At 71.3% G+C, this 175,458-nt stretch carries 153 protein-coding genes, 4 tRNA genes, 1 pseudogene and 1 riboswitch; of the genes and pseudogenes, 52 read left to right on the top strand and 106 right to left on the bottom strand.

Going from position 1 to position 175,458, the window contains the following annotated elements:
- Positions 1-263 precede the first annotated feature (263 nt).
- The 3 genes from ACIGJO_RS29130 to thyX form a co-directional block, all read right to left on the bottom strand.
- Complete coding sequence (locus ACIGJO_RS29130; RefSeq protein WP_399963103.1) at positions 264-1,949, bottom strand: ribonuclease J; 1,686 nt, start codon at positions 1,947-1,949, stop codon at positions 264-266.
- Between the two features lie 128 nt (positions 1,950-2,077).
- Positions 2,078-2,977 (bottom strand): 4-hydroxy-tetrahydrodipicolinate synthase, encoded by a 900-nt coding sequence (gene dapA, locus ACIGJO_RS29125; RefSeq protein ID WP_399963101.1) that lies wholly within the window; start codon positions 2,975-2,977, stop codon positions 2,078-2,080.
- A 152-nt stretch (positions 2,978-3,129) separates the two neighbouring features.
- Positions 3,130-3,867: an FAD-dependent thymidylate synthase gene (thyX, locus tag ACIGJO_RS29120; RefSeq protein ID WP_399963099.1), complete on the bottom strand. Its 738-nt coding sequence runs from the start codon at positions 3,865-3,867 to the stop codon at positions 3,130-3,132.
- 187 nt (positions 3,868-4,054) lie between these two features.
- On the opposite strand from thyX, the gene ACIGJO_RS29115 reads away from it, so the two are divergent.
- Entirely contained in the window at positions 4,055-4,294 is a 240-nt protein-coding gene (locus tag ACIGJO_RS29115) for a hypothetical protein (RefSeq protein WP_399963097.1), read from the top strand.
- Positions 4,295-4,388: 94 nt separating this feature from the next.
- Positions 4,389-4,937 carry a hypothetical protein gene (locus ACIGJO_RS29110; RefSeq protein WP_399963095.1) on the top strand — a complete coding sequence of 183 codons (549 nt, stop codon included), beginning with the start codon at positions 4,389-4,391 and terminating at the stop codon, positions 4,935-4,937.
- Between the two features lie 128 nt (positions 4,938-5,065).
- On the opposite strand, the gene ACIGJO_RS29105 is transcribed toward ACIGJO_RS29110, so the two are convergent.
- The 6 genes from ACIGJO_RS29105 to eccD form a co-directional block, all read right to left on the bottom strand.
- A complete protein-coding gene (locus ACIGJO_RS29105; protein WP_399963093.1) occupies positions 5,066-5,518 on the bottom strand; it encodes a hypothetical protein in 453 nt (150 codons plus the stop codon).
- 13 nt (positions 5,519-5,531) lie between these two features.
- A complete protein-coding gene (gene dapB / locus ACIGJO_RS29100; protein ID WP_399963091.1) occupies positions 5,532-6,284 on the bottom strand; it encodes a 4-hydroxy-tetrahydrodipicolinate reductase in 753 nt (250 codons plus the stop codon).
- Positions 6,285-6,302: 18 nt separating this feature from the next.
- A complete protein-coding gene (locus tag ACIGJO_RS29095) occupies positions 6,303-7,682 on the bottom strand; it encodes a M16 family metallopeptidase (RefSeq protein ID WP_399963089.1) in 1,380 nt (459 codons plus the stop codon).
- Positions 7,679-9,892, bottom strand: coding sequence for a polyribonucleotide nucleotidyltransferase (locus tag ACIGJO_RS29090; RefSeq protein ID WP_399963126.1), 2,214 nt, complete (start codon positions 9,890-9,892; stop codon positions 7,679-7,681). Before ACIGJO_RS29090 ends, ACIGJO_RS29095 begins: the two co-directional genes overlap by 4 nt.
- A gap of 270 nt (positions 9,893-10,162) precedes the next feature.
- Complete coding sequence (gene rpsO / locus ACIGJO_RS29085) at positions 10,163-10,453, bottom strand: 30S ribosomal protein S15 (protein WP_014048684.1); 291 nt, start codon at positions 10,451-10,453, stop codon at positions 10,163-10,165.
- Between the two features lie 177 nt (positions 10,454-10,630).
- Positions 10,631-12,109, bottom strand: a complete 1,479-nt coding sequence (gene eccD, locus ACIGJO_RS29080; RefSeq protein WP_399963086.1) for a type VII secretion integral membrane protein EccD — start codon at positions 12,107-12,109, stop codon at positions 10,631-10,633.
- 184 nt (positions 12,110-12,293) lie between these two features.
- On the opposite strand from eccD, the gene eccCa reads away from it, so the two are divergent.
- The 7 genes from eccCa to ACIGJO_RS29045 all read left to right on the top strand — a co-directional run bounded on the left by eccCa (position 12,294) and on the right by ACIGJO_RS29045 (position 22,457).
- Positions 12,294-16,253, top strand: a complete 3,960-nt coding sequence (gene eccCa / locus ACIGJO_RS29075; RefSeq protein WP_399963084.1) for a type VII secretion protein EccCa — start codon at positions 12,294-12,296, stop codon at positions 16,251-16,253.
- A gap of 254 nt (positions 16,254-16,507) precedes the next feature.
- Complete coding sequence (locus ACIGJO_RS29070; protein ID WP_399963082.1) at positions 16,508-16,960, top strand: hypothetical protein; 453 nt, start codon at positions 16,508-16,510, stop codon at positions 16,958-16,960.
- Between the two features lie 74 nt (positions 16,961-17,034).
- Complete coding sequence (locus ACIGJO_RS29065) at positions 17,035-17,733, top strand: hypothetical protein (RefSeq protein ID WP_399963080.1); 699 nt, start codon at positions 17,035-17,037, stop codon at positions 17,731-17,733.
- A 77-nt stretch (positions 17,734-17,810) separates the two neighbouring features.
- Positions 17,811-20,102: a hypothetical protein gene (locus ACIGJO_RS29060; protein WP_399963078.1), complete on the top strand. Its 2,292-nt coding sequence runs from the start codon at positions 17,811-17,813 to the stop codon at positions 20,100-20,102.
- A 3-nt stretch (positions 20,103-20,105) separates the two neighbouring features.
- On the top strand, positions 20,106-21,122 hold the full coding sequence (locus tag ACIGJO_RS29055) for a hypothetical protein (RefSeq protein ID WP_399963076.1): 1,017 nt from the start codon (positions 20,106-20,108) through the stop codon (positions 21,120-21,122).
- Between the two features lie 14 nt (positions 21,123-21,136).
- Positions 21,137-22,129, top strand: a complete 993-nt coding sequence (locus ACIGJO_RS29050) for a hypothetical protein (protein ID WP_399963074.1) — start codon at positions 21,137-21,139, stop codon at positions 22,127-22,129.
- A 94-nt stretch (positions 22,130-22,223) separates the two neighbouring features.
- On the top strand, positions 22,224-22,457 hold the full coding sequence (locus tag ACIGJO_RS29045) for a DUF397 domain-containing protein (RefSeq protein ID WP_399963072.1): 234 nt from the start codon (positions 22,224-22,226) through the stop codon (positions 22,455-22,457).
- 118 nt (positions 22,458-22,575) lie between these two features.
- Here the strand turns inward: ACIGJO_RS29045 and ACIGJO_RS29040 are convergent, their stop codons facing one another.
- The 4 genes from ACIGJO_RS29040 to eccB form a co-directional block, all read right to left on the bottom strand.
- Positions 22,576-22,881 carry a WXG100 family type VII secretion target gene (locus tag ACIGJO_RS29040; RefSeq protein WP_073726640.1) on the bottom strand — a complete coding sequence of 102 codons (306 nt, stop codon included), beginning with the start codon at positions 22,879-22,881 and terminating at the stop codon, positions 22,576-22,578.
- 52 nt (positions 22,882-22,933) lie between these two features.
- Positions 22,934-23,284 (bottom strand): WXG100 family type VII secretion target, encoded by a 351-nt coding sequence (locus ACIGJO_RS29035; protein WP_399963069.1) that lies wholly within the window; start codon positions 23,282-23,284, stop codon positions 22,934-22,936.
- Positions 23,285-23,542: 258 nt separating this feature from the next.
- Complete coding sequence (gene mycP, locus ACIGJO_RS29030) at positions 23,543-24,772, bottom strand: type VII secretion-associated serine protease mycosin (protein ID WP_399963067.1); 1,230 nt, start codon at positions 24,770-24,772, stop codon at positions 23,543-23,545.
- Between the two features lie 68 nt (positions 24,773-24,840).
- Positions 24,841-26,388, bottom strand: coding sequence for a type VII secretion protein EccB (eccB, locus tag ACIGJO_RS29025; RefSeq protein WP_399963065.1), 1,548 nt, complete (start codon positions 26,386-26,388; stop codon positions 24,841-24,843).
- Between the two features lie 225 nt (positions 26,389-26,613).
- On the opposite strand from eccB, the gene eccE reads away from it, so the two are divergent.
- The 8 genes from eccE (at position 26,614) to ACIGJO_RS28985 (ending at position 38,462) form a co-directional block, all read left to right on the top strand.
- Entirely contained in the window at positions 26,614-27,978 is a 1,365-nt protein-coding gene (eccE, locus tag ACIGJO_RS29020) for a type VII secretion protein EccE (protein WP_399963063.1), read from the top strand.
- Positions 27,978-28,700, top strand: coding sequence for a hypothetical protein (locus tag ACIGJO_RS29015; RefSeq protein ID WP_399963061.1), 723 nt, complete (start codon positions 27,978-27,980; stop codon positions 28,698-28,700). The genes eccE and ACIGJO_RS29015 overlap by 1 nt, the downstream gene beginning before the upstream one ends.
- A gap of 428 nt (positions 28,701-29,128) precedes the next feature.
- Entirely contained in the window at positions 29,129-32,170 is a 3,042-nt protein-coding gene (locus ACIGJO_RS29010; protein WP_399963059.1) for an SCO5717 family growth-regulating ATPase, read from the top strand.
- A 199-nt stretch (positions 32,171-32,369) separates the two neighbouring features.
- Entirely contained in the window at positions 32,370-34,247 is a 1,878-nt protein-coding gene (locus tag ACIGJO_RS29005; RefSeq protein ID WP_399963057.1) for an ABC transporter substrate-binding protein, read from the top strand.
- A gap of 3 nt (positions 34,248-34,250) precedes the next feature.
- The gene (locus tag ACIGJO_RS29000; RefSeq protein WP_399963055.1) at positions 34,251-35,342 is read left to right on the top strand and encodes an ABC transporter permease; all 1,092 of its coding nucleotides are present in this window, start codon (positions 34,251-34,253) and stop codon (positions 35,340-35,342) included.
- Positions 35,339-36,259: an ABC transporter permease gene (locus tag ACIGJO_RS28995; RefSeq protein ID WP_399963053.1), complete on the top strand. Its 921-nt coding sequence runs from the start codon at positions 35,339-35,341 to the stop codon at positions 36,257-36,259. Before ACIGJO_RS29000 ends, ACIGJO_RS28995 begins: the two co-directional genes overlap by 4 nt.
- Entirely contained in the window at positions 36,256-37,464 is a 1,209-nt protein-coding gene (locus ACIGJO_RS28990) for an ABC transporter ATP-binding protein (RefSeq protein ID WP_399963051.1), read from the top strand. The genes ACIGJO_RS28995 and ACIGJO_RS28990 overlap by 4 nt, the downstream gene beginning before the upstream one ends.
- Positions 37,461-38,462, top strand: coding sequence for an oligopeptide/dipeptide ABC transporter ATP-binding protein (locus ACIGJO_RS28985; RefSeq protein WP_399963049.1), 1,002 nt, complete (start codon positions 37,461-37,463; stop codon positions 38,460-38,462). The genes ACIGJO_RS28990 and ACIGJO_RS28985 overlap by 4 nt, the downstream gene beginning before the upstream one ends.
- Positions 38,463-38,480: 18 nt before the next feature.
- On the opposite strand, the gene ACIGJO_RS28980 is transcribed toward ACIGJO_RS28985, so the two are convergent.
- From ACIGJO_RS28980 to rimP, 10 genes are all read right to left on the bottom strand, one after another.
- Complete coding sequence (locus ACIGJO_RS28980) at positions 38,481-39,656, bottom strand: XdhC family protein (protein WP_399963047.1); 1,176 nt, start codon at positions 39,654-39,656, stop codon at positions 38,481-38,483.
- A gap of 114 nt (positions 39,657-39,770) precedes the next feature.
- The gene (locus tag ACIGJO_RS28975; protein ID WP_399963045.1) at positions 39,771-40,727 is read right to left on the bottom strand and encodes a bifunctional riboflavin kinase/FAD synthetase; all 957 of its coding nucleotides are present in this window, start codon (positions 40,725-40,727) and stop codon (positions 39,771-39,773) included.
- Between the two features lie 43 nt (positions 40,728-40,770).
- Positions 40,771-44,571 carry a serine protease gene (locus ACIGJO_RS28970; protein WP_399963043.1) on the bottom strand — a complete coding sequence of 1,267 codons (3,801 nt, stop codon included), beginning with the start codon at positions 44,569-44,571 and terminating at the stop codon, positions 40,771-40,773.
- A gap of 233 nt (positions 44,572-44,804) precedes the next feature.
- Positions 44,805-45,707, bottom strand: a complete 903-nt coding sequence (gene truB / locus ACIGJO_RS28965; protein ID WP_399963041.1) for a tRNA pseudouridine(55) synthase TruB — start codon at positions 45,705-45,707, stop codon at positions 44,805-44,807.
- The gene (gene rbfA / locus ACIGJO_RS28960; protein WP_399963039.1) at positions 45,704-46,192 is read right to left on the bottom strand and encodes a 30S ribosome-binding factor RbfA; all 489 of its coding nucleotides are present in this window, start codon (positions 46,190-46,192) and stop codon (positions 45,704-45,706) included. Before rbfA ends, truB begins: the two co-directional genes overlap by 4 nt.
- A gap of 37 nt (positions 46,193-46,229) precedes the next feature.
- A complete protein-coding gene (locus ACIGJO_RS28955) occupies positions 46,230-46,523 on the bottom strand; it encodes a DUF503 domain-containing protein (RefSeq protein ID WP_266924426.1) in 294 nt (97 codons plus the stop codon).
- A 172-nt stretch (positions 46,524-46,695) separates the two neighbouring features.
- On the bottom strand, positions 46,696-49,830 hold the full coding sequence (gene infB / locus ACIGJO_RS28950) for a translation initiation factor IF-2 (protein WP_399963036.1): 3,135 nt from the start codon (positions 49,828-49,830) through the stop codon (positions 46,696-46,698).
- A gap of 140 nt (positions 49,831-49,970) precedes the next feature.
- Positions 49,971-50,258 carry a YlxR family protein gene (locus tag ACIGJO_RS28945; RefSeq protein WP_399963034.1) on the bottom strand — a complete coding sequence of 96 codons (288 nt, stop codon included), beginning with the start codon at positions 50,256-50,258 and terminating at the stop codon, positions 49,971-49,973.
- A 113-nt stretch (positions 50,259-50,371) separates the two neighbouring features.
- Positions 50,372-51,412 carry a transcription termination factor NusA gene (nusA, locus tag ACIGJO_RS28940; protein WP_266924422.1) on the bottom strand — a complete coding sequence of 347 codons (1,041 nt, stop codon included), beginning with the start codon at positions 51,410-51,412 and terminating at the stop codon, positions 50,372-50,374.
- A gap of 2 nt (positions 51,413-51,414) precedes the next feature.
- A complete protein-coding gene (rimP, locus tag ACIGJO_RS28935) occupies positions 51,415-51,921 on the bottom strand; it encodes a ribosome maturation factor RimP (RefSeq protein WP_399963031.1) in 507 nt (168 codons plus the stop codon).
- Between the two features lie 177 nt (positions 51,922-52,098).
- On the opposite strand from rimP, the gene ACIGJO_RS28930 reads away from it, so the two are divergent.
- From ACIGJO_RS28930 to ACIGJO_RS28920, 3 genes are read left to right on the top strand one after another with little or no spacing between them, the layout of a single operon-like run.
- Positions 52,099-52,623, top strand: coding sequence for a hypothetical protein (locus tag ACIGJO_RS28930; protein WP_399963029.1), 525 nt, complete (start codon positions 52,099-52,101; stop codon positions 52,621-52,623).
- Positions 52,620-53,129, top strand: a complete 510-nt coding sequence (locus ACIGJO_RS28925) for a DUF4439 domain-containing protein (protein WP_399963026.1) — start codon at positions 52,620-52,622, stop codon at positions 53,127-53,129. Before ACIGJO_RS28930 ends, ACIGJO_RS28925 begins: the two co-directional genes overlap by 4 nt.
- A gap of 30 nt (positions 53,130-53,159) precedes the next feature.
- Entirely contained in the window at positions 53,160-54,086 is a 927-nt protein-coding gene (locus ACIGJO_RS28920) for an aminoglycoside phosphotransferase family protein (RefSeq protein WP_399963024.1), read from the top strand.
- Between the two features lie 119 nt (positions 54,087-54,205).
- Here the strand turns inward: ACIGJO_RS28920 and ACIGJO_RS28915 are convergent, their stop codons facing one another.
- The 6 genes from ACIGJO_RS28915 to dxr form a co-directional block, all read right to left on the bottom strand.
- Positions 54,206-55,909, bottom strand: a complete 1,704-nt coding sequence (locus ACIGJO_RS28915) for a proline--tRNA ligase (protein WP_399963022.1) — start codon at positions 55,907-55,909, stop codon at positions 54,206-54,208.
- A 69-nt stretch (positions 55,910-55,978) separates the two neighbouring features.
- The gene (locus ACIGJO_RS28910; RefSeq protein WP_399963020.1) at positions 55,979-56,551 is read right to left on the bottom strand and encodes a GNAT family N-acetyltransferase; all 573 of its coding nucleotides are present in this window, start codon (positions 56,549-56,551) and stop codon (positions 55,979-55,981) included.
- Between the two features lie 101 nt (positions 56,552-56,652).
- Complete coding sequence (locus ACIGJO_RS28905) at positions 56,653-57,495, bottom strand: GNAT family N-acetyltransferase (protein WP_399963123.1); 843 nt, start codon at positions 57,493-57,495, stop codon at positions 56,653-56,655.
- Positions 57,496-57,676: 181 nt separating this feature from the next.
- Entirely contained in the window at positions 57,677-58,831 is a 1,155-nt protein-coding gene (gene ispG / locus ACIGJO_RS28900) for a flavodoxin-dependent (E)-4-hydroxy-3-methylbut-2-enyl-diphosphate synthase (protein WP_266924407.1), read from the bottom strand.
- A gap of 203 nt (positions 58,832-59,034) precedes the next feature.
- A complete protein-coding gene (locus tag ACIGJO_RS28895) occupies positions 59,035-60,345 on the bottom strand; it encodes a M50 family metallopeptidase (RefSeq protein ID WP_399963017.1) in 1,311 nt (436 codons plus the stop codon).
- Complete coding sequence (dxr, locus tag ACIGJO_RS28890; RefSeq protein ID WP_399963015.1) at positions 60,342-61,595, bottom strand: 1-deoxy-D-xylulose-5-phosphate reductoisomerase; 1,254 nt, start codon at positions 61,593-61,595, stop codon at positions 60,342-60,344. Before dxr ends, ACIGJO_RS28895 begins: the two co-directional genes overlap by 4 nt.
- A 254-nt stretch (positions 61,596-61,849) precedes the next feature.
- Here dxr and ACIGJO_RS28885 point away from each other — a divergent pair, with 254 nt between their 5' ends.
- Entirely contained in the window at positions 61,850-63,379 is a 1,530-nt protein-coding gene (locus ACIGJO_RS28885) for a sensor histidine kinase (protein WP_399963013.1), read from the top strand.
- On the opposite strand, the gene ACIGJO_RS28880 is transcribed toward ACIGJO_RS28885, so the two are convergent.
- The 6 genes from ACIGJO_RS28880 to ACIGJO_RS28855 form a co-directional block, all read right to left on the bottom strand.
- Positions 63,316-63,723: a nucleotidyltransferase domain-containing protein gene (locus ACIGJO_RS28880; protein ID WP_399963011.1), complete on the bottom strand. Its 408-nt coding sequence runs from the start codon at positions 63,721-63,723 to the stop codon at positions 63,316-63,318. The two genes, ACIGJO_RS28885 and ACIGJO_RS28880, sit on opposite strands and share 64 nt — an antisense overlap.
- On the bottom strand, positions 63,638-64,894 hold the full coding sequence (gene aroA / locus ACIGJO_RS28875) for a 3-phosphoshikimate 1-carboxyvinyltransferase (protein WP_399963009.1): 1,257 nt from the start codon (positions 64,892-64,894) through the stop codon (positions 63,638-63,640). Before aroA ends, ACIGJO_RS28880 begins: the two co-directional genes overlap by 86 nt.
- A gap of 93 nt (positions 64,895-64,987) precedes the next feature.
- Positions 64,988-66,934 carry an acyl-CoA dehydrogenase family protein gene (locus tag ACIGJO_RS28870; protein WP_399963007.1) on the bottom strand — a complete coding sequence of 649 codons (1,947 nt, stop codon included), beginning with the start codon at positions 66,932-66,934 and terminating at the stop codon, positions 64,988-64,990.
- A 280-nt stretch (positions 66,935-67,214) separates the two neighbouring features.
- The gene (locus ACIGJO_RS28865) at positions 67,215-68,660 is read right to left on the bottom strand and encodes an aldehyde dehydrogenase family protein (RefSeq protein WP_399963005.1); all 1,446 of its coding nucleotides are present in this window, start codon (positions 68,658-68,660) and stop codon (positions 67,215-67,217) included.
- Between the two features lie 181 nt (positions 68,661-68,841).
- The gene (locus ACIGJO_RS28860) at positions 68,842-70,416 is read right to left on the bottom strand and encodes a PucR family transcriptional regulator (protein ID WP_399963003.1); all 1,575 of its coding nucleotides are present in this window, start codon (positions 70,414-70,416) and stop codon (positions 68,842-68,844) included.
- Positions 70,417-70,515: 99 nt separating this feature from the next.
- On the bottom strand, positions 70,516-72,879 hold the full coding sequence (locus ACIGJO_RS28855; RefSeq protein ID WP_399963001.1) for an ATP/GTP-binding protein: 2,364 nt from the start codon (positions 72,877-72,879) through the stop codon (positions 70,516-70,518).
- Positions 72,880-73,121: 242 nt separating this feature from the next.
- On the opposite strand from ACIGJO_RS28855, the gene gabT reads away from it, so the two are divergent.
- Positions 73,122-74,462, top strand: coding sequence for a 4-aminobutyrate--2-oxoglutarate transaminase (gene gabT, locus ACIGJO_RS28850; RefSeq protein ID WP_399962999.1), 1,341 nt, complete (start codon positions 73,122-73,124; stop codon positions 74,460-74,462).
- 148 nt (positions 74,463-74,610) lie between these two features.
- Positions 74,611-75,441 (top strand): phosphatase PAP2 family protein, encoded by an 831-nt coding sequence (locus tag ACIGJO_RS28845; RefSeq protein WP_399962997.1) that lies wholly within the window; start codon positions 74,611-74,613, stop codon positions 75,439-75,441.
- Here ACIGJO_RS28845 and ACIGJO_RS28840 read toward each other — a convergent pair.
- From ACIGJO_RS28840 to ACIGJO_RS28805, 8 genes are all read right to left on the bottom strand, one after another.
- On the bottom strand, positions 75,392-77,215 hold the full coding sequence (locus ACIGJO_RS28840) for a chitinase (RefSeq protein ID WP_399962995.1): 1,824 nt from the start codon (positions 77,213-77,215) through the stop codon (positions 75,392-75,394). The genes ACIGJO_RS28845 and ACIGJO_RS28840 overlap by 50 nt on opposite strands.
- 109 nt (positions 77,216-77,324) lie before the next feature.
- Positions 77,325-77,807, bottom strand: a complete 483-nt coding sequence (locus ACIGJO_RS28835) for a hypothetical protein (RefSeq protein ID WP_399962993.1) — start codon at positions 77,805-77,807, stop codon at positions 77,325-77,327.
- Positions 77,808-77,945: 138 nt separating this feature from the next.
- Positions 77,946-79,361 carry an NAD(P)/FAD-dependent oxidoreductase gene (locus ACIGJO_RS28830; RefSeq protein ID WP_399962991.1) on the bottom strand — a complete coding sequence of 472 codons (1,416 nt, stop codon included), beginning with the start codon at positions 79,359-79,361 and terminating at the stop codon, positions 77,946-77,948.
- A 23-nt stretch (positions 79,362-79,384) separates the two neighbouring features.
- Positions 79,385-80,188 (bottom strand): ABC transporter permease, encoded by an 804-nt coding sequence (locus ACIGJO_RS28825; protein WP_399962989.1) that lies wholly within the window; start codon positions 80,186-80,188, stop codon positions 79,385-79,387.
- Positions 80,188-81,126: an ABC transporter permease gene (locus ACIGJO_RS28820; RefSeq protein WP_399962987.1), complete on the bottom strand. Its 939-nt coding sequence runs from the start codon at positions 81,124-81,126 to the stop codon at positions 80,188-80,190. The genes ACIGJO_RS28825 and ACIGJO_RS28820 overlap by 1 nt, the downstream gene beginning before the upstream one ends.
- The gene (locus ACIGJO_RS28815; protein WP_399962983.1) at positions 81,123-82,274 is read right to left on the bottom strand and encodes an ABC transporter ATP-binding protein; all 1,152 of its coding nucleotides are present in this window, start codon (positions 82,272-82,274) and stop codon (positions 81,123-81,125) included. Before ACIGJO_RS28815 ends, ACIGJO_RS28820 begins: the two co-directional genes overlap by 4 nt.
- 88 nt (positions 82,275-82,362) lie before the next feature.
- Positions 82,363-83,610, bottom strand: a complete 1,248-nt coding sequence (locus ACIGJO_RS28810) for a PotD/PotF family extracellular solute-binding protein (RefSeq protein WP_399962981.1) — start codon at positions 83,608-83,610, stop codon at positions 82,363-82,365.
- A 47-nt stretch (positions 83,611-83,657) separates the two neighbouring features.
- Positions 83,658-85,172, bottom strand: a complete 1,515-nt coding sequence (locus ACIGJO_RS28805) for a gamma-aminobutyraldehyde dehydrogenase (RefSeq protein ID WP_399962979.1) — start codon at positions 85,170-85,172, stop codon at positions 83,658-83,660.
- 206 nt (positions 85,173-85,378) lie between these two features.
- Here ACIGJO_RS28805 and ACIGJO_RS28800 point away from each other — a divergent pair, with 206 nt between their 5' ends.
- The gene (locus ACIGJO_RS28800) at positions 85,379-85,936 is read left to right on the top strand and encodes an NADAR family protein (protein ID WP_399962977.1); all 558 of its coding nucleotides are present in this window, start codon (positions 85,379-85,381) and stop codon (positions 85,934-85,936) included.
- Between the two features lie 108 nt (positions 85,937-86,044).
- On the opposite strand, the gene ACIGJO_RS28795 is transcribed toward ACIGJO_RS28800, so the two are convergent.
- Entirely contained in the window at positions 86,045-86,791 is a 747-nt protein-coding gene (locus ACIGJO_RS28795; RefSeq protein WP_399962975.1) for a DUF4190 domain-containing protein, read from the bottom strand.
- A gap of 121 nt (positions 86,792-86,912) precedes the next feature.
- Here ACIGJO_RS28795 and ACIGJO_RS28790 point away from each other — a divergent pair, with 121 nt between their 5' ends.
- Genes ACIGJO_RS28790 through ACIGJO_RS28780 form a run of 3 tightly spaced genes read left to right on the top strand, consistent with a single transcriptional unit; the run spans position 86,913 to position 89,567 of the window.
- Positions 86,913-87,947 carry an adenosine deaminase gene (locus ACIGJO_RS28790; protein ID WP_399962973.1) on the top strand — a complete coding sequence of 345 codons (1,035 nt, stop codon included), beginning with the start codon at positions 86,913-86,915 and terminating at the stop codon, positions 87,945-87,947.
- Between the two features lie 23 nt (positions 87,948-87,970).
- The gene (locus ACIGJO_RS28785; RefSeq protein WP_399962970.1) at positions 87,971-88,693 is read left to right on the top strand and encodes a glycerophosphodiester phosphodiesterase; all 723 of its coding nucleotides are present in this window, start codon (positions 87,971-87,973) and stop codon (positions 88,691-88,693) included.
- 13 nt (positions 88,694-88,706) lie between these two features.
- Positions 88,707-89,567, top strand: a complete 861-nt coding sequence (locus tag ACIGJO_RS28780) for an SAM-dependent methyltransferase (protein ID WP_399963121.1) — start codon at positions 88,707-88,709, stop codon at positions 89,565-89,567.
- Positions 89,568-89,634: 67 nt separating this feature from the next.
- Here ACIGJO_RS28780 and ACIGJO_RS28775 read toward each other — a convergent pair whose 3' ends face one another.
- Positions 89,635-90,798: a PotD/PotF family extracellular solute-binding protein gene (locus ACIGJO_RS28775; protein WP_399963119.1), complete on the bottom strand. Its 1,164-nt coding sequence runs from the start codon at positions 90,796-90,798 to the stop codon at positions 89,635-89,637.
- 317 nt (positions 90,799-91,115) lie between these two features.
- Entirely contained in the window at positions 91,116-92,552 is a 1,437-nt protein-coding gene (locus tag ACIGJO_RS28770) for a gamma-aminobutyraldehyde dehydrogenase (RefSeq protein ID WP_399962968.1), read from the bottom strand.
- 162 nt (positions 92,553-92,714) lie between these two features.
- Between ACIGJO_RS28770 and ACIGJO_RS28765 the strand changes: the two genes are divergently transcribed.
- From ACIGJO_RS28765 to ACIGJO_RS28750, 4 genes are all read left to right on the top strand, one after another.
- Positions 92,715-93,221 carry an Lrp/AsnC family transcriptional regulator gene (locus ACIGJO_RS28765; protein ID WP_399962966.1) on the top strand — a complete coding sequence of 169 codons (507 nt, stop codon included), beginning with the start codon at positions 92,715-92,717 and terminating at the stop codon, positions 93,219-93,221.
- Complete coding sequence (locus ACIGJO_RS28760; RefSeq protein WP_266924356.1) at positions 93,206-94,585, top strand: aspartate aminotransferase family protein; 1,380 nt, start codon at positions 93,206-93,208, stop codon at positions 94,583-94,585. The genes ACIGJO_RS28765 and ACIGJO_RS28760 overlap by 16 nt, the downstream gene beginning before the upstream one ends.
- A 218-nt stretch (positions 94,586-94,803) precedes the next feature.
- Complete coding sequence (locus ACIGJO_RS28755; protein WP_399962964.1) at positions 94,804-95,541, top strand: ABC transporter ATP-binding protein; 738 nt, start codon at positions 94,804-94,806, stop codon at positions 95,539-95,541.
- Entirely contained in the window at positions 95,523-96,689 is a 1,167-nt protein-coding gene (locus ACIGJO_RS28750; protein ID WP_399962962.1) for a hypothetical protein, read from the top strand. Before ACIGJO_RS28755 ends, ACIGJO_RS28750 begins: the two co-directional genes overlap by 19 nt.
- Positions 96,690-96,759: 70 nt before the next feature.
- On the opposite strand, the gene ACIGJO_RS28745 is transcribed toward ACIGJO_RS28750, so the two are convergent.
- Positions 96,760-97,908, bottom strand: a complete 1,149-nt coding sequence (locus ACIGJO_RS28745) for a glycosyltransferase family 4 protein (RefSeq protein ID WP_399962960.1) — start codon at positions 97,906-97,908, stop codon at positions 96,760-96,762.
- 297 nt (positions 97,909-98,205) lie between these two features.
- Between ACIGJO_RS28745 and ACIGJO_RS28740 the strand changes: the two genes are divergently transcribed.
- Both ACIGJO_RS28740 and ACIGJO_RS28735 read left to right on the top strand, forming a co-directional pair.
- Positions 98,206-99,576 carry a sensor histidine kinase gene (locus ACIGJO_RS28740; protein WP_399962958.1) on the top strand — a complete coding sequence of 457 codons (1,371 nt, stop codon included), beginning with the start codon at positions 98,206-98,208 and terminating at the stop codon, positions 99,574-99,576.
- Positions 99,570-100,238 (top strand): response regulator, encoded by a 669-nt coding sequence (locus ACIGJO_RS28735; protein WP_399962956.1) that lies wholly within the window; start codon positions 99,570-99,572, stop codon positions 100,236-100,238. The genes ACIGJO_RS28740 and ACIGJO_RS28735 overlap by 7 nt, the downstream gene beginning before the upstream one ends.
- A gap of 15 nt (positions 100,239-100,253) precedes the next feature.
- Here ACIGJO_RS28735 and ACIGJO_RS28730 read toward each other — a convergent pair whose 3' ends face one another.
- The 9 genes from ACIGJO_RS28730 to rpsB all read right to left on the bottom strand — a co-directional run bounded on the left by ACIGJO_RS28730 (position 100,254) and on the right by rpsB (position 110,133).
- On the bottom strand, positions 100,254-101,276 hold the full coding sequence (locus ACIGJO_RS28730; protein ID WP_399962954.1) for an ABC transporter ATP-binding protein: 1,023 nt from the start codon (positions 101,274-101,276) through the stop codon (positions 100,254-100,256).
- Between the two features lie 23 nt (positions 101,277-101,299).
- Positions 101,300-102,913 (bottom strand): ABC transporter permease, encoded by a 1,614-nt coding sequence (locus ACIGJO_RS28725; protein ID WP_399963117.1) that lies wholly within the window; start codon positions 102,911-102,913, stop codon positions 101,300-101,302.
- 92 nt (positions 102,914-103,005) lie between these two features.
- Entirely contained in the window at positions 103,006-104,106 is a 1,101-nt protein-coding gene (locus ACIGJO_RS28720) for a thiamine ABC transporter substrate binding subunit (protein ID WP_399962952.1), read from the bottom strand.
- A 79-nt stretch (positions 104,107-104,185) separates the two neighbouring features.
- Positions 104,186-104,301: riboswitch (TPP riboswitch) on the bottom strand.
- A 41-nt stretch (positions 104,302-104,342) separates the two neighbouring features.
- Positions 104,343-105,449 (bottom strand): 23S rRNA (adenine(2503)-C(2))-methyltransferase RlmN, encoded by a 1,107-nt coding sequence (rlmN, locus tag ACIGJO_RS28715; RefSeq protein ID WP_399962949.1) that lies wholly within the window; start codon positions 105,447-105,449, stop codon positions 104,343-104,345.
- Positions 105,450-105,555: 106 nt separating this feature from the next.
- The gene (locus ACIGJO_RS28710) at positions 105,556-106,641 is read right to left on the bottom strand and encodes a phosphatidate cytidylyltransferase (RefSeq protein WP_399962947.1); all 1,086 of its coding nucleotides are present in this window, start codon (positions 106,639-106,641) and stop codon (positions 105,556-105,558) included.
- The gene (gene frr / locus ACIGJO_RS28705; RefSeq protein WP_073726823.1) at positions 106,641-107,198 is read right to left on the bottom strand and encodes a ribosome recycling factor; all 558 of its coding nucleotides are present in this window, start codon (positions 107,196-107,198) and stop codon (positions 106,641-106,643) included. Before frr ends, ACIGJO_RS28710 begins: the two co-directional genes overlap by 1 nt.
- 121 nt (positions 107,199-107,319) lie before the next feature.
- Complete coding sequence (gene pyrH / locus ACIGJO_RS28700) at positions 107,320-108,096, bottom strand: UMP kinase (RefSeq protein ID WP_399962945.1); 777 nt, start codon at positions 108,094-108,096, stop codon at positions 107,320-107,322.
- A 159-nt stretch (positions 108,097-108,255) separates the two neighbouring features.
- A complete protein-coding gene (gene tsf, locus ACIGJO_RS28695; protein ID WP_266924332.1) occupies positions 108,256-109,092 on the bottom strand; it encodes a translation elongation factor Ts in 837 nt (278 codons plus the stop codon).
- Between the two features lie 99 nt (positions 109,093-109,191).
- Complete coding sequence (gene rpsB, locus ACIGJO_RS28690; protein WP_399962942.1) at positions 109,192-110,133, bottom strand: 30S ribosomal protein S2; 942 nt, start codon at positions 110,131-110,133, stop codon at positions 109,192-109,194.
- On the opposite strand from rpsB, the pseudogene ACIGJO_RS28685 reads away from it, so the two are divergent.
- A pseudogene (locus ACIGJO_RS28685) lies at positions 110,132-111,052 on the top strand (peptidoglycan DD-metalloendopeptidase family protein); the annotation flags it as partial. The gene rpsB and the pseudogene ACIGJO_RS28685 sit on opposite strands and share 2 nt — an antisense overlap.
- A 167-nt stretch (positions 111,053-111,219) precedes the next feature.
- Here ACIGJO_RS28685 and ACIGJO_RS28680 read toward each other — a convergent pair.
- The 18 genes from ACIGJO_RS28680 to ftsH all read right to left on the bottom strand — a co-directional run bounded on the left by ACIGJO_RS28680 (position 111,220) and on the right by ftsH (position 126,436).
- Entirely contained in the window at positions 111,220-111,777 is a 558-nt protein-coding gene (locus tag ACIGJO_RS28680; RefSeq protein ID WP_399963115.1) for a TetR/AcrR family transcriptional regulator, read from the bottom strand.
- 95 nt (positions 111,778-111,872) lie between these two features.
- A complete protein-coding gene (gene whiG, locus ACIGJO_RS28675) occupies positions 111,873-112,709 on the bottom strand; it encodes an RNA polymerase sigma factor WhiG (protein WP_266924326.1) in 837 nt (278 codons plus the stop codon).
- Positions 112,710-112,963: 254 nt separating this feature from the next.
- Complete coding sequence (gene dprA / locus ACIGJO_RS28670) at positions 112,964-114,076, bottom strand: DNA-processing protein DprA (RefSeq protein ID WP_399963113.1); 1,113 nt, start codon at positions 114,074-114,076, stop codon at positions 112,964-112,966.
- 137 nt (positions 114,077-114,213) lie between these two features.
- The gene (locus tag ACIGJO_RS28665; protein WP_399962940.1) at positions 114,214-115,836 is read right to left on the bottom strand and encodes a YifB family Mg chelatase-like AAA ATPase; all 1,623 of its coding nucleotides are present in this window, start codon (positions 115,834-115,836) and stop codon (positions 114,214-114,216) included.
- Entirely contained in the window at positions 115,836-116,195 is a 360-nt protein-coding gene (locus ACIGJO_RS28660; RefSeq protein WP_399962938.1) for a YraN family protein, read from the bottom strand. The genes ACIGJO_RS28665 and ACIGJO_RS28660 overlap by 1 nt, the downstream gene beginning before the upstream one ends.
- Before the next feature lie 124 nt (positions 116,196-116,319).
- Positions 116,320-116,628, bottom strand: a complete 309-nt coding sequence (locus tag ACIGJO_RS28655) for a DUF2469 domain-containing protein (protein ID WP_003965949.1) — start codon at positions 116,626-116,628, stop codon at positions 116,320-116,322.
- 63 nt (positions 116,629-116,691) lie between these two features.
- Entirely contained in the window at positions 116,692-117,177 is a 486-nt protein-coding gene (locus tag ACIGJO_RS28650; RefSeq protein WP_399962935.1) for an NUDIX hydrolase, read from the bottom strand.
- Positions 117,178-117,199: 22 nt separating this feature from the next.
- Positions 117,200-117,967, bottom strand: a complete 768-nt coding sequence (gene lepB, locus ACIGJO_RS28645) for a signal peptidase I (protein ID WP_399962933.1) — start codon at positions 117,965-117,967, stop codon at positions 117,200-117,202.
- Between the two features lie 50 nt (positions 117,968-118,017).
- Positions 118,018-118,911, bottom strand: coding sequence for a signal peptidase I (gene lepB / locus ACIGJO_RS28640; protein ID WP_399963111.1), 894 nt, complete (start codon positions 118,909-118,911; stop codon positions 118,018-118,020).
- Positions 118,814-119,902 carry a signal peptidase I gene (gene lepB / locus ACIGJO_RS28635; protein WP_399962931.1) on the bottom strand — a complete coding sequence of 363 codons (1,089 nt, stop codon included), beginning with the start codon at positions 119,900-119,902 and terminating at the stop codon, positions 118,814-118,816. Before lepB (ACIGJO_RS28635) ends, lepB (ACIGJO_RS28640) begins: the two co-directional genes overlap by 98 nt.
- A complete protein-coding gene (gene lepB, locus ACIGJO_RS28630; RefSeq protein WP_399962929.1) occupies positions 119,895-120,665 on the bottom strand; it encodes a signal peptidase I in 771 nt (256 codons plus the stop codon). The genes lepB (ACIGJO_RS28635) and lepB (ACIGJO_RS28630) overlap by 8 nt, the downstream gene beginning before the upstream one ends.
- A 45-nt stretch (positions 120,666-120,710) precedes the next feature.
- Positions 120,711-121,061: a 50S ribosomal protein L19 gene (gene rplS, locus ACIGJO_RS28625; protein WP_266924312.1), complete on the bottom strand. Its 351-nt coding sequence runs from the start codon at positions 121,059-121,061 to the stop codon at positions 120,711-120,713.
- Between the two features lie 129 nt (positions 121,062-121,190).
- Positions 121,191-122,012, bottom strand: a complete 822-nt coding sequence (gene trmD, locus ACIGJO_RS28620; protein ID WP_399962927.1) for a tRNA (guanosine(37)-N1)-methyltransferase TrmD — start codon at positions 122,010-122,012, stop codon at positions 121,191-121,193.
- Positions 122,012-122,629 (bottom strand): ribosome maturation factor RimM, encoded by a 618-nt coding sequence (gene rimM / locus ACIGJO_RS28615; RefSeq protein WP_399962925.1) that lies wholly within the window; start codon positions 122,627-122,629, stop codon positions 122,012-122,014. The genes trmD and rimM overlap by 1 nt, the downstream gene beginning before the upstream one ends.
- 109 nt (positions 122,630-122,738) lie before the next feature.
- Complete coding sequence (locus tag ACIGJO_RS28610) at positions 122,739-122,978, bottom strand: RNA-binding protein (RefSeq protein ID WP_004944869.1); 240 nt, start codon at positions 122,976-122,978, stop codon at positions 122,739-122,741.
- A 2-nt stretch (positions 122,979-122,980) separates the two neighbouring features.
- Complete coding sequence (gene rpsP, locus ACIGJO_RS28605; RefSeq protein WP_073726855.1) at positions 122,981-123,421, bottom strand: 30S ribosomal protein S16; 441 nt, start codon at positions 123,419-123,421, stop codon at positions 122,981-122,983.
- 156 nt (positions 123,422-123,577) lie between these two features.
- A complete protein-coding gene (locus ACIGJO_RS28600) occupies positions 123,578-124,171 on the bottom strand; it encodes a hypothetical protein (RefSeq protein WP_084749914.1) in 594 nt (197 codons plus the stop codon).
- Positions 124,172-124,504: 333 nt separating this feature from the next.
- Positions 124,505-126,436: an ATP-dependent zinc metalloprotease FtsH gene (ftsH, locus tag ACIGJO_RS28595; protein WP_399962922.1), complete on the bottom strand. Its 1,932-nt coding sequence runs from the start codon at positions 126,434-126,436 to the stop codon at positions 124,505-124,507.
- A gap of 198 nt (positions 126,437-126,634) precedes the next feature.
- Between ftsH and yhfZ the strand changes: the two genes are divergently transcribed.
- The 8 genes from yhfZ (at position 126,635) to ACIGJO_RS28555 (ending at position 134,429) form a co-directional block, all read left to right on the top strand.
- Positions 126,635-127,573, top strand: a complete 939-nt coding sequence (yhfZ, locus tag ACIGJO_RS28590) for a GntR family transcriptional regulator YhfZ (RefSeq protein WP_399962920.1) — start codon at positions 126,635-126,637, stop codon at positions 127,571-127,573.
- A 114-nt stretch (positions 127,574-127,687) separates the two neighbouring features.
- Entirely contained in the window at positions 127,688-128,074 is a 387-nt protein-coding gene (locus tag ACIGJO_RS28585) for a PRD domain-containing protein (protein ID WP_329945300.1), read from the top strand.
- A gap of 64 nt (positions 128,075-128,138) precedes the next feature.
- On the top strand, positions 128,139-128,495 hold the full coding sequence (locus ACIGJO_RS28580; RefSeq protein ID WP_266924298.1) for a DUF2620 domain-containing protein: 357 nt from the start codon (positions 128,139-128,141) through the stop codon (positions 128,493-128,495).
- A 46-nt stretch (positions 128,496-128,541) separates the two neighbouring features.
- The gene (locus ACIGJO_RS28575) at positions 128,542-129,876 is read left to right on the top strand and encodes a YhfT family protein (protein WP_399962917.1); all 1,335 of its coding nucleotides are present in this window, start codon (positions 128,542-128,544) and stop codon (positions 129,874-129,876) included.
- 47 nt (positions 129,877-129,923) lie between these two features.
- Positions 129,924-130,889 (top strand): phosphotriesterase, encoded by a 966-nt coding sequence (locus ACIGJO_RS28570; protein ID WP_399962915.1) that lies wholly within the window; start codon positions 129,924-129,926, stop codon positions 130,887-130,889.
- 2 nt (positions 130,890-130,891) lie between these two features.
- Complete coding sequence (locus tag ACIGJO_RS28565; protein ID WP_399962913.1) at positions 130,892-132,007, top strand: aminotransferase class V-fold PLP-dependent enzyme; 1,116 nt, start codon at positions 130,892-130,894, stop codon at positions 132,005-132,007.
- A 2-nt stretch (positions 132,008-132,009) separates the two neighbouring features.
- The gene (locus tag ACIGJO_RS28560; RefSeq protein WP_399962910.1) at positions 132,010-133,176 is read left to right on the top strand and encodes an alanine racemase; all 1,167 of its coding nucleotides are present in this window, start codon (positions 132,010-132,012) and stop codon (positions 133,174-133,176) included.
- 11 nt (positions 133,177-133,187) lie between these two features.
- Entirely contained in the window at positions 133,188-134,429 is a 1,242-nt protein-coding gene (locus ACIGJO_RS28555; protein WP_399962908.1) for a phosphopentomutase, read from the top strand.
- Positions 134,430-134,545: 116 nt separating this feature from the next.
- On the opposite strand, the gene ffh is transcribed toward ACIGJO_RS28555, so the two are convergent.
- The 5 genes from ffh to ACIGJO_RS28530 all read right to left on the bottom strand — a co-directional run bounded on the left by ffh (position 134,546) and on the right by ACIGJO_RS28530 (position 142,224).
- Entirely contained in the window at positions 134,546-136,105 is a 1,560-nt protein-coding gene (gene ffh, locus ACIGJO_RS28550) for a signal recognition particle protein (protein WP_399962906.1), read from the bottom strand.
- Positions 136,106-136,236: 131 nt separating this feature from the next.
- Positions 136,237-138,684: a [protein-PII] uridylyltransferase gene (locus ACIGJO_RS28545; protein WP_399962904.1), complete on the bottom strand. Its 2,448-nt coding sequence runs from the start codon at positions 138,682-138,684 to the stop codon at positions 136,237-136,239.
- A gap of 30 nt (positions 138,685-138,714) precedes the next feature.
- Complete coding sequence (locus tag ACIGJO_RS28540; RefSeq protein ID WP_399962902.1) at positions 138,715-139,053, bottom strand: P-II family nitrogen regulator; 339 nt, start codon at positions 139,051-139,053, stop codon at positions 138,715-138,717.
- A complete protein-coding gene (locus ACIGJO_RS28535) occupies positions 139,050-140,402 on the bottom strand; it encodes an ammonium transporter (RefSeq protein ID WP_399962900.1) in 1,353 nt (450 codons plus the stop codon). The genes ACIGJO_RS28540 and ACIGJO_RS28535 overlap by 4 nt, the downstream gene beginning before the upstream one ends.
- A 346-nt stretch (positions 140,403-140,748) precedes the next feature.
- The gene (locus tag ACIGJO_RS28530; protein WP_399962898.1) at positions 140,749-142,224 is read right to left on the bottom strand and encodes a hypothetical protein; all 1,476 of its coding nucleotides are present in this window, start codon (positions 142,222-142,224) and stop codon (positions 140,749-140,751) included.
- Between the two features lie 429 nt (positions 142,225-142,653).
- Here ACIGJO_RS28530 and ACIGJO_RS28525 point away from each other — a divergent pair, with 429 nt between their 5' ends.
- Positions 142,654-143,301: a bifunctional DNA primase/polymerase gene (locus ACIGJO_RS28525; protein ID WP_399962896.1), complete on the top strand. Its 648-nt coding sequence runs from the start codon at positions 142,654-142,656 to the stop codon at positions 143,299-143,301.
- A gap of 158 nt (positions 143,302-143,459) precedes the next feature.
- Here the strand turns inward: ACIGJO_RS28525 and ftsY are convergent, their stop codons facing one another.
- Positions 143,460-144,668 carry a signal recognition particle-docking protein FtsY gene (gene ftsY, locus ACIGJO_RS28520; protein ID WP_399962894.1) on the bottom strand — a complete coding sequence of 403 codons (1,209 nt, stop codon included), beginning with the start codon at positions 144,666-144,668 and terminating at the stop codon, positions 143,460-143,462.
- A 219-nt stretch (positions 144,669-144,887) separates the two neighbouring features.
- Between ftsY and ACIGJO_RS28515 the strand changes: the two genes are divergently transcribed.
- Positions 144,888-145,847: an LLM class flavin-dependent oxidoreductase gene (locus tag ACIGJO_RS28515; RefSeq protein WP_399962893.1), complete on the top strand. Its 960-nt coding sequence runs from the start codon at positions 144,888-144,890 to the stop codon at positions 145,845-145,847.
- Positions 145,848-145,880: 33 nt separating this feature from the next.
- Here the strand turns inward: ACIGJO_RS28515 and ACIGJO_RS28510 are convergent, their stop codons facing one another.
- From ACIGJO_RS28510 to ACIGJO_RS28495, 4 genes are all read right to left on the bottom strand, one after another.
- Positions 145,881-147,299: a sugar porter family MFS transporter gene (locus ACIGJO_RS28510; protein WP_399962891.1), complete on the bottom strand. Its 1,419-nt coding sequence runs from the start codon at positions 147,297-147,299 to the stop codon at positions 145,881-145,883.
- Between the two features lie 219 nt (positions 147,300-147,518).
- Positions 147,519-151,127 (bottom strand): chromosome segregation protein SMC, encoded by a 3,609-nt coding sequence (gene smc / locus ACIGJO_RS28505; RefSeq protein WP_399962888.1) that lies wholly within the window; start codon positions 151,125-151,127, stop codon positions 147,519-147,521.
- Between the two features lie 388 nt (positions 151,128-151,515).
- Positions 151,516-151,728, bottom strand: coding sequence for a hypothetical protein (locus ACIGJO_RS28500; RefSeq protein ID WP_018551753.1), 213 nt, complete (start codon positions 151,726-151,728; stop codon positions 151,516-151,518).
- Between the two features lie 439 nt (positions 151,729-152,167).
- Positions 152,168-152,449 (bottom strand): acylphosphatase, encoded by a 282-nt coding sequence (locus tag ACIGJO_RS28495; RefSeq protein ID WP_399962886.1) that lies wholly within the window; start codon positions 152,447-152,449, stop codon positions 152,168-152,170.
- A 153-nt stretch (positions 152,450-152,602) separates the two neighbouring features.
- Between ACIGJO_RS28495 and ACIGJO_RS28490 the strand changes: the two genes are divergently transcribed.
- Positions 152,603-153,541, top strand: coding sequence for a CAP domain-containing protein (locus ACIGJO_RS28490; RefSeq protein WP_399962884.1), 939 nt, complete (start codon positions 152,603-152,605; stop codon positions 153,539-153,541).
- Positions 153,542-153,685: 144 nt separating this feature from the next.
- Entirely contained in the window at positions 153,686-154,060 is a 375-nt protein-coding gene (locus ACIGJO_RS28485; RefSeq protein WP_399962882.1) for a winged helix-turn-helix transcriptional regulator, read from the top strand.
- On the opposite strand, the gene mutM is transcribed toward ACIGJO_RS28485, so the two are convergent.
- From mutM to ACIGJO_RS28440, 9 genes are all read right to left on the bottom strand, one after another.
- A complete protein-coding gene (gene mutM, locus ACIGJO_RS28480; protein ID WP_399962880.1) occupies positions 154,033-154,893 on the bottom strand; it encodes a bifunctional DNA-formamidopyrimidine glycosylase/DNA-(apurinic or apyrimidinic site) lyase in 861 nt (286 codons plus the stop codon). The two genes, ACIGJO_RS28485 and mutM, sit on opposite strands and share 28 nt — an antisense overlap.
- Positions 154,894-155,023: 130 nt before the next feature.
- Positions 155,024-155,848, bottom strand: coding sequence for a ribonuclease III (gene rnc / locus ACIGJO_RS28475; protein ID WP_329945280.1), 825 nt, complete (start codon positions 155,846-155,848; stop codon positions 155,024-155,026).
- A 19-nt stretch (positions 155,849-155,867) separates the two neighbouring features.
- A complete protein-coding gene (gene rpmF / locus ACIGJO_RS28470; protein WP_003965982.1) occupies positions 155,868-156,041 on the bottom strand; it encodes a 50S ribosomal protein L32 in 174 nt (57 codons plus the stop codon).
- 2 nt (positions 156,042-156,043) lie between these two features.
- Positions 156,044-156,709 carry a DUF177 domain-containing protein gene (locus ACIGJO_RS28465; protein ID WP_329945279.1) on the bottom strand — a complete coding sequence of 222 codons (666 nt, stop codon included), beginning with the start codon at positions 156,707-156,709 and terminating at the stop codon, positions 156,044-156,046.
- Between the two features lie 160 nt (positions 156,710-156,869).
- Positions 156,870-157,973, bottom strand: a complete 1,104-nt coding sequence (locus tag ACIGJO_RS28460) for a cell division initiation protein (protein ID WP_399962877.1) — start codon at positions 157,971-157,973, stop codon at positions 156,870-156,872.
- A 97-nt stretch (positions 157,974-158,070) separates the two neighbouring features.
- Positions 158,071-158,550 (bottom strand): pantetheine-phosphate adenylyltransferase, encoded by a 480-nt coding sequence (coaD, locus tag ACIGJO_RS28455; RefSeq protein ID WP_399963109.1) that lies wholly within the window; start codon positions 158,548-158,550, stop codon positions 158,071-158,073.
- A 26-nt stretch (positions 158,551-158,576) separates the two neighbouring features.
- Complete coding sequence (gene rsmD, locus ACIGJO_RS28450; RefSeq protein ID WP_399962875.1) at positions 158,577-159,161, bottom strand: 16S rRNA (guanine(966)-N(2))-methyltransferase RsmD; 585 nt, start codon at positions 159,159-159,161, stop codon at positions 158,577-158,579.
- 165 nt (positions 159,162-159,326) lie between these two features.
- Positions 159,327-161,555 carry an ATP-dependent DNA helicase RecG gene (recG, locus tag ACIGJO_RS28445; protein WP_399962873.1) on the bottom strand — a complete coding sequence of 743 codons (2,229 nt, stop codon included), beginning with the start codon at positions 161,553-161,555 and terminating at the stop codon, positions 159,327-159,329.
- 60 nt (positions 161,556-161,615) lie between these two features.
- Positions 161,616-163,283 carry a DAK2 domain-containing protein gene (locus ACIGJO_RS28440; protein WP_399962871.1) on the bottom strand — a complete coding sequence of 556 codons (1,668 nt, stop codon included), beginning with the start codon at positions 163,281-163,283 and terminating at the stop codon, positions 161,616-161,618.
- 256 nt (positions 163,284-163,539) lie between these two features.
- On the opposite strand from ACIGJO_RS28440, the gene rpmB reads away from it, so the two are divergent.
- On the top strand, positions 163,540-163,725 hold the full coding sequence (rpmB, locus tag ACIGJO_RS28435) for a 50S ribosomal protein L28 (protein ID WP_030928661.1): 186 nt from the start codon (positions 163,540-163,542) through the stop codon (positions 163,723-163,725).
- Positions 163,726-163,810: 85 nt separating this feature from the next.
- On the opposite strand, the gene thiD is transcribed toward rpmB, so the two are convergent.
- Together thiD and ACIGJO_RS28425 are read right to left on the bottom strand one after the other, a co-directional pair.
- Positions 163,811-164,617: a bifunctional hydroxymethylpyrimidine kinase/phosphomethylpyrimidine kinase gene (gene thiD / locus ACIGJO_RS28430; RefSeq protein ID WP_399962869.1), complete on the bottom strand. Its 807-nt coding sequence runs from the start codon at positions 164,615-164,617 to the stop codon at positions 163,811-163,813.
- Between the two features lie 10 nt (positions 164,618-164,627).
- Positions 164,628-165,599, bottom strand: a complete 972-nt coding sequence (locus tag ACIGJO_RS28425; RefSeq protein WP_266924244.1) for a thiamine-phosphate kinase — start codon at positions 165,597-165,599, stop codon at positions 164,628-164,630.
- 219 nt (positions 165,600-165,818) lie between these two features.
- On the opposite strand from ACIGJO_RS28425, the gene ACIGJO_RS28420 reads away from it, so the two are divergent.
- Both ACIGJO_RS28420 and ACIGJO_RS28415 read left to right on the top strand, forming a co-directional pair.
- Entirely contained in the window at positions 165,819-166,052 is a 234-nt protein-coding gene (locus tag ACIGJO_RS28420; protein WP_399962866.1) for an Lrp/AsnC family transcriptional regulator, read from the top strand.
- Positions 166,053-166,072: 20 nt separating this feature from the next.
- On the top strand, positions 166,073-166,561 hold the full coding sequence (locus ACIGJO_RS28415; protein WP_399962864.1) for a DUF3515 domain-containing protein: 489 nt from the start codon (positions 166,073-166,075) through the stop codon (positions 166,559-166,561).
- 43 nt (positions 166,562-166,604) lie between these two features.
- Here ACIGJO_RS28415 and ACIGJO_RS28410 read toward each other — a convergent pair whose 3' ends face one another.
- The 3 genes from ACIGJO_RS28410 to ACIGJO_RS28400 are packed head-to-tail and all read right to left on the bottom strand — an operon-like array spanning position 166,605 to position 169,573.
- Entirely contained in the window at positions 166,605-167,780 is a 1,176-nt protein-coding gene (locus ACIGJO_RS28410; RefSeq protein ID WP_399962862.1) for a D-alanine--D-alanine ligase family protein, read from the bottom strand.
- A 33-nt stretch (positions 167,781-167,813) separates the two neighbouring features.
- On the bottom strand, positions 167,814-168,824 hold the full coding sequence (locus ACIGJO_RS28405) for an NAD(P)H-dependent glycerol-3-phosphate dehydrogenase (RefSeq protein ID WP_399962860.1): 1,011 nt from the start codon (positions 168,822-168,824) through the stop codon (positions 167,814-167,816).
- A complete protein-coding gene (locus ACIGJO_RS28400) occupies positions 168,821-169,573 on the bottom strand; it encodes a lysophospholipid acyltransferase family protein (protein WP_399962858.1) in 753 nt (250 codons plus the stop codon). The genes ACIGJO_RS28405 and ACIGJO_RS28400 overlap by 4 nt, the downstream gene beginning before the upstream one ends.
- Positions 169,574-169,722: 149 nt before the next feature.
- Between ACIGJO_RS28400 and cofC the strand changes: the two genes are divergently transcribed.
- Entirely contained in the window at positions 169,723-170,409 is a 687-nt protein-coding gene (gene cofC / locus ACIGJO_RS28395; protein ID WP_399963107.1) for a 2-phospho-L-lactate guanylyltransferase, read from the top strand.
- A gap of 10 nt (positions 170,410-170,419) precedes the next feature.
- Complete coding sequence (locus tag ACIGJO_RS28390) at positions 170,420-170,623, top strand: hypothetical protein (RefSeq protein WP_266924232.1); 204 nt, start codon at positions 170,420-170,422, stop codon at positions 170,621-170,623.
- 180 nt (positions 170,624-170,803) lie between these two features.
- Here the strand turns inward: ACIGJO_RS28390 and ACIGJO_RS28385 are convergent, their stop codons facing one another.
- From ACIGJO_RS28385 to leuC, 4 genes are all read right to left on the bottom strand, one after another.
- Positions 170,804-171,478, bottom strand: coding sequence for an HU family DNA-binding protein (locus tag ACIGJO_RS28385; protein ID WP_399962855.1), 675 nt, complete (start codon positions 171,476-171,478; stop codon positions 170,804-170,806).
- Positions 171,479-171,621: 143 nt separating this feature from the next.
- A complete protein-coding gene (locus ACIGJO_RS28380) occupies positions 171,622-171,849 on the bottom strand; it encodes a hypothetical protein (RefSeq protein ID WP_266924228.1) in 228 nt (75 codons plus the stop codon).
- Positions 171,850-171,953: 104 nt separating this feature from the next.
- Positions 171,954-172,547, bottom strand: a complete 594-nt coding sequence (gene leuD, locus ACIGJO_RS28375; protein ID WP_399962853.1) for a 3-isopropylmalate dehydratase small subunit — start codon at positions 172,545-172,547, stop codon at positions 171,954-171,956.
- A 5-nt stretch (positions 172,548-172,552) separates the two neighbouring features.
- Positions 172,553-173,977: a 3-isopropylmalate dehydratase large subunit gene (leuC, locus tag ACIGJO_RS28370; protein ID WP_399962850.1), complete on the bottom strand. Its 1,425-nt coding sequence runs from the start codon at positions 173,975-173,977 to the stop codon at positions 172,553-172,555.
- Positions 173,978-174,151: 174 nt separating this feature from the next.
- On the opposite strand from leuC, the gene ndgR reads away from it, so the two are divergent.
- Positions 174,152-174,868 (top strand): IclR family transcriptional regulator NdgR, encoded by a 717-nt coding sequence (ndgR, locus tag ACIGJO_RS28365; RefSeq protein ID WP_003966003.1) that lies wholly within the window; start codon positions 174,152-174,154, stop codon positions 174,866-174,868.
- A gap of 185 nt (positions 174,869-175,053) precedes the next feature.
- Here the strand turns inward: ndgR and ACIGJO_RS28360 are convergent.
- The 4 genes from ACIGJO_RS28360 to ACIGJO_RS28345 all read right to left on the bottom strand — a co-directional run bounded on the left by ACIGJO_RS28360 (position 175,054) and on the right by ACIGJO_RS28345 (position 175,436).
- Positions 175,054-175,126: transfer RNA gene (locus tag ACIGJO_RS28360), tRNA-Glu, on the bottom strand.
- 20 nt (positions 175,127-175,146) lie between these two features.
- A tRNA-Gln gene (locus ACIGJO_RS28355) sits at positions 175,147-175,218 on the bottom strand.
- A 12-nt stretch (positions 175,219-175,230) separates the two neighbouring features.
- Positions 175,231-175,303: transfer RNA gene (locus ACIGJO_RS28350), tRNA-Glu, on the bottom strand.
- 60 nt (positions 175,304-175,363) lie between these two features.
- Positions 175,364-175,436: transfer RNA gene (locus tag ACIGJO_RS28345), tRNA-Glu, on the bottom strand.
- Positions 175,437-175,458: the final 22 nt, after the last annotated feature.

Here is a 175,458-nt window from a genome sequence, read left to right as displayed (position 1 = left end):
TTCCGGCGAGTCCGACTTTACCAGACTCTTTTCCGTTCCGTTTCCGGTCCGAATTCGATTCCAGCGGCCTGCGGAGTGGCCTTTGCCTTTCGGCGGGCCCGACTTTATCAGAGATTCTGAGTCGGAATTCCCGCCCCCTCCGGCTGGGCTCCCTGCGCATGACTGCGCGGGCGCTTCCCGGTTGGGCGGAGACGTAAACGTACTGGAGCGGGGCGCCCCGATGCAAATCGAGGCGCCCCGCTCCGGTAGGGCGGTCGTGAGGATCAGACCTCGACGACAACCGGAAGGATCATCGGGCGCCGGCGGTAGGTGTCGGAGACCCACTTGCCCACCGAGCGGCGGACGAGCTGCTGGAGCTGGTGGGGCTCCATCACTCCGTCCTGGGCCGACTTGTTGAGCGCTTCCTCGACCTTCGGGACGACGGCGCTGAAGGCCGCGTCGTCGATGCCGGAGCCCCGGGCCTGGATGTGGGGGCCGCCCACGATCTTGCCGGAGGAGCTGTCGACCACGATGAAGACCGAGATGATGCCCTCGTCACCGAGAATGCGGCGGTCCTTGAGGGAGGTCTCGGTGACATCGCCGACCGAGAGGCCGTCGACATAGACGTAACCGGCCTGGACCTTGCCGACGATCTTGGCCTTGCCGTCGACCAGGTCGACGACGACGCCGTCCTCGGCGATGACGATGTGGTCCTTGGGGACACCCGTGAGTGCGCCCAGTTCGGCGTTGGCGCGCAGGTGGCGCCATTCGCCGTGGACCGGCATCAGGTTCTTCGGCTTGCAGATGTTGTAGAAGTACAGCAGCTCACCGGCCGAGGCGTGGCCCGAGACATGGACCTTGGCGTTGCCCTTGTGGACGACATTGGCGCCCCAGCGGGTCAGGCCGTTGATCACGCGGTAGACCGCGTTCTCGTTGCCCGGGATCAGGGACGACGCGAGGATCACCGTGTCGCCCTGGACGATCCGAATCTGATGGTCGCGGTTGGCCATGCGGGACAGGGCGGCCATCGGCTCGCCCTGCGAGCCCGTACAGACGAGCACGACCTCGTCGTCCGGCAGGTCGTCGAGGGTCTTCACGTCGACGACCAGGCCCGCGGGGACCTTCAGATAGCCGAGGTCACGGGCGATGCCCATGTTGCGGACCATCGAACGGCCGACGAAGGCGACCCTGCGGCCGTACTCGTGGGCGGCATCCAGGATCTGCTGGATGCGGTGGACGTGGCTGGCGAAGCTGGCCACGATGATGCGCTTCTGGGCATTGGCGAAGACCGTGCGCAGGACGTTGGAGATGTCCCGCTCGGGCGGTACGAAGCCGGGGACCTCCGCGTTCGTCGAGTCGGAGAGCAGCAGGTCGATGCCCTCCTCGCTCAGCCGGGCGAAGGCGTGGAGGTCGGTGAGGCGCCCGTCCAGCGGGAGCTGGTCCATCTTGAAGTCACCGGTCGCGACGGCCATGCCCGCGGGGGTGCGGATGGCGACCGCCAGTGCGTCCGGGATCGAGTGGTTGACCGCGATGAACTCGCAGTCGAAGACGCCGATGCGCTCGCGCTGGCCCTCGGTGACTTCGAGGGTGTACGGGCGGATCCGGTGCTCCTGGAGCTTGGCCTCGATGAGCGCGAGGGTCAGCTTGGAGCCGATGAGCGGGATGTCCGGCTTCAGGCGCAGCAGGTACGGGACACCACCGATGTGGTCCTCGTGGCCGTGCGTGAGGACGATGCCCTCGACGTCGTCCAGACGGTCCCGGATGGTGGTGAAGTCCGGAAGGATCAGGTCGATCCCGGGCTGCTCCTCCTCGGGGAAGAGCACTCCGCAGTCGACGATGAGCAGGCGGCCGCCGTACTCGAAGACCGTCATGTTGCGGCCGATCTCGCCGAGGCCGCCGAGCGGGGTGACCCGCAGGCCGCCCTTCGGAAGCTTCGGCGGGGTACCGAGTTCAGGATGCGGATGACTCAAAAGACTCTCCTCACCACGCGCGCCACGTACCGCTGAGGCACGTGGCGCGCGTGTCATTCGTGCACTTGCTGTTGTCTGGGATGGTGCTCGGCGAGCATTCCTCGCCTATTCAGTTGTGAAGTCCGTGGTTACAGCTGTACCCCACCGGCGGCCAGATCGATCTTGAGCTGAGCCGTCTCCTGTGCGGTGAGTTCCACCAGGGGGAGGCGCAGCGGACCGGCCGGGAGGCCCTGGAGCGTCAGAGCGGCCTTCGTGGTGATCACGCCCTGGGTGCGGAACATTCCGGTGAAGACCGGAAGCAGCTTCTGGTGGATCTCCGTGGCCTTGTGGACGTCGCCGCCGAGGTGGGCCTCGATGAGTGCCCGCAGATCGGGGGTCACCACATGGCCGACGACGGAGACGAAGCCGACCGCGCCGACCGAGAGCAGCGGGAGGTTCAGCATGTCGTCGCCGGAGTACCAGGCGAGGCCGGACTGGGCGATGGCCCAGCTGGCGCGGCCCAGGTCGCCCTTGGCGTCCTTGTTGGCGACGATGCGCGGGTGCCCGGCCAGCCGGACGAGGGTCTCCGTGTCGATCGGGACACCGCTCCGCCCGGGGATGTCGTACAGCATCACGGGGAGGCCGGTGGAGTCCGCGATGGCGGTGAAGTGGCGCAGGAGGCCTTCCTGCGGGGGCTTGTTGTAGTACGGGGTGACGGCGAGGAGGCCGTGGGCACCGGCGCGCTCGGCGCTGCAAGCCAGCTCGACGCTGTGACGGGTGTCGTTGGTGCCGATGCCGGCCACGACGTGGGCCCGGTCTCCTACCGCTTCGAGCACCGCCCGTACGAGCTGGTCCTTCTCCGCGTCGCTGGTGGTCGGGGACTCGCCGGTGGTGCCATTGATGATCAGGCCGTCATTGCCTGCGTCCACCAGATGGGCGGCGAGCCGCTGGGCGCCGTCGAGGTCGAGTGCGCCGTCCGCCGTGAAGGGCGTGACCATAGCGGTGAGGACCCGCCCGAAGGGGGTCTGCGGAGTGGAGATCGGAGCCATGGGTAACACGCTACTCGTTGCTCAGCGCACGGTGTCCCCTCGGGGGGACGGGGAAGTGGAACCCGACACTGCCTGCTCGGGGGTTCAAGCAGTGCCGGGTCCGTTTGATCAGCCTAGATGAACTTCATGAAACGCCGCAATACGGACACCGCTTACGGGGCGACCCGTCCATTTTTGTTGAAGGCGGCATGAGTGAGCGGCATGAGCCGCGCCCAGTGGGCCTCCATCTGCTCGCCGACCATCTCGATCTCGCGCTGCGGGAAGGACGGGACCTTCGCCAGCTCGTGCTGCGTGCGCAGGCCGAGGAAGTGCATCAGGGAGCGGGCGTTGCACGTGGCGTACATCGTCGAGAAGAGACCGACGGGCAGGACCGCGCGGGCGACCTCGCGGGCCACTCCGGCGGCGAGCATCTCCTGGTACGCGTCGTACGCCTGGCGGTAGGAGTCCTCCATCACACGGCCGGTGAGCTCGTGCTGCTCCTCGGTTCCCTCGACGAACTCGTACTTGCCGGGGCGGCCCTGCTGGACGAGCTTGCGGGACTCCCCCGGGACGTAGAAGACCGGCTCCAGCTCCCTGTAGCGGCCCGATTCCTCGTTGTACGACCAGCCGACGCGGTGCCGCATGAACTCACGGAAGACGAAGATGGGGGCACTGATGAAGAAGGTCATCGAGTTGTGCTCGAACGGGCTTCCGTGCCGGTCGCGCATCAGGAAGTTGATCAGGCCCTTGGACCGCTCGGGGTCCTTGGTGACCTCTTCCAGCGACTGCTCGCCCGCCGTGGAGACACGGGCGGCGAACAGGACATCGGAGTCACCTGCGGCGTGTTTGACCAGGTCAACGGTGACATCGCTGCGGAAGCTGGGCTTTGCGGGTTCGGGGGTGTCGGTCACCGGCGGGGGTCCTTCCAATGGCGTCGCTCGGGCGGCGTCCACTCTACGGCCCGGCACCGACAACGCCGTCGGGACCGCCCGTACGGGGAAATCTCGCATTGATTCGGCGATTCGGGGCACCGATCGGGCGTTCTGTACGTCTGACTCATTAGCAGCACCCGCCACAGACTTCAAGGAGAGTTTCCTCATGTTCCGCCGGCGTGAATCCGTCCCGTTCTCGTTCGTCGCCGAGGCCGACCGGTTCCGCAGTAATGTCACTCCGCCGCCCCGGAGCCGTGTCAGCGTCTCCGAGCTGGCGGGCCGTTCCCTCGTGGGGCTGACCGTGGTCGCGGGCCTCGTCGGATCGCTGCTCTTCGGCCTTCCGGCTCTCGATCCCGACCAGGCCCCGGCCCAGGGCAAGCAGTCCGAGGCCTCCGAAGGCCGCTGACCCGTACGGACCCCCTGGGGTGGTCGGCCCGGTGCGGGTCTCGGTAGCCTCACCGGGCACAGCAATCGAGCGTGCTTGTGAGTGAGGATCAGTCGTGCCCCTGCCCTTTCTGACGGCCGACCGCGCATTCGACGCGAGCGCGGAGGACGTCGCGCTGCCGTTCGACGACCACGACAGCTGGCGGCGGCCCTACCGTCCCGGCCCGTGGCGGGTCGCGGCAGCGGCCACCCTGTTGTTGCTCGCCTCGTTCGTGCTCCTCGCGGCCGTGATCATCGGTGCGGCGGGCGGGCTGTCCGGAGGGCTCGCGTGCTTCGCGCTCGCCGCCGCGGTGATCATGTGCTCGCTCCGGCTGCTCCGGGTCGGTGCGTGGGTCAGCCGGCACGGCGTACGGCGGGTGGGTTTCTTCCGGACCACCACCGTGCCGTGGAACCGGGCGGCGGAGGTACGTACCGTCCAGCAGCCGGTGAAGTGGCTCGGTCTGCCCCGTACCGTGCAGGGTCAGGCCCTCGTCGTGGTCCGTCACGGCGGCGGCACCCTGCCGCCGCTGGTCACCGACCACAACGCGGACTTCCTGGGCCGGGACGAGGCCTTCGAGCGGGCGACGGACACCATCGAGGCCTGGGGCGACGAATACCGCCAGTAGTGGCCCCAGGCAGACCGCAGGCCCGGTACGGATACCCCGTACCGGGCCTGCGGTCTGTGAGGACGTCCCCGGTGGCCGGGGGCGTGGTCGCCGGTCGTGTCGGCCGATGCTCTGCCGATGCCCTGCCGTCAGGCCCGTGCCGGCTTGCTCCCGTGCAGCGCGATCGCGCGCTGCATCGCCTTGCGGGCGCGTGGGGTGTCCCGCGCGTCCTGGTAGGCGACCGCCAGGCGGAACCAGCACCGCCAGTCGTCCGGGGAGTCCTCGGTCTCCTCACGGCGGCGGGCGAACACCGCGTCGGCGGAGTCGCGGTCGATACGGCCGGCCGGGGTACGGGTCAGTTCGTCGACCGGGAGCCCGCCCTCCGCCTCCAGTGCGGCGGCCAGCGCGTTGGCCCTGCGGACGAACTGGGTGTTCTTCCAGAGGAACCAGACGCCGATCACCGGCAGTACCAGGACCGCCACGCCGAAGGTGACCGTCAGCAGGGTGCCGTGCCGTATGAGGAGCAGGCCCCGGCTGCCGACCAGGGCGAAATAGAAGACCAGGACGGCAGCGGTGACAAGGTAGGTGATCTTTGCGCGCATGGGTGTGGCCCAGTCAGTTCAGGTCGAGGAAGTGCTCCAGGCCGAACGTGAGGCCCGGAGTGGTCACCACACGGCGGGTGCCGAGCAGGATGCCCGGCATGAAGCTGCTGTGGTGCAGGGAGTCATGGCGGATGGTGAGGGTCTCGCCCTCGCCGCCGAGCAGCACTTCCTGGTGGGCGAGGAGGCCGCGGAGCCGGACCGCGTGGACCGGGACGCCGTCGACGTCCGCGCCGCGGGCACCGTCCAGAGCGGTGGTGGTGGCGTCCGGCTGCGCGGCGCGGCCGGCCTTCTCACGGGCCGCCGCGATCAGCTGGGCCGTTCGGGTGGCGGTGCCGGACGGCGCGTCCACCTTGTTGGGGTGGTGCAGCTCGATGACCTCGACCGACTCGAAGTACCGGGCGGCCCGCTCCGCGAACTTCATGGTCAGGACGGCGCCGATGGAGAAGTTCGGGGCGATGAGCACGCCGGTCTCCGGCGAGCCCTCCAGCCAGCTGTTCAGCTGCGCGAGCCGTTCGTCGGTCCAGCCCGTGGTGCCGACGACGGCGTGGATGCCGTGGCGGACGCAGAAGTCGAGGTTTCCCATCACCGAAGCGGGTGTGGTGAGCTCGACGACGGCCTGGGCACCGGTGTCGACCAGGGTCTCCAGCCGGTCGCCCCGGCCCAGGGCCGCCACCAGCTCCATGTCACCGGCGGCCTCGACGGCTCGTACCGCCTCGGCTCCGATACGGCCCTTGGCACCGAGAACGGCTACGCGCAGCTTGCTCATTGCTTGCTTCCTTCGGGGTTAGGAGACCGCTTGGTGGAGGCGGTCCGCCTGCTTGTCCTTGAGCGGCCCGATGACGGACAGCGAGGGCCGGTGTCCCAGGAGGTCGCCCGCCACCGCGCGGACGTCGTCGGGGGTGACCGCCGCGATGCTCGCGAGCATGTCGTCGACCGACATCTGCTCGCCCCAGCACAGCTCGCTCTTGCCGATCCGGTTCATCAGCGCGCCGGTGTCCTCCAGGCCCAGGACGGTGGAGCCGGAGAGCTGCCCGATGGCGCGCGCGATCTCCTCGTCGCCGAGGCCGTCCGCCGCGACGCGGTCGAGCTCGTCCCGGCAGATCTTCAGCACATCGTGCACCTGGCCGGGCCGGCAGCCCGCGTACACGCCGAAGAGCCCGCAGTCGGCGAAGCCCGAGGTGTACGAGTACACGCTGTAGGCGAGTCCGCGCTTCTCCCGTACCTCCTGGAAGAGGCGGGAGCTCATGCCGCCGCCGAGGGCGGTGTTGAGTACGCCGAGGGCCCAGCGGCGCTCGTCGGTGCGGGCGAGACCGGGCATGCCGAGGACCACGTGGGCCTGCTCGGTCTTGCGGTTCAGCACCTCCACGCGGCCGGCGGTGCGCAGTGTGCGGGAGCCCTCGCGCGGCGCCATCGGGACGGCGTCCGTTCGGGAGAGTGCGCCCGCGCGTTCGAAGGCCTTGCGTACCTGGCGTACGACCGTGGCGTGGTCGACGTTGCCGGCCGCGGCGACGACGAGGTGCGTGGGGTCGTAGTGCTTCTTGTAGAAGCGGTCGATCTGGCCGCGGTTGAGCGCGTTGATGGTGTCCACGGTGCCGAGGACCGGGCGGCCCAGAGGGGTGTCACCGAGCATGGTGTGCGCGAACAGGTCGTGCACGCAGTCGCCCGGGTCGTCCTCCGTCATCGCGATCTCCTCAAGGATGACTCCGCGCTCGGCGTCGACGTCCTCGGGGGCGATCAGGGAGCCGGTCAGCATGTCGCAGACGACATCGATGGCCAGCGGCAGGTCGGTGTCCAGGACCCGCGCGTAGTAGCAGGTGTACTCCTTCGCCGTGAAGGCGTTCATCTCGCCGCCGACCGCGTCGAGCGCGGCGGAGATGTCGAGGGCGCTGCGCTTGGCGGTGCCCTTGAAGAGGAGGTGTTCGAGGTAGTGGGTCGCGCCGTTCAGGGTGGGGGTCTCGTCGCGTGATCCGACGTTGGCCCAGATCCCGAAGGTGGCGGAGCGTACGGAGGGCAGGGTCTCGGTGACGATGCGCAGACCGCCGGGGAGGACGGTGCGGCGGACCGTGCCGATGCCGTTGGTGCCCTTGAGGAGCGTCTGGGTACGGGCGACGGCCCGCGCCTTGGGAGAGGTGCGGGCCGTCGTCACGGAACTACGGGACGTCACTTGGCGGCGTCGTCCTTCTCATCGGCCTCTTCGCCCTCGATCACGGGGATCAGGGAGAGCTTGCCGCGGGAGTCGATCTCGGCGATCTCGACCTGGACCTTGGCACCGACGGCGAGCACGTCCTCGACGTTCTCCACGCGCTTGCCACCGGCGAGCTTGCGGATCTGCGAGATGTGCAGCAGGCCGTCCTTGCCGGGCATCAGGGAGACGAACGCACCGAAGGTCGTGGTCTTGACGACCGTACCCAGGTAGCGCTCGCCGACCTCCGGCATGGTCGGGTTGGCGATCGCGTTGATCGTGGCGCGCGCGGCCTCGGCCTGCGAGCCCTGCTGGGCACCGATGTAGATGGTGCCGTCGTCCTCGATCGTGATGTCGGCGCCGGTGTCCTCCTGGATCTGGTTGATCATCTTGCCCTTGGGGCCGATGACCTCACCGATCTTGTCCACCGGGATCTTGACGGTGATGATCCGCGGGGCGTTCGGGGACATCTCGTCCGGGACGTCGATGGCCTCGTTCATGACGTCCAGGATGTGCAGACGCGCGTCACGGGCCTGCTTCAGCGCGGCGGCCAGGACCGAGGCGGGGATGCCGTCGAGCTTGGTGTCGAGCTGGAGCGCGGTCACGAACTGCTTCGTACCGGCGACCTTGAAGTCCATGTCGCCGAAGGCGTCCTCCGCACCGAGGATGTCGGTGAGGGCGACGTAGTGGGTCTTGCCGTCGATCTCCTGCGAGATCAGGCCCATGGCGATACCGGCGACGGCGGCCTTGAGCGGCACACCGGCGTTCAGCAGGGACATGGTGGAGGCGCAGACCGAGCCCATGGACGTCGAGCCGTTGGAGCCCAGCGCCTCGGAGACCTGGCGGATCGCGTAGGGGAACTCCTCGCGCGAGGGCAGGACCGGGACGATCGCGCGCTCGGCGAGGGCGCCGTGGCCGATCTCGCGGCGCTTGGGCGAGCCCACGCGGCCGGTCTCACCGACGGAGTACGGCGGGAAGTTGTAGTTGTGCATGTAGCGCTTGCGGGTCACCGGGGAAAGGGTGTCCAGCTGCTGCTCCATACGGAGCATGTTGAGGGTGGTGACGCCCAGGATCTGGGTCTCGCCACGCTCGAACAGCGCCGAGCCGTGCACGCGCGGGATGGCCTCGACCTCGGCGGCGAGCGTACGGATGTCCGTGACTCCGCGGCCGTCGATGCGGACCTTGTCCTTGATGACGCGCTCGCGGACCAGCTTCTTGGTCAGCGAGCGGTACGCGGCGGAGATCTCCTTCTCGCGGCCCTCGAAGGCCGGGAGCAGCTTCTCGGCGGCGATCTCCTTGACGCGGTCCAGCTCGGCCTCGCGGTCCTGCTTGCCGGCGATGGTGAGCGCCTGGGCGAGCTCGGAGGTGACCGCGGCGGAGAGGGCCTCGAAGACGTCGTCCTGGTAGTCCAGGAAGACCGGGAACTCGCCGACCGGCTTGGCGGCCTTGGCGGCCAGGTCGGACTGGGCCTTGCAGAGCGCCTTGATGAAGGGCTTCGCGGCTTCCAGACCGGCGGCGACGACCTCCTCGGTGGGGGCCTCGGCGCCGTCCTTGACGAGCTGGATGGTCTTCTCGGTGGCCTCGGCCTCGACCATCATGATCGCGACGTCGCCGTCCTCCAGGACGCGACCGGCGACGACCATGTCGAAGACGGCGTCCTCGAGCTCGGTGTGCGTCGGGAAGGCGACCCACTGGCCCTTGATCAGGGCGACACGGGTGCCGCCGACCGGGCCGGAGAAGGGCAGGCCGGCCAGCTGCGTGGAGCAGGAGGCGGCGTTGATCGCGACCACGTCGTACAGGTGGTCGGGGTTGAGCGCCATGATCGTCTCGACGATCTGGATCTCGTTGCGCAGGCCCTTCTTGAAGGAGGGGCGCAGCGGGCGGTCGATCAGGCGGCAGGTGAGGATCGCGTCCTCGGAGGGCCGGCCCTCACGGCGGAAGAAGGAGCCGGGGATCTTGCCGGCCGCGTACTGCCGCTCCTCGACGTCCACCGTGAGGGGGAAGAAGTCGAGCTGGTCCTTGGGCCGCTTGGAGGCGGTGGTGGCCGACAGCACCATGGTGTCGTCGTCCAGGTACGCGACGGCGGAGCCGGCGGCCTGCTTGGCCAGGCGGCCCGTCTCGAAGCGGATGGTGCGGGTGCCGAAGGTTCCGTTGTCGATAACGGCTTCGGCGTAGTGGGTCTCGTTCTCCACTAGTGATATCTCCATACTCGTCGTCTTCGTCCTCCTGCCCGTGTGGCGGAGGACGGTACGGAGAAGCGCACCGTGGGTGCGGGCCGGTCTTCGATCGAAGCTCCCGGGCGTTGTCCCGGGGGCCACTACCGAGGACCGGCGGCGGCGTCGATGCGCCTCTCCATCGTTCTGGTGTATTGCGCCCAGGTTACTGAGCTTGACACCGGTCCTGCACATACGGCAAAGGGAGCGGCCCCCTAGAACCGGGAACCGCTCCCTTCCACAGCGTCCTTACTTGGCGCCGCCGGCCGCACCGCGGCGGATGCCGAGGCGGTCGACGAGCGCACGGAAGCGCTGGATGTCCTTCTTGGCGAGGTACTGCAGGAGGCGGCGACGCTGGCCGACCAGGATCAGCAGACCACGACGGGAGTGGTGGTCGTGCTTGTGCGTCTTGAGGTGCTCCGTCAGGTCCGAGATCCGGCGGGAGAGCATGGCGACCTGAACCTCGGGGGAACCGGTGTCACCCTCCTTCTGGGCGAACTCGGCCATGATCTGCTTCTTCGTAGCGGCGTCGAGCGGCACGCGTACTCCTCTTGATGTTCGATGCGCCCACGAGTGCCCCTGGTCTTGATCGCAGGGGTGCTTCCGTGACTCGGAGGCGAAGGTCCGATGAGCGCAGTCCTCAGGCTGACCCGAGGGCGCGTACACAAACGGCCACCAGTCAGAGTACCAGCCCGTACGGAGCGCCCCGGCCGGGCCTCAGCTGGTGAGGGCCCTGGCCTTGGCGAAGACGTCGAGGACGGCCAGGCAGAGCGGGACCAGGGAGAGCAGCAGGGCGCTCTCCGCGAGGTCGAGGAGGCGCCCCCAGAAGGGCGAGAGCCCCTTGCGCGGGATGACCAGGCCGATCGCGGTGAACAGCGCGGCGCCCGCGGCGACGGCCGCGGAGAGCCAGATCGTACGGATGTCGAGGGAGCCGCGGTCGCCGTAGCGGACCAGGTCGTACAGCAGGTCGGTGGGCGGGTTCAGCGAGAGGCCGAGCACGAGCAGGGCGATGGCGCCGATGCCGGCCACCAGGACGCAGGCGACCTGGGAGGTGTAGCGGAAGAGGCGGGCGCGCAGCAGCATCGCGAGGCCGGCGGCGAGCGCGAGGACCTGTCCCCAGATGTTGTCGGAGAAGCCGAGGACGGCGGCGGACCCGACGGCCACGGCGGCGCAGCCGCCGACCAGGCCGAGGAGCATCTCGTGGCCGCGGCGGGCCTGGGCGGCGATGCGCTCGGCGTCGACGGGCTCCGGGTCGGCGCCGGGGCCGTTCGGGTCGGCGAAGTCGTCGTCGTAGCCGCCGGGGGCGGTGCGCGGTGAGGCGTAGCCGATGGGCAGCCGGGCGAAGCGTGCGGAGAGGCCGGGGAGGAACGCCACGAGGCCGAGGGCGACCGGGGCGCAGACGGCGGCGGTCTGGGTGGCCGACGCCTCGGTCAGTATCGCGACGAAGGTGGCGAGCGTGCCGACGGTGGCCAGGAAGGTGGCGGCGACGAACGGCGCGTCACCGCTGGGGGTCAGGGCGACCAGGGCGACGGAGGCGACCAGGACGGCGACGCAGCCGAGGAGGAACTGGAGGCGTCCCGGTCCCTGGCCGGCGTCCGGGCCGATGATGCCGGAGCCCGCGATGAGCGCGAGCGGGAGTGCGCCGAGGCCGAGGGCGACGGCCGTGGCACGGTCCGCGTACACCCGGGCGCGCACGCCGGCGAAGGCGGTCAGCAGCAGTCCGGCGGAGCCCGCGATGATGCCGGGCAGGCTGTGCATGTCGTGCCGGACCGGGTCGGCGAACCAGAGCACGAAGCCCATGAGGACGAGCAGGAGGACTCCGCCGACCAGCCCCGCGCCGCGCAGCAGTTCGTCGCTCCAGAGGTGGCGGTCGCGGGTGACGGCCGAGGCGACGGCGTCCGAGACGTCGTCGAACACGGCGGGCGGCAGCGACTGCGCGAACGGTCGCAGGCTGAGGAGTTCGCCGTCGAGCACCTGCTGGGCGGCGAGGGTGCGGGCGCCGTCCAGGACGGTTCCGTCGCGGCGTACGAGGTGATAGCCGGTGGGCGCTCCGGCCGCCTGGCTCTGGCCCGTGAGACGCAGGATCTCCGGGTAGACGTCGGCGACGGCGATGTCCTCCGGCAGGGCGACGTCGATCCGGCTGTCGGGCGCCACGACAGTGACGCGGCAGAAACCCGTCGCTGCGGTCGTACTCACGTGTCTGGTCCCCCTGATTCGCGGTTGCGCACAGTGCGCGCGCCACCCTACCGGGAGGTGGGCGGGTGATCTGCAAGTAGGATCGCCGTCGCGCGGAGGGAAGTCCGCGCACACGCAGCCACGGGGGCGTCGGTGCGGACCAGACCGGCCTTCCGCCCGTCCGTATTGAGGGATTGATGTTCCGGTGAGCCAGATCGTCGTGAAACGACCTCCGCGGTCTCTGCCGCCGGAAGTACCCGCGGAAGAATTGACGTTGGAGGCTCCTCCCGAACTGCCGCGCGGGCAGCAGGAGGGCATGCTGATGCAGATCCTGCCGGTGCTCGGCATGGGTTCGTCGGTGGTCTTCTTCTTCTCGCCCCAGGCCCCTCCGTTCATGCGGATCATGGGTGTCCTGATGCTGGTCTCGACCGTCGGAATGGTGGTCGCCCAGCTTGTCCGGCATCGCCGGGGTACGCAGGGGCAAATGGCAGATGTCCGGCGGGACTACCTCAAATACCTGGCACAGACGCGGCGGACGGTGCGCAGGACGGCGCGCTCCCAGCGCGATGTGCAGCTGTATCTGCACCCCGCGCCGGAGCAGTTGTGGTCGGTGGTCGCCGAGGGCAGCCGGGTCTGGGAACGGCGGGTCGGGGACAAGGACTTCGCGCAGATCAGGGTCGGGCTCGGGGCGCAGCAGCTGTCGACGCCGCTGATCGCTCCGGACACCGCGCCGGTGGATGAGCTGGAGCCGATGTGCGCCGGTGCGATGCAGCAGTTCCTGGCGGTGCACGGGTCGTTGGACGGGCTGCCGATGGCGGTCTCGATGCGGGCCTTCTACCATGTGACGGTCTCCGGGCAGCCGGAGGCGGCGCAGTCGACGGCGCGCTCGCTGGTGGCGCAGCTGGTGACGCTGCACTCCCCCGAGGACCTGATGGTCGCGGTGGTGGCGGCGCCGGGCGCGGTGCAGCGCTGGGACTGGACGAAGTGGCTGCCGCACACGCAGGTTCCCGGTCAGGTCGACGGGGCGGGTACGAAGCGGCTGTTCGGGGATGACCTGGGCGAGCTGGAGCAGTTGCTGGCGAGCCGTCTCGACGGGCGTCCGCGGTTCGGCCGGGAGAGCCAGCCGGTGCTGGACCAGCCGCATGTCGTGGTGGTCCTGGACGGCGGGATGGTGCCGCCCGACTCGCTGTTCGCCGCGGCCGAGGGGCTGCAGGGCGTGACGATCGTCGAGGTGATCTCCGGCGAGCTGGACGAGCAGCGCGGCGGCCTCTCGGTGGTGGTACGGCCGGGGCTGCTGCGGCTGGAGTCGGGGGCGGGGCTCGCGTACGAGGGCGCGCCGGACGGGATGTCGCTGCCGGCCGCCGAGGCGCTGGCCAGGCAGCTGGCCCCGCTCCGGATGGGCGGGGGCGACGACGACGAACCGCTGCTGGCCAACCTGGACTTCACGGATCTGCTGAATCTGGGGGACGCGGGCTCGGTCGACGTGGCGCGCACCTGGCGGCCGCGTTCGGTCTCGGAGCGGCTGCGGGTGCCGATCGGTATCGGCGAGGACGGCCAGCCGGTGATGCTGGACCTGAAGGAGGCCGCGCAGGAGGGCATGGGGCCGCACGGGCTGTGTGTCGGTGCGACGGGTTCCGGAAAGTCGGAGCTGCTGCGCACCCTGGTGCTCGGGCTCGCGGTCACGCACTCCTCGGAGACCCTGAACTTCGTCCTCGCGGACTTCAAGGGCGGTGCGACGTTCGCGGGGATGTCGCAGATGCCGCACGTGGCGGCGGTCATCACCAACCTGGCGGACGACCTGACGCTGGTGGACCGCATGGGGGATGCCATCCGCGGTGAGCTCCAGCGCCGTCAGGAGCTGCTGCGGTCGGCGGGCAACTACGCCAACATCCACGACTACGAGAAGGCGCGGGCCGCGGGTGCCGCGCTGGAGCCGCTGGCCTCGCTGGTCCTGGTGATCGACGAGTTCTCCGAACTCCTCACCGCCAAGCCGGACTTCATCGACATGTTCATCCAGATCGGCCGTATCGGCCGTTCGCTGGGTGTGCATCTGCTGCTGGCCTCGCAGCGCCTGGAGGAGGGCAAGCTGCGCGGTCTGGACACCTATCTCTCCTACCGCGTCGGTCTGCGGACCTTCTCGGCGGCGGAGTCGCGTACGGCGCTGGGCGTGCCGGACGCGTATCACCTGCCGTCGGTGCCCGGTTCCGGATATCTCAAGTTCGGTACGGACGAGATGACCCGGTTCAAGGCGGCGTACGTGTCGGGGACGTACCGTACGGGCGGCCCCGATCTGTCGGTGGGGCAGCTGCCGATCGACCGGCGGCCCGCGGTGTTCACCGCCGCTCCGGTGCCGGTGGTGTACGCGGCCCCGGATCCGGCGCAGTTGGCGGCGACGCGGTCGGCGGCGGACGACGACGCGCTGGCCGACACGGTGCTCGATGTGATCGTGCGGCGCCTGGAGGGTCAGGGGGTGCCGGCCCACCAGGTGTGGCTGCCGCCGCTGGACCGGGCGCCGACGCTGGACCAGTTGCTGCCGGGGCTGGCGCCGACGTCGGACCGCGGGTTCTCCTCGACCGAGTACACGCGTCCGGGCGGGCTGATCGTGCCGCTCGGGCTGATCGACAAGCCGTTCGAGCAGCGCCGTGAGGTGCTGTACCGGGACTTCTCCGGGGCGGCCGGTCACATGATGGTGATCGGCGGTCCGCAGTCCGGGAAGTCGACCATGATGCGGGCGCTGGTCTCGTCGTTCGCGCTCACCCACACCCCGCACGAGGTGCAGTTCTACGGTCTCGACTTCGGTGGTGGCGGGCTCGTCTCGCTGGCGGAGCTTCCGCATGTCGGCGGGATGGCCTCCCGGCTGGACCCGGAGCGGGTACGCCGTACGGTCGCCGAGGTGGCCGGGGTCCTCAACCGGCGCGAGGAGTTCTTCCGGGCCCACTCCATCGACTCGATCGCCACCTACCGGCGCAAGCGCGCCCGGGGCGAGCTGCCCGGCGAGCCCTGGGGCGATGTGTTCCTGGTGATCGACGGCTGGGGCGGTTTCCGGGCCGAGTACGAGCTGCTGGAGCAGACCGTCACCGACATCGCCTCGCGCGGTCTCGGGTACGGCATCCATGTCGTCATCACGGCGGCCCGCTACATGGAGGTGCGGGCGGCGCTGAAGGACCAGATCCTCGGCCGGCTCGAACTGCGTCTCGGTGACGTGATGGACTCCGAGTTCGACCGCAAGGTCGCCTCGAACGTGCCCGCGGGGGTGCCCGGCCGTGGTCAGGTCCCGGAGAAGCTGCACTTCATGGGTGCTCTGCCGCGTATCGACTCGGTCAGCAGCGCCGCGGATCTCTCGGACGGCACGGCCGCGTTCGTCAGCACGGTGAAGGCGAACTGGGCGGGGCCGGCGGCGCCCGCGGTGCGGCTGCTGCCGCGCAAGCTGCCCGCGGACCAGCTGCCCAAGGGGTTCGAGTTCCCGGAGCGGGGCATCGCGATCGGGATCGACGAGACGGCGCTGGAGCCGGTGTTCGTCAACTTCGAGACGGACCCGTTCTTCCTGATCTTCGGCGAGAGCGAGTCCGGCAAGACCAACCTGCTGCGGCTGATCGCCAAGCAGATCGCGGAGCGGTACTCCCCCGACGAGGCGAAGCTCGTCGTCGGCGACTACCGGCGGGCCCTGCTGGGCGCGCTGCCGGAGTCGCACCTGCTGGAGTACGCGCCGATGGCCAGCTCCATGCAGATGCACATGGAGGCCCTGTCCGGGGTGTTCGCGCGGCGCCAGCCGCCGACCGATGTCACCCCGCAGCAGCTGCGGGACCGCAGCTGGTGGAGCGGGCCGCAGATCTTCATCATCGTGGACGACTACGACCTGGTGGCGACGAACGCGGGCAACCCGCTGGCTCCGCTCGCGGAGTATCTGCCGTTCGCCCGGGACACCGGGGTGCGGTTCATCATCGCCCGCAACTCGGCCGGCGCGTCCAGGTCGATGTACGAGTCGTTCATGCAGCGGATCAAGGAGCTGGGCGCGCAGGGCGTGGTGCTGGCCGGTGATCCGGGCGAGGGCGAGCTGATCGGTTCGGTGCGCGGCCATGCGATGCCGCCGGGGCGCGGGTACTTCGCGTCGCGCAGGCGCGGTACGCCGCTGGTGCAGATCGGGCGGTTGCCGGAGCAGCACTGAGGCAGTCGCCGACGATACGACCGGGGCCCCCGCGCGGTGTGTGCGCGGGGGCCCCGGCGCGCGTCGGGGGGATACGGGGGTGTTCCGGGGCGCGATTCGCGAGCCGTCGCGGGGCCCGTCCGAAGGGGCCGGGGACGAGGGGCCGGGACCCGGACCGAAACCGGTAGCGACCATGTATTAGCGTCGAGTGGTGATCCATCGGTGCGCCCGGGTACGGCGGCACCGTCCACAGGCATGCGATACGGGGGAATCTCATGGGCTTCGACGACGAATGGGCCACGCTGCGCGCGGAGGCCACGCAACGGCAGAGCACGGACATGCGGCTCAACAGCACCGACGACGGCCCGCTGCCCGGCCTCGGCGGACAGGTCCTGGCCTCGACACCCGGGGAGAAGGCCGCCGCGGCGAACACCATTGAGAACGAGCTGGAGGACAGTACCAACAAGTCCGCCAACGTGGCGGACGAGGCCTCGTCCGCCGCGGCCAAGGAGTTCACCGACTGGGCCACCGGTCCGGCGATCACCAAGCTGGGCGAGACCTGGGACAAGCAGGTGAAGACCCTGATGGGCCGGCTGAGCTCGGAGAAGAACGGCCTGCGCGGGACCGCCAACGGCTTCGCCCGCAACGACCTGGACATCAACTCCCAGTTCTCGCCGCTGCTCAAGCCGCAGTACGGTCCGTGGGCGTCCGGCCTCGGCGGGGTGTAGGGCGGGACCAGATCATGATCCGGAACAACCCATTGCCCCTCCCCCGTACGCGCAGGACGAAAGGCCCCGGCCCCATGGAACGCACACGACTCCGGAGCGGCGGCGCCGTGGCCGTACTGCTCGCGACAGCGCTGCTGACCGGTTGCGGGCAGGACGGCGGCGACGGTGCCTCCGGCGCTTCCGACGCGGGGGCGGGGAAGGCGTCCGGTCCCGTGAGCGTCTCCGCGCTGCGGGCGGCCGCGGACAAGGTCGGGCCGGACGGAGCGGACGACTGCCCGCTCCCGTACGACATCGCCCGCGCGGCGAAGGCGGCGGGGCTGTCCGGGAAGACGGGTGCCGGGGCGGCTCCGGGCGGCGACGGGGACGAGCCCGCCGTCACCGCCGAGAACGGGCGCGACGCACAGGGGCCGGGCGGATTCGCGGCCAACCCCGGGGCCCTGGTCAGCTGTCTGTTCCACGTGGGCGCCCACACCGTGGAAGTGCACACGATCGCCACGGAATCCGCGTCGGCCGAGAACCTGCTGGCCCCGGTGATCATGCCCGCCGGCGGATTCTCGGTCGAGGAGCTGACCGCGTATCTGCGGCGGACGGCGGCGGGAGCGGCCGGTGAGGCGGTGGCCTCCGGGAACGGCGACTGCGTCACCGTGCGCGTGAAGCCCTCGGACGACGGCGACGCCTCGCTGGTGGTGACCGCGGGCGAGGACGAGAGCTCCGGGCCCGGCCGCGAGAAGCTCTCCGGCCTCGCGCTGGCGCTGCACGCGCAACTCGCCTGAGGTTTCCGGACGCCACGCGCGTGACCGGGCCGCGCCGCCCGGTCCGTTTCGACAGAACAAGCATCACGGGGAGAACCATGCTCACCTACAGCGAGGTCATGACGACCGACCTGGGCAAGCTGACCGCGGCCGCGGACAAGTGGGACGAGGCGGCCACGGAGATCAAGAAGGTCGAAAACCGCTACAAGGACAGTGTCCAGTGCATCACGCTCGGCCAGTCCTGGTCCGGGCTGAGCGCGAACACCGCCCAGATGAACTTCGCCGCCACCCGCTACGAGTACGCCGCCGCGCAGACCCAGGCCAAGGCCATGGCCTCGCTGCTGCGCGACGCGCACAACGACTTCGTACGCCTGAAGAAGAACCTGGAGAACCAGTGCGCCGCGGCGGTCGAGGCGGGCATGAAGATCTCCGAGGGCGGCGTGGTCACCTACGACTACGCGAAGCTCACGGAGGCCGAACGCTCGGCCACCCGGCACGACCCCGACTACGCGGAGAGCATCCGCAAGTCCGTGGCGTCCTGGTCGAAGGCGATAGACGACTGCGTCAAGGCGGTGGACGACGCGGACCAGGGCGTGAAGATCGCGCTGGAGGCCGTCACCAAGGACGGCTACGGGGACAAGAACGACAACACGCTGGGCACCGGCTTCAACGCGCACGCGCAGGGCGACGTGGAGAAGTACGAGGCGGAGAACACCAAGGACATCGCCACCCGCATCAACAACGGCGAGAAGGTCTCCGCGGCCGACATGGCGGAGTTCCAGCGCTCGGTGCGGGACAACTCGCACGACAAGGCCTTCTCCCAGACGCTCCTCAACGGGCTGGGCCCCGACGGGCTGATCAAGGTCAACAACAAGCTCAACGACCGCGCCTACGACTCGGACAAGAAGAACAAGGCCCAGTACCTGGAGATCCAGAAGGGTCTGGCCAACTCCGCCGCCACCGCCACCCAGGTGCCGGGCAGCGTCAAGGACGCGCCGCCCGGATCGGAAGCGTTCAAGAAGTGGAAGGCGTCCGACGAGGGCAGGTTCTACCGGGAGTGGACGGACAGACTCGACAGCTCCGGCACCAAGAACTTCGGCTCGAACACCCAGCCGCTGTACGGCTACCAGTCGTTCGTCAGCATGATGCAGCACGCGGACACGAAGTTCGACGATCAGTTCCTGTACGAGCTGGGCGATGACCTCATAGCCGCCGAGAAGAAGCAGGACGGCATCTTCACATTGTGGGGCGGCGGTCACAAGGGCATCGAGAGCGACCCGATCGACGGCCTTCTCGGTGTCATGAGCAAGAACCCGGACGCGGCCACCGCCTTCTTCGACTCCACGGGCAATGGCGCGGACGGCGACAAGGTACCCAACAACCACCTGAAGTACCTGCTCGGCGACGGAGACGACGCCCGCGACTGGCCGAAGAACACGATCACCGGCTACGGCGTCACGACCTTCGACGACCCGACCGCCAAGATCGGCCTCGGTCTCGCCCTGGAGGCGGCGACCACGGGCCGCGAACCCAACGCCGGGGGCGCCGCGTTCGGCCACCACTCGGAGGCCCAGGCCCGGGTCATGCAGGAGACCATCAGCGTCCTGGACCAGGATTCCAAGGGCGACACGATCCCGCAGAACCTGAAGGTGCCCCTCGGCCGTGCCCTGTCGGACTACACGGCCGACACCCATGCCATCCTCAGTGGTACCGCCCCGGGCAGCCCCGTGGGTCTCGACGAGATCAGCGGGCGCGGCGACGAGTCCGGGATCACCAACTCCAAGCACAGCCTTCTGCGTGTGATGCGCGGTGTCTCGGACGCGGCGTACGGGCAGACGGCCGATGGCGAGCCCGTACTCGTCTACGACCTGCTGTACGAGAACGAGAAGCGGTACGCGGCCGAGTACCTCCTCACCGCGAAGGACGCTCCGCCGGAGCAGGTGGGCAATGTCGTCGGCGACTGGGACAACAAGGCCCGCCATGTCGGCGAGGTGTACGGAGCGATGAACGCCATCGGCTCCGACATGACCCTGGACGACCGCGACACCAAGATCGGGAACCTCAACGACGAGATGCGGTACACGTACCACGGCGTCGGTGGCCTCTTCACACAGATCCCGGTCGTGGGCGACCCGATCCAGCGCATGGTCGACGCGGCCACCTACGAGTACTCGAAGGACGTCGCCGCCGAGGCGGAGGACGCGGCCCGCGCCAAGGAGAGCACCAACACCTCGGCGGGGATCGCGGGCACGAACAAGCTCCTCGACGCGTGGGGGAACGAGCGGGGTGTCGCCGGCTCGGAGGCGCACGACCACGCCAAGGGCGAAGCCAAACAGAGTTACATCACGGGGCGCGAGGACGCGTACTCGGCGCTGCGCACGAGGAAGTAGGACATGACGCAAGGCAAGGGCAACCGGGCACCCCGGTGGAAGTGGATCGCTCCGGTACTGGCGCTCGGTGTCGTACTCGCGGGCGTCCATGTGTGGCGGAACACCGATCTCTTCGCCGGGGACGAGGTGTGCGGGGGCCTCGTGTCCACCGCGCGGGCCGGCTCCGTCCTGTCCGGAGGCGGCCGTATCTCCGACGGGGACGGCCTGGATGCCCGGGCGGGCGACGACCTGGAGTTCTCCTGCACCGTCGAGGCCTCGTCGTTCCTGCCCGGTGCCGGTGAGGGGCACCTGAGGATCTCGGGAACCCAAGAGCGGGGTGACTTCGCGTTCACCGACGGCCGCTGGCCCAGTCCCGCCACGGTGTCCTTCTTCTCCGGACCGGCGACCGGCGGTGTGGGCAGGGACCATGGCTGGGTGCTCCTGCCGGAGGGCTGCGCGAAGACGGCCCCGGCCATCATCGAGGGTTACGCCCCCGAGGGCTCCGACCCCACGGCACTGGCCGCGCTCCTGACCGACGTGGCGAACAGGGCGGCGGAACGCGCGGGGTGCGCGCCGGACCGTCCGCTCACCCTGTCCGGCGGTCTCCCGGCCGTACCGGCCGGCCAGAAGGTCCCGGACGACGCGGTGTGCGGCATCAAGGGCCTGACCTTCCCCGGCCCGGCCGCGGGAAGGTCAGCGGCACGCCAGACGGTCCAGGGGCGGACCGGTCCCACCTGGGCCTGCGAGGTGAGCGGACACGCCACCTTCTCCGTGACACAGGAGCCGCGCGTCCTGGAAGCGATCGCCTCCTCCCCCGGCTTCGGGGAACAGCCGCCGCTCGCGGGCCTGCGTGTCTCGGGCTTCGACCAACGGCACGTGGTGGCCGACTGCTCGGGCACACCGACGTACTTCTCGATGGAACTCGGCGCCACCTATCAGTCCGCCCTCGAATCCCCCGGCACCCCCTCGGCCAAGGCCGTCTTCGCCGACTTCGTCACCGCCGCCGGCAAGAACTACGGCTGCTCCACCACGGCCTCGTGAACCGGAGGCGATCCTTGACGCCCGCGCCGCTCCGCACCCGGCGGACGGCCCAGTTCGTCGTCTGTGCCGTGGCCGGGGCGATGGCGGCAGGGGTGTGGCTGATCGTCCCGCGCTCCGCAGAGGGGGCGCCGGACTGTGCGGAACTGCTGGCGCAGCAACGGATGCGGACAGCGCTCGGCACCTCGGCGCCGGAGGGGGACGGCTGCGCGGCGCTGGGGGCGGCGATCGTCCGGGTCGCCGGGGCCGGCGAGGACGGACGGCACGCGCCGGAGCGGGCTCGGGCGATGAAGAACGTGCTGCTCGCTGTCGATTCCGGAACACGGCGGGGCGGCGGCACCGTACCGGAGGAGCTGCGCCGGCCCCTCGGAGAGGCGATGGAGGGGTATGCCCATGACCTCTACGAGATTCTCCACGGCCTGAACCCCGCCTATGTCAACGCGGCGGCCCCGTCCAAGGACCCGTGGCAGGACGCCTCGGGCGCACACTTCTCGGTGCCGTCCTCGACGGCGCTCAGGGCGATGAGCGCCGTGTCGGGTGATCCGGCCGCCCACGCCGCGCTGCGCACCGCGCTCGACGACGAGGGCGCGCGGCGGTTCGCTGCCCTGCCCGACGGTGCGACGGGCGAGGCACCGTCCGCCGTCGCGGCGAGCGATGCGCGGGTGACGGGCGCGCTGGCGGGCGTCGCCGCGCACGTGGGCGGGAGCCGGGGTGAGGATTCCGGCGCCTGGTACGGCGATGTCTTCGCGGCGTTGCTGAAGCGGAACGGGCCTGCTCCGCCGGCGGATACGGATCTGGCCGGCCATCTCACCGGTAGCTGGACCGCACGGCTGCGGGCCGCCGCCCCGGCGGACCGGCCGGAGCTGCTGCGTCAGCGGAGCGCGATGCTGTTCGGCCGGTGGGCCGATGTCCGCGGGCTGCCTCCGGCGGAACGCGACGCGACGCTCCTCAACTGCCGTAACAACGCCCGTGGCGCGTACGAGGACTCCGTCGAGGAGTTGGGCGGCTGAGACCCGGCCGAAGTCCGCACCCGCGGGCCCGTGTGCGGGGATAATCGTGGACGGGCGAGGAACACGTTCCGCCGCACGAGAGGAAAGGCAACTGATGGGCACGCAAGCGGAGAAGGACGAGCTGTACGCACTCGACATCTCGGGGGTGGAGTGGCTCAGTGCCCCCGGTACGGAGGAGGCGGAGGAGCGCGTCGAGATCGCGCATCTGCCGGGCGGGGCCGTGGCGATGCGGTCCTCGGTGGATCCGGAGACCGTGCTGCGGTACACGGAGGCCGAGTGGACCGCGTTCGTGCTGGGCGCCCGTGACGGCGAGTTCGACCTGAAGTAGACGTGGCGCAACGCGAGAGGGGCACGCTCCGGTGGGAGCGTGCCCCTCTTGCCTGTGCGTGGGTGCCCCTGTGCCGCAGTGGCCGTGCCGCGGCGGCGCACGGGCCGGAACGCGTGGGTCAGAACGCCTCGGTGAAGTAGCGCGAGGCCTTCACGTCGGTGGAGCGGTAGCTGTCCTTGCCGGACTCGATGATCTTGGCTACCTGGTCCAGCCGCTTCTGCATGTGGTCGGCACGGCCCTTGTACTTGCTCTGGAGGTTGACGTACTCGCCGTGAGCGTCACCGTCCCAGGTGTCGGTGACGACCTTGAGCGCGGCGTCCATCTCTTCGAGGTCCTTGATGATGTTGCGCGACACCACACGGATGCGGTTCGCCATCTCCTGGACGCTCTCGTACCTGACCTTGGTGTTCGGGTCCCCAGCCATCAGTCTTCTCCTCTGTGCTCAGCGTGTGCGGTAAAGGGGTGCGGCGGGTGGCTCAGACGCCGTTCAGGCCGGACGTGTTGGAGGACGACGCCGACTCCTTCACCGCGTTGAAGGCCGCGCGGACCTCGTCGTCGTTGGCGTTGCTGAGGTTCTTCGTCTGGCCCACGGCGTTGAGCAGCACCTGGAGCAGGCGCCGGATCTCGTCGTGGTCCTCGTTGATCGTGACCTGCGCAGTCGTGAATCCCGAGGCACCGACACCCGTCCAGCCCGCGCTGACCGTCGCGAGGATGTCGGCGAGCTCACGGGCCTGCTTGGACACCGCTTCGGCCGTGTCGACGATCTTGTTCTTCGCCTGGATGATCGGATCGTCGGCGAGTCCGAAACCAGCGGCGGGGTTGGTCATCCGGAGGTCCTATCTCTCAGTTCCCGAGCCTGCCCGCGGGCTGCGGCCAGGCTTCCTCTTGCCCCCGTGTGCTCCGGATAAGGAGTGGGGTACATGCAAGGCCCAAGAAGTGCGTGGCGGTGTTCCCACGCCCTGGAATCGGACTCGACCACTTCTCGTTCCCCCGTCACACACGTGAAGTCTGCTACCACCCTAGTCACTTCGTCATCTCTCCCCAACTGCGGTTTATAGGAGAGATGCACGTCACCGGCGGCGCCCTCAGCGCAAACCGCGTCGTCGCCGGACATCACGGACGACCGTCGCCGTACCGGCCACGACGGAGACGAGCACCGCGGCCAGGGCCAGCGCGTAGGTGGCGTATCGCTCGCTGCGCTCCTGCGAGGTCTCCGACATGGCCAGGAGCGCCGGCTCCGGGGCGGGCGCCCTGGGCGGTGCCGGGTCCGGACGGGCCGCGTCCAGCGGGATGTCGTCCCTGTCCCCGGCCAGGGCCCTCACCGGGTCGACGACGCCCCAGCCGACGTACGCGTCGTGGCCGGTGACCGAGCGCTCGGCGGTCTGCTCGATCCGGGCGGCGATCTGGGCCGGTGTCCACTTGGGGTACTTGGCGACGAGGAGGGTGGCGACTCCCGCCACGTACGGCGCGGAGAAGCTGGTGCCGTTGTCGGTGCACTGGCCGAACCCCGGCACGGTGGAGACGATGTCGACGCCCGGCGCGGCGACGCCGACGAACTCACCGGCCTGCGAGAAGGCGGCGCGTTCGTTGTTGCGGTCGGAGGAGGCGACGGCGAGCACCCCGGGAAAGGCTGCCGGGTAGGTGTTCTTCAGCTTGCCGTCCATGCCGTCGTTGCCCGCCGAGGCGACGACGACGACACCCTGGCCGATCGCCTTGGCCACGGCCCGGCCGAGCGCCGAGTCGGGCGTCAGCGGCTTGGTGGTGTCCTGGGAGATGTTGATGACATCGGCCTTCTTGACGAGCGCGTGCTCGATCGCGGTGGCCATCGTGGTGTCCTTGCCGCTGTTCTTCTCGTCGTTCTGGCGGATCGGGATGATGGTGGCCTCGGGTGCCAGGCCGACGAACCCGGTGCCCTTCGCGGGTCGCGCGGCGATGATGCCGGCGACCTTGGTGCCGTGGCCTACCTCGTCGGTGGTGCCGTCCGCCTTGCCGCCCTTGAGCAGATTGCGCCCGGCGGCGGTGTCCACGGCGGGCTTGAGCTGCGGGTTGGCGTTGTCCACGCCGGTGTCGATGACCGCGACGCGGACCCCCTTGCCCCTGGTGTCCTGCCACAGTTCGTCGAGCATGACCCGCTGGAGCGGCCACGGCCTGCCCTCGAACTGCTTCTTCATCGGGAAGGAGCATTCACCACTGCCGTCTATCCCGAGGCCGCCCGGACCTGCGGAGTCCTGGGCGGCGTACGCGGCCTGGGGCGCCGCCAGTACGGCCAGCGCGGCGGCGGCCGCCGTGAGCAGCACGGTCTTCCGGTACAACATCTGTTCCTCTCCCCCGAGTCCCGCGGTCCACCGTCCCGCGGCGGCCGCGGGGCTGTCGTACGGGTGGCTCACGAGCCCTGGGGCTGCCGGGCGCTGTTGGTGTCGAGCCGGGGGCCCTTGGACAGGAAGTCCGACCACTCGATCGGTACGAGCGAGGGCGTGACCTTCTCGTAGCCGAGCCGGATCTGGGCCTGGCTGGCCTCGGGACGGCCGTCCTGGGTCTGCTGGCCGCCGGTGCCGATGTCGGAGCGCTGCGCGTCGCTGTCGCCGTTGGCCTGGACCGCGTAGCGCAGTCCGGTGTCGGTGACCAGGAAGAGCGAGCCGTCGGGGCGGGTCTGCTTGCCCTGGATCTGGGTGTAGAGGAGGCCGCTGCCGGGGGTGACGTAGGTGCTGGTGCCACCGGCGTTGATCGCGGCCGGGTATTCGGTGCCCGCCCAGGTGCTCAGCGTCGTACGGCCCCGGTCGTCGACCTTGCGCAGCACGCTGCAGACCGTGTCCCGACTGCCGTCGCCACCGGCCGAGTTGACCTGCTGGGCCTTGTGGGCCGGCCAGCGCGGCGCCTGGCCCGCGAAGGGCCGGGGGTCCGGCACGAAGTCCTGGAGGTCCGCGGCGCGGGCCTCGCTGGCCAGGTTCAGGGGCGCGGTCTGCGGGGAGTTGATCAGCAGCCAGGCGGTGAACTCGGAGATGGGCTGGACCTTGCCCTCAAGGACCACGTAGTGCGCGGTGCCTTCGCCCGTACGGGTCTTGAGGACCATGCCCACCTTGTTCTCCTCGGCGGAGAGCTGGCCCTCGATGTGTGCGGGGGCGCCGATGGTGCCGGGGATCTGCGGGAAGACGATGGGGCTGCCCTCGTGCAGGGTGGCCAGCCAGTCGTCGGTGACGGACTGCGGCTGCCTGCTGCCGACGAGGGCGTTGGTCAGGTGTCCGTTGTCCGTGGCCACCTCGTTGACGCGGTACTTCGTGCCGCCCGCGTCGACGAGATAGCGCGTCCCGTCCTGGCCCTGGACGTACAGCACCTGTCCGCCGCCGAGCTTCTCCTTCTTGCCCTCGGTGAGCTTGTTGTCGCGCTCGGCGAAGACGAAGGCCGCCTTCTGCACGGTGTTGCCCTTGCCGCCGGGCTGTTCGCAGACCGCCCACCGCTTGGCGGTGCCCGCGTCGGTCGCCTCGGGCAGCCGGTCGGGGGCGTACGGGATGCCGAGTATCGGCCCGCGCGGGGGCTTGCCCGCGTCCAGGACGTTGTCGGCGACCTGGATGACGGCGAACTGCTGGGGTGTCAGCAGCAGTCGGGCCGAGGCGAGGTTCAGTACGGGGTGGAGCAGGTTCTTCCTGTCCTTGCCCTTGCCCGTGGAGAGCACCACGTAGCGGGTGGTGGACTTCTTGCCGACGATCACCTTGGTGCCGGGCTTGTCCCAGTCCTTGGGGGCGGTGGGCTTGAACATGCCCCAGGCCCCGAACCCGGCCAGGATCAGCGCGCCGACGATCAGGCTCGGCACGACCGCCCGCAACGGGCGCGGCGCGCCCTCCTCGGTACCTGTGGGCGAGGGTTGGAGGAATGCCGCGACCGTGCGCTTCTTCGCAAAGGTGTACGCGTTGAGCTCATCCCGCCGTGATGCCATGAGTCTGTCTGTCTCCCGTGTCTCCCCGCGCGGCTCCAGGGGCGGACACACCCCTGCCCCCGTGCCGGACCCCCGATGCCGGACCCTGGTGCCGGACCGGCCCCCTACTATGCCTGCTGAAGGCGAGTGCCCGTGGGGCGGGTAGGGTGATCCAGCCTCCAATGCCCCCGGCGGGGCAGGGGCGATCGGGTTGAGTCGGGGCCTTATGAACGGGGGAATGCCGGAATGATGGCTTCCGCGACGCGGACACGTCCGGCCGGGAACAGGGGGCCCTCCGGGGCTCCCGGGGCAGGGGAACCACCCGCCTCTCGCAGGGGTTCACGCTCCTCGTCCCGAAGGCCCTCCGGTGGCCCCGAGGGGACCGGCGGACCGGCCGCACCACGGCTGAACGGACGTGCCGGACACTTCGGTTCGTTCCGATTGCAACAGTTCGTACTGTTCGAAATCGCCGCCGCGCTGCTGCTCGCCGCCTGGGTGACGGAGCCGCTGCTGCTCGCTCCGGCCGGGGTGTTCGCCGCGCTGCTGGTGGTGCTCGCCGTGGTCCGCAGGCACCGCCGCTCGCTGCCCGAGTGGCTGGGTACGGTCTTCGCGCTGCGGGCCCGCACCCGCCGGGCCGCCGCGCTGGTGCTGCCCCCGGACACCGAGCCGGGTCTCGCGCCCGCCGTCGAGTGCGACCCGGCGCTGCGCACGTACTCCTTCAGCGACCGCGACCGGCGGCCGGTGGGCATGATCGGTGACGGTACGTTCGTCACGGCGCTGGTCCAGGTCGAGTCGGACGCCACGGCGCTGCGGCCCGACCGTTCGGCACGGCCGCTGCCCCTGACACTCGTACGGGACGTGCTGGAGGTCGACGGCATCCGGCTGGAGTCCGCGCAGATCGTCCAGCACACCCAGCCCGCGCCCGCGCCGCATCTGCCGCAGCAGTCGGTCGCCGCGCGCAACTACGCGCCCCTGCAGGCCCAGACGGGTTCGCCGGCGCTCCGGATCACCTGGATCGCGCTCAAGCTGGACCCGGAGCTCTGCCCGGAAGCGGTGCAGGCGCGCGGCGGCGGGATCACCGGCGCGCAGAAGTGCGTGGTGCGGGCCGCCGACCAGCTGGCCAGCCGGCTGACCGGGGCGGGGTTCCGCGCGACGGTGCTCACCGAGCAGGAACTGACCTCCGCCATCGCGACCTCGGCGTGCGTCAGTCCGCTGGCGATGACCCAGGCCAGCCGGGCGGATACCCCCGGCAGGCGCACCGAGGAGACCTCGCGCACCTGGCGCTGCGACGACCGGCGCCACACCACGTACTGGGTGGGCCGCTGGCCCCAGCTCGGCGGCGGCGGCGCCTCGATGCCGCAGCTGGTGGCGCTGCTCACCTCGATCCCGGCGCTGGCCACCACCTTCAGCCTGACGCTGGGACACGGGGACCGCTCGGGGGTGTCGGTCACCGGACATGTCCGGATCACCGGCCGCAGCGATGACGAACTCCTCGCCGCCCGCCATGAGTTGGAGCGCACCGCACGCGGTGTGAAGACGGCGCTGGTACGACTGGACCGCGAACAGCTGCCCGGCGTGCTGGCCACCCTGCCGCTCGGAGGTACCCGCTGATGTCCACCGCTACCGGCAACCGGACCCGGCTGGGTTTCGGGCTCATCGGTCCGCGCCGCGGCCGACACGCCGTCTCCTTCGACGAACTGGCCGCGCTCGGCCTGCCGGTCGGTGACGACGGCACGGTGATAGGGGTCGACGCCGAGGGGCGCCCGGCGGTCCTGGGCATCAACCGGCCCACCCCGTACGAGGTCACGCTGATAGGCGGCCTGTGGACGGCGCAGGTGCTGGCGCTGCGCGCCGCCGCGACGGGCGCCCGGATCGCGGTGGAGACCGGACGGGCCCATGCCTGGACCGGGCTCGCCCAGGCGGCGGGCGGGGGGCAGCCCTGCGTCTCGCTGCACGATGTGGGCCGGGTGCCGCCGCAGGGCGCGTCGGCCGGATCGCCGGTCGTCGTGGTGCGCGACTGCGGGATGCGGCCTCCTCGCGGCCGGGTGGTGTCGGGGCCCTGGCAGTCCGTCGTGACGCTGCTGCCCTATCTCAGCCCGGTGGCACCGCGGTTGATGGAGAAGTCCGCGCTCGTCGGAGTCCAGCGGGTCTCCCCGGACGAGGCGGCGCAGATCGGCCGGATCATGAATCTGCCGGCCGCCGAGGCACAGGCGCTGTCCACGCTGGCCGACGGTGTGACGCTGTGGTGCACGGACCGGGACCGGCAGTTCGTGATGACCCAGGCGACCGACGCCGAGACCGGACTGCTGGGCAGCGCCCGCAGGATGGACTGACCCGCGCGTCCGTACAGCGGCCCTCGCGGGAATCCGGGTTCCGGCCGCGCGGCATTTGTACGTCGGCCCGCGCGGGATCCGTATACCGGCCCGCGCGGGTGTCCGTGCGTCGGCCCGCGCGGGTGTCCGTGCGTCGGCCCGTGCGATCGACTTGCACGCAACGTTCCGTATTCGTACCGCTTTCGGTTCGCTCCCTGTATCGCTTCCCGTTCACCTGGGGGCAGTGCGTGACGTACGGGACAGACCTCGCCTTGCCGTACGGCCTGCCGTAGAGCGCCCGATGGCGATTAGGGTGGGTGCGGGCGCGGCAGCAGAACCTGCGGACAGGCATGGCGCGTCCCAGGGGGAGAGCCGGGCGGATCGGACGCCGGGAACCGGCACCCCCACCCCCCACGGCACAAGGGTGCTCGACCACACCAGGAGGCAAAGTGAACGGCGATCGGGACGAGATCCGCGGGGGATGGAACACGCCCGTCGACGAGTCGTCCGACGCGGATCCCGCCGAGATGACGGGTGAGTTCACCATCGACTACACCCCGCCCGCCTGGTACACGCAGAACGCCGCGGGGGATTCGTCGGGCGGGTCGGGGTCCCATCTGGCACCGCCTCCGCCGCCCAACGGGGCGCCGGTCCCCGTGCCGGGACCGCCCGCCGCGGGCGGCTTCGACCCCAACTGGGCACCCGCGCCGCCCGCTCCGGCGGAGCCCTCGCCGCCGGGCGTGCCCGCCTCGGCGCCACCGGCCTCGCTGCCGCCCGCCTCCCTGCCGTCGCCCGAGACCGGATCCCCGTCGGCGCCCGCACCCGCGTCCCCGCCCGCGCAGGCTCCTTCGGAGGGGCCCGGGACCGAGGACGGCGCAGCCGATCCGTTCGGCGGCGGTGACCTGGAGAGCGGCGCGACGATGCGTTTCTCCCCGGCCGCGCTGAAGCGGGAGATCGCGGAGCGCGAGGCGGCGGCCACCGCGGCGCCGGACGGCGCCACGCCTTCGGATGTCTCCGGTGCGCGGCCGGACGCCGACGCTCCGGAGAACGCGGCGCCGGGGACGACGGACACCGCCGGAGCCGGTGCGGCGAGCACCGCCGGACGTGACGGCGACGCCCCGGAGTCCGGCACGGATGCCGCCACGGCTCCGGAACCCGACTCCGCCCCCGCCGACGCCGTGCCCGCGGATCCCCGGAGCGCCGGGGCCACGGACGAGCCGGCGAACGCCGGGAGGGCGGCGGGCGACGACTCCGCCGCGACGGACCCGACGGCGCACGCCGACGAGCCCCCGCACGCCGTCACGGACGCGGTACCCCAGGACGCGCCGCAGGCGGCCGTCGCTCCGGCGCCGTGGGCGCCCGCGCCGCCCGCCCAGTCGGCCGCCCTGCCCCCGCTGCCGCCGGCCTTCCAGCCCGCCGCACCGCAGCCCACCGCGCCGCAGTCCGCGTCGCACTGGCCCGCCCCGACGCCCGCGAACGAGGCGCCCGGCGGATACGGATTCCCGCAGGCGGCCCAGGCACCGCAGCCTCCCCGGGCGCCGCAGCCGTACCCGGCACCGCAGTCACACCACGCACCGCAGGCACAGCCTCAGCCGTACCAGGCGCCGCAAGCGCCTCTGCCGTACCAGGCGTCCCAGGGGCAGCAGCCCCCGCAGCAGCAGTTCCCGGGGCAGAGCGCACCGCTGCCGCCGCAGGCCCCGCAGGCCGCCGGCGGGTACGGATTCCCGCAGCAGCAGGGGGGCTACGGGTTCCCCCAGGCGGCCCAGGCACCGCAGCCGCCCCAGGCAGCCCAGCCGCCCCAGCCCGGCTTCCCCGTGCAAGCGGCACCGCTCCCCGCGCAGCAGCCGGCCCAGGGCACGCCCCACCTGCCCGCGCCCATCGCCCCGGCCGCTCCGCAGCCGCCGGAGCCGTATCAGCCCCAGCCGCACCTCCCGGCCCAGCAGCAGGCGCCTCAGCAGCCCCAGCACCCGGACCCGCAGGGTCCGCCCGTCGACCCGCGTACCGGCACCGCCTGGCCCACGCCGGTCACCCATGACCAGCGCGAGCGCTCCGTGCCGGGCGCGCCGCTCGGCTACACGGCCGCCGTCGAGCTCTCCTCCGACCGGCTGGTCCGGGGCAAGCAGAAGGCCAAGAGCAGCCGCACCCCCTCGGGGGTGTCCCGCTTCAAGCTCGGCGGCAAGAAGGAGGAGATCGAGCGTCAGCGCAAGCTGGAGCTGATCCGCACTCCGGTGCTGTCCTGCTACCGGATCGCCGTCATCAGCCTCAAGGGCGGTGTCGGCAAGACCACCACGACGACCGCGCTGGGCTCGACGCTGGCGACGGAGCGCCAGGACAAGATCCTCGCCATCGACGCCAACCCGGACGCCGGTACGCTCGGCCGCCGGGTGCGCCGCGAGACCGGGGCGACCATCCGCGACCTGGTCCAGGCGATCCCGTACCTCAACTCGTACATGGACATCCGCCGGTTCACCTCGCAGGCGCCCTCCGGCCTGGAGATCATCGCCAACGATGTGGACCCGGCGGTCTCCACGACGTTCAACGACGAGGACTACCGGCGTGCGATCGAGGTGCTCGGCAAGCAGTACCCGATCATCCTCACCGACTCGGGCACGGGTCTGCTCTATTCCGCGATGCGGGGCGTGCTCGACCTCGCCGACCAGCTGATCATCATCTCGACGCCCTCCGTCGACGGTGCGTCCAGCGCGTCGACCACGCTGGACTGGCTGTCCGCGCACGGGTACGCGGATCTGGTGCAGCGTTCCATCACGGTCATCTCCGGGGTCCGCGAGACCGGCAAGATGATCAAGGTGGACGACATCGTGCAGCACTTCGAGACGCGCTGCCGGGGCGTCGTCGTCGTACCGTTCGACGAGCATCTGTCCGCGGGCGCCGAGGTCGACCTGGACATGATGAGGCCGAAGACCCGCGAGGCGTACTTCCATCTCTCCGCGATGGTCGCCGAGGACTTCGCGCGTGCCCAGCAGCAGCAGGGGCTGTGGACGTCGGACGGCTCCATGCCGCCGCAGTTCGCCCCGCCGATGCCCGGACATCAGCAGCCCGGTCAGCCGATGCCCGGTCAGCCCATGCCGGGTCAGCCCATGCCGGGTCAGCCGATGCCCGGACAGCCCATGCCCGGACAGCCCATGCCCGGACAGCCCATGCCCGGACAGCAGCAGCCGTACCCGCCCCAGCCGTACCCCCAACAGCCCTATGGCGGCCAGCCGCCGTACGGGGGAGCTCAGCCGGCCCAGCAGCAGCCCCCGCAGCAGCCGTATCCCGGTCAGCCGGCCCCCGGCGCCCAGCAGGGCGGCTGGCAGCAGAACGGCTGGCAGCAGCAGTCGCCGCCCCCGCAGGCCCCGTCGGCCGCGGGCCCGGCGCTCCCGCTCCCGGAGGCGGGAGCCCCGGGCGGACAGGGCGAACTGGAAGGTCCCGTACCGCCCTCGGGCTGGCAGCAGACCCCTCCGCAGCCACCGCCCGCGCCTCAGCAGTAAGGCAGTAGAGGTCTAAACCAATGAGGGCCCGCACCGTTTCCACGGTGCGGGCCCTTCGCGTATTCCCGCAGCCCACACGCGGTTTGACGGACCGTTGACGCGGCTCGGCCACCGCTGATAAACCTTCGCTTCACCAGTTGACGAACCAGAGATCTGCCCGCCCTTCTCCATGCGAGTCATGACGCGAGGTCCACGTCCCATGGTCACAAGAGTTCCACCGCACTCCTTCCGGCCACGTCGCCGTATGCGCCTCCTCCTGGCCTCCGGCGCCGCCGCGCTGGCGCTGGCCGCCGGATCGGTCGTCCCCGGGAATCCCCTCACGCCCGCGCCCTCGCAGGCGCGGGCCGCCGACAGCGGCGGGACCACCCTCACGGTCGCCGTCGCACAGAGTGTCGACTCCCTGAGCCCGTTCCTCGCGCAGCGCCTGGTCAGCACGAGCGTCTCCCGGCTCATGTACGACTACCTGACGAACTATGACCCCAAGGACAACCGCGCGATCCCGGCGCTCGCCACCAAGTGGGAGCCCTCCGCCGACAAGCTGACCTGGACCTACACGATCCGGTCGGACGCGAAGTGGTCGGACGGGCGGCAGACCACCGCCGAGGACGCGGCGTGGACCTTCAACAAGATCATGACCGACGAGGGCGCGGCCACCTCCAACGGCAACTTCGTCACCAACTTCAAGAAGGTGACCGCGCCCAGTGCGGACAAGCTGGTCATCGAACTGAAGCAGCCGCAGGCCACGATGGCCGCGCTCGATGTGCCGATCGTCCCGAAGCACATCTGGGAGAAGGTGTCCGACTTCTCGAAGTTCAACAACGACACCACTTTCCCGATCGTCGGGAACGGTCCGTTCATCCTCTCGGACTACAAGGTCGACAGCTATGTGAAGCTGAAGGCCAACAAGGACTTCTGGCGGGGTGCGCCGAAGTTCGACGAGATCGTCTTCCGCTACTACAAGGACCAGGACGCGGCCGTCGCCGCCCTGCGCAAGGGGGAGGTCGGCTTCGTCGCGGGCAGCCCCAGCCTGACCCCCGCCCAGTCGGCCTCCCTCAAGAACGCCGAGAACATCAAGGTGAACGACGCGCCGGGCAGACGGTTCTACGCCCTCGCCGTCAACCCGGGCGCCCGCACGAAGGACGGCAAGAAGTTCGGTGACGGCCACCCGGCGCTGCTCGACCAGAAGGTGCGCCAGGCGCTCTTCATGGCCGTCGACCGCAGGACCATCATCGACAAGGTCTTCCAGGGCCACGCCGTGGAGGGCGAGGGATACATCCCGCCGCGCTTCTCCGACTACTTCTGGAAGCCCGCCGACGGCCAGAAGCTGGCGTACGACCCGGCGAACGCGGCGGCCCTGCTCGACGAGGCCGGGTACAAGAAGAACAGCGGCGGCAAGCGCGTCGGCAAGGACGGCAAGCCGCTCGACTTCCGGATCCTGTGCCACGCCACCGACCCGAACGACAAGGCGGTCGGCAAGTACCTCCAGGAGTGGTGGGGCGGCCTGGGCATCGGCCTGAAGGTCGACTGCATCGACAACGTCTCCGACCCCTGGTACGCCGGTGAGTACGACCTCGCCTTCGACGGCTGGTCCGTCAATCCGGACCCCGACTTCGTGATGTCGATCCACACCTGCGCCGCGCTGCCGTCCCGGCCGAAGGAGTCGGCCACCACCGACAACTTCATCTGCGACAAGCAGTACGACGGGCTCTACGACCAGCAACTGGCCGAGTACGACCCCGCCAAACGGGCTGATCTGGTCAAGCGGATGGAGTCACGGCTGTACGACACCGGGTACATGAACGTCATGGCGTACCCGAATGCCGTCGAGGCCTACCGCACCGACCAGATCGAGTCGATCACGACCATGCCCGCGGACGCGGGCAACATCTACGGCCAGGACGGTTACTGGAGCTGGTGGTCAGCGGTCCCGGCCGCTTCCCCCGGCTCCGGCTCCGACGACTCCGGTGGCAGCTCCACCGGGGTGCTCATCGGTATCGGTGTCGCCGTCGTCGTCCTCGCCGGTGGCGGACTGCTGTTCGCCATGCGTCGTCGTTCCACCGCGGAAGACCGTGAATAGTCCATGAGCACAGAAAGCACTCCCGCGCTCCTGAAAGGCGCGGCGGGCGTGGACAGTGCGGAATCCGACGGCCCGGCTCCGGCCGGGCCGTCGGCCCGCGGTCCGCGCTCCCGCAGCACGCGCGCCTATATCCGCTATGTGGCGGGCAAGCTGGCCGGTGCGGCCGTCTCGCTGTTCGCCGTGCTCGTCACCAGCTTCTTCCTGTTCCGGCTGATTCCCGGCGACCCGGTCAAGCAGATGACCGGCGGCCGGCAGGTGTCCACGGAGCAGATCAGGGCGATGCGCCGCGAGTTCGGCCTCGACCTGCCGCTCTGGCAGCAGTTCACCGACTACTGCGGCAAGGCGCTGACCGGGGACTTCGGTACGTCGTACCAGTTCCGCGCCCCCGTGATCGACAAGATCACCGAGGCGCTGCCCGCCACCCTGCTGCTCACCGGTACCGCCTTCGTGATCTACACGGTCATCGGCATCTGGCTGGGTGCCCGGTCCGCGTGGCGAAACGGTTCTCTCGGGGACCGCTCCCATACCGGGATCGCCCTGACGCTCTACTCCGTGCCCTCGTTCTGGCTCGGTCTGCTCCTGATCATCACGCTGTCGGTGGGCATCGGCCCGATTCCCGGGCTCTTCCCGACCGGAGGCATGGAGTCCGGCAACACGATCGGCTTCGACCGCGTCCTCGACGTCGCCCACCACATGGTGCTGCCGGTCATCACCCTCGTCGCCGTCGAGTACGCGCGCACCCTGCTGGTGATGCGTTCCTCGCTGCTCGACGAGATGGGCAGCGACTATCTGACGACGGCCCGCGCGAAGGGGCTGCGCGACGATCTCGTACGCCGCCGCCATGCCGTGCCGAACGCGATGCTGCCGACGGTGACCCTGCTCTTCGTGAACCTGGGCACCACCGTGGCGGGCGCCATCCTGGTGGAGACCGTGTTCTCCTGGCCGGGGCTCGGCGGGCTCTTCTACCAGGCCCTGAGCGTGCCCGACCTGCCGCTGGTGCAGGCGCTGTTCTTCGTCTTCGCCTCCGCGGTGATCCTGATGAACACACTCGCCGATGTGATCTATCCGCTGCTCGATCCCCGGGTGGGCCGATGACGACCTCGACCGATGCCGTGAGCACCAGCGGCCCGCGTGCGCTCACCTGGGCCCGCAGACGCCGTTCGGCGGCCGCCTTCTGGCGGCAGTACCGCAGCCACCGGGCGGGCCTCGTCGGACTCGCCGTGCTGGCCCTGATCGCCCTGATCGCGCTGGCCGCCCCGCTGCTCGTGGGGGCCGGATCACAGAGCGTCACCCAGGCGCCGGGCGGTCCCATGGAGTCGCCGAGCGCCGAATTCCCGCTGGGGACCGACCAGTTCGGGCGCAGTCTGCTGGCCCTGCTGGTGTGGGGCACCAGGGTCTCGCTGACCGTCGGCCTGCTCGCGGCGTTCCTCTCGGTCGCGATCGGCACCCTGGTCGGAATCACCGCGGGACACTTCAAGGGCTGGTACGGGACCGTCGTCATGCGGATCACCGACTGGTTCCTGGTGATGCCGACCCTCGTGCTCGCCATCGCGCTGGCCACGGTCCTGTCGCGGTCCGTCTGGACGACGGTCCTGGCGATCGGCGTGACGACCTGGCCGACGACCGCCCGGCTGGTCCGCGCGCAGACACTGTCCGTCGAGTCCCGGCCGTACATCGAGCGCTCCACGGCGCTCGGTGGCGGCCACCGGCACATCATGTCCCGCCATGTGCTGCCCAACGTCATGCCTCTGGTGCTCGCCCAGACCACCCTGGTGATCTCCACCGCCATCCTCACCGAGGCGACCCTCGCCTTTCTCGGGCTCAGCGATCCCACGATCGTCTCCTGGGGCGGGCTGCTCCAGGACGCCCGTGAGGCCGGCGCGGTCAGCTCCGGCAACTGGTGGTACCTCGCTCCGCCCGGACTCGCCATCGCGGTCGTCGCCCTCGCGTTCACGCTGTGCGGCCGCACCATCGAGACCGTGCTCAACCCCAAGCTGGGGGTGACCCGTTGACCACCACGACGACCACCGCGAAGGAGCCCGGGACCGGGCAGCCACTGCTCGAAGTCCGGGACCTGAGGGTCACCTACGGCTCCGGAGCCCTCGCCGTGCCCGCCGTGCGCGGCATCGATCTGCGTGTCGAGGCCGGCCGGAAGCTCGGCATCGCCGGGGAGTCCGGGTGCGGGAAGTCGACGCTGGCGCTCGCCCTGCTGCGGCTGCTGCCCCCGTCGGCCACCCTGTCGGGCGAGATCCTGCTGGACGGCGAGGACGTCCTCTCCATGAAGTGGGGCCGGCTGCGGGCGGTGCGCTGGGCCGGGGCGTCGATCGTCTTCCAGGGCGCGATGCACTCGCTCAATGCCGTGCACCGCGTCGGGGACCAGATCGCTGAACCGATCCTGCTGCACCGGAAGGCCACCCCCGCCGCGGCCCGGAAGCGGGCCGGTGAACTGCTGGAACAGGTCGGGCTGCCCGCCGCCCGCGCGCAGGCCTATCCGCACGAGCTGTCCGGCGGCCAGCGCCAGCGCGTGATGATCGCGATGGCCCTGGCCTGCGACCCGCGTCTGATCGTCGCGGACGAGCCGACCACGGCGCTCGATGTGATGATCCAGGCGCAGATCCTGCGGCTGATCGAGCAGCTCGTCGCCGACCAGGACGTCGGGCTGATCATGATCAGCCACGACCTGGCGGTGCTCTCCGACACCTGCGACCGGCTGTCGGTGATGTACGCGGGCCGGATCGTCGAGGAGGGCCCGGCCAAGCAGGTGTACGAGAACGCCCGCCACCCGTACGGCAGGGCGCTGTCGGCCGCCTTCCCCAGGATCGGCGACCTCTCCTCGCGCCACGCCCCGCGCGGGCTGCCGGGCGACCCGCCGGACCCGGCGGCGCTGCCCTCCGGCTGTACGTTCCATCCGCGCTGCCCGCAGGCGCTGGACTCCTGCGCCTCCGCGGACCAGGAACTGCGGGCCGTCGGGGCCGGGCACCGGGCGGCCTGTGTGCTGGTGGAACCGGAGGCCGTCGCGGCCGCGCTCGTGGGCGCCGGTGCCGGACCGCCGGACGCCGGTATGACGGACGTCGGCCCACCGGACGCCGGTATGACGGACGTCGGCCCACCGGACGCCGGTCTGACGGATACCGGGGCCGCCGCCGGGGCCGCCGCCGGCCCTCCGGGGGCACAGCCCGGTCTTCCCGGGGCCGAGGAAGCGAGGAGCACCTCATGACCACCACCACTCCCCTGCTCAGCGCCGAGGCGCTGCAGGTGACCTTCCCCGGCCGGCGCGGTGCCGCCGCGGCACGCGCCGTGGACGGCGTCGACCTCGACATCCGGCCGGGCGAGATCGTGGCCCTGGTCGGCGAGTCGGGCTGCGGCAAGACGACCCTGGCCCGCTCCCTGCTGGGCCTGGTGGCGCCCAGCTCCGGCCGGGTCACCTTCGACGGCACCCCGCTGGACTACTCCGGCCGCGCCCTCAAGGCGTACCGCAAGCGCGTGCAGCTGGTCCTCCAGGACCCCAGCGGCTCGCTCAACCCCCGGCACACGGTGTACGACGCGGTCGCGGAGGGGCTGCGCATCCACGGGTACGCGGGCGACGAACGGGCCGCGGTGGCCGAGGCGCTGTCCCGGGCGGGGCTGCGGCCGCCCGAGCGCTTCTTCCTGCGCTACCCGCACGAGCTGTCCGGCGGCCAGCGCCAGCGCGTCGTCATCGCGGGCGCCCTCGTCCTGGAACCCGAACTGATCGTCGCCGACGAGCCGGTGGCCTCGCTGGACGCGTCGGTGCGCGGCGAGATCCTGGCCCTGCTGCTGCGGCTGCGCGACGAACTGGGGCTCTCCGCGCTGGTCGTCACGCACGATCTGGGTCTGGCGTGGAACATCGCGGACCGGGTGGCCGTGATGTATCTGGGCCGGATCGTCGAGACGGGTCCGGTGGAGCAGATCCTGACGGCACCTCAGCATCCGTACACCAAGGCCCTGCTGTCCGTACTGCCGGACGCGGAGGGCGAACCGGTGATTCTGACCGGGGAGCCGCCGGACCCGTCGAAGGTGCCGTCGGGCTGCCGTTTCCATGCCCGCTGTCAGGTCCTGGCCTCGGGCGAGGCCGAACGGGCGGGGGTGGCGGACGCCTGCCGTACGAAGGATCTGCCGGTGCTGGACGGGGGCGACGCCACCCAGGTGGCGTGCCACTGGGCCGCGGCGCTCCCGGAGGCACCGGTCCCGGCCTGACCGGCGCTCCGGCTCCCCTCAGCCCCCGGACGGGCCGGGCGGACCGTGGTGGATGGAGCCCGCCAGTTCGCCCAGCGGGCGGCCCGTGCCGCCCCAGCGGTGCTGGATGATCTCGGCCGCGATGGAGACGGCCGTCTCCTGCGGGGTACGGGCCCCGAGGTCGAGGCCGACGGGAGAGGCGAGGCGGGCCAGTTCCGCCTCGCCCACCCCGGCCTCGCGCAACCGGGCGGTCCGCTCGCGATGGGTGCGGCGGCTGCCCATGACCCCGATGTAGGCGGCGGGCGTCCGCAGCGCGGCGACGAGCAGCGGCACATCGAACTTCGGGTCGTGCGTCAGCACACAGATGACCGTGCGGGCGTCGACCGGGGTCGATTCGAGGTACGTGTGCGGCCAGGCGCGGACGACCTCGTGGGCGGACGGGAAGCGTTCCCGGGTGGCGAAGGCCGGGCGGGCGTCGCAGACCGTGACCCGGTAGCCGAGGAACGAACCGATCCGCGCGGTGGCCGCGGCATGGTCGATGGCGCCGAAGACGAGCATGCGGGGCGGTGGGGCGTACGTCTGGACGAAGACGGACACCTCCTGCATCCGGCGCTGGCCCCGCGCCCCGTACCGCTGCACCCCGGTGGCCCCCTGGGCCAGCAGCCCGCGGGCGTCGTCGGTGACCGCCGCGTCGAGCCCCTCGGCGCCGAGCGAGCCGGCCGTACGGTCCGCCAGGACCACCAGGAAGTCCCCGGCCCCCACGCCTCCCGGATCCGGATCCGTGTCCGGGTCCGTGTCCAGGTCCGTGTCCGGGTCCGCTCGCGGCAGGACCGTCGCCACCGCCACCGGCTCATCGGCGGCGACGAGATCCATCACCGTACGCAGCCGGTCGCGGTCCGCGGCCGAGGTGTAGGAGCGCACCAGGACCTCGATCGTGCCGCCGCAGGTCAGGCCGACCCCGAGGGCCTCGTCGTCGCTGATCCCGTAGGACCGCAGCCGCGGCCGGCCGGAGGCGAGCACCTCGTCGGCCACCTCGTACACATCGCTCTCGACGCAGCCCCCCGAGACACTGCCCGCCACCGCCCCCTCGGAGCTGACCGCCATCGCGGCACCGGGCTCCCGGGGCGCGCTGCCGTGGACGGCGACGACGGTCGCCAGGGCGAAGGACGTACCGGCCGTGTGCCAGTCGCGGAGTTCGGGCAGGATTTCGCGCACCCTGCAAGCATCCGCCGTCCGCCGGAGGACCGCGCGACGACGGGGCGGACCCCGGGCACGGAGGCCCGCGTCGGGCCGGTGCCAGGCGTCAGCTCAGGTGGCAGGCGTCGAGCGTCAGGCGTTGCGCTCGTACGTCTCGATCAGCTCGCTGCACCGCTTCACATCGGCGGCCATGGCCACCAGGAGTTCGTCGACCGAGTCGAACTTCAGCATCCCGCGTACATACGCGAGGAAGTCCACGGCGACATGCAGCCCGTACAGCTCCAGGCCCACACGGTCGATCGCGTACGCCTCGACGGTCCGCTCGGTGGCATCGAACTGCAGGTTCGTCCCCACGGAGATCGCGGCGGGCATCGCCTCACCCTCCACCTGGAGCCAGCCCGCGTAGACACCGTCGGCGGGGATCGCGGTGTGCGGCAGGGTCTCCACGTTCGCCGTCGGGAAGCCCAGCTCACGGCCGCGCTGCGCACCGCGCACCACGATGCCCTCGACGCGGTGCGGCCGGCCGAGGATCTCGGCGGCGCCCGCCACATCGCCCTCGGCGACGAGCCGGCGGGTGAGGGTGGAGGAGAACGGCTGACCGCCCCCGGCCGCACCGCTCACATAGAGGTCGATGACCTCGACGGTGTAGTCGTAGGTGGCACCCATCTCGGTGAGCAGCGCCACGTTCCCCGCCGCCTTGTGGCCGAAACGGAAGTTCGGCCCCTCGATGACGGCCTGTGCGTGCAGCTTGTCGACCAGCACCTTCACGATGAAGTCGGTGGGCGACAGCTTCGAGAACTCGGCCGTGAACGGCAGGATCAGCACCGCGTCCACACCCAGCTCCGCCATCAGCTCGGCGCGGCGGTGGTGCGGGGCGAGCAGCGGCGGATGGCTGCCGGGGCGGACGACCTCGCTGGGGTGCGGGTCGAAGGTCACGACGACGGACGGAACGCCCAGCTCGCGCGCCCGTTCCACGGCACGGCCGATGATCAGCTGGTGCCCGCGGTGCACTCCGTCGTAGGAGCCGATGGTGACGACGCTGCGTCCCCAGTCCTGGGGGATGTCCTCCAAGCCACGCCAGCGCTGCACTGTGACCGCTCCTCGCCCGAACCTGTGTACGTGTGTATGTCGATTACGCAGGTCTAAGACTGCCATGCTCACGTCCCGCGACCCGCATCGGCATCGGCATCGCGGGCCGCGATGCCTCCAGCGCCTCCACGGTCCGCCGGGTGCTCGGGCCCACCACGGCCGCCCATTCCTGCGGGGCGTCGGTCAGCCATCCGATGACCAGGGCGGCGAACCCGGGCACGTCCCGGGCGAGTTCGACGAGCCGCCGGTCGAAACGGGCGGCGCCCTCCGGTGTGCGCACCAGCAGTATGCCGGTGCGGTGGACCAGCGCGCGCGTGCGTACCTCGGGCCGGCTCCCGCACCCGGCCGCGGCGGCCCGCAGCAGCGCGTCCAGTACCTCCGGGTCCCGCCCCCTGTCCTGCTCGAACTCCAGCAGGACCTCCAGCAGCTCGGCCCGCAGCGGCCGGGAGTCGGCGCTCCCCGGACCCGCGAGCACGCCGGCGAGCGCCCCGCGCACGACGGGCGGCGCGGGCCGGTCGCGGAGCAGCCCGGTCACCAGGGGCAGCAGCAGGGCACGGGCGGCGGCACCGTGCTCCAGCCGCAGGTCCACATACTCGGCGGCACGCGCGCCGTCCTCCGGATGGCTGTCGATGTACTCCCGTACGAGCCCCGCGGCGTGCAGCGCCAGGGCGGGCGTGTCCAGCGCGGCCAGCTCCCGCAGCACCTCGCCCGCGCCGTCCCCGGGCCGGGCCAGCCGGGCGCGCAGGGCGGCGAGCACCGGCTGCGGGCGGGCCGGGAAGACCTCCGCCAGCAGTGCCACCGGCAGCCGGGGATCACCTGCGGCGAAGATCCGCAGGGCCTCGGCGAGGTAGTCGTCCCTGGTCTGCGGATCGCGGACGAGGAGGGTGAGCGCCGCCGCGTGCAGCGCGCCGGCGGAGCGGCGGCCCAGCAGGGCGAGGGCGGCGGTGCGCAGCAGGGCCCGGTCGGTGCCGGTGAGCGTGGCCCCGGCGAGCAGCGTGGCGTGGTGGGCGGCGGCCGGGTGCCGCGCGGGCCGGTCCTCGTCGCGCGCCCAGCGGGCCACGGCCCGGCAGAGCGCGGCGGGCTCGTCCTCGGCGAGGGCGGCGAGGAGTTCTGCGGCCCGGGGGTGGGGCGTCACCACGAGGGCGTCGGTCAGCTCGTCGACGGCCAGCTCCCGGCGGGCGTACAGGAGGGCCTGCGCGGCGGCGGCCACGGTGGGCCGCAGGGGCTCGTCCCGGTCGTGGAGCAGCGGGCGCTCGTCGGTGAACCACCGGCACAGCAGCGCCTGCACCATGGGCGGGTCGAGGGCGAGCCGCCGGGCCACGGCGTCCAGGTACCGTTCGTCCCCGTCCGCGCGCGGGACCCCGTCGGCGGGCACGAGCCGCCGCAGCAGGTCGATCCGGTCCTCCTCGGGCAGCCGCAGCCGCAGCCAGAACCGGGGGCCGAACTCCGCGTAGGCACCCGGCCCGGACGGTGACGTGCCGCCCCCGTCGGCGGACCGCCGGGTGATCCGTCCGGCGAGCACCCGCAGGACACCGAGATACGGGCGTGCGTCGGGCACGGTGAGCAGCGACCGGCCCAGGAGATGGGCGGCCCACCACGCGGCGTCCTCGTCCTGCCGTGCCTGCCCCTCCTCGGGGGAGAGCCGGTCCAGTGCCTCGATCAGATCGGCCATCCGGTGCGCCAGGGCGGAGGCACCCTGGCGGCGCCCCAGCAGGAGCATCGCCTGGATCACCGGTCCGATGCGGTGCCTCGGTACGGGCAGGCTGCGGGGCTCCGGTGTCCCGGGAAGCCCGTGGGCCGGCCGGGGCCGGCGGGGCACCTGGAGCGGTGCGGGCTGCCACCGCCGGTCGCGCCGGGGCTCGCCCGGTCCGAAGGACCGCCGGGGCTCGCCCGGCTCCGGGTACCGCCGTGGCTCCCTGGGCTGCTGGACCCGCTGGGGCTGGCGTGAGCGACGGGGCCGCGGCAGGGGCGCCCCGGGGACCGCCGGGGCCTCCGGGGCGGTCCGCGGTGCGTGCGCGCCGTGGGGCGCCCCGGCGGACGGGGCGACGGGCTCCTCCGCCGTGTGCCAGCGGTGCACCAGTGACCGCAGTGCCGCGTCGAGGTCCAGATGCGCGCCCTGCACCCAGTCCCCCAGCTCCTCATGGGCGAATCGGTAGCCCGCGCCCGCCGGGACCAGGAGGCCCTCTGTGAGGACCGCCGAGGCCCAGCCGGTACGCCAGGGGAAGATCTCCTCGAACGCCGCCCGGTCCAGCTCGCCCTGGCCCGGCCCCAGACAGCGCCGGGCCGCCTCGTGGACCTGCCCGGCCACCCGGGCGGCCAGCCGGCGCACTGCGGTGCCCCGGGGCCGCGGGTCGGCCGCCGCCGCGATCCGGACCGCGACGCGGACGCACATGAGGTCGAGGTGGGCGCCGAAGACGTCCTCGGTGCCGGGCCGGCCGGGCACGTCGGGGGGCAGCGCCCCGCGTACCTCGGCGAGCAGCCGCAGGGTGAGCGGGTGCCGTTCGTGGCCCGGGACGAGGGCGCCGGGCGGGATGCCGTACCGCTCGCGGGCGCGTTCGGCCTGGACCGCGGTCAGGTCGCCCAGCCGCAGCGCGGGCGGCAGTGCCCGGGCGGACCGCGCCGGGCGGTGCAGGGTGTCCGGCGGGTAGAGCGACCCGGCCCGCTCCCAGTGCTCGGGCCGGCAGGCGACGACGAGCCGTACTCCGTGCTGCCGCAGCCAGCCGGCCGTGCCCGCCGTCCACTCGGCGAGCCGGTGGGCCAGCAGCGGGGGCATCTCCTCGGGACCGTCGAGCACGACGAGCAGCGGGCGCCCGGCCGCGGCGGCCAGCCCGGCCACCCGCTCGGGGGTGGCCGTCGCCATGTCGCCCCGGGCCCCGGCCGCGGAGACGATCCGTGCGCAGCCGGCGAGGGTACGGGCGAGCGCCCCGGCGATGGAGGCGTCGTCCGCCAGCAGGTCGGCACCGCGCAGCCACAGCGTGAGCGCGGGGTCCTCGCCGCCGGCCCGGCGGGCGGCGAGGGCGGCGAGTTCCGTGGTGCGGCCGGTGCCGGGCGCCCCGACGAGTCCGAGGACCGTGCCCGTACCGTCCTCGAAGGCGGTGAACTCCGCGTGCACGTCCTCCCGCTCCACCGGTTCGGTACGCGAGTGGGGGCCGCCTGCGGAGCCGACCGAGGTCGCGGTGAGCTGGAGGGCACCGGCGAGGTTGAGGTCGCGCCCGTAGCCCGGGACGCCCGACGCGTTGCGCCGCAGCAGAGCGCCGAGCGGGCCCTCCGCGTCCTCGGGGCCGGCCGCGAGCGGCAGGGCGAGCCCGGCGGCCTCATGGGCGGCGCGCAGGGCGGTGCAGAGCACGCCGAGGACCGCACCGGTCACCGGGTCCGTCACCGGGCCTCCCACGGCCGCCCCGCCCGAGCGCAGCGCGTCGCGCCCGTCCGTGCCGAGGGCCAGTTCCAGCGCGGCGCCGACCGGATGGCCCAGGCCGCGCTCGGTGTACGTCGCCGGGGACGTACCGAGCACGCGGGCCTCGCGCCAGCCGTGCGCGGCGATCCGTACGTACGTCCCGGCCTCGATCCGGTCCCGTGCGGCGATCGGCAGCGGCTCGGTGCCGAGCGCGTCGGGGCCGCCGGTGCGCAGCAGTGCCAGGCCGAGCGCGGGCAGGGCGGTGATGTCGTCGGGGCCGAGCGGGACACTGCGGCCGTCGCTCCCGTGCAGCACCAGGGGGACGCCGGAGACGACGGCCTGGTGGCCGGTGACGACCGTCCCGCGGTCGTCCGCGACAAATCCGGTCCCTCGCGGCCGGCCGGCCTGATCGCAGATTCTTACCAGCTTCGACCGGTCCCCGCTGCCCATGCTGCAAACGGTAGGTCGGGAGTGATCGGCGCGAGAAGCGAGAGGTACGAACACGCCCCCTCGCGCACCCCTCATTCACTCCGAGCGCCCGTCCATTGGGGTGAATTCGCCGGGCAGGATGGACAGGGCTCATCCCGGGAGGGGGGTCGTGGAGCGGGCACCGGGGGCTGTGCCCGCTCCACGGCGGGAACCGGTGGTGGAGCGGGCAGGACCCGGAAGGGGAGGAACGTCCGTCAGGCGAAGACGGCGAGGCTCTTGGCCTTGCCCTTCTGCTCCTCGACGAGCACCAGGAACGTCCCGTCGGGCCCGAAGACCCCGACCGGTCCCGGCGGGTACGCGGGCATGTCCAGCCGGACCCCGTTGAGCAGCAGCCTGGCCCGCTTCTCGTCCACGTCCCAGCGGGGGAACGCGGAGGCGGCGGCCTCGGCGACCGGCATCACGGTCAGCTCCTCCTGGTGCGCCTCCAGCGTCCTCGCCGCGTCCAGCCCGTACGGGCCGACCCGGGTGCGCCGCAGCGCCGTGAGGTGCCCGCCCACGCCGAGCCCGGCACCGAGGTCCCGGGCGAGGGCGCGGATGTACGTACCGGAGGAGCAGACGACGGAGACGACGAGGTCGACGACCGGGGTCCCGTCCTCGGCGACCGCCTCGCGGACGTCGTAGACGTTGAAGGACGAGACGGTCACCGGGCGGGCCGGGATCTCGAACTCCTCGCCGCCGCGCACCCGCGCGTAGGAGCGCTTGCCGTCGATCTTGATGGCACTGACCTTGGACGGCACCTGCATGATCGCGCCGGTCAGCGCGGCCACCCCGGCGTCGATGCCCTCCCGGGTCACGCCCGAGGCATCGGTGGACGAGGTGATCTCGCCCTCCGCGTCATCGGTGACGGTGTCCTGCCCGAGCCGGATCGTGCCGAGGTACTCCTTCTCGGTCAGCGCGAGGTGGCCCAGGAGCTTGGTGGCCTTCTCGACGCCGAGCACGAGCACTCCGGTCGCCATCGGGTCGAGCGTGCCGGCGTGTCCGACCCGGCGGGTGCGGGCGATGCCGCGCATCTTGGCGACGACGTCGTGCGAAGTGAAGCCGGACGGCTTGTCGACGATGACAAGGCCGTCCGGCGTCCTGTTGTTCTGCTGTGTCATGCGGAGGCCGAGCCCTCGTTCCCGCCGGGGCGCTCGGGCCCGTCCGACCCCTCGGTCCCGTCCTCGTCCTCCGGCTTGCGGTACGGGTCGGCGTCGCCCGCGTACTTCGCGCCGGTCGACACCTCGCGTACCGCGGCGTCCTTGGCCCGCGCCTTGTCGAGGAGGTCCTCGATGGTGCGGGCGTTGTCCGGCAGGGCGTCCGGGACGAAGGCCAGGGTCGGTGTGAACCGGACCCCGGTCTGCCGGCCGACCTCGGAGCGCAGGACGCCCTTGGCGCTCTCCAGCGCCGCGGCGGAGGCCGCGCGCTCCTCGTCGTCGCCGTAGACCGTGTAGAAGACCGTGGCCTCCCGCAGGTCGCCGGTGACACGGGCGTCCGTGATCGTCACGAATCCGAGCCGCGGATCCTTGATACGCCGGTCCAGGGTCTCCGCGACCACGACCTGGATGCGATCGGCCAGCTTGCGGGCCCGCGCGTTGTCGGTCACCGGTCCGTCACTCTTCCTTCTGGTTTTTGCTTACGGGTCAGTCTTCGTCACTGTGCAGCCGCCGTCGAACCGACAGCAGCTCCACCTCGGGACGCGCGGCGATCAGCCGCTCGCACCGGTCCAGTACGTCTGTGAGGTGTCCGGTGTCCCCGGAGACCACGGCAAGGCCGATCTCGGCCCTGCGATGGAGATCCTGCCCGCCGGTCTCCGCCACACTCACCGCGTACTTGCGGTGCAGTTCGGCGACGATCGGACGGACGATGGAGCGTTTCTCCTTCAACGACCGTACGTCGCCGAGGAGCAGATCGAAGGACAGTGTCCCCACATACATGGATGTCCGGATGTCCCGCCGGTTCGGGTTCGGGTGCCCGGGGGCATCCCCCGGGCCGGCACAGCCGCGCCCCGCCCGCACTCGGCAGGGACATCCAGAACCGTACCGGAACGGCCGGGGCCGATCGACGGAAATATGACCCGTCGACCGGCCCCGACCGTTGAGGTACGGATCAGCCGCGCGGCTTCTCGCGCATCTCGTACGTCGCGATGACGTCGTCGATCTTGATGTCGTTGAAGTTTCCGAGGTTGATACCGCCCTCGAAGCCTTCGCGGATCTCGGTGACGTCGTCCTTGAAGCGGCGCAGACCTGAGATGTTGAGGTTCTCCGCGATGACCTTGCCATCGCGCAGCAGGCGCGCCTTGGTGTTGCGCTTGACCTCGCCGGACCGGACCAGCACACCGGCGATGTTGCCCAGCTTGGACGAGCGGAAGATCTCGCGGATCTCCGCCGTACCGAGCTCGACCTCTTCGTACTCCGGCTTGAGCATGCCCTTGAGGGCCGCTTCGATCTCTTCGATCGCCTGGTAGATGACCGAGTAGTACCGGACGTCCACGCCTTCGCGCTCGGCCATCTGCGCGGCACGCCCTGCGGCGCGCACGTTGAAGCCGATCACGATGGCGTCGGAGCCGGTCGCCAGGTCGATGTCCGACTCGGTGACCGCACCCACACCGCGGTGCAGGACCCGGATGTCGACCTCTTCACCGACGTCGAGCTGGAGCAGCGAGGACTCGAGAGCCTCCACCGAACCGGACGCGTCGCCCTTGATGATGAGGTTGAGTTCCTGGACCAGACCGGCCTTGAGCGCCTCGTCCAGGTTCTCCAGGGAGAACCGGACACCCTTGCGGGCGAAGTTGGCGTTGCGCTCACGGGCGGCACGCTTCTCGGCGATCTGACGGGCCGTACGGTCCTCGTCGACGACCAGGAAGTTGTCGCCGGCGCCCGGGACGTTGGTGAGACCCAGCACGAGGACGGGGGTCGAGGGACCCGCCTCCTCGACGTTCTCGCCCTTGTCGTCGAGCATCGCGCGGACACGGCCGTACGCGTCGCCGACCACCATCGTGTCGCCGACCCGCAGCGTGCCTCGCTGGACCAGGACGGTCGCGACGGCACCGCGGCCGCGGTCGAGGTGGGACTCGATCGCAATACCCTGCGCGTCCTGCTCCGGGTTGGCCCGCAGGTCGAGCGAGGCGTCGGCGGTGAGGACGACGGCCTCCAGCAGTGCCTCGATGTTGAGGCCCTGCTTCGCGGAGATGTCGACGAACATCGTGTCGCCGCCGTACTCCTCGGCCACCAGACCGAACTCGGTGAGCTGACCGCGCACCTTGGTCGGGTCGGCACCCTCGACGTCGATCTTGTTGACCGCGACCACGATCGGCACCTCGGCCGCCTTGGCGTGGTTCAGCGCCTCGATCGTCTGGGGCATCACACCGTCGTTGGCCGCCACCACGAGGATCGCGATGTCGGTCGACTTCGCACCACGTGCACGCATGGCGGTGAACGCCTCGTGACCCGGGGTGTCGATGAAGGTGATCCGGCGGTCCTCGCCGTTGACCTCGGAGGAGACCTGGTACGCACCGATGTGCTGCGTGATGCCGCCGGCCTCGCCCGCGACGACATTCGTCTTGCGGATCGCGTCCAGCAGTCGGGTCTTACCGTGGTCGACGTGACCCATGACGGTCACGACCGGCGGACGGGAGACCAGAGCCTCTTCGCCGCCCTCGTCCTCGCCGAACTCGATGTCGAAGGACTCGAGCAGCTCGCGGTCCTCCTCCTCGGGGCTGACGATCTCCAGGACGTAGTTCATCTCGTCCGCGAGGAGCCGCAGCGTCTCGTCGGAGACGGACTGCGTGGCCGTGACCATCTCGCCGAGGTTCATCATCACGGCGACGAGCGACGCCGGGTTGGCGTTGATCTTCTCCGCGAAGTCGGTGAGGGAGGCACCGCGCGACAGCCGGACAGCCTGTCCGTTGCCGCGGGGCAGCATGACGCCGCCGACCGACGGGGCCTGCATGGCCTCGTACTCCTGGCGCCTCTGCCGCTTCGACTTACGGCCACGACGCGCCGGACCGCCGGGACGGCCGAACGCACCCTGTGTGCCACCACGGCCACCGGGACCGCCGGGACGGCCACCGAAGCCGGGACGACCGCCGAAGCCGCCGCCACCACCGGGACGACCGGCACCGCCGCCGCCACCCGGACCACCGGGACGGCCGGCGAACCCGCCGCCACCGCCACCAGGACCGGCCGGACGGCCCGCGAAGCCGCCGCCACCGGGACGACCGCCGCCGCCACCGCCACCGCCGGGACGACCGCCGCCGCCACCGGGACCACGGCCACCGCCGGGGCCACCGCCGGGACGCGGACCCGCAGCGGGACGCTGCGGCATCATGCCGGGGTTGGGACGGTTACCCGCGGGGCCACCGCCGGGGCGGGGAGCCTGCGGACGGGGCATGCCGCCCGGAGAGGGACGTGCGCCACCCTGACCCTGGGGGCGCGGGGCGCCGCCGGGGCCACTGCCCTGCGGGCGCGGGGCGCCGGGGCGCTCCTGACCGCCACCGGGGCGCGGGGCACCGCCGGGACGGGGCGCCTGGGGGCGCGCCATGCCGGTGGAACCGCCGGAGGTGAAGGGGTTGTTGCCCGGACGGGGACCGGCCGGACGGGCGCCGCCGGGGCGCGGGGCACCCTGGCCCGCGGGACGTGCGGGGCGGTCGCCGCCACGCTCGCCACCACGGCCGCCATCACGCTGACCACCGTCGCGGCCGCCGTCACGCTGACCGCCGGCCGGAGCCGGGCGGGAGGCGGGACGCGGGCCGGGGGTGGCGCCTGCGGGACGGGGGGACTGCTGCTGCGCGGGCGCGGCCGGCTGGGCCGGAGCCGGTGCCGAGAACTCGGCAGCGGGGACCGGGGTCACCGGGGCGGGCTTGGGCGCGGGCTTCGGGCCCGGACGCGGGCCCGCCGACGGCGCGGAGGGCGCTGCCGGGGCGCTGCTCGCCGGGGCCTCGGCGGCGGCCGGCTTGGGGGCCGGGGCGCCGGGCTTCGGGGCAGCAGGACGTGCCGCGGCGGCCGGGGAGGGCGCTGCGGGCTTTGCGGGCGCGGCCTTGCGGGGCGCGCCGGGCTTGGCAGCGGACTTGCCGGCGTTGCCGCCGGGCCCCTGCAGTGCGTCAGTCAATTTGCGTACAACCGGCGCCTCGATCGTCGAGGACGCCGAACGGACGAATTCACCGAGTTCTTGGAGCTTGGCCATGACGACCTTGCTCTCGACGCCGAACTCCTTGGCGAGTTCGTATACCCGGACCTTAGCCACTTCGCTCCTTTTAGGTCCGGGTTACCGCCGGACCGTCGCTACTTCATGGGCGTACTCATCGCGTACTCATCGAGTGCTCATCGCAATCTCGACCTACTTCCAACTCGCGAGGTACCTGACCGCACGGGGACCCGTGCCGTTCACTTTTCTTGCGGTGTCACCCGCTCGACGAACCGCCGCAGTGCGGTGGAGTCGAACGGCCCCTCGGCCTTGAAGGCCCGGGGGAATGCCCGGCGGCGAACCGCCAGGTCGAGACAGACAGAGGCGGGGTGCAGATAAGCACCCCGGCCGGGCAGCGTACCGCGTGGATCAGGGGCGCAGGCGCCCTCGTCCACCACGATGCGCAGCAGCTCGCTCTTGGCCGCTCGCTCCCGGCATCCCACACAGGTTCGCTCGGGGCAAGCGCGGGCTTGCGTCCGGCCAGACACGGTTAAGTCTACCTCCCCGTACCGACCTCACCCCTTTGGGGCAAAAATCGAACGGATGTTGTCGTGATCTCGGTGGCTTGCCACCCAGATCTATTCCTTGGAGCGGCTCCGGGTCAACGCCTTTCCGAGCGCTCCCGGGCCCGCTCGGCCCGCTCGCGGTCCGCGATGTCGCGCTCGGCGTCGGTCTCGGTGTCCGGCCGGATGTCGATGCGCCAGCCGGTGAGACGGGCGGCGAGGCGGGCGTTCTGCCCCTCCTTGCCGATCGCCAGCGACAGCTGGTAGTCCGGGACGGTGACCCGTGCGGACCGGGCACCGAGGTCCACGACCTCGACCTCGCTCACCCGGGCGGGCGACAGAGCGTTGGCGACCATCTCGGCCGGGTCGTCCGACCAGTCCACGATGTCGATCTTCTCGCCGTGCAGCTCGGCCATGACATTGCGCACACGGCCGCCCATCGGGCCGATGCAGGCACCCTTGGGGTTGAGGCCGGAACGGGTCGAACGGACCGCGATCTTGGTGCGGTGACCGGCCTCGCGGGCGATCGCGCAGATCTCGACGGAGCCGTCGGCGATCTCCGGGACCTCCAGCGCGAAGAGCTTCTTCACGAGGTTGGGGTGGGTGCGCGAAAGCGTCACGGACGGACCGCGCACGCCCTTGGCGACGCGCACGACATAGGTGCGCAGACGCAGGCCGTGGGTGTACTCCTCGCCGGGCACCTGCTCCTGGACCGGCAGGATCGCCTCCAGCTTGCCGATGTCGACCAGGACGTTCTTCGGGTCCTTGCCCTGCTGGACGACGCCGGTGACGACATCGCCCTCGTGGCCCGCGTACTCGCCGAAGGTCTTGTCGTCCTCCGCGTCACGCAGCCGCTGCATGATGACCTGCTTGGCGGTGGACGCGGCGATACGGCCGAAGTCGGACGGGGTGTCGTCGAACTCCTTGGGCTCCTGGCCCTCTTCGAGATCGGCCGGGTCCTCCTTCGCCCACACCGTGACATGGCCGGACTCGTCCAGCTTCACCCGTGCCCGGCGGTGGCTGTGCGGGGTGTGGTGGTACGCGATGAGGAGGGCCGATTCGATCGCTCCGACGAGCACCTCGAAAGGGATCTCCTTGCTCTGCGCCAAGCCCTTCAGAAGCTTCACATCGATGTCCACGGCTACGCCTCCTCTTCCTTCTTGTCCTTGCGGTTGAATTCGATCTCCACGCGCGCCCTGGCGATGTCGGCGAAGGCGACCCGGCGGGACGTGGGCTTCCGGCCCTTGACGCCCGGCACTTCGAGGTCCAGCCCCTCCTCGTCGACGGCCAGGATGCGCGCGACCAGCTCGTCCTGGTCCGGGCCGGCGGTCAGCCTGAACCTGGCGAGCCTGCCGGTGGCGCGTACGTAGTGGCGGTGCTCGGTCAGCGGGCGGTCGGCGCCCGGCGAGCTCACTTCCAGGACGTACTCGTCCTCGCCCATCACGTCGGTCTCATCGAGCTTCTCGGAGATCTCGCGGCTCAGCTCGGCACAGGTGTCGAGCTCCACGCCCTCCTCGGAATCCACGATGATCCGCAGCACACGGCGCCGGCCTGCCCGGGAAAGCTCGATCTCCTCGAGATCCAGCTGCTTCGCGGCGGCGAGCGGTTCCAGCAGTCCGCGCAGCCTCTCGCTCTGGGTGGTGCTCATCCGGGTGACTCCTCGGCCGCGTGTGCTGTTGTGGGGATCGTCGTGCGTCAGGACAAAGGGTATCCGGTCCCGAGGGGTGTTGCCGTCCGCCTGCCCCCGCTCCCGCGGGTACGCTCGCCTGCGGTGATCACTTCAGGACAGATCCGGTCAGGATCGGTCCAGACTCGAAGGAGAAAAGTGCGGCGCACGGGGACGACGCGCAGGGGGGCGCTCACGGCGACGGGTGCTCTGGCAATGGGCGCCGTGCTGGCCGGCTGCGGTGGCGACGGCGGGACCGAGGGCCGCGGGGGCGCCGCGCGCACCGGCGTACAGGCGGCCGCCGTCCGGGCCGACCGGGCACTGCGGGCCTCGGCCGTCCGGACCGGCGCCGGGCTGCTCGCCCGGTACGAGGCGGTCGGCACGGCCCATCCGGCGACCGCGGCGGGGCTCGCTCCCCTGCGGGCGGCGACGGAGGAACATCTCAAGGCCCTCTCGGCGGGCGCCGGGAAGAAGCAGTCGCTCCCTTTGGTCAGGACGCCCCCGGTGGCCGACGCGAGGACCGCGGTGAAGGAGCTGGCCGCGGCGGAACGGCGGGCCGCCGACGCCCACGCCAAGGCCCTGCTGACGGCGGGACCGGAGCTGGCCCGGCTGCTGGCATCCATCGCGGCGGCGTCCGCGGCGCACGCGTACCTGCTGACCGAACTGGCCAAGGAGACCTCATGAGCACGCAGGCCGGGAAGCCGGACGAACCCGCACCCGCCCTGGCCGCCGCGCTGGCGGCGCTGGCCGCCGAGCACGCCGCGGTCTACGGCTACGGGGTGGTGGGCGGCCGGGTCGCCCGCGAGCGCCGCGACGAGGCCACCGCGGCGTACGACGGTCACCGGGCCCGCCGGGACGCGCTGGTGCGCACCGTGCGTGACCTGGGCGGTGCGCCGGCCGCGGCGGCCGCCGCGTACGCTCTGCCGTTCGCGGTGACCGGCCCGGCGGCCGCGGTGCGGCTCGCCGCGGTGCTGGAGGACCGGGTCGCCGGCGTCTACTCCGATCTCGTGCGCGCCGCCGAGGGGCCGCTGCGCGGGGAGGCGGCGGGAGCCCTGCGCGAGGCCGCCGTGCGCGCGGTGCGCTGGCGGGGCAGCGGCGTAGCCTTTCCTGGGCTTGCCGAGCGGGCCGCCGGCCGCGAACCCGCGGCGACGGCACCCGTGGAGGCCGCCGGGGCGGACGGGACGCACTGACAGAAAGATCTGAAAGGGAACAAAAGACGTATGGGTTTCGAACCGCCGCAGCGTCTGGTGCGAGCGCTCTGCGAGACGTACGGGGAAGCCGCCGCCGCCGACTGGCTCGGTCAGCGGCTCCCCGCACTCACCGCGGAGGCGCTGACCGGCAAGGGACAGGATCTGTCCGTCGAACGGGTGGTCGCCCCCGGCGGCCGCAGCAGTCTGGTCCTGCTGGTGCGGCGGCCCGACGGAACCCCGGCCGCGCTGAAGATCGCCCCGCCCTGCGCCGGACCCGAACAGGAGCGGGCGGCGCTGGCGCACTGGGACGGCTGGGGCGCGGTACGGCTCCTGGACCTTCCGGGCGCCGGGGCGGACCCGGCCGGCGGGCTGCTGCTGGAGCGGCTGCACCACGAGGTGTCGCTGCGTTCTCTGCCGGAGGCGAAAGCCCTGCTGGAGGCGGCGGGCACGGTGCGGCGGCTGTGGGTCGAACCGCCGGCCGGGCATCCCTTCGAGACGGTCACCGAACGGACCGCACGTCAGGCCGGGCCGATGCGCGACGCCGCCGAGGCGGACCCGGTGCTGGCCCCGCTCGTCTCCGCGGCTCTGGCCGCCCGCGCGGAGCTGGTCGCCCACTCCCCCGAACTCCTGCTGCTGCACGGCAACTTCCGCCAGAGCAAGGTGCTCTCCGGCGAGCGGGCGCCCTGGCTGACGGTGGGTCCCGAACCGCTCGTGGGTGAGCGCGCCTACGATCTGGCGCGGCTGGTCCGTGACCGGGTGGAGGACCTGATCGCCTCGCCCGGCGGCCCCGTGACGGCACGCCGGAGGGTCAAGAAGCTCGCGGAGTCGCTGGATGTGCAGCAGGAACGGCTGCACGGCTGGACGCTGTTCCGGGCGGTGGAGTCGGGGACCCGGGCACTGACCGAGGGGCGGCGGCAGACGGGCGAGCTGACGCTGGAGTTCGCGGGCTGGCTCTGAGGACCCTCCCGTAAGCCCCGGCGGGCGCCCCACGAGGACACCCCCGCACACCTGCCGGCACGAGACGGCCCCCGCAGCACCTGCCGGTGCGCGGGGGCCTCGTCGTGGGCGCGGGCGGATCAGCCCAGGTCGGCGGTGATACGCGCGATGGCCTCGTCGACGGTGAGCTCCTCGCGCTCGCCGGTACGCCGGTCCTTCAGCTCGACGACACCCTCGGCGGAGCGGCGGCCCGCGACCAGGATCGTCGGTACGCCGATGAGCTCGGAGTCGGTGAACTTCACGCCGGGCGAGATGCCCGCGCGGTCGTCGACCAGGACCCGGACGCCGGCGGCGCCGAGCTTCTCGGAGACCTCCAGGGCCAGCTCGGTCTGGAGCGCCTTGCCCGCCGCGACGACATGGACATCGGCCGGGGCGATCTCGCGGGGCCAGCACAGGCCCTTGTCGTCGGCGGTCTGCTCGGCGAGTGCGGCCACGGCGCGGGAGACGCCGATGCCGTACGAGCCCATCGTGACCCGGACGGGCTTGCCCTGCTGGCCGAGGACGTCGAGGGAGAAGATGTCGGCGTACTTGCGGCCGAGCTGGAAGATGTGGCCGATCTCGATGGCACGGTCCACCTGGAGGCCTGCGCCGCACTCGGGGCAGGGGTCGCCCGCCTCGACGACGACGACGTCGAGGTACTGGTCGACCTCGAAGTCGCGGCCCGCGACGACGTTCTTCGCGTGCTTGCCCTCCTTGTTGGCACCCGTGATCCAGGCGGTGCCGGCGGCGACGCGGGGGTCGGCGATGTAGCGGACCTTCTCCAGGCCCTGCGGGCCGACGTAGCCGCGGACCAGCTCGGGGCGGCCCACGAAGTCCTCGGCAGTGACCAGTTCGACGACGGCGGGGGCCAAGTGCTCGCCGAGCTTGCCGAGGTCGACCTCACGGTCGCCGGGCACACCCACGGCCACGATCTCGCCGTCGACCTTGACCAGGAGGTTCTTCAGGGTGGCGGACGCCGGGACGCCGAGGTGGGCGGCGAGGGTCTCGATGGTCGGGGTGTCGGGGGTGTCCAGCTCCTCGACGGGGCCGGCCGCGGAGCCGTCCACCGGGGTGGCCCGGAAGGTCACGGCCTCGGTGTTGGCGGCGTAGTCGCAGTTCGGACAGTCGACGAAGGTGTCCTCGCCGGCGGGCGCGGGAGCCAGGAACTCCTCGGAGGCGGAGCCGCCCATGGCCCCGGAGACGGCGGAGACGATCCGGTGGTCGAGGCCGAGGCGCTCGAAGATCCGGATGTAGGCGCCGCGGTGCAGCCGGTACGCCTCGGACAGGCCCTCGTCGCTGGTGTCGAAGGAGTACGAGTCCTTCATCTGGAACTCGCGGCCGCGCAGCACACCGGCGCGGGGGCGGGCCTCGTCGCGGTACTTGGTCTGGATCTGGTACAGGATCACGGGCAGGTCCTTGTAGGACGAGCACATGTCCTTGACGACCTGGGTGAAGATCTCCTCGTGCGTGGGGCCGAGGAGGTAGTCGGCGCCCTTGCGGTCCTTGAGCCGGAAGAGCAGGTCGCCGTACTCGTCGTACCGGCCGCTCGCCTCGTACGCCTCCTTGGGCAGCAGCGCGGGAAGCAGGACCTCCTGGCCACCGATGGCGTCCATCTCCTCGCGGACGACGCGGGTGATGTTGTCCAGGACCTTCTTGCCGAGCGGCAGCCAGGACCAGATGCCGGCGGCCGTGCGGCGTACGTATCCGGCCCGGACGAGCAGCTTGTGGTTGAGCGTCTCGGCGTCCGCCGGGTCGTCGCGCAGTGTCTTGATCATCAATCGGGACATGCGCTGGACCTGGGCCATGGTGAACTCCTGCTCGGAAGGGTGGTGTGGCCGAGGTTAACCGGGCGGCCCGTGCGGGCGGAAATCGATTCAGCCGGAACGGCGCAGCGGCAGCGGTGCGCCCATGACCGCGTACGGCAGCGGGGCGCTCGGGAAGACCACCTGCCGGGCCAGGTCCCGGTAGCCCAGGGAGCGGTACAGACCGCGGGCCGGGCTCTCCCTGTCGATGGCGGAGAGGATCGAGCGGGGATGGTCCACGGCGTCGGTGACGGTGGTGATCAGGGCGCGTCCGATGCCGCGCTGCTGGTGGTCCGGGTGGACATGGAGCTCGGTGATGACGAAGGAGTCGTCCAGCCAGCCGTCGGAGCCGGTCGCCCGCAGATAGGGCTCGACGACGGTGGACCACCAGTGGGCGCGGTCGTTCGGCAGGCCGTAGACGAACCCGACGAGCCGCCCGGTGGGGGTGGTGGCGCCGAGGGCCCGTGCGCGGGGATGTTCGAGGTGTCTGAGGACGATGTGGCGGCGCACATCGATCTCGTCCTGGCTGAGTCCGAAGGCGACGGCCTGGACGAGAAGGGCTTCGTCGACCCGTGCGGCCAGGTCGATCGGGCCGATCACGATGCCGGGGGTCCGGGGGCCGTTCCCGGGAACTGCTGCTGCCATGCGCGAACCCTACTGTCCGTACCGCACGGCGGGCACAGCCCGCCGCGGGCCGCTCACGGCGGCGCGCATGCCTCCGGCCCGGCCACCACGCTCCGCCGCGGTCAGAACAGCACGCTCATGAAGGCGCCGACCTCACGGAAGCCGACGCGGGCGTACGCCTTGCGCGCGGGGGTGTTGTAGTCGTTCACGTACAGGCTGACGACGGGTGCCACATCGTCCAGCGCCTGGGCCAGGACGGCCGCCATGCCCGTCTCGGAGAGACCGCGGCCGCGGAATTCGGGGGCGACCCAGACGCCCTGGATCTGGCAGGCCAGGGAGGTGGCGGCACCGATCTCCGCCTTGAAGAGGACCTTGCCGTCCTCGATGCGGGCGAAGGAGCGGCCGGTGCTGACGAGTTCGGCGACGCGGGCCTGGTAGAGGAGTCCCCCGTCGCCCGCCAGCGGGGAGATGCCGACCTCCTCGGTGAACATCGCCACGCAGGCCGGCATCAGGATGTCCATCTCGTCCTTGCGGACGCGGCGTACGAGCGGGTCGGCCGGCACATCGGCGGACAGGCTGTCGGTGACCATGAGCGGCTGGTTGGCCCGGACCTCGCGGGCGGGGCCCCAGCTCGGTTCCAGCAGGCGCCACAGCTGGGCGGTGGGTTCGGCGGGGCCGACGATCGAGGAGCAGCGGCGGCCGGCCCTGCGGGCCCGGTCGGCGAAGGCCCGGACCGCTTCGGGCCCGGCGCAGATGGGGACGAGATTGGCACCGGAGTAGCACAGCGAGCGCAGCCTGCCGTCGGCGTACCAGCCCCACATCTCCCCGCCGAGCCGCCATGGGTCGAGCCCCGCGACCTGCACGCGGGACGTCACAAAGGCGTTGGCCACGGGCTCGCTCTCCAGGATGGCGAGCGCTGCGCCGAGGTCGCTGGGTTCGAGGACCCGGGTGGTGGTCTGCGTCAACACGAGGGGGCCTCACCATACGGTCTGCTGATTTCCGCACTGTACCGAACAAGCCTGTCGGGCGCCGCTCACGGACCGGTCCGCTTCCGGGCGGGAGCACCCCGGCGGGTCCGGCACGGTACGGCCGCGCCCCGCCGGACACGGGGTCCGGCGGGGCGCGGTCGGGAAGTGCGGGGACGGGTCAGCTGATGGAGACCTCGGGTTCGCCGGACGGGATGCCGTCCTTCTCCATCTGCTCAGCGATCTTCATCGCCTCTTCGATGAGGGTCTCGACGATCTTCGATTCCGGCACGGTCTTGATGACCTCGCCCTTCACGAAGATCTGGCCCTTGCCGTTGCCGGAGGCGACACCGAGGTCCGCCTCACGGGCCTCGCCGGGACCGTTGACGACGCAGCCCATCACGGCGACCCGCAGCGGGACCTCCATGCCTTCGAGGCCCGCGCTGACCTGGTCCGCCAGCTTGTAGACGTCCACCTGCGCCCGGCCGCACGACGGGCACGAGACGATCTCCAGCCGCCGCTGCTTGAGGTTCAGCGCTTCGAGGATCTGCAGGCCGACCTTGACCTCCTCGACGGGCGGGGCCGACAGGGACACCCGGATCGTGTCGCCGATGCCCTCGGAGAGCAGCGCGCCGAAGGCGACGGCCGACTTGATCGTGCCCTGGAAGGCGGGACCCGCCTCCGTCACTCCCAGGTGCAGCGGGTAGTCGCTCCGCGCGGCCAGCTGACGGTAGGCGTTCACCATCACGACCGGGTCGTTGTGCTTCACCGAGATCTTGATGTCGCCGAAGCCGTGCTCCTCGAAGAGGGACGCCTCCCACAGCGCCGACTCGACCAGGGCCTCCGGGGTGGCCTTGCCGTACTTCTTCAGCAGCCGCGCGTCCAGCGAGCCCGCGTTCACGCCGATCCGGATCGGCGTACCGGCGTCACCGGCCGCCTTCGCGATCTCCTTGACCTTGTCGTCGAACTGCTTGATGTTGCCCGGGTTCACCCGGACCGCCGCGCAGCCCGCGTCGATCGCCGCGAAGACGTACTTGGGCTGGAAGTGGATGTCCGCGATCACCGGGATCTGCGACTTGGCGGCGATGGTCGCCAGCGCGTCGGCGTCGTCCTGGGTCGGGCACGCCACCCGTACGATCTGGCAGCCCGACGCCGTCAGCTCGGCGATCTGCTGCAGCGTGGCCCCGATGTCCGACGTACGTGTCGTCGTCATCGACTGCACGGAGACGGGAGCGTCCCCGCCGACCGCGACCGAGCCGACCTGGATCTTCCGGCTGGCCCTCCGGTCGGCGAGCTTGGTCGGAACGGCCGGCATTCCGAGAGAAATCGCAGTCATGCGCTGAGCATCCCCAAGGTGTGGATCAAGGTGCGGATCAAGGTGGTTCACGGTGCCGGGATCGACGGGCTCCGGCTTTCGAGGTTACGGCACGGAAGCGGTGACGGACGCATCACACCGCCCGGGCGAACCGGTGGTGGGCCGCCGGACACCACGTGTGTGTCCGGCGTCCACCTGTGGGGCCGCCGGGGCGGATGCGGCGGTCAGGAGATCTTGACCGGGTTCACGATGTCGGCGACCAGGACGAGCAGGGTGAAGCAGATGAAGACCCCGGCGACGACATAGGCGACCGGCATCAGCTTCGCCACGTCGAACGGGCCCGGGTCGGGACGCCTGAAGACCTTGGCCAGATTGCGGCGCACGGCCTCCCAGAGCGCGCCCGCGATGTGCCCGCCGTCGAGCGGGAGCAGCGGGAGCATGTTGAACAGGAACAGGGAGAGGTTGAAGCCGGCCAGCAGGAACAGCATCATCGCCATCTGGTTCTGCGCCGGGACATCCAGCGTCATCACCTCGCCGCCGATCCTGGCGGCACCGACCACCCCGACCGGGGAGTCGTCGGCGCGCTGGCCGTCGCCGAAGGCCGCGTCCCACAGGTCCGGGATCTTGGAGGGCAGGGCGATGATCGAGTCGACGCCGTTCTCCAGCATGTCGCCCATGCGCACCACGGACTCGCCGAAGGTGAGCGGCACGATCTCGGTCTGCGCGGCGAAGCCGAGGTAGCCCGCCTTGATGTACTGGTCGGGCACGACCTCGCCGTTGGAGTCCTTCTTCGTGACGGCGTTCTCGCGCAGCACGGCGTGCAGCGTCACTTCCTGGCCGTCGCGCTGCACGGTGAGGGTGGCGGGACCGATGGTCCCGCGGATGCGGTCGGAGAGCGTCGCCCAGTCGTCGATCGGCTGCCCGTCGAAGGCGACGATCCGGTCGCCCTTCTGGAGTCCGGCGGCCTGGGCCGGTGAGACGGGGTCGGACTTCTTGCAGGTGTCGCGGTCCTCGCTCTGCGAGATCACGCACTTCTGGACGCCGGCGACCTCGGTGGTCTGGGTCTGGAATCCGAAGCTCATCGCCACGCCGATGAAGATCACGACGGCCAGGACCAGGTTCATGAACGGTCCGGCGAACATCACGATGACGCGCTTCCAGGGCTTGCGCGTGTAGAAGAGCCGCGTCTCGTCGCCCGGTTCCAGCTCCTCGTAGGCGGCGGATCTGGCGTCCTCGATCATGCCGCGCCAGGGCGAGGTGGAGCGCGCCTCGATCCGGCCGTCCGCCCCGGGCGGGAACATGCCGATCATGCGGATGTAGCCGCCCGCCGGGATGGCCTTGATGCCGTACTCGGTGTCGCCCTTCTTGCGCGACCAGAGGGTCGGGCCGAAGCCGACCATGTACTGCGGCACCCGGATGCCGAAGAGTTTGGCGGTCGAGAGGTGGCCCAGTTCGTGCCAGGCGATCGAGAACAACAACCCCACGGCGAAGATGACGATCCCCAGGATCGTCAGCAGGATCGTGGTCAGACTCATGCGCGCGCCTCCGCTGTCGCTTTCGCCGAGAGTTCCCGGGCCCGGGCACGGGCCCAGGTCTCCGCATCGAGGACGTCCGCGACCGTCAGCGAAGTTCCCGGGGCGGGGGTGCCGTGTTCGGTCACCACCTCGGTGACCGTATCCATGATTCCGTTGAACGGCAGCCGTCCCGCGAGGAATGCGTCCACGCACTCCTCGTTCGCGGCGTTGAACACCGCGGGCGCGGTGCCGCCGAGCGTACCGACGTGCCTGGCGAGCCCGACGGACGGGAACGCCTCGTTGTCCAGCGGGTAGAACTCCCAGCTGGAGGCCTTCGTCCAGTCGAAGGCGGGTGCGGCGTCCGGGACGCGCAGGGGCCAGCCGAGGCCGATGGCGATCGGACCGCGCATGTCCGGCGGGGTGGCCTGGGCGAGCGTGGAGCCGTCGGTGAACTCCACCATGGAATGCACGTACGACTGGGGATGGACCACGACCTCGATCCGGTCGAACGGAATGTCGTAGAGGAGATGCGCCTCGATGACTTCCAGTCCCTTGTTGACGAGCGTCGCGGAATTGATCGTGATGACCGGGCCCATGGCCCAGGTCGGGTGGGCGAGGGCCTGCTCCCGGGTGACGTCGGCCAGGTCGCTTCTCGTCCGGCCGCGGAAGGGACCGCCGGAGGCCGTGACGACGAGCTTGCGGACATCGGCGCGGGTCCCGGCGGCGAGTGCCTGGAAGAGCGCGGCGTGCTCGGAGTCGACCGGGATGATCTGCCCCGGGGCGGCGAGCGCCTTCACCAGCGGGCCGCCGACGATCAGCGACTCCTTGTTGGCGAGGGCGAGCGTGCGGCCCGCCTCCAGTGCGGCGAGGGTCGGGGCGAGCCCGATGGAGCCGGTGATCCCGTTCAGCACGGTGTGGCAGTCGCTCGCGGCGAGGTGGGTGGCCGCGTCGGGTCCGGCCAGGATCTCGGGGAGGGGCTCCCCGGCCCCGTACTGCTCCCGCAGCGCCTCGCGCAGAGCGGGCACCGCGTCCTCGGCGGCGACCGCCACCGTGGCCACCCGCAGAGTGCGTGCCTGCTCGGCGAGGAGGGCGGTCCGGCCGCCCGCGGCCGAGAGCGCGGTGACCCGGAAGCGGTCGGGGTTGCGCAGCACCAGGTCGATGGCCTGGGTGCCGATGGACCCGGTGGAGCCGAGGATCACGAGATCCCGGCGTCCTTCTGCGGCGTCGAAGACGAGATGCGGGTCGGCGAGGGGGGCAGGGCTGTCGCTCATGCCCCCCATTGTTGCCGCATCGCCTGTGCGCGTGGACAGGGCGTCCCCGCCGGCCCGCGTCCGGCGCGGGATTTCCCCGTCCGGGTCGTTCTCAGGTCTGACGCGGTCTCCTGCTTCCGTCCGACCCCGGGCGCCCGCGGAACACCCATCCTGAAGTGATGCGCCGTCCGCTCCGCCGATGCCCCCTCCGCCGGTCCGCCCGCCCGTCCCTTCTCCCCGGCACCGGGCTGTGGCTCGTGCTCTGCGCTCCCGTGGTGACGTCCGCCATCTTTCTGGGGAGCGGACACCGGGCCGAGGCGGTGGTCGCGGTGCCCCTGCTGGGAGCCGCCGTGGGGGTCTCGCGGCGGTGGCCGCTCGCCGCGTTGAGTGTGCCGGTGCTGCTGGGCCTGTGGTGGGGTGCGGGGTCGCTCGCGCCCGTGTACTGGGCGGCGCTGGCGGTCTTCGCCTTCCTCGCGGGGTCCCGGCCGTCCGCCACGCGCCCCGGGCCGGTGTCCCTCGCCGGTGCGGCGCTGACGGTGGCAGCCGTGCCGGCGTGCGGTTACCTCACGCGGGAGCCGTGGGACCGGCCCGTGACGGTGCTGGGCCGGGTGTCCCTGGAGCTGCTTCTGCTGTTGCTGCCCTGGCTGCTCGGCCGCCACCGCAGGCGGTACGCCGAGCTGCTGTCCACCGGGCGGCGGGTCGCCGGTCTGGTGGCGAGCGAGCGGCGGGCGGTCGCCGACCGGGCCCGGATCGCGGAACGGGCCCGGATCGCGGGCGACATGCACGACTCGCTCGGCCATGAGCTGACCCTGCTCGCGGTCCGGGCCGCGGCGCTGGAGCTGAACCCCGCGCTGGGTCCCGGAGGCCGGGCTGCCGCCGGTGAGCTGAGGGAGGCCGCGGCGGCGGCGACCGGAAAGCTGCGCGAGATCGTCGGCGTACTGGGCACGGAGGACCGCTCCCCGGCCGGGGAGTCCGTCGGCGCTCTGGTGGAGCGTGCGCGCTCCTGCGGGGTCGCGGTCTCGTACGCCCCCTCGGGCGGGGAGGGCACGGACCGGATCGCGGAGGGGCTGCCGAGGATGACCGCCCTCGCGGTGCACCGGGTCGTCCAGGAGGGCCTGACCAACGCGGTCAAGCACGCCCCGGGCGCCGCGGTCCGTGTCGAGCTGGCGCGGGGCGGAGGGAGGGTCCGCGTCGGTGTGGTGAACGGGGCACCGAGGTCCGCCGGCCCGCCCGGGGTCGCCTCCGGCGCGACGGGGCTCGCCGGGCTCGGCGAACGCGTACGGCTGGCGGGCGGCACGCTGGTCTCCGGGCCCACGCCCCGGGGCGGCTTCCGGGTCGTCGCCGAGCTGCCCGCCCAGGCACCCGGGCGACCGGCCGCCGATGCGGGCGGCGGGACCGGATCCGGTTCCTGGAGCGGCACCGTGCCGGAGCCCGTTCCGTCCGCCGTCGAACTGGAACGGGCCGGACGCCAGGTGCGCCGGCTGCTGGCACAGACCGTGCGGGCACCGCTGGCGGTCGTCGCCGGAGCACTCGTCCTGGTGGTCCCGGCCAGCGTGGCCGGCTCGTCGTTCGCGGTCCTGGACGGTGAGCGGTACGCGCGGCTGACCGTGGGCGGGCCGCGCGCCGAGATGTCGGAGCGGCTGCCCGCGCTGCCCCGGGGCGAGCCGCCGTCCGGGGCGGGCGGGGCGCCCGCCGGGGCGGACTGCGTGTACTACAGCACGGCGCTGATGTCCTCGGACGCCTACCGGCTGTGCTTCACCGGCGGACGGCTCTCGTCCAAGGCCGTGGTGGGGCCGTCGTCCTGATCCGGCCCGCCCCCACCGCACTGACGCACGGTTCGGATGTGTGCCTCGACACCGAACCTCAGGCGCAGCCGCTCCATGTCCCGGCGGTCCCGGTCGGCCGGTTCGCGGCCCTGGTGGAACAGCACCTGCCGCTCGGCCGGGACGCGGCGCACCTCGGCGCCTCCCGAACGGGCGAAAGCGGCGCGGGGACACGGGAAGGGGCCCCGGCTCCGGACGCCGGCCCCGGACGCCGGGCTCCGGACGCCGGCCCCGGAAGTCTCAGCCGACGCTGTCCGCCTGTTCCCCGGCCGGTCCCGCGAACCCGGCGAAGACCTCGTGGAACTGCGGGAACGTCTTGCGGACACAGCCGGGGTCGTCGTACGTCAGCCCCCGGGTACGCAGTCCGGCGACCGCGAACGACATGACGATGCGGTGATCGCCGTGCGTGGCGATCTCCGTGGGACGCGGGACGCCGGGGTGGATCTCGATCCAGTCGTGGCCGGTGTGAACGGTGATGCCCATGCGGCGCAGGTTCCCGGCGCACGCCTCCAGCCGGTCGCACTCCTTGACCCGGGTGTTGGCGACGTCCTCGATCCGTACCGGTGCGTCCGCGTAGGGCGCGATGGCGGCCAGCGTCGGCATGGTGTCGGAGATGTCACGCATGTTGACGGTGAGTCCGCGCAGGGTTCCGTCGGACCGGACGGTGGTGCCGTCGGCCGTCGTGCGGACCTCGGCGCCCATCCGCCGCAGGACGTCGGTGAAGCGCAGGTCGCCCTGGAGCGCGCCGGTGCCGAGCCCGGGGACGGTGACCTCCCGGCCGGCGAGGGCCGCCGCGGCGAAGAAGTAGCTCGCGGTGGACGCGTCGGGCTCCACGGCGTAGGTGGTGGCCCGGTAGCCGCCGGGCGGGACGGTGAAGGTGTTCCCCTCCCGGGCGACCTCGACGCCGAAGCTCCGCATCATCGCGAGGGTGATCTCGATGTACGGCGCCGAGACCAGCTCGGTGACCTCGATCCGCAGGCCCTCGGCGGTGAGCGGGCCGAGCATCAGCAGGGCCGTGAGGTACTGCGACGACTCCCCCGCGTCCAGGGTCAGTTCGCCGCCCCTGATGCCGGCGGAGCGGACGGTCAGCGGGTGGTGGCCCTCGGCCCCGTCGTGGCGCAGGTCCACACCGAGGGTGCGCAGCGCCTCGGTGAGCGGGGCGAGCGGGCGGCGGCGCATCTGGGCGGAGGCGTCGAAGCGGTACGTCCCGGAGGCGGCGGCCGCCGCGAGGGTCGGCAGGAAGCGGGCGGTGGTGGCGCCGTCCCGGCAGTAGATGTCGGCGTCGGGGACGGCGGGTCCGGCCGGGCGGCCCTCGATGTGCCAGCGGTCCGCCTCGCGGGTGACCGCGTACCCGAGGCGGTCCAGCCCTTCGGTGAAGCCCTCGGTGTCGTCCGAGCGCAGGGGGCGCAGGAGGGTGGTGGTGCCCTTCGCCGCGGCGGCCAGGAAGAGGGCGCGCGCGGTGACGGACTTGGAGCCGGGAATGTCGATGACGGTCACGGTCCGTCATTGTGCCGTGTGCCGGGCGGCCGGGCGGGACGCGTCCGGCGGGTGGACGCGTCCCTTCCGGGCTGTCCCGCGGGGGACCGCCGCTCAGCGGATCGGCCGGTGGAGGTTCTCCTTGGTCGACGCTCCCGGGGTGGCGTCGGCGATCCAGGGGCCGTCGCCGCTCGGGTCGACGACGCCCTCCTCCAGCCAGGTGTACCTGCCGGCCAGCACGCCCTCGACCACCCGGCTGTCGAGGTCGTCGGTGTTGGACCAGAGGCGGGTGAAGAGCTCCTCGGCCCGGATCCGGGCCTGGTGGCAGAAGGCGTCGGCGAGCTGGTACGCCTCCCGGCCGTGGTCGCCGCTCGTGCGCAGGAGTTCGGCGCGCACGCAGGCGGCGCTCATCGCGAAGAGCTCGGCGCCGATGTCGACGATCCGGCCGAGGAAGCCCTGTTTGGTCTCCATGCGGCCCTGCCAGCGGGACATCGCGTAGAAGGTGGACCGGGCCAGTTTGCGGGCGGAGCGCTCGACGTAGCGCAGGTGGGTGGAGAGGTCGGGGTGGCCCGCGGGGTGGAACTCGCCGTAGGTCCGCGGGAGCTGGCCCGGTCCGGCGACCAGTCCGGGGAGCCAGCGGGCGTAGAACCCGGCGGCGTTGGCGCCCGCCCTGGCCTTGGCCGACAGCGGTTTGTCCGGGTCGATGAGGTCTCCCGCGACCTTCAGATGGGCGTCGACGGCCTCCCGGGCGATCAGCAGGTGCATGATCTCGGTGGAGCCCTCGAAGATCCGGTTGATCCGCAGGTCGCGCAGGAGCTGCTCGGCGGGGACGGCCCGTTCGCCCCGGGCGGCCAGGGAGTCGGCGGTCTCGAAACCGCGGCCGCCGCGGATCTGGACCAGTTCGTCGGCGATCAGGCAGCCCATCTCGGAGCCGTACAGCTTGGCGAGGGCGGCCTCGATCCGGATGTCGTTGCGGTTCTCGTCGGCCATCTGGGAGGAGAGGTCGACCACGGCCTCCAGCGCGAAGGTGGTGGCGGCGATGAAGGAGATCTTCGCGCCGACCGCTTCGTGCCGGGCGACCGGCCTGCCCCACTGTTCGCGTACGGCCGACCATTCCCGGGCGATCTTCAGGGACCACTTCCCGGCGCCGACGCACATGGCGGGCAGCGAGAGGCGCCCGGTGTTGAGCGTGGTGAGAGCGATCTTGAGACCGGCGCCCTCGGGGCCGATCCGGTTGGCGGCGGGGACACGGACGCGGTGGAAGCGGGTCACGCCGTTCTCGATGCCGCGCAGTCCCATGAAGGCGTTGCGGTTCTCCACGGTGATACCCGGGGAGTCCGCCTCGACGACGAACGCGGTGATGCCTCCCTGGTGCCCCTCGGACTCGGGCACCCTGGCCATGACGACCAGCAGATCGGCCACGACCCCGTTGGTGGTCCAGAGCTTCACCCCGTCCAGGACGTAGTCGTCGCCGTCGGGGACGGCGGAGGTGGCGAGCCTGGCCGGGTCGGATCCGACGTCGGGTTCGGTGAGGAGGAAGGCCGAGATGTCGGTGCGGGCCAGCCGGGGCAGGAAGGTGTCCTTCTGCTCCTGGGTGCCGAAGATCTTCAGTGGCTGCGGTACGCCGATCGACTGATGGGCCGAGAGCAGCGCGCCGACCGAGGGGCTGGCCGATCCGACGAGGGCGAGCGCCTTGTTGTAGTACACCTGGGTGAGGCCCAGACCGCCGTACTTCGTGTCGATCTTCATGCCGAGCGCGCCGAGTTCCTTGAGCCCCTTGATCACCTCGTCGGGGATCCTCGCCTCGCGCTCGATCAGGGCTCCGTCGATCCCCGTCCCGCAGAATGCGCGCAGCCGGGACAGGAACTCCTCGCCCCGCCGGACGTCGTCCGGGGACGGCAGGGGGTGCGGGTGGATCAGGTCGAGCCGGAAGCGGCCCAGGAAGAGCTCCTTGGCGAAGCTCGGCCTGCGCCAGTCCTGCTCGCGGGCGGCCTCGGCCACACGGCGCGCTTCGCGCTCGGTGACACGGGGGATCTCGGGCGTTTGGGGTGGGGCGGACATGAGGAGCTCACCTCGCCGCTTGGGGGGCCGATGGAACGGAACATACGGGTTTCGATGGGTACCGAATAATTCGGTATCACTTGTCCGTATCTACCCGATCCCAGCCGTGTCCACCACCCGTGCGCCGGGGCACGCGGACGGCCCGAGCCCCCGCACAGTGGGCTCGGGCCGTTCGCGTTCCCCCGCCCGCCGTCGTGCTGTCCAGGCGGAATGCGGGCGGGTGGCTCCTGAGGGCCTGGAGCCTCTCCGGAGGGCCCGGGGCCCTTCCGGAGGGTCCGTCCTAGAGGGCCAGGCCGGTGAGGACCAGGACGCGCTCGTAGGTGTAGTCGTCCATCGCGTAGCGCACGCCCTCGCGGCCGACGCCGGACTGCTTGGCTCCGCCGTAGGGCATCTGGTCCGCGCGGTACGAGGGGACGTCGCCGATGATCACGCCGCCCACCTCCAGGGCGCGGTGGGCGCGGAAGGCGGTCTGCAGGTCGTGGGTGAACACGCCCGCCTGAAGGCCGTACTTGGAGGAGTTGACGGCGGCGAACGCCTCGGCCTCGCCGTCCACCTTCTGGATGGACATGACCGGGCCGAAGACCTCTTCGCAGGAGAGCTTCACATCGGCGGGGAGGCCGGTGAGCACGGTGGGGGCGTAGGTGGCCCCGTCGCGCTTGCCGCCCGTCAGCAGCTCGGCCCCGGCGGCGACGGCCTCGTCGACCCAGGACTCGACGCGCTTGGCCGCGTCCTCGCTGACCAGCGGGCCGACGTCGGTGGCGGCGTCGGCGGGGTCGCCGGTGACCAGCGCCTCGACGGCGGAGACGATCTTCGGGAGGAGCCGGTCGTGGACCGAGGCGTCGGCGATGACGCGCTGCACCGAGATGCAGGACTGGCCGCCCTGGTAGTTGGAGAAGGTCGCGATGCGGGCCGCGGCCCAGTCCAGGTCGGCTTCGGAGGCGTAGTCGCCGAGGACGACCGCCGCGCCGTTGCCGCCCAGCTCCAGGGTGCAGTGCTTGCGGGGCACCGACTCCATGATCGAGTAGCCGACCGGGCCCGAGCCGGTGAACGAGATCACGGGCAGCCGCTCGTCCTGGACCAGGGCGGGCATCTTCTCGTTGGGCACCGTCAGTACGGACCAGGAACCGGCCGGGAGGTCGGTCTCGGCCAGCAGTTCACCGAGGATCAGCGAGGAGATCGGGGTGGCCGGGGCGGGCTTCAGGATGATCGGGGCGCCGACGGCGATGGCCGGGGCGACCTTGTGGGCGCTCAGGTTGAGCGGGAAGTTGAACGGCGCGATACCGAGGACGGCGCCGCGCGGGAAACGCCGGGTGAGCCCCAGGCGGCCGGTGCCGCCGGCGTCGGTGTCCAGCCGCTGGGCGTCGCCCCCGTTGAAGCGGCGGGCCTCCTCGGCGGCGAAGCGGAACACGGAGACGGCGCGGCCGACCTCGCCGCGGGCCCACTTGATCGGCTTGCCGTTCTCGGCCGAGATCAGCTGGGCGATCTCCTCGGTGCGCTCCCCGAGGCGCCGTACGACGTGGTCGAGCGCGGCGGCCCGGACGTGCGCCGGGGTTGCGGCGAACTCCTCGCGCACGGCGTGCGCGGCGGCGACGGCCTCCTCGACCTGAGCGTCGGTCGGCACGCCGACCGTGCCGACGAGACGGCCGTCGTAGGGGTTGGTGACGTCGAAGCTGTCCTCGCCGGTGGCCCGGCGGCCGGCCAGCCAGAAGGCGTGGGTGGAAGTCATGGCGGTTCCGGCCCTTCGGGGGTCGTGACGGAGTTCGCGGGCGCCCGGAGGGCTTCCCACTGGTGTCCCACGTTAGGGCGGCGGAGCGCTCGGGACGTTTGTCCGACATGGAGCACGCGGCAGTGGCCGTGCTACGAATTGTCGGAGGCGGCCGCCGGGCAGGGCGCGGACGGCCTGCCGGTCACTCCGGTGCGGACCCCGCCGCCGTCGTCGCCTTCAGCGCCAGCCAGAGCTCCATCCTGACGTCCGGGTCGTCGAGCGAGCGGCCCAGGATCTCCTCCACCCGGCGCATCCGGTAGCGCAGCGTGTGCCGGTGCACCCCCAGGTCGGCGGCGGCCGCGTCCCACTGGCCGTGCCGGGAGAGCCAGGCGCGCAGGGAGGCGACGAGGTCGCCGCGGCCCTTCGCGTCGTGCTCGTACAGCGCGCGGAGCATCCCGTCGGCGAACGCCCGTACCGCGTCGTCGGCGAGCAGCGGAAGCACCGAGCCGGTCGCCAGCTCCTCGTGCTCGACCAGCGCCCGGCCCCTGCGGCGGGCGACCGAGAGGGACTGTTCGGCCTGCTTGTACGCGGCGGACACGGCGATCGGTCCGGCCGGGGCGGAGAGGCCCACGACCACCTCGCCCTCCTCCGCGCCCGGCTCGCGCGCCGGGCGCGCGTCCTGTGCCTCGGCGTACGCGGTGCAGGCGGCGACGGCCGCGCCGCCGTCCGCCGCCAGGACCACCAGGCGGTCGCCCTCGGGCACCATGAGCAGCGACTCGCCGGACCGGGAGGCCGCGGACTCCATGGCCTCCGCGAGCGGTTCGGAGCCGGCCGGTTCGGCGGTCTCCGCGATCAGCAGCCGGAAGGGCGCGTCCAGCAGCCCGCCGTACAGGTCCCCCGCGACGGCCCGCGCGTGGTCGGGCTGCCCGGCCAGCAGCATCCGCAGGACCGCGGCGCCCAGGCGCTGTTCGGCGCCCTGGAGCGAGCGGGAGCGGGCGGTGGTGAGGGTGAGCAGGGCGACGGCCGAGTGCACGGCGTAGCGTTCGGCGGTCCCGAGCGCCGCGCCCGTGCCGACGGCGAGGGCGCCGCGGGCGCGCCGCCCGGTGCCCAGCGACTGGAGCTCGACCCGGTCGTCGCTGTCGCCGACGACCACGCTGGCCGGGGCGGGCCGCTCGCGCAGGCGCTCCACGTCCGCGGTGAGGCGGGCGGCCCTGCGGGCGGCCCAGTCGGGCGCGGCGGCGACGACCGCGCCGGAGGTGTCGTACAGGGCGGCCCAGCCGTCGATGTGCGCGGCGAGCCGGGTGAGCAGCCCGGCGGGACCGTCCCCGGCGACGGCGGCCCGGGTCAGTTCCCGCTGGGCCTCGAAGCCCGCGGTGACGGCGCGGTACTGGTCGGCGGCGATGGCGGCGGAGACGGCCTTGCTGATGGCGATGAACGGGGTGCGGCGCGGGACTTCGAGCAGCGGCATCCCGGCCTCCTCGGCGGCGTCGACGAGCGCCTGGGGGATGTCCTCGTAGGTGACGCCGACCGCGAAGCCGACACCGGCGACCCCGGCGCCCGCCAGCCGCCGCACGTACCGGCGCATCGCCCCGGCGTCCTCGGCGTCGAGATTGGTGGCGGTGACGAGCAGGAGCTCGCCGCCGTCCATGTAGGGCACGGGGTCGGCGAGTTCGCTGGCGTGCGCCCAGCGCACGGGGGTACCGAGCCGGTCCGCCCCCGCGCGCACCGTGAGCCTGAGCGCCGGATGCTTGATGAGCGAGGCGAGAGTAGGGGGCATGGGACCGGAACCCTCAGAGGTCGATGGTGTCGATTTCGCCGTCCCGTATGAACGGCTGCCTTCGATTCTGCCAGGGCGGCAGGGTCCCTGGAACCGCTCTCAGCCACCGAGCTCCACCAGGAGCGGGGGTGCGTGCTCCCCCGCCACCGTCGTCAGCGAGAGCACCGCGTGCCCCGCCGGAACGGAGTAGGCCAGTTCCGAGGCCGACCAGCGCTCCCGCTCGACCTGCCGTACGGTCACGGCGTCCCTGGTCACGGCCTTGCCGGTGACGAGCTTGCGCAGCGCGTGCAGTGCCCGGGTGAACGGCTGGTCGGCGAAGACGGTGTGCTGGGCGACCTCGCGGGTCTCCACCCACTCCTTGCCCCAGGCCTCCGTGAACCGTTTGCCGTCCCAGGTGGTGATGCCGGCGAAGGCCATGCTGCAGCCGACCGCGCCGAGCAGCGGGGTATGCAGCGTCTCCGGGACGTCATCGATGGTCCGCAGGGCCAGGACCACACCCGCGTTCACCGACCGCAGGCGCCGGATGCCCCGGACGGTCTCGGCGGTGACGGCGTGGGTGGCGTCGTCCAGGACGAGTCCGGCGAACAGCGAGCGGTCGGTACGGGCCGCGGCGACGGCGTTGAACTGGGCGAGCAGCAGCCGGGTGAGCAGCCGGCAGGCCTCCGCGTGGCCGCGCTCGGGAAGGTCGACGCGGACCCGCAGCGGATACTGCTCCAGGGAGCGCAGGGAGAAGACGCGGGCCTCGCCGCCGGTGGTGAAGAACCCTGCGAACGCGGGCCGGTCGAGCAGCGCGATCCGGTCGGCGAGTGCCGGCGCGGGATCTCCCGCGCCGCCCGCCTGCCGGGCGCGGGCATCCAGCTCGCGCAGCATCGCCGCGTGTCCGCCGGCTTCGAGTGCCGCCCGCAGCGCGGCGAGCGCGGCCGGGCCGCCGTCGAGGAGTTCGCGCAGTTCGGGGACGCCGGGGAAGTGGCCGTGCGCGGTGCGGTAGGGGCCGAGCAGCTGGGCCAGGACGGTCGCGGCGCGCCGGCTGTCGAGGCTGCCGACGTCACCGGCCAGCCCCTCCGCAAGCACGGCCGCGGCCTCGTCGGGGTCGGTCGTACCGCCGTAGAGGTCGAAGTCGTGGCCGGACGCCGGGTCACCGATCTTGACGACGACGTCGTAGGCGTCGTCGGGGCCGAGCGGTGCGCCCTTGGCGCCGACGGCGAGCAGCGCCGCCTTCCCGGCCAGGGCCTGGAGGGCGAGGGACTCGACGACCGGGCGCACCAGCCGGTCGGACTTGCCGGCCCCGGGCGGTCCGACCACGAGCAGCGAGGTGCCCAGCAGCGCGGGTTCCAGCGCCAGGCCCGAGCCCCGGCGGGCGTACGGGTTGTGCGCGTCGTCCGCGCAGCGGCCGATCCGGACCTGACCGGTGAGCAGATCGTGCTGTGCGGTGCGCCGGGGCAGGTCGCGGCTGCCCGAGGGGTGCAGCGCGGCGGCGCCCCCGTTGCGCAGTACGGCCTCGCCGAGCGCGGCGAGCCGGTCGGGGTGGTCCCGGCCGACGGCCCAGGCGTGGCGCAGCCGGGCGCAGTCGACGTCGTTCATCCGGCCGGCGCGCACCTCGGCGGTGAGGGTGTCGGCGGCGTCGGTCCATCCGGCGTCCCGCAGCTCGGGCCAGCGGTCGGGGGAGGGTGCGGCGAGCTGTGCCGGTACGGAGTGTTCCGCGTCCCCGCCCCGCGCGGCGGAGCCGCGGCCGAGGCGGGCGGCGGCCAGTTCGCGCCAGCGGCCCAGCCGGGCGAACGGCCAGAGCACCGCGGCGGCGATCAGCGTGTAGACCAGGTTCACGACCGTCTGGCTCTGGAAGTTCTCGCCGCCCACGACGGCGGCGACCAGGATCAGCGCGGGCCGCAGGACCGGCACGGCGTCCTTCCAGACGAGGAGCTGGGCCAGTCCGGCCGCGAGCGCCGCCGCCACCGCGAGCAGGGGCTGCCCCCGGCTCGCCACATGGCGCCGGAAGAGCTCGGACCAGTTGCCCAGGCGCCCGCAGCCGTAGACGAGGAGGCCGAAGAGGATGGCCTCGTACACCGTGAGGGCACGGGCCCCCTCGACCGTCGCGGGACCGCCGAAGCTCCCCGCGTACCACCAGTCGCCCGGCGTGAAGAGTTTGACCGGGATCAGCCGGTAGGGGATGTAGCCGTTGCGCCAGAGCGACCACAGGAGCAGGCCGGAGAGCAGCGAGATCACCACGCCGACCACCAGTGAGCGGTCGGAGACGCCCTCGGGCTTCTCGGGCGGGCGCGGGGTGTGGCCGTACCGCCAGACGCCCGGGGCCTGGGGCCGGCGCGGGGTGCGCAGCCACTCCCCCAGCGGGGTGCCCCCGTCCCCGGGCCCCACCCGGGGCGGCAGGGACGGCAGTGGTGGCGGGGTGGGTCCTGGCACACGTTTCGCACTCGTGCCCCGTGCGTGGTGCGTGCCTTCGTCGTTCATGAACCGTTGCCCCCTGACCAGCCAGGTCCGTCCACTGCCCCGGTCAATCTAGTGCGCGCGCACGGGTAGTTCAGCCAGGCGGCCGGATCCGTACGACGGGCACTCCCCGGCGCCCGCGTACCGGCATCTGTCCGCGACGGACAAGGACACGCGCCCACCACTCCCGATCGGAGCATGCCCGTGCCGTCGCGGCACCCCTAGCCTGCACGAAGAAGCGTCCGAAACACCCCCAGGAGCCCCTCATGACCGCAATTCCGCAGGAGCGCCGCGTCGTCACCGCCATCCCCGGCCCGAAGTCGGCCGAGCTGCAGGCTCGCCGTGTCGCGGCGGTCGCCGCAGGTGTGGGCTCCACCCTGCCGGTGTTCACCGCCCGTGCCGGCGGCGGGATCATCGAGGACGTGGACGGCAACCGGCTGATCGACTTCGGTTCCGGTATCGCCGTGACGTCGGTGGGCGCCTCCGCCGAGGCCGTCGTACGCCGCGCGTCCGCGCAGCTCGCCGACTTCACCCACACCTGTTTCATGGTCACGCCGTACGAGGGGTACGTCGAGGTCTGCGAGCAGCTCGCCGAGCTGACGCCGGGCGACCACGCGAAGAAGTCCGCGCTGTTCAACTCGGGTGCCGAGGCCGTCGAGAACGCGGTGAAGATCGCCCGCGCCTACACCAAGCGCACCGCGGTCGTCGTCTTCGACCACGGCTACCACGGCCGGACGAACCTCACGATGGCGCTGACGGCGAAGAACATGCCGTACAAGCAGGGCTTCGGTCCGTTCGCGCCCGAGGTCTACCGGGTCCCGGTCGCCTACGGCTACCGCTGGCCGACCGGTGCCGAGAACGCCGGCGCCGAGGCCTCCGCCCAGGCGATCGACGAGATCACCAAGCAGATCGGCGCGGACAACGTCGCCGCGATCATCATCGAGCCGGTCCTCGGCGAGGGCGGCTTCATCGAGCCCGCCAAGGGCTTCCTCCCGGCGATCGCCCGGTTCGCCGAGGACAACGGCATCGTGTTCGTCGCGGACGAGATCCAGTCCGGCTTCTGCCGTACCGGCCAGTGGTTCGCCTGCGAGGACGAGGGCATCGTCCCGGACCTGATCACCACCGCCAAGGGCATCGCGGGCGGCCTGCCGCTGTCCGCCGTCACCGGCCGCGCCGAGATCATGGACGCCGCGCACGCCGGCGGCCTGGGCGGCACGTACGGCGGCAACCCGGTCGCCTGCGCGGGCGCGCTCGGCGCGATCGAGACCATGCGCGAGCTGGACCTGAACGGGAAGGCCCGGCGCATCGAGGAGGTCATGAAGGGGCGCCTCGCCGAGATGCGGGCGAAGCTGCCGAACGGCGACATCATCGGTGACATCCGCGGCCGCGGCGCCATGATCGCGATCGAGCTGGTGAAGTCCGGTACGAAGGACCCGAACCCGGAGGCCGCCGGCGCGCTCGCCAAGGCCTGCCACGCCGAGGGTCTGCTGGTCCTCACCTGTGGCACGTACGGCAATGTGCTGCGCTTCCTGCCGCCGCTCGTCATCGGCGAGGACCTGCTGAACGAGGGGCTCGACATCATCGAGCAGGCGTTCGCCAAGGCCTGATCAAATCGAACTTCAGGCCGAGGGTGCGGGACTTTTCCCGGGGCTGGACGCGGCGCGCGTGTGGGCCTGTGAAGAAGGTGTGCGGGGCCGATGGCGGGACCGGGTTCCGACTGTCGGTCGCCCTCCGGCTGCCGTACGGTTTCTGCAGATGAGAGAAACACCTCGCCCGCAGGGGACTGCGGGCGATGCCGGGCCGGGGCTTCCCCAGCACGGACCCGGTCGTGCCTTCGCGCACACCACCGGAGCCTCTGGCTCCGGGACTTCTCACCGATCGGACGGCCGCTCGCCCCACACCCCCCGGGGCGCGCGGCGAACCGATCCGGCCGGCCATCCCGGAACAACCCCCCCTGTTCCCGGGTGGCCGGCTTCTCTCGTCGTCCGGCTGTCGGTGCTGCTGAGCGTCTTCGCGCTCATCACCTGGCAGGTCGTGGCCGACGGCCCCCTGCTCGGACCGGACGAGCGGATCGGCCGGGCCCTGGCGGGGCGGGGCTCCGCCGGGTTCACCGACGCCCTCTCCGACCTCGGCAATACGCAGGTCGCGCTGCCGGTCCTGGCCTGCGCGATCGTCTTCGCCCTGGTCCGCGGCGCCCGGCGCGAACCGTTGTACGCGGCACTCACCATGGCGGCCGTACCGGCGCTGGTCGTCCCGCTGAAGATCTGGACCGACCGCCAGGGCCCCCTGACCGACGCGACCGGCTACTACCCCTCCGGCCATACGGCGACCGCCGCGGTGGCGTACGGCGCGGCGGCCCTGCTGCTGGCCCCGTATGCGAAGCGCTCATGGCCGGTGCCCGCCGTCGCCGTCGTGCTGACGGCGGCGACGAGCACCGGCCTGGTGCTGCGCGGCTACCACTGGCCACTGGACGTGGCCGGCAGCTGGTGCCTGAGCGGGGTGCTGCTGCTGGCGCTCCGGGCGGGACTGGAGCGGGTCAGCCGCCGAAGTACGCGTCGAAGTTCTTCGAGAACTCCCAGTTGTTGAAGCGGTCCCAGTTGATCGACCAGGTCATCAGTCCGCGCAGCCCCGGCCAGGTGCCGTGGGTCTGGTACGAACCGCAGTCGGTCTTCTTCGTCAGGCAGTTCAGCGCCTTGGTGACCTCGGCGGGCGAGGTGTGCCCGTTGCCCGCCTGGGTCGAGGCCGGCAGACCGAAGGCGACCTGCTCGGGACGGAGCGCCGGGAAGACCTTCGTCCGGTCGCCCACCACCGGGAAGCCGGTGAGCAGCATGTCCGTCATGGCGACGTGGAAGTCGGCGCCGCCCATCGAGTGGTACTGGTTGTCCAGGCCCATGATGGAGCCCGAGTTGTAGTCCTGGACGTGCAGCAGGGTCAGATCGTCCCGCAGCGCGTGGATGACCGGGAGGTAGGCACCGGCGCGCGGGTCCTGGCCGCCCCAGGGGCCGGAGCCGTAGTACTGGTAGCCGAGCTGCACGAAGAAGGTCTCGGGCGCCATGGTGAGGACGAAGTCGGAGCCGTACTTGGCCTTGAGGGACTTCACCGCGGAGATCAGGTTGACGATGACCGGGGAGGTGGGGCTGCGGAAGTCGGTGTCACCGGTGTTCAGCGAGAGGGAGTGCCCCTCGAAGTCGATGTCCAGGCCGTCCAGACCGTAGGTATCGATGATCTTGGAGACGGACGAGACGAAGGCGTCACGGGCGGCGGTGGTGGAGAGCTGCACCTGGCCGTTCTGGCCGCCGATGGAGATCAGCACCTTCTTGCCCGCGGCCTGCTTGGCCTTGATGGCGGCCTTGAACTCCGCCTCGGACTCGACGTTCGGGCATTCGGCCACGGGGCACAGCGAGAAGCGGATGTCGCCCGAGGTGACGGAGGTCGGCTCGCCGAAGGCGAGGTTGATGACGTCCCAGGAGGCGGGCACGTCCGCCATCCGCGTGTAGCCCGAGCCGTTGGCGAAGCTGGAGTGGAGGTAGCCGACGAGCGCGTGGGCCGGGAGCCCGGCGTCACCGCCGCCCCCGCCCGCGGTGGTGGTCGCGGTGACGGCGGCCGACTTCGCGGACTCCCCGGCGGCGCTGGTCGCGGCGACCTGGAAGCTGTACGCGGTCGAGGCGGTCAGGCCCGTCACCGTGGTGGAGGTGCCGGTGACCGAGTCCACCTTCGTACCGCCCCGGTACACGTGGTAACCGGTGGCGCCGGTGGCGGCCGTCCAGGACAGGGGCACGGAGGAGGAGGTGGGCTCCCCGGCCCTCAGCCCGGCGGGCACCGACGGGAGCGTGACGGGGTCGCCGCCCGGACCGATCAGGGTGAGGTCGTCGGCGTAGTAGGCGGGAGTGCCGAACCAGCCGTGGGTGTAGACGCTCACCGAGGTCGTGGCGGGCCCGGTCCGGAAGGTGGTGGTGAGCTGCTTCCACACTCCGGCTGACTGGGTCCAGGTGGACACATCGGTGGTGCCGGTGCCGGCCGCGCCGAGGTAGACGTAGGAACCCTGCACCCAGGCGCTGAGCGTGTACGTGGAGTCGGGCCTGACCGTCACGGTCTGGGAGCACTTGGCGTTGTCGCTGCCGGCCGGGGTGGCCCGCAGCGCGGAAGTGCCGCTGCGCGCGGGCGTACTGACCGCGGCTCCGCTGCCGCCGGTACAGCTCCAGCCGTCCAGGCCCGCCTCGAAACCGCCGTTTCGCGCCAGGTCGGCATCGGCCGCCCCGGCCGCGGGCGCCGAGGCGACCAGCGTGCCGGCGGCGAGCAGGGCGGCCGAGAATGCGGCCAGAAGTCCGGAATATCGGGCAGGGGGTCCCGTGCGTTCCACAACAGCCTCCGTGCAGGGGGGAATTGGGCGTGGCGTGCGCACAACATGGTCCAGACCAATCAGGTTGTCAAGACCTCTGGCGCCACTCGGATGCCACGCCCCTCCCCTCTCAGCTGCTCCGTCCCCCCTCGGTCCCGCCCCCGTCGCCGAGCGCCGCCGCCCCCGCGGCCTCGTGCATCGCGAGTTCCAACAGGGTCGCGTCGACGAGCGTCCCCGAGCCGTCGGGCGGGATCACCCAGCGCACTCCCCCGGCCGCCCGCCCCGGGTACGGGACGACGATCCAGGTCCCCCGGCCCGCCCCCCGTACGCCGGTTCCGAGCCACCGAGACACGGTGCCGGGCGGCACGAAGAAGCCCAGCCGGGCCTCACCGAAGTCGGCGAGGACCGGGCCGGGCCGGTCGACGAGGCGGGTGAGCACACCGAGCGTCGGACGCCCCAGGCCACCCGGCAGAATCAGTACGTCCCAGCGCTTTCCGGCGGGAAGGAGCGCGATCCCATGAGGATTGCGCTCCCATTCCCACCGGCACGCGGCCGGGTCCGGTGCCGCGGACACGAGCCACTGCACCGCCGCCTTTACCCCCGAGTCAGTCATGACCTGCCTTCCCGTTCCCTGGGCACCGGCAGGGTCCCGCCGGTGCGTACACGAGCGAGAGAGGGCCGGGCCCCGATCATGACGCGGGTTTTCACTACTCGTCGGTAGTGAAGTGGGTCACAGCGACATCGGCGCAGCTCAGCTGTCGAATCCGAGCCCCAGCCGGTCCATGGTCCGCAGCCACAGATTGCGGCGTCCGCCATGGCTGTCGGCATGGGCCAGGGACCGCTTGGTGAGCTCGATACCGGCCCAGGCGAAGGGTTCCGGCGGGAACGGCATCGGCTTGGAGCGGACCATCTCCAGCCCGGTCCGTTCGGTGCGCTCGCCGGACAGCAGATCGAGCATCACATCCGCCCCGAAACGGGTCGCCCCGACACCCAGCCCGGTATATCCGGCGGCATACGCGACGCGCCCCTGATGGGCCGTTCCGAAAAAGGCGGAGAAGCGGGAACAGGTGTCGATGGCACCTCCCCAGGCGTGCGAGAAATTCAGCCCGGAAAGCTGCGGAAAACAGGTGAAGAACTGGTCCGCGAGCTTCAGGAAGGTCTCCGGGCGCTGGTCCAGGTCGGCGCTGAGCCGGCCTCCGTAGGGATAGATCGCGTCATAGCCGCCCCACAGAATCCGATGGTCCGCGGAGAGCCGGAAATAGTGGAACTGATTGGCGCTGTCGCCCAGCCCCTGACGGTTCCTCCAGCCGATGGAGGCGAGCTGTCCGGGGGTGAGCGGTTCGGTCATCAGCGCGTAGTCGTAGACCGGCACGGTGTACGGGCGGACCCGCTTGACGAGCGAGGGGAAGATGTTCGTGCCGAGCGCGACCCGGCGGGCGAAGACCCGCCCGTAGGGGGTGCGGACCGCCATTCCGGAGCCCGTACGGGCGAGTTCGAGGGCACGGGTGTGCTCGTGGATACGTACGCCGAGGCCGAGGCAGGCCTGCTTCAGTCCCCAGGCCAGCTTGGCGGGGTGCAGCATCGCGACCCCGCGCCGGTCCCAGAGCCCGCCCAGGAAGGTGGGTGAGTCGACCTCGGCGCGCAGTGCGTCGCGGTCGAGGAATTCCAGCCCGTTGAAGCCCCGCTCCGTGGCCTCCCGGTGCCATTCCCGCAGCTCTTCGAGCTGGTGCGGTTCGGTGGCGACATCGATCTCGCCGGTCCGCTCGAACTCGCAGTCGATGCCGTAGCGGGCGACGGCCGCCTCGATGGCGTCGAGGTTCTGTGCGCCCAGCTCCTCCAGCTTCCCGATCTCCTCCGGCCAGCGCTCCAGTCCGTTGGGCAGGCCGTGGGTGAGCGAGGCGGCGCAGAATCCGCCGTTGCGCCCGGAGGCGGCCCAGCCCACCTCGTGCCCCTCGATCAGGACGACATCGCGCTGCGGGTCGCGCTCCTTGGCCAGGAGCGCGGTCCACAGCCCGCTGTAGCCACCGCCGATGACGAGCAGGTCGGTCCGCTCGTCGCCGGTGAGGGCGGGGAGCGCCTCGGGCCTGGCGGGGTCGTCGAGCCAGTAGGAGACCGGCTTCGCGCCGGAAAGGGATTGTGCGGCACTACGCATGGCAGCTGGGGCCATGGTTTCCAACTCCTTCAGGACTTTCAGTTCTTCGCGCTGTTCTTCCGCCGGTTCGCGACGAGCTGGCCGGCGAGTACCACCAGTACCGCAATGATGAACATCGCGGTGCCGATGACGTTGATCTGCACGGGCGTGCCGCGCTGTGCCGATCCCCAGACGAACATGGGGAAGGTCACGGTCGAGCCCGCGTTGAAATTGGTGATGATGAAATCGTCGAAGGAGAGCGCGAAGGCGAGCAGCGCGCCTGCGGCGATTCCGGGGGCGGCGATCGGCAGGGTCACCCGGACGAAGGTCTGGACGGGCCCCGCGTAGAGGTCACGGGCGGCCTCCTCCAGCCGGGGGTCCATCGACATCACCCGTGCCTTGACCGCCGTCACCACGAAGCTGAGGCAGAACATGATGTGGGCGATCAGCACGGTCCAGAAGCCCAGCTCGGCACCCATGTTGAGGAAGAGCGTGAGCAGCGACGCGGCCATGACGACCTCGGGCATCGCCATCGGCAGGAAGATCAGCGAGCTGATCGCGCCGCGCGCCCGGAAGCGGTAGCGGACCAGCGCGAAGGCGATCATCGTGCCGAGCACCGTCGCGCCGACGGTGGCCCACGCGGCGATCTGGAGGGAGAGCGAGAGCGAGCCGCACATGTCGGCGACCCCGCAGGGGTCCTTCCAGGCGTCCAGCGAGAACCGCTGCCAGGCGTAGTTGAAGCGCCCGTTCGGCTTGTTGAACGAGAACACCATCACGACGATGTTCGGCAGGATCATGTACGCGAGGGTCAGCAGACCCGCGATGACGATCAGATGGCGGCGAAGCCAGCGCAGTACGGGCATCAGACCAGGTCCTCCGTCCCGGAGCGGCGGATGTAGACGGTGACCATCAGCAGGACGATCGCCATGAGGATGAACGAGAGCGCGGCGGCCGTCGGATAGTCCAGGACCCTCAGGAACTGGGTCTGGATCACGCTGCCGACCATCTTGGTGTCGGTGGAGCCGAGCAGTTCCGCGTTGACGTAGTCGCCGCTGGCCGGGATGAAGGTCAGCAGGGTCCCGGAGACGACCCCCGGCATGGACAGCGGGAACGTCACCTTGCGGAAGGTGGTGGCGGGGGTGGCGTACAGATCGCCCGCCGCCTCGTGGAGCCGGCCGTCGATCCGCTCCAGCGAGGTGTAGAGCGGCAGGATCATGAACGGCAGGAAGTTGTACGTCAGGCCGCAGACGACGGCCATCGGGGTGGCCAGCACACGGTTGGACTCGGTCCAGCCGAGCCAGCTGGTGACGTCCAGGACGTGCAGGGTGTTCAGGACGTCGACGACCGCGCCGCCGTCCGCGAGGATCGTCTTCCAGGCCAGCGTACGGATGAGGAAGCTGGTGAAGAACGGGGCGATGACCAGCACCAGTACCAAGTTGCGCCAGCGGCCCGCCTTGAACGCGATCAGATACGCGAGCGGATAGCCCAGCAGCAGGCACAGGATCGTGGCGGTGCCCGCGTAGAGCAGGGAGCGGATGAACTGCGGGTAGTAGTCCCGCAGCGCGTCCCAGTAGGTCGCGAAGTGCCAGGTGACCTCGAAGCCCTTCTCCAGGGACCCGGTCTGCACGGAGGTCGACGCCTGGTAGACGAGAGGCAGGGCGAAGAAGACGACGAGCCACAGGATGCCGGGGAGCAGCAGCCAGTACGGGACGAGCCGCTTACGGGTGGAGGGCTTGCGGACGGCGGGCTCGCGCGGCTGCGGCTCGGCGGTCTTCGCGGGAGGCGCGTCGGTGACACTCACGCCGCGTCCTCCACGCTCTCCACACCGGCGTCGATGTCCTGGTCGGCCCCGAGGCCGAAGGTGTGGGAGGGGTTCCAGTGCAGGACGACCTCGGCTCCGGGGGCGAGCCCCGCGCGCCGCTCGACGTTCTGCTCGTAGACCTGGAGCGCCTGGCCCGTGGCGCTGCGCACCACGTACTGGGTGGAGACCCCGATGAAGCTGGAGTCGACGATCCGGCCGGAGACGCGGTTGCGGCCGTCGGCTATGGAGCCGGCGTCGTCGGCGTGCGTGAGGGAGATCTTCTCGGGGCGGACGCCCAGGAGGATCCTGCCGCCGTTCTCCGCCGGGGCCGAACACCGGCCGCCGGGCAGCCTGAGCTTCCCGCCGCCCGCGGAGACGACGAGATCCCCGCCGGTGGAGAGGATCTCGCCCTTGATGAGGTTCGAGGTACCGAGGAAGTTCGCGACAAAGGTCGTCCGCGGGTTCTCGTACAGATCGGCGGGGGCACCGAGCTGCTCGACCCGGCCGCCGTTCATCACCGCGACGGTGTCGGCCATGGTCATGGCCTCTTCCTGGTCGTGGGTGACATGGACGAACGTGATGCCGACCTCGGTCTGGATCCGCTTGAGCTCCAGCTGCATCTGGCGGCGCAGCTTGAGGTCGAGGGCGCCGAGCGGCTCATCGAGCAGGAGCACCTGCGGGTGGTTGATGAGCGCGCGGGCCACGGCGACGCGCTGCTGCTGGCCACCGGAGAGCTGGTGCGGCTTGCGGCGGGCGAAGTCGCCGAGCTGGACGAGTTCCAGCATGTCGTCGACCTGTTTCCGCACGGACTTGATGCGGCGCCTGCGCAGTCCGAAGGCGATGTTCTCGGTGATGTCCAGGTGCGGGAAGAGCGCGTAGCTCTGGAAGACGGTGTTGACGGGCCGCTTGTACGGGGGCAGGCCCGTGATGTCGACGCCGCCGAGCGAGACGGTGCCGGTGGTCGCCTCCTCAAGGCCCGCGATCATCCGCAGGGTGGTGGTCTTGCCGCAGCCGGACGCGCCGAGCAGCGCGAAGAAGGAGCCCTGCGGCACGGTCAGATCGAGCGGCTGTACGGCGGTGAAGGAGCCGTAGGTCTTGCTGATCCCGGAGAGGCGGACGTCGCCGCCCGCTGTCTGCTGCTGTGTCATGGGTCGCGGTCCCAGTGTGTTCGGGGGGAGAGATCGGGGAAGGGGGCGCACGAGGGGCCCGCCGGCACGGGAGGCGCCGGCGGCCGGCTCAGGCTCCGATGAGCTTGGCGAACTTCTCTTCGTACGCCGTCTCTTCCTCCGTGCTCAGCGAGCGGAAGGAGCGGGACTTCGCCGCCATCTCCTTGTCGGGGAGGATCAGGGCGTTGGAGGCCATCGCCTCGTCGATCCGGGCGAGTTCGTCGCGTACGCCGTCGACGGGGCACACGTAGTTGATGTACGCGGCGAGCTGGGCGGCGACCTTCGGCTCGTAGTAGTGGTCGATGAGCTTCTCGGCGTTGGTCCGGTGCCGGGCCTGCGCGGGGACGAGCAGGTTGTCGGTGGAGGTGATGTAACCGGCGGCCGGGATGGCGTACTCGATGTCCGGGTTGTCGGCCTGGAGCTGGATGATGTCACCGGCCCAGGCGACACAGGCGGCGATGTCGCCCTTGCTCAGATCCGCGGTGTAGTCGTTCCCGGTGAAGCGGCGGATCTGCTTCTTGTCGACGCCTTTCTGTATGCGCCCGATCGCGGCGTCGTAGTCGGCGTCGGTGAAGTTCCCGGGGTCCTTGCCCATGTCGAGCAGCGTCAGCCCGACCGAGTCGCGCATCTCGGAGAGGAAGGAGACCTTGCCCTTGAGCTTGGGGTCGTCCAGCAGCTGGGTGATGGAGTCGACCTTGCGGCCGCCGGTCGCCTTCACGTTGTAGGCGATGACGGCGGGGATGCCGGTCCAGGGGTAGGAGTAGGCACGGCCCGGGTCCCAGTCGGGGGTGCGGAACTGGGAGGAGAGGTTGGCGAACGCGTGCGGCAGGTTCGCCGGGTCGAGCTTCTGCACCCAGCCGAGCCGGATCATGCGGGCGGCGAGCCAGTCGGTGACGCAGATGAGGTCGCGCCCGGTGTCCTGGCCGGCCGCCAGCTGCGGCTTGATCTTCCCGAAGAACTCGACGTTGTCGTTGATGTCCTCGGTGTACTTGACCCTGATCCCGGTGCGCTCGGTGAACGCCTCCAGGGTGGGGCGGCCCTTGTCGTCCTCGCCGACGTCCATGTACTCGGTCCAGTTGGAGAAGGTGACCTGCTTCTCCTCGGCCGAGTGGTCGTCTGAGGCCGCCCCGCCGTCCGCCCGTTTGGCGGGCGGGATACCGCACGCGCCGAGCGTGCCGAGCCCTCCGAGCGCGAGCGCCCCCATGCCGGAGGCACGCAGCAGTGAACGGCGGGTGAGGGCGCCCCGGCCGGTGGTCAGGCTCCGCCTCATGGCCGCCAGCTGGGGCGGTGAGAGGCGGTCGGGCTCGTAACTCTCCATACGCGTTGCCCTTTCGGGTGGGTGTGGCCGCCGGTCGGCGGCGACTGCTATCGGTCCCCGAAGATCGTGCGGTGCCAGTCCTTCCGGGCCACCGCGGTGTTGTCGTACATGACGTGCTTGACCTGCGTGTACTCCTCGAAGGAGTACGAGGACATGTCCTTGCCGAAGCCACTGGCCTTGTAGCCGCCGTGCGGCATCTCGCTGATGATCGGGATGTGGTCGTTGATCCACACACAGCCCGCCTTGATCTCGCGGGTGGCGCGGCCCGCGCGGTACAGATCGCGGGTCCAGGCGGATGCGGCGAGCCCGTACGGGGTGTCGTTGGCCAGGGCGATGCCCTCGTCGTCGGTGTCGAAGGGCAGCACGACCAGGACCGGGCCGAAGATCTCCGACTGGACGATCTCGCTGTCCTGGGCGGCGTCCGTGATCAGGGTCGGCCGGTAGTAGGCGCCCGCGGCGAGGTCGCCGCCGGGTGCCTCGCCGCCGGTGACGACGGTGGCGTACGCGCGGGCCCGCTCGACGAATCCGGCGACCCGGTCGCGCTGGGCGTGGCTGATCAGCGGGCCGAGGTCGGTCGACGGGTCGAAGGGGTCGCCGAGCCGCACGGTCTCCATCAGCGCGGCGACCTCCCGCACGAAGGTGTCGTACAGCGGGCGCTGGACGTAGGCGCGGGTGGCGGCGGTGCAGTCCTGGCCGGTGTTGATGAGCGCGCCGGCGACCGCGCCGTTGACCGCTGCTTCGAGGTCGGCGTCGTCGAAGACCAGGAAGGGGGCCTTGCCGCCGAGTTCGAGGTGGAGGCGCTTGACGGTGGAGGTGGCGATCTCCGCGACCCGCCTGCCGACGGCGGTGGAACCGGTGAAGGAGGTCATCACGACGTCCGGGTGGCCCACGAGGTGCTCGCCCGCGTCCTTGCCCGCGCCCGTGACGACGTTGATCACCCCGTCGGGAATGCCCGCCTCGGTGGCCGCCTGCGCGAACATCAGCGAGGTCAGCGGGGTGATCTCGGCGGGCTTCAGCACGATGGTGTTGCCCGCCGCGACGGCCGGGAGGATCTTCCAGGCGGCCATCTGGAGCGGGTAGTTCCAGGGGGCGATGGAGCCGATGACCCCGATCGCCTCACGGCGTACGTAGGAGGTGTGGTCGCCGTCGTACTCGGCCGCGGACCTGCCCTCCAGGTGCCGGGCGGCGCCCGCGAAGAACGAGGTGTTGTCGATCGTGCCGGGCACGTCGAACTCGGTGGAGAGCTTGATCGGCTTGCCGCACTGGAGCGACTCGGCGTACGCGAAGTCCTCCGCCTGCCCGGCGAGGACGGCCGCGAACCGGTGCATCGCCTCGGAGCGCTCGGCCGGGGTGGCGGCGGACCAGCCGGGGAAGGCCGCGCGGGCGGCGGCGACGGCGGCGTCCACGTCATCGGGGCCCGCGAGTTCGTAGCGGTGGACGGTCTCGCCCGTCGCCGGATTCACCACTTCGTGGTGGCGTCCCGATGTACCGGGAAGCAGTTCGCCGCCGATGAACTGCGCACCCTTCGCGAAGCGGTCCTGCACCTGGATGCCGTTGCCCATGACGTTCTCCTCCGCCGCGTGCCCGCTGGGCGGGACCGGCGTAGATTCTTCGTGAATTGAGTGCCGATCCTGACAGAGGGACCTGAGCCCAACAAGTGATTCCGTTGTTTCCTTTTGGTTACGCGACGGAATCTGTCGACCATGTGTCGTGTCGGTGCGGAAATCCCCGTACGGAGTGTCAGTGGCGGATGCCAGACTCACCTGTCATGGAACGGATCGATGACCTTCTGGCCGGTGTGGCGCACGGCAGGCGGGTGAAGTACCTGCCGTTCTGGGGTCACCGCCCCCGTCCCGACGGCGCCCTCGGACCGAGCTGTCTCAGTCAGTGGTGGCCCTCGCCGTTCACGGTGGACTCGGTGACCTACCCGACCGCCGAGCACTGGATGATGGCCGGCAAGGCGCGGCTCTTCGGCGACGCGGCGGCGGAGCGTGAGGCCCTGGAGGCGAGCAGCCCGGCGGCGGCGAAGAAGGCCGGCCGGCTGGTGCGCGGCTTCGACGAGGACACCTGGGTGCGGGAGCGCTTCGCGCTGGTGGTCGAGGGCAGCGTCCACAAGTTCGGCCAGGACCCCGGCCTGCGCGCGTTCCTGCTGAACACCGGGGAGCGGGTGCTGGTCGAGGCGAGCCCCATGGACCGGATCTGGGGCATCGGGCTCGCCGCGGACGACGAGCGGGTGGAGCGTCCGCAGCAGTGGCGCGGGCTGAATCTGCTGGGTTTCGCGCTGATGGAGGCGCGGACACGGCTGCGCGACCGGGACGCGGCGTGACACCGCCGCCCGTCCGGGTCCGGGAGTGATTCCCGGACCCGCACGGGCGGCGACGGCCGGTACGGGGCGGCCGGCCGGTGAAGCGGCCGGCCGCGCGGTGGCTCCCGCCTACCGGGTGACGTCGACGACCAGGGACGTGGCGAAGGGGTCGTCCTCGTAGATGTCCTCGCCGCTGCTGGACTCGCCGCTGGCCACGGCCCAGATGAGGAAGCCGAGGAACGCGGCGCCGATCAGGGTGCCGATCGATCCCAGGATGATGCCCGCGAGGGCCATTCCTCCGTTGTTCGCCTCACCCCGCTGCGCGCGGCCCCGGCCGATGATGCCGAAGGTCAGCGCGAGGATGCCGAGCAGGGCGCCGATGCCCCACATGCAGAAGGCGACCACCGAGATGATGCCGAGCACCAGGGCGGCGGTGCCCAGACCGTTCGACGGCGCGGGGCCCCAGGCGGGCTGGCCGCCGAAGGTGTTGTACCCCGGGTAGCCGCCGTACGGCTGCGCGGGCGGTGCCGGGTAGCCGTAGTGACCGGCGGGCGGACCGGGCGGACCCGGCACCGGTCCGGGGCCGTTCGGGGCGATCGGCGGCGGCGGTACGTCGGCGGGCGACGGGCCGAAGCCACCGGCGCCCGGGACCGGCCCGGACCCCGGGACCGGCCCGGTCCCCGCCACCGGTATCGGACCGGTCCCGGCCCCGGGGGCCGTACCGGCGCCCGGCATCGACGTCACCGTCTGCTGGTCGTGCACCGCGGGCGGACGGGCGTCGGCGGGCTGCTTGCCCAGATCCACCCTGCTGTCCGGCGGCGCCCACGGATCGCGCGGCGCGGGTCCGCCGCCGGGCTGCTCTCTGTTGTCTGACATGGGCCTCCCCCATCATGGTCCCGTCATGCTACGGCCCGGCACCGGGCCGCCGGGCCCCGCCTACGATGACCGGTGCAGCCGGTGAGCCCGGCCGAAATCCTTCAGACCCGGGAGATGTCCCATGACCGATCCGCACCCGTTCATCGCGGGGCTGCCCAAGGCCGAACTCCATGTCCATCACGTCGGATCCGCTTCGCCCCGCATCGTCGCCGAGCTCGCCGCGCACCACCCGGACTCCAAGGTCCCCACGGACCCGGAGGCGTTGGCCGACTACTTCACGTTCACCGACTTCGCGCACTTCATCCAGGTCTATCTCTCCGTGGTGGACCTGATCCGCACCCCCGAGGACGTCCGGCTGCTGACCTTCGAGGTCGCCCGGGACATGGCCCGGCAGAACATCCGGTACGCGGAGCTGACCATCACGCCGTTCAGCTCGGTCCGGCGGGGCATCCCCGAGCAGGGCTTCATGGAGGCCATCGAGGACGCCCGCAAGGCCGCGGAGGCCGAGTTCGGTGTCGTCCTGCGCTGGTGCTTCGACATCCCCGGCGAGGCCGGGCTCGTCTCGGCCGAGGAGACCGCGCGGCTGGCGGTGGACCTGCGGCCCGAGGGGCTGGTCTCCTTCGGTCTGGGCGGACCGGAGATCGGGGTGGACCGCCCGCAGTTCAAGCCCTACTTCGACCGGGCCATCGCCGAGGGCCTGCACTCCGTGCCGCACGCCGGGGAGACCACCGGACCGCGGACGATCTGGGACGCGCTCACCTCACTGCGCGCCGAGCGCATCGGCCACGGCACCAGCGCCACCCAGGACCCCGAGCTGCTGGCGCACCTGGCCGAGCACCGGATCGCGCTGGAGGTCTGCCCGACCTCGAACATCGCCACCCGCGCCGTCGCCGACATCGAGCAGCACCCGGTCAGGGAGATGGTGCGGGCCGGGGTCCTCGTCACCATCAACAGTGACGACCCGCCCATGTTCGGCACCGACCTCAACAACGAGTACGCGGTGGCGGCCCGCCTCCTGGACCTCGACGAGCGGGGTATCGCCGGCCTCGCGAAGAACGCGGTGGAGGCATCGTTCCTCGACCCGGCCGGCAAGCGGAAGCTCGCCGCCGAGATCGACACGTACACGGCGAACTGGCTGGAGACTCCCGGCCGCTGACCCTCATTGGTCACAATGGCCCCATGGCCAAACCTTTCTCCAGCACCGGCGCCGTCACCGCCGTGGGGCATCGCGGCGATCCGTACCGGCTCCGCGAGAACACCCTGCCCTCGATCCGCTCCGCCCTCGAACGGGGGGCGGACGCGGTCGAGATCGATGTCAGGGTGACCCGCGACGGGGTGCCCGTCCTGCTCCACGACGCCACCCTGGAACGGCTGTGGGGCCACGACCGCCGGCTGGAGCGTCTCGATCACCGGGAGCTGCTGGAGCTGACCCGCGGCCAGGTGCCCACCCTGCGCGAGGCGCTGCTCGCGGCGGGGGCGCACCGGGTGATGGTCGACCTGCCCGGCGCCACGGAGTCGTCGGTCCGGAGAATCGTCGGGGTGGTCCGCGAGTGCGGGGCCGGCGAGCGCGCCTACTACTGCGCGGGCGCCGGGACGATGCTCCAGGTGCGGGCGGCGGACCCGTCCGCCGAGATCGCGCTGACCTGGACGACACTCGCCCCGCCGCGCGCCACGCTGCTGGACGCGGTGAAGCCGCGCTGGCTGAACTACCGGTTCGGACTGGTCAGCCGGGAACTGACGGACCGCGCGCACCGCGACGGCCTGCTGGTCTCCGTCTGGACACCCGACACCAAGCGCTCGATGCGCCGGCTGATCGGGCGGGGCGTCGACTCCATCACCACCAACCGGATCGATGCCCTGCACAGCCTGCTGGCCAACTCCCCCACCAGCGACGTTTCTTGATCCGTCCGGCATGATGGGCAGTGCCCGCATCGCCCGTGATGCCCGGCCCGGCACCAGAGGAGCAGACGTGACCGATCCCCGCAAGCCCTCCGATCCCGCCCGCATCCGTTCCGACATCGCCCACAACGCCCGGGTGTGGAACTACTGGCTGGGCGGCAAGGACAACTATCCGGTGGACCGGGCGGTCGGCGAGCAGGTCACCGGCATGTATCCGAGCATCGGCGAAGTGGCCCGCGCGGACCGGGCGTTCCTCGGCCGCGCCGTGCGGCATCTGGCCGGCGACGCGGGCATCAGCCAGTTCCTGGACATCGGCACCGGTCTGCCGACGTACCACAACACCCATGAGATCGCCCAGCACACCGCGCCGCACTCGCACATCGTCTACGTCGACAACGACCCGATCGTGCTGGCCCACGCGCGGGCCCTGCTGACCAGCTCGCCCGAGGGGGCCACCGAGTACATCGACGCGGACGCCCACCACCCCGAGCAGATCCTGAAGGCCGTCGAGCCGACGCTGGACCTCAAGAAGCCGGTCGCGGTGATGATGCTCGGCATCCTGAACTTCGTGCTGGACACCGGCGAGGCCCTCTCCATCGTGCGCAAGCTGATGGACGCGATGCCCTCGGGCAGCTATCTGGTGCTCACCCACCCCACTCTGGAACTGGGCGGCGAGGGCAACGAGGCGGCGATGCGCTTCTGGAACGAGAACGCCACCCCGCCGATCACCGCGCGCAGCCGCGCCGAGTTCGCGGAGTTCCTGGCCGGTCTGGAGCTGCTGGAGCCGGGCATCGTGTCCTGCTCCCGCTGGCGTCCCGAGGAGGGTGCCGAGTCGCCCGAGGTGGCCCAGTTCGGCGCGGTGGCCCGCAAGCCCTGATGCCGGTACGGGGGCCCGGGGGCGGCCACGGGGACTCCGTTCCGTGGGCCGCGGCCGCCGACCGGGTTCAGAGTCCGACGATGGAGTTCCACTTCTTCGCGAAGCCGGTGCGCTCCTCCGACGTGATGTCCCGGGCGATCGCGAGCCGTTCACGCATCGCGTCGTCGGGGAAGATCAGCGGGTCCTCGGCGAGCGCGGCGGTCTCCTCGTCCTTGGCGGAGGCCAGGATCTCGCGGGCGGCCGGGACCGGGCAGACGTAGTTGACCCAGGTGGCCAGTTCGGCCGCGACCTCGGGCTCGTAGTAGAAGTCGACCAGCTTCTCCGCGTTGCGTTTGTGGTGCGCGAGGTTGGGGATCATGAGCGACTCCGCCCAGAGCTCGCCCCCCTCCTCGGGCACCACGAACTCGATCTCCGGGTTGTCGGCCTGGAGCTGGATGACATCGCCGGAGTAGGCCTGGCAGGCGAGCACATCGCCGGTGGCCAGGTCCTTGATGTAGTCGTTGCCGGTGAAACGGCGGATGTGCCGGGACCTCACCCGCTTCTCCACCTGTTCGCACATGGTGTGGAAGTCGTCGGCCGTCCAGCGGGTGATGTCGACCCCGTTGCCCTGCATCAGCAGCGCGAACGACTCGTCCAGCCCGGACAGCAGTGTCACCCTGCCGCGCAGGTCGTCGGCCCACAGCTCGCTCGTGTGCCGGATCTCGCGGCCCAGCCGCTTGCGGTTGTAGGCGATGCCGGTGATCCCGGACTGCCAGGGAACGCTGTACCGCCGCCCCTCGTCGAACGCGGGCGTGCGCAGCTGCGGGTCCAGGTACTCGGCGACATTGGGCTGCTTCGCCCGGTCCATCTCCTGCACCCAGCCCAGGCGTACGAAGCGTGCGGCCATCCAGTCGCTGATGACGATCAGGTCGCGGCCGGTCTGCTGGTGGTTCATCAGCGCCGGGCTGATCTTCCCGAAGAACTCGTCGTTGTCGTTGATCTCCTCGGTGTACGTGACGGAGATCCCGGTCCGCCGCGTGAACGCGTCCAGGGTGGGCCGCTTCGACTCGTTCTCGTCGTCGGTGTCGATGTAGAGCGGCCAGTTGGCGAAGTGCAGGGAGCGGTCGCGCTCCGAGCTGTCACGGCCGGCCCGGTCCCCGGGCCGCACGTACGCGGCGGGGACTCCGCAGCCGGCCAGCGTGGCACCGACCGCTCCCGCCCCGAGGGCGCGCAGCAGGGAACGGCGGGACATGGGGTGGTTCGGGATCGCTCGCACGTCCGCAGGATGCCGCTCGGCGGGGCGGCGGACAATGGACCAACCGTCCAGCGGCACCCGCCCGGTCCGCACACCCTGTCGATGGCGCGGACGTCGACAGGGGTGCGGACGCCCGGCAGGCCGGGCCACCGGACGCCCGACGGGGGTGCGGACGCCCGGCACACCGGCCACCGGACGCCCGCCCGTTCCGGCAGGCGCGCGGCACGAAACGGCCCCGGGCCGGAGCCCGGGGCCGTCACCCACGCCGACGACGTCACGGACGCCGTACGCCGGCGGTGTCCGCCGGTGTGACGTCAGTCGAGCGACGTCATGACGTGCTTGATCCGGGTGTAGTCCTCGAAGCCGTACGCGGAGAGGTCCTTGCCGTAGCCGGACTTCTTGAACCCGCCGTGCGGCATCTCGGCGACGAGCGGGATGTGGGTGTTGATCCACACACAGCCGAAGTCGAGGCTCTTGGACATCCGCATCGCGCGGGAGTGGTCCTTGGTCCACACCGAGGAGGCCAGCGCGTACTCGACGCCGTTCGCGTACTCCACGGCCTGGGCCTCGTCGGTGAACGACTGGACCGTGATGACCGGGCCGAAGACCTCGTTCTGGATGATCTCGTCGTCCTGCTTGAGGCCGGAGACGACGGTCGGGGCGTAGAAGTAGCCCTTCTCGCCGACCCGGTGGCCGCCCGCCTCGACCTTGGCGTGGGCGGGGAGCCGCTCGATGAAGCCGCTGACCTGCTTGAGCTGGTTGGCGTTGTTCAGCGGGCCGTACAGCACGTCCTCGTCGTCCGGCTGCCCGGTCTTCGTGTCGGCGGCGGCCTTGGCGAGCGCGGTCACGAAGTCGTCGTGGATCGACTCGTGGACCAGGACGCGGGTCGCGGCCGTGCAGTCCTGTCCGGCGTTGAAGTAGCCGGCGGCGGAGATGCCCTCGACGGCCTTGGCGATGTCGCTGTCCTCGAAGACGACGGCGGGCGCCTTGCCGCCGAGCTCCAGGTGGACGCGCTTGACGTCCTTGGACGCCGACTCGGCGACCTGCATCCCGGCCCGTACCGAACCGGTGATGGAGGCCATCGCCGGGGTCGGGTGCTCGACCATCGCGCGGCCGGTGTCCCGGTCGCCGCAGATGACGTTGAAGACACCCTTGGGGAGGATCTGGCCGATGATCTCGGCGATCAGCACGGTCGACGCCGGGGTGGTGTCGGAGGGCTTGATCACGACGGTGTTGCCCGCGGCGAGCGCCGGGGCGAACTTCCACACGGCCATCATCATCGGGTAGTTCCACGGCGCGACCTGCGCGCAGACCCCGACCGGCTCGCGGCGGACGATGGAGGTGAGGCCCTCCATGTACTCGCCGGCCGAGCGGCCTTCGAGCAGCCGGGCGGCACCCGCGAAGAAGCGGATCTGGTCCACCATCGGCGGAACCTCTTCGCTGCGGGTGAGCTCCAGCGGCTTGCCCGTGTTCTCCGACTCGGCCGCGATCAGGTCCTCGGCCCGCTCCTCGAAGGCGTCCGCGATCTTGAGCAGGGCCCGCTGGCGCTCGGCGGGCGTGACATCACGCCAGGCGGGGAACGCCGCCGCTGCGGCGTCCATGGCGGCATCGACATCGGCCGGGCCGGAGAGCGGCGAGGTCGCGTAGACCTCTTCCGTCACCGGGTTGACCACATCGATGGTCCGCCCGTCCGCGGCGTCCCGGAACTCTCCGTTGATGTAGTTGCGCAGACGGCGCACCTCGGTGGTCACAACCACCCCTCCTGTCGGCTGTCCGATGGGTGAGATGTCCACCCTAATCGTTCCCGTGACGCTTTCGACATACCCAACCACCGGCAACTTCGGATTCAGTGAGATCTGGACCCTCAAACAACGAATTTCATCGATCTGGGGTTGCGAGACAGACGAGTCCCGGTGCATGGTGAGTCCGTGGCCAGTCGCAGCGCAGACTCCAGGACAGGGACCGGATCGCCCCCGGCGGTCGATGCCGTCTCCCTCGCGATCATCGAGCAGCTCCAGGAGGACGGACGTCGTCCGTACGCCGCGATCGGCAAGGCGGTCGGCCTCTCCGAAGCGGCTGTGCGCCAGCGTGTCCAGAAGCTGCTCGATCAGGGCGTGATGCAGATCGTCGCCGTCACGGACCCGCTCACCGTGGGCCTCCGGCGCCAGGCGATGGTGGGCATCAATGTCGAGGGTGACCTCGACCCCGTGGCCGAGGCCCTGTCGGCCATGGCCGAGTGCGAGTACGTGGTGATGACCGCGGGCTCGTTCGACCTCATGGTGGAGATCGTCTGCGAGGACGACGACCACCTGCTGGAGACGATCAACAAACGCATCCGGGCCATACCCGGCGTGCGCTCCACCGAGAGCTTCGTCTACCTCAAGCTCAAGAAGCAGACCTATATGTGGGGAACCCGATAGCCGTGAGCAAGGACCTCAGCCGAACCGCGTACGACCACCTGTGGATGCACTTCACCCGCATGTCGGACTACGAGAACGCCCCCGTTCCCACCATCGTGCGGGGTGAGGGCACCTACATCTACGACGACCAGGGCAAGCGGTACCTCGACGGCCTCTCCGGCCTGTTCGTCGTCAACGCCGGCCACGGCCGCCGCGAGCTCGCCGAGACGGCGTACAAGCAGGCGCAGGAGCTGGCCTTCTTCCCGGTGTGGTCCTACGCCCATCCGAAGGCCGTCGAACTGGCCGAGCGACTGGCCGACTACGCGCCCGGCGATCTCAACAAGGTCTTCTTCACCACCGGTGGCGGCGAGGCCGTCGAGACCGCCTGGAAGCTGGCCAAGCAGTACTTCAAGCTCCAGGGCAAGCCGACCAAGTACAAGGTCATCTCCCGCGCGGTCGCCTACCACGGCACCCCGCAGGGTGCCCTGTCGATCACCGGGCTGCCGGCCCTCAAGGCCCCCTTCGAGCCGCTGGTCCCCGGCGCGCACAAGGTGCCCAACACCAACATCTACCGCGCCCCGCTCTTCGGCGACGACCCGGAGGCCTTCGGCCGCTGGGCCGCCGACCAGATCGAGCAGGAGATCCTCTTCGAGGGCCCGGAGACCGTCGCCGCGGTCTTCCTGGAGCCGGTGCAGAACGCCGGCGGCTGCTTCCCGCCGCCGCCCGGGTACTTCCAGCGGGTCCGCGAGATCTGCGACCAGTACGACGTGCTGCTCGTCTCCGACGAGGTCATCTGCGCCTTCGGCCGTCTGGGCACGATGTTCGCCTGCGACAAGTTCGGCTATGTGCCGGACATGATCACCTGCGCCAAGGGCATGACCTCCGGGTACTCCCCGATAGGAGCATGCATCGTCTCGGACCGGATCGCGGAGCCGTTCTACCGGGGCGGCAACACCTTCCTGCACGGCTACACCTTCGGCGGCCACCCGGTCTCCGCCGCGGTCGGCCTCGCCAACCTCGACATCTTCGAGCGCGAGGGCCTCAACAAGCACGTCCTCGACAACGAGAACGCGTTCCTCACGACGCTGCAGAAGCTGCACGACCTGCCGATCGTCGGCGACGTCCGCGGCAACGGCTTCTTCTACGGCATCGAGCTGGTGAAGGACAAGGTCACCAAGGAGACCTTCACCGACGAGGAGACCGAGCGCGTCCTGTACGGCTTCCTCTCCAAGGCGCTGTACGAGAACGGCCTGTACTGCCGGGCGGACGACCGCGGCGACCCGGTCGTGCAGCTCGCGCCGCCGCTGATCTCCGACCAGTCGACGTTCGACGAGATCGAGGGCATTCTGCGGGGCGTCCTGACGGAGGCCTGGACGAAGCTCTGACCTGCCTCACACCCTCTGGATGATCAGTGTCCAGCGGTCATTTCATACGGTCCACATGGCCCGGACGCGCCCGTTCGAGTGAGAAGGGGCGCATCCGGGCCACGTGCTGTACGCACACCCCGGTCCGACTCCCTACGGTGCCGAGTGACCGATCGGCCGCGTCTTCGTTCCCCCGTACGGGGGAACGGGAAAACTGATCTGAACCGAGGTGTTACGCCATGGTGGCCCCGCCGGACAACGACGTGATCTGGGCGCGTTCCCTGCACCACTCCCACAACGGCTCGCCCGGCCTCGACGGTGTCTCACTCGGCATCCGCGACGGCGAGATCCTCGCCGTGACCGGCGCGCGCGGCAGCGGGAAGACGACCCTGCTGCACTGTCTCTCCGGCCGGCTGGTGCCCCAGCAGGGCGAAGTCTGGTTCAACAGCGTCCCCGTGCACACGATGGGACCCCGGCTGCGCGAGCGGCTGCGGCGCGACCGCTTCGGCTGGATCGCCTCCGACCCCCAGCTCGTCCCGGAACTGACCACCTGGGAGAACGCGGCCCTCCCGCTGCTGCTGCGCGGCGTACCGCACCGGGCCGCCAAGAAGGCCGCGCTGGAGTGGCTGGACCGCCTCGACATCGGCACGTTCGCCGGAAAGCGGCCGCACGCGCTGCTCCAGGCCCAGCGCCAGCGGATCTCCGTGGCACGGGCGCTGGCCGCGTCCCCGTCCGTGATCTTCGCCGACGAGCCGACCGCCACCCTGCACCGCGCCGACCGCACCCAGCTCCTGCGCACCCTGACCACCGCGGCCCGCTCGCACGGCATCACCGTCGTACTGGCCACCCACGACGCGGAGATCGCCGCCCTGGCCGACCGCACCGTCGCCCTGCTGGACGGCCGCCGGGTCGCCACCGTCGCTCTGCCCGCCGTATCGGATACGGAAGGCCGCTCGGCGTGCTCGCTCTCCGTCTAGCCCGCGGCAGTCACCCACTGGTCCTGATGCGACGGCTGCTCGTGGCCGCCGCATCGGCCGGGGTCGGCTTTCTGCTGCTCTGCACCCTGGGGTACGCCTCCGGGCACCCGGCGCAGGCCACCGGCTCCGTGCTCCGGCTGCTCTGGTGCTTCGTACCGCTGGCGGCCACCGTGCAGTTCGCGGTCGCGGTGGCCCGTACGGACCCGAGCACCCGCCCGCGCGCCGGACTCTCGGCCGTCGGTCTCGGCCCGGTCCGGCTCTCGGTGCTCGCCGCGGTCTCCACCGCCGTCTCCACCACCCTCGGTTCGGTGGTGGCCCTGCTCCTGTTCCTCCATCTGCGCGGCGACCTGACCGGGCTGCCGTTCGACGGCGACGCGGCAGAACTCCTCGGCGCGAACACCCCGTTGCCGCTCGCCGCCGCGCTCACCCTGCTGGTCCTCGTACCGCTGGCCTCGTCGGCCGCGAGCGCGCTGGCGCTGCGGAACCGGCCCCCGGCCACGGCCGAGGAGACCTTCGAGGCACCGGAGCCGTCCGCCCCGGCACCCGCACCGGCCGGGCTGCCCTGGGGCGTGGCCCTGACGGCCGCCGGACTCGCGGTGGAGGCGTACGCGAGCCGCGGCTCGGCCGGCCACGCGTTCCCGCTGCCGGGCAGGCTGGACTCCACCCCGGCGGCGGTGCTGGCGGGCTGGATCCTCACCGCGGTCGGCCTGGCCATGGCGGGCCCCGGAGTCACCCACCTCTGCGGGCGGCTGCTCCAGGCGGTGCGCCCCGGCGCCGTGCGGCTGCTGGCGGGCCGGGTCCTGATGGACGAGGCGCGCCGGATCGGCCGCCCGCTCGGTGTGGTCTGCGCCGTGCTCTCCGCGGGGATCGCGGCCGCGACGCTGTACGGGACGGGCCCGCGGCCCTTCGGCCCGCTCACCGCGCTGGGGGCCGTCCTCGTTCTGGGCTGTACGACGGCGACGCTGCTGACCTCGGCGGTGGAGGCCAGGAACGCCCGCGCCCACACCGCCGAAGCGCTGCTCAGGATGGGCGCCCCGGCCTCGGCGCTGCGGTCCGCGACCGCCCTGCGCGCGGGTGTGCTGCTGGTCGTGTTCGCCCCGTTGACCTGGGTGATCGCGGAGCTTGCGGCACTGCCGCTGACCGCCTGACCGGCTGCCCCCGACGGAGGCGGGGCGGTTCGGCGCACCGGGCGGGGACGGAGCCCCGTGCCATGGGCGGTCACGGGCGAAGGAGCGCCGCCAGCGTGTCGTACGCCTGGTCCCATCCCCAGTCCTCGCGCACCCAGGCCCGGCCCTTCTCCCCCATCGCGGCGGCGGCCTCGCGGTCCCGCAGCAGGCCGACGAGCCGGGCGGCGATGGCCGCGACATCCCGCCCGTCGACAAGATGCCCCGTCTCCCCCTCGCGCACGGTGTCCGGCGCGCCGCCCGAATCCCCGACGAGGACGGGCAGCCCCGCCGCCGCGGCCTCCAGGAAGACGATGCCGAGGCCTTCGACCTCCAGGCCTCGGCGGCGTGTGCGGCAGGGCATCGCGAAGACATCGGCGGCCGCGTAGTGGTCCGGCATCGCCGTATGGGGCTGCCCGCCCGCCAGGATCACGGCGTCCCCGACCCCGGCGGACCTGGCCAGGCGGTGCAGGGTGCGCGCGTACGGTCCGTCCCCTGTCAGCAGGAGTACGGTGCCGGGAACCGCCCGCCGCACGGCCGGCAGCGCGCGGATCAGCATGTCCTGGCCCTTGCGCGGGACGAGCCTGGCGGCGCACAGGATCACCGGCCTCTCGCCCAGCCCGTACCGCTCCCGGACACTGCCGGGGCCGCCCCGCGCCCCGGACCGTACCCGGAACGCCTCCGTGTCGACGCCCGGGGCCAGGCGCACCATCCGGCGGGCGGCGGCGGGCCCGAGCGCGGCGGCGATCGGTGCCCGGGTGGCCGCGCCGAGGTAGGTCACGGCATCGGTGCGCTCGCCGATCAGGCGCAGCAGGGTCCGGGAGCCGGGGGTGCGGGCCCACCAGACCTCGTGGCCGTGGGTGGTGGCGACGGCCCGCCGCACCCCGGACTCACGGCGCAGCCGGTCCGCCATCAGGCCGAGCGGCGCGGCGGCCCCGAACCACACGCTGTCGCAGCCGTGGCGGCGGGCGAGTTCCGCGGACCGGGCGGCGACGCGGGCGGTGGGCAGCAGCATCCGGGCCGGATCACGGATCACGGGGTACGCGAGAGCCGCGTCATGCGCGGCGGAGCCCGGTTCGGCCGAGGTGTGGACGACGACGGAGCCGGCGGGGAACCGGCTGGTCATGGCGTGCACGAAGGTCTCTATGCCGCCTTGGCGCGGTGGGAAGTCATTGGTGACGACGAGGGTGCGGTGGCGGGACAAGGGAGTGCCTTTTCTCGTACGGATGGTGGGGGCCACGGCGGCGACCACGGCAGCGGCAACGGGGACAAGGGCGGTCGGGGGCGAGGCGGTCGGGGCGGGCGCGGCGATGGGCTGGGATGGGCGCCGCACACGGTGAGAGGTGCCGCTGTGCCCATGGGTCCGAGGCTAGGAGCGGCGGGCTCACGGGGCGTCACACCACCGTCCGGTCCGGGGACTCAACCCGTGGCATGAGACGGGACGGGGAATTCCACCCCTGCTCCGATGCGTCTCCACCCGGCGGTGACGAAGAATCACGGTATGAGCAGCACGCCCCGGGCCGTCCCGGCCACTCCGCCGGGACCGGCCCATCCGGCAGACCCGGCCACTCCGGCAGACCCGGGAGGCCCCGCCGACGCGCACCCGCCGACGGCCCCCCGCGCTTCCCCGCGGCCGCGGCGGCGGGCGCCCGAGCGACTGCGGCACCGGCTGCGGCAGCGGGTGCGCCGCTGGTCGGCGGCGCCCGCGTACTCCTGGCTGACGGGTGCCGCGCTGACCCTCTTCGCGCTCGTGGAGCTGGTCGTCGTGCCGGGTTCGGCCATCACGTGCTTCGGGGTGCTGGTCTGCACGGCGTCGCTGATGTGGCGCGGTTCCCGGCCCGCCGTCGGCTTCCTGACCGTCGGCGCGGCACTGCTCAGCTTCGCGACCGACGGCAATCTGTCGTACGCGACGACGGCCGGTGCCGTCATCGGCTGCTACACCCTGGGTCGCCACCGTGTGCAGCATCCGGCGCTGCTCGTGCTCGGCGGCGCCCTGGCCTCGCTCACGGTCAATCTCGTCCACATCGACCGGTGGGCACGCGCCGGTTCCCCCGGGCTGCCCGCGCTCCAGGGCAGTGACCGCTTCAGCCTCGGCCTGTACGCCGAGACGCTGGCTCTGACGGTCACGATCCTGGGGGCGGTGAGCATGGGCGACGCGGTGCGGTCCCGCGAGGAGACCCGGAACGAGCGGGCCGCCGCCCAGTCCCGGCTGCTGGCGATGGAGCGCCGCCAGGCGGCCGAGGCCGAACGGGCAGCCATAGCGAGGGAGTTGCACGACATGATCGCCCACTCGGTCTCGATGATCGCGGTGCAGGCCGAGAGCGCGACGTACACGGCTCCCGGGCTCTCGGCGCCGGCCCGTGACGCGTTCCAGCAGATCGCCGGGACCGCCCGGTCCTCGATGACGGAGCTGCGACGGCTCCTGGGGGTGCTGCGCACGGACAGCGGAACGGCCCCGGCCGCGCTGACCGCTCCACAGCCGTCCCTGGCCGGTGTCGGCGAGCTCCTGGAGCAGCACCGGGCGGTGGGCGGCACCGCCGAACTGCGGGTCATCGGTGCGGAGATACCCCTGCCCGCCTCCTGGGAGCTGTCCGCGTACCGGATCGTCCAGGAGGCCCTGACGAACACCCGCCGCCATGCGCCGGGCGCCCACGCGGTCGTGGAGATCGGCTACCGTCCGGGCCTGCTGACGGTGCGGATCGGTGACGACGGTCCGGGCCCCGCCCCCGCCGGTGACGGTGCCGGAACGGATGACGGCATCGGCCACGGCCTGGTGGGCATGAGGGAACGGGCCGCCCTGCTCGGCGGCAGACTCACGACCGGCCGGAGTCCGGCCGGCGGCTTTCTCGTGGAGGCGGAACTGCCGTGGTGATCCGGGTTCTGGTGGCCGACGACCAGGCGGTCGTCCGGACCGCGTTCTCCAGCCTGCTCAACACCCAGGAGGACATCGAGGTGGTCGGCGAGGCCGAGGACGGGGAGCAGGCGGTCCGGGGCGCCGCCGAGCACCGGCCCGATCTGGTGCTGCTCGACATCCGGATGCCCCGGATGAACGGCATCGAGGCGGCGCGGGAGATCGTCGCCGCGTCGGAGGGCGCCACCAGAGCGCTGATGCTGACGACGTTCGGCCTGGACGAGTACGTGTACGAGGCGCTGGCCGCGGGGGCGAGCGGCTTCCTGCTCAAGGACGCGACCTTCCCCGAACTGCTGCACGCGGTACGGGTGGTGGCCGACGGACAGGCACTGCTCTCCCCCGAGGTCACCGGACGGCTGATCGCGGAGTTCGCCCGGCAGCGGGTCAGCGCTCCCCCGGTCCGCGACATCGAGGGACTCACCGCCCGCGAGTGCGAGGTACTCGTGCTGATCGCGCGGGGCCTGTCGAACGGGGACATCGCCGGCCGGCTCACCATCACGGACCACACGGTCAAGACCCACATCAACCGGTTGTTCGCCAAAATGGGGCTGCGGGACCGGGCACAGGCGGTCATCCTGGCGTACGAACTGGGCCTGGTCGTCGCGGGGACGAGGGGGACGTGATGCCACCCGCGCGCATCACTCCCGGGCCAGGACGACCGTCTCCGCCGCGTCGAAGCGGACTCCCACCGCCGCGCCCTCCTGCGGGGTGTCCCGCAGCGCGCACTCCGCCTCCAGCACCGGGCCGTTGTCGGGCCTCAGCCGCACGGCGACATGGTTCCCCCGGAAGGTCCGTACGCCGACCGTGCAGCGCAGCCCGCTCTCCGGGGCGCCGATCCGCACCCCGGCAGGCCGGACCAGCACATCGCAGCGGCCCTGCGGCGACCCGCCGGGCACCGGTACCTTGCCCCACGCCGTGTCGGCGGTCGTGCCGGTCACCGTCGCGTCGACCACGTTGTCGAAGCCCAGGAAGCGGGCGACGAACGCCGAGGCGGGCCGCTGCCAGACCTCCAGCGGCGTACCGGCCTGGGCGATCCGCCCGTCCCGCATGACCACGACCCGGTCGGCGAGTGCGAAGGCTTCGCCCTGGTCATGGGTGACGGCCAGCACCGTCGTGCCCAAGCGGCCGAACAGGGTGCGCAGTTCGACGACGAGACGTTCGCGAAGGCTGCGGTCCAGCTGGCCCAGCGGCTCGTCCAGCATCAGGAGTTTCGGGCGCGGGGCGAGCGCACGGGCAAGGGCCACGCGCTGCTGCTCACCACCGGACAGCGCGGCCACCGCGCGGCGTGCCGCGCCGGGCAGGCCCACCAGATCGAGGAGTTCGCCCACCTCCCGGTCCGCTCCGGCGCGGCCGGCCCCGTGCATCCGCAGCCCGAAGGCCACATTGGCGCCGACGTCCCGGTGCGGGAACAGCTGGTGATCCTGGAACATCAGCCCCAGCCCGCGCTTGTGCACGGGCACCCCCGACTGGTCGGCCCCGTCCAGCAGCACCCTGCCGCCGTCCATCGCCTGCAACCCGGCGACGGCCCTCAGCAGGGTGGACTTCCCGCTGCCGCTCGGCCCGAGCACACACACGATCTCGTGGTCGGCGACCTCCAGGTCCACGGTGTCCAGGGCCGCCCTCTTCCCGAACCGGACCGTGGCCTCTTCCAGCCTCAGCATGCGCAGAACTCCCCGTCCATCACTCAGAACTCCCCGGATCGATCGGTGCGGATGCGTTCGAGGAGCAGCAGCGACACCGCGCACACCAGCATCAGAATGGTGCTGAGGGCCATCGCCTGCCCGTAGTTGAGCTCCCCGGACCGCCCCAGGAGCCGTGCCACGGCGACCGGAAGCGTCGGATTGTCGGGCCGCGCGATGAACACGGTCGCCCCGAACTCACCCAGCGACACGGCGAACGCGAAACCCGCGGCGACCAGCACCGCCCTGCGCACCAGCGGCAGATCGACCTCCCGCCAGGCCCGCAGCGGCGAGGCACCGAGCACCGCCGCCGCCTCGCGCAGCCGCCCGTCCACCGCGCGCAGGACGGGCAGCATGGTCCGTACGACGAAGGGGACGCCCACCAGTGCCTGGGCCAGCGGCACCAGGATCCAGGACGTCCGCAGGTCGAGCGGCGGCTTGTCCAGGGTGATGAGGAATCCGAAGCCGACGGTGACCGCGGACACCCCGAGCGGCAGCATCAGCAGGGCGTCGAAGCCGCGCACCAGCCGCCCCGCCCGCCGGGTCAGCGCCGCCGCGGCGAGCCCGCCGACGACGAGGGCGATGACGGTCGCGACCAGCGCGTACTGGAGGGAGTTCCAGATCGCTTCGAGGGGGGCGACCAGGAAGGTGGATCCGCTCGCCCCGGCGGACTGGAGCGCCCGGTAGTAGCCGACGCCATAGCCGCCGGGCCCGTCGAACGAGCGCTCCACCAGCACGCCGAGCGGCAGCAGGATCAGCAGCAGGATGGTCAGCAGCACCCCGCCGAGCAGCGTCCACTGTCCGGCGCCGCGCGGGCGGCGGGACGTCTGCGCGGGATCGACCAGCTTCAGCGCGGTCTCCCGGCGCCGCACCGTCCAGGCGTGCACGGCGAGGATCCCGCCGACCGCCGCGAACTGCACGAGGGTCAGTACGGCCGCCGTCGGCAGGTCGAGCAGTTGCGCGGTCTGCCGGTAGATCTCCACCTCCAGGGTGGAGTAGGCCGGACCGCCGAGGATCTGCACGACACCGAAGGAGGTGAACGTGAACAGGAAGACCATCAGTGCCGCGGCCGCCACGGCGGGCGCCAGCGCGGGCAGCGTCACCCGTCGCCAGGCGGCGAACCGTCCGGCGCCGAGCACCCGCGCGGCCTCCTCCTGCCGGGGATCGAGCTGCGACCAGAGCCCGCCGACGGTCCGTACGACCACCGCGTAGTTGAAGAAGACATGGGCCAGCAGGATCGCCCACACGGTGGTGTCGAGCCGTACGCCCCACAGGTCGTCGAGGAACCCGCCACGCCCCAGCAGCGCCAGGAACGCGGTGCCGACGACCACCGTCGGCAGCACGAACGGCACGGTGACGACCGCCCGCAGCAGCTGCTTTCCGGGGAATTCCAGGCGGGCGAAGACATAGGCGCCGGGCAGCGCGATCAACAGGGTGAGCCCGGTCGAGGCGAACGCCTGCCAGGTGGTGAACCAGAGGACGTCCAGGATGTCCGGCCGGGCCAGTACCTCACCGATCCGGCCGAACTGCCAGCTGCCCCCGGACTTCAGGCCGCGGCCGACGATCGCGGCGACGGGGTAGGCGAAGAACAACGCGAAGAACGCGAGCGGCACGGCCATCAGGCCCAGCCGCACCGCGTTCCCGCGCCGGGCGCCGCCGGACCGTCCGCCGCCGCGCCGGACGGCGGAGGATCCGGACCCTGGCGCCTCGCCTACTTCACGACGAGCGAGTGCCATGACTGGACCCACTGCTCACGGTTCTTGGCGATCTTCTCCGGAGCCACGGTGACGGGCTTGTCGATGGTCGCGCCGAACTTCGTGAAGAGCTCCGGCAGCTTCGCGTCCTCGGCGACCGGGTTCACGAACATGTTCAGGGGCATGTCCTCCTGGAACTTCTTGCTGATCAGGAAGTCCAGCAGTGCCTTGCCGCCCGCCTCGTTCTTCGCGCCGGTCAGCAGCCCGGCGAACTCGATCTGCCGGAAGCACGTACCGGTGGCGACCCCGGTCGGGGCCTCGGCCGGCTGCGGCTTCGCGTACAGCACCTCGACCGGCGGGCTGGAGGCGTAGGAGACGACGAGCGGCCGCTCCGCCTTGGCCTTCTTCCCGCCCGCGGAGCCGGAGAACTCCTCGTTGTACGCCTGCTCCCAGCCGTCGACGACCTTCACGCCGTTGCTCTTCAGCTGCTTCCAGTAGTCCTGGTAGCCGTCCTCACCCCGGTCGGCGATGGTGCCGAGGAGGAAGCCCAGACCGGGAGAGGAGGTCGCGGCGTTCTCGGTGACGAGCATGTTCTTGTACGCGGGCTTCAGCAGGTCGTCGAAGGACTGCGGGGGCGCGAGCTTCTTGTCGGCGAAGTACTTCTTGTCGTAGTTGACGCAGACGTCACCGGTGTCGACCGGAGTGACCCGGTGCTTGTCGTCCAGCTGTGCGGCGGCCGCGACCCGGTCCAGGCCCTTCGCCTCGTACGCCGTGAACAGGCCGTTGTCGAGGGCGCGGGAGAGCAGTGTGTTGTCGACGCCGAAGAAGACATCGCCACGCGGAGAGCCCTTGGTCAGGATCTCCTGGTTGAGGGCGGCACCCGCGTCACCGCTCTTGAGCACCTCGACCGTGTAGCCGGTCTCCTCGGTGAACTCCTTCAGTACGGATTCCGAGGCGTTGAAGGAGTCGTGGCTGACCAGGGTCACGGTCTTGGAGCCGGAGCCCTTGGTGCCCCCGGCTCCCTCCGGACTGTCGTCGGAACTGCCGCAGCCGGCCAGCACCGTGACGCCGAGCGCGGCGGCGAGGGCCGTCGCCGCGTACTTCTTGGTGGTGTTCATGTGATTCCTCCTGGAGTGACCAGGAAGAGACGCGGCCCTGCCCGCTCACGGCGAACCGCAAGCGGGCAGGGCGCAACAGCTTGAGTAATGACCGAACTTCCTACCCGGAATGACCCGGGCGAGGTTCAGAGGGTCTGCGGCCAACCTGTTCCGGTGCCGCACTCTCAGCGCTGTGGCGCTCCCCTGTCGGAATATGAAGTTGATTTCGCACCCAGGCTACACGGGCGATTTCCGGCCTAACGCTCGGACGCCGCCAGCTGACCGCAGGCCCCGTCGATCTCCTGACCCCGGGTGTCACGGACGGTGACGGGAACGCCGTGGGCCGCGATGGCCTCGACGAACGCCTTCTCGTCCTCGGGCCGCGAGGCGGTCCACTTCGAACCGGGCGTCGGGTTCAGCGGGATCAGGTTGACGTGCACCCGCTTGCCCTTGAGGAGCCGTCCGAGCAGGTCACCCCGCCAGGCCTGGTCGTTGATGTCGCGGATCAGCGCGTACTCGATGGAGATGCGGCGGCCGGACTTCTCCGCGTACTCCCACGCCGCGTCCAGTACCTCGCGGACCTTCCAGCGGGTGTTCACCGGGACGAGGGTGTCACGCAGCTCGTCGTCCGGGGCGTGCAGCGAAACGGCCAGCCGGCACTTGAAGCCCTCGTCGGCGAAGCGCAGCATGGCCGGGACCAGTCCCACGGTGGAGACGGTGATCCCGCGCTGCGAGAGCCCCAGGCCGTCCGGCTCGGGGTCGGTCAGGCGCCGGATCGCGCCGACGACGCGCTTGTAGTTGGCCAGCGGCTCGCCCATGCCCATGAAGACGATGTTGGAGAGCCGCGCGGGGCCGCCCGGGACATCGCCGTCGCGCAGTGCCCGCATGCCGTCCACGATCTGGTGCACGATCTCGGCGGTCGACAGATTGCGGTCGAGCCCGGCCTGCCCGGTGGCACAGAACGGGCAGTTCATCCCGCAGCCGGCCTGCGAGGAGATGCACATCGTCACGCGCTCGGGATAGCGCATCAGGACGGACTCGACGAGCGTCCCGTCGTGCAGCTTCCAGAGGGTCTTGCGGGTGGTGTCGTCATCGCAGCTGATGTGACGGACCACGGACATCAGGTCGGGGAACATCGCCTCGGCGAGCTTGTCCCGCGACGCGGCCGGGATGTTGGTCCACTCCGCCGGGTCGTGCGCGTACCGCGCGAAGTAGTGCTGCGAGAGCTGCTGGGCGCGGAACGGCTTCTCGCCGATCGCGGCGACCGCTTCCTTGCGCTCTGCGGGCGTGAGGTCGGCGAGGTGCCGCGGGGGCTTCTTGGCTCCGCGGGGCGCGACGAAAGTGAGTTCTCCGGGCTTAGGCATGGTTCATCCAGTGTCGCAGAAAGACGAGTGAGGGCCCGCCGCCCTGTGGACAACGGACCCTCACCCATAAGAATTGCAGGTCAGACGGTATGCGCGCGGGTTCGGCTCAGCCGGATCCGACGAACAGCACCAGCAGCAGCCACACCACCGGGGCGGTCGGCAGCAGCGAGTCCAGCCGGTCCATGATGCCGCCGTGGCCGGGCAGCAGGGTGCCCATGTCCTTGATCCCGAGATCCCGCTTGATCATGGACTCGCCCAGGTCACCGAGGGTGGCGCTGACGGCGACCGCGAGGCCCAGCAGCAGTCCCTGCCACCAGGAGCCGCCGTCGATCAGGAATTGCATGCACAGCGCGCCGCCGGCCATCGCGAAGGCGACCGCTCCGAGCAGGCCCTCGCGGGTCTTCCCGGGGCTGATGCGCGGTGCGAGCTTGTTCTTGCCGAAGCGCCAGCCCACCGCGTAGGCGCCGGTGTCGCTGATCACCGTGAGCAGCAGGAAGGTGAGCACCCGCTGCGGCCCGTCGTCCGCCGTCAGGAGCATCGCGACGAACGTGGCCAGGAACGGTACGTAGAACGCGGCGAAGACCCCGGCCGTGACGTCCTTGAGATACCCCTCCGGCGGCTGGGTCATCCGCCAGACCAGCACCGCGAGCGCGGTCAGCGCCATGGCGACCCAGGCACCCTCCGCGCCCCGCGCGTAGCCGGCGACGACCATGGCGGCCCCGCCGACGGCGAGCGGCACGAGAGGGGCCTTGATGCCCTTGCGCTCCTCCAGCCGGGAGGTGAGCTCCCAGAGGCCGACGACCACGGCGACCACTATCACGCCGACGAAGACGGCCTGCACGATGAAGAGCGAGGCGACGATGACCGCGCCGAGCCCCACGCCGACCCCTATGGCGGCGCGCAGATCGCGCCCCGCACGCTTCTTCTGCGGCGGGGACGGCATCGGGGTGGACATGGGCTCCTGCGGCTTCTCGTCACGGAACAGGGGGCCGCCGACGTGAGCGGCATCCCCGTCCCGGTCGTCGCGGTCGTCTGCGTCTCTACCTGCGTCGGGAACGTCCGGCACGTTGGGCATGGGCCGAGTCTGCTGGGCGTCATGCACATCGTAGGCAGGACCCGCCGGAGCAGCTCCCATCTCGGGAGTGCCCCAGTAACCGGCTCCCTGCGGCGCGCCCCAGGAAGAGTCGTTCATCAGACCTCGAGCAGCTCGGCTTCCTTGTGCTTGAGCAGCTCGTCCACCTGCGCGACGTACTTCGCGGTGGTGTCGTCGAGCTCCTTCTCCGCGCGGCGCACCTCGTCCTCGCCGGACTCCTTGTCCTTGACGAGCTTGTCGAGGGTCTCCTTGGCCTTGCGGCGGATGGAGCGGATCGAGATCTTGGAGTCCTCGGCCTTGGTCTTGGCGACCTTGATGTACTCCTTGCGGCGGTCCTGGGTGAGCTCGGGGAAGGTCACCCGGATGATGTTGCCGTCGTTGCTCGGGTTGACGCCGAGGTCGGAGTCGCGGATCGCCTGCTCGATGTTGCGCAGAGCGGTCTTGTCGAACGGCGTCACGACGGCCATCCGCGGCTCGGGAACCGAGAACGAGGCCAGCTGGTTGATCGGGGTCAGCGCGCCGTAGTAGTCGGCGACGATCTTGTTGAACATCGCCGGGTGCGCACGGCCGGTTCGGATCGCGGCGAAGTCCTCTTTCGCGACGACAACGGCCTTCTCCATCTTCTCCTCGGCCTCGAGGAGGATTTCTTCGATCACCACGTGCTCCTGCGTGTCTTGAGTGGGCCCGGCATCGTCATCGCCGGGCCCGGCGGGTCCTGCGTCGCGTCCTCACCTGCACGGTGTCCGACCGGCAGGCCGTTGTCCATCCTTGGGGCCGTCAGGCCCGGGTGCTCTCGTCGCTCACGAGCGTGCCGATCTTCTCACCCTTGACGGCACGGGCGATATTGCCGGTGGCGGTCAGCTCGAAGACGAGGATCGGGAGCTGGTTGTCACGGCACAGGGTGATGGCGGTGGCGTCGGCGATCTTCAGATCGCGGGCGAGCACCTCGCTGTACTCCAGCGCGTCGAACTTCACCGCGGCGGGGTTGGTCTTGGGGTCGGAGTCGTAGACCCCGTCCACCCCGTTCTTGCCCATCAGCAGCGCCTCGGCGTCGATCTCCAGGGCGCGCTGGGCGGCTGTGGTGTCGGTGGAGAAGTACGGCATCCCCATGCCGGCGCCGAAGATGACGACGCGTCCCTTCTCCAGGTGCCGGACGGCACGGAGCGGGATGTACGGCTCGGCGACCTGGCCCATGGTGATGGCGGTCTGGACGCGCGAGTCGATGCCTTCCTTCTCCAGGAAGTCCTGGAGTGCCAGGCAGTTCATGACCGTGCCGAGCATGCCCATGTAGTCGGACCGGGCCCGGTCCATGCCGCGCTGCTGGAGCTCGGCACCACGGAAGAAGTTGCCGCCGCCGATGACGATCGCGATCTCCGCGCCGTCGCGCACGACGGCGGCGATCTCGCGGGCGATGGCGTGCACGACATCGGGGTCGACACCGAGGCCTCCGCCACCGGCGAATGCCTCGCCGGACAGCTTCAGCATGAAGCGTCCGGAAACCTTGCCGTCGTCGCGCTTGTGGTCACCCTGAGTGGCGTCCGCGCCCTTGTCCATGGAAATTCTCCTCGTGCACATACGAAGAAGGCCATTGCCGGTGGGTCTGGTGTCCCTCAGCGGCAATGGCCTCCTCGTCAGATCTGCGGTCGTCCGGCATGAGTGCGGCCGTCGACTGCACTAGACCCTATCGGGGTCCACCGTTGTTCGCGGACGGACTCAGATGCCGACCTTGATGCGCGAGAAGCGCTTCAGGGTGACACCGGCCTCGTCCAGGACCTTCTGAACAGACTTCTTGGCGTCCAGCGCGTACGGCTGACCGAGGAGGGTGGCCTCCTTGAAGAAGCCGTTGACGCGACCCTCGACGATCTTCGGGAGCGCGGCCTCGGGCTTGCCCTCGGCGCGCGTGGTCTCCTCGGCGACGCGGCGCTCGGCCTCGACGATCTCGGCGGGGACGTCCTCGCGGGACAGGTACTTCGGGGCGAACGCGGCGATGTGCTGCGCGATGCCCTTGGCCAGCTCGGCGTCGGCCTTGTCCAGCTCGACCAGGACACCGATCTGCGGCGGCAGGTCGGGCATGGTGCGGTGCATGTACACGGAGACGAAGTCACCGGTGAACTGCGCGAAGCGGTCCAGGACGATCTTCTCGCCGAGGTTGGCGTTGGCCTCGTCCACGTACGCCTGGACGGTCTTGCCGGGCTCGATCTCGGACGCCAGCAGCGCCGCGATGTCGGCCGGAGAGGTCGCGGCCACGTGGGCGGCGAGCGTGTTGGCGACGGCCTGGAACTTGTCGCCCTTGGCGACGAAGTCCGTCTCGCACTTCAGCTCGAGCAGGACGCCGGACGTCTTGTCCTCGGAGATGAGGGAGACGACGGCACCGTTCTCGGCAGAGCGGCCCTCGCGCTTGGCGACGCCCTTCTGACCCTTGATACGGAGCGCCTCGACGGCCTTGTCGACGTTGCCATCGGCCTCGTCGAGCGCCTTCTTGCAGTCCATCATGCCGGCGCCGGTGAGCTCACGGAGCTTCTTGACGTCAGCGGCGGTGTAGTTCGCCATGAGTCTGTATTTCTCTCTCGAAGTCTGAAAGATCTACGGGTGAACGGCGGGGACGGTGCCCTGTGGCACCGGCCCCGCCGTCTTCAGCCGTGACGGGTGTCAGGCCTGCTCGGCGTCCGCGGCCGGAGCCTCGGCAGCGGGTGCCTCGGCGGCGGGTGCCTCGGCGGCGGGTGCCTCGGCAGCGTCGGCCTGCTCGGCGTCCGCGACCTTCTCGGTCTCGGCGGAGGCCTGGACCTCGGCGGCGGCCGCGGTCTCGTCCTTCTTGTCGCCCTCGAGCAGGTCGCGCTCCCACTCGGCGAGCGGCTCGCCGGCGGCCTTCTCGCCCGGCTTCGAGTCACCGGTGGCGGCACCGGAACGGGCGATGAGGCCCTCGGCGACGGCGTCGGCGATCACACGGGTGAGCAGGGTGACGGAGCGGATCGCGTCGTCGTTGCCCGGAATCTTGTAGTCGACCTCGTCGGGGTCGCAGTTGGTGTCGAGGATCGCGACGACCGGGATGTGGAGCTTGCGCGCCTCACCGACGGCGATGTGCTCCTTCTTGGTGTCGACGATCCAGACGGCGCTCGGCACCTTCTGCATCTCGCGGATACCACCGAGGGTCTTCTCCAGCTTGGCCTTCTCGCGCGAGAGGACCAGGAGCTCCTTCTTGGTGAGGCCGGAGGCGGCCACGTCCTCGAAGTCGATGAGCTCAAGCTCCTTCAGACGCTGAAGGCGCTTGTAAACGGTGGAGAAGTTGGTGAGCATGCCACCGAGCCAACGCTGGTTGACGTACGGCATGCCGACGCGCGTCGCCTGCTCGGCGATGGCTTCCTGCGCCTGCTTCTTGGTACCCACGAACATGATGGAGCCGCCGTGGGCGACGGTCTCCTTGACGAACTCGTAGGCGCGGTCGATGTACGACAGCGACTGGAGCAGGTCGATGATGTAGATGCCGTTGCGCTCGGTGAAGATGAAGCGCTTCATCTTCGGGTTCCAGCGACGGGTCTGGTGACCGAAGTGGACGCCGCTTTCCAGCAGCTCCCGCATCGTGACGACGGCCATGGCCGTACTCCTTGAGGTGCTCGGTTGTCGCGACCGCAGGATTGCGATCGCGCCTGACGCCCCTACGCGCCGTGCCACAAGGGACCGAGGAGCGCGGCCACCCCCGAAGAGAGGGAGGTGGCGGGGCGTGCGAAGTCGACCCGGTGACCCGGATCGCCACAAGAAGTGTACGGGACCCGCCGGGTGCCGGGTGACGGCGATGTCCACAACCGGCGGGCTGTCCACAGGAACGGTTCATGATCCCCCGGATCGGGCGGGCCGGAGGATCGTTCCGTGCATGCGCACCACACCCGGATCCCCTCGCTCCAGCTCACCCGCGTCCAGGCCGCCGCCCGCCCCGCGGGCCCGGCGGACAGCCGCACGGGCCGCGCCGCCGGCCGCGCTGCTGCTGGCGGCCCTGGCGGCCGTCGTGTCGGCAGTGCTGCTCGGACCGGCCTCGGTCAGAGCCTCGGCGGGGCCGGGTCCGGGCGGGTCACCGGCTCCCGCCCCCACCCGGGGTCCCGTCCCGGATTCCGCCCCCGCTCCGGATTCCGTCCCGGATCCCCCTCCCGTCCCGGATTCCGTCCCGGATCCCCCTCCCGCCCCGGATTCCGCCCCCGTTCCGGGAGACGAGCGGGTCTGGCCCCTGCCCGGCCGGCCCACGGTCGTACGCGGGTGGGAGCCGCCCGCCGGCCCGTACGGGCCGGGCCATCGCGGCGTCGATCTCGCGGCGCGGCCCGGTGCCGAGGTCCGGGCCGCGGCCACCGGCCGGGTGTCGTTCGCGGGGCGGGTGGCCGGACGTGGGGTGCTCACGATCGAAGTGGCGGGAAGTGGGGAGCCGCCGCTGCGCACCACGTACGAGCCGGTGCGGGCGCTGGTGGCCCGGGGTGAGGAGGTGACCGCGGGCCGGGCGGTCGCCGTGCTGGAGCAGGGGCCGTTCCACTGCCGTACGGACTGTCTGCACTGGGGGCTGCGGCGCGGGGACGTCTATCTGGATCCGCTGTCCCTGCTGCCGCCCTCGTCGCTGCGGCGGGGCCCTTCCCGGCTGCTGCCGGTCTTCGGTGTACCGCACCCGGACGAGCCCCAGGGCTCGGCGTACAGGCGGGGTCAGCCCCGTACGCCGCGCAGGATCATGGCGACGGCGGTGTCGGCGATGACTCCCGGCTCCTCCGCCACACCCAGTTCGATACGGCGCACCGCAGCGTCCACCGAACCCTGCAGCAGCATCGCGGCGAGTCGCGGCTGGGTATGACCGAGATCGCCCAGCGCCTCGACGATCATGGCGATCAGACCGCCGTGCGCGGCCCGGATCTTCTCGCGGGCCCCCGCGTCCAGCTCGCTCGCGGAGATCGCGACGACCGCGCGGTGACGCCGGTCCCCGACGAGATCGAGCTGCCGGCGCACATACGCCTCGATCTTCGCCTCGGGGGTCTCGGCGCGCTCCATGGCGTTCTCGACCTCGGCCGCCCAGACGGGGAAGTCGACGGCACACAACTCCTCGACCACGGCGGCGCGGGAGCGGAAGTACTCGTACACGGAGGACCGGGCGAGGCCCGTGCGTTCGGCGAGCGCGGGGAAGGTCAACGCCTCCGTACCGCCCTCGGACAGCAGCGAGCGCGCGGCGTCCAGGAGGGCGCCGCGCTGCATGGTCCGGTGCTCGGCCACGGAGGCCGCTCGAATCCTGGGCACGCTTCCACTCTACGGCGGCACATGTCCGGGGGAAGGGCGCGACCTCCATCGGGATGGCCGACGGCGCACGCTCAGCGCCCGGCGTCGGCCAGTTTCGCCCGGAGCTGCAGCACCGACTTGGTGTGGATCTGGCTGACCCGGCTCTCGGTGACCCCGAGGACATTGCCGATCTCGGCGAGGGTGAGGCCCTCGTAGTAGTAGAGGGTGACGACGGTCTTCTCCCGGTCGGGGAGCGTGTTGATGGCACGTGCGAGCAGCCGTCTGAGCTCACGGTCCTCGGCGACCTCCACCGGGTTGTCGGCGGCGGTGTCCTCCAGCGTGTCCATCAGGCTCAGGCGGTCGCCGCCCTCGCCGCCGACATGCAGCAGCTCCTCCAGGGCCACCACGTTCGCCAGGGACAACTGGCTGAAAACAGCGTGGAGTTCCTCCAGCGCGATGCCCATCTCCGAGGCGACTTCCGCCTCCGACGGGGTGCGGCGCAGCCGTGCCTCCAGGGTGGCGTAGGCGCGTTCCACGTTCCGCGCCTTCTGCCGTACGGAGCGCGGGATCCAGTCCAGCGCCCGGAGTTCGTCGATCATCGCGCCGCGGATCCTGGTGATCGCGTACGTCTCGAACTTGATGGCCCGTTCGATGTCGAACTTCTCGATGGCGTCGATCAGTCCGAAGACTCCGGAGGAGACGAAGTCGGCCTGTTCGACGTTGGACGGCAGCCCCACGCTGACCCTGCCCGCGACGTATTTGACGAGTGGCGAGTAGTGAAGGATCAACTGCTCCCGCAGGCGCTCGTCGCCCGTGGTCTTGTACGAACGCCACAACTCGTCGAGGGAGGAGGGAGCGGAAGGGCGCACAGTGCCACGCGCAGCGGGTGGTACTGCCGCACGGTCAGACCCGGAGGTGTGCTGGGGCATGTGGTGCCTTGAGCCGTTCTGCTGTGAAGTGCTGGGGGACGTTTGTCTGGGGCGGAATCCTTGTGAGCGTAGCGTGACTGAAGCGTCGCAGTGCGCGCAGGATACGGGTTCGACACTGTGCGATTCCGCACCGGCGATTCCGCCGCCGGACGCGACAGGCGACCGGGACCGTCGCCGCGCGCACCGGCCCCGGAGGCACCGCTGAATTAACTGCCGAGGTCATCGGCATTACCTTTTCACCCGAATGCTCCAGGTCAAGTACCGCCTCGCCGCGCGTCGCCGTTGCATGCCGGCGCCTTGGTCAACTTCCATCCGTCGCCCTCGCGTTCGACGAACCCCAGTGAGTGCAGTTCGTACAGTCGCCCGAGTGCTTCGTCGGCGGACGCTCCCGCGGCGCGGGCGACGTCACGCACGTCGACGGTTCCGTGGTACGGGAGGGCGTCCAGCACTCTCGCGGTGACCGCGTCCAGCAGGTCCCGGGGCAGGACCGGGCCGCGTCCGACCGGTGCGAGGTCACCGATGTCCCCCACCAGCTCGGCGACCTCCGACGCGTCGGTGACGAGGACTCCCTCGCCGCGCAGCAGCTCGTGGACACCGGCGGACAGACCGCTGGTCGCCGGGCCGGGCACCCCCATCGTGTGGCGGCCGAGGCGCTGGGCGCTGCGGGCGGTGACGAGCGAACCGCTGCGGTATTCGGCCTCCACCACGACCGTTCCCCTGGTGAGTGCGGCGATCACCCTGTTCCGGAGGATGAACCGGCTGCGGGTGGGATGCCCGGAGGGCGGCAACTCCCCCATGACCAGCCCCTGTTCCACCATGCGCGCGATCAGCCCGGCATGACCGCGGGGATAGGCCACGTCGACCCCGCACGCCAGCACCGCCATGGTCGCCCCGCCCGCGGCCAGGGCTCCGCGGTGGGCCGCCCCGTCCACCCCGAACGCGGCACCCGACACCACCACCCAGCCGCGCTCCGCCAGCCCCGCGCCGAGGCTCGCCGCCATATGGGCCCCGTACGGGGTGCAGGCCCTGGCACCGACCACCGCGACCGAACGCAGGGCCCACAGCCGCAGGTCGGGACGCCCGCGCACCCAGAGCCCGACCGGCCGGGCGTCACCCAGGTCGTCGAGCTGGCTGGGCCACTCCCGGTCACCCGGGCAGATGAATCGGCCGCCCAGCGCGGCCACCGCCGCGAGGTCCCGCTCGGGCTCGGCCGCAGCGGCACGCAGCCGGTAGCCGCCCAGGCGCGCGGCGGTCATACCCGGCAGCTCCCCGGCCGAGCCGTCCCGGGCGGTGAGCCGCCGTACCAGCTCGACCGGCCCCGACTCGCGCAGCCACCGTCCGGCACGCTCGTCGCCCGGCTCCAGAATCCGTGTCAACGCGGCCCTCGCCAGCCGCACCCCCTCCGCGCACCCGCCGCCCCCATCACGTCCCGGCCCGCCACTCCCGTCACGTCCCGGCCCGCCGCTTCCCGGCCCCGCACATCCCGCTGTCTCCGGCAGCCCCGTCACGATGGCGCGACCTCCATCGGCACCCCGCGCTGGATGCCCGTGCGCAGTTCCAGTGCCACCGCGATGTCGGAGGCGTCCGGGCGGTCGGCGCCGCGCAGGTCCGCCACGGTCCACGCCACCCTCAGCACCCGGTCCAGGCCCCGGGCCGTGAGTGTGCCGCGCTCCATGTCCCGCTCAGCCGCCATCAGCGCCCCGGGGGCCGTCAGCAGCCGGGTCCGCAGCTCATGGCCCGGTACCTCGCTGTTGGTGGTCCAGGGCGTGCCCGCGAGCCGCTCGGCGGCCCGCGCCCTGGCTTCCCGTACCCGCGCGGCGACCTCGGCCGTCGACTCGCCCCGGCCCCCTCGCCCCATCAGGTCGGCACGGCTGACGGGCTCCACCTCGACCCGCAGGTCCACCCGGTCCAGCAGCGGCCCGGACAGTCTCGCCTGATAGCGCCGCACCACGGAGGGCGGGCATTCGCAGCCCGCGCCGCTGAGCGTGTGCCGGCCGCAGGGACAGGGGTTCGCGGCGAGCAGCATCAGGAATCTGGCGGGCAGCCGCACCACCCCGGCCGCCCGCGCGACCACCACATGGCCGGACTCCAGCGGCTGGCGCAGCGCGTCGAGCACCTTGCCGGAATACTCCGGCGCCTCGTCCAGGAAGAGCACCCCCCGGTGAGCCAGGGAAACCGCTCCGGGCCTGGGCAGTCCGTTGCCGCCGCCGACCAGTGACTGCATCGTCGCCGAGTGGTGCGGCGCGCAGTACGGCGCCCTGGTGACCAGAGGTTCACCCGGTGGGAGGATTCCCGCCACCGAATGGATCGCCGTCACTTCGAGGGATTCCTGCCGGGTCAGCGGAGGCAGGATCGCCGGGAGCCGCTCGGCCAGCATCGTCTTCCCGGCCCCCGGGGGTCCGGAGAGCAGCAGATGGTGTCCACCCGCCGCGGCCACCTCAAGGGCCTTGCGGGGACGCGCCTGCCCCGCGACGTCCGCCAGGTCGGGCCGGTGTCCCTCGCTCCGCGCACAGTGCGGGGCAAGGCCCGTGCCCACCCCCGCGCCCGGCATCATCAGTCCCGCCAGCATCGCGTCGGGACGGCCCTGGCCGTCGGCCGGCTCATCGGGCACGGGCTCATCGGCCAGTACCGCGATCAGCTGGCGCAGGCTCCGTACGCCGAGGACCGAGACCCCCGGCACCAGGGCCGCCTCACCGGCGGTCTGCTCGGGGACGACGACGTGGTGATACCCCGCCTCGGCCGCGGCGAGCACGGCGGGCAGCACCCCGCGCACCGGGCGCACCCGGCCGTCCAGCCCCAGCTCCCCGATCATCACCACGTCGGCGATGGCGGCCGGATCGATCCGCTCGGCCGCGCCGAGCACCGCGCAGGCCACCGCGAGATCGAACCCCGAACCTCCTTTGGGCACGGACGCCGGGGAGAGCCCCACCGTGAGCTTCTTCTGCGGCCACTCGGCCCCGGAGTTGACCACGGCGGCCCTGACCCGGTCGCGGCTCTCCACCAGGCTCTTGTCCGGCAGTCCCACCAGGGCGAACGTCGCCACACCCGGTTCCAGGTCCGCCTGGACCTCCACCACCACGCCTTCGACGCCCACCAGCGCCACCGAACACGCGCGCGCGAATCCCATCAGGACACCCCGCGCACATGCTCGGTGACCGGCGCTCCGCGCCTGGGCACGACCACTCCGACCAGGTCGATCCGGACCCCGCCGTCCGGCGGCCCGCCGTGGCCGTCCAGCCAGATCTCGGCGAGTCGTCGCAGCCGGTCCGTCTTGGCCGGTGTGACGGCCGCCATGGGGTGTTCGAAAACCCCGGACCTGCGGGTCTTCACCTCACAGATGACCAGTGCGTCACCGTCCCTGGCGACGATGTCGATCTCTCCGGCGCGACAGCGCCAGTTGCGCTCCAGGACCGCCATTCCGGCTTCGGTCAGCAGCCGCGCCGCCAGATCCTCGCCGTACCGCCCGAGTGCCCCCCGTGCGTTCATTCGGCACCACCTCCGGCACCGACTCTGACGGTTCCGGCCCAGACGTGTGGATCTTGGTGATTTCCGGTGGACAACTCCGTGAATGTGGATATCCCGGTCACCCGTACGGGTGACCGTCCGTGGATCAGCCGCCCGGAAGTTCGAGATCGCTCTTGTTGAGCTCCTCGATGTTGACGTCCTTGAAGGTCAGCACGCGGACCTGCTTGACGAACCTCGCGGGCCGGTACATGTCCCACACCCAGGCATCCGCCATGGATACTTCGAAGAAGACCTCACCCTGGACCGAGTGCACCTGCATCTCGTAGTCGTTGGTGAGGTAGAAGCGCCGTTCGGTCTCGATCACATATTTGAACAGACCGACGACATCGCGGTACTCCCGGTAGAGCTTCAGCTCCATCTCGGTCTCGTACTTCTCGAGGTCCTCGGCGCTCATGGCATGTTCCCCTTCAGCCGTGCGTCCCCCTATTGTGCGTCAGCCCCCGGCACCCCTGGACGATTAGACGATTTCGGGGGCCAGAACGAGCGGAGCACGTGGGGGACCCTCGTCGAGGAGCGTGCGCAGCAGCTCGGCGAGTCTGGTCGGGTACACCGTCTCACGCGCCGCGAGCAGTTCGGCGGAAGTCCACCACCTCAGACCGGCGACGCTGCGCCGCTCCAGGTCGGTGAGGCCCTGCGGGTCGGTGGCGGTCTGCGCCGTGCGGGCCAGGAAGTACCACTCGTCCTGGTTCCAGCGCCGCCCGTCGAACGGGAAGGAACAGGTCCGCTGCCAGAGCACCGGGCCCAGCTCGATGTCCGTGATCCCGGTCTCCTCGGCCAGCTCGCGCCGCGCCGCCTGCTCCCTGGTCTCGTCGCCCTCCAGACCGCCGCCGGGCGTGAACCACCAGGTGTCCGCGGGATCGTCCGGCTCGTAGCCGTGCATCAGCAGGATGCGGTCCTCGGGGTCCAGCAGCACCACCCGTGCGACCCTGCGGGTCTCTCCCATGATCGCGGTCCCCTCGCCCCCCTCAGACACCGGCGGCCGCCGGTGAGTGCTGCTTCCGGCGTGCGGAGCGGGCCGCGACCGGCCCGTACGCGCTGCCGCCCAGGATGAGCACGAGGCCCGCCAGCACCACCCCGAGCTGGAGCTTCAGCGGCCCGTCGGCGGACACCCCGCCCGGCAGGTCCGCGAACGACCGCGGCCGTCCGATCATGCCGTCCATCGGCCAGGCGACCGCGTCCACCCGGGCCTCGACGGCGCCGAGCGGGACGGAGCCCTGTCCGGGGTCGTCGAGGTGGACCCGGGAGTCCAGCGAGCCGGCCCGTTCGTCCCCGAGAAGAAAGATCTGGCCCCGGGGTACCTCGGCGGTGAAGCCCCGCGGCGAGGCCGGAGTGCCCGCTGCCGAGCCCGCCGTACCGTCGTACGCCCGCAGATACGGTTCCTCAACGGGGATGCCGTTGACCGTCAGCCGCCCGCCCTTGTCGCAGCAGGCCACCTTGTCGCCTCCGATGCCGACGACCCGCTTCACCATCGGGACGGCGCCCCAGGACGGATCGGTGAACACCACCACGTCCCCCCGCCGCACATCGGCGCCGTCCACGCGCTCCGCGAGCACCCGGTCCCCGGCGTTCACCGTGGGGGACATCGAGTCCGTCGGCACCGTGTACGGCTTGTACACCACCGCTCCCCAGGCGAATCCGCCGAGGAAGAGCACACAGCCGACGGCCACGGCCAGGCCCGACAGCACACTGCCGAGCCGGCCGCGGCCGTCGTCCGTACGTCCCATTCCGCTCATCCCAGCGCTCCCCCATCAGAGATCGACAATCGCTGATCCGAGTCGGCACCCTACCCGGCGGTACGCCCGCTGGTCAGCCTCTTGCGGCGCCACAGCACGAGGGGCAGCGCTCCGGCCACACCCAGTGCTCCGGGAGCCATGGCGACCGCCGCGTTCAGACCGGGCTGGTCGAACGTCTTGGGAACCGGCAGCGTTGACCAGCGGTTGATGGGCCAGGCCACGACGACGGCGCGGCCGACGACCTCGTCCGTGGAGACCGTGCCCTGACCGGGAAGCTCCTGGTGGTACCGGGAGTCCAGCGAATTCTGGCGGTGGTCGCCCATCACCCAGATCCGGCCCTCGGGCACATGGATCGGCCCGAACGGCTCGTCGTTGCACGGAGTGTTCCCCGGGAAAATGAACGACTTCTCGTCCAGTGCCTTCCCGTTGACCGTCACCGGTCCGTTCTTCTTGCACTCCACCGTGTCACCGCCGACCGCGATGACCCGCTTGATCAGGTCCTTCTCCTCGGCCGACGGCATCAGGCCGATGAAGCTGAGGAACTTCTGCACCGCGTTGGGCTCCGGTGTCACGGTGTCCTCCAGCCAGCCGCCCGGGTCGTGGAACACCACGACCTCGCCGCGCTCCGGCTCCGAGCCGAACCACGGGGTCAGCTTGTCGACCAGCACCCGGTCACCCCGCTGCAGTGTGTCCTGCATGGAGTCCGAGGGGATCGAGAACGCCTGCACCAGGAAGGTCTTGATCAGCAGGGCCAGGACGAGCGCGATACCGATGAGAAGCGGCAGTTCCTTCCAGAAGGAACGCGGCTTCTTCGGAGCCCTGCCACCGCTGCCCGCGGAGCCGGCGTCACCCTCCGCCCGGCCCGCCGAAGCCCCCTCGGAAGACTCGGCGTGCTCCGGCCGGTCCTCGGGTTCGTCGTGTCCGGATCGTGCGCCGACCGCCAAATCCCCCACATCCACTCCTCAATCCGTGCCACTGCCCGCGCCCGGTTCGGTGCAGGCCCACCACTCCCATAACGAGCGGGAGTTCCGCAGGGGTCGGGAGCCGGACCATCGCATATCGATCCTGGGGGGACACACTATTCGACATGCGGGGCAACACGGCCGCCCCGGCACGCGCATCCGGGACCGGGGCGAAGGTCTCGCGTTCCTCCAGCGTGCGCCAGTGCCCGAACGGCCAGGCGATCACGACAGCCCTTCCCACGACCTCGTCCTCGGACACCGTGCCCCTGCCCGCGTCGTCGAGGTGGAAGCGCGAATCCGCGGAATTGGACCGGTGGTCCCCCATCACGAAGATCCGGCCGGCCGGAACCTTTACCTCGAATTGGACCGTCGATGGCTCATTGCCGGGATACAGATAGGGCTCGTCCAGCGGGACGCCGTTGACACTGACCCTGCCGTCCGCGCCGCAGCACTTCACCGTGTCTCCGCCGACCGCGATGACCCGCTTGATCAGGTCCTGCTCGTCGTCGGACGGCAGCAGTCCGATGAAGGTCAGCAGCTCCATGACCTGTTTGACGCCGACGGGGGCGTCCTTGCCGTCCGTGTCCGTCCGCTCCGCGTTCAGCCAGCCGCCGGGGTCCTTGAACACCACGACGTCGCCGCGCTGCGGCTTCGATCCGAACCAGGGGGTCAGCTTGTCCACGAGCACGCGGTCGCCGATCCGGATGGTCTGTTCCATCGATCCCGAAGGGATCACGAAGGCCTGCACCAGGAAGGTCTTGAGCACCAGCGCGATCAGCAGGGCCACCACGATGAGCACAGGGACCTCCCGCACCGTCGACCCGCGCCGCCGCCGTCGGACCTTGCGGGCGAGCCTCCGGCGCTCGGCGCGGGTCCGCGGCGGGCGCGGAGCGGCCGACCCGGTCGCGGCGCTCCTGCCCGGCGGCGCGCTTTCCCCGTCCGGTGCGCCACGTCCGCGTCCCCGGTTACCCATGGGCTCCGGCGGGCTCCGGCACCCCGGCGAAGGCATCGGTGCCCGGCAGCGACCCCAGCCGCCCCAGCGGCCAGCCCAGCCAGTCCACCCGCCCGATCACCATGTCGACGGGGACCATGCCGCCGCCGGGCTGCCCCAGGTGGTCCCGGGAGTCGCGCGAACTGCCGCGGTGGTCGCCCATCATCCACAGGGTGCCCATGGGCACGACGATGTCGAAGGGCACCTGGGAGGGCGCGTCCCCGGGGTGCACGTACCGCTCGTCCAGCGGCCGGCCGTTCACCTCGATCCTGCCCTGCTTGTCGCAGCAGACCACACGGTCGCCCCCCACGCCCACCACACGCTTCACGAAGTCGGTCGCGGCGGGTTCGGTCAGCCCGAGGGACGCGGCCGCGCCGCGCAGCAGCCCGGTGACGGCGTTCTCCTCGGCGTTCTCCTGGACGAAGGAGCCGGTCCCGTCGAACACCACCACGTCGCCGCGTTCCGGCACGGAGCCGAACCGGTACGCCAGTTTGTTGACGAGCACCCGGTCCCCGACCCGCAGGGTGGGCTCCATCGAGCCGCTGGGGATCAGGAAGGGCTGAATCACATACGCGCTGAACAGCAGCAGGACGACCGTGCAGAGGGCTCCCAGGGCAGCCGCCCGGCGCCAGGACATCGGAGGGGCGGAACGGTCCTGGATACGCGAGAAGCGCGACCCCTCCTCCGGCCCGTTCCCGGGTCCGGAGGAGAGATCGCGCTCCGTGTGCTGTGCTTCCGTGTCCATCGCGGCCGAAGCCTATCCGGCCGCGGTGTGGACGCGTGCGTCAGCTCAGTTGTCGCGCTTCTCCTTGATCTTCGCGGCCTTGCCGCGCAGCTCACGGAGGAAGTACAGCTTGGCGCGACGGACGTCACCGCGGGTGACGAGCTCGATCTTCTCGAAGATCGGGCTGTGCACCGGGAAGGTGCGCTCGACGCCGACGCTGAAGGAGACCTTGCGGACCGTGAAGGTCTCGCTGACGCCCGAGCCCTGGCGGCGGATGACAACACCCTTGAACTGCTGGATACGGGAGCGGTTGCCCTCGATCACGCGCACGTGGACGTTGACGGTGTCACCGGGGCGGAAGGACGGAACGTCCGTACGCAGGGACGCGGCGTTGACGCCATCGAGCAGGGAAGCCATTTTGTCTGCTTTCTTCGCCGATGCCACAGGTCATCGACGGGAGATCGTAAGGAGTTCGGATTGCTGATCGCGTCGGGCGGGCGTCATTCCCCCTGTGGCAGGGGCGCGCGCCGGACGTACAGCAGCGGCCTATTCTTCCACGGTCGGGGGCCTGCGCCAAAATCGGCCGCCCGGCTCCGGTGACCAGCCGAGGATCGAGAGGATCTCGCGGTCCTTCTTGTCGAAGCCGCTCGCCTCGCAGCGCTCGATGAGGTCGGGCCGGTGCAGGGCGGTACGGGCGAAGGCCTCGTCCCGCCGCCAGCGCGCGATCCTGCCGTGATGGCCGCTGAGCAGGACGTCCGGGATGCCCCGGCCTCGCCACTCGGGCGGCTTGGTGTAGACCGGCCCCTCCAGCAGATTGGCCATGGCGCCGGGGGCGAACGAGTCGTCGCGGTGCGACTCCGCGTTCCCGAGCACCCCGGGCAGCAGCCGGGCCACGGCCTCCGTGATGACCAGGACGGCCGCTTCCCCGCCGGCCAGGACGTAATCACCGATCGACACCTCGATGACCGGTATCCGGGTGGCGTATTCGTCCATCACCCGGCGGTCGATGCCCTCGTAGCGGGCCGGGGTGAAGATCAGCCAGGGCCGCTCGGAGAGCTCGACGGCCAGTTCCTGGGTGAACGGCCGGCCGCTGGGGGTCGGGACGACGAGCACGGGGGAACCCGCCCCCGCCTCGTACCCGTCCGCCAGTGTCCCGTCCAGCGCCTCGCCCCACGGCTCGGTCTTCATGACCATGCCGGGTCCGCCGCCGTACGGGGTGTCGTCCACCGTGTTGTGCCGGTCGTAAGTCCAGCCACGCAGGTCATGCACGTGTACGTCGAGCCGGCCGCGGGCGCGGGCCTTGCCGACGAGCGACACGTTCAGCGGTTCCAGGTACTCGGGAAAGATCGTGACGACGTCGAGCCGCATTACGCGTCACCCTTCGGCGCCTCGCCCGCGCTGTCCGCCGCACCGGCGCCGTCCGCCGTACGGGTGCCGTCCGCCTCGTCGTCGCGGGCGGAGGCCACCACGGCCTGGCTCTCGTCGATGAGGCCGGGCGGCGGGGAGATGACCGCGCGCTGCTCGTCGAGATCGATCTCGGTGACGATCTCCTCCACGAACGGGATCATCACCTCGCTGCCGTCCGGGCGCTCGACGATGAACAGGTCCTGCGAGGGCAGGTGGCTGATCTCCGTGATCCGCCCGATCTCGGTGCCGTCCGCGAGGACGACATCGAGGTCCATCAGCTGGTGGTCGTAGAACTCCTCGGGGTCCTCCGGGAGTTCCGCCGGGTCCACTTCGGCGATCAGGAGAGTGTTGCGCAGGGCCTCGGCTCCCGTACGGTCACGCACGCCCTCGAAGCGCAGCAGCAGCCTGCCGCTGTGCACCCGGCCGGTCTCGATCGTCAGCGGCCCCGTCGCGGCCGGGTCGGTGGCCAGGACGGCCCCGGGCCCGAGCCGCAGCTCCGGCTCGTCCGTACGTACCTCGACGGTGACCTCGCCCTTGATGCCGTGGGCGCGGCCGATCCGCGCAACTACCAACTGCACGCTGCTTCTCCGATTGATGGTGTACGGACGTAGAAGTAGATGGTGACGGACGACAAAGGCCGGGGACGGCTCGAAAGCCCTCCCCGGCCCTGGCCGGTGTTCAACTCTTTCAGCGAACCTGGTCCACATCGACGAGGTCGACACGGATACCACGGCCACCGATGGCGCCCACGACGGTACGCAGAGCGCGAGCGGTGCGGCCGTTGCGGCCGATCACCTTGCCGAGGTCATCGGGGTGGACCCGAACCTCCAGCACGCGCCCACGGCGCAGGGTGCGCGAGGCCACCTGCACTTCGTCGGGGTTGTCGACGATGCCCTTCACGAGGTGCTCGAGAGCCTCCTCGAGCATGCTCAGGCCTCGGTCGACTCGGTGGACGCGGCAGCGTCAGCCGCCTCGTCCGCCTTCTTGTCGGACTTCTTGGCCTTCTGCGTGATGGCCTCACCCTTGGCCTCGTCGCCGTCCGAGGACAGCGCCTCGAACAGAGCGCGCTTGTCAGCCTTGGGCTCGGGCTGCAGCAGCGGCGCCGGGGCCGGAAGGCCCTTGTGGGCCTGCCAGTCACCGGTGAGCTTCAGGATCGCGAGAACCGGCTCGGTCGGCTGGGCGCCGACGGACAGCCAGTACTGCGCACGCTCCGAGTTGACCTCGATGCGCGACGGGTTCTGCACCGGGTGGTACAGGCCGATCTCCTCGATGGCCCGGCCGTCACGGCGGGTACGGGAGTCGGCGACGACGATGCGGTAGTGAGGCGAACGGATCTTGCCCAGACGCTTCAGCTTGATCTTGACTGCCACGGAAGTGGTGTCTCCTGGTCTTGACGTGGTTGGGCACAACGAAGATGCCACGTGGGGTTGCGGTACTCGGGTGCCCGACGGACGCGTCAGCCGGAGGAGAGAGGGGTCCTATGCGGCTGTCGAGTACAGCTAGCCATTGTGCCACACCACATCGCCTCACCTCACCGCGACCGCCGCTTCCGGGATCTGGAAGGGCTTGCCGCAGCCGCCGCAGACGATCGGCGCCTGGGCGAGGACCGAGGGAACGACGCGGACGTTGCGTCCGCAGTCGCAGACGGCCTTGACCCGGACGCCGCCCCCGGAGGAGCCGTGCCGGGCGGCGGGACCGCGGAAGGAGCGCTTGGTGTCGGCGGCGGTGGCCACGGTGTGCGCCTTGAGGGCGCGCTGCAGCCGTTCGGTCGTCGGGCGGTACCGGCGCTTGGCCTCCGGATTCAGCGTGACGAGCGAGAATCCGCTGCTGGGGTGGGGCTCCTCGGCATGATCGAGGCCCAGCTCCTCGGCGATCGCGAGGAAACGTCGGTTGTGGTACCGGCCGGCACGGGAGGTGTCTCGGACACCTCTCGCGGCGGCGATGCCGTGGACTGCCTCATGGAGCAGTCGTTCGAAGGAGAGCTCGGCGCCACAGGCGGACGACGACTCTCCGATCAGGGACTCGGGCGCGGCAAGATCGGGCAGCTCGGGGTGGTACCGCTGAATGTCGGCCCACGCCTGTGCCAGCTCTGCGGCAAGTACAGGTGGTGTCGTGCTCACGTCGTGACAACGAGCCTGAGTGCCCCGGTGTTCCTATTCCGGGGCATCCCAAATAATTTGCACGTACCAGTCAGTTGCCCTTGATGCGTCCGGACGAGGGCGGGTGCGCAGATCTGCGGAGAAGGCGCACAGCTCACATCAAGGTGGTACGTAGCACCTGGTGCGCCCCGGCGTACCGACAGGCGCGGAACACTGCCGCCGTGTGCGACATTACCCGGCGTATCACCACCCGTGGCACCGGGCCGCCCGGCGGTGCGCGCGGCGGACCGCCCACCGGTGCTTCACGGCCGGCGGCGCCCGCACGGGATTCCGGGTCACCCGACCGGCACACCGTCAGGAGCTGCCGCCGCCCGGCTTGTCCAGGCGGGTGATGCCGGCCGCCCGGTAGGCCGCCGCCTCGTCCAGGGTCTCGTTCGCCATCAGCGCGTCGGCCAGTGAGTCGAGCTTGCCGCGGTTCTCGCGCAGGAGACGGCAGGCGTCCTCGTAGCACTCGTCGACGATGCGGCGCATCTCGGCGTCGACGGCGTCGAGGGTGGCGGGCGCCGCGGAGAGTCCGTAGGCCTGCTGGGCGTCGGCGGGGATGGCGGTGAGACGGCCGATCCGGTCGCTCATGCCCCAGCGGCCGACCATGCCGCGGGCCAGGGAGGTGACCTGTTCCAGGTCGCTCTCCGCGCCGGTGGTGATCACGTCGTACACCACGTGTTCGGCCGCCATCCCGCCGAGGGCGCCGATGATCCGGCCGCGCAGGTACTCCTCGGTGTACGCGTACTTGTCGGCGTCCGGGGTCGAGAGGGTGACGCCGAGGGCGCGCCCGCGCGGCACGATGGTGATCTTGCGGACCGGGTCGGCGCCGGGCTGGAGCATGCCGAGGAGGGCGTGGCCGCTCTCGTGATAGGCGGTCCTGCGGCGCTCCTCGGCGGGCATGACGAGCGGGCGCTCGGCGCCGAGCTGGACCTTTTCCAGGGCGTCGGACAGGTCGGACTGGCTGACCTCGGCCTGCTTGCGCCGGACGGCGAGCAGGGCGGCCTCGTTGGCCAGGTTGGCGAGGTCGGCGCCCGTCATTCCGGGGGTGATCCGGGCGACCTGGGCCAGGTCGACATCCCCGGCGAGCGGGATCTGCCGGGTGTGGATCCTGAGAATCGCTTCCCGGCCCCCCTTGTCCGGCGGGCTGACCTGCACGACCCGGTCGAAGCGGCCGGGCCGGGTGAGGGCGGGGTCCAGGACGTCGGCGCGGTTGGTGGCGGCGAGCACGACGACGCCCTCGGAGCCGGAGAAGCCGTCCATCTCGGTGAGGATCTGGTTGAGCGTCTGTTCGCGCTCGTCGTGGCCGCCCATGCCGGAGCCACCTCCGCGGGCCCGGCCGATGGTGTCGATCTCGTCGATGAAGATGATGGCGGGGGCGACCTTGCGGGCCTCGGCGAAGAGTTCGCGCACCCGGCCGGCCCCGACGCCCACGATCATCTCGATGAACTCGGAGGCGGACGCGGAGAAGAACGGCACCCCGGCCTCGCCCGCCACGGCTCGGGCCAGGAGCGTCTTGCCGGTTCCGGGCTGACCCGCCAGGAGCACGCCGCCGGGCATCCGGGCGCCCATCTTCGCGTACTCCTCGGGGTTCTTGAGGAAGTCGACGACATCGTCGAGCTCGCCCTCGACCTCGTCGATCCCGGCCACGTCCTCGAAGGTGGTGCGCTTGCGCCCTTCGAGCTCGACCGGCTTGGGCGGGGGCTTGCGTCCGAGGCCGCCCATGCCGCCGCCGAGCCCGCCGCGCATCCGCCGGGCGATGACGACCCAGAGCAGGACGAGCAGCAGCATCGGGGCGAGCGAGATCAGCAGGTTCGCCAGGAAGCTGCGCTGCTGGACGACCGGTTCGGCGGTGACGGTGACATCGTCCTTGGTCAGCTCGGCCCAGAGGTTGTCGTCGGCGAAGGCGGGCCGCTGGGTGGTGAACTTGGTGTATTTGTCGTCCTTGCCGGGGACCTTGGCCTCCTTCTTGAGCTGCCCCTGGATCGCGTCGCCCTTGGAGTAGATCTTGGAGACGTTCCCCGCGGTGACCTGCTTGCTGAATTCGGTGTACGCGATGGTCGGCTCGTCATCACCGTTGAAGAAGGACAGCACCAGGTTGGCGATCAGATAGACGGCCAGAGCGGTCAGGAGCAGCCGGCCCCAGCCGCCGGGCATCTTCCGGCCGGACGGCTGGGGCGGGGGCGCGCCCTCGGAGCGCCATGGCTGGTCCGTCCGATCGCGCGGAGGTACGGGGTTGGTCACTCGTGCTCCTCTGCCGACGGCCACTGATGGCGACATTAGGGGAGAAACCACACCAAAGCCTCTGGAGAGGGGTCCCAGTGGCCCCATGGAGGGACACGGCGGGGCAGGGCGGGGCGGCGGACGCCATTTCCCGTGCCCCGCCACGCTCCCCGGGTGAGCTCCTTGCCAATATCCAGAATCCTGTTTACTGTTCGTTTCGTGAACGCCTTCGATGACCGATTCCTCACGCGAAACGGCCTCGCTGCCCGGCAGCTCGCGGTCCTGCTGCTCAACCACGAGCCGGACACCCGGCTGCCCCGCGTTCGCGACTACGCCCAGGAGCTGGGCTGCGGCAACGGCACGGTCCAGGCCGCGCTGCAGCTCCTGGAGGAATCGGGCGCCATCGAGACGACCGCCCGGGGCCACCTCGGCACCTTCCTCGTCCGCTCGGACCGCTCGATACTGTGGCGCCTCTCCGGCCTCGGGACACTGCTCGCCGCGATGCCCCTGCCGTACTCCCGGCGCTACGAAGGCCTGGCGACCGGGCTGCGCAGCGCCTTCGAGGAGGCCGGCGCCCCCTTCGCGATCACGTTCATGCGAGGCGCCGGAGCCCGTACCGCCGCGCTGCTCGAAGGAAAGGTCGACCTCGTCGTCCTGTCCCGCTTCGCGGCCGACCAGCTGATCTCCGAGCACCCGGTGGAGCTCGTCGCCGATCTGGGCCCGGCCACCTATGTCGGCGCGCACGGCATGCTCGTACGCCATGGCGTCGACCTGGACGCCCCCGGCCTGCGGGTCGCGGTCGACCACGCGTCGGAGGACCTGCGGATGCTCGTCGAGCGGGTCTTCGCCGGACGCGAGGACGTCCGGTGGCGCGAGGCCTCGTACATGCAGCTGCGCGATCTCTTCGCCCGCGACGAGGTCGACGCCACCGTGTGGAACCTCGACGAGGCGCAGGACCGGATCGGGCTCGGCGTCGATGTGCTCCCGCTCGGCGACGAGGTCACCCGTGAACTGGCCCTGCGCAACTCCAGCGCGGCCATCATCGGCCGGACCGACGGGGCGAAGGCCCTGGCCGCCGTCCGGGACTCGCTCGACCTCTCCCTGATCACCTCGCTCCAGAACGAAGTACTCAGGGGCGAGCGCGTGCCCTCGTACTGACGGACCGTCCTGCCGCACTCCGGCGGGACGGGGGCCGAAGGTCCTGAAACCGGGGGACCTTCGCCACCTTCAAAATACAAAATCCTGGTTATTGTTGATTTTAGGAGGATCACCATGGACGACCAGCTCGCTCTGCGGATCCAGCTCTTCCGTGAAGGCGGACAGGTCAGGCCCGAGGTGGCCGACTTCGTCGCCGCCGAGCTGGCCGCCCTCGAAGCGGACGGCCGCACCGTCACCGAAGCGACCGCGGGCATGCTCACCAGCCATCTGATGATGGCGCTCACCAGGCTGCTGAACGGCGAGCCCATCGAGCAGTTCCTCACCGACGACCAGGTCGCCGCGGAACTGGCCGGGCATCCCGACGCCGTGGCCCGCGCCCGCGCCGTCTCCGCGCGCGCCGAGCGCGACCTCGGCTCCGCGCTGCCGGAGTCCGAGGTCAATTTCCTCGGCATGCACCTCGCGGTCCTGGCCCAGCAGTCCCCCGCCACCCCCGCCCCCTGACCCACTCCGCTCCCCCGGCCGGGACCGTCCCCCGGCCGCACCACCCCACGGAAGAAGGACAGCCATGACGAAGATCCTCACCGGCGGCGTCGGCAAGATCGAGGTCACCGACACCATCAAGAAGCTGGGCATCGACGGCATCGACGTCGTCGCCTCCAGCGACATGGACGCCGCGATGAAGCTCCGTGTGGGACAGGCCGACTACTACCTGGGCACCTGCCACACCGGGGCCGGTGCCTCGCTCGGCGTGCTCGTGGGTCTCATGGGCAACGCCGCCTGCCACACCTTCGGCCGCAGCGTCCCCACCGAGGAGCAGATCACCGCCCTGCTCGCCGAGGGCAAGAAGGTCTTCGGCTTCTCGATGGACCAGATCGACACCATCGCTCCCCTCATGGCGCGCGCCATCGCCGCCCGCGGCTGACCCCAGCCACTTTTCTTGATCATCCCGGGCACGAAGGAGTGACCCCGTGAGTACCACACTCGCAGCCGGCGCCGGCCTCGATTTCTCGCTGGCGCAGCAGCTGACCGTGATAGCCCTCTGTGCGCTGACCGCGTACATCTCGCACATGGCGCTCGCCGTCTTCAACGACGGCGTACGACCGTTCCTCCTGGACTTCATCCAGGGGCGCACCACCCGCAGCGCCACGACGGCGGTCTCTTTCGGTCTCTCGGCCGGGTTCATCTTCGGACTCGGCGCGCCGATGGCGCTCTCCACCGGTGTGCTGAACCCGTGGCTCCTCTTCCTGCCGACGGACATCCTCGGCATGCTGTCGCCGAAGAAGTGGCTCGCGCCGATCCTCGGCGGTGCCTGGGGCGCGGTCGTCGTCTTCGGGCTGAACGGCGCCAACAACGTGGCGCACGACCTGCCGGTCGACTTCATCACCGCGATGCAGCAGATGTCGACGCCGATCCTCTTCCTCTTCACGCTCTTCCCGGTGCTGGCCATCACCAAGCAGTTCGGCCGCAAGTGGGGCGGCATCGCCGGTGTCCTGGAATTCGCCCTGGTCGTCATGACCATGAAGCTCTGGCCGAACATGTTCGCCGGGGCGCTGGCGATGGCCGTCGGCGTGCTGATGCTCATCGGTCTCGCCGTCGCCAAGGATCTGGGGCAGCGCAAGGCAGACAAGGCGGCGGGCGTCACCGAGGTCGTCCTCGACGACGATCCGATGGCCTCGCTCTTCAGCACCAGCGCGGCACGGCTGCGCAAGTACCTCCCCCTGTTCATGGTGCTGGGGGCCGGGGTCTGTGTGCTCGCCCAGATGCACATATTCGGCGGCGGCGAGGCGACCAGCTTCCTGATCGCCAAGGGGCAGTACGCCGAAGCCGCCCAGGTCGACTTCTACCGGGTCTTCGGGTTCATCCCGCTGATCGCGACGACCGCGCTCGCCTCCGGCGCGTACGGCATCGCCGGCTTCACCCTCGTGTACCCCATCGGCTACCTGCTGCCGAACCCGTTCGTCGCCGCGATCGTCGGCGCCCTCGTCTTCGCCATCGAGGTGCTGGCCCTCTCCTACATCGGCAAGCTCCTCGGCAAGCTGCCCAGCGTCCGCGACTCCTCGGAGCACCTGCGCAGCGCGATCAGCGACACCCTCCAGCTGGCGATCCTCTTCGGTTCGCTGATGGCCGCCAACGCGATGGGCGGCGGGCTCGGCATCCTCGTGGTCGGCGGGCTCTACCTGCTGAACGAGGCGATGGGCCGGCCGATCGTCCGGATGGCCGCGGCACCGGCGGCCGTGATCGTCGGCGGCATCCTCCTCAACCTCCTGTACTGGCTCGATCTGTTCACCCCGGTCAAGGGCTGACGCCCGGTCCGGGCCAGGTACGCCACCGCCAGGAAGGACCCCCCACGATGAACAGCGCCACCCCCCACCCCGCCCCCGTTCTCCGTACCGTGCTCGGAGACCTCGCCCCCGATTCCGTACGCGGCCCCGCCCTCGCCCACGAACACCTGGTCCTGGACCTGGACCACCGGGGCGACGGCGCGGCCGTCCTCACCCCCGAGCGGCACGCCGCCGCCGTCACCGCGGAGCTGGCCGGACTCCGCGAGGAGTTCGGGCTGTCCCTGGTCGTCGAGCTGACCTGCCGCGGCATGGGCCGCGATGTGCGCACCCTGGCCCGGATCGCCCGGGACTCCCAGGTCGCCGTCGTCGCCGCGACCGGCTGGTACTACGAGCCGTTCCACACCCCCGAGATCGACGACAGCAGCGTCGAACAGCTGACCGGCACTCTCGTCCGCGAGATCAACGGCGGCATCGGGGCCACCGGGATCCGGCCCGGCGTCCTGGGCGAGATCGGCAGCCACGGCGACATCCCGACGGCGCCCGAGGCCAAGGTGCTGCGCGCCAGTGCGCGGGCCGCCGTCACCACCGGGCTCTCCGTCGCCACCCACGCGCAGCTCGGCCGCGGCGGCCTCGCCCAGCTGGACCTGCTCACCGCCGAGGGCCTGGAGCCGCACCGGATCAGCATCGGCCACCAGGACCTGCTCGACGACCCGGCGGTGCACAAGGAGCTGGCGGCGAGCGGCGCGTACGTCGCCTTCGACACGGTCGGCAAGGACAGCTACCAGAGCGACGACACCCGGCTCCGGCTGCTGCTCGCCCTCCTTGAGGCCGGACACGCCGACCGGGCGTTGCTCAGCTGCGACATCTCCCGCCACGGCTATCTGACCACCGAGGGCGGTCAGGGCTACGGGCACCTCTTCCGCGGCTTCCTGCCCAAGGCCCGCGCGGCCGGTGTGGACGAGGACCTGATCGACCTGATGACCCGCCGCAACCCGCTGCGCTTCCTCACCGGCGCGAGCGTGGAGGAGATCTGACCATGAGTCCCGCACTCCCCGAGACGTTCCCGCTGCCGACGGTGGAGCTGTCCGACGCCGTCGCCCGGCAGTTCCGGCTGATCGAGGCCACCGCCCGGCACTTCGAGGGCCCGCAGCTCTTCGCCTCCGACGCCGGGGTCGTCCCCGGTCTCGGCCGCCCCCGCACCACCGCCCGTGTCGAAGCCGTCCTCGCCGACTTCTTCGGCGCCGAGGACGCCGCCTTCGTGCAGGGCGCCGGCACGGGGGCGATCCGGGCCGCCCTGAACGCCGCCGTCCGGTCGGGCGACCCGCTGCTGATCCACCGCGCGCCCGTCTACCGCACCACCGAGGTCACCCTGCGCGGCATCGGCGTACAGACCGTCGAGGCCGACTTCAACGACCCCGACGAGCTGCGCGCGGCGCTGGAGTCGGGCCGGTTCCGCTGGGCCTACGTCCAGCACACCCGCCAGCGGCTCGCCGACTCCTACGACCCCGGCGCGGTCCTGGCGGCCTGCCGGGCGGCCGGTGTCCGCACGATCGTCGACGACAACTACGCCGTCATGCGCACCCCCGCCGCCGGGGTGGAGCTGGGCGCCGACGCCTCGTGCTTCTCGCTGTTCAAGCTGCACGGCCCGGAGGGTGTCGGGATCGTCGTCGGCGCCCGCGGCCTGGTCGAGCACATCCGCCGCGACAACTACTCCGGCGGCGGCCAGGTCCAGGGCCACCAGGCGCTCGACGCGCTGCGCGCGCTCACCCACGTACCGGTGATGTGGTCCGTGCAGTCGCGGGTCGGCACCGAGGTCGCGGACCGGCTGGCGGCGGGCGAGGTGGCCGGGGTCGCCGAGGTGCGGCTCGCCAACGCCCAGGACCGCTGCCTGCTGGTCCGCCTCGACCGGCCGGTGGCGAAGGAGCTGCCCGCCGTCGCCGCCCGGTTCGGCGCGGCCCCGTACCCCGTCGGCTCCAACTCGCGCTACGAGATCGCCCCGCTCTTCTACCGGATGTCCAGCTCCGCGCTGGAGGACTCCCCCGAGCTGGCCGACTGGACCGTGCGCATCAACCCGATGCGGGCGGGCGCGGACCTCGTGATCGAGATCCTGCGCCGTTCGCTGGACGCTCTGAACGACCCGAAGGACGACTGACCGTGTTCCTCGACACCCTTCTCACCCGCAACCCCGGGCTCGTCGAGACCGCGGCGGCGCTCCACCGCGACGGCGCGATCCCGCCCGACACCTATGTGATGGACCTCGACGCGGTCGAGGCCAACGCCGCGCTCCTGGCCGCCGAGGCCGAACGGCTCGGCCTCTCGCTCTGGTTCGTCGTCAAGCAGCTCGGCCGCAACCCGGAGCTGATCGCCGCCGTCGCCCGGCACATCCCCGAGTACGCCGCGATCGACGCGCCCGAGGCCCGCACCCTGCACGCCGCGGGCGCCCGCGCGGGCAACCTCGGCCACCTCGTCCAGATCCCCCGCCGCGCGCTGCCCGGGATGCTGGCCTGGCGGCCCGAGACCGTCACCGTCTACGACCTGGACAACGCCCGCGCGGTCTCCGAAGCGGCCGCGGGGCTCGGCTTCGTCCAGGACGTCCTCGTCCGCCTCGAAGGCGCCGAGGGCACCGTCTACCCCGGCCAGGAGGGCGGTGTCCCGCTGTCCCGCCTGGACACGTTCGCGGAGGCCGCCGAGCGGCTGCCCGGCATCCGGATCGCGGGCGTCACCGCCTTCCCGTGCGTCCTGTGCGATCCGGTGACCGGGGTCCCGTACGCCACGCCCAACTTCACGCTCGCGCTCAAGGCCCGCGAGCTCCTCGCCGCCCGCGGCCACGGGGACCTCAAGCTGAGCGCCCCGAGCGCCACCTCGATGGCCTCCCTCCCGCTGCTCGCCGGACTCGGCGCCACCCACGGCGAACCGGGCCACGCCCTGACCGGCACCACCCCGCTGCACGCGCTCGACCCGGCGCAGCCGGAGACGCCGGCCTATGTGTACGTCAGCGAGGTCGCCCACACGCTGGACGACGGCCGTCCCGCGCTCTTCGGCGGCGGGTTCTACGCCCGCTCCCACATCAAGAGCGCACTGCTGCCACGCACCGGCGCACGCCTGGGCGTACAGGACGCGCCCGCCGAGAACATCGATTACTACCGGCTGCTCGACGCGCCCGCCGCCGGGCAGGAGGTCCGGCTCGGCGACACCGCGCTGCTCGCCTTCCGTACCCAGATCTTCGTCACCCGCTCGACCGTCGCCGTCGTCTCCGGACTCTCCTCCGGGGGGCCCCGCCGGATCGGTCTGTACGACGCCCAGGGCCGGGCCCTGAGCTGAGGAGGCATCCCATGGCCAAGACCGTCATCGTCGTCATCGACGGATTCGGCGTCGGCGCCATGCCCGACGCGGGCACGCTGCGCCCCGGCGATCTCACCGCCGACACCTGCGGACATGTCCTGGACCACTGCCGCGAGGCCTTCGGCCGCCCGCTGCGGCTGCCGGTCCTGGGCGCGCTCGGCCTCGGCCTCGTCCACCCGCACCCGGACCTCGCCCGCCGGACACATCTGCCCGTCGCCGCGGGCCGGGCCGCCCTCGGCTATCCGGGCGCCGACACCTTCGCCGGCCATCAGACGATGATGGGAGCCGACTTCAGCCGCGTCACCGTGGCCCGGCTCGCGGACCACATCGGGGAGGTGACCGCCGTCCTCGAAGCGGCCGGACACCGCGTCGAACCGCTGGAGGGCAAGCCGCTCCTGGTCGTCGACGGGGCGGTTCTGGTCCACGACAACCTGGAGGCCGATCCGGGGATCAACTGGAACGCCTCCGGCCGGCTGGAGGACCTGCCGTTCGACGGCCCGGACGGCATCCTCGCCGTCGCCCGTGCGGTGCGCACCGTCGCCCCGGTGGCCCGGGTCATCGCGGTCGGCGGCCACGCGGACGGCCCGCTGCCGCGCTTCGTTCGCGCCGGGGAGGCGGGCACGGTCGGCATCGACACCCCCGCCACCGGCTTCTACCGCAACGGCGGCCTCGAAGTGCAGCACCTGGGTGCCCGGCTCGACCACACCCGCCAGCTGCCCGATCTGGCCGCCCGCGCGGGCATCCCCGTCACCCTGGTGGGGAAGGCCGCCGACATCCTGGCCTGCGACGCGGCGGTACGGCACCCCGCGGTGGGGACCGCGGACGTGTTCGCGTACACCCTCGAAGCGGTACGCGCCGCGGGCGACGGCCTGGTGGTCGCCAACGTCCAGGAGACGGACCTGGCCGGGCACCAGCAGGACACCGAGCGGTACGGGCGCCTCCTGGAACAGGTCGACGCGGGCCTGGCCGCGCTCGTGGCCCTGCTCGACAGCCCCGGCGACCGCCTCATCGTGACCGGTGACCACGGCAACGACCCGACGGCCGGGCACGCCTTCCACACCCGTGAGTACGTCCCCGTCCTCATCCACCGGCCCGGCGCGGGCGCGGTGGAGCTGCTGCCGGACGCGGACAGCCTGGCGGACGTGGGCGCGACCGCCGCCGTGTCGCTGTCGCTGGACCCGGCGGGGCTGGCCAACGGCCGGGCGCTGCGCCCGGGGCGGCACGCCGCGTAGACCGCCGGGCCCGGGGCGAACGTCGGCCGTCGGGTCACCCGGCCGCGGGGCACGCGTGAACGCCGTAAGGGGCGCCCACCATTGGTGGGCGCCCCTTACGCGTGGTCCGTGGGCCGTCAGCCCATGAACTTCTTGAACTCGTCCGGGAGGGCGAAGTCCTCGGCGGGCTTGCCGCCCTGACCGGCCGGCAGTCCGAACGCGCCGCCCTGCGCCGCCTGCTCGCGCCGGGCCGCCTCGGCCTGCTCCTCGGCCTTGCGCTTCATGGGGTTGCCGCTCTTGCGCTTGCCCTTGGCCTGCTTGACCTGCTTCTTCTGACGGCCGGGGCCGCCGCCCATGCCCGGCATCCCCGGCATCCCGGGCATGCCGCCGCCCTGGGCCATCTTCGACATCATCTTGCGGGCCTCGAAGAAGCGCTCCACCAGACTCTTCACGGCGGAGACCTCGACGCCCGAGCCCTTGGCGATGCGGGCCCGGCGCGAGCCGTTGATGATCGTGGGCTCGGCGCGTTCCTTCGGGGTCATCGACTTGATGATCGCCGCGGTACGGTCCACGTCGCGCTCGTCGATGTTGTTGATCTGGTCCTTGATCTGCCCCATGCCGGGCAGCATCCCGAGCAGCTTGGAGATGGAGCCCATCTTCCGGACCTGCTCCATCTGGGCCAGGAAGTCGTCGAGCGTGAAGTCCTTGCCCTTGCTCGACGCCAGCTTGGAGGCCATTTTGGCGGCCTCTTCCTGACTGAACGTCTTCTCCGCCTGCTCGATCAGGGTGAGCAGGTCACCCATGTCGAGGATGCGGGAGGCCATGCGGTCCGGGTGGAAGGCGTCGAAGTCCTCGAGCTTCTCGCCGTTCGACGCGAACATGATCTGCTTGCCCGTGACATGGGCGATCGACAGGGCCGCGCCACCGCGGGCGTCACCGTCGAGCTTGGAGAGCACCACACCGTCGAAGCCGACGCCGTCGCGGAAGGCCTCGGCGGTGTTCACCGCGTCCTGGCCGATCATCGCGTCGACGACGAAGAGGATCTCGTCCGGGCTGACGGCGTCGCGGATGTCCGCGGCCTGCTGCATCAGCTCCTGGTCGATACCGAGACGGCCCGCGGTGTCGACGACGACGACGTCGTACTGCTTGGAGCGGGCGAACTCGACCGAGTCCTTGGCGACCTGGACCGGGTCGCCGACGCCGTTGCCCGGCTCCGGGGCGTACACCGCGACACCGGCACGGTCGGCGACGACACTGAGCTGGTTGACGGCGTTGGGGCGCTGGAGGTCGCAGGCGACCAGCAGCGGGGAGTGGCCCTGGCCCTTGAGCCAGAGGCCGAGCTTTCCGGCGAGGGTGGTCTTACCGGCACCCTGGAGGCCCGCGAGCATGATCACGGTCGGCGCGGTCTTGGCGAACCGCATGCGCCGGGTCTCGCCGCCGAGGATGCCGACGAGCTCCTCGTTGACGATCTTGATCATCTGCTGGGCGGGGTTCAGCGACTGGGAGACCTCGACGCCGCGCGCCCGCTCCTTGACGTTGGCGATGAACGCGCGCACGACCGGCAGGGCCACATCGGCTTCGAGGAGCGCGATACGGATCTCGCGGGCCGTGGCGTCGATGTCCGCCTCGGACAAGCGGCCCTTGCCCCTGAGGTTCTTGAAAGTCGCGCTAAGGCGGTCGGAGAGAGTATCGAACACGGCGCTCGTCGGTCCTCAGGGTCGGGGGCGGGGCAGGTCAGTCGCACTCCAGGGTATCCGGCCCCCGCGGAACGCGAAGCCCTCGCCCGGTTCTCGTACCGGACGAGGGCTTTTCCGTGCGTTCGGGCGGGTCAGCCGAGGGCCTTCTCGACCTCCCCGGCGACCTCGGCGGCCCGCGCACCGGACAGCGGTCCGCCGTCCGCCCCGGTGACGTAGAAGGCGTCCACCGCGTTGGCTCCCAGCGTGGAGACATGGGCGCTGCGCACCCGTACCGCGCTCTGCTCCAGGGCCCGGCCGATCCGGTGCAGCAGCCCCGGGGCGTCCTGGGCCCGGACCTCGATCACCGTCGCGAGCCGGGAGCCCGCCGCCGCGACCGTCACCCGGGGCGGCGGAGCCTTCACCCCGCGGCGGCGCGGGTAGGCGGCCTCCCGCTCGGCGAGGCGGGCCCGGATGTCCAGGGAGCCGTCCAGGGCGCGTACGAGGTCGGCGCGGAGCCGGGCCGCCTGCGGGAGGGACCCGTACTCGGCCGCCACCCGCCAGCTGAGCAGCAGCAGGTCCGCGGTTTCGCCCACTTCGGTGGGCAGTTCCACGGCGCGCAGTTCGGCGGCGCGGACGGTGAGGCGGTGCAGGGCGAGGACTCCGGCGGCCGCGGGCAGCACGCCCGGACGGTCGGGCAGGGCGATGAGGAGCTCCACCCCGACGGGTTCCGGTCCGCCGTCGGCGGCGGGCCGCGCGGGCTGGGTGTGCAGGGCCAGGACGGGTTCGCCGGTGCGCAGGGCCTCGATGGCGAGGCGTTCCTGCTCGGCGCCGGGCGCGGTGGGTTCCGGTTCCCGGGGGACCTCGCCCGCCAGGACGGCGCGGACGCGTCCGACGAGGTCGGCGACGAGCGAGGCGCGCCAGGAGCTCCAGGCGGCGGGGCCGGTGGCGAGCGCGTCGGCCTCGGTGAGGGCGTGCAGCAGCTCCAGCGTGGAGGTGGTGCCGACGACGGTGGCGACGGAGCGGACGGTGGCGGGGTCGTCGAGGTCACGGCGGGTGGCGGTCTCGACGAGCAGCAGATGGTGGCGTACGAGGGTGGCGATGACCCCCACGTCGTGCCCCTCGAAGCCGATGCGGGCGGCCATGTCCCGGGCGATGACCTCGCCCGCCACGGAGTGGTCGCCGGGCCGGCCCTTGCCGATGTCGTGGAGCAGGGCGGCGACCAGGAGAAGGTCGGGGCGGTGGACGCGTCGGGTGAGGGCGGCGGCCCGGACGGCGGTCTCCACGAGGTGGCGGTCGACGGTCCAGGTGTGGACGGGGTTGCGCTGGGGGCGGCAGTGGACCCGCTCCCAGTCCGGCAGCAGCCGCGTGATGATCCCCTCGGACTCCAGCGCCTCCCAGACGCCGACGGTCGGCTCACCGGCCCCGAGGAGGGTGACGAGCTCCTCGCGGGCCTCGGCGGGCCAGGGCACGGGCAGCGGGCGGGCCGCGGCGGCGAGGTGGCGGACGAGGTGGCGGGAGAGCGGCAGTCCGGACTCGGCGGCCGCGGCGGCCGCCCGCAGGGTCAGGACGGGGTCCTGCTCGGGCCGGGCGGCGCGGGCGAGGACGACCTCGCCGTCCGCTTCCACCACCCCGTCGGCGAGCGGGGTGCGCTCGGGGGCTCCCCTCCCGCCGAGCAGGGCGCGGAGCCGGGGGCGTACGGAGCGGGCGCGCAGGACACGGCCGACCTCGCGCCAGGTGACGTCGGCGGCGTACGAGACGGTGCGCGCGGCCTCGTACACCTGGCGCAGCAGTGCGTCGGCGTCGAGCAGGCCGAGGGACCGGGCGACCTGGTCCTGTTCCTGGAGGGCGAGGCGGTCGGTGGCGCGGCCGGTGGTGAGGTGGAGCGCGTCGCGGACGTCGAGGAGGGTGCGGCGGGCCTCGGCGAGCCCCTCGCGGGGAGCGTCGGCGACCCAGGAGGCGGCGACGGCGCGCAGCGCGGTGGCGTCGCGGAGGCCGCCGCGGGCCTCCTTGAGGTCCGGTTCGAGGAGGAACCGGAGCTCGCCCGTGCGCTCGGCCCGCTCCCGGCAGAGTTCGTCGAGGGCGGGGAGACGTCCGGCCGCCTGGTTGCGCCAGTCGGCGAGGACCGCGGTGCGCAGGGCGGCGACGAGGCCGAGGTCCCCGGCGACGGGGCGGGCGTCCAGCAGGCCGAGCTGGACCTTGAGGTCCTCGCCGGCGGTCCTGCGGGCCTCGCCCGGGGTGCGTACGGAGTGGTCGAGGGCCAGGCCGAGGTCCCAGACGGGGTACCAGAGGCGGTCGGCGAGGGCGGCCAGTGCCCCGGCGTCGGCGCTGCCGTCGTGCAGGAGCAGCAGATCGAGGTCGCTGCGCGGGGAGAGTTCGCCGCGGCCGTAGCCGCCGACTGCGACGAGGGCGGTGCCGCGGACCCCGGTATGTTCGGCGGCCGCGGTGAACAGACCGGTCAGCCAGTCGTCGGTGAGGCGGGCGAGGGCCGCGCGGCGCGGCGGCCCGGACCGCGTCTCCTCCTGGAGGAGACGCAGCCGGGCCGCCGCGTAGCCGCTGGGTCCCGGCGCTTCGGATCCGGTGGTCGTCCCGGTGCTCGTCACCCAGCTGCCTTTCCGTTGGCGGGCCGTCGGTCAGAGGGCGTCGGGACCGCGTTCGCCGGTCCGGACCCGGACGGCGGTCTCGACCGGGACGCTCCAGACCTTGCCGTCCCCGATCTTGCCGGTCCGGGCCGCGTTCACGACCACGTCGATGAGCTGTTCGGAGTCCTCGTCCTCGACCAGGACCTCGATACGGATCTTCGGGACGAGGTCGACGGTGTACTCGGCACCCCGGTAGACCTCGGTGTGCCCGCGCTGACGCCCGTAGCCGCTGGCTTCCGTGACGGTGAGGCCCTGGACGCCGAAGGCCTGGAGGGCCTCCTTGATCTCGTCCAGCCGGTGCGGCTTCACGACTGCGGTGATGAGCTTCATGCGTCCACCTTCTCTGCCTTCGATGCTGACGTCGTGCCCGGTGCCGGGGCGGCGGTGCGCGGGGCGGAGCCGCCGCCGGCGCCGCTGAAGTCGTATGCCGTCTCGGCGTGCTCGACCTGGTCGATGCCGGAGATCTCGTCGTCCTCGGGGACCCGCATGCCGATGGTCCGGTCGAGCAGGAGGGCGAGGACCGCGGAGACGGCCAGGGAGTACGCGAGGACGGCGAGGACGCCGACGGCCTGCTTGCCGAGCTGGCCGAGGCCGCCGCCGTAGAAGAGACCGGCCGCGTCGGACTGGACACCGCCGGTGGCGAAGAGGCCCACGAGCAGGGAGCCGGCGATACCGCCGACCAGGTGGACGCCGACGACATCGAGGGAATCGTCGTAGCCGAACCGGTACTTCAGGCCGACGGCCATGGCGCAGAGCACACCGGCGACGGCACCGACGGCGATGGCGCCGAGCGGGCTGACCGAGCCGCCCGCCGGGGTGATGGCGACGAGTCCGGCGACGGCCCCGGAGGCGGCGCCGAGCGTGGTGAAGGAGCCGTGGCGCAGCTTCTCGTACCCGAGCCAGGCGAGCATCGCGGCCGCGGTGGCCACCTGCGTGTTGACGAACATGACGGCGCCGACGCCGTCGTCGTTGCCGAGCCAGGAGCCCGCGTTGAAGCCGAACCAGCCGAACCACAGGAGACCGGCGCCGAGCATGACGAGCGGCAGGCTGTGCGGCCGCATCGGGTCCTTCCGGAAGCCGACGCGCCTGCCGATCACGAGGATCACGCCGAGGGCGGCGGCACCCGCGTTGATGTGGACGGCCGTACCGCCGGCGAAGTCGATGACCCCCATCTCGAAGAGCCAGCCGCCCGCGCCCCAGACCCAGTGGGCGACCGGGAAGTAGACGATGGTGACCCAGAGGGTGATGAAGACCGCCCAGGCGGTGAACCTGACGCGGTCGGCGAGGGCGCCGCTGATCAGGGCCGGGGTGAGGACGGCGAACATCAGCTGGAAGACGGCGAAGACATAGACCGGGATGGTGTAGCCGTCCCAGAGTTCGGTGACGCCGATCCCGCTGAGGCCGACGTAGTCCGCGCTCCAGCCGATGAGCGAGCCGGTGTCGGTGCCGAAGGCGAGGCTGAATCCGTAGAGCACCCACAGGATGGTGACGATCCCGAGGCTGATGAAGCTCATCATCAGCATGTTGAGGGTGCTCTTGACGCGGACCATGCCTCCGTAGAAGAAGGCCAGGGCCGGGGTCATGAGCATCACCAGGGCCGAGCAGATGAGCATGAACCCGGTGTTGGCGGCAGACAGCTCCGGGGCGTCTGCGGCAAGCGTCGTGATGCCTGGGGGCATCGGCGTCTCCTCGTCGTCGGTGCGGCCGCGTGCGGGAAGAGCCGCGGGACCACTGGGGAAAAGGTGCGGGCCGGTTATGGGCCATGAGACTGGCCGAGCGCCGTTTCCACGGATGCCGCACGGTGTTTCGCACCAGTGACGAAGAAGGAGCGCGTGTTACGGCGGAATGAACCGCCGGTGCTGTGTCCGGTGCCCCGGGCCGCCGTGCGGCCCGCGCCGCATACGGCGCGGTTGAGGTGCCGGGACACAGGAACCGGCCACGGCGGCCCTCCGTGTGACCGGCGATGGGGGAGCCGGGTCGGGGTGTACGGGGAGGGGCGCCGCGGCCGGTGGCGGGCGGGCCGGGTCAGACCGCTTCGGCGGTCTCCGGCAGCTGTTCGGTGAGCCGGTCGGTGAGCCGGGCGACATCGTCGACATCGCCGAAGTCCCTGGCGGCGGTGTCGACGGTCTTGCGCAGCCGGGTGTTCACCCGCTCGGAACGCACCTTCCTGGCGATCTTCAGTGCCTCGGCGGCCAGCACCGTGGACTGCTCCGGCTCGCGCTTGAGCAGATGGACGGTGGCCATCCCGATCAGATTGAGCGCGTACGAGCGCTGGTGCTCGTCGTCCTCGCCGAAGAGGTCGACGGCCCTCGCCATGACGGGCTCGGCGAGCGAGGCGTACGTGGGGCTGCGGCCCGCGACATAGGCGAGGTCGCGGTAGGAGTGGGCGTTCTCGCCGTTGAGCTCGGCCTCGGAGAAGAAGCGGATCCAGTCCGGTTCGGGCTCGCCGTCGATTCCGGCGTCGGTGAAGGTGTCCTCGGCCATGCGGACGGCCCGCTTGCACTTGCTGGGCTGGCCCATGTTGGCGTAGGCGCGGGCCTCCATCGCGTACAGCATGGCCTGGGTACGGGGGGTGGCGCAGTCCCGGCTGCCGTACTGGGCGAGATGGATGAGCTCCAGGGCGTCGTCCGGGCGGCCGAGGTGGATCATCTGCCGGCTCATGCTGGACAGCACATAGCTGCCGAGCGGTTTGTCACCGGCTTCCTTGGCTGCGTGCAGGGCCAGGACGAAGTACTTCTGCGCGGTGGGCTGGAGGCCGACGTCGTAACTCATCCAGCCCGCCAGTTCGGCGAGTTCGGCCGCGCACCGGAAGAGCCGCTTGGACGTGGCCGCGGGGTGCGGCTCCTGCAACAGGTCGGTGACCTCGTGGAGCTGGCCGACGACGGCTTTGCGGCGCAGTCCGCCGCCGCACTGCGCGTCCCACTGGCGGAACATCGCGGTGGTGGACTCCAGCAGATCCAGCTCCGGCCGGGAGAGCCGGGAGGGGCGGCGGGCGGCCGACGGCGGCTCCTGGTCCGTGGTGTCCGTGCCGGCCACGGGCACCAGCCAGCGCTGCATCGGTTCGATGAGCGCGGGTCCCGCGGCGAGGGCGAGCGAGGTGCCGAGGAATCCGCGCCGGGCGAGCATCAGGTCGCTGCGGGAGAACTCGCTGAGCAGGGCGACGGTCTGCGGGCCCGCCCACGGCAGGTCGACACCGGCCACCGAGGGGGACTGGTGCGCGGTGCGCAGCCCGAGGTCCTCGACGGCGACGACGCTGCCGAACCGTTCCGAGAAGAGCTCGGAGAGGATGCGCGGGATCGGCTCGCGGGGCTGCTCACCGTCCAGCCAGCGCCGCACCCGCGAGGTGTCGGTGCTGATGTGCAGGGCGCCCATCTGCCGCGCCCGCCGGTTCACCTGCCGGGCCAGCTCGCCCTTGGACCAGCCGCTGCGCACGAACCACGATCCCAGTTGCCCGTTGGGGCGCTTCCCGGTATTCGTCCCGCCTGCGCCGCTGCCACTCACTGGAACGCCCCCATCCCCGCCGAAAACCTCATCGCGCGAACCACTATCAGAATGCCGTGCATCGGTGCGGCCCGTAGGGAGATCGCACACCGTCGAACAGGAAATCGGTTTGCCTCCGGCATACCCGTGGGTGCACATACTTCCAGGGTTCGTGTACCGACGGTAATCCTACGATCACCCCTCCCGCGAGGGCCCTTACGGAAACGCCACCATTCGCCACCCCTTCGAATGAACCCGACTGCCCACTGGCGCGCTTGACTTGACAGACGACGATCAGCGACCGGCGGATTGGGGCACTTTGGGGGCGCGTAATCCGCGCCATTCACCCTCTGTGCACACCCGCGCGCCGCCCGATCGAGAGCGACAGCGGAGGGTTGAGCGAAGGCTCCGGGTCGTAACCACCGATGACTCGGACCCGTTGGAGGGGGTATGGGCTTCACGATCGGCGGCATCCGTGAGATGCGATCCGGCTCACGGCGCCGCGGCCGCACGGCCGAGGGCACCGCGGTGGCCGAGTACACAGGACTGTGGGGCTGGGCGGTGGTGCCCGGCGCGCGGACCGTGGCGGGCGTCTGCTCGTGCGGCGACCCGGTGTGCCCGGCGCCCGGCAACCATCCGCTGGCCTTCGCCCGCGAGGTCCCGGCCGGTGCCACGCTCGACGTCGCCGCGCACGCCTGGGCCGAGGTGCCCGGCGCCTCGATGCTGCTGCCCGTGGGCCGCGCCTTCGACGTCCTGGACGTCGCCGAGGGAGCCGGGCGCCGCGCGCTGGGCCGGCTGGAGCGGATGGGCCTGCCGCTGGGACCGGTGGCCGTGACCCCGGCGGGCCGGGCCCAGTTCCTCGTCGCCCCGGGAGCCGCCGCCGAGCTGCCCCGGCTGCTCTACCGGATGGGCTGGGACGACGCCGGTCTGGACCTGCGGGGGCTGGGTCCCGGATCGCACATCACCGCCCCGCCGTCCGACCTCGGCGGCCTCGGGCCGGTCCGCTGGCTGCGCCCCCCGGCCCTGGACACCACGGCCGCTCCCCCGCAGGCGCGGTTGCTGCTGGGCACGCTGGCGTACATCTGCCACCGCTCCTAAGGGCTGTCCCACCGCGCACCGGCGCACGATCCCCTTCGCCCCGCGCGCACGGCCTGCCCCGTCGCCATGGAGGCGTGAGCACCGGCGCGGGTGCGGGCGCATACGAACGGGCGGCGGCCCCGCGAGGAGGTCCGCCGCCCGGTGTCCGTACAGAGGGGTCAGTCGCCGATCAGCGCGTCGACGAAGGCGCCCGGCTCGAACGGTGCCAGGTCGTCCGGGCCCTCACCGAGACCGATCAGCTTCACCGGTACGCCGAGCTCACGCTGGACGGCGATGACGATGCCGCCCTTGGCGGTGCCGTCCAGCTTGGTGAGGACGATGCCGGTGATGTCGACCACCTCGGCGAACACCCGGGCCTGGACGAGTCCGTTCTGCCCGGTGGTGGCGTCCAGGACGAGCAGCACCTCGTCCAGCGGGCCGTGCTTCTCCACGACCCGCTTGACCTTGCCGAGCTCGTCCATCAGACCGGTCTTGGTGTGCAGACGGCCCGCGGTGTCGATGAGGACGACATCCGCGCCCTCGGCGATGCCTTCCTTCACCGCGTCGAACGCGATCGACGCCGGATCGCCGCCCTCCGGCCCGCGGACCGTGCGGGCGCCGACGCGCTCGCCCCAGGTCTGGAGCTGGTCGGCGGCGGCGGCCCGGAAGGTGTCGGCGGCGCCGAGCACGACGCTGCGGCCGTCGGCGACGAGCACCCGCGCCAGCTTGCCGGTGGTGGTGGTCTTGCCGGTGCCGTTGACGCCGACGACCATGACGACGCCGGGGGTCTCGGCGCCGCCCTCCGTCTTGACCTCGCGGTCGAAGTCGGGGGCGAGCAGGGTGATCAGCTCCTCGCGGAGCAGGGCGCGCAGATCCTCGGGGGTGCGGGTGCCGAGCACCCGGACGCGCTCGCGCAGCCGCTCCACCAGTTCCTGGGTGGGGACGACGCCGACGTCGGCGGTGAGGAGGGTCTCCTCGATCTCCTCCCAGGTGTCCTCGTCGAGGTTGTCCCGCGACAGGAGCGTGAGCAGCCCCTTGCCGAGGGAGTTCTGCGAGCGGGCGAGCCGGGCGCGGAGCCGGACGAGCCGTCCGGCGGTGGGCTCGGGGACCTCCAGCGCGGGGGCGGCCTCCGGTTCGGCGACGGCCGGGGCCTCCCCGGCGGGAGCCTCGGTGTCCGGGAGACCGACCTCCTCGACGGTGCGCCGCGCTTCGTCGCGCGGCGCCTCGGCTTCCTCGCCGACATGGGGCTCGGCGGGAGGAGTGATGGTCGGCGTGCTCGACGGTGCCGAGGGCGGCAGCTGCTTCTTCTTGCGGCTGCTGACCACGAGCCCGCTGATCAGGCCGACCGCGACCAGGGCGATGACTACAGCAAGGATGACGATTTCCATAACCCGTCCAGTATCGGCCACAGCCGCACCTGGGGACGGCCGTGGCGGATCCCGCACGAATCCCCCGCACACTTATGCCCCCATTCGGGGTAAAAAGCGCACCTTGACCGCCCCGCCACCCCGCAGGGGCGCCCGGCGAGCGGAGCCCTACCTTTCTGACACTCCGTCAGTTATGGTGCCCGCCTCCACCAAGCCCGCCCGGCGAAGGGGACACCCGTCATGGCCTTCACAGTGGTCCGGTTCAATCTCGTCGATCCCGACGCCGCCCCCGGGACGCTCTCGGCCCGCTACCGCGCGGCGCTGGAGATGGCCGCGTACGCGGACGGGCACGGCATCGACACGGTGCAGACCGAGGAGCACCACGGCGCCGACAACTCCTGGCTGCCCTCCCCCCTCGTCTTCGCCGGTTCGGTCTTCGGCGCGACCCGGCGGATCGCGGTGACCGTGTCGGCGATCATCGGCCCGCTGCACGACCCGCTGCGGCTGGCCGAGGACATCGCGGTGCTCGACCTGCTGAGCGCGGGCCGGCTGGTCACCGTCGCGGGCATCGGCTACCGGCCCGCCGAGTACGAGCGCGCCGGGGTGGAGTGGGGCAGGCGCGGCAGGCTCCAGGACGAGCTGCTGGAGACGCTGCTGCTGGCGTGGACCGGGGAGCCGTTCCCGTACCGGGGCCGTACGGTCACGGTCACCCCGCGCCCGTACACCCGGCCGCACCCCCTGCTGCTGGTGGGCGGCAGCTCGCGGGCGGCGGCGCGGCGGGCGGCCCGGCTGGGGCTGCCGCTCTTCCCGAGCGCGCATCTGCCGGAGCTGGAGGCCTACTACCACGAGCAGCGCGCGGAGCACGGGACGGAGGGCTTCTGCATGATGCCCGCCGCCACGACGCCGCTGCTGCATGTCTCCGAGGACCCTGAGCGGGCGTGGGCGCTGTACGGCCGGCACTTCCTGCACGAGGCCCGCACCTACTCCTCCTGGCAGTCGAAGGACATCCGCTCGGCGGTGCGCTCGACGGCGACGACGGTGGCGGAACTGCGCGAGGAGGGCGTGTACCGGATCCTCACCCCCGGGCAGTGCGCGGAGCTGGACGCGGACAGCCTGGTGCTGCACCCGCTGTGCGGCGGGATGCCGGTGGAGGAGGGCTGGCGCAGTCTGCGGCTGTTCTGCGGGGCGGTCGGGGGCTGAGCGGCCCGGCCGGCACGGCTCGCCGGGGCGTCCTCAGCCCATCTCCTCCAGTGTCTTGCCCTTGGTCTCCTTCACGAACCTGAGTACGAAGGGGATCGAGAGCGTGGCGAAACAGGCGTAGATGATGTACGTGCCCGACAGGTTCCAGTCGGACAGGCTCGGGAAGCTCGCGGTGATCGCCCAGTTGGCGATCCACTGCGCGGACGCGGCGACGCCGAGCGCGGCGGCGCGGATCCGGTTGGGGAACATCTCGCCGAGGAAGACCCAGACCACCACACCCCACGACAGGGCGAAGAAGAGCACGAACACATGGGCCGCGACGAGGGCGACGACGCCCTGGGTGCTGGGCAGCTTGCCGTCGACGAGGTCGGCGGAGAACGCCCAGGCCTCGAAGGCCAGCGCGACCGCCATCCCGGTCGAGCCGACCAGCGCGAGCGGCCTGCGGCCCACCCGGTCCACCAGCACCATCGCGATCACCGTGCCGATGATGTTGATGATCGAGGTGGTGAACGAGTAGAAGAACGAGTCGGTCGGGTCGATGCCGACGGACTGCCACAGCGTCGCCGAGTAGTAGAACGCCACGTTGATGCCGACGAGCTGCTGGAAGACGGACAGTCCGATACCGACCCAGACGATGGGCAGGAAGCCGAAACGGCTGCCGAGCAGGTCCTTGAAGGTGGACTTGTGCTCCCGGCGCATGGCGGTCTCGATCTCCGCCACCCGGCGGTCGAGGTCGATGTGCTCGCCCTCGACCTCGGCGAGGATCTCCCGGGCCCGCTGCTTCTTGCCGACCGAGATCAGGAAGCGCGGCGACTCGGGGATCGCGAACGACAGCAGCCCGTACAGGATCGCGGGGAGGACCATCACGCCGAGCATCCACTGCCAGGCCTCCAGGCCGCCGATCTTGCCGCGCTGGTCTCCGTCGGCGATCTGGAGGATGCCGTAGTTGACCAGCTGGGAGATGGCGATACCGATGACGATGGCGGCCTGCTGGAAGGAGCCGAGCCGGCCGCGGTAGGCGGGCGGCGAGACCTCGGCGATGTACGCCGGGCCGATCACGGAGGCCATGCCGATGGCGAAGCCGCCGATGATGCGCCACATCGCAAGGTCCCACAGCGCGAACGGCAGCGCCGAGCCGACGGCGCTCACGGTGAAGAGCACGGAGGAGATCTGCATGCAGCGGATACGGCCGATACGGTCGGCGATACGTCCCGCGGTGGCGGCGCCGATCGCGCAGCCGATCAGGGCGATGGCGATGACCTGGGCGAGCGTGCCGGAGCCGATGTCGTACCGGTCGCGGATGGCTTCGACGGCACCGTTGATGACGGAGCTGTCGTAGCCGAAGAGGAAGCCGCCCATCGCCGCGGCGGCGGTGATGAAGATGACGTGGCCGAGGTGGTCCGGATGGGCCTCTCGGGCTCCGGACGCCGGCCCCTGCGATGCGCTGCTCACATGAACTCCTGGTGCCTGGCCGCGTCGTCAGGCGTGGGGGGTAAACGCTTTAAGTGGCGCATAGGATCGGGCCCGCCACCACTCGGAGATGAATTCGCCTTCCCGCGAATCGGTGATTCATCCGCCGAAGCCGGACCTTCACCGATCTCCGCCGATGGGCCGACGTCTACCCGGGACCGCGGAAATACCGCGTCGAAACTCTGAAGCCTGGGTGAAGGTTCAGCGCAGCCGCTGGCTGATGACCTTCGACACTCCGTCACCCTGCATGGAGACCCCGTACAGCGCGTCGGCCACCTCCATCGTCCGCTTCTGGTGCGTGATCACGATCAGCTGGGAACTCTCCTGGAGCTCCTCCATGATCCGGATCAGCCGCTGGAGATTGGTGTCGTCCAGCGCCGCCTCGACCTCGTCCATCACATAGAACGGACTGGGCCTGGCCTTGAAGATCGAGACCAGCAGCGCCACGGCCGTCAGGGACCGCTCGCCGCCCGACAGCAGCGAGAGCCGCTTCACCTTCTTGCCGGGCGGGCGGGCCTCGACGTCCAGGCCGGTGGTGAGCATATTGCCGGGATCGGTCAGGATCAGCCGGCCCTCACCGCCCGGGAACAGCCGGGAGAAGACACCCTCGAACTCGCGTGCGGTGTCGTGGTACGCCTCGGTGAACACCTGCTCGACCCGCTCGTCGACCTCCCTGATCACCTGGAGCAGATCGGCCCGGGTCTTCTTCAGGTCTTCAAGCTGCTCGGACAGGAACTTGTGCCGCTCCTCCAGCGCCGAGAACTCCTCAAGGGCGAGCGGATTCACCTTCCCGAGTTGCTGGTACGCCCGTTCGGCCGCCTTCAGCCGCTTCTCCTGCTCGGCCCTGACGAACGGCCTCGGCAGGTTGCGCGGATGCTCCGGATCCTCCGGCAGCTCCTCGCCCTGGGCCGCCGGGGACGGGGGTACGAGCCGGTCGGGGCCGTACTCGGCGGCCAGCCCGGCGGGCTCCACCCCGAGCTCCTCCAGCGCCTTCGTCTCCAACTGCTCCACCCGCAGCCGCTTCTCGGCGCCCAGCACCTCGCCGCGGTGGACCGAGTCGGTCAGCCGGTCCAGCTCGCCCTTCAGCTCCCGGCCCCGGTCGCGCTCGGCCGCCAGTTCCCGCTCCCGCCCGGCCTTCGCCGCCTCGGCCGCGGTCCGCTCGTCCTGCGCCCGTACGACGGACACCTCCACATGCGCGAGCAGCTGGCGGGCCCCCGAGGCGACGGCGGAGGCCACCGCGGCCTCGTGCCGCAGCCTGGCCCGGTGCCGCTCGGCGCGGGCGCGGGCCTCCCGCTCGGCGCGGGCCGCACGGTCCAGGGAGTCGGCGCGCCCGGCGAGGGACTTCACCCGCTCCTCGTGGGTACGGGCCTGGAGGCGGGCCTCCATCTCGGTCTGGCGGGCGTTGGCACCGTCGGCGGCGAGCCGGTCGCGTACGGAGGTGTCGGGCTCCTCCTCCACGGGCGTCTCCTCGGCCACGAGCAGCCGCTCGGCCAGCTCCCGCGCCTCCTCCGTCGCCCGCTCCAGGGCCTCCTGGGCACGGGCGGCGGAGGCGGCCATCCGCTCCGCCTCGCCCGCCGCGCCCCGGGCCTGTCCGGCGAGCCGCCCCAACTGCTGGGCCACCCCCGACTTCTCCCGCTCGGCGGCACGCCGCCGCTCCCCCAGCTCCTCCACCAGCAGGGCACCGGCCCGGCGCCGCTCCCCCGCGAGCTGCTGCGCCCCGGCCAGCTCCTCGCACCGTACGGCCAGCTCCGCCAGGGAGGCGGCCGCCTCGTCGACGGACGCCTGCACCTCCAGGAGGCTCGGCGCCCCGGCGGAACCGCCGTGCGCGAAGTGGGCCGCCAGCACATCGCCCTCGGCGGTGACCGCGGTCAGCTCCGGGTGCGCGGCGACAAGATCCTCGGCGTCCTCCAGGGTGCTGACGACGACCATGTCCCGCACCAGCCGGTGTACGGCGCCCATCAGTTCGACGGGCCCCCGCACCAGCCCGGCGACGGCAGGGGCCCCTCCGGTCCCCGGGGCGCCGGCCGGCGGTTCGTCCCCCGCCCCGGAGTCCTCCGCCCCCGCGTCCGCCGCGGCGCCCGGCCGCGGGCCGCCGCCGCCCAGCAGCAGCGCCGCGCGCCCCGCGTCCTGCTTGCGCAGCAGCCGGATCGCGTCCGCCGCGGTGGCCGGGTCCGTCACCGCCACCGCGTCCGCCGCCGCGCCCAGGGCAGCGGCCACCGCGACCTCGTACCCCGGTACCACCGTGAGCAGTTCCGCGGCCGGGCCGAGCAGGCCGTGCAGCCGGTCGCGGGCGCCGAGCAGCGCGCCGGTGCCGTCCTTGCGGCGCAGGCCCAGGGCCAGCGCCTCGTGCCGGGCCGCGACCGCGGCGCGTCTGCGCTCGGCGGCCGTCGCGGCCTCCCGGGCCGCGCCATGGGCCGACTCCGCCCCGGCGAGCGCGCGTTTGGCGTCCTCGTGCCGCCCGGCCAGCTCCGCGTCGTCCGCGTCCAGGCCGTCGACCTCGGCCCTGAGCTGCTCGTACTCCTCCTGGGCCGCGACCGCGCGCTCCTGTGCCTCGTCCCGGGAGGCGGCCAGCCGGTCGATCTCCGCCTGGGCCGAACCCGCCCGGCCGCGAGCCGCGTTGACCTGGCCGTTCAGCCGGGCGAGCCCCTCGCGCCGGTCCGCGATGGCCCGTGCCGCGTCCTTGAGTCTGCGTTCCTCGTCCGCCAACTCCCGTTCCAGATCGGACCGGTGGGCGACGGTGTCCTCCAGGGCGTGCTCCGCGGCCTCCAGCGCGGCCGTCAGCTCCGCCTCCTGCTCGCGGATCCGGGCGGCCTCGCGCTCCATGTCCTCCGGGTCCCGGCCGCGCCGCTCCTCGGCGGGCGCCGCGGTGGCGCTCTTCACCCGGGCGTCGGCCAGCGAGATCGTGCCCCGTACCCGCTCGGCGAGCTGCGACAGTTCGTACCAGGTCTGCTGGGCCCGCTGGAGCCGGGGCGCGAGACGGCGGACCTCGCCCTCCAGCTCCGCCTCCCGGGCGAGCGACGCCTTGAGTTCGGCCTCCGCGGCGTCCTTGCGCTTCTTCAGTTCGGCCTCGTCGGCGATCTCGTCGCGCAGCGCGCCGCGCAGGGTGACGAGGTCGTCCGCGAGCAGCCGCAGCCGGGCATCGCGCAGATCGGCCTGGATGACCGCGGCCCGGCGGGCCACCGCCGCCTGTCTGCCGAGCGGCTTCAGCTGGCGGCGCAGTTCGTCGGTGAGGTCCTGGACGCGGGCCAGATTGGCGCCCATCGCGTCCAGCTTCCGCAGCGCCTTTTCTTTTCGCTTGCGGTGTTTGAGCACGCCCGCCGCTTCCTCGATGAAGGCGCGGCGGCCCATCGGGTCCGCGTGCAGCACGGAGTCCAGCTGCCCCTGCCCGACGATGACATGCATCTCGCGGCCGATACCGGAGTCCGAGAGGAGTTCCTGGATGTCGAGCAGCCGGCAGGTGTCGCCGTTGATCTGGTATTCGCTGCCGCCATTGCGGAACATGATCCGGGTGATCGTGACCTCGGCGTACTCGATGGGAAGCGCGCCGTCGGAATTGTCGATGGTCAGCGACACTTCGGCCCGGCCGAGTGGCGGCCGCCCGGTCGTACCGGCGAAGATCACGTCTTCCATCTTGCCGCCGCGCAGGGATTTGGCTCCCTGTTCACCCATGACCCAGGAGAGCGCGTCCACCACATTGGATTTCCCGGATCCATTGGGGCCCACGACACAGGTGATCCCCGGTTCGAACCGCAGGGTCGTGGCGGAGGCGAACGATTTGAATCCACGCAGGGTCAGGGCCTTGAGGTGCACGCCGCCGGACTCTACCTTTCACTCTCGGTTTCGCTGATGAAGGTGCAGGGCACATCAGACGGTAAGGGAAGGGCTCTACGTCCGGGCGGGCCCGGGGGGCGAGTCCGGGGGGAAGTACGGGGCGGGAAAAGCGGACCGGGGGGTCGGGAACGAAATAAGGGACGCCGAGGCGTCCCTGTAAATCTTGCGCAGTCCTGCGTGACGGATCGCTGATGCACCGGACGACGAGGAGATCCTCGGTCTTCCGGGCATGGCCGGAGCCGGGGACGATCCCGTATTCCGGGAGGTCCTCGGTGTTCCGGGACGGCGATCCGTGACGAAGACAATCCAGAGTGGTTCTCAGGCGACTGAGCGTGCCTGTGCCCGACCGGCCCGACAGGGCCACCGGTCAGGTCAGCGCAGGCTCCGCCTGGGGTACGTCGATGTCGATGCTGTCGAGCAGCGACTCTTGGTGCTGGGCGGCGGCGTTCAACGCGTCGTTCTCGTCCTGGATCCGTACGAGCTCGGATTCCAGGTCCTGGACGCGCTGCTGGAGCCGTCGCATCTCGGCGAGGAGTCGCGGGTCGGAACCGCCGACGTAACCGAGAAGCGCCTTTGCCATGATGGATGGTCCTCCACACTGAGTGACCGACCGAGAGCGGTGTGGGTCGTGAGGGAATCGCACCCGCGGTGCTCGGCAGTGCCCTGTCAACACTGCGGTTCTGCTGCCAAACAGCTCTGCCAAACAGCTAAGGTGCGCGGGGTTTTCAGCGTCTCACCAAAAAGTTTGACGGTCAACACGATCACACCCCGTTGAGGCGGGTGTCCCGGGGGCGCGCGGCCGGACGATCATGCGGCGCGACTCTCCTGCGGGGCCCCGGGGGGCGTGGAGATCTTCGTTAATGCCGCAGCCTGGCACGACATTCCCCTCTTGGCAACCACAGGCCGCCGCCGGGTCCCTTCGCAGGTCATTTCGGGTGCGGCCCGATTTCCGACTCATCGGTAACCGCTCGGCGCACTCCGGACACGCAGCGAATCCACAACCCCCGGCAGCGCCATGATCAACGGATCGCGAATCCCTCGTAACCTCCGCGCGGGGTGTCCCAGATCTCAGTGACTCCGTCCACGCGCCCGGGTGTGTCGTCGGAGCCCAGCCAGTCCAGCAGACGGTGGCAATTCTCACGCGGACCCTCGGCCACGACCTGTACCCGGCCGTCGTCGAGATTGAGGGCAAAGCCGGTCAGTCCACCGATCTCCAAAGCATTTGCCCTGGTGAACCAGCGGAAGCCTACTTGCTGTACTCGGCCGCGTACCCAGACGACGAGTCGTGCATCTTCGCTCATGCGTGAACGCTAACCGGCCCACCGTTCCCGGAGCACTTCGCCCCTGTGACCCATGGCGTACAGTCCGGTCGCAAAAGCTTCACTCGATCGGGTGAGCACGGCTGAGAAATGTGACGTCTCAGGGGCGTCCGGAGCATCAGGAAGGCACAGCGCATGGGACGCCACCGACGATCAGCCGCAGGCTCCGCCGCTGAAGAATCCGCGACCGGGGACGGATTCGGGCACCGGGGCACGCGACGGAAGAAGCGGGCCTTCCTGCCCGTGCGGACCGGTCTGCTCGGCATATCCGCGGCCGTGGCCCTGGGAGCGGTCGCCGTCGCCTCGGGTCTGCTGCCCGGCGGCGACACCCACACCGTGGGCGGCACGTCCACCGCGGACGAGGTGCGTTCCGGTGGCGCCCCGGACCTGCTGACACAGGGCAGCCGCTCGGCCGACCCGACCGACCGTGCCTCCGCTTCGGCCTCCGCACCCGCCAGCCGGGGCAGCACACGGCCGGTGGCTCCCTCGAAGTCGGCTTCCGCTTCTGCCTCCGCCTCCGCTTCCGCCACCCCGGACAAGAAGCCCTCGGCCACCGGCTCGAAGCGGCCTTCGGAGTCGAAGGCCCCCACGGCTGCCCCGAAGAAGAAGTCCGCGAGCCCGTCGGCGAAGGCTCCGGCCGCCCCGAAGACCTCGTCCGCCGCCCCCTCGCGCAAGGCACCGGCTCCCGCCCCCGCCGGCACCTCCGCCCAGGCCGCCGTCCTCGCCCTGGTGAACCAGGAGCGGGCGACGGCCGGCTGCTCCCCGGTCACCATCAGCGCGCCGCTGACCGCACTCGCCCAGAACTTCAGCGAGGACATGGCGGCCCGCGGCTTCTTCGACCACACCGACCCCGACGGCGCGACCCCCTGGGACCGCGCGGCCAAGGCCGGTGTGCAGAACCTCGGCGGCGAGAACATCGCCCGCGGGCAGGCCGATGCCGAGGCCGTGATGGAGTCCTGGATGAACAGCGACGGACATCGCGCAAACATTCTCAACTGCGACTACAAGACCCTGGGAGTCGGCGTGCACACCGGCTCCGGCGGCCCCTGGTGGACACAGGACTTCGGTTTCTGACCCCTGAGGCACCACCGGTCCCGCGCGCCTGCGGGCCCTCACGCCCACCGGCCGTCACACCGACCGGTCATCACGCCCGCAGCCTGCTTACGCCCGCACAGCGCACCCTCCTGGTAAGCGCTGTGCAGGCGTAAGCTGTTGCGCATGGACAGCCTCCCCTTCGATGTCTTCTCCAGGCAGTGCCCCTCGCGCGGCACGCTGGAGCATGTCACCGGGCGCTGGGGCAGCCTGACGCTGGGCGCGCTGCACGAGGGCGGTCTCCGGTTCAACGAGCTGCGGCGCCGGGTCGACGGAGTGAGCGAGAAGATGCTCTCCCAGACCCTTCACGCGCTGGAGCGCGACGGGCTCGTCCACCGCGAGGCGCAGCCCACCAATCCGCCCCGGGTGGACTACGAGCTCACCCCGCTCGGCCGTGAGGTGGCCGGCCGGGTGCTCGGACTGATCGGGCTCGTGGAGGGCCGGATGGCCGAGGTGCTGGCGGCCCGTACGCGTTACGACGAGGCGCGCGGCGGCCGCTGACAGCGCGGGCAGTAGTAGCTGGAGCGGTTCATCCAGGGGCGGCGGCGCATCGGCGTACCGCAGCGGTGGCACGGCTCGCCCTCCCGCCCGTACGCGTCGAGCGACCGGTCGAAGTAGCCGGACTCACCGTTCACGTTCACATAGAGGCTGTCGAAGCTGGTGCCGCCCTGGTCGAGGGCCGCGTTCATCACCTCGCGGGCATGGCCCAGCAGTTCGGCCGACTTGGACCGGGTCAGCGTCGCGGTCGGCCGGTCGTAGTGCAGCCTGGCCCGCCAGAGTGCCTCGTCGGCGTAGATGTTGCCGACGCCGCTGATCAGCGACTGGTCGAGCAGCGCGCGCTTGACCGTCGTACGGCGAAGGCGCAGAGCCGTGTGGAACGCGGCGTCGTCGAACTCCGGGTCGAGCGGGTCGCGGGCGATGTGCGCGATGGTGTCGGGCAGCCCTTCCGGAGTGTTGTCGTGGAGCGAGAGCCCGCCGAAGGTGCGCTGGTCGACGAAGCGCAGCTCGGTGCCGAGCCCGTCGTCGAACCGGATCCTGACCCGCAGGTGCTTCTCGTCCGCGGCGTCCTCGGGCTGCACGAGCAGCTGCCCGCTCATGCCGAGATGGCCGAGCAGCGAGGAGGACGCGTCGTCCAGCGGCACCCAGAGGTACTTGCCCCGGCGCATCGCCGTACCGAACCGGGCCCCGTGCAGCCGCGCCGCGAAATCCACGCCGCCCGCGAGGTGCCTGCGGACCGCACGCGGGTGGAGGACCTCGACATCGGTGACGGTGCGGCCGGTGACCCAGCGCTCCAGACCCCGCCGGACGACTTCTACCTCGGGCAGCTCGGGCACGATGGCGCTCCTGGAACGACGTGGTGGTACGGGACGGTGGGGACGGCGAAGGACGCGCCGCCCGGGAAATGTGCCACGCGGACAGCGAAAACCCCCCGGTGCACGAGGCACCGAGGGGTTCCCGGTCGGTTCAGGCCGGAGCGGCGTCCGTGTTCGGCGACGGGTCGGCAGGGGTGTCGGCGACCCCTCCGTCGGCTGCGGCCTTCGCCGCGGCCTCCCGCGCTTCCGCGGCGGCGCTGATCTCACGCCAGGCGGATTCCGCCGCCTGCTGCTCCGCTTCCTTCTTGCTACGGCCGGTGCCGGTGCCGTACGAGACACCACCGACGCGAGCAGCAGCAGTGAAGGTCTTCTCGTGGTCCGGGCCGGTCTCCGTGACGAGGTACTCGGGGACACCGAGGCTCTCGCTCGCGGTGAGCTCCTGGAGACTGGTCTTCCAGTCCAGGCCGGCACCGAGGTTCGAGGACCTGTCGATCAGCGGGTCGAAGAGCCGGTGAACCAGCTCCGAGGCCGCACTGAGGCCCTGGTCGAGATAGACCGCGCCGATCACCGCTTCAAGGGTGTCGGCGAGGATGGAAGCCTTGTCCCGGCCCCCCGTGCCCTCTTCACCGCGGCCGAGCCGGATGAAGGAGCCGAGTTCGAGGCCGCGGCCCACTTCCGCAAGCGCACGCGAGTTGACCACCGCGGCCCGCAACTTGGCCAGCTGGCCTTCGGGCAGGTCGGGGTGGGTGCGGTACAGCGTGTCCGTGACCACCAGGCCGAGCACCGAATCCCCGAGGAATTCGAGCCGCTCGTTGGTGGGCAGGCCGCCGTTCTCGTACGCGTACGAACGGTGGGTCAGCGCACGCACCAGAAGGGCGGACTCGAGGTGATACCCGAGCCGCCCTTCCAGAAGCGTGTGGGACGAGGCTGTGTTGACGTTGTCTGCCTGCTTCTTGGCACTGGACAACTCAGACATCGGGCCTCTCACCAGCCGCTCAGACCTCGAGGACCTGGCGCTTGTTGTAGGTGCCGCAGCTCGGGCACGCAATGTGCTGGAGCTTCGGCTCCTGGCAACGCTCGCACGAAACCAGGGTGGGGACCGCAGCCTTCCACTGCGACCGGCGGTGGCGCGTGTTGCTGCGCGACATCTTCCGCTTCGGAACAGCCACGGCTACTTCTCCTGCTTCTCGTCGACGCCAGGTTCGGCGCCGCCCATGTTGTCCTTCTCGCCGTCCTGAACGGTCTCGGCGAGTCCTTGCAGTGCCGCCCAACGGATGTCGACGGCATCGTGGTGGTGTCCGGGATTCTCGTCCAGCCTGATTCCGCATTCGGAACACAGACCGAGACAGGTCTCCTTGCACACCGGCTGCATGGGCAGTGCGAGCACTACCGCGTCACGCAGCACTGACTCGAGGTCGAACAAGCCGTCCTCGAGGAAGAACACGTCCTCGTCGTCCTCGGCGTCGTCGGCCGGGTCCGCCGCTTTGCCGCGGCCCCGGTCATCGGCGTCAGGGTACGAGAACATCTCCTGGAAGTCCGCTTCGACCTTGACGGTCAGCGGCTCCAGACACCTTACGCACTCCCCCTCGGCCGACGCACGGGCGGTGCCTGTGACAAGCACCCCTTCCATGACCGATTCGAGGCGGATGTCCAGCACCACGGGCGCGCCTTCCGGCACACCGATGACGCCGTCGATACCCAGATCCCTGGGTGCCTCCACCGAGCGGGTCAGCCGCTTGAGGGCACCGGGACGCCGGCCCAGCTCGTGCGTATCGAACACGAGAGGGTTTCGGTGGTCGAGGTGGCCGTTCAGGGCTTTTCCTGCTTTCGCGATCATGTGCGTCGAGCTGCATCGGGGGGAGGGCCGGCCCGGAGTCGAAACGGGCAGCCGGGATCGCGGACTACGCGCGACCGAAGAGCCAGGATACTTGACGTACCGCTCAGCACCCAATCCGGGCCGTGCCGCCCCCGGGCCCACCGGCCCGGGGGCGGCACGGTCAGCGGCCCTGTTCGTACCGGCGCAGCTGCTCCAGATCGATCATGCTGGTGTCGAAGAGGCTGGTCTCGTCCAGTGCGCTCTCGCCCTGCGGGGCCGGAGCGGGCGGCTGGGCGGGCTGCTGCGGCCAGCCGTAGTCCTGCTGGGCCTGCTGGGCCTGCTGGGCCTGCAGCTGGCCGGGGTCGTAGCCCTGCTGCTGGTAGGCGGCGTACGGGTCGGGCTGCTGCTGGTAGCCGTAGACGTCCTGCTGGAGCGGCTGCTCCTGGTAGGGGTACGTCTGCGCGTACTGCGGCTCGGGCTGCGCCTGGGCCGGGAAGTGCGGCTGCGGGGGCTGCTGCGGCTGCGGGGACAGCTGCTGCGGTTCCGGGGTGGCGAGCTCGGCCAGACCGGCGAGATAGTCGGCGTCGCTGGTGTGCCCCTGGCTGCCCGCGGCGTCCTGGGCGGCCATGTGCGCACCGAGGTCGTCGCCGGCCACCCGGCCGTGCAGCTTCTGCCGGCCCCGGCCGACCGCTTCCAGGGTCTTGGCGAGCACCGCCTCGAAGGCGCCGAGCTTGGTGTCGACGTACTCGTCGGCACGGCGCTGGAGCGTGGCCGGGTCGGCGCTGCGCTCGGGCGCCTCGGCGAAGTCCGGGTCCTGGTATCCCTGCTCGTCCAGGCCCTGCCCCCGGCCCAGCAGCTTCTCGCGACCGCGGTCCACGGAGCCGATGGTCTTGGTGAGGACGACCTCGAAGTTGGCGAGCTTGCTGTCGACGTACTCGTCGGCGTCGGCCCGGACCTCGTCGGCCTCCCGGCGGGCCTCGGAGAGGATCCGGTCGGCCTCGCTCCGGGACTGCCGGGCGACCTCGGTGTCGGAGACGAGTGTGCCGCGCTGGGCATGGGCGGACTCGATGATCCGCCCGGCCTCCTGGCGGGCCTGCTCGACCAGCTGCTCATGGCCGCCGATCAGCTCCGCGGCCTGGGCCAGCGAGCCGGGCAGGGCCTGCCGCACCTCTTCGAGCATCGCGAGCAGTTCGGCGCGGTTGACCACGCACGACGCCGACATGGGCATGGAGCGGGCGCTCCCGACCGCTTCGACGATCTCGTCGAGCTTCTTCTGCACGTCCACCGTGTGCTCGCCACTCTCTGCTGCTGTTGGAGCCGGACGGGACGACTGTAAGGCCAGTCGGCTCCCGCCCGACACCTGGTGACGGTCAGTCAGTGACTCACCGCTCGGCCAGGCGCTCCATGAGGGCTTCGTGGACAGCCGGCGGCAGCAGGTGGGAGACATCGCCGCCCCAGGTCGCGACCTCCTTGACCAAGGACGACGACAGGAAGCTGTAGGTGGGATTGGTCGGCACGAAGAGCGTCTCGACGCCGGAGAGGCCGTTGTTCATCTGGGCCATCTGGAGTTCGTAGTCGAAGTCGCTGACGGCCCGCAGGCCCTTCACGATCGCCGGGATCTCGCGCTGCTTGCAGAAGTCGACCAGCAGGCCGTGGAAGGACTCGACCTCGACGTTGCCGAAGTCGGAGGTGACCTGGCGGATCAGATCTATCCGCTCCTCCACCTCGAAGAGTCCTTTCTTGGACTGGTTGATCATCACCGCGACGTGTACGACGTCGTACAGCTTCGAGGCTCGGCCAATGATGTCGAGATGTCCGTTGGTGATGGGGTCGAACGACCCCGGACAGACGGCGCGGCGCAACGTGATTCCCTCGCTCTCCGGTCCGGTCATCGTGCGTCTTCGCACGTAGAGGCGGCGCGACCGTACCAAAACGTTCCCTCGCCGTAGCGACGGGCCCGCAGTGGCTCGAATCCTTGCGGCCAGGCGAACTCTCCGCTTTTGGTGCTGCGCTCCACGGTGACGAGTGCATCGCCGGTGAGCCAGCCCTGAGCACGGAGTGTGAGCAGGATCTCGGCAAGATCGCCATCGGTGACGGCGTACGGCGGGTCCAGGAAGACCACGTCGTACGGCTCCGCGGGCGCCGGTCCTGTCACGATCTGTTCCGCTTTGCCGGTACGGACCTCGGCGCCGGGCAGGCCGAGCGTGCGGACGTTGTCCCGGACGGTGCGGGCGGCCTTCGCGTCGGCCTCGACGAGGAGCGCGTGGGCGGCGCCCCGGGAGAGCGCTTCGAGGCCGACGGCGCCGGAACCGGCGTACAGATCGGCGACGCGGATGCCTCCGAGGGTGCCGAGGAGCGCTTCCCACGTGGAGAACAGGCCCTCACGCGCGCGGTCGGAGGTGGGGCGGGTGCCGGTGCCGGGCGGGACGGCCAGGCGGCGTCCGCCGGCCGAGCCGGCGATCACGCGGGTCATGGGTGTCTGGTCCTCGGGTCGTGGGGCGGCACACAGGGCGACGGTGTGCCGTACACCCACGATATGGCGTCGGGCCCGCCCCGGCCTTCGCGCCTCTCCCGCCCCGGGCCCGGCGGGGGCGCCTGCCGCCCGCCGGCCCCCGCGCCCCGCTGCTCGTCCTCTCCCTCAGCCCTTGTCGAGATACTCCTCACGGTCCTTGTCCAGCAGGGCGTCCAGCGCGGTCCGCAGCTCCGGCAGGTGCTCCAGCTCCGGGTCCGCGGCGACGATCGCGACGGCCTCCTCACGGGCGGCGGCGATGACCTCCTCGTCGTCGATGACGGTGAGCATCCGCAGGGAGGAGCGGACGCCGGACTGGGCCTGGCCGAGGACATCGCCCTCACGGCGCTGCTCCAGGTCGATCCGGGAGAGCTCGAAGCCGTCGAGCGTGGCGGCGACGGCGCCGAGCCTGGCCCGCGCGGGACTGGCCTCGTGCGCCTCGCTGACCAGCAGACACAGCCCGGGGGCCGAGCCGCGGCCGACCCGGCCGCGCAACTGGTGCAGCTGCGAGACGCCGAACCGGTCGGCGTCCATGATCACCATGGCGGTGGCGTTGGGGACGTTGACCCCGACCTCGATGACGGTCGTGGCGACCAGCACATCGACCTGCCCCGCGGCGAAGCGGCGCATCACGTCGTCCTTGTCGTCCGGGTGCATCCTGCCGTGCAGCACCTCGGTCCGGAGTCCGGCCAGCGCACCCCTGCGCAGCTCCTCGGTGATCTCCAGCACGGCGATCGGCGGCCGCTTCTCGCCGTCGTCCTCGGGCGCCCCGGCCTTCTTCCCCTTCTTCTCCCCGGCCGCCTCGTCGGCGTCGTCACCGATGCGGGGACACACGACATACGCCTGATGGCCGTTCTCGACCTCCTCGCGGACCCGCTCCCAGGCGCGGGCCAGGAAGTGCGGCTTGTCCTTGGCGGGGACGACATGGCTGGCGATGGGCGAGCGTCCGGCCGGGAGCTGGTCCAGTACGGAGGTCTCCAGATCGCCGAACACCGTCATCGCGACCGTACGGGGGATGGGGGTGGCGGTCATGACCAGCAGGTGGGGCGACCGCCGTTCCCCCTGGGAGTGCGCCTTGGAGCGCAGGGCGTCGCGCTGCTCCACGCCGAAGCGGTGCTGCTCGTCGACGACGACCAGGCCCAGGTCGTGGAACCGCACCTTGTCCTCGATCAGCGCGTGGGTGCCGATCACGATCCCCGCTTCTCCGGTGACCAGGTCGAGCAGTGCCTGCCGCCGGGCGGGGACGCCCATGGAGCCGGTGAGCAGGACGACCTTGGTGCCCCGGTCGGAGCCGCCGAGCATGCCCCCCTCGGCCAGCTCGCCCATCATCTCGGTGATGGACCGGTGGTGCTGCTGGGCGAGCACCTCGGTGGGCGCGAGCATGGCCGCCTGCCCGCCCGCGTCCACGACCGTGAGCATGGCGCGCAGGGCGACCATGGTCTTGCCGCTGCCGACCTCGCCCTGGAGGAGGCGGTGCATCGGGTGCTCGGTGGCCAGGTCGTCGAAGATCTCGCCGGTGACCTTCCGCTGCCCTTCGGTCAGGGTGAACGGCAGCTTGGCGTCGAAGGCGTCCAGCAGCCCGTCGGGCACCGGTCTGCGCGCCACGGCCGGGAGCTGGGTGTCGGCGTACCGTCTGCGGGCGAGCGCGACCTGGAGGACGAACGCCTCGTCCCACTTCAGCCGCTCCCTGGCGTCGGCGATGTCCGCCTTGGTCTGCGGCCGGTGCACCTTGAGCAGCGCCTCCGGCAGCGGGGTGAAGCCGCGGCCCTCGCGCAGCGACCGGGGCAGCGGGTCCACGGCGTCCTTCGCGCTGGGCAGCACGGCGTCCACGGCCTTGGCGATCCGCCAGGAGTCGAGCTGCTTGCAGGCGGGATAGATGGGCAGCAGCCGCCCGGCGAAGGCGTCCACCGCCTCCGTCGCCTCGTCCGCGTCCGCGGCGTCCAGCAGCTGGTACGTGGGGTGGGCGAGCTGCATCCTGCGGTTGAAGACGGAGACCTTGCCCGCGAACATCGCCCGGCGGCCCGGCAGCAGCTCCTTGTGGGGCTTGTGGACGCCGTGACCGAAGAAGACCAGCTGGAGCTGGCCGCTGCCGTCGGTGAGGGTCACTTCCAGGCGCTTGCCGCGGCCGTTGTTGAACACCGCGATACGGGCGTCGGCGACCTGCGCGACGACCGTCACATGCTCGTCGAGCGGGAGGTCGGCCAGCGCCGTGAGCTGACCGCGCTCCTCGTACCGCCGCGGGTAGTGGTGCAGCAGATCACCGACCGTGTGCAGGTCGAGGTGTTCGGCCATCACCTTCGCGGTGGCTCCGCCGAGCAGCTTCTTGAGGGGTTCATCGAACGCAGACACGCGGTCCATTGCACACCACGGCACTGACACCTGTCCCCCGCGCGGCCCGGCGCGCCCCTCGCGGCGGGGTCACTCGACGCCGATCAGCAGCGGTGCGCTCTGGTGGCCGCCCCGGTAGACCACGGTGTCCACGGCCAGATAGCCCTCGCGCACATGCTCGGTGAGAGCGTCGGCCAGGGCGTCGGGCACGTTCTCGCCGAGGACGAGGGTGACCAGCTCGCCGCCCGAGGCCAGCATCCGGTCCAGGACCGTGCGGGCCGTCGCGGGCACGTCGGCGCCGATGACGGCGACGTCCCCGTCGATCAGGCCGAGGATGTCGCCCGCCTGGCAGATGCCGGCCATCGTCCACGACTGCCGTTCGGCGACGGCCAGTTCGGCGTACCGGGTGGCGCCCGCGGCCGCGGTCATCGCGACCACGTCCTCGTCGAAGCTGCGGTCCGCCTCGTGGACGGCGAGCGCGGCGATGCCCTGGACGGCCGCGCGGGTGGGGATCAGGGCGACCCGGACGCCCTCGGTCCTGGCCTGCTCGGCGGCGGCCCCCGCGGTGTGCCGCAGCGCCGCGTCGTTGGGCAGGAGGACCACCTCGCGGGCGTGGGCCCGGCGGATCGCGTCGACCAGTTCGCCGCTGGCCGGCGGCTCGCCGGGGCGCGCGATCACGGTGGTCGCGCCGGCCTCCGTGCACAGCCCGGCCAGCCCGTCGCCGGGGACCACGACGACGACGGCGCGCCGGGCGGGTTCCGTGTGGGGGCGGGTGTCGAGCAGGCCGTCGGCGCCGAAGTGGGTGATCCGGATCCGGTACGGCCGTCCGGCCTCGACCCCGGCCTCAACGGCCGCTCCGGCGTCGTCGACATGGACGTGTACGTTCCACAGTCCGTCGCCGCCCACCACGACCAGGGAGTCCCCGAGCGCGTCCAGCCGGGTCCGCAGCCGGTCCACGGCCTCGTCGCGGGCCTCCAGCAGGTAGATCACCTCGAAGGCGGGACCGCTCCCGCCGTCCGGGCAGTCGTCCGTGCCCCCGTCCGCGCGCTCGCCGGCCGTGGAGCCCCCGCCGTCGCGCGTCCCCGGGAGCACCGCGGGGACCGCCCAGGAACGGCGTGCCGGCGCCTGCCCCGAAACCGTCTCCAGCAGCGCGCCGAGCACCGCGAGCAGTCCCCGTCCGCCCGCGTCCACGACGCCCGCGCGGCCGAGGACGGCGAGCTGGCCCGGGGTCGCCTCCAGCGCGGTGCGCGCGCCGTCGTACGCCGCCCGCACCACAGCGGCGAGGCCGGGTCCCGCGTCCCGCGCGGCTGCGGCTGCCTCGGTCGCGACGGTGAGCACCGTGCCCTCGACGGGGTGGGCCACCGCCTGCCGGGCGGCCGACGCGGCGCGGGCGAAGGCCTCGCGCAGCCGGCCCTCGTCACCGCCGTCGGCCAGCACCCCCGCCATCCCGCGCAGCAGCTGGGCCAGGATGGTGCCGGAGTTCCCCCGGGCGCCGATCAGCGCTCCGTGCGCCATGGCGCGTACGGCGTCGGCGGTGGCGGGCACGGTGGAGCCGGTCTCATGGGCGGCGAACACCGCCTCGACGGCCGCCGTCGCGGACTCCACGGTCAGATAGAGATTGGTGCCGGTGTCACCGTCGGCGACGGGATAGACATTGATCGCGTCGATCTCCGCGCGCTCCCGGCCCAGGGCCTCCAGGGCCAGTGAGCACCAGGTGCGCACCGCGACGGCGTCCAGATCGTCGGGGAGCTGCGGCACCGATGGTCCTCCTTGAAGCGGCCGTGGCAGCGGGCTGCACCGCAGGGTAGCCCGCCCGCGGTGGGTACGGCCGGGACAGGGGGCGGGCGGACGGTGGGCCCGGCCGTGGTAGTTTCGTATCTCCGGAGCAGCCGTTGTATGCTGCTTCGGTTGCCCGATGAAAGTCGGGCCATACCTCCGGTACCGCCACTTCAGTCAAATGATTCCGGCGCGCCGGAATTCACTGTAAGTGCACCTGAAGTCTTTGGAGTGACCCGTGGCTGCCAACTGCGACGTCTGCGGCAAGGGGCCGGGCTTCGGCAACAACATTTCGCACTCGCACCGCCGTACGTCCCGTCGCTGGAATCCCAACATCCAGCGCGTGCGTGCCGTGGTCGGTCGGACGCCGAAGCGGCTCAACGTCTGCACCTCGTGCATCAAGGCCGGCAAGGTCGCGCGCTGACGTTCCCGTCGTAGCGCAGCCTTCCGGTTGCCCAAAAAGCCGGTCCACCTCGGTGGACCGGCTTTTTGCTGTACCCGGTGGCCGTTCAGCGCTGCCGGGTGCGCCAGCCGTGGTCGACGGGCCCGATGCCGCCGCCGAGCGGGAATCCGGCCGCGATCGCTCCGGTGACGTACTCCTTCGCGCTCCGGACGGCCGTGGGGACGTCCTGGCCGAGGGCGAGCGAGGCGGCGATGGCGGAGGCGAGGGTGCAGCCGGTGCCATGGGTGTGCCGGTTCTCGTGCCGGGGTGCGCGCAGCCAGTGCTCCTGGCTGCCGTCGGTCAGCAGGTCCACGGCCTCGCCCGGCAGATGGCCGCCCTTGATGACCACCCAGCGGGGCCCGTACGCCAGGATTCCGTCCGCCGCGCGGCGCATGTCGCTCTCACCGCTGATCGCGGTGCCGGTGAGCTGTGCCGCTTCGTCGAGGTTCGGGGTGGCGACCGTCGCGACGGGCAGCAGCTTCGTCCGTACGGAATCGAGCGCCTCGGCGGCCAGCAGCGTGTCCCCGTGCTTGGAGATGCCCACCGGGTCGACGACGACCGGCGCCGCGGTGCCGGCGAGCAGCTCGGCTACGGTCCCGACGAGGGCGGCCGAGGCGAGCATGCCGGTCTTCACCGCCTGGACGCCGATGTCGTCGACGACACTGCGGTACTGGGCGGTGACGGCTTCCGCCGGCAGCTCCCAGACTCCCTGGACGCCCCGGGAGTTCTGGGCGGTGACGGCGGTCAGCACGCTCATGCCGTGCACGCCGAGTGCCAGCATGGTCTTCAGGTCGGCCTGGATGCCCGCGCCGCCGCCGGAATCGGATCCGGCGACGGTCAGGACACGGGGTGGTGCGGCGGTGCGTATGGGCATGCGCCGCAATCTACTGGGCGTCCTCGATGTTCCCGAAGTGGTCCCAGCCGCCCTTGCTGGTCCAGGGCGCTCCGTCGACCGTGACCTGGGGCAGGGCGGAGGGGTTCAGGACCTCGCCGATCACCTTCCAGCGGGCCGGGAGCTTCACGTCCTGGGGGAAGGTCGCGACGATCGCGTGGTCCTCGCCCCCGGTGAGCACCCACTGGAGGGGGTCGACGCCGACGGCCTGGCCGATGTCGGACATCTGCGAGGGAATGTCGATGAGCCCGGACCGCAGGTCGATGCGGACCTTGCTGGCCTCGGCGATGTGCCCGAGGTCGGCGACCAGTCCGTCGCTGACGTCCGTCATCGCGGTGGCGCCGAGTCCGGCCGCCGCGGGGCCCGCGTGGTACGGCGGTTCGGGGCGGCGGTGGGCCTCGACGAAGGCGCGGGGCGAGCGGAAGCCCCGGGAGAGGACGGCGTACCCGGCGGCGGACCAGCCGAGCCAGCCGGTGACGGCGACGACATCACCGGGCCGGGCGCCGGACCGGGTGACCGGTTCATGGTTGCGCAGGTCGCCGAGGGCCGTGATCGAGACAGTGATGGTGTCGCCGCCGACCACGTCTCCCCCGACCACGGCCGCGCCCGCGACCTGGCACTCGTCACGCAGGCCGTCCATGAGTTCGGCGGCCCAGGTGACCGGGAGGTCGGCGGGGACGACGAGGCCGAGGAGCAGCGCGGTGGGCACGGCGCCCATGGCCGCGATGTCGGCGAGGTTCTGGGCGGCGGCCTTGCGCCCGACGTCGTACGCCGTCGACCAGTCGCGGCGGAAGTGCCGCCCTTCCAGCAGGATGTCCGTACTGACCACGACCCTGCGGTCGGGAGCGGCCACGACCGCGGCGTCGTCGCCGGGCCCCAGCCGTACCGCCGGAGTGGTGGTGAGCCGGGAAGTCAGCTCCCTGATGAGCCCGAACTCCCCCAACTCGCCCACGGTTCCCTTCACCGAGTCTCACCTCTCATTTATCGCCCCGGACACCCGTCCGGGCCCCCGGTCGCGAGCCGTCACTGCTGTCGGTACCGTCAAGAGATACGTCAACTTCTGTTGTCCGTACGCCACGCTGTGGACGTCATCCGGCCCATAGGTCTCCCCGCGGCCCGCGGCAACGCGATACCGTGGCGTCCCTTTCCCCCACATGATCCTCGTGGCCGCCCTGGAGGTTCCGTGGTACAGGCGTACATCCTTATTCAGACCGAGGTGGGCAAGGCGTCGATCGTCGCCGAGACCATCGCCAAGATTCCGGGAGTCATCCAGGCAGAGGACGTCACCGGTCCCTACGACGTGATCGTGCGGGCCCAGGCCGACACGGTCGATGAGCTCGGCCGCATGGTGGTCGCCAAGGTGCAGCAGGTGGACGGCATCACGCGGACACTGACCTGCCCGATCGTCCACCTCTGACCCCCGTCTAGGCTGGGCCGGTGACGTCCTTCCGCCGCCGGTCCTCCCGCTCACTGTTCCTCGGTCCGTCCGCTGCCCTGCTCGTCCTGGCCGCGGCGGGCTGTTCCTCCAGCCACGCCCAGCCCCCTGTCGCGGTTCCCACCCCGTCGTCCGAGGCCGCCCCGTACTGCGAAGCGCTGGACAAGGCGCTGCCGCAGAGCGTCGTCGATCTCGAACGGAGTGATCCCGGACCGGATTCGGAGCTGACCGCCGGCTGGGGGGACGGGGCGATCGTACTGCGCTGCGGTGTGCCGCGGCCCGCGAAGATGGACGACGCCCAGTCCAAGGCGATCGAAGCGGACGGCGTCAACTGGATGCTGGAACAGCGCCAGGACGCCGGTCCGCGTTTCACCACCACGTACCGCAAGGCGTATGTCGAGGTCACCCTCTCCGAGGAGTACGCCCACGACGCCAGCCCGCTGGCCGCGTTCGCCGGACCGGTCAGGAAGACGGTCCCGGACAGTCTCTGAGCGGGCCGGGACGTGGCGGTCCGTGCCGGTCCGCCGCAACGGGTCAGCGCAGTCCGGTGGAACGGGTCAGCGCGGCCTGGATCAGCCGGTCCACCAGCTCCGGGTAGTCCACGCCGCTCTCCTGCCACATCCGCGGGTACATCGAGATCGGGGTGAACCCCGGCAGGGTGTTGATCTCATTGATGACGAAGCCGCCGTCCTCGGTGAGGAAGAAATCGGCGCGCATCAGCCCTTCGCAGGAGACGGCCTCGAAGGCGGCGACGGCGAGGCGCTGGACCTCGGCGGTCTGCTCCGCGGTGAGCGGGGCGGGCACCAGACCGGCGGCCGAGTCGATGTACTTGGCCTCGAAGTCGTAGAAGTCGTGTGCGGTCACCGGCGGGATCTCGGCGGGCACACTGGCCCGCGGCCCGTCCTCGAACTCCAGCACCCCGCACTCGATCTCGCGGCCGCGCAGCAGCGACTCGACGAGGAACTTGGGGTCGTGGCGGCGGGCCTCCTCGATCGCCTCGTCCAGACCGGCGAGGTCGTCGACCTTGCTGATGCCCATCGAGGAGCCGCCGCGGGCGGGCTTGATGAAGAGCGGCCAGCCGTGCTCGCCGGCGAAGTCGACGATGCGCTTGCGGGCGGCCGCGCGGTCGCCGTCCCACTCCCGGGGGCGTACGACCTCGTACGGTCCGACGGGCAGCCCGAAGGAGAGGAAGACCCGCTTCATGTACTCCTTGTCCTGGCCCACCGCCGAGGCGAGGACACCGGCTCCGACGTAGGGCACACCGGCGAGATCGAGGAGCCCCTGGAGCGTGCCGTCCTCCCCGTACGGGCCGTGCAGCACGGGGAAGACGACGTCGACCTCGCCGAGCGCCTTGGGCACCGAGCCCGGTTCGCTGTAGACGACTTCACGGCTGCCGGGATCGACGGAGAGCACCACGGTGCCCTCGGCGGTCTCGGCCAGCTGCGCCACATTGGGCACCTGCCGGTCGCTGATGGCCATGCGTCCGGGCTCGTCGGCGGTGAGCGCCCAGCGCCCGTCCGTCGTGATGCCGATCGGCATCACGTCGTACTTGGTCCGGTCGATGGCGTTCAGCACGGCGCCGGCCGTGACGACCGAGATGCCGTGTTCGGAGCTGCGGCCGCCGAACACGACAGCCACGCGCGGCTTACGGCGCTGCGGCTCAGGGCTCTCGGGGCGCTCAGGGCTCTGGGGGAGGTTCTCGCTGCTCATATCACGATGAGCGTACCTGCTGGAAGGGAGACGTCAGCGCCGCTCGGCCTTGGCGCTGCGCGACATCAGCTCCTTGAGCGCGACGACCGGCGGCTTGCCCTCGTGGACGATGCCGACGACCGTTTCGGTGATGGGCATGTCGACGCCGTGCCGGCGGGCCAGGTCGAGCACCGATTCGCAGGACTTGACGCCCTCGGCGGTCTGCTTGGTGACGGCGATCGTCTCCTGGAGCGTCATGCCGCGCCCGAGGTTGGTGCCGAAGGTGTGGTTGCGCGAGAGCGGCGAGGAGCAGGTCGCCACCAGGTCGCCGAGGCCCGCCATTCCGGAGAAGGTCAGCGGATCGGCGCCCATGGCCACGCCCAGGCGGGTGGTCTCGGCGAGGCCGCGGGTGATGAGCGAGCCCTTGGCGTTGTCGCCGAGGCCCATGCCGTCGGCGATGCCGACGGCGAGACCGATGACGTTCTTCACGGCGCCGCCGAGCTCGCAGCCGACCACGTCGGTGTTGGTGTACGGGCGGAAGTACGGGGTGTGGCAGGCGGCCTGGAGGCGCTGGGCCACGGACTCGTCCTGGCAGGCGACGACGGCCGCGGCGGGGCGGCGTTCGGCGATCTCCTTGGCGAGGTTGGGCCCGGAGATGACGGCGATACGGTCCGCGGTGACCTTGGCGACGTCCGCGATGACCTCGCTCATCAGCTTGGCGGTGCCGAGTTCGACGCCCTTCATCAGGGAGACGAGGACGGTGCGGTCCTCCAGGTGCGGGGCCCAGTCGGCGAGGTTGGCGCGCAGCGTCTGCGAGGGCACGACGAGGAAGGCGAACTCGGCGCCGCGCAGCGCCTCGGCGGCGTCGGTGGTGGCCCGGACCGAAGCCGGAAGCTCGATACCCGGCAGATAGTCGGGGTTGGTACGGGTCGTGTTGATGGTCTCGGCGACTTCGGCGCGGCGTCCCCAGAGGGTGACCTCGCAGCCTGCGTCGGCGAGGATCACGCCGAAAGCCGTACCCCATGAGCCGGTTCCGAAGACGGCTGCTTTTACGGGGTGCGTCACGTGGGTCCCTTTCCCTGGGCCTTGCGCCGTAGTTCAGCACGGGCTTTGCGGTGATCGTAGAGCTCTGCGGGGGCCTTCTCGCCACGCACGATCTCCAGCTGGGCGGTGACCGCGGCCATGATGACCTCGGTCGCCTGCCGCAGCACCTCGGGCGTCGGCTCCAGTCCGTGGAAACGGCTGAGGTCGACGGGCGGTCCCGCCTGCACCTGGAGGGTCTTGCGGGGGAACAGCCTGAGCTTGTTCTCCTTGGCGTACGGCGGCATCGCGAGGTTGGCGCCCCACTGGGCGACGGGGATGACCGGTGCCCTGGTCATCAGCGCGACGCGGGCGGCGCCGGTCTTGCCGGCCATCGGCCACATGTCGGGGTCGCGGGTGAGGGTGCCCTCGGGGTAGAAGGCGACGCACTCGCCCCGTTCGATGGCGTCCACGGCGGCACGGAACGCGTCCAGCGCGTTGGTCGTCTCACGGTAGACGGGGATCTGGCCGGTGCCCCGCAGCATCATTCCGACGAAGGGGGTGCGGAAGAGGCCCGCCTTCGCGAGGAGCCGCGGCACCCGGCCGGTGTTGTACTGGAAGTGTCCGTACGAGAGCGGGTCGAGATACGAGTTGTGGTTGACCGCCGTGATGAATCCGCCGTCGGCCGGAATGTGTTCCATTCCCCGCCAGTCGCGCTTGAACAGAACCACCAATGGCGGTTTGGCGATGACCGCCGCCAGGCGGTACCAAAAGCCGATTCTGCGGCGGGACACTCGGACACCTTCCTCTAATACGTGACCTGCTTCTGCCTGGCCACCGACGGTCAAGTCTCGCCCCAGGCCCCTGCTCTGTCGAGAACACCGTACGCCCCGCCTTCGGGACCGACCCTCCGGGCTGTCGTACCGGCACGCGAGAATATGTCCTGACGCGTACGGAGGGGGAGATCGCCACGAACACCGACCTGACCGGGGCCTGGTCCCTGGTCGTTCCGCTGAAGCCGCTCGCACGGGCCAAAAGCCGGTTGGGGCGGGCGACGGGAGAGCTGCTGCGGCCCCGGCTGGCCCTGGCGTTCGCCCAGGACACCGTGGCCGCGGCACTGTCCTGCCCCGGAGTGCGGGATGTGGTGGTCGTCACGGACGACGCGGTGGCCGGGGCCGCCCTTTCCGCGCTCGGGGCCCGCATTCTGCCCGACGCGCCGGCCGCCGGGCTCAACGCGGCTCTGGCGCACGGTGCGCGCCGTGCACGGGAGCTGCGTCCCCGGAGCGCGGTGGCGGCACTGAACGCGGATCTTCCCGCGCTGCGTCCCGCGGAACTGTCGCGGGTGCTCGACTTTTCCTCCGCTTTTCCCCGTGCATTTGTCACCGATGCGGCGGGAATCGGCACGACATTCCTGTCCGCCGCTCCGGGAGTGGAATTGCGCCCGGCTTTCGGCGGTCCTTCGCGGGCCGGACACCTGGCTTCCGGGGCGACGGAAATCCCCCTGCCCGGCCTCGACTCGGTCCGCCGGGACGTGGACACCGGCGAGGATCTGCGGGTGGCGCTGGCGCTCGGTGTGGGCCCGCACACGGCGGGTCTGAGCGGCGCGGTCTCCCCCGCCCCGGACCGATAGGCTGCCGCCCATGCAGGCGACCTCGTACACGTACGACTCCGAGACCCGTACCGGCAGCGTGCTGCTGGACGACGGCACGCCGGTGGAGTTCGACGCCCCGGCCTTCGACGCGGGCGGCCTGCGGCTGCTGCGTCCGGGGCAGCGGGTCCGGATCGAGGGCGAGGGCGAGGGTGCCGCCCTGCGGATCACCCTGGTGACGCTGCAGACGTTCTGAGGCGGCGCGGGAGGACGACGGTTCCGGGGCGGTCCGAAACGCCGCGGAGGGACGTTCCGGGGCGGCCCGGGGGCCGCCGGACGCCGTCGGAGCGCCGTTTGCACCCCGGACAGCCCGCGGGCCGGGCTCCCCGAGGGGAGCCCGGCCCGGCGCGTGTGAGGAGCGAGCGCGTGCCCGGTCTCACTTCTTGCGTGCAGTGGCCTTCTTGGCGGTGGTCTTGCGCGCCGTGGTCTTCTTCGCGGGCGCCTTCTTCGCCGTGGCCTTCTTGGCGGGCGCGGTCTTGCCGGCGACGGCCTTCTTGGCCGTCGTCGCGGCCTTCTTCGCCGGGGTGGCCGCCTTCTTCGCGGTCGCGGTGGCCTTCTTCGCCGTGGCGGTCGCCTTCTTCGCCGTGGTCTTCTTCGCCGTGGCGGTCGCCTTCTTCGCCGTCGCCACGGTCTTCTTGGCGGTGGCCTTCTTCGCCACGGCCTTCTTCGCGGTGGCCTTCTTGGCCGCGGCCTTCGCCGTCGTACGGGTGGAAGATCCGCCCGAGAGGCTGCCCTTGGGGGCCTTCTTCACGGCCACATCGTTCTTGGGGAGCTTCTTGGAGCCGCTCACCAGGTCCTTGAAGCCCTGTCCCGCACGGAAGCGGGGCACCGAGGTCTTCTTGACCCGGACGCGCTCACCCGTCTGCGGGTTGCGGGCGTACCGGGCGGGGCGGTCGACCTTCTCGAACGAGCCGAAGCCGGTGACCGAGACACGGTCCCCGGCGACAACGGCACGCACGATCGCGTCGAGTACCGCGTCGACAGCGTCTGCGGCCTGCTGACGGCCGCCGACCTTGTCGGCAATCGCTTCTACGAGCTGCGCCTTGTTCACGTCTTCCCCTTCGGAGACATTGCCAGAACGAAAGTGTTCAAGCTTTTTCGCACGTTAGGCAGATATATACCGCAAATCAAACACGAAACGGGCTAATCACCCTAGTGCCGCAACGAAGTCGACCGCTGCGCAGTTCCGCAGAGTCAGTCACCTTCGGGGAATCGGCCCTCATCGAGGTCCTTCATCAACCGGTCCAGACGCCTTGCCGCGTCCGGGAGATCGTGCTTCGCCGCGGCCGTGACGACCAGCAGCTTCCGGGACAGCGCCATCCTTACGCCCTCCGGGACTTGCAGTGCACGCACCCTTGCGTGCGCTTCCTTCAATCGGTCGGCGACTTGGCCATAGAGCTTGAGTTGGCTGTCGCGTTCCATGCACCGATTGTGCCATCTGGGGCGAGTTGTCGCCCGAGGGGGGCTCAACAAGCGACTGCGCCCCCTGCCCGAAGGCAGGGGGCGCAGTCTTGGAAAAGCGCTGCTCAGGCCTCAATTGTACGCGGCTTGAAGGTCGGCCTTGCCGCCTCATAAGTCGCAATGTCCGCTTCGTTCTGAAGGGTGAGGCTGATGTCGTCGAGCCCGTTGAGCAGCCGCCAGCGGGCGTTCTCGTCGAGCTCGAAGTCGGCCGTGATGCCCTCGGCACGGACCTGCCGCGCCTCCAGGTCAACAGTGATTTCGGCCGTTGGGTCGGCCTCCGTCAGCTCCCAGAGCGCGTCCACGGTCGGCTGGTCCAGGACGACGGTCAGCAGGCCGTTCTTCAGCGAGTTGCCGCGGAAGATGTCGGCGAAGCGGGACGAGATGACGGCCCGGAAACCGTAGTTCTGCAGGGCCCAGACGGCGTGCTCTCGGGAGGAGCCGGTACCGAAATCGGGACCGGCCACCAGGACCGAGGCGCCGCTGCGCTCGGGGTGGTTGAGGATGAAGGACCCGTCCTTGCGCCAGGCCTCGAAGAGCCCGTCCTCGAAGCCGTCGCGGGTGACCTTCTTCAGCCAGTGGGCGGGGATGATCTGGTCGGTGTCGACATTGCTGCGGCGCAGCGGGACGGCCCGGCCGGTGTGTGCGGTGAAAGCTTCCATGGTTCTCAGACTCCGGCGGGCGTGCGGGCTTCGGACAGGTCGGCGGGCGAGGCCAGATGGCCCAGCACCGCGGTGGCGGCGGCGACCTGCGGGGAGACCAGGTGCGTGCGGCCGCCCTTGCCCTGCCGGCCCTCGAAGTTGCGGTTCGAGGTGGAGGCGGAGCGCTCGCCGGGGGCCAGCTGGTCGGGGTTCATGCCGAGACACATCGAGCAGCCCGCGTGCCGCCATTCGGCTCCGGCGGCGGTGAAGACCTTGTCCAGGCCCTCCGACACGGCCTGGAGCGCGACCCGGACGGAACCGGGAACGACCAGCATCCGCACCCCGTCGGCGACTTTGCGGCCCTCCAGGACCGAGGCCGCGTTACGCAGGTCCTCGATCCGGCCGTTGGTGCAGGAACCTACGAAGACGGTGTCGACGTTGATGTCGCGCAGCGGCTGTCCGGCGGTCAACCCCATGTATTCCAGGGCCTTTTCGGCGGCGTTGCGCTCCGAGGCGTCCTCGTACGAAGCCGGGTCGGGGACGCTCGCCGAGAGGGGCGCGCCCTGGCCGGGGTTGGTGCCCCAGGTGACGAACGGGGCCAGTTCGGTGGCGTCGATGACGACCTCGGCGTCGAAGACGGCGTCGTCGTCGGTGCGCAGCGTACGCCAGTACGCGACGGCCGCATCCCAGTCCTCGCCCGTCGGGGCGTGGTCGCGGCCCCGCAGGTACTCGAAGGTGGTCGCGTCCGGAGCGATCATGCCCGCGCGGGCACCGGCCTCGATCGACATGTTGCAGATGGTCATCCGGGCTTCCATCGAGAGCTTCTCGATGGCGGATCCGCGGTATTCGAGGATGTAGCCCTGGCCGCCGCCGGTACCGATCCTGGCGATGATCGCCAGGATCAGGTCCTTCGCGGTGACACTGTCGGGCAGTTCGCCCTCGACGGTGATGGCCATGGTCCTGGGACGGGCGAGCGGCAGCGTCTGGGTGGCCAGGACGTGCTCGACCTGGCTGGTGCCGATGCCGAACGCCAGCGCGCCGAAGGCGCCGTGCGTGGAGGTGTGGGAGTCGCCGCAGACCACGGTCGTACCGGGCTGGGTCAGCCCCAGCTGCGGGCCGACCACATGCACGACGCCCTGCTCGACGTCGCCCAGCGGGTGCAGCCGGACGCCGAAGTCCGCGCAGTTCTTGCGCAGGGTCTCCAACTGGGCGCGCGAGACCGGGTCGGCGATCGGCTTGTCGATGTCGAGCGTCGGGGTGTTGTGGTCCTCGGTGGCGATGGTGAGGTCGAGGCGCCGCACCGGGCGTCCGGCCTGGCGCAGACCGTCGAAGGCCTGCGGGCTGGTCACCTCGTGCAGCAGGTGAAGATCGATGAAGAGAAGGTCGGGCTCGCCCTCCGCGCGCCGGACGACATGGTCGTCCCAGACCTTCTCCGCGAGTGTCCTACCCATCGCTTTCCCTCCGGCCGGCGTCTTCGCCGGCCCAACTAGAGATTCGGTGCGCCGCCGTCCGGACCCCCGAGCGGGGCGGTGGCTGCGGGCCGTTGTGCGGCCGCCCGTACAGGTTCGCAACTTCCGCCGGAAATTGAACTTGCGTTTCACAGAGTGAGACGCGAGTATCGTCGTATGGACAACTCTAGCGGCGTCGGCGTTCTCGACAAGGCGGCTCTGGTATTGAGCGCTCTGGAGTCCGGTCCGGCCACCCTCGCCGGGCTGGTCGCGGCGACCGGGCTCGCACGGCCCACGGCACACCGGCTGGCCGTGGCACTGGAACACCACCGGATGGTGGCGAGGGACATGCAGGGCCGTTTCATTCTCGGCCCCCGGCTCTCGGAGCTCGCGGCGGCGGCCGGCGAGGACCGGCTGCTGGCCACGGCGGGACCGGTACTCACCCACCTTCGCGACATCACCGGCGAGAGCGCTCAGCTCTATCGCCGGCAGGGCGACATGCGGATCTGTGTCGCCGCGGCGGAACGGCTGTCCGGACTCCGGGACACGGTACCGGTCGGCTCCACGCTCACCATGAAGGCGGGATCGTCCGCCCAGATCCTGATGGCCTGGGAGGAACCGGAGCGCCTGCACCGAGGCCTCCAGGGCGCCAGGTTCACGGCGACCGCCCTCTCCGGCGTACGGCGCAGGGGCTGGGCGCAGTCGATCGGCGAGCGGGAGCCGGGCGTCGCCTCGGTCTCGGCACCGGTGCGCGGCCCCTCGAACCGGGTGGTGGCGGCGGTCTCGGTCTCCGGCCCGATCGAGCGGCTGACCCGCCACCCGGGCCGGATGCACGCCCAGGCGGTCATCGACTCGGCGGCACGGCTCAGTGAGGCCCTGCGCCGCACGGGCTGAGCCGCACCGGCCACGGGCAGCTCCACCTCTTCCCCCAACTCCCCGAAGGCCGCCCCAGCGCCGTGGCGGCCCCTTTCACTTCCCCCGCCTCACGCCCCGCGAGCCACAACCCGGACCGGGAACGCAGCCGGGAAAGCGGAAGGCCCCTCACCGAAGTGAAGGGCCTTGCCGCTACTGCTCTGTTGTACCCCCGACCGGATTCGAACCGGCGCTACTGCCGTGAGAGGGCAGCGTGCTAGGCCGCTACACAACGGGGGCGTGTTTACTGCTGACTTGCGCTGGGCTACCAGGACTCGAACCTAGAATGACGGTACCAGAAACCGTAGTGTTGCCAATTACACCATAGCCCATGGTGTGACAAGTACCCCCGACCGGATTCGAACCGGCGCTACTGCCGTGAGAGGGCAGCGTGCTAGGCCGCTACACAACGGGGGCCCTAGCGATCCTGCATCAAGAACGTGGGTGCGACCCAGATGTTCTCGCGGGAAGGATCTGTACCCCCGACCGGATTCGAACCGGCGCTACTGCCGTGAGAGGGCAGCGTGCTAGGCCGCTACACAACGGGGGCGTGTTTACTGCTGACTTGCGCT

This window comes from Streptomyces sp. NPDC079020, from assembly GCF_044542225.1.
GTDB lineage: Bacteria > Actinomycetota > Actinomycetes > Streptomycetales > Streptomycetaceae > Streptomyces.
Note: the sequence above shows the minus strand (reverse complement) of the source record. Positions and strands in the feature narration are given on the sequence as shown.

Bases quoted from the DNA above. Each gene is read 5' to 3' on its own strand.
- ACIGJO_RS28805 (WP_399962979.1), bottom strand. From the start codon at position 85,172: ATGGGCAACGGCATCCAGGTGCAGGACCGCTTCGCGAAGGGTGCGCAG.
- ACIGJO_RS28830 (WP_399962991.1), bottom strand. From the start codon at position 79,361: ATGGCCCCAGCTGCCATGCGTAGTGCCGCACAATCCCTTTCCGGCGCG.
- tsf (WP_266924332.1), bottom strand. From the start codon at position 109,092: ATGGCGAACTACACCGCCGCTGACGTCAAGAAGCTCCGTGAGCTCACC.
- ACIGJO_RS29070 (WP_399963082.1), top strand. From the start codon at position 16,508: ATGGGCTTCGACGACGAATGGGCCACGCTGCGCGCGGAGGCCACGCAA.
- ACIGJO_RS28665 (WP_399962940.1), bottom strand. From the start codon at position 115,836: ATGGGATTCGCGCGCGCGTGTTCGGTGGCGCTGGTGGGCGTCGAAGGC.
- ACIGJO_RS28495 (WP_399962886.1), bottom strand. From the start codon at position 152,449: ATGAGCGAAGATGCACGACTCGTCGTCTGGGTACGCGGCCGAGTACAG.
- ndgR (WP_003966003.1), top strand. From the start codon at position 174,152: ATGGACAACTCTAGCGGCGTCGGCGTTCTCGACAAGGCGGCTCTGGTA.
- ACIGJO_RS28795 (WP_399962975.1), bottom strand. From the start codon at position 86,791: ATGTCAGACAACAGAGAGCAGCCCGGCGGCGGACCCGCGCCGCGCGAT.
- ACIGJO_RS28925 (WP_399963026.1), top strand. From the start codon at position 52,620: ATGAGCACGCAGGCCGGGAAGCCGGACGAACCCGCACCCGCCCTGGCC.
- ACIGJO_RS28855 (WP_399963001.1), bottom strand. From the start codon at position 72,879: ATGAACGACGAAGGCACGCACCACGCACGGGGCACGAGTGCGAAACGT.
- dapA (WP_399963101.1), bottom strand. From the start codon at position 2,977: ATGGCTCCGATCTCCACTCCGCAGACCCCCTTCGGGCGGGTCCTCACC.
- ACIGJO_RS28910 (WP_399963020.1), bottom strand. From the start codon at position 56,551: ATGGCAGCAGCAGTTCCCGGGAACGGCCCCCGGACCCCCGGCATCGTG.
- ACIGJO_RS29000 (WP_399963055.1), top strand. From the start codon at position 34,251: ATGAGCACAGAAAGCACTCCCGCGCTCCTGAAAGGCGCGGCGGGCGTG.
- ACIGJO_RS28780 (WP_399963121.1), top strand. From the start codon at position 88,707: ATGGGCAGTGCCCGCATCGCCCGTGATGCCCGGCCCGGCACCAGAGGA.
- truB (WP_399963041.1), bottom strand. From the start codon at position 45,707: ATGACACAGCAGAACAACAGGACGCCGGACGGCCTTGTCATCGTCGAC.
- ACIGJO_RS29015 (WP_399963061.1), top strand. From the start codon at position 27,978: ATGTCCACCGCTACCGGCAACCGGACCCGGCTGGGTTTCGGGCTCATC.
- ACIGJO_RS29005 (WP_399963057.1), top strand. From the start codon at position 32,370: ATGGTCACAAGAGTTCCACCGCACTCCTTCCGGCCACGTCGCCGTATG.
- ACIGJO_RS28895 (WP_399963017.1), bottom strand. From the start codon at position 60,345: ATGAGTCTGACCACGATCCTGCTGACGATCCTGGGGATCGTCATCTTC.
- eccB (WP_399963065.1), bottom strand. From the start codon at position 26,388: ATGGCATCACGGCGGGATGAGCTCAACGCGTACACCTTTGCGAAGAAG.
- ACIGJO_RS28380 (WP_266924228.1), bottom strand. From the start codon at position 171,849: ATGGAACGCGACAGCCAACTCAAGCTCTATGGCCAAGTCGCCGACCGA.
- rnc (WP_329945280.1), bottom strand. From the start codon at position 155,848: ATGTCTGAGTTGTCCAGTGCCAAGAAGCAGGCAGACAACGTCAACACA.
- trmD (WP_399962927.1), bottom strand. From the start codon at position 122,012: ATGCGGCTCGACGTCGTCACGATCTTTCCCGAGTACCTGGAACCGCTG.
- ACIGJO_RS28710 (WP_399962947.1), bottom strand. From the start codon at position 106,641: ATGAACGACTCTTCCTGGGGCGCGCCGCAGGGAGCCGGTTACTGGGGC.
- lepB (WP_399962933.1), bottom strand. From the start codon at position 117,967: ATGAGCGGAATGGGACGTACGGACGACGGCCGCGGCCGGCTCGGCAGT.
- ACIGJO_RS29045 (WP_399963072.1), top strand. From the start codon at position 22,224: ATGGGCACGCAAGCGGAGAAGGACGAGCTGTACGCACTCGACATCTCG.
- mycP (WP_399963067.1), bottom strand. From the start codon at position 24,772: ATGTTGTACCGGAAGACCGTGCTGCTCACGGCGGCCGCCGCCGCGCTG.
- ACIGJO_RS28540 (WP_399962902.1), bottom strand. From the start codon at position 139,053: ATGAAGCTCATCACCGCAGTCGTGAAGCCGCACCGGCTGGACGAGATC.
- ACIGJO_RS29055 (WP_399963076.1), top strand. From the start codon at position 20,106: ATGACGCAAGGCAAGGGCAACCGGGCACCCCGGTGGAAGTGGATCGCT.
- ACIGJO_RS28995 (WP_399963053.1), top strand. From the start codon at position 35,339: ATGACGACCTCGACCGATGCCGTGAGCACCAGCGGCCCGCGTGCGCTC.
- ACIGJO_RS28860 (WP_399963003.1), bottom strand. From the start codon at position 70,416: ATGCCCCCTACTCTCGCCTCGCTCATCAAGCATCCGGCGCTCAGGCTC.
- ACIGJO_RS28535 (WP_399962900.1), bottom strand. From the start codon at position 140,402: ATGCCCCCAGGCATCACGACGCTTGCCGCAGACGCCCCGGAGCTGTCT.
- dxr (WP_399963015.1), bottom strand. From the start codon at position 61,595: ATGAGCGACAGCCCTGCCCCCCTCGCCGACCCGCATCTCGTCTTCGAC.
- ACIGJO_RS28755 (WP_399962964.1), top strand. From the start codon at position 94,804: ATGGTGGCCCCGCCGGACAACGACGTGATCTGGGCGCGTTCCCTGCAC.
- recG (WP_399962873.1), bottom strand. From the start codon at position 161,555: ATGGACCGCGTGTCTGCGTTCGATGAACCCCTCAAGAAGCTGCTCGGC.
- ACIGJO_RS28565 (WP_399962913.1), top strand. From the start codon at position 130,892: ATGAGTCCCGCACTCCCCGAGACGTTCCCGCTGCCGACGGTGGAGCTG.
- ACIGJO_RS29060 (WP_399963078.1), top strand. From the start codon at position 17,811: ATGCTCACCTACAGCGAGGTCATGACGACCGACCTGGGCAAGCTGACC.
- eccE (WP_399963063.1), top strand. From the start codon at position 26,614: ATGATGGCTTCCGCGACGCGGACACGTCCGGCCGGGAACAGGGGGCCC.
- ACIGJO_RS29105 (WP_399963093.1), bottom strand. From the start codon at position 5,518: ATGCGCGCAAAGATCACCTACCTTGTCACCGCTGCCGTCCTGGTCTTC.
- ACIGJO_RS28785 (WP_399962970.1), top strand. From the start codon at position 87,971: ATGGCCAAACCTTTCTCCAGCACCGGCGCCGTCACCGCCGTGGGGCAT.
- gabT (WP_399962999.1), top strand. From the start codon at position 73,122: ATGACCGCAATTCCGCAGGAGCGCCGCGTCGTCACCGCCATCCCCGGC.
- ACIGJO_RS28790 (WP_399962973.1), top strand. From the start codon at position 86,913: ATGACCGATCCGCACCCGTTCATCGCGGGGCTGCCCAAGGCCGAACTC.
- rimP (WP_399963031.1), bottom strand. From the start codon at position 51,921: ATGAGCACCACCCAGAGCGAGAGGCTGCGCGGACTGCTGGAACCGCTC.
- ACIGJO_RS29035 (WP_399963069.1), bottom strand. From the start codon at position 23,284: ATGACCAACCCCGCCGCTGGTTTCGGACTCGCCGACGATCCGATCATC.
- ACIGJO_RS28815 (WP_399962983.1), bottom strand. From the start codon at position 82,274: ATGACACAGCAGCAGACAGCGGGCGGCGACGTCCGCCTCTCCGGGATC.
- ispG (WP_266924407.1), bottom strand. From the start codon at position 58,831: ATGACTGCGATTTCTCTCGGAATGCCGGCCGTTCCGACCAAGCTCGCC.
- lepB (WP_399962929.1), bottom strand. From the start codon at position 120,665: ATGGACACGGAAGCACAGCACACGGAGCGCGATCTCTCCTCCGGACCC.
- ACIGJO_RS29040 (WP_073726640.1), bottom strand. From the start codon at position 22,881: ATGGCTGGGGACCCGAACACCAAGGTCAGGTACGAGAGCGTCCAGGAG.
- lepB (WP_399962931.1), bottom strand. From the start codon at position 119,902: ATGGGTAACCGGGGACGCGGACGTGGCGCACCGGACGGGGAAAGCGCG.
- ACIGJO_RS28555 (WP_399962908.1), top strand. From the start codon at position 133,188: ATGGCCAAGACCGTCATCGTCGTCATCGACGGATTCGGCGTCGGCGCC.
- ACIGJO_RS28490 (WP_399962884.1), top strand. From the start codon at position 152,603: ATGGGACGCCACCGACGATCAGCCGCAGGCTCCGCCGCTGAAGAATCC.
- ACIGJO_RS28580 (WP_266924298.1), top strand. From the start codon at position 128,139: ATGACGAAGATCCTCACCGGCGGCGTCGGCAAGATCGAGGTCACCGAC.
- ACIGJO_RS28485 (WP_399962882.1), top strand. From the start codon at position 153,686: ATGGACAGCCTCCCCTTCGATGTCTTCTCCAGGCAGTGCCCCTCGCGC.
- ACIGJO_RS28720 (WP_399962952.1), bottom strand. From the start codon at position 104,106: ATGAACACCACCAAGAAGTACGCGGCGACGGCCCTCGCCGCCGCGCTC.
- ACIGJO_RS29065 (WP_399963080.1), top strand. From the start codon at position 17,035: ATGGAACGCACACGACTCCGGAGCGGCGGCGCCGTGGCCGTACTGCTC.
- ACIGJO_RS28390 (WP_266924232.1), top strand. From the start codon at position 170,420: ATGCAGGCGACCTCGTACACGTACGACTCCGAGACCCGTACCGGCAGC.
- rplS (WP_266924312.1), bottom strand. From the start codon at position 121,061: ATGGCTTCCCTGCTCGATGGCGTCAACGCCGCGTCCCTGCGTACGGAC.
- thiD (WP_399962869.1), bottom strand. From the start codon at position 164,617: ATGCCCATACGCACCGCCGCACCACCCCGTGTCCTGACCGTCGCCGGA.
- ACIGJO_RS28650 (WP_399962935.1), bottom strand. From the start codon at position 117,177: ATGGGAGAGACCCGCAGGGTCGCACGGGTGGTGCTGCTGGACCCCGAG.
- ACIGJO_RS28915 (WP_399963022.1), bottom strand. From the start codon at position 55,909: ATGGCCCAGGTCCAGCGCATGTCCCGATTGATGATCAAGACACTGCGC.
- ACIGJO_RS28515 (WP_399962893.1), top strand. From the start codon at position 144,888: ATGGCCTTCACAGTGGTCCGGTTCAATCTCGTCGATCCCGACGCCGCC.
- pyrH (WP_399962945.1), bottom strand. From the start codon at position 108,096: ATGGACAAGGGCGCGGACGCCACTCAGGGTGACCACAAGCGCGACGAC.
- rlmN (WP_399962949.1), bottom strand. From the start codon at position 105,449: ATGCCTAAGCCCGGAGAACTCACTTTCGTCGCGCCCCGCGGAGCCAAG.
- ACIGJO_RS28730 (WP_399962954.1), bottom strand. From the start codon at position 101,276: ATGCTGAGGCTGGAAGAGGCCACGGTCCGGTTCGGGAAGAGGGCGGCC.
- ACIGJO_RS28570 (WP_399962915.1), top strand. From the start codon at position 129,924: ATGAACAGCGCCACCCCCCACCCCGCCCCCGTTCTCCGTACCGTGCTC.
- ACIGJO_RS28500 (WP_018551753.1), bottom strand. From the start codon at position 151,728: ATGGCAAAGGCGCTTCTCGGTTACGTCGGCGGTTCCGACCCGCGACTC.
- ACIGJO_RS28775 (WP_399963119.1), bottom strand. From the start codon at position 90,798: ATGTCCCGCCGTTCCCTGCTGCGCGCCCTCGGGGCGGGAGCGGTCGGT.
- ACIGJO_RS28810 (WP_399962981.1), bottom strand. From the start codon at position 83,610: ATGGAGAGTTACGAGCCCGACCGCCTCTCACCGCCCCAGCTGGCGGCC.
- ACIGJO_RS28525 (WP_399962896.1), top strand. From the start codon at position 142,654: ATGGGCTTCACGATCGGCGGCATCCGTGAGATGCGATCCGGCTCACGG.
- ACIGJO_RS28585 (WP_329945300.1), top strand. From the start codon at position 127,688: ATGGACGACCAGCTCGCTCTGCGGATCCAGCTCTTCCGTGAAGGCGGA.
- rsmD (WP_399962875.1), bottom strand. From the start codon at position 159,161: ATGACCCGCGTGATCGCCGGCTCGGCCGGCGGACGCCGCCTGGCCGTC.
- ACIGJO_RS28740 (WP_399962958.1), top strand. From the start codon at position 98,206: ATGAGCAGCACGCCCCGGGCCGTCCCGGCCACTCCGCCGGGACCGGCC.
- ACIGJO_RS28610 (WP_004944869.1), bottom strand. From the start codon at position 122,978: ATGCTCGAGGAGGCTCTCGAGCACCTCGTGAAGGGCATCGTCGACAAC.
- dapB (WP_399963091.1), bottom strand. From the start codon at position 6,284: ATGAGCAAGCTGCGCGTAGCCGTTCTCGGTGCCAAGGGCCGTATCGGA.
- leuC (WP_399962850.1), bottom strand. From the start codon at position 173,977: ATGGGTAGGACACTCGCGGAGAAGGTCTGGGACGACCATGTCGTCCGG.
- ACIGJO_RS28800 (WP_399962977.1), top strand. From the start codon at position 85,379: ATGGAACGGATCGATGACCTTCTGGCCGGTGTGGCGCACGGCAGGCGG.
- ACIGJO_RS29115 (WP_399963097.1), top strand. From the start codon at position 4,055: ATGTTCCGCCGGCGTGAATCCGTCCCGTTCTCGTTCGTCGCCGAGGCC.
- ftsY (WP_399962894.1), bottom strand. From the start codon at position 144,668: ATGGAAATCGTCATCCTTGCTGTAGTCATCGCCCTGGTCGCGGTCGGC.
- ACIGJO_RS28825 (WP_399962989.1), bottom strand. From the start codon at position 80,188: ATGCCCGTACTGCGCTGGCTTCGCCGCCATCTGATCGTCATCGCGGGT.
- ACIGJO_RS28985 (WP_399963049.1), top strand. From the start codon at position 37,461: ATGACCACCACCACTCCCCTGCTCAGCGCCGAGGCGCTGCAGGTGACC.
- leuD (WP_399962853.1), bottom strand. From the start codon at position 172,547: ATGGAAGCTTTCACCGCACACACCGGCCGGGCCGTCCCGCTGCGCCGC.
- ACIGJO_RS28660 (WP_399962938.1), bottom strand. From the start codon at position 116,195: ATGAACGCACGGGGGGCACTCGGGCGGTACGGCGAGGATCTGGCGGCG.
- ACIGJO_RS28870 (WP_399963007.1), bottom strand. From the start codon at position 66,934: ATGTCCGCCCCACCCCAAACGCCCGAGATCCCCCGTGTCACCGAGCGC.
- ACIGJO_RS28920 (WP_399963024.1), top strand. From the start codon at position 53,160: ATGGGTTTCGAACCGCCGCAGCGTCTGGTGCGAGCGCTCTGCGAGACG.
- ACIGJO_RS28970 (WP_399963043.1), bottom strand. From the start codon at position 44,571: ATGGGCAGCGGGGACCGGTCGAAGCTGGTAAGAATCTGCGATCAGGCC.
- whiG (WP_266924326.1), bottom strand. From the start codon at position 112,709: ATGCCCCAGCACACCTCCGGGTCTGACCGTGCGGCAGTACCACCCGCT.
- ACIGJO_RS28955 (WP_266924426.1), bottom strand. From the start codon at position 46,523: ATGTATGTGGGGACACTGTCCTTCGATCTGCTCCTCGGCGACGTACGG.
- ACIGJO_RS28845 (WP_399962997.1), top strand. From the start codon at position 74,611: ATGAGAGAAACACCTCGCCCGCAGGGGACTGCGGGCGATGCCGGGCCG.
- rpsB (WP_399962942.1), bottom strand. From the start codon at position 110,133: ATGGCCGTCGTCACGATGCGGGAGCTGCTGGAAAGCGGCGTCCACTTC.
- ACIGJO_RS28410 (WP_399962862.1), bottom strand. From the start codon at position 167,780: ATGAGCAGCGAGAACCTCCCCCAGAGCCCTGAGCGCCCCGAGAGCCCT.
- ACIGJO_RS28655 (WP_003965949.1), bottom strand. From the start codon at position 116,628: ATGAGCGCCGAGGACCTCGAGAAGTACGAGACCGAGATGGAGCTGAAG.
- ACIGJO_RS28865 (WP_399963005.1), bottom strand. From the start codon at position 68,660: ATGACTTCCACCCACGCCTTCTGGCTGGCCGGCCGCCGGGCCACCGGC.
- ACIGJO_RS28725 (WP_399963117.1), bottom strand. From the start codon at position 102,913: ATGGCCGTGCCGCTCGCGTTCTTCGCGTTGTTCTTCGCCTACCCCGTC.
- ACIGJO_RS28465 (WP_329945279.1), bottom strand. From the start codon at position 156,709: ATGATCGCGAAAGCAGGAAAAGCCCTGAACGGCCACCTCGACCACCGA.
- ACIGJO_RS28835 (WP_399962993.1), bottom strand. From the start codon at position 77,807: ATGACTGACTCGGGGGTAAAGGCGGCGGTGCAGTGGCTCGTGTCCGCG.